The sequence below is a fragment of the Bacillus sp. FSL K6-0268 genome, from assembly GCF_038005425.1.
GTDB classification, from domain to species: domain Bacteria; phylum Bacillota; class Bacilli; order Bacillales; family Bacillaceae_G; genus Bacillus_A; species Bacillus_A thuringiensis_S.
Window position 1 is genome coordinate 5,466,479 of sequence record NZ_JBBOTF010000001.1, and the last position, 230,686, is coordinate 5,697,164.

Genomic DNA, 230,686 nt, shown 5'->3' on the forward strand with positions numbered 1-230,686 from the left:
GCAAGAATAACGAGAATAAGACCAATAGGGAATACAGCAGCGCCTAGAAAACTAGAAAATGATCCCCAATATTTTGGCATTGTCCCAATAACATGAATATCGAGTAAATACCCTAATGAGATAAAAGCACCACCAAAAAAACCAAGAATTAGTATAGGGAGCAATGATAAATGACCTTTTTTCCTTCCTGAATTCGCAGCAAGTTTCGTAATTTCTTCTGGTGTAAATACAGACATGAATAACCCCTCCGTAATAAAATGATGGAATGAATAGAAAAAATTCAAAAATCTACGTATTATAAAAATATGTTATGACTTCTGTATAAAATTGTCAAAGTGAATAGAGAGGGAACGACATATTGATAACATTGTTCATGTTGTCACATTAATGTAACAATAAGGATTTAAAGTGTTTCTAGAGGTGAAAACATGAATACGAATCATGTAAAAAAAGAACGAAAAAAATCAATCGTAAAGATATTTATTATTATTTTTATAAGTATATTAATGATACCAGTAAGTTTGTATTATTATGCGACAGAAATAGAACGAAAATTAGTAACAGTTACGTGGAATGAAATAGAAGCTTCTGCAATTCCTAAAGAATTTAATAATAAAAAAATATTACAGTTTTCAGATGTACATTTAGGACCAGAGTTTACACTGAAACAACTTGAACATTTAGTGGAGAAGATGAATGAATTACATCCAGATATAGTAGTTTTTACTGGAGATTTAATAGATAAATTTGGGTCTTATAGTGCGGAAAGAGAAGAAGCGAAGGCTATTTTGCAGAAAATTTACGCTCCCTTAGGGAAATATGCTGTGTTTGGGAATCATGATAGGGGCGGGGGCGGTAGTTTATTTTACAAAAAATATATGGAGGAAGCTGGTTTTTCTGTATTAGTAAATGAAGTGCAGAAAATTAAAGTGGAAAACGGCAAATATATTACAATATCAGGTTTGGATGATTTTCTATTAGGGAAGCCGCAAATAGATTCAACTTTAAAAAACTTGAAACAAAATGATTTCAACATGTTATTAGTACATGAGCCGGATGTTGTAACCAAAATCAATCGTTACCCAGTTGATCTTCAACTGTCAGGACATAGTCACGGAGGACAAGTCCAAATTCCTTTTGTAGGTCCGTTAATTACTACCAAACTAGCTGAGAACTATGTTGAAGGTATGTATGAAGTAGAGGGGAAGAGTAAGCCGTTATATTTATATGTAAATCGTGGCATTGGGACTACTAGGATGCCTGTTAGATTTTGGAGTGTACCTGAACTTTCAATTTTTGTGTTGAAGCAAAATAGTGACTAGAATAGTAGGAGGACTTTTAGAGAAAGTTCTCTTTTTTTAATAGTTAAATACTGAATATTATGTAAGTTTTGTTTAAAGTGTTAAATAAAGAAAGGGGAATTTCTAGGATAGAAACATGGCATAAAGAATTGGAAAGTTTATATAATCAAATAGTTTCATGACGAAGAGATTTTCATCAATATCCAGAGCTAGCGTTTCAAGAAATAGAAACGCCGAGAAAAATAGCTGAAATCTTAAAAAGTTTTCATATTGATGTGAAAACAAATATCGGGAGCAGAGGAGTAATCGGCGTAATTGAAGGTGGAAGACCTGGGAAGACGATAGCGCTACGTGCTGATTTTGATGAACAAGCAATGTTAATTGGTGGTAAATTACTTTTAAGTCTTGTGAATAGTTATGTAAGAGATGAAAAAGAATCTCTTCATCATGTAGAAGTGAAAAAGTAATTTACATAAATAAAAAACAACAATAGGTTATGTAACCTATTGTTGTTTTTTATTATTTTTGCAAGGAAAGATTATCAAAATATGTTCTGTAAGTATTAGAGAATTCAAAGTTGTTTTTTGCATCCCAATTAATAGACCAAGACATTAGGCCGCGGAATGCAGGATAGCCACTCTGATTTGAAAGTTTATACTTTCCTCCGAAAGGAATGCCCTTAATGATATAATCTAAAGCTTTTTTCATTTCAGTTGGAGAAATGTACCCGCCACTTGGAGCGGCCGCTGGAGCTGCAGGAAGTCCAATTATGACTTGATCCGAACGAAGAGCTGGGAAAATGTTATTTGCATTACCACCTACAGGAAAACCATGTAAGAGCATATCCGCCATAGCGACTTCGTAGTCTGCAGTACCTTGATTGTAGTTATTACCGTCCATTCCAATCCCGCTACCAGCATTGTAGTGTTGAACGTGAATGTATGTTAGTTTATCTTTCACTCCATAAATAATTGGTAAATATGCACCCCAGATGCTTCCGTATGCGCTATAACCGCCTTGAACATAAGCTGTTTCAGGAGCCATGCTTAATAGAAAATCTGGACCATAATGATCTGAGATTGTTCGAATAGCTGATATAAGATTTACGATTTGAGGAGTAGTTGGGTTTTTGAAATTAGTGTCATTTCCGTTTAAGTAAATACCCGATTCAAGGTCAATATCTATTCCATCAAAATCATATTTATCAATCAGAGATTGTATGGAATTAATAAAACGTTGCTTAGCGGCATTGTCAGGGAGTAAAACGACCCCATTTTGTCCACCTATTGAAAGAACTACTTTCTTTCCTTTACTTTTTAAATAAGAAATATCTGATTTGAATTCTGCATCTGTACCATATACAGGGGAAAATTCAACAGTGGAACGATCACCACCAGTTTCACCGAAAGATACATTGATTACATCCCATTTTGGTGAAACGTCTCTTAATTTAATAATGCCAGTACCGTTATCGAAGTTATGCCAGTATCCAACGAGTAATTTTGAACCTAAATTGTTTGCTGCTTGTGTTTGGAAAGGGGATAGCGGTAGTAGTAAGAACATTACTAAAATACAACAAAAAAATTTGAACTTGTTTAACATATTAACACTCCTATACAAAAAGTTGTCTAGATGTATAATCTTGTTTATTTAATGATATCTGAAAATTCTTTCTTTTGTAAGAGGACTATAATTTTCTCAACAATTGTGTATGGGAAAGTATTAAACCTAATGAAATAATTTTTGAAGGAGATTGAATTGCAATTGTTAAATTCAGAATATTTTGATATATTTTAAAGTATAGGACAAAATCTTTCGCACAGTACTCTTACATAAATTTCAAATTTAGTTTGGAAGGGGATGTACAAGAGTTGGATAAAAATCTTAAGAAAGACCTCAAAATACGCCACATTACAATGATCTCAATTGGTGGCGTAATAGGAGCTGGTTTGTTTGTTGGAAGTGGTGCGGTTGTGCATTCGGCAGGACCTGGTTCTATCGTTTCATATGCATTAGCAGGGCTTCTAGTTATTTTCGTTATGAGAATGCTGGGGGAAATGGCAGCTATTAATCCGACAAGTGGTTCATTTGCAACATATGCAAGAGAAGCAATTGGTCCATGGGCAGGTTATACAATTGGGTGGCTATATTGGTTTTTCTGGGTAATTGTTATTGCAATAGAAGCTACAGCAGGTGCTGGTATTATTCAATACTGGATTCCGGAAATCCCACTCTGGTTATTAAGCTTAATATTAACGATTTTATTAACGTTGACGAATGTTTTCTCGGTGAAATCATTTGGAGAATTTGAATATTGGTTTTCATTTATTAAAGTAATAAGTATTGTTTTGTTCCTTTGCTTAGGTCTTGCTGTTATTTTAGGATTTGTACCAGGAACGGAAGCACCTGGCACTTCGAATTTAGTAGGGCAAGGAGGATTTATGCCAAATGGTATAAGTTCGGTGTTACTTGGAATTACCGTCGTTATATTTTCATTTATGGGATCAGAGATTGTTGCTGTAGCCGCTGGAGAGTCTGCCGAACCTGTAAAAGCAGTAAAAACAGCAACAAATAGTGTGATTTGGCGTATTCTCGTATTTTTCATTGGATCGATCGCTGTAGTTGTTACACTCCTTCCGTGGAATTCAGCGAACATACTAAAAAGCCCATTTGTGGCGGTATTGGAACATATAGGGATACCAGCGGCAGCACAAATTATGAATTTTATCGTTTTAACAGCTGTACTTTCTTGTTTAAATTCGGGTTTATATACGAACTCAAGAATGCTTTTTTCAATGGCAGAAAGAGGAGATGCACCAAAGGCATTTTTGAAATTGAATAGTAGTGGTGTTCCGGTTCGGGCGGTTTTATTTGGAACTTTCTTTGCTTACATTGGAGTTGTTTTTAGTTACATATCTCCAGATAAAGTATTTTTATTTTTAGTGAATGCATCTGGCGGTATTGCATTACTCGTTTATCTCGTTATAGCAATTTCACATTTCAAGATACGTAAAAAAATGGGGAAAGCAGAACAACAAAATTTGAAAGTGAAGATGTGGCTTTTTCCATATGTAACATATGTTACAATTGCTGCGATTATAGCAGTTTTAGTTGCAATGATCGCAATTGAATCTTTACGTTCACAGGCACTATTAACGATGCTTGTTACTCTTCTTATAATAATTTCTTATTTTATTTTTAATAGAAATAAAAATAGTACAGTATTGAATTCCGAAAGTAAAAATGAGGAATCTGTTCGATTCTAATTTCTTGTTTTAGAAGAGAGTTACACCCAATCATTGCTATAAAAGAATCATATATAATCATAGAAACAAGTAATTACTATTGTCATAGTGAATATAAACTTTTTTCTTGACTTTTTATACGAAGGCGAGCAGAATAGTAAAAAAGGAAGGGGGGGATGATGTTGGAAGAGTACGTATTAGAGCTGTATAACTTGTTATATACGACAGAATGGCAAGATATTGTTTCGTTTCTAGGAATAGTATTTTGCATGAAAATTGTAATTGTATATATGGAAGAGCAAGGTATGTTCTATTCCTTCTCATCTCCGTTCGATGTGCAGCGCGAGCCGTTGCTAAACTATGCCAATGTGAATTACGAACAATTTCCTTTTGTACTATTCTTTATGATTCGATTTATAACAGCAATTGTAAAGAAGAAGGAAAGTGATGATGAAGAGTGCCACGCAACTTGTAAGGTAGCTAACGTTTTTTAAGCTAAATACAAGGAGGAGATTTATATGTGGTTTCGATTTCTTATGATTGGTTTCTTTTCATTAACAGCAATTTCATTAATGGGATATCAAGTGTCTGAAATTTTTCAAGCATATAGCGATACATTTTTTAACAAAAATTAATCGCGTTGCTATTTGAATAATAAAGCGATAAAATCCTTCTTAAGAAGTTTTATTAAGAAGGATTTTTTTCTTTGTCTTGTCTTGCTGTGTCAAACTATTGTCACATTTACACTGTGAATAATATGTTAAAATAGTGAGGTTATGTATACATACTCGAAGGAAGAGGGAGTGACCATTTTGGTGGATCAATCAACAAATCAGAAAAGCTATGCTCCTATTGTGATAACGCTTTCTGTAATTGTAAATGCGATTATTTTATTTTTGTTCTTTGGACCTGTTGGCTATGAAGGAGAAGTACATTTTGATGTAACAATTTTACCAATGTTAAATGCGATTTTTAATAGCTTTACGTTCGTATTCTTATTAGCAGCTTTATACTCTATTATTAAAAAGAATGTGAAAATGCACCGTGGTTTTATCCTCGCAGCATTTACAACGACGTTGCTATTTTGTGTTTCTTATTTATCGTATCATTACTTGGCGCCAGCAACACATTTTGGCGGAGAAGGATTCATTAAATATGTGTATTTCATCATTTTAATTACACATATTATCCTAGCAGCAATTATTGTACCACTTGCATTGTTTGCACTTGTATTTGGTTTTACAAATCAATTAACACGTCACCGTAAAATTGTACGTTGGACGATGCCAATTTGGTTATATGTAAGTTTATCTGGTGTTATTGTTTACTTAATGATCTCACCTTATTATCAATAAAAGTCTCAGCCCTTAGGCTGGGGCTTTTTTGTTAAGCAAATCTTTTTGTGAAATGAAAAAAATATGGTATACAAAAGTATAGTTGCTTTTCATATAGAAGGGATGGTAAAGAAATATGCAAAATTTTGTATTTCGTAATCCAACGAAACTTATTTTCGGTAAAAATCAATTAGAACAGTTAAAAACTGAAATTCCACAGTTTGGTAAGAAGGTTCTTCTCGTATATGGAGGAGGCAGTATTAAAAGAAACGGTATTTATGATAATGTAATTTCTATTTTAAAGGATATTAATGCAGAAGTATTTGAATTGACGGGTGTTGAACCGAATCCTCGTGTATCAACTGTAAAGAAAGGGATTCAAATTTGTAAAGATAATGGAGTTGAATTTATTTTAGCAGTTGGTGGAGGAAGTGTAATCGACTGTACGAAAGCGATTGCTGCTGGTAGCAAATATGATGGAGATGTATGGGATATTGTAACGAAAAAAGCATTTGCTAGTGAGGCATTACCATTTGGCACTGTACTTACTCTTGCTGCGACAGGTTCTGAAATGAATGCAGGCTCGGTAATTACAAATTGGGAAACGAATGAAAAGTATGGATGGGGAAGCCCAGTTACATTCCCGCAGTTTTCAATTTTAGATCCAGTTCATACTGCATCTGTACCGAGAGATCAAACGATTTATGGTATGGTAGATATTATGTCACATGTATTAGAACAATATTTCCATCATGGAACGAATACAGAACTACAAGACCGTTATTGTGAATCTGTTTTAAGAACAGTCATTGAAACAGCACCTAAGCTTTTAAGTGATTTAGAAAATTATGAGCATAGGGAAACAATTTTATATTGCGGAACGATGGCGTTAAATGGCATTTTAGCGATGGGAGTAAGAGGTGACTGGGCAACTCATAATATTGAACATGCAGTTTCTGCTGTTCATGATATACCGCATGGAGGTGGGCTTGCGATTTTATTCCCGAACTGGATGAAACATGTTGTAGAGGAAAATGTAAGTCGTTTTAAACAGTTCGCTATTCGTGTATTTGATATAGAAACAGATGGCAAAACAGATAAAGAAGTGGCGTTAGAAGGAATTGAGGCACTGCGTCAATTTTGGACTTCAATTGAATCACCAGCAACATTAGCTGATTACGGTATTGGAGAAAATGAAATTGATATAATGGCTAATAAAGCGATGGTGTATGGTGAATTTGGTAACTTTAAAAAATTAAATAAAGATGATGTTCTAAGTATATATAAAGCTTCTTTATAAGTGAATTTAGAAAAGAAACCTATTTGATTGTTTGATCGAATAGGTTTCTTTTTTGCTTTTTATAAGCGTTTATGAATGTTTGTGATTATTTTTGACTGTTTATGGTTGATTTTTGTGACCGTTTTCATTATACTGTAATCAAAGAAGAGGTGAATAAAATGTTAACTCCTGAACGTCATCAAATGATATTGCAACTTGTAAAAGAACAGAAAGTTGTAAAATTACAGCAATTAGTTGAAAGAACAGAAAGCTCTGAGTCGACAATTCGCCGTGATTTAGCACAATTGGAAAAGCAAAGGTTATTAAAAAGAGTTCATGGTGGTGCCGCTGTTTTAACAGGAAAAGGGCAAGAACCAACGATGGTTGAAAAATCATCCAAAAACATTCAAATAAAACAACAAATTGCTAATTATGCGGCTAGCGTTGTTGAACAAGGTGATTGTATTTATTTAGATGCAGGGAGTACAACATTTGAAATGATTCCATTTTTAATCAATAAAGATGTTACTGTCGTTACGAATGGACTTATGCATATTGAAGCTTTAGTTGAAAATAATATTCGTGCGTATTTACTAGGCGGAATGATGAAGAGTAGGACGAAAGCTTTAATCGGTGCTATGGCACAGGAAAGTATGCAGAAGTATCGCTTTGATAAATGTTTTTTAGGTGCAAATGGTGTACATGAACAGCTTGGCTTTACAACGCCAGATCCAGAAGAAGCGCTCCTAAAACAAATGGCATTAACATTAGCAAACGAAGGATATTTCTTAATTGATGAAAGTAAGTTTTCAGAAGTTGCGTTTGCGAAAATTGCAAATGTTGAAGATGCAAATATTATTACAAACCATTTAGAAATTGATTTAGAAAAATATAAAAAACAAACCAATGTAATTGAGGCTGATAAACAATGATCTATACAGTTACTTTAAACCCATCTATTGATTATGTAGTGCAAGTTCCTTCTTTTGATTTAGGAACAATAAATCGAGCGGAGAAAGATATGAAGTTTCCTGGAGGAAAAGGAATTAATGTTTCTCGTGTTCTTCAGCGTTTAGGTGTTAAAAATATAGCACTTGGATTTACTGGTGGATTTACTGGTCAATTTATTAAAGAGGTATTACAGACGGAAGGTGTAACAACAAACTTCGTCCAAGTAGATGAAGATACTCGCATTAATGTGAAAATAAAAGGGAAAGAAGAAACAGAATTAAATGGCCAAGGTCCTATTGTAACAAAAGAGCAGTTCGAACAGTTAATGAAAAAAATTGAGAGTATGCAACCTGGAGATTGTGTTGTACTCGCTGGGAGTGTACCAGTCTCTATTCCAAGTACCTTTTACGAATCAATTGCTGCGTTTGGAGCTGAAAAAGGTATTCGTGTAGTAGTAGATGCAAGTGGAAGTGCACTGCAACATGTAATTAAAAATAAGCCGTTTTTAATTAAGCCAAACCACCATGAACTTGGTGAGTTGTTTGGAGTGGAGCTTTCAACAGTAGAAGACATTTTACCTTATGGAAGAAAATTAATTGAACAAGGTGTAAAACACGTTATCGTATCGATGGCTGGAGAGGGAGCTTTATTATTTACGGCAGAAGGTATATATGAAGCGACTGTTCCAAAAGGTGTTGTAATTAATTCAGTTGGGGCCGGAGATTCTCTTGTTGCAGGGTTTGTAGGCAAATATGAACAGACAAAAGATATTGAAATGGCATTTCAATACGGCGTTGCAACAGGGAGTGCAACAGCATTTTCAGCTGATTTATGTAAGAAGGAAAAAGTAGAAGAATTATTGTCGCAAGTAATTGTAGCTAAGCGATAGGGGGAAGCAACATATGAAAATTACAGAACTATTAAAAAGGGATACAGTCATTATGGATATGACAGCTTCAAATAAAGAAGCTGTCATAGATGAATTAGTTGAGAAATTAAACGGGGCAAATCGTTTAAATAGTAAAACGGAATTTAAAGAAGCTATTTTAAAGCGGGAGTCCCAAAGTACGACTGGAATAGGGGAAGGTATTGCAATACCTCATGCGAAGACAAAGGCTGTTAAACAACCATCGATTTGTTTTGGTAGAAGTGTAAGCGGTATCAATTATGAGTCGCTTGATGGACAACCGGCACACTTATTCTTTATGATTGCTGCAAGTGAAGGAGCGAATAATACTCATTTAGAAACGTTGTCTCGTTTATCGACATTATTAATGGATGAAGGGTTTCGCAAGCAACTATTAGAAGCGAAGGATGAAAGTGAGCTTCTTCAACTATTTGATGAAAAAGAGAATGAAAAAGAAAAAGAGAATGAAAAAGAAGAAGAGATTGAAGTTGCAAAACCAGAAGGAAATGAACCGTACGTACTTGCTGTTACAGCTTGCCCAACTGGAATCGCTCACACATATATGGCGGCGGATAGCTTAAAAGCAAAAGCGGCAGAGTTAGGAATAGCGATTAAAGTTGAAACGAACGGATCAACAGGTATTAAAAACGGTTTAACGAAAGAGGATATTGAACGTGCAACAGCTATTATTGTTGCGGCAGATAAACAAGTAGAAATGAATCGTTTTGCTGGTAAACATGTCATTCAAGTGCCAGTTGCTGATGGGATTAGAAAAACGGAAAATCTGCTTAAACGAGCTGTCAAACAAGATGCACCAATCTTTAAAGGTGTAAAAGAGGATGGGAAAACAGAAAGTATTGAGAGAGAAAAAGGATTAGGAATTTATAAGCATTTAATGAGCGGTGTAAGTAATATGCTTCCATTCGTTGTTGGTGGCGGGATTTTAATAGCGCTAGCATTTTCGTTTGGTGGTATAAAGGCGGAAGGTCCTTTAGCTGAATTGTTCATGTCAATTGGTGGAGGAAAAACAGGTGCGTTTTTATTCCTTGTACCAATTTTAGCTGGATTTATTGCAAGCTCTATTGCTGATCGTCCTGGTTTTATGCCTGGTGTTGTAGGTGGATTTTTAGCGGCGAATGCGAATGCTGGATTTTTAGGTGGATTAATTGCTGGTTTCTTAGCTGGATATGTTGTTTTAGGGTTAAAAAGATTATTTTCAGGACTACCAGTACAATTAGAAGGAATTAAACCTGTTTTGTTATATCCAGTCTTTGGATTATTGATTACAGGAGTTGTAATGCAAAAAGTAGTAATTCCGCCTGTAGTAGCATTAAATGAAATGTTGACAGGGTGGTTAAATGGTTTAAATGGTACGAATGCTATATTACTAGGTCTTATTTTAGGTGGTATGATGGCAATTGATATGGGTGGTCCAATTAATAAAGCGGCATTTACGTTTGGTATTGCTGCAATAGAAGCACAGAATTTTGGAGTGCACTCAGCAGTTATGGCTGGTGGTATGGTACCGCCACTTGCGATTGCATTCGCAACTACATTCTTTAAATCAAAGTTTACAGAAGCGGAACGTAAATCTGGTTTAACAAATTATATTATGGGAGCATCGTTCATTACAGAAGGTGCGATTCCGTTGGCAGCTGCAGATCCGGTTCGAGTAATCGTAAGTTGTGTTGTTGGTTCAAGTATTGCAGGTGCGTTATCTATGTTATTCCAAATTACATTACCGGCACCGCATGGTGGATTATTTGTAATAGCATTAGTAAATAAACCGTTACTATATATTTTCTCTATATTAATTGGAACGATTGTCTCGGCTATTATGCTAGGTGTTTGGAAAAAGAAAGTTCAATAACAAATGAAAAGAGAGCAGCTTTTAGTGAAGTGACCCCTAAAAGTTAGACACGGTTATTTGATTAGGCAGCTTGATAAAAGTGAGTCCGGTATTGTACCGGGCTCATTTTTAATTTTGCCTTAATCCGTTTCGTATTATAATAATCTATATATTTTTCTAATTCTATTTTAAAGTGCTCTACATTTTCAAATTCTTTTATGTAGAGGAACTCCGATTTCATAATCCCAAAGAAATTTTCTATTACTGCGTTGTCGTAACAGTTGCCTTTTCGAGACATACTCTGGACGATAGCTCTTGATTCTAGTGTACGGACGTATTGTCTCATTTGATAATGCCATCCTTGATCCGAATGCATCAGTAGCTGGTGCGTTTCAGGTAAACGTTCCAATGCTTTCTCTAACATGTCTGAAACAAGCGAATACGTCGGTCTAGAACCAATTGTATAGGTAATAATTTCACCATTATACAAATCTAATACAGGTGATACATACAGTTTTTCTCCAAACAATTTAAACTCTGTGATGTCTGTTACCCACTTTTGATTCGGTGCATCTGTATGAAAATTACGCTCTAAAATATTAGGTGCAATTCTACCGACTTTTCCTTTATAGGATTTATATTTCTTCATACGCACAACACACTTTAACCCAAGCTCTTTCATAATGCGCTGAACCTTCTTGTGGTTCACTTTCTGGCCACGATTCGTTAATTCATCACGAATGCGACGGTAACCATAACGACCTTCATTTTCCTCATAAATCGCTTTAATCTCAGCTTTCAAATCGGCATCTACATCTGGACGATTCATTTTCTTTACTAAATCATAATACGTGCTTCGAGGAATAGTAGCTAGCTCCACGAGTGCCTTCACCGAATATTTATGCCTTAATTCATAGATTACTTGCGCTTTGTCTTGTTTTGTGATTTTTCCTTGTTTTGAACTAAGGCATTTAACTTTTTTAAGTACTCATTTTCCATCTCAAGCTGTTTAATGCGTGCTTCAAGTGCTTCGACTGACCCTTCAGCTAAATGTTGTTTTAATTGTTTATTTGAATCTTTTTTCATGGATGGACGCCCCTTTTTCTTAGATTGAAGGGCATCAATTCCTTGTGTTTCGAGCTGTTTTTTCCAAACAGAAATCGTTGAAGGGGCAGGAATATTAAAGATAGCTGCCGTCTCAAATAAGGACATACCGTTTTCAATCATAAAGTTTAGTACGTCTAGTTTAAATTGTTGTGTGTAATTTGTACATCGTTTTAGAAAAGCTTCCAGACCATTCTGTTTATATTGGTTTACCCAATTCAAAATGATTGTGTCACTTATACCGAGCGATCTACCCATTTCTCGATAACTTTCATTTCCGTTCAAATAACGTAGAACGATTTGTATTTTTTCATCAGCTGTAAATTTAGCCATAGAAAAACTGCACCTCCAATTGTTAGACTGTGTCTAACAATTGGGGTGCAGTTCATAGTAGCTGCTTTCTTTTTATTACAAAAAAATAGGTTAACAATGGAATATTGATGCTTTTTGGTAAAAGATGTAATGAATTTTGGTTTTTTTGTAACAAAAAAGTAACACTGTAATTTTTTCTGGAAAAAGTTCTTGTGCTCGTATGTAAAAAATATATGAAAACCATTGGAGATTGTATTAAAAATACATTTTATTAATATGGAAATTTATGTTACAGCTCATTAATCGTATATTACGAATGCTTTGTAATTGTGTGATTTCTAAAAATTCTAAAAATCTGTTGCTATAATGAAAATACGAAAACAAAGCAAATGGAGGCTATTCATGAAAAAATTATTAAGTATAGCAACAGCAGCAGTTTTTGGTCTTGGGATTTTTGCAGGTTCTGCTAAAGCGGAAACAATTGTAACAACAGACGTATTAAATGTTAGAGAAAACCCAAATGTAGAGTCAAAGCTTGTAGGTAAAGTGTTAAGTGGGAATACACTAGATGTTATAAATACAGAAAATGGATGGACAAAAATTAAGTTGAACGGTAAGGAAGCGTTTGTAAGTGCTGAGTTTACAAGGAGCACATATTATGTAACGGCGGGCGTATTAAATGTTCGTGCTGGAGCGAATACTGATTCTGAAATTTTAGGTAAACTTAATAAAGATGATGTGATTGAAACGACGAATCAAGTTCAAAATGAATGGTTACAATTCGACTACAATGGAAAAGTCGGATATGTTCACGTGCCATTTTTAACAGGAACGGCACCTGTAATTGAAAAGAAAGAAGTTGTAGCTCAAGAAGAAGCGCCGGTTAAAAATAATACAGCAGTTAAGAATAAAGAGTCTGTTAAGAGTAACGATTCTATTAAGAATGTAGAATCAAGTAAACCTGTGGTAAAAGAAAAGCCGGCTGCAAAACCAGTTGCGAAATCTACTGAAAAAAGTGCGCCTACTGGTGGTCGTGAAATTACAGTAGAAGCGACGGCATATACAGCAGATCCGAGTGAGAATGGTTCGTATGGTGGTCGTGTATTAACTGCAATGGGGCATGATTTGACAGCAAATCCAAATATGAAAGTAATTGCTGTTGATCCGAAAGTAATTCCGCTTGGCTCAAAAGTATGGGTAGAAGGATATGGAGAAGCGATTGCTGGAGACACTGGTGGTGCGATTAAAGGAAATCGTATTGATGTATTAGTCGGTTCAGATGGTAGTGCTAATAGCTGGGGGCGCAAATCTGTAAAAGTGAAAGTTATACAATAGGTTATCGATATTAATATAAAAAGCGGTTGCTTGAAATTATGTAAGCAACCGCTTTTTATGGATTATTGAAAGGGATAAATAGTTTTACCTGTAATAATTTTATATGCACTGCAAAATTGTGTTTGTATATATTCTGTATTTTTATTTTCTGGATGTGATGTTGTTTCATGGAGAGTAGAATGAAAAGCCCGTAGTAAACAATTTAGGGCGAAGTATAATTCCTCTTGTGAACAATTTTGTTCTTTTGTAGAAGTAGCTAAAATGAGGTCTTTTGTCAAAGATGAAAAATTGATGGTGGATTGTTTCATAGTTAACTCATCCTCTCGAAACTATTTTTATCATGTATATGCAGAATTGGACAAACTATGTTCTTTTTTATATGTAATTTCATGTACCGAAATGAAAGAACTTGCAATCATGCCGTTAAAATTGGTAAGATTGGGTATAATCAATAGATGGAGTATATTACATAAAGAGAGTTGAATGCTATGGGAGAAGTGCAACGTGAAAAAGTTGCTGTCATCATTGGACCAACAGCTGTTGGAAAGACGAAGTTAAGTATCGATCTTGCCAAAGCGTTGAACGGTGAAATTATTAGTGGTGATTCCATGCAAATCTATCGAACGATGGATATTGGAACTGCAAAGGTAACACAAGCAGAGATGGACGGAATTCCACATTATATGGTCGATATAAAAAATCCGGAAGATTCATTTTCTGTCGCGGAATTTCAAGAACGTGTTCGCAAACATATTCGAGAAATTACAGAACGTGGTAAATTACCAATTATAGTTGGTGGGACCGGTCTTTATATACAATCTGTTTTATTCGATTATCAGTTTACAGATGATGCTGGTGATGTGATATACCGAGAGCAAATGGAAAAGTTAGCTTTAGAACGCGGTGTGGAATATGTACATAAAAAATTGCAAGAAGTAGATCCAGAAAGTGCAGAGCGTATTCATGCAAATAATGTACGACGTGTCATTCGGGCGTTAGAAATTTTCCACACGACGGGTGAAAAAATGAGTGACCAAATTGAGAAACAAGAAAAAGAGTTACTCTATGATGTTTCATTAATTGGCTTGACAATGGATCGAGAAATGCTATACGATCGCATTAACTTACGAGTGGATTTGATGATGGAACAAGGCCTATTAGAGGAAGTAGAAGGGCTGTATAATAGAGGGATACGAGATTGTCAATCTATTCAAGCGATTGGATATAAAGAAATCTATGATTATTTTGAGAATCGAGCCTCTTTAGAAGATGCGGTATCACAATTAAAGACGAATTCGCGTCGTTATGCAAAGCGTCAATTAACGTGGTTCCGTAATAAAATGGATGTCACGTGGTTTGATGTTACAGACGGTGAAAAAACGTCAGAAATTTTACGATACATAGAAGGAAAGTTACAAGTAAAGTCGAATAATAGTAAGTAGAGAAAAAGAGGAGGATTCGACATGAAGCAATCAATCAATATTCAAGATCAGTTTTTAAATCAACTCCGTAAAGAAAATACGTTTGTTACGCTGTACTTATTAAATGGTTTCCAGCTTCGTGGACTAATTAAAGGATTTGATAATTTTACAGTCCTACTGGAAACAGAAGGTAAGCAACAGCTTATTTATAAACATGCAATTTCTACATTTGTACCACAAAAAAATGTTTCAATTGAATTAGAATAGTAATGAATTATTGTACATAACAAAAAAAGAGCGAGTTTGAACTGCACCCCAATTGTTAGACACAGTCTAACAATTGGAGGTGCAGTTTTTCTATGGCTAAATTTACAGCTGATGAAAAAATACAAATCGTTCTACGTTATTTGAACGGAAATGAAAGTTATCGAGAAATGGGTAGATCGCTCGGTATAAGTGACACAATCATTTTGAATTGGGTAAACCAATATAAACAGAATGGTCTGGAAGCTTTTCTAAAACGATGTACAAATTACACACAACAATTTAAACTAGACGTACTAAACTTTATGATTGAAAACGGTATGTCCTTATTTGAGACGGCAGCTATCTTTAATATTCCTGCCCCTTCAACGATTTCTGTTTGGAAAAAACAGCTCGAAACACAAGGAATTGATGCCCTTCAATCTAAGAAAAAGGGGCGTCCATCCATGAAAAAAGATTCAAATAAACAATTAAAACAACATTTAGCTGAAGGGTCAGTCGAAGCACTTGAAGCACGCATTAAACAGCTTGAGATGGAAAATGAGTACTTAAAAAAGTTAAATGCCTTAGTTCAAAACAAGGAAAAATCACAAAACAAGACAAAGCGCAAGTAATCTATGAATTAAGGCATAAATATTCGGTGAAGGCACTCGTGGAGCTAGCTACTATTCCTCGAAGCACGTATTATGATTTAGTAAAGAAAATGAATCGTCCAGATGTAGATGCCGATTTGAAAGCTGAGATTAAAGCGATTTATGAGGAAAATGAAGGTCGTTATGGTTACCGTCGCATTCGTGATGAATTAACGAATCGTGGCCAGAAAGTGAACCACAAGAAGGTTCAGCGCATTATGAAAGAGCTTGGGTTAAAGTGTGTTGTGCGTATGAAGAAATATAAATCCTATAAAGGAAAAGTCGGTAGAATTGCACCTAATATTTTAGAGCGTAATTTTCATACAGATGCACCGAATCAAAAGTGGGTAACAGACATCACAGAGTTTAAATTGTTTGGAGAAAAACTGTATGTATCACCTGTATTAGATTTGTATAATGGTGAAATTATTACCTATACAATTGGTTCTAGACCGACGTATTCGCTTGTTTCAGACATGTTAGAGAAAGCATTGGAACGTTTACCTGAAACGCACCAGCTACTGATGCATTCGGATCAAGGATGGCATTATCAAATGAGACAATACGTCCGTACACTAGAATCAAGAGCTATCGTCCAGAGTATGTCTCGAAAAGGCAACTGTTACGACAACGCAGTAATAGAAAATTTCTTTGGGATTATGAAATCGGAGTTCCTCTACATAAAAGAATTTGAAAATGTAGAGCACTTTAAAATAGAATTAGAAAAATATATAGATTATTATAATACGAAACGGATTAAGGCAAAATTAAAAATGAGCCCGGTACAATACCGGACTCACTTTTATCAAGCTGCCTAATCAAATAACCGTGTCTAACTTTTAGGGGTCACTTCAGTTTCTCGCTCTTTTTTTATTTGTCATAAACAATATATAGTGAAATTTAAGCGATTCTAAATACAGTAAGGCGGATGTTAGTATTTCCTGTCGCAGGAATCGTAATCTCATTAAGAGTAGATTGGACAGAAATTCTTGCACCAGCTACTAATGTTTCGATTGTAGTAAATGAAAGTGAGTCGCCTATTAAATTTGAAGAGAAATTATCAGTTGCGACTGCTCCATTAATTGAAATTCCTACTCCGAGTGGAGCGCATCCTGGCGCAGTTGTAGAAATGGATACGCTAATTACATAAATACCACCGTTGATAACAGTAACTGTATCTGTGCCGTTGAAGATAATATTGTTTACGTTAATTGCAGTACTAAAAATAAAGTTATTAAATTGCAGTACTGTTTGCTGAATATTGTTTGTTACAACAATTGTTGCTACAGGGAAGCTAGGTCCAGTTGGCCCAGTAGGTCCGGTAGGCCCACCAGAAGGTCCAGTAGGTCCAGTAACTCCTATACCAGTAGCGCCGGTAGCACCCGTTGGTCCTTGAATGCCTTGAGGTCCAGTGGCACCCGTAGCACCTGTGTTACCTTGAACACCTTGAGGTCCAGTAGCACCCGTAGCACCAGTAGCGCCGGTAGCACCAGTAGCGCCGGTAGCACCAGCAGGTCCTTGAACACCTTGAGGTCCAGTAGCGCCAGTAGCACCAGCAGGTCCTTGAACACCTTGAGGTCCAGTGGCACCCGTAGCACCTGTGTTACCTTGAACACCTTGAGGTCCAGTAGCACCCGTAGCACCAGTAGCGCCGGTAGCACCCGTGTTACCTTGAACACCTTGAGGTCCAGTAGCACCAGTAGCGCCGGTAGCACCCGTGTTACCTTGAACGCCTTGAGGTCCAGTAGCACCCGTGTTACCTTGAACGCCTTGAGGTCCAGTGGCACCCGTGTTACCTTGAACACCTTGAGGTCCAGTAGCACCCGTAGCACCAGCAGGTCCTTGAACACCTTGAGGTCCAGTAGCGCCAGTAGCACCAGCAGGTCCTTGAACACCTTGAGGTCCAGTGGCACCCGTAGCACCTGTGTTACCTTGAACACCTTGAGGTCCAGTAGCGCCAGTAGCACCTGTGTTACCTTGAACACCTTGAGGTCCAGTAGCACCAGTAGCACCTGTGTTACCTTGAACACCTTGAGGTCCAGTGGCGCCGGTAGCACCCGTGTTACCTTGAATGCCTTGAGGTCCAGTGGCACCCGTAGCACCTGTGTTACCTTGAACACCTTGAGGTCCAGTAGCACCCGTAGCACCAGTAGCGCCGGTAGCACCAGCAGGTCCTTGAACACCTTGAGGTCCAGTAGCGCCAGTAGCACCAGCAGGTCCTTGAACACCTTGAGGTCCAGTGGCACCCGTAGCACCTGTGTTACCTTGAACACCTTGAGGTCCAGTAGCGCCAGTAGCACCTGTGTTACCTTGAACGCCTTGAGGTCCAGTAGCGCCAGTAGCACCAGCAGGTCCTTGAACACCTTGAGGTCCAGTGGCACCCGTAGCACCTGTGTTACCTTGAACACCTTGAGGTCCAGTAGCACCAGTAGCGCCGGTAGCACCCGTGTTACCTTGAAGACCTTGAGGTCCAGTAGCACCCGTAGCACCTGTGTTACCTTGAACACCTTGAGGTCCAGTAGCACCCGTAGCGCCGGTAGCACCCGTGTTACCTTGAACGCCTTGAGGTCCAGTAGCACCCGTAGCACCCGTGTTACCTTGAAGACCTTGAGGTCCAGTGGCACCCGTAGCACCTGTGTTACCTTGAACACCTTGAGGTCCAGTGGCACCCGTGTTACCTTGAACGCCTTGAGGTCCAGTGGCACCCGTGTTACCTTGAACGCCTTGAGGTCCAGTAGCACCCGTAGCACCCGTGTTACCTTGAAGACCTTGAGGTCCAGTGGCACCCGTAGCACCTGTGTTACCTTGAACACCTTGAGGTCCAGTGGCACCCGTGTTACCTTGAACGCCTTGAGGTCCAGTGGCACCCGTGTTACCTTGAACGCCTTGAGGTCCAGTGGCACCCGTGTTACCTTGAACACCTTGAGGTCCAGTGGCACCAGTAGCGCCTGCTGGTCCAGTAGGCCCAGTAGGTCCGGTAGGTCCTTGAATGAACGAAGCAGAATTAACTAGAGCAGTTTGTAATGCTGCTATTAATTTAAGAAGCTCTTGAAGTGTGCAAGGGTCAATTCGGAATAATTTTGTAATGTATAGTAAATAGTTAATGAGATTTTGAAGCTCAATAAATACAGCGCTTGCTACAAAGGTTGGATTTCTTAATATAGTTATTAAGTTTTTAATAATAGCTAACCCTTGTGCTTTCAGGGAGGAAGTAGCGTCTAGTGAACAAATAAATTTACTTAGTAGGTTCAATGTATCGATTAGATCTTCAATGTTTTGGGGAGATGGATTTGCGAAAAGTTTTGGGATTATTTTTGTTAAATCAATAATAATCGCACGAAATGTTCTAAGTTGAGCTTTAGTAATTGGGATTGATGGAGTATTTGGGATTCGTCCGGCGCTACTTGGAAAGCATGGTTTGGAGAATTTGTTTTGACTGTCGTTATAACGAGACATTAAATCTCTCCTTTCTCATGAAAATGTGAACGAAACTCATCATAGTAGATGCAGAAATTAGTTAAATGGTCATAGTAAAATCGTTTGTTTAAAGAAAAAATAGAAAAAACGCCTTACAATAAGGCGTTTTTTCTATTTTCTGCGTATTGATAATATCGCTTTAATGAAATTTTTGATTTGAATCCAGCGAGTTTTATAATTTCTGATTCAGGAGTTTCTTTTTTTATTAAGTTTAAAATATAGGTGTTACGAAAATGTTGTCCTGAAATTCCTTTACGTAAATTGGCTCTAGCCACTTCGAGGCGAATCATTTTTTGTATAGCAATTTCCGTTAATGCCTTTGGTGCATCATTTTCATATACCCACCTGTATGTTCCGCGGTTAAAATCAAATGCGACAAACAATGAATCATCACTATGATACTTAGGACGAACTGGTTCTGGGATACTTTTGTAATAATTATATAGTTGTTTTTTGTCTTCTTTTGCTAATGTAATTGTTCTTTCTACACCTGCGGTTGCTGGGATTGACAATGTGTTAGTTTCAAAGTGAACGTGATGCATTGTTAATGCTGTAAGTTCCTGTAAGGATAAACCGTAGTCGATCAATAGATTTAAAATAGCAATATTGCGATCCATTAATAAAGGGCGCACAGGAAGTTGTTTTTCTGAAAGTCCTTCTAATGAAGTGACTATATACTTTAATCTTTTTTCTTCATCAGGTGAAATGAAATCTTCGTTACGAAGTGTACGGTCTGGTTGAATAGATATTTCCATATTCTTCAATGGATTGGGAATGTTTAGAAAGTGATGCATTCTATTTAATACAGTAAATACACGATGCATCGTTTTTTCTGAGTAATGTCGATTCGTTTTTAAATCGGAAAAGTAATCTTCGTAGTCTTTTGTACAAAGTGTAGCCCATATATTACTGGAAGGGAGCTTTTTGTTTTTTTCTAACCAATGTCCGAAGTCTTCAACGTCATAAACATAACGTTTAATAGTTGAGGGTTTTCGGCCTTTATTCAATAAAAAAATAGAAAAGGCTTGTATTGTATCATGGAATTCCGTTGTCTCCATAGTCCCACCACCTTAATTATTTCTTATATTATAGCAAACTTTTCTGAAAATAGGCATTTACAAGGGGGACAGGAATAATAATATTTGGTGAGTGGATAAAGTGAAATTATAATCAGTGGGGATTTTGTTCATCCTCTGCGATTATTAGTTGAACCAATCGGGCATTTACGGGCGGTTATCTCCCGCTTAAATACCAAGCGTTTGCTGAATGTCGAGGTGGGAGTCTTACTGCCCGCAAATAGCGGGATAAAATGAGGTGATTGTATGGAACAATCGATGCGAAAGAAAAACAACAATCAAATTAATATTGTGTTAAACCATCGAAAGAAAATTTCTTTGCCAGCCACAGAAAATAAAACGGTAATTTCAAATGAAACTACAATTAAACATGAAATGCTGCAGAGAATTGAAGAAGAGATGGGGAAGCTTGTTGGGATGGATGATATAAAAAAGATAATAAAAGAAATATATGCTTGGATTTATGTGAATAAAAAAAGACAAGAGAAGGGATTGAAGTCTGAGAAGCAAGTACTTCATATGTTGTTTAAAGGGAATCCGGGTACAGGGAAGACAACTGTTGCTAGAATGATAGGGAAATTGCTGTTTGAGATGAATATTCTATCGAAAGGCCACTTGGTTGAAGCTGAACGTGCTGATCTTGTAGGAGAGTATATCGGCCATACAGCTCAAAAAACAAGAGACTTAATAAAAAAAGCAATGGGAGGTATTTTGTTTATTGATGAGGCTTATTCTTTAGCTCGAGGAGGAGAGAAGGACTTTGGAAAAGAAGCAATTGATACGCTTGTAAAACATATGGAAGATAAACAACATGGTTTTGTATTGATTTTAGCTGGATATTCAAGAGAGATGAATCACTTTCTTTCATTAAATCCAGGGCTGCAGTCTCGTTTTCCATTTATTATTGAATTTGCGGATTACTCGGTAAATCAGCTATTGGAAATTGGAAAGAGAATGTATGAAGATCGTGAATATCAGTTATCAAAAGAAGCTGAATGGAAATTTAGGGATCATTTACATGCGGTGAAGTATTCGTCGCAAATTACATCGTTTAGTAATGGGCGGTATGTACGGAATATTGTTGAAAAATCAATTCGTACACAGGCGATGCGGTTGTTGCAAGAAGATACGTATGATAAAAATGATTTAATTGGAATATCGAGTATGGATTTGATGCTCGAAGAGGAGACGCACAGTACATAAACTGTGCGTCTATTTTTGTGTATAAGTTCGTTTACTCTTTTTTTGCTTTTTCTTGGTGCGCTTTATGGAAGCGTTCCATTTTAGCGCTCTTTTCGTGTGCTGAATTAGGGTCGTGTCCAAATTGGTTTACTGAACTTTTTTGAGCTCCTTTATTAACGTGGTTTGTCATTTGTATTCACCTGTTATGAAGTGACCTTTGTCAATAGTTTTTCACCCATAATATTTTTCTTGATGGCATACAAAAGCTTCAGAAATAAGATCTATCGACAGTTAACCACTCTGTTATTCGTGGATTGGTTACCTCAGGTTAATGGTTCGTCGTTAGGCTCTTATAATCTCACTGCGTGGATCACACCTTTTCAAATTCTAATAAATAGCTTGTTTATCAGAATTTCAGCCATGCCAGAAGAGGTGAGTCATAGATAGCCAGACCTGTAATTCACTATCTCTGAAGCTCATCTATGCCATCAATTGATACCTTTGATTTCTAACTATGAATCAATCAACTTCATATCCTTCCCTCTTTATTTTCGGTGAATTTTACCTGTTTCTAATCCCCATATAAAACACCCCAGTTCTCTTGCGATAGCTGTAACGGCAACATTTCTAGGCTTCCCTTGATATATCATGCGATAATATTTTCTTTGTAACCTTTCTACAGCCTGATCCGCATAAGCAATCACTTCGCTTCGTTGCCCTTTTTGTCTTGCTTTCACTCGCTTCGATTTTAATCCGATTGCTCCTTTTACCAACGCATTTGCACATTCTACAAGAGTAGACCTAACGGTCGAATTTCCTTGTTTTGTAATCGAACGTCGACTGATTTTCTCTCCACTTGAGCTTTCGCTTGGCGTCAATCCTACATAAGCCATAAATGCTTTAGCCGTGGGAAAACGAGTGAAGTCTGCAATTTCCACATGAACAGTCATTGCCGATGTTGTATCTATACCTTTTAAGCATCTTAACTTTGCGATTGGTTCTTCGTACCTTTCACGATGAGATAATTCTTCTAATCTCAAACTGAACCGCTCAATTTTATCGACTAGAACATCATACTGTAATAGGTATTCGCCTAACGTTTCTTTGAATAATCCTTGTAGATCAAGATTCTTTAACCATTTCATATAAGCGATTGTCCAGCTTGATTTCCCTTCATACACATAGCCATGTCTTAAAAGGAATGCTTTTATCTGTTGTTTTATTTTTTTCAAAGATGTTTTAAAATCACCTAACATGCGGATATACTCTTTCACGGCAACATCCTCTTCTTCTGGAACATATACTTCTTTATAGGTGCCATTTGCTAAATTAAGAGCAATCATTTTGGCATCGAATTTATCATTTTTCACCATTTTGTTTTTTGATGAACTGTACATTGTTGTGGGAGCTAAAATATCACAATCAATTCCATTTTGTTCAAGAAGATTATGAAGTGAATACCCTAAACAACCAGCCTCATATCCAGCTTTAATTTTTATATCTTCACCATATTTTGTTTTCAGTTTCTCAACGAATTTTTTTACGAGAGATACATTTGAAGCACATCGTGCTTCTCTTACAATTTCCCCAGTTGTTCCGTGTAGTGCACATAAGCTAAAACTTTCCTTGTGGACATCCATCCCAATATATATTATATTTTCCATAGTGGCCTCCTATTATCATAGGGTATAACCCCATTCATAATGTTTTCATTCATTATTATGGGTTAAAATCCCTGACTTGATAATCTAGGAGGTCACTTCATATTATCTCACTTTAAAAATTAGTATAAACATTATATAAAGAAAAAATCGTTAGAAAAGAAAAACCTCTTTACGATATGTAAAGAGGTTAGATTGCTATTTATGCATTGAACGTTCTTTCGTTTCGATACGTCTGTGCGGTAAATGCCATTTGTAATGAATAGAAACCATGCGGAAGCAAACAATTAAAATGAATAAAATGTAAAGAGCCCAATCGCTAACAATAATTTGAGCGCCAATTAAGAAACCTGCTAAAATTGTCCAAAAGGCATATACTTCAGCTCGAAGAACGAGAGGTTTTCTGCGGGCTAAAAGGTCGCGAATGATACCGCCGCCGATACCAGTTAAAACAGCTGCCACGATTGTGGCGCTAATTGGTAAATTTAATTTTTGAGCATATAATGCTCCTTGTACAGCAAATGCTGATAAGCCGATAGCGTCAGTGATATTTTCCCACTTTTTCCAATGTCTAATTAACTTATTTGGAAAAAGAAAAATAATAGTCATTGATAAAAGTGCGATTTGGAATAACATGTCTTGTTGCCAAAACGCGACAATCGGATAACCGATTAATAAATTACGAAGGGCACCTCCCCCAAATGCGGTTGCCATTCCTAAAATATACACCCCGAAAATATCATAATCCTCTTCCATTGCAACAATGGCTCCGCTTAGTGCGAAAGCGATTGTGCCTATGATGCTAAAAATCTCCCATGCCATGAATTTTCTCCCCCGCTAACTAGATGAAATGTGCTTCCTCTGCTATTATATTAGAAGGTTTAAATTTCGAAAAGGATGAGTGAACATATTTGATGGAAGAAAAAGAAAAAGTCATATTAGTAGGCTGTCAATTGCCGCAAGATGATGATGAAAAATTTATGCATTCCATGAAAGAGCTTGCATCACTAGCTAAGACTGCGAGAGCGGAAGTGTTAGTTTCAACAACGCAAAAACGACCAAAGTTTCATCCGGCAACTTACATAGGTAAAGGGAAATTAGAAGAGCTTACAATGCTAACTGAAGAATTAGAGCCGGATGTTATTGTATTTAATAATGAATTAACGCCGAGTCAAATTCGGAATTTATCCTCAGTATTAGATGCGAGAGTAATTGATCGAACGCAACTAATACTAGATATTTTTGCGCAACGTGCGAAGTCGAGGGAAGGTAAGCTTCAAGTAGAATTAGCTCAGTTGCAATATACAATGCCACGTCTTATGGGTCAAGGGTTGTCCTTATCACGTCTTGGTGGTGGTATTGGAACGAGAGGACCGGGTGAGACGAAACTTGAGACGGATCGTCGTCATATTCGATCGCGTATTGATGAAATAAAGAAACAACTTGCAGTTGTTGTGGAACACCGAAAAAGATATCGTGAGAGAAGAAAAGACAATAAAGTATTTCAAGTTTCATTAATAGGCTATACAAATGCAGGGAAATCGACACTGTTTAATAGATTAACGGAAGCTAATACGTTTGAAGAAAACCTTCTGTTTGCAACACTAGACCCAACGACGAGGAAGATGCCGTTACCTTCTGGTTATACAGTATTACTAACTGATACTGTTGGTTTTATACAAGATTTACCCACTTCATTAATTGCTGCTTTTCGTTCAACACTGGAAGAAGCGGGGGAAGCAGATGTTATTTTACATGTAGTTGATTCTGCGGATCCTAACTACATAGGGCATGAAAGAACAGTAAAACGATTATTATCAGAACTTGAAATTAATCATATTCCTATTATTACGTTATATAATAAAAAAGATGAATTACATCAAAACTTTATTCCGTTTCCGAAAAGTGATTTCTTAATGACTAGTGCTTTTGAAGAAAGTGATTTATTGCGTATAAAAGAAGCGATAGAAATGAAAATGAAGAAAGAAATGGATCGTTATCGAGTAGAAATCCCTCCGAGTGAAGGTAAGTTATTAACGCTTTTAAAGACGGAAACGCTATTAGCAAAGATGGAGTTTCTGGAAGATAAATTTGTATATGATTGTGCAGGGTATATTTTTACTCATTCATCGCTTAATGTGCAATTAAAGAGATTTTTAGTGGAAGAAGGAGAAAATAAAAATGTTTGATCGTTTGAAAAATGGAGAAAAAATTGCTCCAATCGTAAAAGAAGTAGAGAGTCAGATTACAGAAGTACATAAACGTGCGGATGAAGTAATTGAAAGTAATCAGTTTCGTGTATTAGAAAGTTTTCGTAAACATAAAATTAGTGACTCGCATTTTATCCCGACGACAGGTTATGGTTATGATGATATTGGCCGTGATTCGTTAGAAAAAGTGTATGCTGATGTGTTTGGAGCGGAAGCTGGACTTGTTCGTCCGCAAATTATTTCAGGTACTCACGCTATTTCTACAGCGTTATTCGGTATTTTACGTCCAGGAGATGAGTTATTGTACATCACTGGAAAACCGTATGATACGTTAGAGGAAATCGTTGGCGTGCGTGGGAAAGGTGTAGGTTCATTTAAAGAATATAATATTGGTTACAATGCAGTTCCGCTAACTGAAGGTGGGCTTGTTGATTTTGAAGCTGTTGCAGCAGCGATTCATAGTAATACGAAAATGATCGGTATTCAGCGTTCGAAAGGTTATGCTACTCGTCCATCGTTTACTATTTCTCAAATTAAAGAGATGATCGCGTTTGTTAAAGAAATTAAACCTGATGTTGTTGTGTTTGTAGATAACTGTTATGGTGAGTTTATTGAAGAGCAAGAGCCGTGTCATGTTGGTGCAGATTTAATGGCGGGTTCGCTTATTAAAAACCCAGGCGGGGGAATTGTAAAAACTGGTGGTTACATTGTCGGTAAAGAACAGTATGTTGAAGCGTGTGCATATCGTTTAACATCTCCGGGAATTGGTGCGGAAGCTGGAGCGTCTTTATACAGTCTGCAAGAAATGTATCAAGGGTTCTTCTTAGCGCCACATGTTGCAGGACAAGCGCTGAAAGGTGCAATTTTTACAGCTGCGTTTTTAGAAAAGTTAGGAATGAACACGTCACCAGCGTGGAATGCACCAAGAACAGACTTAATTCAATCTGTTCAATTTGATGATAAAGACCGTATGATTGCCTTCTGCCAAGCGATTCAATATGCATCTCCAATTAATTCGCATTTTACTCCGTATGCAAACTATATGCCAGGTTATGAAGATGATGTAATTATGGCGGCGGGAACATTTATTCAAGGTGCAAGTATTGAATTGTCTGCTGATGGTCCGATTAGACCACCGTATGTTGCATATGTGCAAGGTGGATTAACGTATTCGCATGTTAAAATTGCGATTTGTTCTGCGATTGATGAATTGATTGAAAAGAATTTATTAACAATTTCTTAAAGGGGAGCTGTCGATATCGGCAGCTTTTTTCGTATAAAAGTAACGATTTATGCGATTAGAAAAAAGAATGAAAAAAATTATAAAAAAACATGTAAGAAAAGCTAACATCTATTGACACTAAACATAACATGTTATAAAATGAGAAGCAGTTAAGGCGAAGGAGGAACTGAAAAATGAAAGAAGATAGACGTTCTGCCCCGCTGTTTCCAATTGGTATTGTTATGGATTTAACACAATTGTCTGCACGTCAAATTCGCTACTATGAAGAGCATAATCTTGTTTCTCCAACCCGTACAAAGGGGAATCGTAGATTATTTTCATTTAACGATGTAGATAAGTTGTTAGAGATTAAAGATTTGTTAGATCAAGGCTTGAATATGGCTGGTATTAAGCAAGTGTTACTAATGAAAGAAAATCAAACAGAAGCAGTGAAAGTAAAAGAAGAAACAAAAGAAATTTCAAAAACTGAGCTTCGCAAAATACTTCGAGATGAACTACAACATACAGGTAGATTCAATCGAACTTCATTGCGACAAGGTGACATTTCAAGATTTTTTCACTAAAGATAACTGATTCTGAAGGCGATTAGAGGGACTAAGGAGGAATTTATAATGTCTAGATACACAAAAGAAGATATTTTCCGTTTGGCGAAAGAAGAGAATGTAAAGTATATCCGTTTACAATTTACGGACCTTTTAGGGGTAATTAAAAACGTAGAGATTCCAGTGAGACAATTAACGAAAGCTCTTGATAACAAAATGATGTTTGATGGATCTTCGATTGAAGGTTTCGTACGTATTGAAGAATCTGATATGTATTTATATCCTGATTTAGACACTTGGGTAATTTTCCCTTGGACAGCTGAAAAAGGTAAAGTAGCTCGACTAATCTGTGATATTTACAATGCAGATGGCACTCCATTTGATGGAGACCCACGTAACAACTTAAAACGTGTGTTAAAAGAAATGGAAGCTTTAGGATTTTCAGACTTCAATCTTGGACCAGAGCCAGAATTCTTCCTATTTAAGGTTGATGAAAAAGGAAATCCAACATTAGAATTAAACGATAACGGTGGATACTTCGACCTTGCGCCGATGGATCTAGGGGAAAACTGTCGTCGTGATATCGTTCTTGAACTTGAAGAAATGGGATTTGAAATTGAAGCATCTCACCATGAGGTTGCTCCAGGGCAGCATGAAATTGACTTTAAATATGCAAATGCAATTCGCTCATGTGATGACATTCAAACATTCAAACTTGTTGTAAAAACAATTGCTCGTAAACATGGTTTACACGCAACATTTATGCCGAAACCACTATACGGTGTGAACGGTTCAGGTATGCACTGTAACTTATCATTATTTAAAAATGGTGAGAACGTATTCTTTGATGCAAACGGTGACTTACAACTAAGTGATGATGCTCGTCACTTCATCGCAGGTATTTTAAAACATGCACCAGCATTTACAGCGATAGCAAATCCAACTGTAAACTCATATAAACGTCTAGTACCTGGATATGAAGCGCCTTGTTACGTAGCATGGTCTGCACAAAACCGTAGCCCGTTAGTACGTATCCCTGCATCTCGTGGTATTAGTACACGCGTAGAAGTACGTAGTGTTGACCCAGCTGCAAACCCATATTTAGTAATGGCTACATTATTAGCTGCAGGTCTTGATGGAATTAAAAACAAATTAACTCCACCAGCTGCAGTAGACCGTAACATCTATGTAATGACAAAAGAAGAGCGCGAAGAAGCAGGTATCGTTGACTTACCAGCAACATTAGCGCAAGCGTTAGTTACATTACAATCTAATGAAGTAGTATGCGGTGCACTAGGAGAACACTTACTTGAGCACTTCATCGAAGCGAAAGAGATTGAGTGGGATATCTTTAGAACACAAGTTCACCAATGGGAACGCGATCAATATATGTCTCTATACTAAGAGGCTTGAACCCTTGATACAACTCGTATCAAGGGTTTTTTAATTCCCTATTATTACAATTTTATATGGTTGCAAAATGAAAAACAGCCACATAAAAGCCAATAATTAATAACAAGTAGTGATATCATAGAAAAATATTATCAGATAAATGTAAGTTTTATATAATTTGTGAAATGAAAAAGCCTTGATACTACGGTATCAGGGCTTTTTTAGTGAAGTTATTGGATATGTTAACTACTAGATAATGGATTGTTTTTGGTTATTTTGAATCATGTTACTAAGAAAATCTTTTCAAAAGAATCGATCTTATCTTTTTTTAAAATCACTTGTGCTATGACTTAATAATTCTTTACTGCCTGTACAACGCGACCAATGATTTTTACATCTTCAGCTGAAAGATCGTAAGTTTTTGGTTCGTGGATAGGGTCATTACTCAATGGTATTAAAGTAATGATGCTTCCAGATTTTGAAATCTTTTTCACGGTAGCATCATAACCATTGACTTTTACAACAGCAATTTGTCCGTTTTCAACATAAGGAGTTTCCTCTACTAAAACATAAGAACCATCAGGGAATTCGAGATTCATGCTAGTGCCTTTTACAGTAAGGTAAAAATACTTTTTACGCTTGTTTAAAAATGTACTTAGCATTGGTAAATAGCCTTCGATATTTTCTTCAGCGAATATAGGTGTACCAGCTGCTACAGAACCAATGATAGGAATATGAATAATATTTGATTGATCGTTTTGGATGGTTTCATAAATAGAAACTTCTTCTTTAACAGTATTGTCCTCTTGGGTTGCGAGTTTTTCTAAATCATCAGTAGTGATTCCTAATCCCTTACAAACTTTTATTACATTATCAACAGATGCTTTACCAATCCCTCTTGATAACATGGATTGCAGTGTTGTGGGGGGGAGACCTATTTTTTCGGCGAAGGCTCTTTTGCTATAGCCAGCTTCTTTTATTAAGCGTGTTACAACCTCTGCTTTTTTCATTACTTTCACCATCTTTCGTATTAAAATGTATACGATATTGCGTATTTCTGTATATATCATAACCTAACTGAATTTGTTAGTAAATAGAAATATATACGAAATTGAGTATTTAAATACGTTTTTTTGTTGACTAAATACGAAATTGAGTTTATATTTAAATAAAAATGAACGCAATATCGTACATAAAATAGGTGGTGAGTCGATGTATCCGAATTTGCGTGCAGAGATGGCGAGAAAAAGAATTATGATTACACAAATTTCTTCGCATCTGAAACTTCGCCACGCAACAGTGAGCGACAAAATAAATGGTAAATTTCGTTTTTATTATGATGAAGCTTTTGAAATTAAGAAAACTTTTTTTCCAGAACATAATTTGGAATATCTTTTTGAATTTGAAGAAAACGAAGCGAATTGAAATCGGAGGAGAATTGCTTAAAATGGATAATCGAATTATTGAATAATGACTTAATAAAAGGGTTTATATTATAGTATTTATATTAAATTTCGATAATTAGTTAATCTGTAAAAAGAAAGCAACGAATTATGCGTAGTGCGAAATTATCTCAATACAATAAAGATAGTTCAAAATTAGTAGTGAGGAGGAGATGAGGATGGGGCAATTAACTGACTCATCAGTACATAGTTCATTAGTATTTGAAGTTAATGGCAAAGTAGTAACGGATAGTTTGGTAATTGCAAAGATATTCAAAAAAGATCACTTCGACGTTTTGAAGGAAGTTCGAAAACAAATTGTATATGTAGATGAAGAGTTTGGAGGAGAAAATTTTCACGAGTCCACTTATGTTAATTCAAAGAACAGGTGGATCCCTAAATATGATTTAACAGAAGAAGCATTCACGTTACTTGTTATGGGATATACCACTAGAGAAGCGGTTGGAATGAAAATTAAATTTATGAAAGAGTTCAAACGAATGAAGCAGTATATACAAAATCAACAAAATGTGCCAAAGGATCCAATGGGGGTTTTAAAGTTAACATTTGCTGCGTTAGAAGGGCATACTCAGGAGATACAAGAGATTAAGTCTGAGGTGAAGGAATTGCGAGAAAATACGCCGCTTTATGCTATTGAGTGTGAAGAGATAATAAGGGCTGTAAAGAGGTTAGGTGTTATGTTATTGGGAGGTAAAAATTCAAATTCTTATCAGGATATCGGCCTTAGAAGAAAGTTATATAGAGATATTTATAGTCAGTTACATCGGGAATTTGGTGTGAATAGTTATAAAGCTATTAAACGTTATCATTTGGATAGAGCGATACAAATTATTAATGAAGAATATTCAATTCCAACTGTTTTAAATGAAGAAATTACAGTTAAAAACTCACAAATAAATATGGCAGAAATTCAGTAGGAGGAAAGAACATGCAAAGAAAGATTTTAGTCATTACTAGCAGTTTAGCAGGACTACCAACTGTCAGTGAATTTAAAACAAAAGAAGATGCAAAAGAGCAGGTTAGAAAGCTTATTCAAAAAGGAGTGAGTCAAAATGTGATTCGTATAACACAAGAAATTCCTATGAATATCGAAATTCAAGTGGATGTTGAATTTGAGGAATAAGAGAGGTTTAGGAGAAAATTGATACGGATAGCATAATTGTTTTGAATGAATGTATAAGAAAAGAATCCGTTGCAGCGGATTCTATAAGAAAAAATATCTCTAGATAAGTATACCATTGAATACCGTTTTTGAGAATTTATGAGGTGGCTAGTATGGGAATTATTCGAGTGAAAAAAGATAGTAATTATTCAGTTATAAATAATACTGGTTTAAAAGATGAAAGGTTGTCTTGGAAAGCGAAAGGAATCTTAGCCTATGCGCTTACATTACCAGACGATTGGACTTTTCATATTAGCGAATTAGCTCGACATGCTAAGGATGGAGAAGATTCGCTCCGTACAGGTTTTAAGGAATTAAAAGAATTAGGTTATGTAAAACGTTATCCTGTTCGTGATGGGAATACCAAAAAAATTACAAGGTGGGATACGGAAATTTACGAAACGCCACAAAGGAACATGCCACAAGTGGAAAACCAAGATGTGGTAAAGCCATATGAGGAAAATCAAGCACTACTAAATACTAATAGAATAACTACTAATAAACGAAATACTAATATACAAAATACTAATCATTATGATGATATTGATAAATTAGATTCTTGTGTATCCAGCAATGAGAAGGTTAAAGTAAGTTGCAACTTTATTAAGGGGACGGGCATTCCGTTAAGTGAAATTGCAATTGCAGAGTTGGGGGATTTTTGTAATTTGTTTAGTGATGAATTAATTCAGCATGCAATTAATAAAGCCGTTGATGAGAATGCACCAAGATGGAACTACATTAAGGCTATATTGAGGAATTGGAAGGAGCAAGAAGTTAAAACATTAGTTGATGTGGCCATACTAGATAGACGTTTCGAAATGAGCAAGAAAAAGAAATATAATGGGATAGGTAGGAAGTATTCAAATAGAAAAGAGATTGTACCTGATTGGTTATACAAAGATGATGAATCAACAAATCAAGAAGAGGAAAGAAAAATCGTGCAATCTACTGATGAAGAGCGTGAGAGATTACAAGAAGTGTTAAATAAATATAAGTCATAAGAAAAAACGTTAGATGATTTTGTTATTTTGAAATATATTACCTTAATAAAAAATAATACATTTATATTCTTTAAAGATTCCCGATGCATAGTGAACAGTACTATAAAGATATTAGTGAATGTTTGGATCAAGTATGAACCATTTGTAATTTCAGTTTATTTCTTAAAGTTCTATGGGAACTGTTAGAAGTTTTTTCAAAAGGATTCAGGAATTAATTACAATATCTGAATTCTAAAGATGTAAGGAACTTATCAATAGAGGGTAAAAAAATGTTAGGAAAGGGTTGTGTTTATAAAATGAAAGATAATTTACAAGTAATAAAGATTGAAAAAGTTAATAAGCATATTCATTCTATTAAATTAGTATTAAGAGACTTTGTAAAAAGAACGGAAGTGGGTGAATCGGTAAGTGTTCGAATGGCTCAAAGATTATAAGAAGTTAGAAGAAGAAATTACTTATTTAGAATACAACTTAGATAAATCAAAAGCCGAATTGAAGCGTTGGATTAGTGGTGATTTGCAAAATGTACGATTAAACGCTGAATCGGAAGGGGCTAAGGTAGAAGGACGAATTGAAGTAATTGAATATGAATTAGCTTATAAGATGAATGAAGAGTATGATTTAAAGCTTTTAATTAATAAGTTTACAGGACTGGATCATCAAATACTTAAAATGAAATATGTTGATGGAATGACTTTAGAACAAATAGCGTTTGAATTACATTATAGTACAGGCTATATCCGCCGAAAACATGCTGAAATAAGAAAGATTGTCAAGTTTTTAGATGGGTTTTAATGTTACCTTTTTGTAGGATACATGCAGTGTACAGAAAGTATTGAAAAAGTGATTTATAGTAGTAATATAAGATTTCGACGAAAGGGCAACTATTTTTATGGTTGCTCTTTTTGTTGTGAAAGAAGGTGAGTAACATGAAGTGATTTTATAGATAAATGGGCATTTGGCTTCCGGTTATATTTAGTAAAGTAGTAGGTTTACAGGCGAAAATAATAGCAAATAAGGAGATGTTTAATGATGAATTTATTAGCTGCTTCAGTCAAAACAAAGAATTTGCCACAACAAGTGTTACGTTGGCAATCAATGGTAGAAAGTGAATGTTCCGCACAAGGAGTACCTGAGTTAGTTCCTTACGTACTTGGAATTATTATGGTGGAAAGTGGAGGGAACTCTGAAACAACCCCCGATATTATGCAGTCCAGTGAATCACAAGGTTGGCCAATGAATACAATTAAAAATCCTAAGGATTCAATTTATTACGGAGTAAAGCATTTAAAGGGAGCTTTTGATGATGCAAAGAAAAATGGTATTACAGATTTAAGTGCCATTGTTCAATCGTATAATTTTGGACGAGCTTACCTTCGCTGGTTAGCTTCTAACAATAAACAGCATTCATTACCGGTAGCAGATTTGTATTCTAAAACAGTTGTTGCTCCATCACTCGGAAATACAACTGGTGCTATGGTGAAATATAGTCACCCTATCGCTGTTGCCTACAATGGTGGTTATCGATATAAAAATGGGGGGAATTTCTTCTACTCTGAAATTGTTAAGCAATATGTTGATTTTAACGGAGGAACTGATGGTGGTGACAATAAACCGTTACAACCAAAAGGACTAGGAATCGCAACGTCTAAATACCCAGAAGGATCGGGTATCAATTTATATAGTGGCCCTGGAAAAGATGCTTGGTTCACAGGTCATGTCATTAATACAAAAATGCCATATTTAATTATAGATGCTGCTTGGTATGGTGGGAATGAAAATATGTTGTGCCTAGGTTGGGAAGCATGGGCGAAAGAAGAACACTTTGAAGTAGAGTGGTTCCATGCTTATTCAAAATATCCAGCAGGTTATGGTATTAACACATATGATGGTCCAAATGGAAATTATAAAGGAAATGTAGATGGATCTTATCCATATGGCGTTTTTGCGAGAAAAGATGGCTATATCGATATTGGACAAAATACATGGGTAAAAGAAGAACATTTTAATGTAAGGTAATAACAAAGGGTTTCTTATTCTGCGATTATAAATATTAAATTTAAATATAAAGAAAAAATGTTATGAAAGGGTGCTTTTTTAAGTGCCTTTTTATATCACTTATAAATAGGAAGGAAGATTATTATGGCGAAATTTATTTATCCAACCGATACAACGAGAGTAACAAGTGGTTTTAGGGGGAGTAGACCAGATCATCATGGGATAGATCTGGCTGAATCGGGTTATCATCCGATTTATGCAGCGGCTAGCGGACGAGTTAGTCGTTCTTATGTTTCATCTAGTTATGGTGAATGTATTATGATTGTGCACACTATTGATGGGGTTACATGGGAAACAGTATATGCTCATATGCGTAGCGGTTCTCGAACGGTGAAAGAAGGTGATTATGTTACGCAAGGACAAACTATTGGAGTTATGGGTAGCACGGGAGAAGTTACTGGTCAACATCTACATTTTGAATTGCATAAAGGGTCTTGGAACGTTAATAAGAGTAATGCTGTGAATCCATTAGATTACTTAGGAAAAGGAGACGGTGGTGGTACAACAGATCCTTCTAATAAACCACTACAACCAAAAGGGCTAGGTATCGCAACGTCTAAATACCCAGAAGGATCGGGTATCAATTTATATAGTGGCCCTGGAAAAGATGCCTGGTTCACAGGTCATGTCATTAATACAAAAATGCCATATTTAATTATAGATGCTGCTTGGTATGGTGGGAATGAAAATATGTTGTGCCTAGGTTGGGAAGCATGGGCAAAAGAAGAACACTTTGAAGTAGAGTGGTTCCATGCTTATTCAAAATATCCAGCAGGTTATGGTATTAACACATATGATGGTCCAAATGGAAATTATAAAGGAAATGTAGATGGATCTTATCCATATGGGATTTTTGCAAGAAAAGATGGTTATATCGATATTGGACAAAATACATGGGTAAAAGAAGAACATTTTAATGTGAGATAAGGATATTAGAGTAGGGTCACTCGTGTGATTCTTTTTAATTTTTGAAAAGGAGATGAGAACGATGGAAGAACAAATCTTCAATTCAATGATTCAACAAGGAGCATTCGCAGCTTTATTTGTGTGGATGCTGTTTACTACGCAAAAAAAGAATGAACAGCGCGAAGAACAATATCAAAAAGTTATTGAAAAAAATCAACAGGTCATTGAAGAACAAGCAAAAGCATTTAGTTCGTTGTCAAAGGATTTATCAGATGTTAAGCAAAAAATATTGGGAAACGGGGATGAGAAATAAAATATGATATTAAATTATTTGTCGCGTATGTAGGTTCTCAAATAGAAATTCAATTAATATATAATAATGAGAAAAAGCCCTAATACCGATAAGTATTGGGGCTTTTTCTCATTAGCTATAGTGAATAAGGTTGTGGTGGATTCTTCAAGAGGAAAGAGTGAATGAAGTCTAATATTTAATGTAAATGAAATGAAACCTTGAAGGATGCTTAGTTATAACACAGTCTTATTCAGGGATTCGTTAGTTCGCTTTCTAAATTTAGGGAATAAATATAGCTTAGTACCTTGCAATAAATAATACTAAGTGGTATATTATGGATAAATCAGGTACCGTGTATTGAACAGTACTGAGATAGGGAAGGAGGATGGCACTTGAACGTTCAGTTTAAAAAAGGTGTGCTTGAACTTTGTGTATTAGCACTTGTAAAACGTAAAGATAGTTACGGTTATGAACTTGTTCAGCAAATCTCTAATAAATTTTTAATATCGGAAGGGTCAGTATACCCTTTGTTACGTCGTTTGACGAAAGAAGGGTATTTTCAAACGTATTTAAAGGAATCTACGGAAGGGCCACCTCGTAAATATTATCAATTAACAGAGCAAGGGGAGACGCAATTTCATTTGTTAGTAACAGAATGGCGTGATTTTGCGAAAGGGGTACAAGAAATTATTGAAGGGGTGGAATGGGATGAGTAAAGAAGGGTTTCTTAAAGAATTATCAAGTTATCTTAGAAAGTTACCAGAGGAAGAGAGGCAAGATATTTTATTGGATTATGAAGAGCACTTTCAGTTTGGACTAGAAGAGGGGAAAACTGAATCAGAAATAATACAGGGCCTTGGTTCTCCGAAAGTAATCGCAAAAGAATTACTTGCGATGTATCGCTTCGATGAAATGAAAAAAAATCCATCGACTTCAAATGTGACAAGAGCTGTTATGGCAGCGATTGGACTTAGTTTGTTTAATTTTATTATTGTGTTAGGCCCGTTAGTCGCAATTATTGCTTTTATATTTTCTTTTTGGATTGGTGGTATTGCTAGTGTAGTAACACCATTTTTCGTTATTGGAAAAGTATTTATGGGTACTTTTATATGGTTGGATCTTTTCGTTAGTATAACGTTTGTTGGAGTAGGTTTGTTGTTATGTATTATCGCTTTTTATAGTACAAAGTGGTTTAAGAGATTGTGTGTACGATACGTAATATGGAACTTCAAAATGATAAAAGGAGAGTAAATGATGAAAAAACTATTTTTAATCGCTATCGCTTGTATCATTATTGGAGTAATAGGAATTTCCCAAACATATGAAAAAGCAGTACAAACTGCTGAAAAAGGCGATAAAGAAGATGTAATTAAAAACGAAACATTAAAAAATATAGAAGTTAAGTTAGATGCCGGAGATATTGTTATCCAAAAATCTCCTGACTCTTCTTTTTATGTAAAGCAATCAGGAGATGTACGTAAACAAGTGATTCGTATTGCAGAAGATGGTGACACATTAAAAATTATTGGGGAAAGAGAAAAAGGTGCTTCATTTGATTTTTCTTTTTACGATTTTAGGTTCCAAACGTCTAAATTGACTCTCCTTGTGCCCGAACGCTCTTATCAAGATGTAAAAGTAAATTCATCTGCTGGACAAATCGAAATGAGTGATGTGAAAAGTGATAGTGTAAGTGTTAGAACACTTGCTGGAGAAGTAGAGCTGAAACAAGTAACGTCTAAGAATGTGGAGGGATCTACAAAAGCTGGTGAGGTGAACTTTAAAAAAGTAATAGGGAAAGTGACCGCAAAAACAACAAGTGGGGAAATAAATATTCAAGATCATGATTCTAAGTATAATCTAGAAGCAAGTTCAACTGCGGGAGATATAGATATTACTTTATCGGAAAAACCACAAGATGCGGTAATTACTGGGCAAAGTGCTGCCGGAGATGTAACAATTTTTAATGAAGAAAATAATAACGTAACAATTGGAAATGGTAGTAAAAAGATTAGCGGTAAAACGGCTGCTGGAGATGTCACGATTGAAACTCGTTAATAAGAAATAGAGTGCATGGAAATCTATCAAAATACAAAAAGAAGATAATTACCGTATATAAATAAGGTAATTATCTTCTTTTTGTTATTTTTAATGTAAATCACGATATACGCCAATTACTTTCCCGATAACTGACACTTGTTTTAAAATGATAGGTTCTAATGAAGAGTTTTCTGGTTGTAGACGGAAATGGTCTTTTTCTTTATAGAAACGTTTAACAGTTGCTTCGTTATCTTCTGTTAAAGCGACTACAATTTCACCATTATATGCAGACTGTTGTTGGCGAACAACAACTAAATCTCCATCGAAAATACCAGCTTCAATCATACTATCTCCAGAAATACGTAACATGAACACTTGGTCTGCTCCGGAAACAATGCTAGCTGGAAGTGGGAAATGTTCCTCTACGCTTTCGACCGCTGTAATTGGTAAACCAGCAGTAACTTTTCCGACAATTGGAACTTGAATAACAGATTGTGTTTCCGTATCCATTCGGTCTTCGCCTAAAATTTCAATGGCACGTGGTTTTGTTGGATCGCGTCGAATGTATCCTTTTTCTTCTAATCGTGATAAATGTCCGTGCACTGTAGAACTAGAAGCGAGGCCGACTGCTTGACCAATTTCACGTACGGAAGGTGGATATCCTTTTTCTTGTACTTTTAGCTTAATAAAGTCGAGAATGTCTTGCTGGCGTTTCGTTAACTTTTCCATGTTTTCTAACACCTCGTTTTCTTTCATTTTTCTTATTAATAAGTATAACATGTGAAAAAACATTCTACAAACATAAGTTCGAACAAATGGCAGATTTATGTTACACTATAGGGAAATGATAGGGAGAAAGAGGGGTTCAAAATGAATGCAATTATTTATGCACGTGTGAGTACAACGAAAGAAGCGCAAGAAACATCATTATTACGTCAAAAAGATGAATTATTGCATTTAGCTGAGCGCTATCAAATGAATGTTACTAAGGTGATTGAAGAGCAGGCTAGTGGGTATACAATTGAACGTGACGGTATATTAGAGGTGTTAGATACAATTCGGGACGAACAAATTGATGTGTTACTTATACAAGATGAAACGCGCCTTGGTAGAGGGAATGCGAAGATTGCATTAATGCATTGTTTACATAAAGAAGGCATAAAAGTATATACACATACACATAATGGTGAATTACAATTGTCGGATTCTGATTCGATGGTATTAGATATTATTGGTATTGTTGAAGAATATCAAAGGAAGATTCATAACTTGAAAATTAAACGAGGTATGCAACGTGCAGTAGAAAAAGGTTATCGTCCAGAAAATAATTTAAAAAATCGTCATTTAAGTGTAGGAAGAGAGAAAAAAGAAGTGCCAATTGAGGAAATTGTACGTTTGCGAAAAAGTGAACTCACGTTTGAAGAAATTGCAGCAACACTACGTGGATTTGGTCATAATGTTTCAAAGGCGACTGTACATCGTAGATATGTAGAGTATACGAAGCAATTGCTTGATAAAGAAGAGTAACTATTGTATGATAATAATCAGTTTTGATTAGAAGGGGGATTCGAGATGATTAATCACGAACTCGTTGAACGCATTAACTTCTTAGCGAAAAAAGCAAAAGCTGAAGGTTTAACTGAAGAAGAGCAACGTGAGCGTCAATCGCTACGTGAACAATATTTAAAAGGATTTCGTCAAAATATGTTAAACGAACTTAAAGGTATTAAAGTTGTTAACGAAGAAGGTACAGATGTTACACCGACGAAATTAAAAGCTTTAAAAAAGCAAGATAATGCAAAATTAAATTAAAAGATGGGCGAAGCCCATCTTTTTTATTTGTAAAAATCCTTATTTAATAACTTTCCAGTTGTTATTAACGGTTGCTTCTATCGTTCTATGTTCCAATATATAATTAGCGATAAGTTCAGACATATCAGTGGGTATATCTTTTACTATCGGTTTGTTTTGAAACATAAAGAAATTTCCCCCGCCACTTGCACGATAATTATTCATTACAACGTCATATTCGTCATTCATATTAAGAGGAGCACTTTTATGCTGTAAAGATTCTACTCTTTCACCAATTGGTTTTGAAATGTTTAATACATATGAAATCCCTTCCCACATATCATAATTATAATGTTGTGGCTTTGGTTCTATGTAGGTAGGGCTTACGATGATGGATCCATTTGTTTTTAATGTGAAATAAGAAGCAGAGAGTTCAAGAGCATCTTTTATATCTGCTCCAGTTATTCTAATTACTTTTAATGTGTTTGGATAAATATAATTAGAAACGATGTCACGCATTGTTACATGTTCTGGGAAGCCTGGAGATGTATTATGGAACAAACTTGTACAAGAAATTGATACATTAGCTATATCCATCTGTATTTTATTTATGAACTCGATAAAAGGATGATCATGCAAACGAGTTTGCATAGCATCTGAAATTTGCATGTCCCCCTCAATAATTCCAATAGGTTGATCAAGCCACTTTTGTGTTTTCTCTTCGTAATCGGCTACCAATGAAAGTACATCTTGGTCCGCTGCAACCCCTTGTACAGATAATAATTCAGAAGAACTCTCTTTTTTCACCCATTTATGTTTCATTTTTTCGAATGTTACTTTTACTTTTCCAACTGAGTGTCCATTGCATCCGGTCTGTAAAATTGTTACACCGTTAGCCATTGTGTGAGAAATGTCTCGGTGTTGATGACCTGTTAGTAAAAGATCTATGCCTTCAATTTCCTGGCACATTGCATATCCTTGGTTTTCACCTGTTAACACTTCAGTCGGTTCCCCGGTTTGTAAATCACTTTCAAATCCACCGTGATAGGCTACGACTAATAAATCTGGTTTCTCGTGTTCGTGAATATAAGAAACCCATTTTTTTGTAGTCTCTAATGCATCTTCAAATAGTAAATCTTTAATATGATGGGCCTGTTCCCAATTTGGGATGTAATGTGTTGTTACCCCATGCCCATCAACTTAAGGATAGACACAATATTAACTTTTGTTCATTTGAACTTAAACTTTCCCCACAAGGGAGCCAGTTATTAAATTTCAGCACGCCAAATAACCCCTAACGGGTTTCATTTTTTTCTTATGCAACTTTCTTTTGCTTGCAACATCCACTATACTCATAGATAACACCCATGATATCAAAGACGGTTTTCTTCTCGTATCGATGAGATTTCCGCCCGTTTTTCTCTAGAAGGTGGAACAGGCGGATTAAAAGCTTTGTTATCTCTTGGGTGTCTTTCTGTATAGCTTGATAGAGAAGAAATAGATGATCTTGAATCATTCCAATCGCTTTATATTCACTTAATTCCTTTTGCTTCTTCTGTAACAACAGTTGACGCATTTTAAACATCGTAGAAGAACATAAGAAAATAGCAATCAGTTTCCCATATAAATGGCACTCTATTCGTTCTCGTTTGACAGTGCGACAATGATCAATATCAAATAATGATTTCCACGTTTTAAAAACAATTTCAATCTGCCAACGTAAGGAGTAGAGTTCATGGACTTGCTTCATCGAAACCCACTCCCACGGAGTGTTGGTTACATATACATTTAGCCCAGATAATATTTTGCTTTTTTGTGAATACGGTTTTCCTTTTTTCTTTTCACTTTCTATTTGTTTTTTCTGTCGTTCTCGTAATTGCTGTTCTGTTAGACGATACAGGACCAATCGGGCAAACAAAACTTTTTGATCTCCAACATAAACATTACCTACTTCATAAGTTTCACCAGGTAACAAGCGTCCCACCATCATTTCTAAATTGACTTTCATATATTCTGTTTGTTTTTTGATGTCCCCATTTTTAAAGTATTCTGGGTTTGGATTTTTTACATATACATTCGTATTTAACTTTAATCGAGAAATATAATAGGTCCCACGTTGATCCATTTGATCTAAGTCCTCTAATGAAAAATACCCTAAATCACGAATACATAAATCTCCTGGTCGTAACGTATCTAAACATTCCGTTCCGAATGTTTTATCATTATTTTTTCCAGGCCCCACTTGGAAATTCAGAAATTGTCCACTATGTAAATCATATTCTAATTGAATTTTAATCCCAGCTGTTTGCGCACAACCACCTGAACCAGGATAGATATGTTCTAAAGTATTAGGCACTTGAAACATGGTGGCATCCATGATACGAATACGTTTAAAATAATTATAAAGATGATTAGAAATATGAGTTTGCTCACAGATTTTTTGTTGTAACAACAAAGAGAAAATATGCTTTAAAAATAACACTGATTTTTCATTAAAGCGTTTATTTAAGCCCTCGGGGCTAAGTACAGTACCTGTAACTGCGTGAAGCCTACTACATAATCGGACTAAAGGATCACTGGCCACTCTTTGGCTAATCCAAACACAAATAGTAGCTAAATCTGATCCTGAAAATTTGCGTTTTCTCTTTACAAATTTCATCTCTCTTGCGAGTTTTTCCAAAAAATCAGGTGTGATATAGCGCTGTAATTCTTCTGCAAATGGCTGTAACTCCTCTTGAATCGAGCGATTCATAAAAAAACGTCACCCTTCCTTATAGTCTATTAAGAAAGAATAACGTTTTTTTGTATTTGGGGGTAGTAAAAATGCTTAAGTTGATGGGCATGTGTTGTTACCCCTAAAATAGCAATTTTTATATTTGATTCAATCTGTTTGATTATATAAGGTTTTCCGAAATAGGGTTTCTTTATGTTTTTATCTAAAATGTTTGCTGATAGGTACGGGAAGTTCGCAGTAGTCACAGCATTATTTAATATGTCCATCCCGTAATTAAATTCATGATTGCCGATAACTGCAGCATCATACTGTAGGTAATTCGCTAATAAGGACATTGGGTTTTTTTTGTTTTTTTCGTATGTAACATAATGATAAGTAAATGGTGTTCCTTGAATGAAGTCACCATTATCAATTAAAAGAACGTTTGTATTTTGGGAACGTTCTTTTTTTATAAGAGTAGAAATTTTAGCTAAACCAAGTTCTGCCGGGGAGTTATCTTGGTAGTAAATGGGATAAACAGTGCCATGTATATCGCTTGTTAATAAGATGTTTAAAGTTACAGTTTGATTTTGTTCCAATATGACTCACCTTTTCTATTGTTATCTTCCAATTCATCATATCAAATATGTGAAGTGAATTTTGATGTGAATGTATAGAATGTGTAAAGATTCTGTAAATAACAAATTGTGCATCAAAATATGTGATATATTTCTTCATGTTTACGGAAGCTTATTTCATAACAAGAAAAATGGAGGCAATAATATGTTGAAAAAAGTTTTTGCAATGAGTACAACAGTTGTACTAGCGGCGGGATTATTAAGTGGCTGCGGAGCGAAAGAATCAAGTGCAAGTAAAAATGAAGATACGAAAAAAGGTTATGTACCAAAGACCTTAAATGTTCAATTTGTTCCTTCTCAAAATGCGGATACGCTAGAGGCGAAGGCAAAACCATTGGAAAAGCTATTAAGCGATAAATTAAATATTCCGGTAAAAGTTAGTATTTCAACTAACTACAATACAATTGTAGAAGCGATGGCATCTAAACAAGTAGATGTAGGGTTTTTACCGCCAACAGCGTACGTGTTAGCACATGAAAAGAAGGCTGCTAATGTAATTTTGCAAGCACAACGTTTTGGAGTAGAGGATGAAACAGGAGCTCCTACAAAAGATTTAGTAGACTATTATAAATCTGAGTTTGTTGTTAAAAAAGACTCTAATATAAATAGTGTAAAAGATTTAAAAGGTAAAAAAATTGGTTATCAAGATGTAACATCATCAGCAGGATATGTATGGCCTGCAGCTGTTCTATTAAAAGACCTGCGGTAGTATGTCAACTGAAAAATAATATATTTTGAAGTTATCAAAGGACAAATTGCTTAAAAAAGACATCACGAAACTAGACCAGCACCGCATGTAAAATACTGGAATTGATTGAAAGGTAGCGATGACAAGTTTTATGTCACACTTTCACACACCTTTCAGGCGTAAAGAGTTGGTGATTACGTAGTAGCGCATCCACCAATCGCACAAATTTTCTTGCGGTTAGAACGAGTGCACGTTTGTGTTGATGTTTTGGTACTTCATTATACTTTTTTGCGTAATATTCTTGGTATTCCAATACATGCTTTCTTACAGAGTTGGCGGCTTCAACTAAGTAATACCGCAAGTAATGATTCCCATTACGAGATAATGAAGTATTTTCAGCGGTGAACCGGCCAGACTGGTATGTACGCCAATATAACCCGGCATATTTTGCGATTTTGGTTTCATCGTCAAATCTTTCGATTTGGCCAATTTCAGCGATAATACCAGCGGCATATATAGGCCCGATTCCAGGAATGGATTCTAATGTTTGCGTTAATCCAGCCATGATCCGCTTAATAGATTTTTCTAGTTCTTTAATTTGTCTTTGATAGGTACGAATGATTTCGATTGATGTTCCTAAAAGAATATCGATTGAGTCTTCTACCACCTTATCTAAACGGTACGACGTGCGAACAGCCTTTTGAATGGTTGATGCGACACATTTCGGGTCACCAAATCGATTTTTACTCTTTTCCTGTAGGAACTCAGCGAGTTCCTCTAAAGGCATGTCAGCTAGCTCTTCTAGACTGAATTTTTCAAGGAACAATTCCATCATGGCGTTACCAAATATAGAAGAATCGACTTCTTGTGAGAACGTATTACATTTATAACTTAGGTGTTGTAGAAAATGTTGTTTCTCCTTTGTCAACATTCTAACGAGTTGATAACGAGCTCTTGTTAATTGCTGTAATGCCACGTATTGACTTTCTTTCACGATGGACATTTGATTTCGCCCAAATCGTAAATAATCAGCGATGACAAAGGCATCAATTTCGTCAGTCTTATTCATGTCTGAATAACTTTTCTTGAAGTTTGCGACTTGTTTTGGATTTAGAAGAAATACCTTTGTGCCAAATCTTTTTAAGTCTTCGTCATGATGGAGAAACATGGATGGGTGAAAACTGTAAACAGATGTAGATTCTAAGCCGATTTTTAAAGTTTCAACCTCTTGATTGGTTGTGCACTGTAATAATCGTTCTTTAAGTACCTGTGCACCTGGTAAGTCATTACTGACTGAAAAAGAATCTAGCTTTTCTCCTTCACCATTTAAAAAGCAAACTTTCATATCAAACGAACTTACATCTAGACCAACAAATAATCTCACGTAAGAGACCTCCTTTCGATTTAGAATCATTGCTTGGACGTCTCGAGATATCTCTAGTGTGTACGCCGACCAACAACCTCGTGTATAAGAGCTAGTCCTGAATCGAAAGCCGCCCTAGAGCTACTAACATCTAGGTTCGAGGATCAGGCTGCTCAGCCTGCGAGTAGGGAGCCCCGCGCGTTCACTGAGAAACACTCTTTTCGTGTGGTAAATCCACAGGGGAATACAGAATTGTCCCAAATGATCCTAAGACCATTATCTAGAAATATCTTGAGACGTCCAAGTATTTTCTTTATTACTGGACTCTTATTAGAGAGAAAAACTAAGCCTGAGATAGGGCTTAAATATTAATATACGAGAGGGAATTGATCCGCTAAAGGATGTGAAACCTGTTACATTAAAAGGCCATGATCAGTCACTTATTGCACTTTTAAATGGTGATGTAGATGCAGCTGTTGTATTCCAAGATGCTCGTAATATTGTAAAAAAAGATTATCCGAATATATTTGATCAAACGAAAATAGTGAAATTTACTGAGAAAATTCCGAACGATACAATTTCTGTACGCTCGGATTTAGATGCAGAGTGGAGTAAGAAATTACAAGATGCTTTCATTGAAATTGGAAAAAATGAGGAAGGCCGTAAAATCATTAAAGAAGTATATTCCCATGAAGGATATATTAAATCTGATGATAGTAAATTTGATATTGTTCGTGAATATGGAAAGACAGTGAAGACGCAATAATACATAGTGAAATGGCGGCTAGCTGGAAGGTGTGAGATTTCAGTTAGTTTGCCGTTTTTTAGTTATTGATAATACATTGAAAGTAGGTAAGATGTGTGATAGAGTTTCGAAATGTTTCCAAAATGTATCCGAATGGCACAAAGGGATTGAATAATATAAATTTAAAGATTCAAAAAGGTGAGTTTATTGTAATGGTCGGATTATCCGGAGCCGGAAAATCTACACTTCTCAGATCCGTAAATCGTCTTCATGAGATTACCGAAGGAGAAATCATTATTGAAGGTGAGTCTATTACTTCTGCGAAAGGAAAAGGATTAAGGCGTATGCGCCGGGATATCGGTATGATCTTCCAAAGTTTTAACCTTGTAAAGCGATCAACAGTATTAAAAAATGTATTAGCTGGTCGTGTTGGATATCATTCCACACTACGTACAACGTTAGGTTTGTTTCCGAAAGAAGATGTGGAGCTCGCATTTCAAGCATTAAAAAGAGTGAATATTTTAGAAAAAGCATATGCACGTGCTGATGAATTATCAGGAGGACAACAGCAACGTGTATCGATAGCTAGAGCATTGGCGCAAGAAGCAAAAATCATATTGGCAGATGAGCCTGTTGCATCGTTAGATCCACTTACGACAAAGCAAGTGCTAGATGATTTGAAAAAAATTAATGAAGATTTTGGAATCACGACAATTGTAAATTTACATTCTATTGATTTGGCTAGACAATATGCGACACGCATTATCGGATTACATGCAGGAGAAATTGTTTTTGACGGTTTAGTAGAAGAAGCAACGGATGAAAAATTTGCTGAAATTTATGGGGACGTTGCTCAGAAAAGCGAATTATTAGAGGTGGCAGTAAAATGAATGACATGACGATATATTCAAATGAAATACCGAAGCCGCCGAGTAAATTGAAACATATGTTAACGTTTATTTTAGTTATTTTAATGCTGTGGAGTAGTAGTGTACAAGTAGATGCATCATTTTCAAAACTGGTAGACGGTTTTCCAAATATGGTAGATCTATTGAAAGAAATGGTGCCACCTGATTGGAGTTATTTTCAAGTTATTACAACAGCGATGTTAGATACAATACGTATGGCGATTATTGGGACGACCTTAGGAGCGATTTTAGCTATTCCACTTGCATTGTTTGCAGCAAGTAATGTGTTTACTAACACATTTTTATATAGTCCAGCTCGAATGATTTTAAATTTTATACGAACGATACCAGATTTATTATTGGCGGCTATTTTCGTAGCGATTTTTGGAATTGGGCCACTTCCAGGTATTTTGGCTCTTACTTTTTTTTCAATTGGACTTGTAGCGAAATTGTTGTATGAATCAATTGAATCAATTGACCCTAGCCCACTAGAAGCGATGACAGCTGTAGGGGCTACTAAGGTGCAATGGATTGTTTATGGAGTCATTCCACAAGTAAAAGCACACTTTGTTTCCTATGTACTATATACATTTGAGGTGAATGTACGTGCAGCGGCTGTCCTAGGTTTAGTAGGAGCAGGTGGTATTGGACTATATTATGATCGTACACTTGGATTTTTACAATATCAACAAACTGCTTCTATAATTATTTATACCCTTATTGTTGTTTTGTTAATTGACTACATTAGTACATTGTTGCGGGAGAAACTATAATGAATAGAACGACGATGATTGTGCCAAAACCGAAGAAACTGAGTGTATATCGCTGGGTTATTTTTATAGCAATTACATTTGTTTATGTTTGGGCCTTTTCAGGAGTACCATTAGAAGGGATAAAGGACACAGCAGGTGAAATCACGAAAGCAATTATGACAGGGGTATTGAATCCAGACTGGTCGTATGTATCTTTGCCAGATGGTGAAGATTTATTGCATGGATTAATTGATACGTTGGCAATTGCGATATTAGGTACATTTATTTCTGCATTTTTATCTGTTCCGTTTGCCTTTTGGGCGGCAACGAATATGAGTAGTGGAAAATTAACTTCAGGATCTGGAAAATTTGTACTTAGTTTTGTTCGTACGTTTCCTGAATTAGTTATGGCTCTTTTATTTATAAAAGCTGTTGGTCCAGGCTCTTTTGCAGGAGTATTAGCCTTAGGATTACATTCTATTGGAATGTTAGGAAAACTATATTCAGAAGGAATTGAAAACATAGATAAAGGACCGACGGAAGCGTTACTAGCAACAGGAGCAAACCGTTTTCAAATACTTTGGTATGCAGTGTTACCACAAGTGTTACCAGACTTTCTATCGTATACGTTATACAGATTTGAAATTAATGTACGATCCGCTGCGATTTTAGGGGTTATCGGAGCAGGAGGGATTGGTACACCTTTAATTTTTGCGCTGAGTTCACGGAATTGGTCTCGTGTTGGGATTATTTTATTAGGTATTATTTTAATGGTAATTATAATTGATTTGATTTCAAGTTCGATTCGCAAACGGATTGTTTAACTTATTTGAAAAGCATCGAAGTTAGATGCTTTTTATATTTTTAAAAACGTATTTAAAAACGTAAGTATAGAAGAAATTTGTATAAATATACAGATAATTCTCTTTCTTTTTAAAATAAAAATAATGAAAAAGTATGTCATATTGAATGCCCATACATTCCCGGAAACATTGATTTTTTTATAAAAAATCAAAAAAATATCAACATATTTGTCGATACATGTTGTATAATCTTGCGTGGGAAGCTATCATATAAATGTATAAAACGTTTACTAATATAAGCGAAGGGAAGAATAGCATGTCACATTCAATCGAACAACTTTCTATCAACACGATTCGCACATTATCCATCGATGCGATTGAAAAAGCAAACTCTGGTCACCCAGGAATGCCAATGGGTGCAGCACCGATGGCTTATACATTATGGACTCAATTTATGAAACACAATCCAAATAACCCAACGTGGTTTAACCGTGATCGTTTCGTATTATCTGCAGGTCATGGTTCAATGTTATTATACAGCCTACTTCATCTATCTGGTTATGATGTAACAATGGATGACTTAAAGAACTTCCGTCAATGGGGAAGCAAAACTCCAGGACATCCTGAGTACGGTCATACAGCTGGTGTAGATGCAACGACTGGTCCACTTGGACAAGGTATTGCAACTGCTGTAGGTATGGCAATGGCTGAAAGACATTTAGCTGCTAAATATAACCGTGATGCGTATAATGTAGTAGATCATTATACATACGCTATTTGTGGTGATGGAGATTTAATGGAGGGCGTTTCTGCTGAAGCATCTTCATTAGCTGCTCATTTACAATTAGGTCGTCTTGTTGTGCTTTATGATTCAAACGATATTTCATTAGATGGCGATTTAAATCGTTCATTCTCTGAAAGTGTAGAAGATCGTTACAAAGCATACGGATGGCAAGTGATCCGTGTTGAGGATGGAAACGATATTGAAGCAATCGCGAAAGCAATTGAAGAAGCGAAAGCTGACGAAAAACGCCCAACGCTAATTGAAGTAAGAACGACAATTGGTTTCGGTTCTCCAAACAAATCAGGAAAATCAGCTTCACATGGTTCTCCACTTGGTGTAGAAGAAACAAAATTAACGAAAGAAGCATATGCTTGGACTGCTGAACAAGACTTCCACGTAGCAGAAGAGGTATACGACAACTTCCGTAAAACAGTACAAGATGTTGGTGAAACTACGCAAGCAGAGTGGAACACTATGCTAGGTGAATATGCGCAAGCATACCCAGAATTAGCAAACGAATTCCAAGCAGCAATGAACGGTCAACTTCCAGAAGGTTGGGAGCAAAACTTACCAACTTATGAATTAGGATCAAAAGCAGCAACTCGTAATTCTTCTGGTGCTGTAATTAATGCAATTGCAGAGTCTGTACCATCATTCTTCGGTGGATCTGCTGACCTTGCTGGTTCTAACAAAACATACATGAATAACGAAAAAGACTTTACAAGAGACGATTACAGCGGTAAAAACATTTGGTACGGTGTACGTGAGTTCGCAATGGGTGCAGCAATGAACGGTATTGCATTACATGGCGGTTTAAAAACTTACGGTGGTACGTTCTTCGTATTCTCTGATTACTTACGTCCAGCAATTCGCCTTGCAGCATTAATGCAATTGCCAGTAACGTATGTATTCACACATGACAGTATCGCTGTTGGTGAAGATGGTCCAACACATGAACCAGTCGAACAATTAGCAGCGCTTCGTGCAATGCCGAACGTTTCTGTTATCCGTCCAGCTGATGGTAACGAATCTGTTGCAGCTTGGAGACTGGCTTTAGAATCTACAAACAAACCAACTGCTTTAGTATTAACTCGTCAAGACCTTCCAACATTAGAAGGTGCAAAAGATGATACGTATGAAAAAGTAGCAAAAGGTGCATATGTAGTTTCTGCAAGCAAGAAAGAAACGGCTGATGTTATCTTACTTGCAACTGGGTCTGAAGTAAGCCTAGCTGTTGAAGCTCAAAAAGCATTAGCAGCGGACGGCGTTGACGCAGCTGTTGTCAGCATGCCATCTATGGATCGTTTTGAAGCTCAACCTGCAGAGTACAAAGAATCTGTATTACCAAAAGCAGTAACAAAACGTTTCGCAATCGAAATGGGTGCTACATTCGGATGGCACCGTTACGTAGGTCTTGAAGGAGATGTGTTAGGTATCGATACATTCGGTGCTTCTGCTCCTGGTGAGAAGATTATGGAAGAGTATGGATTTACTGTAGAGAACGTTGTTCGTAAAGTAAAAGAAATGCTTTAATGATTTCAGAAAAATCTCTCCGGCATGGAGAGATTTTTCTATGTAAATGAGTTTTTTCGACAGAAAAAGTTTTTTATCTCTCCGCAGTCAGACAATCATTGCAAATTTTCTTATATATAATGAAGGGAAAAGGTTGTCCAGATTGGGAGGGGAAAAATGAAAACGTATGAATTGTATTTAATTCAAGAGGATATTGCGAAATCTTATTTTGGTCGTGAATATTTGTTTTTTGATTTATTTGCTCGATTTTCAGAATCTGGGTCCCTTTCGGAGAAAAAAGTGTTATATAAACAAATGATGTATATAACGAAACCATTGCAAGTAATGAAAATTCATCATAAATTAGAACAAGCTTTGCGCGTTCTTGGTAAATATGATAGAACACATCATACACATACACTTTATACGGGAGCGGAGTACGGTGAAATAATGGTGAAACCGCACTATATTCGTATGAATACCTCTGGAAATGTCTCTATGGAAACGACTTTCTTTGAGGTGTTAAGAAAGTGTGAATTAACATTTTTAGCTATGGATTATGAAAATACAAAGTACGGATGGCTGAATCCTCTAAAACAAGTACGAACATATGTGTAAAAAATGTCGAATTGTATCTTGTCTTATTGAAAAGGTTTTAGTACACTGTAAGGTAGACAACATGAAGGAGGAAAATATATGCCAATTTGGTTAGGTATTCTAGTGGGCGTAGTAGCACTAGTAGCAGGCGTGGCGTTAGGATTTTTCATTGCCCGCAAATACATGATGAATTACTTACAAAAAAATCCACCAATTAACGAACAAATGTTAAAAATGATGATGATGCAAATGGGACAAAAACCTTCCCAAAAGAAAATCAATCAAATGATGAGCGCGATGAACAAGCAACAAATGAAATAAGCGCTAAAAGACACTCACTAAGAGTGTCTTTCTTTTTGTTAGTTACAGTTTTTAAAACTTTTAAAAATTCTGTATTTTTGGTAAACTGAAAACATCGCTCATTTTAAGGGAGGAGGAAAAAAATGAAAGTGTTTATGAATTTAGCGTGGTTTTTTAAACAAGAAAAACGAGCGTACATAACCGGAATTATTTTATTATTTGGCGTTGCACTTTTAGAGCTCGTAGCACCAAAAGTAATTGGAATCGTTGTAGATGAAATTAATGATGAAACATTGACGACCGATAAGTTACTAAAATGGGTTGTACTATTAGTAATTGTAGGTATTACGATGTACATATTGCGTTACATATGGCGTATTATGATTTTCGGGTCTTCGTTAAAATTAGCTCGCCAATTACGAAAAAATTTATATGAACATTTTACAAAGATGAGTCCATCTTTCTATCAGTCAAATCGAACAGGTGATTTAATGGCACATGCGACTAATGATATTCAAGCAATCCAGCAAACTGCTGGAGCGGGTGTTTTAACGCTTGTTGATTCATTAGCTGTTGGGGGATGTGTACTCGTAGCGATGGGTTTTACAATTAGTTGGAAGTTAACATTGTTAAGTTTAATTCCGATGCCGATTGTAGCCATTTCGACAAATTATTATGGAACGTTATTACATAAAAGGTTTCATAAAGCACAGCAATCGTTTTCGGAAATTAATGATAAAGTGCAAGAGAGTATGAGTGGAATGAAAGTGATTCGATCGCTTGGACAAGAGAAAGAAGATTTGCAGGCGTTTCGAAAAAAATCAGAAGATGTTGTGCATAAAAATGTGTTAGTTGCACGTATTGATTCGTTATTTGATCCGACAATCGCTCTTATCGTTGGATTTTCTTTTTTAATTGCAGTATGTTACGGATCGGTATTAGTTGTAAGAGGTGAATTAACAGTAGGTGATCTCGTTACATTTACGACATATTTAGGTACCCTCGTTTGGCCAATGTTAGCGTTTGGATGGTTGTTCAATATTATGGAGCGTGGGCGTGCTTCATATGACCGTGTAGAAAAAATTCTTTCACAAAAATCAGATGTAGTAAATAGAGAAAATGCTGTACATACGATAGCGAGCGGTAATGTTTCATTTGCCATTGATTCATTTTCGTATAAGAAAAATGAACTGTTACATTTAAACGATATTCACTTTGATTTGAAGAAGGGCGAAACGCTAGGAGTTGTAGGACGTACAGGTGCAGGGAAAACGACTTTATTAAAATGTTTAATCCGTGAGTATGATCATTTTAATGGTGAATTAAAAGTTGGGGAGCGAGATATTCGAGATTTAACACTTCATGGTGTCCGTTCTGCCATTTCATATGTGCCGCAAGATCATTTTTTATTTTCAGCAAGTATTGGTGAGAATATTGCCTTTGGAAAGGCGGATGCTACATATAATGAAATTACCCAAGCTGCAGAGATTGCTTGTATTCATAATGATATCCTCCAATTTTCAGAAGGATATGAAACAGTAGTAGGGGAAAGAGGCGTTTCGTTATCTGGTGGTCAAAAACAGCGAATCTCTATTGCTCGTGCTTTATTAACAAATGCTGAAATTTTAATTTTGGATGATTGTTTATCAGCGGTAGATGCAAAAACAGAAGAGACAATTTTAAGTGCCTTAAAGAGGGAAAGAGCAGGGAAAACGACGATTATTACTGCACACCGATTAAGTGCAATTCAGCATGCTAATCTTATTCTTGTTGTTGATGAAGGTAGAATTGTACAAAGAGGTACACATGAGGAATTAATGAAGGAAAACGGCTGGTATAAGGAAATGTATGAAAGCCAGCAATTAGAAGCTTTAGTCGAGAAAGGAGGCGTATGATGGTAGAGAAGAAGCGAAGTGATTTAAGTAGATTGCTTTCTTATATGAAGCCATATAAAGGGTTGCTATCTTTAGCATTTATCTTTTTAGTTGGTGCGACAGTAACGGAAATGATGGGGCCTTTTTTAATTAAACAATTCCTTGATGAACACCTAGTACCGCGGGATTTTGAACGATCAGCACTCGTTACTTTATTTGTAATTTACATAGTTGCTCATTTATTAAAAGTATTATTTACGTATTTAAATCTATTGTACTTTCAGAACATTGCTTTTAAGATTGTTCAAGATATGCGAGTTGAAGTATATGAACATGTTCAAAAGCTGTCATTAAGTTTCTTTGATCGTACGCCAATTGGTACGCTCGTATCTCGTATAACGAATGATACGGAAGCGATTAAAGATTTTTATGTCAGTGTATTATCAACATTTGTGAAAAATGTAGTCTTTTTAGTAGGTATTTTAATAGCGATGTTTTTATTAGATGTAAAATTAGCGTTATTTTCTCTCATATTAATTCCGATAATGTTCGCGATTATGGTATTATATCGCCGGAAAAGTGCAGCTTTTTATTTAGAAGTACGTAATCAACTAAGCGTGTTAAATGCAAAATTGAACGAGTCCATACAAGGAATGAATATTGTTCAAGTGTTCAGACAAGAAAAACGTATGAGAAAAGAGTTTGAAGAAGTGAATAATAAACATTATAGTGCAGGGCGACGTACTTTGAAGTTAGACGCATTACTTTTACGACCAGCTACGGATTTAGTACATATTGTAGCTATTGCGTTAGTACTAGGTTTATTTGGGATTGATGCTTTAAAGAGCCCTGTTGAAGTAGGAGTTTTATATGCTTTTGTTAACTATATACATCGTTTCTTCCAACCTGTAAATGAGATGATGATGAAATTGTCCTTTTTCCAACAGGCACTTGTTTCGTCATCACGTGTATTTCATTTAATGGACGAGAAAGATTTAGCACCGGTTCAAAAAGGCAATGAGAATCCTCAAGTTGTCGATGGAGATATTGAATTTAAAAATGTTACTTTTTCATATGATGGAAAGCGTGACGTTTTAAAAAATGTATCATTTCACGTGAAACAAGGGCAAACGGTTGCTTTTGTTGGGCATACTGGTAGCGGAAAAAGTACGATTATGAATTTGTTAATGCGATTTTATAATATTAAGTCGGGAAATATTGTAATAGACTGTGTAGATTTAGAAAAATTTGAAGAACGAGAAATTAGAAAGAAAATAGGACTCGTATTGCAAGATGCATTTTTATTTGCTGGAAATGTAAAGCAAAATATTCGTATGTATAATGAAGAAATTACGGATGAAGAAGTAAAAGAAGCTGCTCGATTTGTGCAAGCGAATACGTTTATTGAAAAGTTACCAGAGCAGTATGAAACAGAAGTAGTAGAAAGAGGTGCAGCATTTTCAAGCGGTCAACGACAATTAATTGCTTTTGCTAGAACGATAGCAACGAATCCGAAAGTATTAGTATTAGATGAAGCAACAGCTAATATCGATACAGAAACAGAAGAGGCTATTCAAACAGCGTTGCAACAAATGCGAAAAGGTAGAACTACGATAGCCATTGCGCATAGGTTATCTACAATTCAAGATGCAGATCAAATTTTTGTGATGCATGATGGAGAGATAGTAGAAAGAGGAACACATCAAGAATTACTAAGTGAGCAAGGTTTGTATTATAATATGTACTTGTTACAAAATAAAGGGAGTTTGCAAAAGGCCTTGTAAATACAAGGTCTTTTTTATTTTGTATACAAAATATATTTACTCTTTGTTTCTATAGCATAAATGTCGTGTCCTCTTATGAAATTTGTACATATTGTATGTATACGAAGTAAAAAAATTAATAGGAGATTTTATATGCAAAACAGATCGAGTTCAAATGTTACGTTAATTGATGTGTCTCATTGGGAAGGGAATATTGATTGGAATGCAGTGAAGGCATCTGGAATTCCAGCAGCGTATGCAAAAGCGACAGAAGGTGTAAATTACATTGATCCTACTTTTACTAAAAATGTACAAGCAGCCCGAAGTGCGAATGTATTAATTGGTGCATACCATTTTGCACGTCCAGAACAAAATGATGCAATTTCAGAGGCGAAATATTTTGTGAGTATATTACAAAGTAACCAGACAGACTTAATGCCAGTTCTGGATTTAGAATCACCAAAAGATCCGAGTAATAGTAATTTAACTGGTAGCGCTATATCGAATTGGGCAAGAAGCTTCATAAATTATGTGAAACAGGCTACTGGAAAAGATGTAATGTTATATACAGGAGTTTGGTATATTAATGAGTTCGGAATTAGCGGATTAAGTGATATTCCACTTTGGATTGCTAAATACTCGAGTACACCGCCTGCTGATGCTGGTGGATGGACAGCGTGGACAGCATGGCAGTACACAGATTCTGGACAAATTTCAGGTGTAGGAAATTGTGATGTATCAGCTGCAGTTTCACTAGAAGCTTTACAAGGGAATGGAGCAAGTGGTGGAGGGAATGTTTCTCCGCCTAATAATGCAACTCCAGTGTACGGGGTTGCTATAATTAATGGAGATAATGTGAATTTGAGAAGTGGACCATCTTTGCAGTCTAGTGTAATTCGCCAATTGAATCGTGGCGAAACATATGAAGTTTGGGGAGAACAAGATGGATGGCTTTGTTTAGGGACAAATCAGTGGGTATATAATGATCCGAGTTATATTCAGTATAAACATTATGTGGCGACTATTACTGGTGATAATGTAAATTTGCGTGATGCTCCATCATTAAAAGGAAATGTTATAAGACAGTTACATCATGGTGAATCGTATCGAGTATGGAGTAAGCAAGATGGATGGCTTTGCTTAGGGACAAATCAATGGATATACTACGATCCAAGTTATATTCAGTATGGTGTACAATAGAGTGAAAATAAAAGGTGCCCCGTCAGAGGTGCCTTTTATTAAAAATATACAACTTTTACAAAGTCTGTATCGAAACCATAGTATACTATAGTAGATATATTTATAAAAAATAATCGAAAATGAAATAAAGGGGTAAAAATATGAATTATGTGCTAATAGGTGCGGTTTTAATATTATTAGCTGTAGTATTTGTGCTGTTTTATAAAAATAAACAGTTAGAATCAGAGAGTCAGCAAGTAGAATTTGAAAAGAAACAAGCGATTGAAACGTATAAAAATGAAATTGCAGCTACGGTGATAGAGCATACAGAACAACAAAATAATTTGAAAAATATGGAACAGAAAAAATACAATGATTTACAAGTAAGTGCAAATAGAGAAATTGAAAATATGCGTATGATGAAAAATCAATTAGCTGTGCAGCATAGTAAAGAACGTAGTGAAATACAAAATAAACATAATAATGAAATACATATGTTTCAAAAATTAATTGCAAATTTACGAGAATATACTAAAAACGGCGCTGAAATGAATACGTACGAAACATTACATTATATGAAGCGAGGATTCATAGAGCAAGGCATCATATTAGATGCTGAAATTCAAATCATGCCGAATGTTTTTATTAAAAATAATAGTGAAGTAAACGATAATCGAATCCATCATCTCATCTTGTGCAAAACTGGTATTTATCTACTTGAGACGAAAGAATGGGAAGAGAAATTAGTTCATGGTTTAACGAAAGAAAATGCTGGTATATATTCATTTATGATTGATGAAATGGGTAAGTATCAACAAGAAGTTGAAAAAGAAGAGACATTTGAATATATAGTAGGTAAAGATTCGTCAACTATACAAGTGAAAAATGAAGGGAATCCAGTATATAAGGCGAAGAAACTATCTCAAATTTTATACAATTGTTTGAAAGAAATGCAGACTAATAGTATAAAAGAAAAGGTAAAACCAGTTGTATATTTTTATAATGAAAATGGAAAAGAAATAATAGATCTTTCTAGTGAGGAAACACCTAGATTAAAAGATCGGGAGCAAATTGTAACGTTCTTCAGAAATGAAATCTTAGCAGGGAAAATAGTATATACAGTGCAAGAATTAGAACAGATTCGAGAAATGATTAGCAGGATGAATTATATAGTGAGTTAAAAGGGGGGATCTTTCTGAGCGCTATGCTACGTGGCATTTTGTATGTCTATTTTTGTTTGTATATAGTAATGTACATTCTATTTATATTCGTCATCGATATGATCCATATGCCCTTAAGTGTAAGGAGCATTTTTGTAGTATTCATACCATTTGTTTTATTAGTCATGGTTCAAAGGGTTATTTTATATGCTTCTAAAAATCGTAATGAAGAAAAGAAGCAAATGTCTGGGGTTTTAATAGTAGCACTCATACCATTAATAGTATGCACTGTACAACTAAGTGTAAATGAATATACGTCAAAGTTTAATCAAAATAGATGGTTAAATCATGCAGAGAAACGGATACATATGGTAGATGATCTATTACAAAAATATAAATTAATAGGGAAATCAAATGAAGAAATTACACAATTGTTAGGCGCTTCAACGGACACGAGAAGTGGGGAAGAAGGAGTTATCACTTTGTATTATCTTGGGACTGAACGTGGCTTTATTCCAATAGATAGCGAACAGCTTGTTTTCCAATTTGATAGAGATGGAAAAGTCATGGAATATACGGTGCATAAAGATTAAAGAAATGTAGAGGGAAGCTATATGTTATAGCTTCTTTTTTATTTTTCAATATGTCACGGAAGGGGGAGAAGGTTTTTGAGTGGAATAAGGAATGAAAGCGGAGGTGATGCATATATATAGATGCATTGGGTGATTATTAGTCCGATTGGTGAGGGGTAATAATTAATAAGTACGGAAAAAACCCCCACTGATTAAAGTTTCATTTTATCATATTGTATAAATGAAAAGGAGGTAAGACGGTGAAAGCAATCCCGACTGATGTCCTGAGTAAAGAATTGATGGAAAGAGAAGGAGTTATCTCTATTACAGTAAAGGAATTTGAAAAGATAGAAGTAGCTGGAGTGGTGGTCGCTGGTCCAGCAGTTATTTTGATTAATCAAGATTAAGTACATATCATTGAAATAAAAAGCATCCGTCTAGGATGCTTTTTATTTGTATGTAAGGATAAATATGATGGATAATTGTGTTACTGGAGGGAAAGTCTGTGGCAATTATTATAACAATGTTAGTAATGGGTATTTTATTAGGATTTGTTGGAGCTGGAGGAGCTGGATTTATTATCGCGATACTCACTTTGGTATTCCAAATTCCTATTCATGTTGCTCTTGCAACATCTTTAACTGCAATGGCATTTACGACATTATCAGGTGTTGTAAGTCATTACCGTGAAGGCAATGTTGCACTTATTATAGGTGGGATTGTTGGGGGATTTGGCGCAATTGGCTCTTATATTGGTTCTAAATTTGGTTCACTTATACCAGCACATCTTCTTCATTGGTTTACAGCTGGGATGTTATTTTTATCGGCAATTTTTATGTTTATTAAATTAATTATGTTCCAAAAAAAAGAACAGTCGTCTTTATATAAACATAAAGAGTTTTCCGTGAAATACTTGTTGAAATGTGTATGCCTTGGATTAGTTACTGGAATGATGGCTGGTTCATTTGGGATTGGTTCTGCACCGTTTATTCAACTTGGATTAATGGTTCTATTGGGACTTACGATTCAGCAATCTGTAGGGACAACAATGCTTGTTATATTACCGATTGCAATTGGAGGCGGGCTAGGATATAGTTCGGAAGGATATTTAGATTATATATTGTTATTGCAAGTATTGATTGGGACCATGTTAGGGGCATACATTGGTGCGAAGTTTACAAATTATGCACCGCGAACGCTTTTGAGGTTTTCGATGATTATGACACCGGTTTTAGCTGGATGTATGCTATTGATGGAATAAAGTGAAATTATAATCAGCAGGGGGTTACTGCCTACAAATAGCGGGATAAAATTAATATAGCAAACTATTAATATATTTTACGAATGAATTATATAGGTAATTCATATTTCCCATATAAAAGGATTTGTTTTAATATTATGAGTGTAAAGTTCGAGTATTCGAAGTACTACTTGAATTATATCCCTATCCCTTTTCTAAAAATGCGAACAAGTTTTGCCCTATTCTATTCAATAGTTAATTGCATAGAAATATATTGTTCGATGACCATTATGGAACGTACATAATGGGAAAATCCCGATCCTTAAAGAGGATGCCCCTAATCTTCATGTGAAAATATGATCGGATATGAAAGCTGACCAATTTATGGTCAGCTTTCTTTTTGTTCGAAAATTATTTCTTCTTTAATTTCTGTTTGCAATAATACAGTTTTTCCGAAGCGACGTTTGCATTCCGCGCGCACTTTTTCAAGGGCTAGTAGCTGAGTAGTGGCGGGAACTGTGACAATAGCTTGGCGAGGTTTTCGATTTTCTTCACAAAAGACACATTCCACAACATAATTAGAAATCATATTTTCATCCTTCCAGTTTTAATTTCTAAGAAGGGATTGTCTATGAAGTTGATGTAACTTTTCGTCGTTGTTTTATTATTTTCCTCTTTTTTTCAAGGGGAAAATAATAAAGAAGGCGAATTTTAGTAGGGGAGGGATGTTTATGGAGAGATGGATAGGTAGTGCAGCGGTATGTGTAAATGAAAAAAATGAAGTTTTAATGGTATTGCAGGGCAAAGAGGGAGAAGAAAAAAGGTGGTCTGTCCCAAGTGGAGGACTTGAAAAGGGAGAGACACTAGAAGAATGTTGTATCAGGGAAGTTTGGGAAGAAACGGGTTACAATGTGGAAGTTGTAAATAAAATATATGAAAAAGAGGGTATTACATACGGAATTCCAGTGTATGTCCATTATTATTTTGTTAAACAAATAGGCGGTAATATGAAAATCCAAGATCCTGATGAGTTAATACATGAAATTGCTTGGAAAGGGATATATGAAGTTGAACAATTGTGTTTAGCTTTTCCAGAGGATTATGAATTGCTGTGCCAATATATAAATAAAGAAGCAAGTATGTAAATACTTGCTTCTTTAATGTATCCAAGACAAGAAAAGCGGAACGATAACCAAACTAGCGCCTGCTGTTAAAAGCATGGATAAACTTGCAATTGTTCCTTCCACAGGACCGATTTCGAATGCTTTTGATGTACCGGTTCCATTTGCGCTCGTTCCTAACATAATACCTTTTGCGATTGCTGTTTTAATACGGCAAATACGTATGAGAGAAGGACCGAGCAATGCTCCTGTTAAGGCAGTTAAAACGACAAATACAGCAGTTAATTGTGACATACCACCAATCATTTCTGAAATAGCCATTGCGATTGGTGTTGTTACGATATGTGGCGCTAAACTATGTTCTAGTGATGAATCAATTTGAAAATAATTTGCTAGTAGTGCTGAAGTAATGACTGATAAAAACGAACCGACAATGACATTAAGTAAGATAGCCATTCCATGTTTCTTTAATAAATCAAAGTATTTATAGATTGGCCATGCAAAAGCAACTGTTGCGGGTTTTAATAATTCAGTTAACCAGTGACCACCAGATTCATATGTTTCATAAGGTGTATCTAATCCGAGCAATAAAGCAATTAAAATAATGGGACAGACGAGAAGAGGAGAAAGTAGACTCCAATTCCAGCGTTGATACATTTTTTTTGATATCCAATATGTGAATAGTGTTAATAGTAAACAAAGAAATCCGATCATTGCGTTGATCCTTTCCGCTTTAGTAGCAATTCTGTTAAAAGTCCTGTAACTAAGGTAACGCAAAGAGTGCTAATCATAATAATTAAAATGAGATCGATTCCATATTGTGTTAGTGTATCTCTGTAACGTATGACAGCGACTGCAGAAGGGATGAAAAATAAAATAAGTTCTTTTAATAAAAAATCTGCTCCGTCCTGTATCCATTCTTTTTTAACTAGGTTAAATTTTAATGAAATTAATAATAAAAAAATACCGATTATACTTCCTGGAACTGGGAGGTGTGCCTGTTTTGCAATCCATTCACCTGTCCAAGCGAAACAAAATAGTAACAAAATTTGTCCGCTTAACTTCCACCATTTCATACAGTAACCACCTCTTTCTTTTTTTACATAAAAATTGTAAAAAAGAATTAACAATTTCTACTATACGTTCATTCAAAATATTTGTCTAATATATAAATTATATGTTATTAATATATTAGACATATTAATCGAAAGTGAAAAGGGTGTCCAAAAATGGAATTACGGCATTTGCAATATTTTGTTGTTGTGGCAGAAGAGTTACACTTTGGACGGGCGGCTGCTCGTTTACAAATGACACAGCCACCACTTAGTCAACAAATACAGCAATTAGAAAAAGAAATGGGAGTTACATTATTTTCAAGAACGAAAAGAAAGGTTGAACTAACAGAAGCAGGAGAAATGTTTTTAAAAGAAGTAAAAAAAGCGTTTGAACAAATTGAAAAAGCAGTAGAAGTTGCACAAAGTGCGCAAAGGGGAGAAGTGGGATCACTTTCAATTGGTTTTGTAGGTGCAGCGATATACGATATTTTACCATCAATTGTTAGGGAATATAGAAAGAAATTTCCGAGAGTGTCTGTTGCATTACATGAATTGTCAACACCAGATCAAGTTCATGCACTTCATGATAACCGTATTGATATTGGCTTTTTACGTCCGCCAATTCCAACACAATTATTAGAATTAGAGCCAATTCAAAGGTTATCTTGCACCTTATGTTTACCAAAGGCACATCCGCTTGCAGAGAAAGATGAAATACATATAGAAGATTTACGAGATGAGCCGTTTGTATTTATTACGAGACCAGTATGGCCAGCTTTATATGATACAATTTTATCTCTTTGCAGAGAAGTTGGATTTAGTCCGCGTATTGTACAAGAAGCAACAGAGTATCAAACAGTTATGGGGCTTGTAGCAGCAGGAATTGGAATTACAGTAATACCCGTGTCGGCAAATAAGTTATATAAAACAGAAGTTGTATATAAAGAGTTATATGATTCTAATTTTGTTGCAGAAATGTCAGTGGCTTACAAAAAAATGAATAGTAATCCAGAGCTACTAGAGTTTTTAAAAATTGCAAGAGAGAAGAAAAGAATAGAAGTAGAAGATGAGTAATAGTAGTAACAGAAAATGGATTTAATTCAGATTCATAAAAGTACACCTTATTAAACAATAAAGCGGAAATGCAACTTAAGTTGCATTTCCGCTTTATTGTTCTTTTTTTAGCTCGATACTAAATAGATAAACGTGTTCATTTTCTTTTAAGAGTAGATCAATGCCTGTTTCTTCATCAATGATAGGAACGATTACAGTTTCTTTACTGGTTTGGATTACAGCAGCTAAAATCGTTTTTTGATTGTATTTTAAATTTTTTATAGATTGGATTGTAGTAGTTGCAGAGCTATTTACGATTGGTGGCGCTTCTTCAGGAACAAGTGTTGCACCACCATTAATATTAATATACCATTGCCCTTTTTCTGGTACATCTTCATTAAAGTAGGGGTATGACGATATGAAAGAGAGTTTTATTTTCTTTTCTAGAAAATGTGAGGTAGCAATGTAAGCAATTTCTTTTGTTTTTTTACCATTGTTATAATAATCAATTGTAGCATTTATTTCATCTTTATCATTTTTAAGCGTAATGTTATAAAACATGCTATTTCCTTCTTGAAAAGGAGTCATTTGTAAAATAGAAGCTTGCTCTTTTGTTAATTTGTATGGCTCAACAATGGCAACTTCATTGTTTTTTAGTGGGCTACAACTTGTGAGTAATAATAAAGACAAGATTGATAGTAATTTTATACGCATGCAATCTCCTCCTTTTTACAATTATATTCTAAATGTGATTTTTTTATCATTTCGTTTTCTAGGACTAAAGACTTAGAAGAAATTCCGATTGTAGTGCGATGTTTAAAATGTCATATTTTTATACACTAGTAGTATAGAATGCGTATGTAATAAGGTAGGGGAAGAATTTTATGTCTTTATGTCGGCTAGCGAGAAAAAATATTAGAACATTTGCTACCAAAAGGATGAAGCAATTTATTTGGATTGCTATGAGTACTATGATTTTGTTTTTTATGATATCGTTACAATTTAATGAAGGAGCCATTTGGAAAGTAGGGGATACATTTGTATTTCAAATGTATTTTTACACGCTGTTTATTGTACTAATTTTCATATGTATTTTTACTACATATCAAATGATGTACTCCCTTTTGCATGTGAGGAGAGAGGAGTTTACATCTTATGTAGCAGAAAATATGAAAAGAAAAGAAGTGCTATGTTTATTATTTCAGGAGCAATTATTCATTTATGGAGCAGCATTTGTTTTCGGATTAATTAATGGGATGCTATTTTTAAAATTATTTACGGTTATCTTTATGAAAATCGCAGGGATACAAGGAGTAAATAGTGCGCCAATTACAATATATGCAATAGTAGTAGTGAGTATAATTATGATTGTTATCCTTCTATTATCGATGGTGCAATGTTTTCGATTTGTTCAAAGTTTACAAGATAAAAATTCGTTGCATTTTAAGAAAAACAGAAACGTACGTTCTTTTTTGCTATAATATCCTTAACGAGGAGGTGAATAAAATGACAAAGGAAAATCCATCAAACTATAAAACTCTTCAAATTTGGATTAAAAAAGGGCATCGTATGTATTCTTATTTTCAAGAATGTTGTCATAACGCTAAGAATATGTATAACACCACAAACTTTTATATACGCCAGGTGTACACTGGATTAACACAAGAAAAAGAGTTGCAGCCTTTGCAAAAAGAAGTTCTGGATAATATTCATAAAAATATTGATAAGATGAATGACACACAACTCCTTGCCTATCGGAAGAAATTGGAAAAAGAGAAATTAAAGCCTAAAGAAGAACAGAAAGAGATTACATGTAATTTGTTTTCAGAACCTAATTTTGAAAAACCTTATGTAGATTACAACTTTCTAGATGCACTATTTAAGGCTATGATTCAAAATGATTATCGAGCTTTGCCTACGCAATGTAGCCAGTCAATCATGAAGGGTTTGTTCCAAAATTGGAAATCTTTTTTTGCTAGTTTAAAAGACTATAAAAAGAATCCAAACAAATATGCTGGAACGCCTAGGATTCCAAAGTATATTCGTTCTTCTGAAAAAGAGATTCTGTATACAAACCAAGATTGTATCATTAAAAACGGTAGATTTTTAAAGTTTCCAAAGACGAAATTACAATTAAATATTGGGAAACTAGGTTTCACTGAAGGTAAACTGAAACAAGTTCGTGTGATTCCAAAATACAATGAATATGTAGTGGAATTGGTAATTGATGTTCCTTCTGAACAACAAATGATTGAAGAGAATGCTCGTTATATGAGTATTGATTTAGGGATTGATAACCTTGCAACCATCGTAACAAACACAGGTATGAAACCTGTCCTTGTTAAGGGCAAACATGTCAAAAGCATAAATCAATATTACAACAAAATGAAGAGTCATTTTACAAGCATTCTTAGAAATGGAAAACAAACGAATGAAGGACCTTTTACTTCTAAAAGGATAGAAAAACTTCATCAAAAACGTTACTTGAAAATAAAAGACGTCTTCCATAAAGTTAGTCACCATATCGTAAAACTAGCTCAAGAAGAAGAAGTTTGTAAAATCGTTATTGGTCAAAACAAAAGTTGGAAACAAGAAACGAATATGGGAAAAAGAAATAACCAATCGTTTTGTCATATCCCGCACAATTTACTGATTCAAATGATTACATACAAAGCAAATGCTGTAGGCATTCAAGTTGTTGTAACTGAAGAATCATATACATCGAAAGCAAGTTTTCTGGATAACGACTTCATTCCAACGTATGGAGAAAATGACCAAAATACAACTTTTTCAGGAAAACGAATAGAGCGCGGCATATATCGTTCAGCAAATAAAACTTTAATTAATGCTGATGTAAATGCTGCGGCTAACATTTTACGAAAAGTAATCCCAAATGCATGGACAAATGGGATAGAGGGGTTAGGCGTGAAACAGCTCGCTAATGTGTTAACTCCTCTGACGTTAATCGTCCGTTAGGTCGAAACGTTAGAAACCCCCACTTCAAGCTTTGCTAAGTGGGGGAGTGTTCATTTTACACATAAAAATAATCATGTTACAGTGAAAAGACCTGACAAAGAATGGGAAGGAAAGGTTGTATAGAATGACAAATGAACAATCAATTGTAAAAGTCGATCGGTTAACGAAGCGAATTGGCTCAAAGACACTTGTACAAAATATTAGTTTTGAAGTGAAAAAAGGCGAGGTTGTCGGTTTACTCGGACCAAACGGTGCTGGAAAAACGACTTTAATGAGAATGATGGTTGGTATGATCCGTATGACAGAAGGTGAAGTATGGATTGATGGTCAATCTGTGAAACAGCAATTTGAAAAAACCGCTGCGAAAATTGGGGCGGTAATTGAGACACCCGAATTTTATCCTTTTTTGAGCGGGTATGAAAATTTAACATATTTCGGACGAATGAATGGTAATGTGACCGAAGAACGTATCGATGAAGTAGTGAAATTGTTAGGAATGGGACAAGTAATTAATCGTAAAGTAAAAGCATATTCACTTGGCATGAGACAACGTTTAGGAATCGCTCAGGCGCTTATTCACGATCCGGATGTGTTGGTACTAGATGAACCGACGAATGGATTAGACCCTAGTGGAATACATGAAATGAGAATGTACATAAAAAAAATTGCACATGAACAAGGAAAAGCTGTACTTGTATCGAGTCACTTACTTTCAGAAGTTGAATTAATGTGTGACAGAGTTATCATTATTCAGCACGGGGAATATGTGGCTACGCAAAACATTCAGCATAGTCAAAGTGAAGAGATGGAGACGATCCGTATACGTGTAGATGATGCGAATAAAGCAGCGGAAATGTTAGGGCATGATGTTTTAGTAAAAGATAATGAATTAATTATTAACGTAAAAGATGAAGAAATCCCAAATGTTATTCGTACATTGCTTGAGAAAAACATTCAAGTGTATCGTGTATATGAAGAAAGAAAAACGTTAGAAGAGCAATTTTTAGAATTAACAGGGGGAAAAGATATTGTTTAATTTAGTATATAACGAACTGTATAAAATATTTAAGCGGAAGCGAACGATTATTCCATTTGCGGTTATTGCAGTATTAATAATCGGATTAGGGTGGGTTACGGTAAAGTATTTTGAACCGGAAACAAAAGGATGGAAAGTAGATTATACAGAACGTACTGTAGAAATTGAGAAAAAGCTTGGCATGAAAAAAGAAGCTATTTTAGCAGAAAAATCAGGGGATGAGCTTGTAAAAGAATACCAGCTTAAGATGAAGCATTTAGATACGGATACAGCACCGGCAAGCAGTTCTCCACTTTCTTTCATGAGAGATACAGGTTTTATCGTATTTCCAATTTTGCTCCCATTTATCCTCGTGTATGCAAGTACAATTTTTGCGAATGAATATAGCTGGGGAACATATAAATTTTTAACAATCCGTCCGGCGAGTCGATTTAAAATTTTAACAGCAAAGTTTTTAGCAATCGTTATATTTGCAGCTTTATTGTTTATATTTAATATGATTTTCTCCGCTTTATGTGGACTTGTTATTTATAAATTCCAACAGCCTGCATGGAGTGAGTTTATTTTCCAAGATGGAAATATAATAAAACAAAATATTTTTGTGGAAGCAAGTAAATATTATGTTTTATCGTGGTTACCAACGGTTGTGTATGCATCGTTTGCATTTATGATTTCTGTGTTAACGAGATCTAGTGGAGGTGCAATTGGTATTTCACTATTCCTTGCTTTATCAGGCAATATTGCGTTATTAGCAGCCACTAGATATAACTGGGCGAAATATTTATTGCCAGCAAACACAGATTTATATAGTATTTCAAAGAATGGAAGTTTTATTGATGGAGTAACATTCCCGTTTGCATCATGTATGTTACTACTTTATTTGTTCGTATTTTTATGTATTTCATATACTGTGTTTTTAAAACGTGATTTAACTTAATAAGAAAAGCCGTTCAGGGTGCTGAGATGCACTTTGAACGGCTTTTTTTATGAGAATTGTTTAAGTGCTCTTTCGGCTAGTAAAGCAAAGTATTCGGCACTTATAGGCAGTGCCTCTTCATTAATTGTAAAAGCAGGATGATGCCATTCATGTGTACCGCTCGTTCCCATAAAGACGAATGAACCTGGTATTTCCTGTTGGTAAAATGAAAAATCTTCTCCAGCCATTGACGGACTAGGCGAGATGATATTAAGATTCATCTTTGTGGCAACGTGAGTAGATAAGTCTGTAAGAGCTTTATCGTTGTGAACAGCAGGAGGACCTGAATAAAAACGAAATTCCGTTTTTACACCTAATGCATCAGATACACCTTTAATAATACGCTCCATGAGTGCTGGGATCTTTTCACGTGTTTCAGCTTGGAACGTGCGAATAGTTCCTTCTAACGTAGCTTTTGCAGGAATCACGTTCCACGTATTTCCCGCATGAATATTTGTAACACTAACAACTGCATTATGAGATGAACTTATATTTCGGCTTACAATTGTTTGCAGTGCCATCACAATTTGAGAGGATGCGACAATAGGATCTACGCCAGCATCTGGTACAGCCGCGTGTGTACCAACTCCGTGAATTTCAATTTCAAATCGATCAACTCCGGCCATCAGTGGACCATCTTTAATGCCAATTGTACCTACTGATAAATCAGGTTTATTATGCATGCCGAAAATCGCTTGCACATTACGTAAATGTCCAGCATTAATAACTTTGCAAGCGCCATTACTACTTTCTTCAGCTGGTTGGAATATGAAGCGAACCGTTCCATTTAGGGAAGATTCTCTTTCTTTTAATAAGAAAGCAGTACCTAAAATAGCAGCTGTATGAAAATCGTGTCCACAAGCATGCATTTTCCCTGGTACTTTAGATGCATAGGACAAATGTGTTTCTTCTTGAATAGGAAGGGCATCAATATCAGCACGAACTGCTACAATTGGTCCGTTTTTATTACCAGACACTTCAGCGATAATTCCTGTTTCTAAATTGGAATCAATGATAGTAATGTTTTTTTCTTCTAACCAATTTTTTATTGCTTTTGTTGTTTCGAACTCTTCATATGATAGTTCTGGATACTCATGTAAATGTCGACGGATGGAAATAAGTTTTTCTTTTAGTTGATTTGAAATAGATACCATGTAGTATGCCTTCTTTCTTCAGCAAAATCTTTACTATAAGTATACAACAATAAAAGAGAGGATTTTCAAATGAAAATCCTCTCTCGTTCATGCTGCTATTTTTTTATGCGTATGATGTTTACGATAACGTCCGCGTCCACGCATTGCGTATGCAATTTGCGGGATTGCAATCCCGATTAAAATAAGTGATACACCGAACCATTGTGAAGATAGTACAGCCTCTTTTAAAACGAATACTGACATAATTGTTGTAACCGGTAGTTCCGCTGCACCAAGAATAGTCGCTAAGCCAGAACCGATTTTTGGAATTCCGATTGTAAAGGCAATAGATGGAATTACGATACTAAATGTTCCTAATCCTAAACCGTATTTCCAAAGACCTTGAGAAATGGCACCATTAAAAATAAATGTTGGTGGAAATACAATCATGACTAAAGTTAAAGCACCAGTCATTAAGAGAACACCGCGCGGTAATGAAGGTACTTCAACAGCAACTTTTCCGCTCACGAAAATGTATGTTGCGAATGTAACAGCAGATAATAAACCTAAAATGATTCCAGTCGTATCGAAAGCACCTGCTGATTGTTCTAGTAAACCACTGGATAAAAATGTCCCTACAAGTAAGAAAATAACAGAAATAACTTTTTCTCTTGAAGGTAATGTTTTTGTTGCGACTGCTTCAATGATAATTCCGATCCAAACGAATTGGAATAAAAGAATAATTGCAATAGAAGCTGGTACAGTTTTTAATGAAGCATAATAAAAAATTCCGGTAAAACTTGCAGATGTTCCTGCAACGAATAAAAGTAATGCTTGCTTTAAAGGAACGCGATGTCTAGAAAATAGAAGTGTAATAGCAAGCAAAATAATCCAACCGAACAAATATTGGCTGCCAATTACTTCTCCAAGTGAAAATCCTTCTGCATATGCAAGCTTAACAAAAATAGCTAAAATTCCATAACTACACGCTCCTAATAAAACTAAAAGAGAATAACGAAGCATGAAAAATTCCTCCCATCTATATGAAGTTGTTCCGTATCGAAAATATATAACTAGAGGGAAGTATACAAAATTAGAAATAAAGGGTCAAATGAAAGAAAAGTATGACATTTTATAGAATAATAATAAAAGTATGATATTTATGCATAATCTTGAAATTATTAATAGTAGAAGTATTATAAAATCAGCTTTGCATTGTATAGAGACAGCATTTGAAAAAAATATTTTTTAAACCAATATGTAAATAGGCGTACTAGTAGCGTGCTAATTATTTGAGAAACTATGTTACCTTTGTTATGTTAATAACAATTAAAGGAGTTTCATAATCCATTTGAGTTTTTTCTATATAATAGAAGGAAATGAAAACGTTTTATTAGAAACTGTGGGGAAGTGTGGTTTTTCTTATTGCCACGTTGTAAAAGTGATTTCACGAATTGTTCATAGTATTTTTATGTGTTTTTGTTACAATATTTAGGGAGAGGAGTGGAATGATGCAAGATATTAGTATTTTTTTAGCGTTTGGCGCCGGGTTCTTATCATTTATTTCCCCATGTTGCTTACCGCTTTATCCGGCATTTTTATCGTACATAACAGGTATGTCGGTTTCTGAATTGAAAGAAGAAAATGCAATGCTTCGCAAAAGAAGTATGATACATACAGCGTTTTTCTTACTTGGATTTTCAATTATATTTATTGCAATTGGATTTGGTACAAGTTTTATTGGAGGAATCTTTACTGACTATAAAGATTTAATCAGACAGTTAGGTGGTATCTTTATCATCGTGTTCGGCTTAATTATTGTCGGGGTGTTTAAGCCGAAATTTTTAATGCAAGACCGTAAATTTACATTTAAAAATCGTCCAAGTGGCTATTTTGGATCAGTACTAATTGGATTAGCCTTTGCAGCAGGATGGACGCCATGTACCGGACCAATTCTAGTGTCCGTAATTGGATTAGCAGCAACAAACCCAGAATCTGCAATGATTTACATGATTGCTTACATACTTGGATTTGCTATCCCGTTTTTCGTACTGTCATTCTTTATTACGAAAATGTCTTGGATTAAAAGAAATAGTATGGCCTTCATGAAAATCGGAGGATATATTATGATTGTTATGGGTGTCTTCTTATACTTTAACTGGATGACGAAAATTATCGTATATTTCTCAAGTTTATTTGGTGGTTTTACCGGTTTTTAGTATTATTCTGCGAAAATGTTGGAAATACTAACGGAAAAGCATATAATGAAAGTATATTTTGCATATAGCCACAAAAAAGGATGAGAAAATATGAACATAGTTGTTTTATCCAGTATCGTTGCTGTTTGTATGGCTGTCGGTGCGATGTTTATTCGTTTAAAAGCAGCTAAGAAACCTGCAACATTGAAAAAAATTATACTTCCACCATTTTTTATGAGTACGGGCGCATTGATGTATGTTTTTCCTGAATTTCGATTAACTCCAGCAGAAATGTTAGAAGCAATTGGTGTCGGTTTGATTTTCTCTATTTTTCTTATTAAAACATCTAAATTTGAAATTAGAGGACAAGAGATTTATTTGAAGCGTTCAAAAGCCTTTGTTTTTATATTAATTGGATTACTTGTAGTGCGGATTGTATTTAAAACATACTTAAGCCAATCTCTTGATTTAGGACAACTTAGTGGCATGTTCTTCTTACTTGCGTTTGCGATGATTGTGTCATGGAGAATTGCAATGTATCGTTCCTTTACGAAATTACAGAAGGAAATGGAAAAAGAAGATGGTTTTTATAATGAAAAAGATATGAAGCTAACTTAAAAACTGTATATGTACCAAATAAAAAGACAGCGTCAAAGGCGCTGTCTTTTTTATCGAAAATAATATGAAGTTACTTTGCGAGTAAAGATTGATAGTTAGAATAATCAATCTTTTTTTCTTGTAGTTTTTTAATTAAAAATTTATGATCACGCTTTGGTGTGGCAATGATATATCCTTTAATAATTAAGTCTTGTGTAATTTGAGAGGCATTTTCTTGTAATGCAAGTTCCCCAATTTTGCCAGCGATTTTTGATTTTGCAACATCGCGAAATAGTTCTGGAACAGGACTTACAAGCTCTTCTAACAATTGTTTTTGTTCGTCAGCCCATAAATGTCTCGTTTTATTTATGTAGTGTTCTTCCCAATCCAAAATGGACATGCCGTCTTCTTTTGGTAATCGTTTTAAAAATTTTCTGAACATAAAGTATCCACCGATAGACATAAGTCCTAATAAAATAACCGTCCACAATACAATGAACCAACTGAACCATCCTTCGAGCAAGCATATCCCCCCTTAATGATTACGGTTTTCTTTTATTCATATTATATACAGTGAGATTAATAGAAAGCAAGAACGCTTGGTCATTTTGACCAAGCGTTATAGTTTAAACGAAGTATAGTTGTTCAACACATAAATTATTATTATCGTCTTCAACATACTCAATAATAAGTGTGCCAACTTTACGATCTTTATCTTCAGTTGTGAAAATAGAGTAAGAAGTAAAACGTGTTTTTGATAGGCCGCTTATATGTGTAGGTAAAGAAATGTAGTCGTTATCGCGGAAGAATTCCATCAGTTCAATATCCTCAAATTCTTTTCGGTCAACTTGTTTGTTTGTATAGCGGCGTTGAAGTTGTTTTAAAGATTCATTCCAAGAAATTGCTTTTGTGTCGTATACCATTGTTCTATCTCCTTACTGTATGTAATTATTAAGAACATACGTTCCAATCTAGTATACTCTTTTTATTAGAAAAGGGAAAGCAAAAAATAATGTAAGCTTGGATTTCCAAGCTTACATTATTGATGCGTCCGTCATAATCTCTATTTTTCATTATAAGTTAGATAAGAATAAGAAACAAGATGATATATATAATGTTGAGAGTTTTCAAATTTCTGTATATTATAGGTGTACTAAAGTGTAAGGGAATGAGAGGCATGGCATACGTAATTTCACTGCAAGGGCCGATGGCAAGCGGAAAAACAACATTGGCTAAAAGATTAGAAGAGAGAGGATATTCGGTTATATATGAAAATCCTTATCCAATTGTAGAAAAGCGAAAGCAATTAAATTTGGATGTGAATTCAAAAGAAGGGTTTATCATAAATCAAAAAATGTTTATCGAAGTAAAAATAAAGGAGTTTCAAAATGTGAAAGATTCAGTTGTTATTTTTGATCGTGGACCTGAAGATATTGAATTTTATACACTTTTTTATCCAATGATTATAGGGAAAGAGTGGGATATAGAAACTGGATTGAAAGATGAATTATATAAATTAAGAGAATGTCGTTCAGATGCTATTTTTTATTTAGATGTGACGAAAAAGAATGTATATGATAGAAAAAATAACGATAGGACAAGAAAACGAAGTACATTTGATGAGCAATTTAAATTAGTAGAAACGGAAAAAGATTGGTATAGACAATTTCCTGTAACTTATTTGGACACGAATAGATTAACAGTGGACGAATTAGAGGCATATTTTATGAGATGGTTGAAGGAGAAAGCGTTATGAAAAAAATACTTTTATTCGTATATCCAACATTTGCGGAGTTTGAAATAACGGTAGCTACAGCATTGCTGAAAAAGAAATATGACATCATTACAGTAGGTTTAACTAAGGAATTGGTTATAAGTGAAACTGGGTTGCAAGTGCAGCCGCATATAGAAGTAAGTGAAGTACGTGTAGATGAGTATGAGGGGATACTTATTCCAGGTGGAGAAGAAGTACAGTTAAAAGATGCAAAAACTCTTTTTTCAATCATTCGGCAATTTCATGAACAAGAAAAATTAGTGGCGGCAATTTGCGCTGGACCGTATGCGCTAGCAAAAGCAGGCTTATTTAAGGGGATTTCTTATACTGCGACTATAGATTATCAAAAATTCGATTGTTTTCCAGTAAAAAATTTTGTGTATGAAGAAGTTGTGAAACATTCAAATATTATTACAGCACAGGGGCATGCATTTGTAGCATTTGGAATAGTGATTGCCTCTTATTTTGGAGTGGCAGACGAACATAATACAAATTTTTATTGTGGTAAAGGCAATGTAGTAATGGAGAAACTTTTACGAGAAAACGTGTAAAAGCTAGCAAATGCTAGCTTTTTTCTTTTTTACACCGATAAATTACTAACGTTTTTGGATCGCGCCATATACCGTTATGGAGAGATAATTCCTTGTTGATTTCTTCTGTTAGCCATTCTTTCATCTCGGCTTGAAGATACATATTATCGGGTATATTTAGCGATGGAAACATGCTAGAAATATAGTTTACTATTGGGGTAGCATGATGAAAAACGAGCGCATTATGAATAACTGTTTCTTCAACAGTTGGAAAAACGGATTGTAATATCTCTTTACCGTTTTCTAAACAAAATGGAGTGACTGATGATGTTGTTTTCGGTAAATCAAATGCGTCTAACATGCGGTTACACATTTCAATTATACGAGGTAGTGTATCGTTAGAATTTGTTGTAGCTAAAAGTGAGCCGCCGGGACGAATTACTTTATGTAATCCTTGAATTGTTGTTTCAACGTCTTTCACATGGTATAACATATGTCTTGCAATTATTAGGTCATAACAATTTGTTTCAAAAGGAAGTTTATTAGCATCCCCTCGTTTCCATTCTATTAAGTTATTCGTCTTAGCAGCTTGAGCAAGCATAGCTTCGGATTGATCCAACCCGGTTAATGGGCCTTTATGACCATTTGTTTGTAAAAGGGAAAGGAATTTTCCACTAGCGCACCCAACCTCTAATATGCTTTCTTCCCCTTGAAGTTGTAAATGTTCAATAACGATTTCATCTAAATTCACTTGTTTTTCTTCGTAATGTTTATGCGTATCGATACGTGTTTGTAAATTGTTACTGACGCTATATTGCCGTTTTACATCATTCATTTTTTCACATTCCACCTTCGTGCAAAATTGCTGAATCGCATGTGTTAATACGTCGGTTTTCTTTAAACCTTCATATTGAAGTGCAGATTCAAACCTTTCAAGTAATTTTTCTTCAATTCGAAAATGAATATCTTTTCGCTTCGTCATTGAAATATCGCCCCTTTGCATCTGTTAGTGAGACTATAGCACGTCTGAAAAATTTGTGTAAATCATTTGTGTACACAAATGGAGGAGATGAAAAAAATGTTTGAATGTGAGTTTAAACTATTGACGATTTAACCGTTTTCATATATTCTTAAATTAAGAAATATTCAAATAATTAAAAGAAATGAGAGAGTCACATGCTTCTCCAAGGAACACATCGAATTGGTCGTATGGCCATGTTGTTGGCACTTGCGGATGAGAATGAAAGCCCTGTATTATCTATTCCAAAAGGTTGGAAGTATTGTACGGGGAAAGTGGGTTCGATGAATTCGCAAAAAGTTGTAGCAGCAATGGAAACAGCGGCTAAGAGCAACCAAGTTATTGAAACAGATGTTTACAGAGAAACACATGCACTTTATCATGCAATTATGGAAGCATTGTACGGAGTGACGAGAGGTCAAATTCAGTTAGCAGACGTTCTTCGTACAGTAGGACTTCGATTTGCGATTGTGCGCGGTAGACCATACGACGGAAAAAAAGAAGGCGAATGGGTTGCTGTTGCGCTATATGGAACGATTGGTGCACCTGTAAAAGGATCTGAGCATGAGGCGATTGGTTTAGGAATTAATCACATATGATTTGCCCATAGTCTATTAGTTAGAAGGGGGCCTTACTTTTTTAGGACAGAAGTCTGTCTTAAAAAGATAAGGTCCCCTTTTGCCTTTTTAAGGAGGAAAAAAAGAATGATTACGTTAACAGGACACACATTGACAATTGAAGAAATGAAGAGATTGTTACTTGAAGGGGAAGGTGTAACAGCCTGTCCAACTAGTATGCAAAAGGTGGCGGAGTGCCGCGAAGTTGTTGAGAAAATTGTCGAGGACGGAAAAGTCGTTTATGGTATTACAACTGGATTTGGAAAGTTCAGTGATGTGCTTATTCAAAAAGATGATGTAAAGGCACTTCAACACAATTTAATTCAGTCACATGCATGCGGTATAGGCGATCCATTCCCTGAAGAAGTATCACGCGGTATGTTAATTTTACGAGCGAACACGATGCTTAAAGGAGTATCTGGTGTTAGACCGCTTGTTGTAAATATGCTTCTTGAGTTTGTAAATCGTAAAATTCACCCAGTTGTCCCGCAACAAGGTTCACTTGGTGCAAGTGGAGATTTAGCACCTTTATCTCATCTCGCTCTCGTATTATTAGGCGAAGGTGAAGTGTTCTATAAAGGGAAACGCGTTCATGCAATGGTTGCTCTTACAGAAGAAGGGCTTGAGCCAATTGAACTTGAAGCGAAAGAAGGTCTTGCGTTAATTAATGGTACGCAGGCGATGACAGCACAAGGAGTTCTTTCTTATATAGAGGCAGAAGCAACGGCGTATCAAGCTGAACTAATTGCTTCGATGACAATTGAAGGGTTACAAGGCATTATTGATGCATTTGATGAAAATGTTCATAAAGCACGTGGTTATAAAGAGCAAGTAGATGTAGCAAGCAGAATTCGTGACATTCTTCATGATAGTAAGTTAACAACAAAACAAGGAGAACTACGTGTACAGGATGCCTATTCACTTCGCTGTATCCCGCAAGTACACGGTGCTTCTTGGCAAGTTTTGAATTATGTGAAAGAAAAATTAGAAATTGAAATGAATGCAGCAACGGATAATCCGCTAATCTTTGATGGCGGAGAAAAAGTAATTTCGGGCGGGAATTTCCATGGTCAACCGATTGCGTTTGCGATGGACTTCTTAAAAGTAGGAATGGCGGAACTTGCAAATATTTCGGAGCGTCGTATTGAGCGTTTAGTAAATCCGCAATTAAATGATTTACCTCCATTTTTAAGTCCAGAACCAGGACTTCAGTCTGGTGCAATGATTATGCAGTATGCAGCAGCATCACTTGTTTCTGAGAATAAAACGTTAGCACATCCAGCGAGTGTAGATTCAATCCCGTCGTCAGCTAACCAAGAAGATCATGTAAGTATGGGAACAATTGCTTCACGCCATGCACATCAAATTATTCAAAATGCAAGACGTGTTCTTTCAATTGAGATGATTTGTGCAATGCAAGCAGCAGAATATCGTGGTATTGAAAACATGAGTACAGTGACGAAGAGCTTCTACCATCAAGGTCGTCAGCAAGTACCTTCTATTACAAATGACCGTATATTCTCAACGGATATTGAAAATATTGCGCATTGGTTAAAAACGAATTATTCGATAAAAGAAAGATTAGATGTAAACGCAGCACTATAAAATGAGAAAAGGGAGAGATTGAAATGGAAAAAGTACAACAAACAATTCGCGCGCCAAGAGGTACAGAGTTACAAACGAAAGGGTGGGTGCAAGAAGCTGCACTTCGTATGTTAATGAACAATTTAGATCCTGAAGTTGCTGAAAAACCAGAAGAATTAGTTGTATATGGCGGAATTGGCCGTGCAGCTCGTAACTGGGAAAGCTACAATGCAATTGTAGATTCATTAAAAACGTTAGAAAGCGATGAAACGTTACTTGTTCAATCAGGAAAACCAGTTGCCATTTTTAAATCACATGAAGATGCACCGCGCGTTCTGTTAGCGAACTCAAACTTAGTACCAAAATGGGCGAATTGGGATCACTTCCGAGAACTAGAGAAAAAAGGACTTATGATGTACGGACAAATGACAGCTGGTAGCTGGATTTACATTGGAACACAAGGGATTCTACAAGGAACATATGAAACATTTGGTGAGGCAGCTCGTCAACATTTCGATGGTTCATTAAAAGGTACATTAACACTTACTGCTGGTTTAGGTGGTATGGGTGGTGCACAACCTCTTGCTGTAACGATGAATGGCGGTGTTGTCATTGCTATTGATGTAGATAAGCGCAGCATCGATCGTCGTATTGAAAAGAGATATTGTGATAAGTATACAGAATCATTAGAAGAAGCATTGGCTATTGCAAACGAGTATAAAGAGAAGAAAGAGCCTATTTCAATTGGATTATTAGGTAATGCAGCAGAAATTTTACCTGAGTTAGTAAATCGTAATATTATCCCTGAATTAGTTACGGACCAAACATCTGCTCATGATCCATTAAACGGTTATATTCCAGTAGGTTATACGTTAGAAGAGGCAGCGAAACTTCGTGAAGAAGACCCAGAACGTTACGTACAATTATCAAAAGAAAGTATGACAAAGCACGTAGAAGCAATGCTTGCGATGCAAGAAAAAGGCGCAATTACATTTGATTATGGAAATAACATTCGCCAAGTTGCTTTCGATGAAGGTTTGAAAAATGCTTTCGATTTCCCAGGATTTGTTCCAGCATTTATTCGTCCATTATTCTGTGAAGGAAAAGGACCATTCCGCTGGGTAGCTCTTTCTGGTGATCCAGAAGATATTTATAAAACAGATGAAGTAATTTTACGAGAATTCGCTGACAATGAGCATTTATGTAACTGGATTCGTATGGCGCGTCAACAAGTGGAGTTCCAAGGGCTTCCATCACGTATTTGTTGGCTAGGTTACGGTGAGCGTGCGAAGTTTGGCCGCATCATTAATGAAATGGTGGCAAATGGTGAATTATCAGCACCGATCGTTATTGGTCGTGACCATTTAGATTGCGGTTCAGTAGCATCTCCAAACCGTGAAACAGAAGCGATGAAAGACGGTAGTGATGCAGTAGCAGACTGGCCAATTTTAAATGCATTAATTAATAGTGTAAACGGTGCGAGTTGGGTATCTGTTCACCACGGTGGCGGCGTTGGTATGGGTTATTCACTTCACGCTGGAATGGTTATTGTTGCAGATGGAACAGAAGCAGCAGCAAAACGTATTGAGCGCGTATTAACTTCTGACCCTGGTATGGGTGTTGTTCGTCACGTTGATGCAGGATATGACTTAGCAGTGGAAACTGCGAAAGAAAAAGGCGTTAACATTCCAATGATGAAATAAGGGGGAGAAAACATGCTGGACACTTTACTAATAAATATCGGTCAATTACTAACAATGGATCAAGAAGATGGCTTGTTAAGGCGGGAAGCGATGAACACGCTTCCTGTTATCGAAAACGGTGTGGTTGGAATTGAAAATGATGTAATCACTTTCGTTGGAACAGCGGAAGAAGCGAAAGGACTTCAGGCGAAAGAAGTTATTGATTGCGGCGGGAAAATGGTTTCTCCTGGTCTTGTTGATCCGCATACTCATCTTGTATTTGGTGGATCTCGCGAAAATGAAATCGCACTAAAATTACAAGGAGTTCCGTACTTAGAAATTTTAGAACAAGGCGGAGGTATTCTTTCAACTGTAAATGCAACGAAACAGGCGTCGAAGGAAGAACTTGTTCAAAAAGCGAAATTCCATTTAGACCGTATGCTATCTTTCGGAGTTACTACTGTAGAAGCGAAGAGCGGTTACGGATTAGATGATGAGACGGAATGGAAACAATTAGAGGCAACAGCACAATTACAAAAAGAGCATCCGATCGATTTAGTTTCCACATTTTTAGGTGCTCATGCAGTTCCGAAAGAATATAAAGGTAGATCGAAAGAATTTTTACAATGGATGTTAGACTTATTGCCAGAAATGAAAGAGAAGCAATTAGCGGAGTTCGTTGATATTTTCTGTGAAACAGGTGTGTTCTCTGTCGAAGAATCAAAAGAGTTTTTATTAAAAGCGAAAGAGCTTGGCTTTGATGTGAAAATTCATGCGGATGAAATAGACCCTCTTGGTGGTGCGGAAGCAGCGGCAGAAATTGGTGCAGCATCAGCGGACCATTTAGTTGGCGCTTCTGATAAAGGGATTGAAATGCTTGCAAACTCGAATACAGTAGCAACATTATTACCAGGAACAACTTTCTATTTAAATAAAGAAAGCTTTGCTCGTGGTCGTAAAATGATTGATGAAGGTGTTGCAGTTGCGTTAGCTACAGACTTTAACCCAGGTAGCTGTCCAACTGAAAATATTCAGCTTATTATGAGCATTGCGATGCTAAAACTGAAAATGACACCAGAAGAAGTGTGGAATGCCGTAACGGTTAACTCATCATATGCCATTAACCGTGGTGATGTAGCTGGGAAAATTAGAGTTGGTCGTAAGGCAGATTTAGTTTTATGGGATGCTTATAATTATGCTTACGTACCGTATCATTACGGCGTAAGTCATGTGAATACAGTATGGAAGAATGGTAATATTGCATATACAAGAGGTGAACAATCGTGGAGCACGGCCACTATTTAAAGAAGAATGCAAAGTTTATTGATCGTGAAGTGACAAAATGGAGTGAGATGATTAAAGATTGGGAGGAAGGCGTAGAAATATTCGGTGCTGCCTTAATTGGAGCACCCCTTTCTAAGCCATCTATTAGTCATTCAGGAGCAAGTTTTGCTCCAAAAACAATTCGTGCGATGTTAGATGCATATAGTACGTACGCAATTACAGAAGAACACGATATGAAAGAAAGTGTCTTATATGATTGCGGCGATATCACGATGCATGTGACGGATATAAAAGAAAGTCATAACCGAATTGCGAAAACAGTTGGTCATGTAACGAAAGTAAATCCGAACATGGTACCAATCGTTCTTGGTGGTGACCACTCGATTAGTTTTCCGAGTATAACAGGCTTTACAAACAGTAAAGGAAAGGTCGGGATTATTCAATTTGATGCTCATCATGATTTACGTAATTTAGATGATGGAGGCCCGTCAAATGGTACACCATTCCGTAGTTTATTAGAAAATGATGTCATTACAGGGAAACAACTTGTTCAAATTGGAATTCGTAATTTTTCTAACGCACGTGCGTACCATGAATATGCAATAGAGCATGGCGTAACAGTGTATACAATGAAAGACGTACGAGAGCGAGAAATAAAAGATATTATCACGGAAAGTATTGAAGTATTAAGAAAACAAGGTGTGACTTCTATTTATATTTCTCTTGATATGGATGTACTAGACCAAGCGTTTGCACCAGGTTGTCCAGCAATTGGGCCTGGTGGAATGGATAGTACGACTTTACTAGATGCGATTGAATTCCTTGGTAAAGAACCGCTCGTTCAAGGAATGGATATAGTAGAGATTGATCCAACTCTTGATTTTAGGGATATGACGAGCCGAGTAGCTGCGCAAGTAATTATGAGTTTTCTTTTAGCGAGGGAAACAATTAGTAAGCGGGTTAGTATATAGACGGAAAAGTAGATCTTTATCTATGCATTATCAAAAACACATTACTACTCAAAAGTAGTGATGTGTTTTTATGTTAAAAGAGAATGAATGTGTATGGAACCGTTAATAAAATTGCGGGTTGTTATAGTGTATTGTGTAAATTTAATTTCTTGCTTCTGAAGTGTTGACTTGTAAAATAATTTTATGATAAAATAAAATTTTTGCTAAAAAACTAAAAGTATGTTAAGCTTGAGAAGGTTACCATATATGGAGGTGGATTATTTGTTTCAAATTGGCGATAACATTGTTTATCCAATGCAGGGAGCAGGTATAATTAAAGCCATAGAAGAGAAGGAAATCTCAGGAGAAAAACAACAGTATTATGTTATAAAAATGTCGGCTAGTAATATGGAACTAATGATTCCAGCAGGGAGAATATCGAATTCGAATATACGACCAGTTACGGATATAACCGCATTAGTACACATAATGGATATTTTTCAACATGGGGAGTCAGATAGGTTACTTACGTGGAAACAAAGGTATAAATTGAACACTGATAAAATAAAGACGGGTAAAATGCAAGAAGGTGCTGAAGTTGTGCGTGATTTAATGCGTATACAGAAAGAAAAAGCACTTAATGCAAGCGAAAAGAAGATGTTAGATAACGCATATGAATTTTTGATTAGTGAGCTGGGATTAATTGAAGGTATCACAGAAAATCAGATAAAAAGCTTTTGTTAAGGTTCATTACAAATAATGTATTATATCCCAAAAAAGATCTTGAATTTTTTGGGAACATAATTATAGAAAATTTATCATTTCAAAGACATTCAACTCTTTCACACCACTTTTAGAGCATTACCTCTATTGTTATTACTACAATCAAATCCATTTTTATTTTTTAATTTCATTTATGAATGTTCGAAGTTTAATTGAATACTTCGATAAAATAGTTACTTGATTTTTGCAATCCTGATTCACACTGGCACGGACGAGGAGCCGTAAGGATGAAAGAGAGGTAGGGCTTTCATTGTTTTAGGTATATAAGTTATTATTTTTAGAAGAATACTGAACCATATTCACTTCTATTGATAAGGTATTTTTTATATTAAAGAGATAAATGAATTGACAACCATATATGTTCAACAAAAAAGGTTTCCTTCTAAGGAAACCTTTTTAATATTATTTATAGCATTTTATTTTTTTTATATTCGAATTTTTTATTGTAAAGTCGTAAAAATTGACGTTACTATCTAAAAGTAAGTATGATGCGATTATAGTAAGATTTTTTAGGGGGAAGAAAGATGACAAGTTCAAGTAATAAAGCAGCGAGTATTTATGAAGGAACAAATGTAAACGCTGGGGGATCTTTTGAAAACGTTGAAGAAACAAAGTTGTTTGATCCAATTCAAATTGGAGCTTGGTCTCTTCGTAATCGTATAGCAATGGCACCAATGACAAGATGCTTTGCAGATAATGAGACTGGAGCAGTGGGTGCTGATGTAGTGGAATACTATAGAAAGCGTGCTGCTGACGGAGTTGGATTAATTATTACAGAAGGAATTGTCATTAGTCCAAGAGCGAAAGGGAATCCAGGAGTACCAGGAATTTATACACAAGAACAAATCGATTCTTGGAAACCTGTTACAGAGGCAGTACATAAAGAAGGCGGGACGATTATTGCTCAAATATGGCATGTTGGGCGTATGAGTCATCATGAAATAATTGGTGGCCAAATGCCGCAAGCACCATCTGCTATCGCTGCAGAGGGAAATGTTCCACGTTTTCGTAAACCGTTTGATACGCCAGAAGCAATGACGTTAGAAGAAATACAAGAAGTGATTGGTCAATACGCACAAGCTGCGAAAAATGCAATCGAAGCTGGATTTGATGGAATAGAAATTCACGGTGCACACGGATATTTAATTGATCAATTTACGTATGACTCTGCGAATAAGCGAACAGATAAATATGGCGGTAATTTAAAACAAAGGTTAACGTTTATGAAAGAAGTAACGGCTGCTGTAATAGAAGCTGTTGGAGCTAATAAAACACTTCTTCGCTTCTCTGCTTTCAAAGGTGATAATCCTACTTATATGTGGGAAAATCCTGAGCTTGCAATTGAAACGTTCGTAAATATGTTCAAAGAAGTTGGATTAACGATGATCCATCCTTCAACGATGAATTATACGCAAGAAATTGCTGACGGAAAGAATTTTCATCAACTAGTAAGAAAATATTGGGATGGTACAATTGTTGGGGTTGGTAATTTAAATCCGAAAGAGGCCGAAGAAGCGTTGCAAGAAGGAACGATTGATGTAGTGGCATTCGGCAGACCGTTAATTGCTAATCCAGACTTTGTTCATCGAATTAAACATGCTGAAAGTTTAGTTGAATATGACGCGAAAGAGCATCTTGTTACGTTAGTATGAATAAAGATAAAAGGAGAACACATCGAGTGTTCTCCTTTTATTATGGGATTTTATAGGGGGAAGCGGGATGAGTGAAACGCTACTCGTTATTATTAGTATATTACTATTTTTAATGTTGCTTTTAATCGTCTTTTTTATCATTACATTTTTTATAAAAAAACGAACACATCATTCTATTTTAAAGTTACATCCATACTTAGGAAGAATGCGCTACTTACTGGAAAAGATAGGGCCTGAATTTCGACAATATTGGTTTGATCATGATACGGATGGAAAGCCTTTCTCACGTTATGATTTTCAAAGTGTTATGTTTTTAGCGAAATATCGCTCTGAAATACTTGGTTTTGGATCAAAACGAGATTTTGAAGCTTCTGGCTATTATATTGCTAATACATTATTTCCGATATTGACTGAGGAATTAAGTGTGAATCTCACGCAAGAGCGAGAAGGTAAAAAGTACGTGATTCATAAAGAAGGGTTATTTTCAAGAAGAGAAAAATTGACAGCGGATACAACGAATCTTTGGCTGTACGAAGAAGATGATGCAATTATAGTCGGTGAGAACCGTAAATATCCGTGGAAGCTACATGGTATGTTTGGTGCATCTGCGACTTCTTACGGCGCGATTGGAGAAAATTATATTTTAGCGAGTGGTTTTGGAGCAAAAATGGCAGGCGGATCGTGGATTAATACTGGTGAAGGTGGCGTTATTCCAGAACATTTACATACAGGAGCAAATATCCTTGCGCAAATTGGTCCAGGGTTATTTGGATACCGCGATGAGGACGGTAATTTTTCAATGGGAAAATTCAGGGAGAAAGCAAAAGAAAGTAATATTAGAGCATTCGAATTGAAATTTGGGCAAGGTGCTAAAATACGTGGTGGTCATCTAGAGGGACAAAAAGTAAATGAGAAAATTGCTTCTGTTCGCAACGTCAGAAAGGGAGAGACGATTAATTCACCGAATCGATTTTCATTTTTAAAGAATGCAACGGATACACTTTGTTTTATTCAACAGTTGCAAGAAAGCGGCGGTAAACCAGTTGGAATGAAAATTGTAATTGGTCAGCAGGAGCCTTTGGAAGATTTATTTAAAACGATGAAAGAGTTAAATATCTATCCAGATTTCATTACAATTGATGGTTCAGAAGGTGGATCAGGAGCGACGTATAAATCGATGGCAGATAGTATGGGAATGCCGCTTATTCCAGCGTTACTGACATGTATTGATACAGCGAATCATTATGGTGTTCGGGACAAATTCAAAGTGTTTGCATCGGGGAAATTAATCACACCAGATAAAGTGGCGATTGCTTTAGCGATTGGAGCGGATGCTGTAAGTTCAGCCCGCGGATTTATGATGGCAAGCGGCTGTATTATGGCCCTTCAATGTAATTCTGGCCAATGTCCATCTGGTGTAGCCACGACGAATCCGCATTATCAAAAAGCGTTAGATCCGTATGAGAAGAAGTGGCGAGTCATGAATTATATTATTAGTATGAGATATAGTTTATTTTCATTAGCAGCGGCAGCGGGAGTGAAGAGCCCGCGCCATTTAACTAGAGAGCATATTGTGTTTAAAGACGAGATGGGGAGAGTAGTTCCTCTTTCGGAATTGTTTCCTATAGTAAATCAAATCTAAAAGTATATTTGATATGTAAGATTTTTCAGAGGAATAATCATATTGTTTGGAAAAATTAGGAGTATAATAGGGAAGTGTTTTTAAAAATGACTATTTTTAGGGAGAGATTTACTTGCAGCAAGGTTCGTACAGTATTACAATTTTTTTACTCGTCATAGGGCTCGTTATATTTAGACGCATGCGTTCTATGAATCGACCAATTAAAAATAAAGGAAGACGATTACTATTGCCATTATTCTTCTTATTACCAGGTTTTTCTTTATATGCTGCACCGATACAACTTGTTGGTTGGCAAATTGGTATAGCTGCTGGGATCGGTCTGTTATTGTCAATTCCACTTATTATTTTAAGTGGGTATGAAGTTAGAGAAGATGGCCAAATTTATGCGAAAAAAAGTATCGCTTTTATTGCTACATTTTTAGTTATCGTTCTTTTACGTGCTTATTTTAGAAGACATTTACAAGGTTTAGATACAAAGTCAATTGGCATTCTTTTCTACACTCTTGCGGTTTGTTATATAGTACCCTGGCGTATTGGATGCTATATGAAATTTCGTAAAGTATATGTAGAGAAAGAGAAAATTGAGATGTCAATAAGCTAAAAGTCATACATTTGTATGGCTTTTTCTTTTAAAATTTATCGGGTAAACGAATGAAAATAAGGTGTGAAAAAAACATCGTTTAATTTTCTGAATATTTTTACTTGAATTTCTTGAAAAATCATTGTAATCCACTGGGATAAAGGCGTTTATAAAGGTTTTCACATGTAATGAAAAGTGCTCGTTCACTTGAAAGAACAAAAAATGTTTGTTAAGGTAGGGAACCATAAGCGAATACAAGAAAATAGAAAAAGTCATTTTTCGAAATTTTGAATGGCTTATGGGCTAAGGGAGAGATTTGGTGAAGATTGAAATTATGGTTTCGCTTGCTATTTATATGGCAGGTATGTTGTATATCGGATATTGGTCTTATAAGAAGACATCCGATTTATCAGATTATATGTTAGGCGGAAGAGGACTCGGTCCAGCAGTTACAGCTTTATCAGCTGGTGCTTCTGACATGAGTGGTTGGATGCTAATGGGATTACCTGGTGCGATGTATGCAACAGGATTATCAAGTGTATGGATTGCGATAGGTTTATTAATAGGTGCTTATGCAAACTATTTAATCATTGCCCCGCGTTTACGAACGTATACAGAAGTGGCAAATGATTCAATTACGATTCCAGACTTTTTAGAAAATCGGTTTAAAGATCGTACGAAAATACTTCGTTTTGTCTCCGCTATCGTCATTTTAGTATTTTTCACATTTTATGCGTCGGCTGGTTTAGTTTCAGGTGGACGTTTGTTTGAAAATTCTTTTAACCTTGATTATAAAATTGGTTTATTTGTAACAGTGGGTGTCGTTGTTGCGTATACACTATTTGGTGGTTTTCTAGCCGTAAGTTGGACGGACTTTGTGCAAGGGTGTATTATGTTTATTGCGCTTGTACTAGTGCCAATTGTTGCTTTTACGGATGTCGGTGGTGTAACAGAAACATTCAATACGATTAAGCAAGTTGATGCATCACATTTAGATATGTTTAAAGGGACTACAATACTTGGTATTATTTCATTTTTAGCATGGGGTCTTGGGTATTTTGGTCAACCACATATTATTGTCCGCTTTATGGCAATTACCTCTATTAAAGATTTAAAAACTTCTCGTAGAATCGGTATCGGTTGGATGACGATTTCAATTATAGGTGCAATGCTTACTGGTCTAATTGGTATCGCTTATTATGCTAAAAATAATGCGACATTACAAGATCCAGAAATGGTCTTTGTAACATTCTCAAATATTTTATTCCATCCATACATTACAGGATTTTTATTATCAGCTATTTTGGCTTCGATTATGAGTAGTATTTCCTCACAATTACTTGTTATTTCAAGTGCAGTAACGGAAGACTTTTATAAAACATTTTTCCGTCGTAACGCAAGTGACAGAGAACTTGTATTTATCGGTAGATTATCAGTATTAGTAGTAGCTATGATCGCAGTTGTTTTAGCGTATCATCCAAGTGATACAATTTTAACACTTGTAGGTTATGCCTGGGCTGGATTTGGTTCAGCATTCGGACCAGCTATTTTATTAAGTTTATATTGGAAAAGGACGAATAAGTGGGGCGTTCTTGCAGGTATGATTGTTGGTGCAGTAGTTGTTATAGCATGGGTACAAATTCCAAGTTTAAAAGCGACTATGTATGAAATGGTACCTGGATTCTTCTGTAGTTTATTAACTGTTATCGTTGTAAGTTTATTAACGAAAGAACCCGTTAAGGCAGTTCATCGTGAATTTAATGAGATGGAAGCAGTGCTGGAAGAGGAAACGAAATAATTAGCGAAGAGAGTAAACGAAACTGGCGTTTACTCTCTTTTTATTTAAAATGAAAATACGGAATTCGTTGACAACTAAAAGTAAGTAACTTATAATAAATTTGAGTTCAAGATAATTTATGTTACGAATACAGATTTTAAATAGAGTAAATATTTTTTGAGAATTATCTCGAATTTGAGATGATTTTGATAAAGTAGACATTCAAGTGTGATATTATAATTAATATCTCGAATTCGAGATAAGATTATAATGACGGATTTTACTTTTCAGTATGGACAAAATGAATAATGAATTTTAATGAATAAAAGTTTTTAAAATGAAATAAAAAGGGGCGGAGAAAATGACAAAGAAAACGATGGGAATTCACCACATTACAGCAATCGTAGGACATCCACAAGAAAATGTAGATTTTTATGCTGGTGTATTGGGGTTACGTTTAGTGAAACAAACAGTGAATTTTGATGATCCAGGTACGTACCATCTTTATTTTGGAAATGAAGGAGGAAAGCCTGGAACAATTATTACGTTTTTCCCATGGGCAGGTGCTCGTCAAGGTATTATTGGAGATGGTCAAGTAGGAATTACGTCTTACGTTGTACCAAAAGGTGCAATGGAGTTTTGGGAAAATAGATTAGAAAAATTCGATGTTTCGTATACAAAAATGACTCGTTTTGGAGAACAGTATTTAGAATTTGATGATCCGCATGGTTTGCATATAGAATTAGTTGAAAGAGAAGAAGGCGAATTAAATAATTGGAGTTTTGGAGAAGTTACACCAGAAGTAGCAATTAAAGGGTTTGGAGGTGCTGTTCTTTTATCTGCACAGCCTCAAAAAACAGCTGAATTGTTAGAACATATTATGGGTCTTGAGAAAATTGGAGAAGAGGGTGAATTTGTTCGATTCCGTTCTTCTGCTGACATTGGAAATATTATTGATTTGAAATTATCAACAATCGGTCGTGGCCAAATGGGCGTTGGCACAGTTCATCATATTGCTTGGAGAGCGAGTGACGATGCAGATCAGCTAGACTGGAAAGAGCATATGACTCGTTTTGGATATCACGTAACTCCTGTACAAGACCGAAATTATTTTAACGCGATTTATTTTAGAGAACATGGTGAAATCTTATTTGAAATTGCAACAGATCCTCCTGGTTTCGCTCATGATGAATCGTTAGAGACGATGGGTGAGGAATTAAAGTTACCGGAACAATATGAACAACATAGAAAACAGATTGAACAAACGCTTTTACCATTTGAAGTGAGAAATTTAGATTAAAGTGATTGAAGGGGGAAAAGGATTATGATGAAACATGTTTTTCAAAAAGGAAAAGATACGTCAAAACCAGTGTTGTTATTACTTCATGGCACAGGTGGTAATGAATTAGATTTACTATCACTTGCAGAAATAGTTGATCCGGAAGCGTCGGTATTAAGCGTTAGGGGAAATGTGTTAGAGAATGGGATGCCGCGTTTCTTCCGCCGATTAGCAGAAGGCATTTTTGATGAAGAGGATTTAATTTTCCGTACGAAGGAATTAAATGAATTTTTAGATGAAGCGGCTAAAGAATATAAATTCGATAGAAATAACATTGTAGCTATCGGTTATTCGAATGGGGCAAATATCGCAGCAAGCTTATTATTCCATTACGAAAATGCATTGAAAGGTGCTGTGCTTCATCACCCAATGGTACCAAGAAGAGGAATGCAATTAGCAAATTTAGCAGGGAAATCTGTGTTTATTGCTGCTGGGACAAATGACCCAATTTGTTCATCAGCAGAGTCCGAGGAATTGAAGGTACTATTAGAAAATGCAAACGCGAATGTAACAATACATTGGGAAAATCGAGGGCATCAATTAACGATGGGTGAAGTAGAAAAAGCAAAAGAGTGGTATGACAAAGCATTTTAAAAAAGAAGCATCTGCTAACGATTAGCAGATGCTTCTTTTTTATTTAAGACTGGATTGCAAGATGAGATGAAGAAAGTGGTAGCTCAATATCAACAATCGTACCTTTATTTAATTCGCTTGAAATGTGTAATTTACCATGATGTTCTTCAATTATTTTGTAACACATCATTAATCCTAGTCCTGTGCCTTTTTCTTTTAAACTATAAAAAGGTTCGCCTAGACGGGAGATACGATCTTCTGGAATGCCACAACCTTCATCGATAATTCGTATTAAGATGAAATTATCCTCTAATGGTTTTGTTTGAATGAAAATATTTCCGCCATTTGGCATCGCTTCTATCGCATTTTTTAATATGTTTATAAAAACTTGTTTTAATTGGTTACCGTCACATTGAATATCATATACGTAATCAAAATGATCCATGATGATATGAACGCTATGCATAATTGCAGTCGGTAAAATAAATGTAACTACCTCTTCAATTAAAGTTTGTATGTTACAAGTTTGGATAGATAATACTTGTGGCTTAGACATCGCCATAAATTGACTCGTGATGGATTCCATTTGTGAAATCTCACTTAACATAACATCGATATACCATTTTTGCTCCTCATTTATTTCAGGGAGGAGCAACGTTAGAAAACCTTTTAGAGAAGTGAGTGGATTTCGAATTTCATGGGCAATTCCAGCTGTCAGTTGTCCGACTACTGCGAGCTTCTCAGATTTTCGTAATAACTTTTCAGTTTCTTTTAGCTCAGTAACATCTCTCCCCATCACGATAAGACCTTTGCGAGAACCGTCAGGATGATAAAGCGGGACTTTTGATATACTTAAGATTAGATCGAAATCATCTCTATGTATAATAAATTCCTCGCCATGAAGAATTTGTCTTTGTTGCCATGCTAGTTCATCAATTTCTTCACAATGTAAAAAAGCTTCTCGGTATGCTTCATTATATTGAATGAGTTCGCTATCTTTTTTCCCATGGTAAGGTACATGATGGAAATTGAAGCAAGAAAGTGCGTAGTCATTTGCCTCAAGCCAGCGCCCTTCATGATCTTTAAATATAACAAAGGCAGGCATGGAGTTTACTAATGTACGTAATCTCTTCTCACTTTCTTTTAGCATATTCTCAATTCTTTCTGATTTTTCAAGCGGCTTCATAATAGCATATACGCCAGTAAGACGATTTTGAACAAAAATAGGAACTAGTTTTGTCACAACATCTAATAAGAATCCATTTTTATGATAAATAGATAAGATATACTCTTGTTGATTATCCGCTTCAGTATTCTTTATATTTTGTAATACTTGCTCAGAAATATGGGCTTCTAAAATAGAGGTAATATTTTTCTGTTCTAATTCTAAAGAAGTGTAACCTAATATTCTTTCGGCAGAAGGATTTATATGTAGAATAACTCCTTCTAAATTTAATGAAATAATACTATCAGGATTGTGTTCGAACAGAGATGCGTACATTTCTGTTAATGAACGATCTTGTATATGGTTTCGCAAACGTCTAGAAATGTTCGGATGACGTTTTTTTTGAGTTGGTGAATATTTTTTACGACTCATAATAGTTCCTCCGTACAAATAGCATCTAAAAAGATTTGTCTATTCATAACTATAATATAGATGTAATGTGTATTTCTATAAAAAATGGAAGTTATAGAATAAATTTTGTTTTTTTTATTTTTTGCAAGGTGAATGCAGGATGTTAATAAGGGGAGCTTATATTGTTTTATAAACCTCTTGTAAGTTACAGACGGCTGTTTTCCGTATAACATTAGGGTAGAGGAGGGGGAGAGAAAATGAAAAATTATATTCAAGGGATTAATCACGTGCAAGTAGCTGCACCTGTAGGGTGTGAAGAAGAGGCGCGTGATTTTTATGGGAATACAATTGGTATGGAAGAAATTCCAAAGCCAGAAAAGTTGAAAAAACGAGGTGGATGTTGGTTTAAATGCGGAAATCAAGAAATCCATATTGGTGTGGAGCGGAACTTTACACCAGCTAAAAAGGCTCATCCAGCTTTTTATGTGAATGAAATTAATGAATTTAAGCAAACACTTATAGAGCAAGGTGTTAAAGTGATTGATGATTATGCACGGCCAGATGTAATTCGATTTTACGTGTCAGATCCATTTGGAAACCGAATTGAATTTATGCAAAATAAAGACTAGGTGGATTCCCACCTAGTCTTTAACTTCTTCTGAAAAGTCCTAATACTTCTACAGTTTCTGTAATATTAACGAATGCATTCGGGTCGATTTCAGAAATTGTTAGTTTCATACTTGCTAATTCTTCACGAGAAACGACGGTCATAAGTACACGCTTTTTCTCGCTTGAATAAGCACCTTCGCCATCAAGTAACGTTATTCCACGTACAACAGTTGAAAGAAGTTGTTTTTTCATTTTTTCTGCTTCATTTGTTACAATCATAAGTGTAACTTTACGATGTTTTGTATGAACAGCATCAATTACTTTACCAGTTACATAAATTGAAAGTAAGCTTGTAAGTGCAACATCCCAGGTGAAGAAGAATCCTGCGATTATTACAACGACTGCATTTAAAATAATAAGGAATCCGCCAAGTTTAATGTCTCGCTTGCGGGATAAAAGCATACCGATAATATCAAATCCACCAGTGGATCCATTACAGTTAAAAACAAGACCAATACCAGCTCCGGCGATGACACCTCCGAAGATAGAAGATAACAATGGATCTGTTGCTACGACTTTTACTGGAACGTAGTATAATGCAACAGATAATACAACTACAGAGACAACTGTGTTAAAAATTACTTTTTTTCCAAGACCTATGTACCCTAAAATAAGGATAGGTAAGTTTAATACAAAGTTAATAATGCCTGTGTTTACAGGGGTTACAATTCCTAAAATAATAGCAATTCCGCCAATTCCACTACTTAAAATTTTGTGGGGGATAAGGAAAAGATTAAAGGCAACCGCAATAATAATAGAACCGATAATAACACCAAGGAATCTGACCATTTCTTTCCCGTCCTTCACTGAAAAATTCATATTATTTCAAGATTATATATGATATTGAAAGTTTTGGGTAAAAACAGTTTATTTCGGTAAATTAGATTAATCAAAAGAATTTGAGTATTTTATTATTTGAAAGGGGATACAGTTGTGAAGATAAAAACATATCAACAGAAAAGCCCGTTGAAGCAAGAATGTGAGGATTCTTATTTTTGTAATAAAGAAAAAAAGATTTATGGTGTATGTGACGGTGCAACACCACTTGTCCCGTTTGGTGATGAAAATGGACATAATGGAGCATACATCGCTTCGCATTTATTTGCAAGTTATTTTACTTCATTACGAGAGAATCATAGGTTACGATTTGCAGTTGCAAAAGCAAATGAAGCATTGCAAAGCAAAATGTTGGAATATAAAGTAGATACGAGAAAGAAAGATCATTTGTGGTGTACATGTATTGCGGCAGTTCAAATAGATGGTGAGAAAATTGAATATGCGCAGCTTGGGGACTGTATGATTGTCGCAACTTTTCAAAATGGAACGATGCAAGTATTAACGAAAGACACAGTTAAAGGAATTAGTAACCGAGCAAAAAGGAAGAGGGAAGAAGATCGTAAGAAAGGTTTATCTGTCCCGGAGGAACATGTTTTTCAAGATGTTCGAGAACAGTTAAAGTACAATCGTTATCTTGCAAATATGCCAAATGGTTATTCAGTTGCAAATGGAATGAAAGAAGCGATACATTATTTACAACATGGTGAATTACATATAGATGAAGTGAGTGGAATTTTTATTTGTTCAGACGGGTTATTTCACCCAGATTGGCCACTCGAACAAACAGTTGCATATATAAGAAAGAATAGTATAAACGAATATGTAGCAATCATTGAAGAGCTGGAAGGGGAAAAGAGAATAAGACCAGATGATAAAACGATTATTATGATTGATTTTTAAGAGGAGGCAGTTCAAATGGAAATTAAACGTGTCAATCTAACATTTCAAGATGAATTAGTTCCTTTAGAAAAAGTAAACAAACTGATTATTCACCATACAGCTGAAGATGGATGGGACGTGTATAAAACGCATGAATTTCATCAAACTGTAAAAGGGTGGAGTGGGATTGGTTACAACTATTTTATCGAAGAGGACGGAACTGTAGTGGAAGGACGAGGTTTACATATTGGAGCGCATGCGAAAGATCATAACCGCCATACAATTGGGATATGTATGACGGGAAATTTTGATAAATACGATCCAACTCCTGCACAAGTGAATGCATTATATTCTTTATGTAAAATATTTATGAAGCAATTTGCTATAAAGAAAGAGAATATACTCGGTCATAGGGAGTTAGAAGGAGTTACAAAAAGCTGTCCTGGTAATCGTTTTTCTATGGTAGAGTTAAGGAAGATATTATCTTAAATATAGAGGAGTAACAACGATGATGAATATAAAAATACCAAATGATAAAAAAGAAGAGCTTGTAGCACAAATTCAGCAATTTTTCATGGAAGAAGATTTAGATGAAATTGGACGTTTCCAAGCAGAGCGTTTAATAGAAGAGATGATTAAATTAGTTGGACCATTTGCATACAATCAAGCAATTGGAGATGCAAGAAAGCTTGTAAGTGAGAAATTAACGAATATTGAAGAAGATTTATACGTGTTAGAGAAGAATGAAGGAAAATAAAAAAGAGCCGATGGGCTCTTTTTTATTTTTCTTTCTTATGTTCTTTATATTCATGTACTTTTTCTTTCACATTACCAACTGTATCTTTAGCAGTGCCTTTCACCTTATCCCATTTTCCTTCAGCTTGTAATTTCTTATTGTCAGTTACTTTCCCAACAACTTCTTTTACTTCACCCTTTACCTTATCAATAGCACCTTCTACTTTTTCTTTTAAACCATGATCATGTTTAGTCATACATTTCTCCTCCTTGTAGTTTGATTAGAATTCTCTTTTCATAGTGCAAGTTGAATGATGTATCTAGTAATAGCGTAACAAATATAGTTTGAATATTCAAATGATTAATAGGATAGAAAAGAAAGTGTCATAAAATTGTAATGAGAAGAGAAAGAATGTAAATTACATGTCTTTTGCAGTCCATATTGATTTCGTATAAGCAATTTTCATATGGGCACGTTCCATATTATTTTGACTGCTGCTACCGAACTTTGCTTGTCCAACTACTAAGTTACAGTTGGATTCAATAGCCGTCTCTATTCGTTTTTGAATTAATGCAGTATGACAGCCTTTACGCTGAAATTCTGGCAAAGTAGCAGAAGCAGCTAATGATGCAATCCCATTATTTATATACAGGACACCAATACCCGCAGGAGTGTTTTGAACTTCGGCTATGAAAAAATGCCAGCCAGGTTTATTGTAGAGAATTTCGTTATTTTGATGGACGCCATCTTTTGTAAAGGATGGCATGTTAAATCCGCGTACGTATATGTCTGCAAAAATATGAAATTCATTTTCTTTTAGTTCGCGTACTGAAATGTTAGAAGGAAGAAGGGAAGGGTCTTCTCTCGGTATACTATATAAAGCGGTATGGAAGCTGGATTGGTAAAATCCTCTTTGAGATAAGTATTGAAATAATTTGGCTGTACCTTGAGCGGGTGTAATTTCAAAACGACAAGGGATTTGTAGCGATTGATAATAAGAGACGATTTCATCTATCTCATCTGTATTTGTAAATGTAATACCTTTTACCGTATTAAAAGCTGGACCAGCAATTATTTTTGATGAAAAGGCAGTGGCACTCCCGAACTTTTTCATTTGTACTTGCATTGGATTTTCAGCTAATGCTTGTAATGCTTTTAGTCTAGAAGAGAGCATATGTATTTCTGCGTTTTCAATTTCTGTGGCTATATCGAGTGTTATAACAGTAGTCATAAAATTCCTCCATTAATAAATATATTTCATGGTATATATACGATTTTTGTTTTGAGATTCCTGTTGAAATGTGAGAGAATAAGAGGTTTTTTGGAAGGGAAATGGAAGTGAGCTGTCGAAGGGAGTGGAAACAGATTAAAGGTGGTGCTCTCATGAAACAAAAAGCCGTGCAGGCATGCTCTAATTGTGGTTCTCAAAACATAGGAGAAGGTGAGTTTGTCGGATATGCACAAATACGGAAAAAGGAAACGATGTTCACATCTTCACCGGTGGATGCTTATATTTGTACAGATTGCGGGAATATCCTTCTATTAAAAGTACGACATTATGAAAAGTTTAAGCAGAAGCCGTTATGATTATTGGGAAGTGACTTTATTAGAAAAGTTAATAAGAGTAATATTTTACATATATATGAGTATGCCTCAGATAAAGAGATGAAAACATATACTGTACATGGTTCGTTATATGACACATAAAAATATATAGAAGAAATTGTGAGGCAGTAGGAGGAAGAAAAAACAGCTCCTCTTGGAATATTTCATATTTAAAACTCCTTTAAATGAATAAAGGAGTTTTTTGTTTTTTTTTTTTTTATAACAATAATTACCTTTAATTGTTATAATTGGTTATTAAAAGGTGAAGGTTTATTAACACCATATTTTTAGAAGGAAAATAGCTAAATCGTATACAAAACCGCTATATAACACAATCGCAACCGTAAGTTGACAAAGTGCAACCGCGGGAAGATAGAGATAAAGGCAATGTTTACATACAATTTAGGTAAGAAAACAAAGGGGGACACACATATGGGATTTGGTGAAAAGCTTTTTAAATTAAGAAAGGAAAAGGGCCTTTCTCAAGAAGCATTAGCTGAAAAATTAAACACAACAAGGCAAGCGGTTAGTAAATGGGAAAACGGTCAAGGTTTTCCTGAAACTGAAAAGTTAATAATGATTGGAAATGTATTTGAAGTATCACTTGACTATTTATTAAAAGAAACTGCTGAGCAAAGTAACGAAAAGGAAAATGGTTATTATGTAAGTAAGGAAATGGCAGAAGGGTATGTAGTGTATGGACAAAAAATTTCTAAATATATTGCATTAGGATTTAGCTTGCTTATTTTATCTACAATACCGTACTTATTATTTAAAGAAAATGCAACAATGTCTACGTTTCTTGTCATTATCATTGCAGTGCTTGGGATCGGAGCAATGATGGCACCTGTAACGATAGAAGAGAGTCGATACAATGTATTGAAAAAGGAAGAACTACTATTTGATCAAAACTTTCTAAAAGAATTGACAAAAAGATATGCGACTATTAAGAAGAAGTATGCGTCAGTAGTGATCGTTGGATTTTGTTTTATTGCAGCAGGAGCGATTCCGTTTTTGTTTGAGAAAAAGCATATAACTTCAGGAGAATTAGTGCAGTATTACCCTTATTGTGTTGTACTTATTGCTATCGGAGTTTATCTTTTTGTACGTGTGTTAGGAGTGTTAGAGACGTATCGGATTTTAGTAGAAAATAAGGAATACAGTAATCGTTTTATTTTTAAATTGAAAAAGAAAGTAAGGAAAAAGGTAGATAGTTTATAAAAAATAAAAAACATGTTTCGAATCAATGTATTCAAAACATGTTTTTTATCGTTCTGAATTATTTCCAAAGAAATAATTCAGAAAATACAGAAAAATGTCGTAATCATTTGTAGAAGTCTGTTATAATGAACGAAAAATAAAAACGCTTTAAAGGGGGATATAACCAATATGATGATGAATGTACCGCTAACAATTAGTTCTATGATGGAAAGAGCAGAAAAACTGTTTTCAAAGAAAGAAATTGTTTCACGGACACATGATACAGTTACGACGTTAACGTATAAGCAGTTAGGTGAAAGGACGAGAAGGCTTTCTAGTGCGTTAAAAAAATTAGGAATTAAAGAAGGCGAGCGTATAGGAACGTTAGCGTGGAATCATCATCGACATGTGGAAGCTTATTTTGCTATTCCTGGTATTGCTTCTGTTTTGCACACAATTAATATTCGTTTATCTCCTCAACATATTTCATACATTATTCAGCACGCAGAAGATCACATTCTACTTATAGATGAAGATCTCGTACCACTCGTTGAAAATATTCAATCACAATTATCAACTGTACAAGCCTACATTATTATGACTGATAAAGATGAACTTCCAAATACTACGCTAGAACCTGTATATCATTATGAAAAACTATTAGAAGAAGGCGATCCAAATTTCCAATTTGTAAAAGATATTGATGAAAATACACCTGCTGGTATGTGTTATACGTCAGCGACTACAGGGAATCCAAAAGGTGTTGTATATACGCATCGTAGTACTGTACTGCATTGTATGGCACTCGGTTTAGCGGATACAGCTGCTTTATCGGAAAGTGATGCGGCGATGGCAATTGTACCGATGTTCCATGTGAACGCTTGGGGACTTCCTTTTGCAGCTACTTGGTTTGGAACTAAACAAGTTCTGCCAGGACCAATGTTTACTCCAAAAATTTTATTAGAGATGATCCAAGCTGAAAAAGTAACGATAGCAGCAGGTGTGCCGACAATCTGGCTCGGTGTATTACAAGAATTAGAAAATAATAGTTACGATTTATCTAGTATAACGAGAATATTATGCGGTGGTGCTGCTGCACCGAAAAGCGTTATTAAAGCATTTGAACAAAAATATAATGTTCCTTTCGTACATGCATATGGTATGACTGAAACAAGCCCACTCGTAACACTTGCACGTTTAAAAAGTTATGAAACAGAATTATCATATGAAGAGCAATTAGAAATCCGCTCAAAACAAGGATATCTTGTCCCTGGTGTAGAGATGAAAGTAGTCGGTACAAACGGTGAAGTGAAGTGGGATGGTACTGAGATGGGAGAGTTATGTTTACGAGCACCTTGGATTGCTGAAAGCTATTATAACGATGATCGTACTGTCGAAGGATTCCGAGACGGTTGGTTATATACTGGTGATGTTGTTACAGTTGACGAGGAAGGCTGCGTGAAAATTGTTGATCGTACGAAAGATGTTATTAAAAGCGGGGGAGAATGGATTTCCTCAGTTGACCTTGAAAATGCTTTAATGGCACATGATGCTATATTTGAAGCGGCCGTTGTTGCAGTTCCACACCCGCAGTGGCAAGAGCGTCCAGTTGCCTGCGTTGTACAAAAGGCAAATAGCACTGTTACAAAAGAAGAACTATATGAATTTTTAAAACCACAGTTTGCAAAGTGGTGGTTACCAGACGATATTGTATTTATGCAGGAAATTCCGAAAACATCTGTTGGGAAGTTTTTAAAACAGGCGCTTCGGAAAGAACTTGAGCATTTGCATAAGGAGAAATAATTGAAAAAATAATTGTAAACCTATATTTAAAATAAGTTGACAAATACTAAATAGAAAGATAATATAACTCCTATAATATGTTATCTAAAAATCGTTTTAAGTTTACAAATAGGAGAAGCAAATATGAATACAAAAAACTTAGTTTTCGTCGCTTTATTTAGTTCTATTATGGGAGTGTTAGGGTTAATACCTCCAATTGCTCTTGCTATTACACCAGTTCCGATTACATTACAATCACTCGGTGTTATGCTTGCTGGTGGATTGTTAGGATCACGTCTTGGTGCGTTAAGTCAGCTTATTTTCTTACTTATTGTTGGAGTTGGGGCACCATTACTTGCAGGTGGACGAGGTGGTCCAGGTATATTTGTTGGGCCAAGCGCAGGATATTTACTTGGTTATATTGTAGGAGCATTTGTTATTGGTTATTTAATTGAGCGTTTACGTGAAGTTTCTATTATAAAAGTATTATGCATTAATATAATTGGTGGTATTTTCGTAGTTTATGTATTTGGTATCATTGTACAAGCATTCGTAATGGATATTTCTATATGGCAGACGATGAAAGTGAGTGTCGTATTTTTACCAGGTGATTGCATAAAAGCGATTATAGCAGCAATTCTTGTAACGAAATTACATCGTTCATTGAAACATATTATTACGCCTGCTCTAAAGAGTGGGAAATATACAAATGCGGGATAAGAAAGAGAAGAAACACGTTCATTGCGTGTTTCTTTTTATTATTTTGTAAAGAAAGGACGTCTCAAATGGGGATTACAAAAGAATATAAAAAGTATGCCTCTTTACTATCAAGTAAAATAGCAATAAAGGAAAATGATCGAGTATTAACATATAAAGAGTGGTTTGAGTCAGTATGTAAAGTAGCAAACTGGTTGAATGAAAAAGAATCGAAGAATAAAACGATAGCAATTGTATTAGAAAATAGTATGGAGTTTTTACAACTATTTGCTGGGGCTGCGATGTCTGGATGGGTTTGTGTGCCGTTAGATATAAAGTGGAAAGAGGATGAGCTCAAAGAAAGAATTGCAATTAGTAATCCGGATGTGATTGTGACAGAGCGATATAAGGTAAATGATCTACCGGATGAAGAAGGAAGAGTAATTGAAATTGATGAGTGGAAAAGAATGATAGAGAACTATCTTCCTACATATAATCCTGTAGAAAGTTTACAAAATGCTCCTTTTTATATGGGATTTACATCAGGATCAACAGGAACAGCAAAAGCATTTTTACGTGCACAACAATCGTGGGTTCATAGTTTTGATTGTAATGTACATGACTTTCATATGAAAAGGGAGGATTCGATTTTAATAGCTGGGACGCTCGTTCATTCTCTTTTCTTATACGGGGCAATAAGTGCATTATATGTAGGACAAACGGTGTACATTATGAGAAAGTTCATTCCAAATCAAGTACTAGATAAGTTAGAAACTGAAAATATATCAGTTATGTATACAGTTCCGACAATGCTTGAATCTTTATATAAAGAAAATAGAGTAATAGAAAATAAAGTGAAAATTATTTCGTCAGGAGCGAAATGGGAAGCTGAAGCGAAAGAAAAAATAAAGAATATATTTCCTTATGCGAAAAGATATGAATTTTATGGTGCATCAGAGTTAAGTTTTGTAACAGCACTAGTCGATGCAGAAAGCGAAAGAAGGCCAAATTCAGTAGGAAAACCTTGTCATAATGTGCAAGTTCGAATATGTAATGAAGCAGGCGAAGAAGTACAAAAAGGTGAAATAGGAACTGTTTATGTGAAAAGTGATCAGTTTTTTATGGGATACATAATAGATGGGGTTTTAACACGGGAGTTGAATGCAGAAGGCTGGATGACAGTGCGAGATGTAGGCTATGAAGATGAAGAAGGCTTTATATATATTGTTGGTAGAGAGAAGAATATGATTTTATTTGGAGGAATCAATATTTATCCAGAAGAAATAGAAAGTGTATTACATGAACACCCAGCTGTTGATGAAATAGTTGTAATTGGTGTGAAAGATAGTTACTGGGGTGAAAAGCCCCTCGCGATCGTAAAAGGAAGTGCTACGAAACAACAATTAAAGAGTTTTTGCTTACAGAGATTATCCTCTTTTAAAATACCGAAAGAATGGCATTTTGTAGATGGAATACCTTATACAAATAGTGGGAAAATCGCTCATATGGAAGCAAAAAGTATGATTGAAAACCGGGAGAAAATATATGAATAGAGCAGTTATTGTAGAGGCGAAAAGAACACCTATCGGTAAGAAGAATGGGATGTTAAAAGAGTATGAAGTTCAGCAATTAGTAACGCCGCTTCTTACGTTTTTAAGTAAAGGGATTGAGAGAGAAATAGACGATGTCATGTTAGGGAATATTGTGGGGCCAGGAGGGAATATTGCGAGACTATCTGCTTTAGAGGCGGGACTTGGCTATCATATTCCTGGTGTAACGATTGATCGGCAATGTGGTGCTGGTTTAGAAGCAATTCGAACTGCGTGTCATCTCATTCAAGGCGGGGCAGGTAAGTGTTATATCGCCGGGGGAGTAGAGAGTACAAGTACGTCACCTTTTCAAAAAAGAGCACGATTTTCACCTGAAACAATTGGTGATCCTGACATGGGAGTAGCGGCTGAATATGTTGCGGAGCGTTATAACATAACGAGAGAAATGCAAGACGAGTATGCTTGTCTTAGTTATAAGCGGACACTGCAAGCGTTAGAAAAAGGATATATACATGATGAAATATTTTCTTTTAATGGATTATTAGATGAATCTATAAAGCTAGAAATGAATTATGAACGAATCATTAAAAGAACAAAGCCCGCATTTTTACAAAATGGAACAGTAACGGCAGGTAATTCGTGCGGTGTAAATGATGGAGCATGTGCCGTTCTTGTAATGGAAGAGGGACAAGCCCGAAAGTTAGGTTATAAACCTGTCCTTCGTTTCGTTCGTAGTGCTGTAGTGGGAGTGGATCCCAAGCTTCCAGGGACTGGTCCGATATTTGCGGTGAACAAATTATTAAACGAAATGAATGTAAAAGTAGAGGACATCGATTATTTTGAAATAAATGAAGCATTCGCCTCAAAAGTTGTTGCTTGCGCAAAAGAGTTACAAATTCCGTACGAAAAAGTAAATGTAAATGGTGGAGCAATTGCGCTCGGTCATCCGTACGGTGCATCTGGTGCTATGCTTGTAACACGTTTGTTTTATCAGGCACAAAGAGAGTCTATGAAATATGGAATTGCTACATTAGGAATTGGAGGCGGGATAGGGATTGCGCTATTATTTGAGAAAGTAGAAGACTAGCGAGGTAACTAGTTTTCTACTTTTTGAGGAACATAAATATTGCTACCAGGCTTCGCTTTCATTTCGTTCCAAGCAGCAATCGCATCAGCTTTTGCTTTCCCTTTATTATTTGGATCTTCGAAAAAGTCACGAGTAAAGCGATTGTATTCAAATTGTGCACCGATAGTTGTTTTGTATGTAGGGTCTTTTTTTCGTTCGTTTTCTTCATGCCAAAAAGCTACCGCGTCTTCATATGTTTTTCCAACATTCTCTTTGAAAAATTTTTGAAGAGCTACTGTAAAGCGGAAGTTTGTTCCGATTTTTTCTTTGAAAAAAGCACGAACATCTTCGCTACAGCGGTGATTGTTAGTAATAATCGTTTGAAGAGAAAGGTCTTTATAAGAGAGGGAAGCTTTACGCACTTTTTGCCCAGAGCTGTTTTTTAAGACTTTCCCCGTAGTTAAATAATGTGAGATACAATCGGTTATTTCAATCTTAGAGCCGCTAGCTGGCAACCCATTCTCACGACAAAATGTTTGGAGTTCTGCTTTTAACCAATAATAGTTTTGGAAATCTTCAAGTGATATAGACTTTGTTAAAGGTGGACGCATGAATGTAACAACTACTTTCTTCCATAATTTTCTTCAATTATAAAACGTACGTTCTTTTTATGGAAGGGGTAATTTGTAAATATAATGGGAAGAGGAGATTACATATGGAAAATGTAATGCAAGTTCGTGTTACGGGAATTTTAATTGAAGGTGAAAAATTATTGCTAGTAAAGCAAAAAGTTGCTAATAGGAATTGGTCTTTACCTGGAGGAAGAGTGGAGAATGGTGAAATGTTAGAAGAGGCGATGATTAGAGAAATGAGAGAAGAAACGGGATTAGAAGTTAAAATTAAGAAGCTACTCTATGTTTGTGATAAACCGGATGCCAGTCTATCTTTATTACATATTACATTTCTACTTGAAAAGCTTACAGGGGAAATTATGTTACCCTCTAATGAATTTGATCATAATCCAATTCATGATGTGCAAATGGTACCGATTAAAGATTTAAGTCAATATGGTTTTTCGGAAACTTTTATCACTCTTATAAGTGAAGGTTTTGCAAGTGCAGGGAGTTATCAAGGCTTGAAACAAAATATTGGTTTGTAAGTATAGAGTAAGGATAGCTGTTAGCTATCCTTACTAAAAATGCTTTACACCGCCGACTGTAAAGAAGAAACAAGCTGATTTAAAAATTCATCTCCGCTCATAATTGCTCTCCCGCCACCGCGAGCACTCTTCTTATTTCCGCCACCTTTTCCTTCGATTGTAGGAAGAGCGTCTTTTAAAAGAGCATTCATATCGAGTGATACTGATTTTCCGCAAGCGAGAATACATTGTAGTTTGTCATCATTTTCGATGACGAAATACGTAATTGCATGCTCTTGTTGTTCTGTAATAATAGCGGAAAGCTTTGCGATTTCTTGCATAGAACGATTTGTAAATACTTTAGAAATAAGTATGTCAGCATGAATTTTTATGGGCTGTAGAAGTAGTTCATTTGCCTCTGCAAATAATAATTTTTCATTCATTGTTTGTATTGCTTTTTCATTTTCTTTTTGAGAAGTAAGAAGTTGTGCTACTTTTGCTGGGATATCACTCTCGCTACTGTTTAATTGTTTAGAAACATCTTTCATAATTTGTTGCTGTTGTCCCATTAATTTAAGTGTACGCCAACCAGCGATAAACGTTAAGCGTATACCACCTTTATTGCGCTCCCATCCTAGTACTTGAATAGGACCAACTTCACCAGTTCGTTTCGGATGCGTTCCACCACAGCCGTTGTAGTCAAAGTTTTCGATAATAACAACCCGTATATTTTCTGTTATAGTCGGTTCTTTACGAAGGGGGAATGTTTTCGCTTTTTCTAAGTTCATCCATTCGATATGGATTTGATGGTTTTCGAAAACAATTTTGTTGGCAATGTTTATTGCTTTTTCAACCGTTTCTGTATGAAGATTTTCTATTTCTAAATCAATTGTTACCGTTTCTTTACCAAGGTGGAATCCAATCGTAGGTATGTTAAAATGATCCCAAAAAGCAGCAGATAAAATGTGCTGAGCCGCATGTTGCTGCATATGATCAAAACGGCGCTCCCAATTGATTTTACCTTCTACTTCTTCTGTATGTAATTTTTCTACAATGAAGTGACGAATTTCCCCATGTATCTCTTCTACATTGATTACATCGATATCATTTAATGTGCCAGTATCATGCGGTTGTCCGCCACCTGTCGGATAAAATGCGGTCTCGTTTAAAACGACGTATAAGTTACCGTCTTTATCATAATCTTGCTTTATAATTTTTGTAGTAAAGTCTTGCTTATAAGCGTCAGTGTAATATAATTTTTGCTCCAATTTTCTTTCCCCTTTCGCGTTCACTAGTTTCATTGTAAAGCAATTGAAATTAGTTTCCTAATATTTCAGAAGAAAGAAACTATTTTTAGAATTTTCTTGCTATAATAAGAAAAAGAAAATGCGGGGGTGGAATGAATATGTTATATGAAAACGGCGTAGATAAACTTCTTAGTTTAAGTAAAAATATTTCTGAATTGTATCGAGAATTAAATGAAATGACCCGGATTTTAACGGATTGTAATCGAGAAAGTGTGAAGTTTGATCGGTTATATGTAAAAGAGTTACTGTGGAAGAAAGAAGATGTAATAGAGAAATATGACCAGCTACTTGTGCAACTTTGTATAAATGAATGCTTTGATTTAAAAAGTGTCATTACAGGGGAATATAAGTATACATATGAAGAAGTAGAAAACATAGTTTTACAATTTAATGAAAAGTATAATGTCGCAATCTTAATTAAAGATGTGTGTAAAGAATTACAGTTCACATATGGAATTGATATGGACATAACGAGAACAACTCGGGTATCAACAGCTCAAGTATAGAAAAAGGAAAAGAAAGCAGATCCTTTGCTTTCTTTTTTTTATGTAAGAACGGGGAGAGTAGGTTTAGTGATGAAGGGGAAGTTACAAAATATTCATCCGTTAGGAATGACAATTATAATAGGGACTTTATTTGCGAGGTTCGCCACGTCAATGAGCATTCCTTTTTTAGCAATTTATTTAACGACTGTTAAAGGTGTATCAGCTGGAATGACAGGTGCTATTATCGGAACGAGTGCACTTGTTGGTGTTTTTGCTAGTTTTATCGGAGGGAATTTATCAGATCGATTTGGCCGGAAAACGATTATGCTCTGGTCCATGATCGTTTGGATTTTTGTGTTTATAGGTTTTTCACTTGCGAATCATGTTTTAAGTTTCTTTTTATTAAACGCTTTAAATGGATTATGTAGGTCGTTTTTTGAGCCAACATCAAGAGCATTATTATCAGATTTAACGAAACCAGAGTATCGTTTACTCGTATATAATTTGCGTTACGGTGCAATCAATGTTGGAGTGGCGATTGGCCCTCTTGTCGGATTACAGATTGGAAGCGCAAAATCTACAATTCCTTTTTTAGTAGCAGCTGGAGTGTATATTCTATATACAGCTATATTAGCATTCCAATTTAAGAAGTATCCAATTGAAAAAAAGAAAATAAATACAGAAAAACCTGTCACAATGTTAAATGCAATTCGCATTTTGCGAAAGGATGTCGTATTTTTAGTTGCTTTAGTCGGTATTATTTTGAGTAATTGTGGTTTTTCTCACTTAACGACAACAGTATCTCAATATTTTGCAAATGCACATATATTTCAGGATGGAGTGAAATTTTTTTCATATATGTTAGCTTTAAATGCGATTGTTGTAGTGATTATCCAATACCCTGTTATTCAAATGTGCAAAAAGTATACACCGTTAACATCAATTATGGTGGGGACTTTATTTGGCTTTGGAATAGTAGAATCTATGCTAAGTGCTGCCGTTTGTACAATTATTTTTACAATTGGAGAAGTCTTAATGTTTTCGATGACGGATGTATTTATTGATGATATTGCTATTGCGCATCTAAAAGGAACATACTTCGGTGCGATGGGCTTTTCGGGAATTGGAGCAGTAATAGGTCCGTGGTTTGGAGGAGTACTTCTCGATTACTACGGCTACCAAAATGGGTTTGTAGTATTTTCAGCACTAGCTATATTTTCAACTGTGGCATTTCCTGTGCTTTTAGTTACAAAAGGTTTATCGAAAAAAAGATATGATGCAAATTCTAATATAGAAATGCATGCGAAATAACATAAGCCCCAGTAACCAACTGGGGCTTAGTTTATATTAACTCTTAATTTGAAAAAAGAACTTTTTTTTCATGCTTATCAGCAACTTCATTTTTGGAAATATGAATGGCTAAAAATCCGTTTTCTAAGCAGGCTAGCATCTTTTTATAAATGATAGTAGTAGGTAAAGGGATTGTTCGTTGTAAGGAAATGTTTTTATGAAGTATGCATATAGCTAGGCCTGTCTCTAACTTTTTAATGAGTACATTTTGTTCAGTGACATTTTGTACATCTGTTTCCAAAATATATTCTTCTTCGGTTTCGCAAAGGTCGATGTGAATTTGATTTGGAAAGCTAAAGTTACTATAAGAATCGGAACAAAATTGATCCATCCATTCTTCGAAACCATCAACATGAAAAAGACAATTCTTCTTTTTCTTGCCCATGTAAGACACCCTCCGTAAAATATCAATTCATATCATGTTATGCATGAATGAAACAGAGGTGAAGAATAAATGATGAAATACAAACATTTTATGTTGAATGTGCACGGTATGTGAATATTTTTTATTACATATCATGATGTGCATGTTTTTTTTGGCGTGAATGGTTACGGTTTTTTACTTTATGAGATCCGCTTAATGGCTCAGGTTGTCCTTTTTTTTCTTTAGATTCACGATTGTTTTTACTCATTATATGTGACACCTCCTCTTTCTTTTTAGAATGAGAGAAGTTGACGATTTTATACAAGAATGTTTTTAGAAAAAAAGGTAAAGATAAAGGGGACTAACTATTATAGAAAGGGGATTATATAATGCCATATCATAAAGATAAGCAACAAGCCTTTCAAGCGGCACAGCAAGGAGTTACACAAGCAGAGAATGCATTTAATAATATTGTGAAGAATGACCCTAACTATGGTCATGATTTAAAAGAGTTACGCCAAGAGGTTCAGGAAGCATATGAACAAATTCAAAATGCACTAGAGGTAGCTTCAGAAACACAACGTCCACAACTTGAGCAATATGAAAATAATCTCCAAAATATAATGCGAAATGTAGATCAATTAGAAAAGTAAATGAGGTTGTTGTCTATTCGACAACCTTGCTGCTTTAGTGAACGTTATGTTAAAACAGAAAATTCTTTTAATAGTTTTTTCTTTATTATGCGCAGTACATATATTTCAAGTGGAAAAAGTGGAAGCGAAAATGTTGCTCAGAAAAGAGTTAGAACCAACTGGTTATGTAACATGGGAAGTACCTAATAATGAAAAAATCATTGCAATTACATTTGATGATGGACCAGATCCAACATATACACCACAAGTTTTAGATTTATTACGTCAATATAAGGCTGAAGCGACATTTTTTATGATTGGATTTCGAGTTCAGCGCAATCCATATTTAGTGAAACAAGTGTTAAAAGAGGGACATGAAATTGGAAATCATACGATGAATCATTTGTATGCGAGTAATTCATCAGATGAAAAATTAGAAAATGATATTTTAGATGGAAAGAAATTTTTTAAAAAATGGGTGAAAGAACCTTTGCTATTCCGTCCTCCTGGTGGATATATTAACGATGCTGTATTTAAAACAGCGAAAGAGGCTGGCTATCAAATTGTTTTATGGTCGTGGCATCAAGACCCACGTGATTGGGCAAATCCAGGGGTTGAATCCATTGTAAATCATGTGGTAAAAAATGCTAAAAGTGGCGATATTGTATTGTTACATGATGGAGGAAATGATCGTAGTCAAACGGTAGCAGCGCTAGCAAAAATTTTACCTGAGCTGAAAAAGCAGGGCTATCGATTTGTAACGGTTTCGGAATTACTACGTTATAAACATTAGAAAAAATCCCAAAAGGAAAATAGACCTTTTGGGATTTTTCTTTACTGGTTCTTTTTACGTTTCTTATTATTTTGTCGCTCTGCTGGAGTTAAAGGCTCGTTTGCAAATTCTTCATTGTAACTAGTTCCTTGTCCTTGTGCAGATGCAGTATTCATTCCTGAAATAGTATGATTTGCTTTTCTTTTACCCATTTTATTTCACCTCTATAATATTTTTTGTATGTTGAATGATGAGCAGTTCATAGTATGTATGAACTGTAAGTAAACCGCTAATAGAGCACTTTACTTTATGATAATAGTATTCATAAGGAGCATGAAAGCTATTCAAATTTAGAAACATAAAGAAAACTTATGATAATCTATAAGTTTCTTATTATTTACTTATTTAGAAAGTTGTAATAAGATATTATCGTAAGGTATTGAAAAGTTTGTCTACATTTTATATTCAGACAACTTAGCCACGTTTAACAGGGGGGAAACATAATGGTCAAACATAATCCATTTCAATCACGTGCAACTTTTGAAGTAGATGGAAAAACGTATCATTATTATGATTTGAAAGCGCTTGAAAATGCAGGGGTTGGCAACGTATCTCAATTACCATATTCCGTGAAAGTTTTACTTGAATCAGTACTTCGTCAAGTAGATGGACGTGTAATCACAGAAGAGCATGTTACAAATTTAGCGAAATGGGGAACGAAAGATGTGCAAGATATCGATGTTCCATTTAAACCATCTCGTGTAATTTTACAAGATTTCACTGGTGTTCCAGCTGTTGTTGATTTGGCTTCGCTTCGTAAAGCAATGGCAGACATGGGTGGGGATCCTGACAAAATTAATCCTGAAATTACTGTAGACCTTGTAATTGACCACTCTGTACAGGTTGATAGAGCGGGTACGGCAGACGCGCTTGCATTCAACATGGACTTAGAGTTTAAACGTAATGAAGAACGTTATAAATTTTTAAGCTGGGCACAAAAATCATTTGATAACTACCGTGCAGTTCCACCAGCTACAGGCATTGTACACCAAGTAAACCTTGAATATTTAGCACCAGTTGTTCATGCTGTGAAAAATGCTGAAGGTGACTTAGTTGCATACCCAGATTCATTAGTTGGAACAGACTCACATACAACAATGATTAACGGTATCGGCGTTCTTGGATGGGGCGTTGGTGGTATTGAAGCAGAAGCAGGAATGCTTGGACAGCCTTCATACTTCCCAGTACCTGAAGTAATCGGTGTGAAATTAACTGGCACACTTCCAAGTGGTACTACGGCAACAGACGTTGCATTAAAAGTAACACAAGTATTACGTCAAAAAGGTGTAGTTGGTAAATTTGTTGAGTTCTTCGGTAATGGACTAAAGAGTATGCCTTTAGCTGACCGTGCAACAATTTCAAATATGGCACCAGAATACGGCGCAACTTGTGGATTCTTCCCAATCGATGATATTTCATTAGAATACTTACGTTTAACAGGTAGAGATGAAGAGCAAATTCGTATTGTTGAAGAATACTGTAAAGCGAACGGTTTATTCTATACAGCAGACAGTAAAGATCCAGTCTACACTGATCTTGTTGAAATTGATTTAAATACAATCGAATCTAACCTTTCTGGACCAAAACGCCCACAAGATTTAATCCCACTTTCAGATATGAAAGATGCGTTCCACAAAGCTGTATTAGCACCAGTTGGAACACAAGGGCTTGGATTTAATGAGCAAGAGTTCGATAAAGAAGTGAAGGTTACATTAGAAGATAAAGAAGTAACGATGAAAACAGGTGCAATTGCAATCGCTGCAATTACAAGCTGTACAAATACATCAAACCCATACGTATTAATTGGGGCAGGTCTAGTTGCGAAGAAAGCAATTGAAAAAGGACTTGTAGTACCTGAGTACGTAAAAACATCATTAGCACCAGGATCTAAAGTTGTTACTGAGTACTTAGATAAATCAGGTTTAACAACATATTTAGACCAATTAGGTTTCCAAACAGTTGGTTACGGCTGTACGACTTGTATCGGTAACTCTGGTCCATTAGCGCCAGAATTAGAAGAATCAATCGCAGCAAACGACTTACTAGTAACATCTGTTTTATCTGGTAACCGTAACTTTGAAGGTCGTATTCATCCTCTTGTAAAAGCAAACTACTTAGCATCACCACCACTTGTTGTGGCATATGCACTTGCAGGTACTGTTGATATTGACCTGAAAAATGATGAAATCGGTAAAGATGCAAATGGCAATGCTGTTTACTTCAATGATATTTGGCCATCAGCTAAAGAAATTGAAGATGTAGTTCAAAGTGTTGTTACATCTGAACTGTTCAAGAAAGAATATGCACAAGTATTTAACAGCAATGAGCGTTGGAATGAAATCCAAACTTCAAACGAAGCTTTATATACTTGGGATAATGATTCAACATATATTCAAAACCCACCATTCTTTGAAGGTTTATCTAAAGAGCCAGGTGAAGTTGAAACGTTATCAGGTTTACGCATAGTTGGTAAATTTGGTGATTCTGTAACGACAGACCACATTTCACCAGCAGGTTCAATTGGTAAGCACACACCAGCTGGATGCTACTTATTAGAAAACGGCGTACAACCAGTTGACTTTAATTCTTACGGTTCTCGTCGTGGTAACCATGAAGTTATGATGCGTGGTACATTTGCAAACATCCGTATTAAAAACCAAATCGCACCAGGAACAGAAGGTGGATATACAACATATTGGCCAACTGGTGAAGTAACATCAATCTATGATGCTGCTATGAAATATAAAGAAGATGGAACAGGTCTTCTAGTTGTTGCTGGTAAAGATTACGGTATGGGAAGTTCTCGTGACTGGGCTGCGAAAGGTACTAACTTATTAGGTATTAAAGCAGTAATCGCAGAAAGCTTCGAACGTATTCACCGCAGTAACTTAGTATTAATGGGTGTATTACCACTTCAATTTAAAGATGGCGAAAGTGCTGAAACGTTAGGTCTTGTTGGTAACGAGTCATTTGAAATTCAAATCGACAAATCAGTTAGACCACGCGATCTTGTAAAAGTAGTTGCAACTGATTTAGATGGCAACGAAAAACAATTTGAAGTAGTAGCTCGTTTCGATAGTGAAGTAGAAATTGACTACTACCGTCACGGTGGTATTCTGCAAATGGTTCTTCGTGAGAAAATTGAAGAGTCAAAAGTGTCGAACTAAATAATTGAAATGAATATTTATAGCTGAACAAAAAATTAGTACCAATTTAATTATTAAGCTTTATTTAGAATAAAAAACCAATTATTGTTGGTTTTTTATTCTTTTTATGCTTATTGGACTTATAAGGTCTTTAAATATCTACAATTAATCAGTTTATAAAGTTATATTCATATCCTTAAAGGGTGGGAAGTTATGGTCGATTTCACAAGGATGAAAATAAGCGATTTAGTGGTACATCGCGTAGGAAATAAATTAAAAAATGATGGTATTGTAGTATCAAAAGAGGGGATAACTAATCCATCGATAGAGTTGCAAGAGGTATTACTCAGATATTTCTTAACCTCTTTTAAGAATGAGCAATATTTTAAATTTGTTCACTCAACAAGTTTAGATTTAAATGAGATATATAATTATACCAAAAATATATTCAAAGACCAGGCAAGTTTTCATGCGAATTCAGTTAATATATTGAAGCATTTATATGAATCTTCCACACATCCAAATATAAAAAGTGGTGAATTGTATGTGGTAATGTTCGAAGATTGTTGTGTGGATGGCGAATTGATAGATGCTATAGGAATATTTAAATCAGAAAACAAAGATATTTATTTAAAAGTACTGCAAAATGGCGAGAGTTTAGGAATGGATTTCGAAAAAGGAATAAATATTAAAGAATTAGATAAAGGTTGCATTATTTTTAATATTGAGAATGAAGTCGGTTACAAAGTAGCGATTGTTGATAAAGCAAGTCATTCAGAGGCAATATTTTGGAAAAACCAATTTCTTTCTTTGGCGGAATATAAAGATGAAAACTACCATACAACAAATTACATTAACATATGTACTCGATTCAGTAAGGAGATTATAAAAGGTGAAGAAATTGGGGATTCGAATGGAAATATGGTGTTTTTAAGTGATACTCTGGAGTATTTTACAAATAGTGAAGAATTTGATTTGAGTACATTTACTAATGATGTTATACGAAAACCAGAATATATTGAAAAATTCATAGAAGTTAAAGCGGCTTATGAGAAAGAAAAAGAAATTGAAATACAAGATAATTTTAATATTTCATCGGAAGCGTTAAAAAAAGTAAAGAAAAAGATGAATAATCATGTGAAACTGGATACTAATGTGGAAATAAAGATTAATCGTTTACAAGAACAACAATTTCAATTTATTGAGAAGGGATTTGATAGTGAGAAGGGTATGTATTTTTATAAAATATTTTACAATCGTGAGAAAGGGATGTAATAAACAATATGGGAGAAAAGGCTAAGAAGTCTGGGGAAGCAGGGGAAAGAGTAGCAGAAAAATTTCTTAATTTAATTGGTTGGTCAAATCATTTAGATGGTTTTGATATCCCTTGTGTAAAATCAGAGAAACATGCGCTCAAAGAGAGTAGTAAAAGAAGAACTCATGGAATAGATTTTTTAACAGCATATCGTTGTCCATTCTTTGACCAAAAGCTGGAGATTGTATCTGTTTCTATGAAATATAGAAAAGAGTATCCTGCAACTGCCAACTCGAAATTTAAAGAGTTCTTACAAGATATTGCTTGGGCAATGGAATGTGCAAAAACTAGTGAAGTTAGTACATTAAAGCAAAAACATGGTGTTAAAAAAGGGGCTTATACAGGGGTAATTATGTGGTTAGCATATGAAGAAGAGAATGATCAGGATGTAATCGGAGAAATCACCGATTTTAGAAATATGGAAGGTGTAAACTTTGAGACTGTATATCTAGTAGACAATCGTAGAATTAATTTTATTTTAGGGACTTTAGATTTTATTCAATCTGAATTTAAAAATGCAGAATTTGAATATTTTTATCCTAATTCTGGATATAATAGCGCGAGCCTTAGTAAGCGTTACAGTGGAAAAATATTACCCGTTCAATATATTAATTCAAGCATTTTACCGGTAAAGATTATTGAATCTAATGGTATCGAACATCTAGTACTATCAGTGGTTGATGAATTTAATACAGAAACGTTTAAAAGAGTATTGTGGTTGGCACAAGATATAACAGCTTCTTGGGGACAACGAGTTATTATTACATTTCCAGATTATCACGCTTTGACTCATGAACAGGAAGTGAAAAGGGTTAAATTAGATTTTTCAGATATCCGATTTATGAGCAAAGTAGAAGTGAAAAAAATTCAATGGGAGATTTTAGAAAACTGGAGGAGGATTGAAAATATGTCAGATAAAGAACAAAGTCATGTGGATGTGGAAGCTATACTTCCGTATGGGGAAATGCTTCGTCCTTTAATTGTTTCTTCTGCGCTTTCTAAGAATGACTTGAAAAGAACATTGGCTAGAAGAGGGATTTTTGTTTCTAATAAACAGTTAGATCATACGGTTCCACTACTACTTACCACAATTCTTTCACCTAGAGAATTTGAGGAGCTGAGAGAGAAGCAACGAACAAAAGAAGATAATATTAAAAGGAAAACACAATCGATTGTTTGGAATAATGAAGAAACATTATTAGATGCTGTAGAGGAATTGGGATTTGATATTCATACGATTGTACATGAAGAAGATGCTAATTTTGAAGTGCAAGGAGATCCTGATTTTAGAGTGGAACAGAGGAATCCAAATGAACTGGCTATGCGATATCAAATAGAGAGAAGAGATTTAACGAAAAACTGGGTTAAGCATAAGTCTATTCATGAAGGGAATATTGTGTTTCAAAGACAGGAAAATGGTAATGTAAAAATCATTATGGAACATACTTCGAATGAGACGAAGGAAGTAAACGAAAAAGTTAAAACGCATTTAGTTAAAAGTTTTAAAGAGAAAGGTTTTATTGGATCAGAGGAATTAATTGAAAAGATTACAGCGAGCAGATTTTCTAATGAAAAAAGAAATGAATTTCTTATCAGTTTACTTTGTGATGATGATAGCGGCTCACTTGTTTTTAAAGAAGTAACAAATGTAGAGATCGGACCAGACTCCGCCAAAGATTCATTACCAGATGAAATTGAATGGATGAAAGAACATGTGAAAAATCTTATTTTAAAAGGACAGTCGCTGCATAGTATGAATTTTTTTAAAAATGAAGATTGGCGAAATGCAATTATTATTCAAGAGGTTGAAGCTGTATTTGAGTATAAGTTTAGAAATATAAGTGGGAATTGTAAAATTAACTTTGGTTTCCCTTCGCTACTAAAAAGTCTTAATGGTGGTATTGAATTTGAAATAAATACCCAGGTGATTCTAGGGGCGAATTATGCTCATGTGAATAAAAAAGAGGTAGAGAAATTTATTTTTAATACATTTGATGCCATCAAAGACAAAATTAAAATAAGGCATTTAGAAGAGCGAACTATTTGAAAAAGTTTGCTCTTCTATTTTTGGGAAGAGATGTAGATTTGATAATCAAGAGCACATCGGTATTTGTTATAGTCAATTAGAGGCAAGTTGATTAAATAACAGTCGAAAGGGTTTTGTTCTAATCCAATACCTAGTAATTGTCCCTTTATATTTATTCTGATTTTATGGAATTTATTTATTTCAGATAAAAGTATTATTTTAAATTCATTATATCCGTCATTAAATGATGAATTAATTTTTTGTTTGTAGTAGTTAAAAAAGACTTCGCCCTCCTGTTCTAAAATAAATTTAAATTCTATATATTCTTCGCTATCCGGAGGGAAGAATACTAAGGGGGTATGTACTTGCATGTGAATCACCTCTGTCAAAATAATAATTTTTATCAGAATTGCTGAAGTTTATCGTGACGGGTCTATTTTATTGGAATTTAATAAGAACGTACGTTCTTATTTTAAGCGAGAAAGAGAACAGTTACAATAGTGATGTAAGATTTTTACTAAGGTAAGTTTGTAATAATCTATGGGAGTAGGGGAATTTAATGGGATTCAAAAATAAAATTAATGATTGGAATGATTTAAAAATCTTAATTAATATCTAATTATTGAGTACTATAATAGTATTTTAATAAATGACAAATATGATATGTATTTAAAAGAGGTAGTAGAATAATGTATTGTTATAGAGTGTATATGTGTGCAAATGTTTTTAACCTGGGGAGAGAGAAGAGATGAATCCTATTAGAAAAATATTAATAAAAATCTTTCTATGTGTAAACTGTATTTTATCATTTGTTTACACAGAATATTTGGGGGCTAAACTATTTCAACGAAAGAATTTACTTCTTTTAATTGTAGGGATACCTGTTTTTTTTATTTTGTATTTATTTATAACTCCTATTTATTATATATTTTTGTTAATTGCTATTTATATTAGTCTATGCGCAATAAATCAAGTATTAGATAGAGTATTAAAAAGGCTGTTGGGTTTGAAAAGAATTATTATCAAACCGATGAATCGCTTTTACGCAAACTCCTATTTTGAAAAAGTAGGGATTGATTTTGATGAATATAAGGATGCACAATACTATGATTTTCATTTAACTCATCAGCGTATAAAAGGAAATAAAAATAAGCGGCAACGTGAACTAATATCCCTATTTTATAATGAAATAAAAAGTGATTTAGCAAGAATTGATTTTTTAATTGATCAAGGTATAATTCGAAAAAAAGTGTATTTTTTGCTAATTCCCACTTTAAATTGTCCGAGAAGTTATTTAATACAAAATATTTATCTGGAAAAATATTTGAAGGGTATTTTAGTGAGGCGATGTATAAAGGATTTACAACGAAGAAGTATAAAAAATTACAAAAAAAGATTTTCGGGAAAAATTTAGATGGACATGATGAGAAGGATTTAACTATCTGGAAAATATATGTTATTACATACTTGGGGGAGGAGAAATAGAGATAACGCTAGACAGAGAGAAGGTTTTTAAGATAAAAGAAAGGGATGAAACCATTTGGTTTCATCCCTTTCTTTTTACTATAAAAATGGAGGGGATATTATGAAAGAATATAAAAGAATATTGTTACGGTTACAGAAAGAAAAAATGTTAGTAATAGCAGCTGTATGCAGTGGGCTTTTTGCTGCCATTTTAAACTTATCACGCCCAATTTTCATGGGATTAATTGTAGACAATCTTATTCAAAGGGAGCTAAAAGGTGCGTATTTATATATAGCTTTGTTTGCGGGTATTCGCTTTTTAATGTGGACGAACAATCTTTTATTTGATTATATAAGCTCAAAAGCGAGTCAACGTATATTACAAACGAAACGTATAGAATTATTGCGTCACTATTTCTCATTACCGTTTGAAGAGAGCGAGAAGATTAAGCAAGGGGAGTTAGAAACTTTGGTCGTATCTGATATTCCGAACTGGGTCAGATTATATGGTTCTATATTAATAGAGTATATACACGCTATTGCCCAATTTATTGGAGCTTTCATAGCACTACAACATATAGATATACAGTTTATATTGTGGGTAACTCCGTTTTTATTTTTAAGTGCAATTGTTCCAATACTGATGGGAGAAAAGGTAAGGGATATTGCAAGCATTGCTCAAAAAAATCAATCGAGTGTTGTAGAGATGGTGTCACAGTTTGTAAAGGCTATACAAGATTTACGTAGTTTACAAAAAGAAAAATGGGCCATTCGCTTATTTAAAGGAGTAACGGCACAATCTTATAAATCGGAAGTAAAGAAGACGATGATGCAACATTGCATTGGAGTAGTTGGAACAGTGATTGAAACAGGAGCATATATCGTTGTTCTCATTGTAGGCGCACAAAAAATAATGAAAGGGGAAATGGAAGTTGGTTCACTCGTTGCAGTGTTAGCTACAATTGAAATGCTCTTTTTTCCAGTCCGTTACGTGGGCGATTTATTAATGATGACACAAGTTGCAGTCGCTTCGGCAAATAGAGTTTTTTCCTTTTTAGATAAAAGAGTGGCAGATAGTAATGTAGAAAGAGCGATGGGGATGAGGATAACAAATGTTTCATTTCAGGAGAGTGAAGAAGAGAAACATAGAATTAATAATATTGATTTGCAAATTAATCCTGGTGAATTCGTTATCATTGTCGGAGAAAGTGGTGCAGGAAAAACAACGCTTTTAAAATTAATGACAGGTTTGTATAAACCATCTAACGGTAGTGTTGTTTATTATGGTCAAAAGGCTCGAATGACTACAGTGTGGCAAGAACCTCGTTTCTTTCGGACGACAGTAAAAGAGAATATGTATTTCCGGGAGGAGTATTTAGAAAACGAATTAGAAAAAAATATTGACCTTATAAATATGAAGCCGATAATTAGAGATTTACCTAAGGGGATTCAAACTGTACTACATAAAAGTGGAGAAGAGCTTTCGGGAGGAGAAAGAAAACGTCTTGCATTATTACGAGCCATTGGTTCAAATCCGAATCTTATTATTTTAGATGAACCGACTGAGGGGTTAGATCCGAGTAATCAAGAAACTGTTTGGAATATGATTGAAGGACTAGGAAGAGATGTAACGAGAATTGTGGCAACACATGATGTAGAGAAAGTGATACTAGCGGATCGTGTTGTCATAATGAGAGAAGGAAGTATTATTGCATGTGGAAGTCCTAAAAAATTAATAAATAGTCATTCGTTTTGCAAGTGATGTGAATAAAGATAAGAGTACTGCTCTTATCTTTATTCAGCATCATTTATTTGATACTCGATAGATTCTGAATGATTCAGATCAACGTTAAAGGTAGCGGTCGTAAGGAAAGTGGCAATTCCAAGAATTAAGAAAAGGACGAATGAGACTAGAGAGACGTAGAGACAAATACGCCCTACTTTCTTTTTTTTAAGGTCTTTACTAAAGAGTGAAATGATCCATGTAATAATACCGACTGGGTATAAAAGAAAACTAAGAATATATAATGTTGTTTTTTCGAATGAATTCATAAAAAATCCCCCTTTTGTTGTAGGTTTATAACTACGAGAGTAAAAAGGTGAATGGGTCCATAAGAAGATAAGCAACACTTCATTTATTTTTCTAATTATATGATAAAAAGGAAAAAATTTCACTTTAAATAAGAATATTCTAATTATTTCGACTGTGAATATTTCCAAGCTCGTCCGTATAAGCTAAAATAAGGTATATAGTATTTGGGTAATTAGGTTAATAAGAAGATAAATACGTTAGGGTGATATAAAATGTGGCGGAAGCTTACGATTATTGTAGTGTTACTTTGTTTAGCGGGATATGCAGCTTATGAACAATTTGGTAAAAAAGATCAGGCGGTACAAGGGGAGCAAGAAAAAAGTGAAGCTGCTATGAAAGAGATGATTGCAAGTAATGGTATCGAAATAGGGAAGAGTGCGCCAAACTTTGAATTAACGAAGTTAGATGGAACGAATGTAAAGTTATCGGATTTAAAAGGAAAGAAAGTGATTTTAAACTTTTGGGCAACGTGGTGTGGACCATGTCAGCAAGAAATGCCGGATATGGAAGCTTTCTATAAAGAACATAAAGAGAACGTAGAAATTTTAGCAATAAATTATACGCCTTCAGAAAAAGGTGGGGGAGTAGAAAAGGTAAGCAATTTTGTTAAAGAAAAAGGAATTACTTTTCCTATTTTATTGGACAAGAACATTGATGTGACAACAGCGTATAAAGTAATTACGATTCCAACTTCGTATTTTATAGATACAAAAGGTGTCATTCAAGATAAGTTTATTGGGCCGATGACGCAAAAAGAGATGGAGAAAAGAGTTGCTAAATTAAAATAATGGTGAAAAGGTAGAGGTGGAGAGTTCCCATTTCTGCCTTTTCTTTTTCAAGTAGTAATAACTTCATGATATGATGTAAGAAATATAAACGTTTAGAGATAAAGGAGTGTATGGAGTGGGGAATGTATCCTTACCGTTAGATTATGTTGTAATTGATTTTGAAACAACAGGATTTAACCCTTATAATGATAAAATTATTCAAGTTGCAGCAGTGAAATATCGTAATCATGAATTAGTAGATCAATTTGTTTCATACGTGAATCCAGAGCGGCCAATTCCGGACCGAATAACGAGTTTAACAGGTATTACTAATTATCGCGTTTCAGATGCACCGACGATTGAAGAAGTGTTACCTTTATTTTTAGCATTTTTACATACAAATGTTATTGTGGCCCATAATGCTTCTTTTGATATGCGCTTTTTGAAAAGTAATGTAAATATGCTAGGGCTACCTGAACCTAAAAATAAAGTAATTGATACTGTATTTTTAGCGAAGAAATACATGAAGCATGCGCCTAATCATAAACTTGAAACGTTAAAGCGAATGCTTGGCATTCGTTTAAGTTCTCATAATGCATTTGACGATTGTATTACGTGTGCCGCTGTTTATCAAAAGTGTGCAGCTATTGAAGAAGAAGGGAACCGAAAAGTAAATAAGGCTGTGCTTGATGAAACTGCGGTATACGAAGCGGTGAAAGAAATGCTTGTATGTAATAAACGTAATGTAGAATGGCTACGTTGTATGAATGTAGGAAGTTATTTAGATATAAAAGCTTTTTATCCAGTTATGAGAGTAAAGGTAAAAGGGCGAAAGAAATATGTATTAACAGAAATATTAGAAGATGATGTGAAAGAAATATGTACAAGCTTAAAATGTGAACCAGCGTTAAAAAGTGAAGTTGGTAATACGAGAATTATGCTTAATAGCTTAGAGGATGTTATGAAATTAGAAAGTTATATTTTAGAACAGTATGATTTTGTGTTACAGGCGCTTCATGATTATAAAGAAAATGAAATGAATGCAGATGAAAAGTTGAAAGAGTATTTAAATATTATGGTATGAAAAACTCCGTGTGCAATATATTGTACACGGAGTTTTTTTAGGAGTACTAAAACATAAAATTTTCTTACAAATCTGATTAAAGAGTTTTTCGTTTGCTCATACTATGTAATAAGAAAGCGAAGGAGAGAGGGTGAACAACATGAGAAGAAGTCGCCGTAAATCGTTTGAAGAACTTGTAAATGAAAATAAACAACAATTATTAAGCGATCGTGATGCAATTGATCGCATTGAAGAGCGCATCGAAAAACGTTATGAAATGAAACTTTTTAAGCAAGCTGAATAATTCTTAACACTAGTACGATACTAGTGTTAAGGAGGCGATAGTAATGGGTAATCCGAAAAAAAATTCAAAAGACTTTGCGCCAAATCATATTGGAACACAATCGAAAAAAGCTGGTGGAAATAAAGGAAAGCAAATGCAAGATCAAACAGGTAAACAACCGATTGTTGATAACGGTTAAAAAGGAGAATGTTATCATTCTTCTTTTTTGTGAGGAAATGAAAGATGAGTTTTTAGCAGTAATATGAAAAAAAGGGCTGACTTTTGTCAGCCCTTTTTCGTAATCGTGAAATTTTCAACGAGTAAACGCCAATTTTGCGGGAATGGTAAACCGATTTTCCAGTAACTAATACCACCTATACCTTGTTCTTTCATTAAATTGAATTTACTTTGAACAGACCGTGAATCTTCAAACCAAACTTCGTGTTGCACGCCGTTTTCATCAAAATAATTAAAATGAGGAGCTTGGGCTGTGAAATCATAACGAATAGGAACATTATATTTACGAGCTAGTGCAACAGCTGCGACGGAGCTAATTGCTTTTGCAGGTGGATTTCCTTGTTTAAATGGAAGTTTCCAATCAAACCCGTATAAATTTTGCCCCATCATAATTTTTTGTGGAGGCATTTGAGATTTTGCATATTGAAGTACTTCTTTCACTGGACCGATAGGAGAAATCGCCATCGGTGGCCCGCCCTGCCATCCCCAGTCATATGTCATAATGACGACGAAATCAACAATTTGCCCTTGCGCTTTATAATCATGAGCTTCGAAAAATTTGCCCTTTTGATTGGAACTTGTTTTCGGTACGAGAGTTGTGCTCAATGTGTACCCACTAGGTAAGCGTGTTTTTACATTTCGTAAAAAGCGATTATACGCCTCGCGGTCTTCAGGTGCTACACTTTCGAAATCGAAATGAATGTCTCGCATGCCATATTTTTCAGCTGTTTGCAAAATGTTAGTAATAAATTTGTTTTGAATCGTTGCGTCGCGTAAAATAACTGATGTTAGATCGGCACTGAAATTACCATTTTCAATATTTGTAATAACGAGCATAGGGATTGTTTTACCTTGCGTTGCAATATTAGCAATTTTAGCTGTTTCAGTAGGTTCTTTTAATGTGCCATCTCTTTTTGCCTCAAAACTAAAATAGGCTAAGTATGTTAAAAATGGATTGATGGCGCGTGTCGCATTAACTAAACTCTCTTTAATCGGTATAGTTGAAGGTTGTAAATAAGCGATGGATTCTACAGCTCGTTTTGTGCCTTTTGGTACATATAATTGTTGTCCGACATGGAGAATAGATTTTAAAGATAAATTATTAACTTTAGCTAAACTAGCGAGGGGGACATTATATGTTTGAGAAATTCGATATAGGCTGTCACCAGGCTGTACATAATAATTATTTCCTTTCGTATTAACGATAAGTGCCTGACCAACAACGAGCGTTTCAGCTGGATTTAGTCCATTGTCTTTTACTATTTCGTCAGGTGTTGATCCATATTTTGATGCCAAGCTATATACGCTATCACCACTACGAACAGTTACAATTTGAATCATATGCTGGCTCCTTTCAGTAAAAGATTCACTGTTTTTATTTTATTTTTGATGTTACTGTATTATGATTAAATGTATGCAAGGTAGCAGAAGTGAAAGAAGGCGAATACATATGTTTGTAGCAGAACATGAAGTTGAAATCCGTTATGCGGAAACAGATCAAATGGGTGTTGTTTACCATTCAAACTACTTAGTGTGGCTTGAGTTAGGTCGCACGAAACTTATACAAGATTTAGGTTTTTCATATGTTGAAATGGAGAAAGAAGGAATTATTTCTCCTGTGTTAGATTTACAAATTTCATATCGTAAAGCGATGCGTTATGGAGAAAAGGCAATCGTAAAAACATGGGTCGATACTGTGAGCCCGCTTCGCGTTGTATATGGATATGAAATATATAATGGTGATGGTGATCTTTGTATTACTGCAAGTACGACGAATATTTGTGCGAAAAAAGAAGGGTTCCGCCCTGTATCATTTAAAAAGTTATATCCTGAGTGGTATGCGAAATATGAGGAAATTAAGAAAAAATAAAAAAGCGTGGCAGAAGCCGCGCTTTTTTATTTTTCATAATTAAATTGTGGGAAGTCGTCACCTTCATGAAGTGTAACAGATAAATTATGTCCATCGAAGAACCATTCATCATCGCCTTCAATAAAGAAGTTAATACCTTCTTCTTGAATTTGAACAGCAGGGTGTGCAGGATCATCTTTACGAATACCTAAAGAAAGTCCTTTTTGCACAGTACTGCAACCACCGTATTGTACGAAAAAGCGTAGTGTTTCATTTGATTGTAAGTTTAATTCATTTTTATACCATTGTGCTGCTTCTTTTGTTACGGAAAGATTCATGTATAGTTCCTCCAAGTTATGTTGCTTTTTCTTTAGTATAAAAAATAACGCAAAAAGACGCTATTAATATGCTTCACGTTTTCTTTTTGCGTTATGTGGGTTACGATCTTATTTTTGCTTTTTTGAAAAGTTTGCTTTTGGTTCAGTTTTATTTATAATTCGTCCGATATTTGCACGGTGTTTATAAATAACCATACCTGCTAATAAACACATCGCAATAATGAAGATTTTATCCCCGCTAACAATGGATGCAATAACAGCAACAACTGCTGTTACCATAGAAGAAAGTGATACGTATCTTGTTGTAAATAAAAGGGTGAAAAATACAACAGCCAATATTGCAAAAACAACTGGTGAATAGCATAATAGCACCCCAGCAGAAGTTGCAACTGCTTTACCACCACGGAATTTCGCGAAGATCGGGTAGACATGTCCAAGAACAGACGCTAACCCGAACCATAGTGGGTGAATATCTAATCCGAAAATCATTGGTAGACTTGTTGCTAATGTCCCTTTTAAAATGTCAGCAATTGTAACGGTAAAACCTGCTTTTTTCCCTAATGTACGGAATGTGTTTGTTCCGCCTAGATTACCGCTCCCGTGCTCACGAATATCGATTCCGTAGCCAATTTTTCCAACAACTAGTGCAAATGGAATCGAGCCAAGCAAGTAGGCAACGATAAATAAAAGATATGTAGTAACCATAAGTTCAGTCTCCTTTATTCAAATGTGTTGATAAAGGGTAAAAAGAGTTTTTCCCGTATATTGTACCATACATTTGTAAAGAGCACATTTCTTTTTTGTAAATGAAAAATTCATTATTTCGTGAAAAAAATTTCACAGTAATGTTACATTTCTCACAGAAACAGCAAGGCTATATGTAGTAACATTTTAATCAAAAGACAACAACATATTGGTGGAGGGTTATAAATGTTACAAAATAATACACGTGGAGAAGAATTAATGAAAGTGTTCGAGACGATAGTCCACGGCAATGAACAAGATTTAATGCAAGAAAATGCAAATGTAGACGGCCGCTCTCCAATGGGTGTAATGGGAACGTTCGCATCTGAGAGTGCAAAATATTATGCTGTTGAGAATTTATTGTCAGATCAAGTGAAAAAAGCGATAAATGAAAATATATTATATCCACATGATTTAGATTTTTATGCGACAGGAACGACGACTTGTTCGCAAATTCCGTTAGCGCAAATGCTTGCTAACGGTTTTCATACTGGACATGGACATATGAGACAACCACAAGACATTAAAAGTGCATTGGCTCTTTCGTCTATTATTTTTCAAGCGAATCAAAATATGCAGCATGGCGGTCAATCGTTTGCACTCTTTGATATTGATTTAGCACCTTATGTACGAAAAACAATTGAGAGACATAAAAAACGATTACAATCATATCCGCTTACGAAAGAACAAATAGAAGAATTTGCATGGAAAGAAACGGAAAATGATACGTATCAAGCGTGTGAGGCTTTCGTTCATAATTCGAATAGTATGCATAGTAGGGGCGGAGGACAAGTACCGTTTATTTCTATTAATTACGGAACAGATACATCAAAAGAAGGAAGAATGTTAATTAAACAACTATTAAAAGCAACACAAGCTGGACTTGGTAAAGGAGAGACACCAATTTTTCCGATTCAAATTTTCAAGATGAAAAAAGGTGTGAATTTTGAAGAAAGTGATCCGAATTACGATTTATTTGAATTAGCATTAGAGACAACTGCAGAGCGATTATTCCCTAACTTTTCATTTTTAGATGCTCCGTTTAATACAGTGCATTATGATGGAAGACCAGAAAGTGAAGTATGTTACATGGGATGTCGTACCCGTGTTATGTCTAATATACATGGAGAAGAAACAGCGATTGGTAGAGGGAATTTATCATTTACGTCTATCAATTTAGTGAAATTAGCGTTAATTAGTGGTTCAAAAGAAGCATTTTTTGAAGCGCTAAACTACTATTTAGATTTAGGAATTAAGCAGTTATTAGAAAGATTTGCGTATCAATGTAAGAAGCGAGCAAGAGATTTTCAGTTTTTATATTCACAAGGTGTATGGCGTGGTGGAGAAGCATTGCAGCCTGAAGACTCCGTAGCTTCGATTTTAAAACAAGGGACGTTAAGTGTTGGTTTTATCGGTCTTGCGGAATGTTTAGTAGCTTTAACAGGAAAGCATCATGGGGAAGATGAAGAATCATGGAAACTTGGGTACGAAATTATTTCCTTTATGAGAGATAGAATGGATAAAGCGACAGAAGAACATCAACTAAATTTCTCGATAATTGCAACTCCAGCAGAAGGATTATCAGGAAAGTTTGTGAAAAAAGATAGAGAAGAATTTGGCGTGATTAGCGGTATAACGAACCATAATTACTATACGAATTCATTCCATATTCCAGTTTATTATAACATTCAAGCGATAAATAAAATCCGTTTAGAAGGCCCGTTCCATGCTCTCTGTAATGGAGGACACATTACGTATATTGAACTGGACGGAGCAGCGATGCATAACAAAAAGGCATTAAAACAAATTATACAAGCCATGGCAGAACATGGCGTTGGATACGGTTCAATTAATCATCCTGTTGACCGTTGTAAGTGCTGTAGTTATCACGGGGTTATTGGAAATGAATGTCCAAGTTGCGGGAATGAAGATGAGGCTAATATAGAAAGAATTCGCCGTATAACAGGCTATCTTGTAGGAGATATGTCGAAGTGGAATAGTGCGAAACGTAGTGAAGAGATAGATCGGGTGAAACATAAATGAAAGTGATGAATATTATTCATGATAGTGTAGTAGATGGAGAAGGATTGCGGACAGTCGTGTTTTTTGCGGGCTGTCCGCATCGTTGTGTCGGTTGCCATAATCCGAAATCGTGGAATATTTGCAACGGAACGGAAATGACAGTAGAAGAAATTGTGAAAGAGATTGCAAGTAATCCATTAACTGATGTAACATTTTCAGGTGGAGATCCATTTTTTCAAGCTGCTGAAGTGAAAAAGGTAGCAAAAATCGTGAAAGATTTGAAAAAAAACCTATGGATGTATACAGGTTATACGTTAGAAGAGATACAGAGTTCCCAAAATAATGATATGATAGAGTTGTTACATTATGGGGATGTTTTAGTCGATGGAAGGTTTGAAATTGAGAAAAAAGATTTAACACTTCCATTTCGCGGAAGCTCCAATCAACGTATTATTCGATTGAAAGAGTAAAAAGGCGGGATAGATTATATGAATAAAACAGTATTGCTTGTTGAAGACGAAAGAAGATTACGTGAAATTGTTAGTGATTATTTTCGTAATGAAGGCTTTGAAGTAATCGAAGCAGAAGATGGAAAGAAAGCGTTAGAGTTATTTGCAGAGCATGAAATTGATTTAATTATGTTAGATATTATGTTACCGGAAATAGATGGATGGTCTGTTTGTAGACGAATTAGAAAAGAATCAGCAGTACCAATTATTATGTTGACAGCACGTTCGGATGAGGATGATACATTGCTAGGTTTCGAATTAGGTGCAGACGAGTATGTAACGAAACCATTTAGTCCGAAAGTGTTAGTAGCTCGTGCAAAGACGTTATTGAAACGTGCGGATGGCGCGGTAGGAGTAGCGGAAGAAAATGCTATGTCTTTAGCTGGAATTGAAGTGAATCGTCTATCTAGAACTGTTTTAGTAGATGGAGAAGAAATTATATTGACACATAAAGAATTTGAACTTCTCGTTTATTTAATGGAGAACAAAGGAATCGTATTATCACGTCAACATTTATTAGACCAGTTATGGGGATATGACTATTACGGTGATGACCGAACGGTTGATACCCATATTAAAAAACTTCGAAATAAGTTAGGAGATAAAGCGAAGCATATCGGTACTGTTATTCGAGTTGGTTATAAATTTGAAGAATAATCTAGAACAATTTGTGTAATTTAGCCTAGGAAAATGGCAATTTTATACTCTCTTTTGAAGGTAGAATGTACAAAAAATACTTTTCTTGTCTACAATGTTAGATAGGAGTATTTTTTTAATTGGATTTCACGATGAGTTCACAAGAAGGACACAAAACGTGACTATACTGAAAATACGAATTCACCAGAGAGGGGAAATAAAACATGGGATATTACGACGGACCAAATTTAAATGAAGAGCATAGTGAAACGAGAGAAGTGAGAAAATCAGGTAGTAAAAAAGGCTATTTCTTCACAGGTTTAGTGGGAGCTGTAGTCGGAGCGGTTTCGATTAGTTTTGCAGCACCATATATGCCATGGGCTCAAAATAATGGAGCACCAGTATCATCATTTAGTTCGGATTCAAAAGTAGAAGGTACTGTAGTTCCTGTTGTAAATAAAGCGAAAAATGAAACTGATTTACCTGGTATGATTGAAGGAGCGAAAGATGTTGTTGTAGGCGTTATTAATATGCAACAAAGCGTTGATCCATTTGCAATGCAACCGACAGGTCAAGAACAACAAGCTGGTTCAGGATCAGGTGTTATTTATAAAAAAGCAGGAAATAAAGCATATATTGTAACAAACAACCACGTAGTAGATGGAGCGAATAAACTTGCTGTAAAGCTAAGTGATGGTAAAAAGGTAGATGCAAAGTTAGTAGGGAAAGATCCTTGGTTAGACTTAGCTGTTGTTGAAATTGATGGGGCTAATGTAAATAAAGTTGCAACTTTAGGTGACTCAAGTAAACTTCGTGCGGGTGAAAAAGCGATTGCAATCGGTAACCCACTTGGATTTGACGGAAGTGTAACGGAAGGTATAATCAGTAGTAAAGAACGCGAAATCCCAGTTGATATTGATGGGGATAAACGCCCAGATTGGCAAGCACAAGTTATTCAAACAGATGCAGCGATTAATCCTGGTAACAGTGGTGGTGCATTATTTAACCAAAACGGTGAAATAATTGGGATTAATTCAAGTAAAATTGCACAACAAGAAGTTGAAGGAATTGGATTTGCTATTCCAATTAATATCGCAAAGCCAGTTATTGAATCACTTGAAAAAGACGGAGTAGTAAAACGTCCAGCTCTTGGAGTAGGTGTCGTTTCGTTAGAAGATGTGCAAGCTTATGCAGTCAATCAATTGAAAGTACCGAAAGAAGTAACTAATGGTGTTGTATTAGGTAAAATTTACCCAATATCACCGGCAGAAAAAGCTGGTTTAGAGCAATATGATATTGTCGTAGCATTAGATGATCAAAAAGTAGAAAATTCACTTCAATTCCGTAAATATTTATATGAAAAGAAAAAAGTAGGCGAGAAAGTAGAAGTCACATTCTACCGTAACGGTCAAAAAATGACGAAAACAGCTACTTTAGCAGATAATTCAGCTACAAAGAATCAATAATCGAAATAAAAGAAAGTCTCTTTCATATTGAAAGAGACTTTCTTTATCGGCTATACTAAAGGAATAGGAGGGATTAATTATGACAATTGAAAACCCAACTCGTACGGAAATTGGTGAAGTGTTAAAGAAAAGCAAAACAATTGCGGTTGTTGGATTATCAGATAAGCCAGAACGTACATCGTATATGGTTTCAAAAGCAATGCAAGATGCTGGATACCGCATTATTCCAGTTAATCCAACAGTAAATGAGGTGCTTGGAGAAAAGGCAGTTTCTTCACTAAAGGATATTAAGGAACACGTTGACATTGTAAATGTATTTCGTCGCTCAGAGTTTTTAATGGATGTTGCAAAAGAATTTGTCGAGATTGATGCAGATGTTTTTTGGGCACAATTAGGAGTACAAGATGAAGATACATATAAACTTTTAAAAGAAAAAGACTATACTGTAATAATGGATCGTTGTATTAAAGTAGAACATGCGATGACAAAATAGTATAGACTTAAAGTTAGAAAGATTGATTCAGCCCTCATTATAGATAAGTAGGGCCGATGAACGAGGTGTTCATCATGAGATTTTTTAAAGGCTGTTTTTGGGGATTGTTATTTGTAATCCCATTTTGGATTTTGATCATTTGGATCATAATAAAGGTTTGGAATGTGTAATCTTGGAATACATATCCATTTCTCGTTGACAAACGATTATTTTTCTGAAATAGTAGCCTAGAGGAATCCTTGTGAGAAAACAAGGATTTTTCTATTGAAAATGGTATATAAAAGAGATAAGATAACTTGCCAAAACTATAGTCGAGGCGTTATTCTATAATAGAAACATATGTTCTGATTTTGGATTAGGAAAGGGGCAAGGAGTTTGGTGAAGCATCAGTTCCAATATAATGAAGATGCGATTCAAGTGTTAGAAGGACTTGAAGCCGTTCGAAAACGCCCGGGTATGTATATCGGGAGTACGGATAGCCGTGGATTGCATCATTTAGTATATGAAATAGTAGATAACTCCGTTGACGAGGCGTTAGCGGGATTTGGCGACGAAATTTCTGTCGTAATACATAAAGATAATAGTATTAGCGTTATAGATAAAGGGCGAGGAATGCCTACGGGAATGCATAAACTTGGGAAACCTACACCTGAAGTTATTTTAACTGTACTTCATGCAGGTGGTAAGTTTGGTCAAGGTGGCTATAAAACGAGTGGTGGTTTACACGGTGTTGGGGCATCAGTTGTAAACGCCTTGTCAGAATGGTTAGTAGTAACAATTAAACGTGATGGTAACATTTATGAACAACGCTTTGAAAATGGTGGCGTTCCTGCAACAACGTTAGAGAAAATCGGGAAAACAAAAGAGTCTGGTACAACAATGCATTTCAAACCAGATACAACGATTTTTAGTACGACAAATTACAATTATGAAACATTATGTGAGAGATTACGTGAATCTGCATTCTTATTAAAAGGAATGAAAATCTCAATAAAAGACGAACGTAATGATTTAGAAGATATATTTCATTATGAAACAGGAATTGAAGCTTTCGTTTCATATTTAAACGAAGAAAAAGATTCAATTCACCCGGTTGTATATTTCACTGGTGAACAAAACGGGATTGAAGCAGAACTAGCATTCCAGTTTAATGATGGTTACTCAGAAAATATTCTTTCGTTTGTAAATAACGTACGTACAAAAGATGGTGGAACACACGAAGCTGGATTTAAAACAGCAATGACGCGTGTGTTCAATGAGTATGCTCGTAAAGTTTCATTATTAAAAGAAAAAGATAAAAATTTAGAAGGTACAGATATTCGTGAAGGTGTAGCGGCTATCGTTTCTGTACGTGTACCAGAAGAAGTACTGCAGTTTGAAGGACAAACGAAAGGGAAACTTGGTACAAGTGAAGCTCGTTCTTCTATTGATGCCATTGTATCAGAGCATCTAGCTTACTTTTTAGAGGAAAACCCGGATGTAGCTACACTTCTTGTGAGAAAGGCAGTTAAAGCAGCGCAAGCACGTGAGGCTGCTCGTAAAGCGAGAGAAGAAGCACGTAGTGGTAAGAAAAAGAAAAAATCAGAAGGTACTTTAAGCGGGAAGTTAACACCTGCACAATCACGTAACCCTCAGAAAAACGAATTGTATTTAGTAGAGGGTGACTCGGCTGGCGGTTCAGCAAAGCAAGGGCGAGATCGTCGTTTTCAGGCGGTACTACCATTGCGTGGTAAAGTAATTAATACGGAGAAAGCAAAGCTTGCTGATATTTTTAAGAATGAAGAGATTAATACAATTATTTATGCAATTGGCGGCGGTGTAGGAAATGAATTCGCTGTTGAAGATATTAACTACGATAAAGTTGTTATTATGACCGATGCAGATACGGATGGAGCTCATATTCAAGTATTGTTATTAACGTTCTTCTACAGATATATGAAGCCACTTATCGAAGCCGGTAAAGTGTTTATCGCACTTCCTCCTTTATACAAGGTAAGTAAAGGGAAAGGTAAGAGTGAGGTAATTGAATACGCTTGGTCAGATGAGGAATTAGACGGTGTAACGAAAAAAGTTGGCAAAGGCTATATGTTACAACGTTATAAAGGACTTGGTGAAATGAATGCGGATCAATTATGGGAAACAACAATGAATCCTGAAACGCGTACATTAATTCGCGTGAAAATTGATGATGCAGCAAGAGCAGAGCGTCGCGTTACAACATTAATGGGCGATAAAGTAGAACCGCGCCGTAAATGGATTGAACGTAATGTACAGTTTGGTATGCAAGAAGAAGGAAATATTTTAGAAAATGAAATGATTATGGAGACGGAGGTGGAATAACATGCAAGCAGAGAAGTTTCATGACCTCCCGCTTGAAGACGTGTTAGGTGACCGCTTTGCACGTTATAGTAAATATATTATTCAAGATCGTGCACTTCCAGATGCACGTGATGGCTTAAAGCCAGTACAAAGACGTATTTTATATTCTATGTATGTAGAAGGTAATGTACATGATAAAGCGTTTCGTAAATCAGCTAAAACAGTAGGTAATGTTATTGGTAATTATCATCCACATGGAGATTCCTCTGTATATGAAGCAATGGTTCGCTTAAGCCAAACTTGGAAAGTACGTAATGTTTTAGTTGAAATGCATGGTAATAACGGTAGTGTTGATGGGGACCCAGCGGCAGCGATGCGTTATACGGAAGCTCGTTTATCACCAATCGCATCTGAATTATTACGTGATCTTGATAAAGAAACAGTTGAATTCGTGTCAAACTTTGATGATACGAGTGAAGAACCGGTTGTATTACCAGCAGCGTTCCCGAATTTATTAGTAAACGGATCTACAGGAATTTCCGCTGGTTATGCAACAGAAATTCCTCCGCATCATCTTGGAGAAGTTATTGACGCTACAATGATGCGTATTGATAAGCCAAATAGTACTGTTGATGATTTATTAATAGTTATGAAAGGACCAGATTTCCCAACAGGCGGTATTATTCAAGGGATTGATGGTATTAAAAAGGCGTATGAAACAGGAAAAGGTAAAATTATTATTCGCGGAAAAGCAGAAATTGAAACAGTGCGCGGTGGGAAACAACAAATTGTAATCACTGAAATTCCTTACGAAGTGAATAAGGCAAACCTTGTAAAGAAAATGGATGAATTACGTCTAGATAAAAAGTTAGATGGCATTGCTGAAGTACGTGATGAGACGGATCGTACTGGTTTACGAATCGTTGTTGAATTAAAGAAAGAAGTAAACGCCGAAGGTATTTTAAATTATTTATATAAAAATACAGATTTACAAATTCCATATAACTTTAATATGGTAGCGATCAATAATCGCCGTCCAACACTTATGACATTACCGAAAATTTTGGATGCTTATATTGGACATCAAAAAGAGGTTATTACGAGACGTTCACAATATGAATTAAGAAAAGCAGAAAATCGTCAACATATTGTAGAAGGTTTAAAGAAGGCATTATCGATTTTAGACCAAGTAATCGAGACAATTCGAGCTTCAAAAGATAAACGTAATGCGAAAGATAATTTAAGTGCAAAATTTGGCTTTACAGAAGCACAAGCAGAAGCAATTGTATCCTTGCAATTATATCGCTTAACGAATACAGACATTACGGCGTTACAAGAAGAAGCAGATGAGCTTAATAAGAAAATTCTAGAGCTACAGTCAATTTTACAAAGTGAAAAAAGATTACTTCAAGTCATTAAAACTGATTTGAAGAGAGTTAAGAAAACATATAGTGATGATCGCCGTGCTATTATTGAAGAACAAATTGAAGAAATTAAAATAGACGTAGAAGTGATGATTCCACAAGAAGATGTCATCGTTACTGTAACGAAAGAAGGATATGTGAAACGTACTGGATGGCGCTCACATAATGCATCAAACGGCAAAGACTTCGGTATGAAAGAGGGTGACATCTTACTTGAACGATTCGATACGAATACGACTGAAACAGTTCTTTTATTCACAAGTAAAGGGAACTATATATATCTTCCAGTATACGAAATGCCAGATATTCGTTGGAAAGATTTAGGTCAGCACGTTGCAAATATCGTTTCACTCGACCGAGATGAAACGATCATTTGGGTAACGGTTGTACCGAACTTTGAGGAAGAAAAACGATTTATCGTATTTGTAACACGAAATGGTATGATAAAGAAAACAGAATTAAATCAATATAAAGTTCAGCGTTATTCAAGGGCATTCGTTGCTGTAAACTTGAAAAAAGGTGATGAAGTTGTCGATATATTTGCGACAGATGGAACGAGTGATATCGTTCTTGCTACACATGGTGCATATGCACTTATTTTCCATGAAGATGAAGTAAGTCCAGTCGGTGTAAGAGCTGCTGGTGTGAAAGCAATTAATTTAAAAGAAGATGACTATGTCGCTTCTGGTAAACCGTTAAATGGTGACAAAGATCAACTTATTCTCGTAACGCAGCGCGGTGCTGTAAAACGTCTAAAAGCATCAGAAATTGAGAAATCAACGAGGGCGAAACGAGGTCTTGTTATTTTCAAAGAGTTAAAACGTAATCCATACCGCATTGTCGGTATTGAAATTGTTCGGGACGATGAATTAGTTTATATGAAGACAGAAAAAAATATTGTAGAAGAGATTGATCCGAAAGCGTATCGAAATAAAGACCGGTATAGTAATGGTAGCCTAGTGCTAGATGTTAATGATACTGGTGAAGTAGTAGAAACGTGGACGAAAAAACGACCGGAGTAAAGTGAAACTATAATCAGTGGGGATTTTGTTCATCCCCACTGATTATTAGTTGAACCAATCGGACTTTAACGGGCAGTTGGTCTCCCATCTAACTCCTTCGCGGTCGGGAGCCTTACTGCCCGTTAAAGCGGGTTAAAAAAAGCATCTTGCTATGAATAGTAGCAAGATGCTTTTTTCTAGGCAATTTATTATGTAAATAATAATAATCTTGTTATAATAACTGAATGAAATCGTTCTCATAAAGTGAAACTTTAATCAATGGGGATTTTCTTTATCCCCACTGATTATTAGTTGAACCAATCGGGCTTTAACGAGCAGTTGACTCCTCACCTAATTTCTTAGCTTTCGCTGGATTTTGAGTTAGGAATCTTACTGCCCGTTAAAGCGGGACAAATGGAGGGGCAACATGAAAAAAATAGGTGTAGGGATTGTAGGATTTGGTTTTTCTAGTACGACATTTCATATCCCACTATTACAAACAATAGAAGAATATGATATTCGTGCTGTATTATCCTCAAAAGAAGAGGTAGTAAAAGAAACATTACCAAACGCTAATGTTGTTAGTACAATTGATGAATTGGTGAAGCGAGCTGATGTTGACTTAGTTGTTATTACATCACCTAATACAACTCATTTTCCATATGTAAAAGAAGCAATTTTAAACGGTAAGCATGTTGTTGTAGAAAAACCATTTGTTGTTTCAATTGAAGAAGGGGAAGAGCTTATTTCATTAGCAGAGCAGCATAATGTAATGTTAAGCGTATATCATAATCGTCGTTTTGATAATGATTTCTTAACAATTAAGAAATTGTTAGGAGAAAACAGAGTAGGGAATGTATACGCATATGAATCAAATTTTGATCGTTTCCGTCCACATGTGCGTGATCGATGGAGAGAAAAAAATCTACCAGGTTCCGGTATATTATACGATTTAGGATCGCATTTAATTGACCAAGCGTTATCAATATTTGGAAAACCAGATGCGATAAGTGCAGATGTAATAAAACAACGACCAGGTGCAGAGGTGGATGATTATTTCCACATAGTACTGCATTACGGAGCTAAACGTGTCATTTTACGTAGTAGCAGTTATGTGAAAAAAGCTGGACCGCATTTTATAGTGCATGGAGAGAAAGGTTCTATCGTGAAGTACGGTATGGATTCGCAGGAAGAGCAATTAAAAAATGGAATGAAGCCAGGTGATAATGGTTATGGAGTAGACGATGAAGAGAATTTTGCTACTCTAGAAACAGAAGAAAGCTTAGAGCGCATTCCAACAGAAGTCGGTTGTTATGATAATTATTATAAAGGTGTACGAGATAGTATATTAAATGGTGAGAAACTACCTGTAACAGCAAAAGAAGGCTTAGATGTTATTAAACTGATTCAATTAGCGATTGAAAGCAGTGAAAAGGGTAGAGTCATTTCTATAAAATAAAAAAGACACGAAATTCGTGTCTTTTTTATTAGGAATATGTGAATATGATTAATTATTTAGTTTAGTCGTTTATCATACATTAATTGGATTTGTATGCCATAAGGATCTTCAATAATACCATATGCTTCACTAAATATATTTTTTTCTAGGGGAGAGATTATTTTCACATGCTTATCGGAAATTAAATTATTATAAAACCTTTGTATTTCTTCTAAATTAGCGCTTTGAATGCAAAGTGACATGTTATTTCCAACGTTATAACGTTCATTAGGCTTCATTGTATCTTCTGCTATCATTAGCTTTGTATTCCCAATTTGTAAAACAGAGTGAGCAATATGATCTTTATTTTCACTTTTAATTTTAAAAGAACTATCTCTTTTCGCCAGTTCTTCATACGTAACAACCATTAACTTTTTGGCTTCTAAATGACGTGTATAAAAGTTAATCGCCTCCTTTGCTTGCCCATTCATTGAAAGAAAAATAGCTATTTCTAATGTCATAAATATATAACTCCTTTATTAGTTGATAATTATAATATAGATTAAAAGGGTTTCAATACATGACACCTTTTTGGGAGGGAAATATGAAAAAAACGGAACGAATAAATGATATGCTTATTTTCTTAAATAATAAAAGATATTTTAATTTAAAAGATTTAATGGTTAGATATGATATTTCTAAAAGTACCGCTTTGCGAGATATTCAATCATTGGAAGAAATAGGTGTACCCATATATTCTGAATTGGGTAGAAATGGAAGTTATAAAATTATAGAAAATAGTGTTTTATCACCAATTTATTTTAGTGTGGATGAAATGTATGCCTTATATTTTTCAATTCTTACGCTAAATGGATACAAGACAAAACCATTTAATGTAGAAAGTATTGCGCTTGAAAATAAATTTAAACATGTATTACCTGATAATGTGAGTAAAAATATTTCAATTATGGAAAGAACGCTTTCCTTTGAAGTAACAAATCATAGTAATTTTAGTCCGTTCTTAAAAGAAATTTTACAGGGGATTTTTGCTGAGCGAGTTTATCATTTAACATATTTAAAAAAAGGTGAGGAGAAAGCATTGGTTGCCCAATTTATTCGAATAGAATCTAAATTTGGCCAGTGGTATGCTAAAATCTTTAATTTTGAGACGAATAATGTTCAAATAATTAGATGTGATAAAATTCTTTCTATTGTGGAAACGAGCAATATTAATCCAAAAAATCTTGAAGAATTATTAAGTTATCTTACTACTTTTCACAGAAAGCCTGATGCAATTAATTTTAGCGTCATTGTTAATCAAAAAGGAAAAGACATTTTTGATAAAGAGAATTACCCTTCCATGAGGATGCAAAAGGAAAATGAAAATTACATTATAACAGGCTATTTTAACAAGCAAGAATTTGATTTTATTTCAAATTATTTTCTGAATTTCGGTGAAACGATTATTTCAATTCAGCCTGTTATGCTAAAAGAGTTAATCTATAATAAGGTGTTATCTATAAAGAAGCATTTAACTTCTTTAAGATAAAGTTAGTTTTAGACATTTTTTGATATGAAAAAGCCCTTGTGATTTAAATATCCAAAGGGCTTTTTGGTAATTCTATTTGTTCTTTAGAAAAATTATTTTTCTGGGACGGAGAGTCCATAAAAGAACATCGTAACGATATCTTGTATATGTTTTTCACGATCTCCTTCAAGAAGTTGTGCTCCAAATTCATCACCTAATTTTGTAAACATTTGAATGTAAAGTAACATCATTTCTTTAGTAAGGTGAGGATTAATTTCGTTTTTGCGCTGCGCTCGTTCTAATATTTCTAAATACCAGGGCAGGATTTTTTCATTTTGATAACTATAAATAAACTTCCGGAGTTCTTCGTCCCTTTGCATCATTTGTAGTAACATATCAGGTTGAAATAACCCGCCAGTATTCATTTTTCTTACAATCATTTTTTGCATCATATCATGAAAAGGTAATTTTTCTTCTGCAAGCTCTTTATAATATTGAAATTCAGATATGATAAATTCTTGTATAAGCTCCCTAAATAACGCATCTTTACTTCCGAAATGATTATAAATTGTAACTTGAGAAACGTTCGCTTCTTTTGCGATATGTTCTATTTTCACTTCATTAAATCCACGTTCTGAAAATAATACGAATGCTGCTTCTTTAATGGCACGTTTTTTCTTTTCTTTTACTCTTTCAAATCCGTTCAATGCAATCACCTGTTATGAAGTGACCTTTGTCAATAGTTTTTCACCCATAATATTTTTCTTGATGGCATACAAAAGCTTCAGAAATAAGATCTATCGACAGTTAACCACTCTGTTATTCGTGGATTGGTTACCTCAGGTTAATGGTTCGTCGTTAGGCTCTTATAATCTCACTGCGTGGATCACACCTTTTCAAATTCTAATAAATAGCTTGTTTATCAGAATTTCAGCCATGCCAGAAGAGGTGAGTCATAGATAGCCAGACCTGTAATTCACTATCTCTGAAGCTCATCTATGCCATCAATTGATACCTTTGATTTCTAACTATGAATCAATCAACTTCATATCCTTCCCTCTTTATTTTCGGTGAATTTTACCTGTTTCTAATCCCCATATAAAACACCCCAGTTCTCTTGCGATAGCTGTAACGGCAACATTTCTAGGCTTCCCTTGATATATCATGCGATAATATTTTCTTTGTAACCTTTCTACAGCCTGATCCGCATAAGCAATCACTTCGCTTCGTTGCCCTTTTTGTCTTGCTTTCACTCGCTTCGATTTTAATCCGATTGCTCCTTTTACCAACGCATTTGCACATTCTACAAGAGTAGACCTAACGGTCGAATTTCCTTGTTTTGTAATCGAACGTCGACTGATTTTCTCTCCACTTGAGCTTTCGCTTGGCGTCAATCCTACATAAGCCATAAATGCTTTAGCCGTGGGAAAACGAGTGAAGTCTGCAATTTCCACATGAACAGTCATTGCCGATGTTGTATCTATACCTTTTAAGCATCTTAACTTTGCGATTGGTTCTTCGTACCTTTCACGATGAGATAATTCTTCTAATCTCAAACTGAACCGCTCAATTTTATCGACTAGAACATCATACTGTAATAGGTATTCGCCTAACGTTTCTTTGAATAATCCTTGTAGATCAAGATTCTTTAACCATTTCATATAAGCGATTGTCCAGCTTGATTTCCCTTCATACACATAGCCATGTCTTAAAAGGAATGCTTTTATCTGTTGTTTTATTTTTTTCAAAGATGTTTTAAAATCACCTAACATGCGGATATACTCTTTCACGGCAACATCCTCTTCTTCTGGAACATATACTTCTTTATAGGTGCCATTTGCTAAATTAAGAGCAATCATTTTGGCATCGAATTTATCATTTTTCACCATTTTGTTTTTTGATGAACTGTACATTGTTGTGGGAGCTAAAATATCACAATCAATTCCATTTTGTTCAAGAAGATTATGAAGTGAATACCCTAAACAACCAGCCTCATATCCAGCTTTAATTTTTATATCTTCACCATATTTTGTTTTCAGTTTCTCAACGAATTTTTTTACGAGAGATACATTTGAAGCACATCGTGCTTCTCTTACAATTTCCCCAGTTGTTCCGTGTAGTGCACATAAGCTAAAACTTTCCTTGTGGACATCCATCCCAATATATATTATATTTTCCATAGTGGCCTCCTATTATCATAGGGTATAACCCCATTCATAATGTTTTCATTCATTATTATGGGTTAAAATCCCTGACTTGATAATCTAGGAGGTCACTTCATATTATCTCACTTAAAATATACAAGAAAAAATAATGGAAAACAATAATTTTGAAATATGGACTAATAAATATTTCAAAAAGTTGTTGCGAATATGAAAGATGAGGAGTACAATGATTTTGAAATATCACATATTAAATATTTCAAAAAATGAGGTGGAATTATGATTTCAGTTCAGGATGTCACAAAACAGTTTTCGAATGGAAAAGGTTTGTTTCATATTACATTTGATGTAAAAGAGGGAGAAGTATTCGGTTATTTAGGACCGAATGGTGCCGGGAAATCAACGACGATTCGTAATTTAATGGGATTTATAAAACCGACAGCTGGTAAAGCGACAATTTTTGGATTAGATTGTTGGAATGAAGCAGCGAAAATTCAAAGGGAAGTTGGTTATCTACCGGGTGAAATTTCTTTTATTGAAGGAATGAACGGATTAGAGTTTTTAAAATTAATGCAAGGAATGCGTGGATTAAAGGATACGAAAAGACGAGATGAACTGATAGATCGTCTGCAATTTGATGTGAAAACACCGATTCGCAAAATGTCTAAAGGAATGAAGCAAAAAGTGGGGATAGTTGCTGCATTTATGCACGATCCAGAGGTGTTAATTTTAGATGAACCAACATCTGGACTTGATCCACTTATGCAGCAAGTATTTATAGAATTAATATTAGAGGAAAAGCAAAGAGGAAAAACAATCCTAATGTCATCACATATTTTCACTGAAATTGAGCGTACGTGTGATCGAGTAGCGATTATTAAAGATGGTCGACTCGTAACGGTTGAAAATATTCACGATTTACAAAGTATGAGACGACAGGTAATAGATGTAACCGTATCATCGCAAGAAGAGATTGAATCTCTTACAAAGTGTAATTTGCAATTTGAAGTGGTAAAAGGTAGAGAGGCATCTATCATTGTACAAGGAAACTATCAAACTGTTTTACAAACAATTTCAAACTATAATGTAACGGCACTTCAAACGAGAGCGATGGATTTAGAACATTTATTTATGCATTATTACGATAAGAAAGAAGGGGTAACGCATGAATAAGCAATTATTTTTAGCTAGTTTGAAAGAAACACAAAAAAATATTTTGAGTTATGCGTTTGGTGCGGCTTTATATTTGTGGTTATTAATTTGGATATTCCCGTCAATGGTATCAGCGAAAGGGCTAAATGAACTAATAGCTGCCATGCCTGATAGTGTGAAAAAAATCGTTGGTATGGAAAGTCCGATTCAAAACGTAATGGATTTTTTAGCTGGTGAATACTATAGTCTATTGTTTATTATCATTTTAACAATTTTTTGTGTAACAGTTGCAACACATTTAATTGCTCGTCATGTAGATAAAGGAGCAATGGCATACTTGTTAGCAACACCTGTATCTAGAGTGGAAATTGCTATTACACAAGCTGCTGTTCTCATATTGGGACTTCTGATTATTGTATCTGTTACGTATGTAGCTGGGTTAGTAGGTGCAGAATGGTTTTTACAAGATAATAACTTAAATAAAGAATTATTTTTGAAGATAAATGTAGTCGGAGGGCTCATATTTTTAGTCGTTAGTGCGTATTCATTTTTCTTTTCTTGTATATGTAATGACGAAAGAAAGGCACTAAGTTATTCAGCGAGTTTAACTATCTTATTTTTCGTATTGGATATGGTAGGTAAATTAAGTGATAAGTTAGAGTGGATGAGAAGTCTATCATTATTCACGCTGTTTCATCCGAAAGAAATTGCTGAAGGAACGTATAATATATGGCCGGTAAGTATAGGTTTAACTGCTGGAGCACTTTGTATTTTCATAGTAGCAATTGTAGTTTTTAAGAAGAGGGATTTACCGTTGTAAAGTAGAAAGTCCACTGAGAAAGTGGGCTTTTTTTATTTGTAAATTAAATCTAGTATGTTTATTACATAACACTTATAAAGGATATTTATCTTTTTATTTACAAAAATATTCAAAAAAATGAACCTTTTCCTAGGTTCCTACGTCTAATACATGTAAAGTTAAATTTGAAGTGAGGATGAAACAGGAGGAGCAATTGTGAAAGTAATCCCTTTATATAAAATGATTATAAAAGAAGAAACCGATGTTTCTTTAGCGAAAAAAGGCGATCATGAAGCCTTTATAACGCTTATACATACAGAAAAAGTGAAGATGTATCGAATAGCAAAGGCGATGTTACGTGATGAGACAAATATAGAGGACGCGATACAGACAACAATTTTAAAAGCTTATGAAAATATAAAAAAACTAAAAAAAGAAGAGTTTTTTCAAACTTGGTTAATTCGAATTTTAATGAATGAGTGTAACAATATTATTAGAGCGTATAAAAATGTAATTGTGACAGAAGAGAATGATTACAATATGAGTGCGTGTGATCAGTATGAAGATATAGATTTGTATAATGCGATTCAATCGTTACATGAAGAATTAAGAGCTGTTACGGTGCTTTATTACTATGAAGATATGAATCAAGATAGTATTGCGAAGCTGTTAGAAATACCGAAAGGAACAGTGAAATCAAGATTATCGCGTGCGAGGGAACAACTACAAAAACGATTAAAGATGGAATAGGGGGTGTAAAGGGTGGATAGTGAAAAATTATTTGATGAGAAATTAAAAAAGAGAATAAAAAATGAAAATGTTATAGTACCTCCAGAGTTAAATGAGAAGATTAATGGTACACTACATAATCTTCAGGTAAAAAAGAAGAGTTACAAAATCCATATGATGATAATTAGTGCAGCGGTTTGTATACTTTCAGTGGTATCTATGTCTGAGTTTTCTATACAAAGTTTTGCGCAAAACGGTGGAGTATTTGAATATGTAAAGAAAAAAGCGTTTTCTGATTATGAAAATGAAGAAGAAATAAAATCAAATGTACATTATCCAGATAAAGAAAAGATTCATCAAAAGATGCTAGATTCTATTGATTATTTTAAAAATAGTTCAGGACAATTTGAGGAATATTCTAGCTCATCAAGAATTGCTACAACATATAAGTATGCAATTGATACGGAAAAACAAAGAGGTATCTCTTCGAAAGAAGATAAACTAGCGAAAAAACGAACAATTATATATAACGAGGGCAAGAAAAAAGAGTTTGATGATGAGAAGTATACCTATAAAGAGACAAAATGGAACCCGAAAGAAAGAAACAATGAATTATTAAAGTTAAATCCTACGGAAAGGTTATTGAGAAAATCAGGTGAAAAAAAGCGATATGATGATGAATATGTAGGACTAGCGAAATATAGTATTCAATCAGAATTCGCAGATTTGTTAATTCGATATAAAGATTGGAATTATAAAGAAACGAAATATCTTGGATTAGATTGTTACAAAATTGAAGGAGTCATCAATATAGAGATGCCTGTTAGCACCTCTGAAGATTTAAGAGGGAAATTCGAAATGGTTGTGGAGAAAAATACAGGGATTATGTTGAAATTTCTTAGTTTTCAAGAAGGCTTGATTCAATATTCACTTACGACAGAATGGATACAAATAGATAAGGGATTGAAAGAAAGTATGTTTCAAAAGGATAGCGCTAAATATGAAAAACATATTGGATGAATAGAAACAGGAGGAGAGTAAATGGGGAATCATTCATCTTTAAGAGAAGAGAAAAATAAGCAAAAATATAAAAAGAAAACGATAATAAGTTTACTACTAGCGGTATTGCTATTTGGTGGAATTGGCTATGGAGCCTATGTATATATGAAAACTTCTAGTCTCGTACAAAAATCTAATTTGAATTTAGCACGAGGTGAAAAATCCAATTTACGTGAGAAATCTGTAAAGCCAATTGCAAATCATGTTTCACTTTTAATTATGGGAATTGATGAAAATCAAGAACGACAAAAGGAGTATAATGGTGCATTTCATACAGATGCATTATTGTTAGCGACTTTTAATAAAGACGATAAAACAGTGAAATTAACGAGCATACCGCGTGATACATATACATACGTTCCAGTTGAAAAGAAAAAAGATAAAATAACCCATGCATATGGAAGTGGTTTCGTTAAAAATGGTAAAGATGGAGGACCGCAAGCTTCTGTGGAAGCGGTAGAAAAATTGTTACAAGTGCCCGTTGATTATTTTGTGAAATTTAATTTTGGTTCCTTTACTAAAATTGTTGATGGGTTAGATGGTATTGAAGTAGATGTCCCAGTTGAATTTACGGAGCAAAATAGTAAAGATGAACCTGATGCGATTCATTTGAAAAAAGGATTGCAAAAATTAAATGGGGAAGAAGCACTTGCACTAGCAAGAACGCGCCATATTGATAGTGATGCGATGAGAGGGCAGAGGCAACAACTTGTTATTGAATCGATTTTAAGTAAATTAAAAAGTGTAGGATCGATTACGAAGCTAGAAAAAATAGTTGAGGCAGTTGACGACGATTTTAAAACAAACTTAGTAATGGATGATATTTTATCTTTTTATAAATACGGTTTAAACGGTTCAGTTGAAAAAATACAACTAGCTGGTGATGATTTATATTTACCTAATGGTCCAAATGGGCAACGTGTATATTATTATAATCCTAATAAAAAAGATTTGCAGAGTTTGAGTAATACTCTTAGAACACATCTAGGGTTAAGTGAAAAGCAAATTGAGGAGAATTAAAGCAGACGTAATGTCTGCTTTTTATTGTGTATAATAGTATGTCATTTATTCTTAAATGTTATATACTATTTTCGAATTAAAGATAATAGTGTAACATAAAATTGTGGTTTAAGTTAAATAGCAAGGGGGCTATCACATAGAATAAATGTTATTGCTTAAAATAGTTTGGGAGAAATGAAAATACAGGGGAGTAGCAAAAATGAGAATTGCAAAGAATTTAACATTCCAAGTTATTGTGGCCATTATTTGTGGTATTGCAGTAGGGGCAATTTGGCCGAGTGTTGGACAACAAATGAAGCCAATTGGTGAAACATTCATCAATATGATTAAAATGGTTATTGCACCGATTATCTTTTTAACAATTGTGCTCGGTATTGCAAGTATGGGAAGTATGAAAAAGGTAGGCCGTGTTGGTGGGAAGGCACTATTATATTTTGAAATTGTTACAACAGCGGCTTTAATTATTGGTATCATCGTAGCGAATGTTGTGCGTCCTGGAGACGGATTAGATCCCTCAAAACTAAAGGGCGGAGATGTTTCGCAATATGTACAAAGCGGACAAGAAATGAAATGGATGGATTTCTTTTTACATATCGTGCCGTCTAACATGTTTGAAGCATTCGCCAAAGGTGATATTTTACAAGTTCTGTTCTTCTCCATTTTATTCGGCGCAGGGTTAACGATGTTAGGGAAAAATGGACAACCGGTTATTGACTTTTTTGAAAGATTATCGAAAGTATTTTTTAACATTTTATCAATTGTAATGAAATTAGCACCGGTTGGAGCATTCGGTGGGATGGCATTTACAATTGGGAAGTATGGTTTAAGCACGCTCATACCACTTGGCAAATTAATGATTTGTGTATATGCGACAATGGCATTATTTGTTTTTATTGTTTTAAATTTTATTTGTAAACTGTACAAATTTAGTTTGTGGAAATATTTAGCTCACATTAAAGAAGAATTACTCATTGTTCTCGGGACATCGTCATCAGAATCAGTACTGCCGCGAATGATGACAAAGATGGAAGACTTGGGATGTTCGAAGCCAGTAGTAGGTTTAGTCATTCCGACAGGATACTCATTTAATTTAGATGGAACGACAATTTATTTATCGATGGCTACTATATTTTTAGCTCAAGTCTTTCATGTCGATCTTTCACTAGGTCAACAATTAACTATAATAGCTATTTTATTAGTTACATCTAAAGGTGCAGCAGCAGTAACAGGTGGAGGCTTTATTGTATTAGCATCTACGTTATCTGCGATGAATGTTATTCCATTAGAAGGGTTAGCACTATTGCTTGGTGTAGATCGTTTCATGTCAGAAGCACGTGCTATCGTTAATTTAATTGGTAACGGTATTGCAACTGTAGTTGTTGCAAAAAGTGAAAATGAATTTGATGATGAGAAGTATACGAAAGTAATAGAGGAAATGAAAAGAGAAAAAATAGCCGGGTAAAAAGTCAGTTTTGCTGACTTTTTTTATTTTTGTAGGAAAGGAGTTTCTAAAAATATACATTATTTATTAACAAGAGCTGATAGATATTTAATGTGTAAATATGATAAATACCATTAAAGTGGTACATTTATATGAAAGAGAAATAGAATTTGAAGATCATATGGAATTTTTATGAATATTACTGTAAGAAAATAATTTTTTAAAAATTTTCAATAATAATACTTTACAAATTTTAAAAAATTAGTAGAATAAGAAGTAGTAAGAATCGTCTGATAAATATATAGAGAAAAACAGAATTATCAGAAAATTCTTGAATAGCTATCGTTTAGAATTAGGGAGGGTACAGAAAATGAAAAAGAAACAAATGAAAAAACTAACAGCAGTTGTAGCACCGGTTTTAGCAATGAGCATGGCGTTAACAGCATGTTCTACATCAGGTGGAGATAAGAAGACAAGCACAAATTCTAGCTCTGGTGGAGATAGTAAGTCAGGGGAAAAATTAGCAACGAAACAAGTGTTCAATAAAACAGAAAATCAGGAAATTCCAACAATGGATACGTCGAAGAGTACAGATACTTTGGGCTCTCAAATTTTAGGGAACACAATGGAAGGCTTATACCGTTTAGATAAAGAGAATAAACCAATCCCAGCTGCGGCAGAATCAAGCACGAAGAGTGAGGATGGTAAAAAATATACATTTAAATTACGTAAAGATGCAAAATGGTCAAATGGTGATCCTGTAACAGCGAAAGATTTCGTATTTGCATGGCAACGTTTATTAGATCCAAAAACAGCTGCTGAGTATGCATTCATTGCATTCCCAATTAAAAATGCAGAAGCGGTTAATAAAGGTGAAAAACCTGTAACAGAACTAGGAGTTAAAGCAGTAGATGACCTTACTTTAGAAGTTGAATTAGAACAAGCAGTACCATACTTCTTAAACTTAGTAGCATTCCCATCGTACTATCCATTAAATGAGAAATTTGTAAAAGAAAAAGGGGATAAATACGGTTTAGAATCTGATACAACTGTATATAATGGACCGTTCGTTCTTACTGATTGGAAGCATGAGCAAGGTTGGAAACTGAAGAAGAATGATCAATATTGGGATAAAAAGACTGTGAAATTAGATGAAATTAACTATAGTGTTGTAAAAGAGCCAGCAACTAATGTGAATTTATATGATAGTGGTCAAATTGATTTCTCCTTATTAACAGGTGAATTTGTTGACAAATATAGAAATAATAAAGAGGAATATGGGGTGTATAACGAACCAAGTACGTTCTTTATACGTTTAAACCAGAAACGTGGTGGACAAGATACACCATTAAAGAGCAAGAAATTACGTGAAGCAATTGCGCTATCAATTGATAAAAAGAATTTAACAAATGTTATTTTAAATGATGGGTCAAAACCTGCAGATTATTTAGTGCCGAAAGGCTTAGCAGCTGGACCTGATGGGAAAGACTTCCAAGAAACGTTTAAAAACGGTATTAAACCAGATGCGAAAAAAGCAGCTGCTGCATGGGAAGAAGCGAAAAAAGAACTTGGAAAAGATCAAGTTACAATTGAGTTTTTAAACTATGATACTGGTAATGCGAAAAAAGTTGGGGAATATGTAAAAGATCAAATTGAGAAAAACTTAAAAGGTGTAACAGTAAATATTAAACTGCAGCCGTTTAAACAAAAACTTAAATTAGAATCAGATCAAGATTATGATATTTCATATGGTGGATGGAGCCCAGATTATGCGGATCCAATGACATATTTAGATATGTTTGAAAGTAAGCACTCTCATAACCAAATGAGTTTCTCTGATCAGAAATATGATGAAATAATTAAAAAAGCTGGTGGGGAATTAATGAGTGATGCGAAGAAACGCTGGGAGGAACTAGGAAAAGCAGAGAAACTACTTCTTCAAGAAGATGTAGCTCTTGTACCTTTATATCAAAGTGCTAGATCTTATGTTATGAAACCGCATGTAAAAGGTGTTGTTAAGCATAATATTAGCCCAGAATACAGCTATAAGTGGGCATATGTTACTGAAAAATAATAGAGTTGAAAAAGCATTTAAAAGTGGCTTAGCTACTTTTAAATGCTTTTTTTGTGAGATTAAAATACTAATTTTTAGTATGGTTAAATAGAGGAGAATAAGGTGTATAGTATGTACATATAGTAGATAGAAGATAAATCCTACTAAATAAAAAACAGAATATTTAAAATAAACCTATTTGCAATTACGGAAAAAAGAGTAGAATGACATTAGTTGTAATCTTCTAAAAAAAAGTCTTTAGTAAGGGGTCTCTCAAGGGTTGGTAATGTACATATAATTAGGGAGGGTACAAAAATGAAGAGAAAAAAATGAAAAAGTTAACGGCAGTTGTAATACCAGTTTTAGCGATGAGTGTTGCATTGACAGCATGTTCTGGATCAGGTGGGGAAAAGAAAACGACTACTACATCAAATAGTGGGGAAGAAAAAAATCTGATATTAAATATGCAGCGAAACAAGTATTAAATCGTACGGAAAACCAAGAAATTCCGACGATGGATACTTCTAAATCTACTGATACATTAGGTGCGCAAATTTTAGGGAACACGATGGAAGGCCTATATCGCCTTGATAAAGATAATAAGTCAATTCCTGCTGCGGCAGAGTCTAGTACGAAAAGCGAGGATGGCAAAAAATATACATTTAAACTACGTAAAGATGCAAAATGGTCAAACGGTGATCCTGTAACAGCGAAAGATTTCGTATATGGATGGCAACGCTTACTTGATAAAAATACAGCGGCAGAATATGTGTTTATCGCTTTCTATATTAAAAATGCAGAAGCAATTAATAAAGGTGAAAAACCTCTAACAGATTTAGGAGCAAAAGCGGTAGATGATTATACACTAGAAGTAGAATTAGAAAAGCCAGTACCGTATTTCTTGAATTTAATGGCATTCCCATCGTACTATCCTTTAAATGAAAAGTTCGTAAAAGAAAAAGGAGATAATTTCGGTTTAGAAGCAGATACAACGTTGTATAACGGACCGTTCGTTATGTCTTCATGGAAACATGAACAAGGTTGGCAGCTAAAGAAAAATGATAAGTACTGGGATAAAAAGACTGTGAAATTAGAAGAAATTAACTATAGTGTAGTAAAAGAGGTTGCAACGAAAGTAAACTTATATGATACAGGATCAATTGATTTTACATTACTATCAGGAGAGTTTGTAGATAAATATAAATCGAACAAAGAAGAATATGGTGAGTATGCGGAATCAAGTACATTCTTCTTACGTTTAAATCAAAAACGTAACGGACAAGATACGCCTTTAAAGAGCAAAAAACTTCGTGAAGCAATTGCATTATCAGTTGATAAAAAAGGCTTAGCGAACGTTATTTTAAATAACGGTTCAAAAGCAACAGATCAATTAGTACCAAAAGGGCTTGCGACAGGTCCTTGTGGTAAAGATTACCAAGGTGCATTTAAAAATGGTCTAAAATATGATCCGAAAAAAGGTGCAGCAGCTTGGGAAGCAGCGGAAAAAGAACTTGGAAAAGATCAAGTTACAATTGAATTGCTAAGCTATGATGATGGAACTGCGAAAAAGATTGCTGACTATGTAAAAGATCAAATTGAGAAAAATTTAAAAGGTGTAACAATTAATACAAAAATTCAGCCGTTCAAACAAAAATTAAAATTAGAAACTGCGCAAGATTATGAAATTTCTTATGCAGGTTGGAGTCCAGACTATGCGGATCCAATGACATTTATTGATATGTTTGAATCGAAGAGCCCGTACAACCAAATGAGTTATTCAAATCCAAAATACGATGAAATGGTAGGAAAAGCAGGTAATGAATTAATGAGTGATGCGAAAAAACGCTGGGAAACGTTAGGGAAAGCTGAGAAATTATTCCTTGAAGAAGATGCAGGGGTAGTTCCTTTATATCAAACAGGAAGATCGTACGTAATGAAACCGAATGTAAAAGGAATTGTGAAACATAACATCAGTTCAGAATATAGCTTTAAGTGGGCGTATGTAACTGAGGATGGCGGAAAAAATAAAGTGAAATGCTTTTTAGTATGTATAAGGGAATAAATCTCGTTAGCCTATTGAGAATCGGATAGGTAATAAAGAAGGTTCTATCCGAGGAAATTAGAGAGGTCAGTAAGTAGTAAGAAAGATGAATGATAGTAAGAGACCTCATGCTAATAAGAAAAATATAGAACGTAGTAATAGAGTGGAATAAGGGAATGGATGTTTACATATAGTAGACGGGGGATAATTCATATAGTAGTTAAAACAACAAGTTACTATCATAAAAAAATAAATTTTTAGAAAATTTACAAAAATACTTTACAAAACTAGAAAAAACAGTAGAATATTAATTAATAAGAATTTTCTGATAACGAAAGTTAGTAGGGAATCTCTAAATGTTAATAGCGTACATATAATTGGGGAGGGTACAAAAATGAAGAGAAAAAAGATGAAAAAATTAACAGCGGTAGTAGCACCAGTTTTAGTAATGAGTATGGCATTAACAGCTTGCTCTGGATCTGGGGAAAAAGATAAAGCAAGCACAACACCAAAAAGCAGTGAAAAAGAAGGCGGAAAGCTAGCGGCGAAGCAAGTGCTTAATTTAACAGAGTCTCAAGAGATTCCATCTATGGACTCTGCTAAAGCGACAGACCAAGTATCGTTTCTCGCTTTAAACAACGTAATGGAAGGTTTGTATAGACTTGATAAAGATAATAAAGCAACACCAGGGGTTGCTGAATCATATAAAAAGAGTGATGATGGTAAAAAATATACATTTACATTGAATAAAAATGCAAAATGGTCAAATGGAGAGCCTGTAACAGCAAAAGATTTCGTATTCTCTTGGAAACGTGCGGTAGATAAAAATACAGCAGCAGAATATGCATACATTATGTTTGATTTAAAAAATGCACAAGCGATTAATGAAGGAAAAGCTGAGCTAGATACGTTAGGAGTAAAAGCTGTAGATGACTATACGTTAGAAGTAGAATTAGAAAATCCAGTTCCTTACTTTGTAGAATTAACTTCATTTGGAACATTTTATCCATTAAACGAGAAGTTTGTAAAAGAAAAAGGAGAAAAGTACGGTTTAGAAGCAGATACAACGTTATACAACGGACCATTTACATTAACAGACTGGAAACATGAAGAAGGTTGGAAGTTAAAGAAAAATGCACAATACTGGGATAATAAAACAGTTAAGTTGGAAGAAATTAACTTTAATGTGGTAAAAGATAGCGGTACACGTGTCAATTTATATGAAAGTGGACAAATTGATCGCTCAGGACTTACATCTGAATTTGTTGACAAATATAAATCAAGCCCCGATTTCTTTACACAAAAAACACCGTCAACGTACTTCTTACGCTTAAACCAAAAACGTGGTGGGCAAGATACAGTGCTAAAGAGCAAAGATTTACGTTTAGCGATTGCAAAAGCGTATGATAAAAAAGGCTTAACGAATGTAATTTTAAATGATGGTTCTACACCTGCAGATTACTTAGTACCAAAAGAATTTGCTAAGAGCCCAGATGGAAAAGACTTCCGTAAAGAAAATGGAGATATTTTAAAAACAGATGTGAAAAAGGCAAAAGAGCATTGGGAAAAAGCGAAAAAAGAACTTGGAAAAGATGCAATTACAGTAGAACTATTAAACTATGATGGTGATGGTGCGAAAAAAGTAGGAGAGTTCTTAAAAGGAGAACTTGAGAAAAACTTACCAGGCTTAACAGTGAATTTGAAAAACCAGCCATTTAAACAAAAGTTAAAATTAGAATCAGATCTAGATTATGATTTATCTTACGCTGGTTGGGGCCCTGACTACTTAGATCCAATGACGTTCATTGATATGTTCGTTACAAATGGGCCTCATAACCAAACAGGATATTCAAATCCTAAATATGATGAAATTGTGCAAAAAGGTAAAGGCGAGCTATTAACGAAAACGAAAGATCGTTGGGATAGCTTACTGAAAGCGGAGAAAATGTTACTGGAAGATGCAGCAATTGCACCATTATATCAACGTGGTGATGCAATTGTTCAAAGAGCAAAAGTAAAAGGAATTGTTCACCACCCAGTTGGTGGAGATTACAGCTACAAATGGGCATATATCGGTGAGGAAAAATAAGCTGAGGGGGCGCGTGATGCGCCCTTTTTTTATGCACTTTTCATTCTTCCTTGAATATATAAAATAAAAAAGGGAGAATCCCATGGAACGAAATACTTACATCGATTTCTTAGCTTATTACGGAATAGGAAGTGCTCATCCTGGTGGTTTTACGTTAACAAAACAATTGCTAGCACAACTGCCTCTTAGACAAGGAGCGGATGTCCTTGAGATAGGTTGTGGTACAGGGAAAACAGCGGCTTACATGACAAAAGAATTCGGTTATAAAGTAACAGCGGTTGAAAAGAATGAAATTATGATTCAAAAAGCGAAAGATAGATGGTTGTTTGAAAGATTGAATGTACAATTGATTCAAGGTGATGCAGAGCGATTACCTTGTTTAAATGATTCATTTGAGTTTGTGCTTGGGGAATCGATACTCGCTTTTACAGATAAAGAAAGGGTTATATCAGAGTGCTATCGTGTATTACAGAAGGATGGTAAGCTTGTTGTCATTGAAATGATTATTAATACACATATTGAGAAGAGTGAGGAAGAAAAAATTGCCCAATTATATGGCATGAAAGAATTATTAACTGAGAATGAGTGGGTACAACTATTTCAGAAAGCAAATTTCAAAAGAATTACAATTGCTGGCGGTGGTACAATTGCAGAAACGATATCTAGCTATATAGAAGAGCCGGAATGGAATGTATCAACATATATTCCGAATGAGTTATATGAGGCATGGGTACAGCATGAAAATGTACGGCTTATGTACCAACATATTTTAGGGCATCGTATTTTTATATGTGAAAAATAAAGAAAAAGAGTTGGCTAAAGGTAGTCAACTCTTTACTATGTTAAATGAAAAATAATGCAGCTAAAGTAATTCCGAAGATGAAACCAAATCCAAGTTCAACGCCCCAGCCACAACCGCCACCACAGCCGCCGCCACCACAATTACCGCAACCACGACCGCCACATCCACAGCTACTGAATCCACCACCGCAACCAAATCCGCAACTATCACACCTGCTAATGCCGCCGCAAAGATCACAACCACCGTTTGCATATGCGTCATAGTATCCGAATCCTGTATCAAAAGATGAGCGCTGTTGCATTGGTTCGATCCATACAGATTCATTTGTCACATCGATTATTTTGCCTAAATGAATGCGACCATCGCGATCTTCAATTCGAACAACTTTACCGAAATAACGTCGGCACGTATCATAACATCTTTGTCTATGCATGTTCTGTCCTCCTTCCCCCTTACAGTAATACGATATGTAAGGGGGACAAGTGCGGCTTGTACGAATGACCTACCTATCATAATTGTTATATGAAAGGGGAAATATAGAGAAAGGATATAGTAAGGAGGGAAAGGCAATGAAATCTACAGATCAGTTTCAAACATACGAAGTACCGTGGAAAGAATTTATAGAAGCATTGCGAGATGAAATGAAGAAACAAGTAGGAGCGGATATTATTGATACAGTAGTTTGCAATTTAGAGGATGGATTTGAAGTGTATACATATATACAGGGGGATTTAGAGTTTGAATATAAAGAAGCGCTTGAAAGAAAATACGGAAGTGATGCTAAGACTCCTAATTTGTTAACAATTATGCTATTAGCCAGCATTTATAATACGAGTGAAGCGAATATACGCTTACATGCAGATAACAAAGATAATCCAATTGTTGAAGTATATGTGAAGCAATGAAACACGCTGTGAAAGGCGTGTTTTTTATTTGTATGATAAAATATTAGAAAATTGAGAAAGAAGGTGGAGGATTGGGAATTAAACATCTTAATTTAACAGTTACAGATGTAACAGCATCTAGAGAGTTTTTAGAGAGGTATTTTGGTTTAATTTGTAGTGGAACAAGGGGGAATGCCTTTGTAGTTATGCGTGATAATGATGGATTTATACTAACTTTAATGAAGGGAAAAGAAGTTCAGTATCCAAAAACATTTCATGTAGGATTTCCACAAGGAAGTGAAGAACAAGTAGATAAGATAAATCAAAGATTGAAGAAAGGTGGATTTTTGGTGGAGCCTCCTAAGCATGCCCATGCATATACATTTTACGTTGAAGCACCTGGTGGATTTACAATTGAAGTAATGTGCTAATTAAAAAATCAAACTTTTTGTTGTGTGTTTTTAATATGAAAAGTAGGAAAAGTCTGTTTTAAGTATGAAGCTTAGACAGGCTTTTTTGCTTATATAATTGGATAGAAAATGCTATAAAGAATATTACCAAGTGTATATATATGTTTACATAATAAAGTTATGGTGGGTTAGTTGTCCTAAAATACAAGTCATATATCTTGTTTCCTCTCATAAATTTAAACATAGGAATTTGTCTACAAAGGTGGCGAAGCCTCATCATGAAAATTCGAATTTGTGCCACATTCATGTTGTTTCTATTTATATGGTTACATCCTTATTGGACTTTTGCAAAAGGAGAGGAGGCAAAGGAAAGGGTCGTTTCACTTGTATATGATGATTCGGGCAGCATGAGAAATAACGATCGCTGGAAATATGCCAATTACGCTTTGCAAAGTTTAGTTGCGCTATTAGATGAAAAAGATACATTTTCTTATGTTCCAATGAGCAAGCCGAATAATCCGTTAAACATTTCGTTAACGAAGGATAAAAGGCAAACAGAAATTGAAGGAATTGGAGCGTGGAAAACGTATTTAAATACTCCTTTTAGCGCAGTAGAGACGGCGATGCAATCTATAAAAAAGGAAGCAGATATAGATGGAAAACGTGAATTTTGGCTTATTGTATTAACTGACGGGGCATTTAATGATCTAGAAAAAGATAAAGTTGGCGGAAAAGAACAAATTACACAGAAATTAGCCCAGTTTAAGAAAGAAATGGATGCAAAAAAGATATCGTTACATCCAGTCTTAATTACGATGGAAGAAGATTTAGGACAACAAGAAAAAGAACAACTAAATACGTTCAAGGAAATATGGAAGAAAGAGATAAACGGAGTTACGATGCCGTCAAGCGGAGAGGATGGCATTGTAAAAAGTGTAAATCAAGTGGCAGCATTAGTTGCGAATCGTGATCCATTCTCCTCCGTTGAATCGATTGTAAAAACGAAAGTAGTAGGAAAGAAAGTAGAGATTACAACGCCGTTCCCATTAAAGCGTATGACGCTTGTACGACAATCGCCTTCGCTGTCTAATTATCAGGTCACACAAATTTCGAAACCATTACAGTTACAGTCTTCTTTTTCCATACATGCACCCGGAGAAGCGAAATTATTCGGAAATATAGTTCATATAAGCACGGAAAATCAGGAAGTCATTAAACCAGGAACATATACGATAGAAGTGGATCGGGATATTGAGAAAGAAGGATTGCAAGTACTTGTTGAACCAGCGCTTAACTATACGGTTTCTACTTATGACAAAGATGATAATAGTCAAAAAAATGTTGAACAAATGTACGAAGGTGTTACTGCTGTTATTGAAGCAAAGCCTACTGAGTTACCAATTCAGTCTTCTTACTTTCAAGCAGAAGTAGAAATAGACGGAAAACAATATCCGATGAAGTGGAACGATAAGAGGCATGTGTTTTATTACGAAACGAAGATTGGTAAAGGGTTAGTACGTGGAAAAGTTCATATGAATATAAAGGGATTTTACAGACAGACGAAAGAATTCAAAATTGAAACAACAGAAAAGCCAAAATTATCACTTCAAACTGTTACGAAAGATTATGAAGAAAAAGTAACGAATTTAGAGAATAGTAAACCGTTTATTTTACAACCAAAGTTAGATGGTAAGCCGATGACAGAAGGGGCTGTAAAGAAACTATTAAAATCTACTGGTGTCACATCTAAACAATCAATCAACTATGAAATAAAACAACGTGGTAATCAAATTTACGTTTATCCTCGTCCTTATTACTCCGACACATTCAATTTCACAGATACTGGCACCGTAGAAGCTACCATCGTTATACAAGATGCGAAATTACAAGAAGTAAAGAAGCAAATATCACTCCATATTCAAAGTGCGCCGTTTTATGAAAAGTATGCGCTTATTTTTAAGTTTGTCATTCCTATCACTTTATTGCTGCTAGTAGTAGGCATAATCGTTTTAGGATGGATTGTTCGTCCAAGATTTCACCGGAAAGCGCTATTGTATTACGAATGGGATCAAGAAGTAGCGAAAGATTGGTTATATCAATCTGAACCAGAATTACTTCGAAATAAATGGTGGAAACATTATTTTGGTATCCCATTTCGAGCAGAAAGAAAAACTGTGCAATCCGTTACGTTTATAGCCAAGAAAGGTTCGAAATCTGTCTTTGTAGCGAAAGAGTCACAAGTAGTAGGAATGATTATTGATGGGATGTTTATAACAGAGGAAGAAGTAGGAATGGAGCATAAGACACTATATCCAAATGAACTTTTACTAATTGATAGAGGATATGGTAAGGAGATTTACAAATACGAATGTGAATAGTAGATAGGGAAAAGAAGGGGATGGAGTATTGATTCTCTTTCCCTTTTTTCAAACAAGCAAGAATAGGAAGGTGGTTCACATGACATTACAAGTTCCAACAATATTAATTGGTTTAGGTGGAATCGGTAGTACTGTGACGCATCAAATATATGAAAAACTGCCTGAAGAGCGCCGAAAAAAGGTAGCAATGCACGTATTTGATACAGATGTGAATACTTTGAGTAAATTTGATCATATTCGAAAGTTTAAGACACAAACAAGTTCTAGTAAAACGCCTAGGGAGTATATTGCGGGAGATCCAACGATTCCAGAGTGGTTTCCGATGGATCCGACTATACTTGATAAACCATTAACAGAAGGAGCAGGACAGTTACGTGTCATTTCACGTTTAGCGTTACGTGCTGCGATGAAAGAAGATAAATTGACCTCTTTTTGGCAAGAAATCGAGAAAATTTTTCCAGTTACAAGTGATCAAACAGAATATGGTGTGCGTGTCATTATAGTAACATCACTAGCAGGCGGAACAGGTTCGGGGATGTTTCTACAAATTGCATTATATTTACGTGAAATGCTTCGGAAAAAATTGCAGCATCATAACATTTTAATACGCGGTGCGTTTTTAATGCCTGATGTTTTAGTAAAGACGAGAACAGTTAGTGCGAAAGAGTTTGAGACGGTGCAAGCAAACGGATATGCATCGTTAAAAGAATTACATGCTATTACGCTCGGTTCTACTGGAGAATTATCAAAACGCGGCGGGGTAACAATTGAATTAGAGTATCGCCCTGATCAAGTAGATGAAGACGGAAGAACGAATCATACAATTAAACAACATCATTTACCGTACAATTATTGTTTCTTATACGACTACGAAAACCTACATGGACACCATTTGCACAATTTATCAGATTATATGGAGCAAATGGCAAATACAATTTATTTACAGTTATTTAGCCCGATGTCTACAAGTCATTTTGCACAGGAAGACAATCAAATTCAGCAATTAGCAGAATCAAGCGGAAAAGGACGATATTGCGGGGCAGGAACGGCAAAACTCATTTATCCGTATGAGCATGTGTTAAAATATTGTGCTTTAAAATGGGCTGTGCAAGGTTTAGATGAATCGTGGCTTCATTTAGATCAACTGTTTCAAGAGAAGAAGCAAAGATATGACCAAGATGTAAAACGTGGGATGCAGCGTGAAAAGCCGGAGAGAGGTAAAAGTTATTTAGAGGACTTGGAACATCTTGCTACCCGTCCAGAGCAAGCTCATATTTTCTATAGACAAATGTACAATGAAACGCGTGAAGGAGCAGAGGGTGGTAAGCTCGGAGTTGCGAAATCAAAACTGTTTTTAGAAGCTGTAGAAAGTTATGTACAACGCACGGTGCAAAAAGATGAGGAATTAAATCGTCTGCAACATGAGTGTAAAATTTCAGCTGCGAAGCTGAAAATGATGGAACAAATGAAAGGTGAAGTGGCAAGAGTGGATCATGCGGTGCGTTTATATGCGTATGCGATTCCGAGCCGTGTACATGAACATGTAACGACACTTTTATATGACATGATTGAATCAGACCGCTTTTCACCAAGTGGTTCTGAAGGGCAGTCCTATCAACTAAATACATGGTTTTTAAAGAAAACAGATCCAGTTCACCCAGTAGCAGCACGTTTTATGTTATATGAAATTCGAAAGCAGTTAGTAGAAAAAATGAATCGACTACATGAAAATAATGAACAAAAGCGTAATGTAATTCAAAACTACGATAAAAAATTTAATGTGGGTAATATCGATGGAACGGTAACGGCTGTACGCCGAGTAGAAATTGCTCAACAACAAGGCTGGTTTGGAAAAATGATTAATAATCAGCAACGTTTATTCAAAAGAGAATTTGAAGACATCGTAACGCAATATGTACACAAATTAAATGAATATCGAAAAGAAATGCTATTAGAACTTGTGTATCAATCGCTATATCAAACAGTTAATAAAATGATTCAATATTGGGAAAGGTTTTTTGATAATTTACATGAAACACGTGAAAATTTATTGTTTGAAATCCAAAAGCGCAGTAAGGAATTTGAAGGGAAAACAAACCCGACGAATGTATATGTATTAGCTGAGGAACAGCTGCAAGAAAAGATATGGCAAGATATGCAGCAACATTTAAATTTAGGTGTACTACCGAAAGATATATCAGCGGAAATTTATATGAGTTTGTACGGGGAATATTGTCGTGATGCGAAAACAGAAGAGATTCAGTCGAAAAAGGTAGAGGATTTCTACCGAGAACATATACTGAGCTATTGTTATGACGAACTGCAAGTACGCTATCGTGATAAATTAGAACTGAATATCATTGAGGCGTTGCGAAAAGAAGCGGATTATAAGAAACGTGATCGCGATGAATACGTTCGTGAAAAAATTGAAGACCTGTTCCATTTAGCGAGTCCATTCGTTCCGAAAGTTGCTCATCATAGGGAATTACAATATTGGGGTATACATCCTTCTTTAAAGAAAGAGCTGCAAGAGGAATTAATTCAAGAAATGTTTAAAGAAAAAGATACAGTACATGAAGCCTTTTCGCCATTTGAAGTGATCTGTTATCGAGCACATTACGGCTTATCGCTGCAAGACTTTCCTAAATTATCATCAGGACATATTTCAAACGGATTTATGAATGATAAAGGTGACTATTTCCAATCGTATTATCGCCGTGTAAACAAATTAAATAGTAAAAAATCTAGTTTAACGCCGCATTTAGATAAGTATTGGCACTTACCAGCCTTTATGCCAGATTTAAACGCGACTCAAACAAAATTAGATTATGATAAATGTAATCGTGCATTACTATACGCATATATGTATCGCTGGATTAGTTTAGTTGCTGTTGATGGACAGTTTGTGTATCAATATAACGGTGTGGGACGTAGCTTTTTAATTCAGTCGATGGGGAAAAATATTTCAAGCGAAAGTTATAAATTACACAGAGCATTGCTTCATAATCCGTTTATTTATGAAAACATCTTGTCACGATTTGAAGAAGAGCAAGAAAAGGCGATGATACAAGGTGGACATTTATATACACATCCGTTCGTATTAGGAGCCCAAGATGTAAGATGGCTTAGAAAAGAACATGTCCACAATCTTTTAGACATGATTTTAATGTATGACCGTGAAGCGAAGTATGATCCGACGTTAGAAGAAACATCAGATGAATTATTAAGACTATTCCTTGATGAAATCGAGTTGTATTTCCAGAACTATTACGGTACAGGTGCCGATATGGTGGCAAAGAAAGAGAAAGAAATGTTTATTAAACAATTGTGGGATCGCTCGCATGCAAAAGGATATGTAGATCCAAATAGCGCTCCGTATAAAAAATGGCAAAATTTATTAAGTGTTCAAGATGAAGAAGAAACGCCAAAAACGAATGTATAATGAATGAAAAGGGAATCCTTAAAAGTGGCAATACAACTTTAGAAAAGAGGGATTCTGATGCCGTTTTTAGGAAGTGTATATCAAATATTTGGATTATATCCAGAAATTTATTATGGAATGATTTCAGCTGAACTTGCGGAGCAGCAAAGGTTGGAACAAGCGGAAAACGAAGAACCAGAAACAGAAGCGTAACTGCATAAGCTTCAAAATAAAAAATGAAAACACGCTACTTGCTCTTTAAACGTATAAGAGCAAGTAGCGTGTTTTTTCTATTTAATAATCCCATTTTCTAAAATTTTAATAGTTGGTGCTACTTTCACATTAGCTTTTGAAAAGGCACGTGGCCAATCATCTTCAACTTGTTTCCATTCTTTATAGTGAAATGCTCTCGCATAATCACCAAATCCGAATGGATCGAGTTGCTGTTTTTGAATTTTGTAGATTAATTCGTTTAAATCTTTGTTTAGTTGTTTTGTAATAAGAGAAGTTAATTTCTTTCTATCTTTATCTATATCCATGTTGAATGTAAGTTCAGATACGGCAATTTTTAAATCCATTTTAATATTAAATTTGAAGCGGTTATCGCTATAGTCTGTATCGATATCATGATTCATACTAAGAACGTTTATTGTTATGAAATCGTCGCCTTTTGTATCTTTTAGATGGCTATTACTTTCAACTAAATTAGAGGGGATTTTCATTGTAAGTGAAACGGGTATATTAGCTTTCTTTTGCACCATAAGAAGAAGGGCACTTTCATAGCGATTTAAAGACATCTTATAAGTTCCACGAGAAGTTAATAGTGCCGAACCGGTAACAATAACATCTTTCTTCCCTTTTTTTATTTCTGAAATAGCAGGAGTTACGCCTTTATTAAAAGTTTGTCTATGAAATTCATGGAATGTCGTAAACACGGTCCGATTGTATAGTTTGTTCGTATTAATTAAATCTGTTAAATATTCAGGAAGAGCAGGCTTATCTTTGAAATTATTATATATAACAGAAGAAATGGGGCCATCTACTGCAACCATGCGCATATTTCCTGTATTTTTAGGATCGCGATACCAAACATCCAGATAAGGCATAGCTCCTTCTTGTTTTAAAAAATTTGTGCTAAACAATATGAGCTGTAACTTTTCTGTGGACACTAAACCGCTGCTTGAACTGTTAAACGTATCTTTTGCTTCTCGGGGTGTATGTACTTTCGCTTCATGAATTTCGTACTTTTTCTCTACATCTTCATTAAAAATAGGGTTTACGTGATACACAATTAATTTTCCTTTTGGTTTTGCGTCAAAACCGTAAATTAATGAGATGGATTGTTTTTCTAAATCAAGCCGATCTTCACAGCCTACTAAAAAAATTATGAGGAAACAAAATATAATAAAATGAATACAACGTCTCATTTAAATTTTTCTCCTTTTCCAATGCTGATAAAGTGTCATGTATAAGAGAAATACCACTGGGAATAGAAAAACGATAAAATAACTAGCAGTTCCCCAAAATTCCCGCAACGCACTTATCTGATAAGAAGAAGGGATATAAAAGAATAAGATGAAAATACATCCGAATAATAAAAAATAAATAGGTAATGAACTGCCTTTTTTGTTAAGTAATTGATTAATTCCATCTGAAGCAGTGAAAATATAAGGAATACAGGAATCAAAAATAATAAAGAGATAAAATGACAGAAAGATAATTTCAAATCGCTCAAGAAATGAGAAGTGAAACGGTGTAACAAGAGAAAGTGTCGGCCATAAAAACTTTGTTATACCATCTGGACTAAAATAAATAAAAGAAACGAACGTGATTTGAAGATAAATAAATAACGTAATCAAATTCGCAATAACGATTCCTTTTTTTGCAGATGCTTTGTTAGTTAAATAAGGATAAAGGACAAACGAAAACTCGAATCCGAGAAACGCAATGATAGTTGATTTCACGGTGTTTATAATTGGTAGCCATCCTTCCTTGATAAGAGGAAGTAGATATATAAAATGCCCATCTTTAAGAGGAATAAATAATAATAATGGCATCCAAAGTGTAAAGATGACAGTGAAAACAGCAAAACGACTAATAATAAGTGCTCCTTTACATGCAAGCATAAGCATTGGAATAGATAGCAAAATCATAATTAAAGACATAGGAGATCTAGGTAAAATCCAAATGTGAATAACGTATAAGAGGGAAAAAATTAAGGAAACAGCTGCGAGTACAGCATATAAAATCCAAAAAATCATTACTACTCTTCCTAGCCATTTTCCAAGATAGCGTATCAGCACATCAAGTAAAGTATATCCTGGATGTTTTTCCATAATTTTTACAATACATAGACTGACTAAAGTAGTAATGATACATCCGATAATAATAGACATCCAGCCATCTGTATTCGCCCCTTGTGCAACTTCACGCGGGAGTGTAAGTACGCCGAATCCGACTTGAACACCACTAATAGTTAAAATGTATTGAAATAAAGTGATTTCCCTCTTTGCACGTTTTGTCACTTATTCTCCTCCTTTTCCTCAACATCGCTTTGCCGGTTATTTTGTTTTAATTGTAGAGATAGTGGCCGTTTCTTCATGATTTTCCATGGGAAACGTACAAGGGTATCTTTTAAGTCCGAAGCATATGACGGAGAAAAAGGACTACCATATGGCACACCAAGTGATTCCATAGAAAGAATATGGATGATAATGATTGCCATTCCAACCATAATTCCAATGACGCCAAATAAAGAGGCTGCTATCATCATTGGGAATCGAAGAAGCCGAATTCCTGCTGACATTTCTAAGTTAGGAATAATGAAAGAGGCAACCGCAGTAATTGATACGACGATAACCATAACGTTACTAACAATCCCAGCTTGAACCGCAGCTTGTCCAATTACAATTCCTCCTACGACGCCGATTGTTTGTCCAACAGGCCCAGGAAGCCGAATCGCTGCTTCTCGGAGCATTTCGAGAACTAATTCCATTAATAAAGCTTCTAATATGGGGGGGAAAGGAATTTTGGCTCGAGATTCTCCAATCGTTAACAACAATTTGAGCGGAATTACTTCATAATGGAAGGAAATCATAGCAATATAAAGAGCAGGAGCAAATATTGCAATAAATAGCCCAGTGAAACGAAGAAGTCGTATAAAAGATGGAATCATAGGTCTGAAGCTGTAATCATCTATCGTCTGAAAAAAGGATGAAAAGGTCATAGGTCCTATTAATACGCCTGGTGAGCGATCTACAACAACAGCGATTCGCCCATTCAAAATATGATGTGCCGTTGTGTCAGGACGTTCAGTGATAGACAATTGTGGGAAGAGAGTATAGGAATTATCTTCAACAAATCCTTCTAATTCACCGGTAGTAAGAATAGCATCTACTTTGATTGATTCGATGCGGCATGCCATATCTTGTACAACATCTTCGTTTGCAACATCTGCAAGATAAAGTAAAAAAACTTTAGAGGTTGCTCGTTCGCCAACAGTGAATTCCTTCACTTTTAATTCGCGATTTGGAATATAGCGACGAATAAGTGCGATACTATCACTTGCCACTTCATTAAATCCTTCGTGTGAGCTTTTTATGGAAGTCTCTGTTGTAGGTTCTTCAATGCTCCTTTTTGGCGCCGCTTGTGTATCTAGTTCTAAAGCCGATAATTGACCGTTTATAAATAAAATACTTTTGCCATGTAAGAGAGATTGCTCAATGTCTATCCACTTCTGAACTTTTTTAATATTCCCTATAGAAACAGAAGATTCCCAAAAATCGTCTTCATTCCATTCTTTAAATAAGAGAGGCCGAAGAATATCTACATTAATAACAGTTTTATCTACAAGTCCTTCCATATATATAAGAGCAGCTTCTTTTCCGTTTTTTAACGGGAAAGTGCGTGTAATTAATTCTGGAATACCACTAAATAATTTGGATAAGTGTTTAAGATTAAGCGGCATGGAGGAAGAAATTTCTTTATGTAATACAGTTTCAGATTGCTCGTGTGTAGAGAAAGATTTTTCGCCCCTTATCCATTTTCGAAAAGAACCCATATATTCACCTTATTCCTCGTTGAACTTTATATGGGTTATTATGGATAGTTACATACAGACATATGCGCAGTTTAAAATTTATATTGTATATTTGTACATTTAACGCTATAATTATAGTGTTAAAGATGGAATCGTGATATGACCTGTTATGAATCTATCGTTTTATTTATGAATAAATGGATTGGTATTTTAGCAAGATGTGCTAATAAACTACTCCACCATGATAATAGCGTGCCAAAAATGTGGTGCGTATATTTTCGTGGTGGAGTTTTTTTATTCTCAAAAAGGGGGAAAGACCATGAATGACAACATGGTTCATATTACAATTGACGGAAAAAAGTATGCAGCGGAGCCTGGTTCAACGATATTGGGTGTGATTAATGAGAACGGGATTGAACATCCGCAAATTTGTTACGTGCCAGAAGTAGATTCTATTCAAACATGTGACACTTGTATTGTAGAAGTTGACGGAAAGTTAATGCGTTCTTGTTCGACGATAGCAACGGAAGGTATGGACATTGAACGTGCTTCTGTTCGCGCAAAAGAAGCACAAACAGAGGCGATGGATCGGTTACTAGAAAATCATTTATTATACTGTACAGTATGTGACAATAACAATGGGAACTGTAAACTGCATAATACAGCAGAATTAATGGAAATCGAACATCAAAAATATCCTTATGAACCGAAAGTAGATGTAAGTGAAGTTGATATGACGCATCCGTTTTATCGCTATGACCCTAATCAATGTATTGCATGCGGTCAATGCGTTGAGATAATATGAAGTGACCTCCTAGATTATCAAGTCAGGGATTTTAACCCATAATAATGAATGAAAACATTATGAATGGGGTTATACCCTATGATAATAGGAGGCCACTATGGAAAATATAATATATATTGGGATGGATGTCCACAAGGAAAGTTTTAGCTTATGTGCACTACACGGAACAACTGGGGAAATTGTAAGAGAAGCACGATGTGCTTCAAATGTATCTCTCGTAAAAAAATTCGTTGAGAAACTGAAAACAAAATATGGTGAAGATATAAAAATTAAAGCTGGATATGAGGCTGGTTGTTTAGGGTATTCACTTCATAATCTTCTTGAACAAAATGGAATTGATTGTGATATTTTAGCTCCCACAACAATGTACAGTTCATCAAAAAACAAAATGGTGAAAAATGATAAATTCGATGCCAAAATGATTGCTCTTAATTTAGCAAATGGCACCTATAAAGAAGTATATGTTCCAGAAGAAGAGGATGTTGCCGTGAAAGAGTATATCCGCATGTTAGGTGATTTTAAAACATCTTTGAAAAAAATAAAACAACAGATAAAAGCATTCCTTTTAAGACATGGCTATGTGTATGAAGGGAAATCAAGCTGGACAATCGCTTATATGAAATGGTTAAAGAATCTTGATCTACAAGGATTATTCAAAGAAACGTTAGGCGAATACCTATTACAGTATGATGTTCTAGTCGATAAAATTGAGCGGTTCAGTTTGAGATTAGAAGAATTATCTCATCGTGAAAGGTACGAAGAACCAATCGCAAAGTTAAGATGCTTAAAAGGTATAGATACAACATCGGCAATGACTGTTCATGTGGAAATTGCAGACTTCACTCGTTTTCCCACGGCTAAAGCATTTATGGCTTATGTAGGATTGACGCCAAGCGAAAGCTCAAGTGGAGAGAAAATCAGTCGACGTTCGATTACAAAACAAGGAAATTCGACCGTTAGGTCTACTCTTGTAGAATGTGCAAATGCGTTGGTAAAAGGAGCAATCGGATTAAAATCGAAGCGAGTGAAAGCAAGACAAAAAGGGCAACGAAGCGAAGTGATTGCTTATGCGGATCAGGCTGTAGAAAGGTTACAAAGAAAATATTATCGCATGATATATCAAGGGAAGCCTAGAAATGTTGCCGTTACAGCTATCGCAAGAGAACTGGGGTGTTTTATATGGGGATTAGAAACAGGTAAAATTCACCGAAAATAAAGAGGGAAGGATATGAAGTTGATTGATTCATAGTTAGAAATCAAAGGTATCAATTGATGGCATAGATGAGCTTCAGAGATAGTGAATTACAGGTCTGGCTATCTATGACTCACCTCTTCTGGCATGGCTGAAATTCTGATAAACAAGCTATTTATTAGAATTTGAAAAGGTGTGATCCACGCAGTGAGATTATAAGAGCCTAACGACGAACCATTAACCTGAGGTAACCAATCCACGAATAACAGAGTGGTTAACTGTCGATAGATCTTATTTCTGAAGCTTTTGTATGCCATCAAGAAAAATATTATGGGTGAAAAACTATTGACAAAGGTCACTTCATAACAGGTGTGTCAAAACTTACAAGTAAATGAAACGTTATCGATAGACTGGGAAGCGGAACGCCCACGAGTTATTTGGGATGAAGGAGTAAATATTAATGATTCTTCATGCGTTAGCTGTGGTCAATGTGTAACGATTTGCCCTTGTAACGCTTTAATGGAGAAAACGATGCTCGGTGAAGCTGGATTTATGACGGGATTAAAACCAGATATTCTTGAACCGATGGTAGATTTAATTAAAGAAGTTGAGCCTGGATATAGCGGTATTTTTGCGGTATCAGAAGTGGAAGCGGCCATGCGTGATACTCGTACGAAGAAAACGAAAACAGTATGTACATTTTGTGGTGTAGGTTGTTCGTTTGAAGTGTGGACGAAGGGGCGTAAAATCCTTAAAGTACAGCCATCTTCAGATGCACCAGTTAACGCAATTTCCACTTGTGTAAAAGGGAAATTTGGTTGGGATTTCGTAAATTCTAAAGAACGAATTACAAAACCTTTAATTCGTAAAAATGGAACGTTTGTTGAATCTACATGGGAAGAAGCATTGAATGTAGTTGCAAGTAAATTAGGATCGATTAAAGAAGAGTATGGTAAAGATGCTATCGGTTTTATTTCTTCATCTAAAATTACGAATGAAGACAATTACGTTATTCAAAAACTAGCCCGACAAGTATTTGAAACGAATAATATTGATAACTGCTCACGTTATTGCCAATCACCAGCAACGGATGGTTTGTTCCGTACAATTGGTATGGGCGGTGATGCAGGAACGATTAAAGATATTGCGCAATCTGGTCTTGTTATTATTGTAGGATGTAATCCGACAGAAGGTCATCCTGTTTTAGCTACACGTATTAAACGTGCACATAAATTACACGGACAAAAGTTAATTGTAGCTGATCTTCGTAAAACAGAAATGGCAGAGCGATCAGATGTCTTTATTAGTCCAAAACAAGGAACAGATCAAGTATGGTTAATGGCTGTTACGAAATATATGATTGATCAAGGTTGGCATGATCAAGAATTTATTAATGAGAATGTAAACTTCTTTGAAGATTTCAAAGAGAGCCTGAAAGAATATACACTTGAATATGGAGAAGAAATGACTGGTATTTCAAAAGAAACACTTATTCAAATGGCTGAAATGATTCGTGATGCAGATGGTACATGTATCCTTTGGGGGATGGGAGTAACGCAAAATACAGGTGGCTCTGATACTTCCGCTGCGATTTCAAACTTACTTCTTGCAACAGGGAACTATCGTCGTCCAGGAGCAGGTGCATACCCACTTCGAGGTCACAATAACGTACAAGGTGCTTGTGATATGGGTACTTTACCAGGATGGCTTCCAGGATATCAGCACGTTACTAACGAAATGGAACGTGCGAAATTTGAAACTGCTTACGGAGTGAAAATTGATAGTGAACCAGGTCTTAATAATATTGAAATGCTTCACGCAATTGACGAAGGAAAAATGAAAGCAATGTATCTTGTCGGAGAAGATATGGCTCTTGTAGATTCTAATGCAAATCATGTACATGAAGTGTTAACGAGCCTTGATTTCTTCGTTGTGCAAGATGTTTTCCTTTCTAAAACTGCTCAATATGCAGATGTTGTATTACCAGCAGCGCCATCTCTTGAGAAAGAAGGTACTTTCACAAATACAGAGCGCCGTGTCCAAAGATTATATCAAGTTCTTCCTACGCTAGGAGATGCGAAACCAGACTGGTGGATCGTCCAGGAAGTTGCGAATAAACTAGGTGCAAACTGGAATTATAGCCACCCAAGTGAAATCTTTGCTGAAATGGCAAGTTTATCACCATTGTTCTCGCAAGCGAACTATGAAGTGCTTGAAGGATGGAACAGTTTCCATTGGGGAAGTTTTGATGGAACGAATACACCACTTCTGTTCCAAGATGGATTTAACTTCCCAGATAAAAAAGCTCGTTTTGCGATTGCTGACTGGGTACGTCCAGCTGAATTTCCAGCCGAGTTTGACCTTCACATTAACAACGGTCGTATGCTTGAGCATTTCCATGAAGGGAATATGACAAATAAATCAACAGGTATTCAAACGAAAGTACCTGGTGTTTTCGTTGAAATCTCTCCAGACCTTGCAAAAGAACGTGGCGTAAAAACAGGTTCGTTAGTTCGTCTTGTCTCTCCTTTTGGAGCATTAAAATTACGTGCACTCGTTACAGATCGTGTAAAAGCGAATGAGTTATATTTACCGATGAACTCTACAGATAACGAAACGGCAATTAATTTCTTAACAGGTCCTGCTGTGGATGTACGTACGAATACACCTGCGTATAAACAAACGAAAGTACGTATGGAAGTGTTAGAAGTTGATGGCGAAAATCCGATGCCAAAAGCGAACCCACGCAATAAAAAACGTCACCCTCAAGCTGGAATTGAGGTACATCGTAAGTGGGCACGTACAGGGTATGTGCATTTAACGGATAAGTAGGAGGAGAAAACTATGGCTGCACCTATAAAAATGATTCAAAAACAAGAATTAACTGAGGAAGAAATAAAACAGCAAAAGTTAGATGATTTAAAAGAGCTTCTAACTAATAATGAAGAAGCTCTAAATCAGATGTTTAATATAGTAGGGGAATTAAATGACATTGGAATGCTAGAAGCTGCAAATTCTATGCTAAAAGCGAAAGAACCAATTGCGAAGATTGTTCTAGGTCAAGTAACTCGTGAGCCTGTTACAAATTTAATTAATAATATGATGGGCGCTGCAGGTGCGTTAACTGAACTTGACCCAGAACTTACGAAAAAGCTTATAGGTAGTTTATTAGTCGGGCTAGAAGAAGGTAATGAACATCTAGAAAGTAATAAAAAAGTAGGGGTATTCGATCTTATGAAAGTATTGAAAGACCCAGATATTAACCGTGCGATCGGGTTTGGGCTTCATTTCTTAAAAGGAATGGGGAAAGGGTTAAAAGACGAATAAACTTCATGAAGTGAACCTTTTCGCCCAAATATTTGTACGAAATAGTTTGGGCGGAAGGCTCATTTTGGTAAAATATATAATAAAGTAAAATGAGGCTTTTGGGAGGTATAATTGTATGTCAAAAAAAGTACATGAATTTAATGATATGATCCGAAAACTTCGAAAGGAACTTTTCGGAAAAGGACCGGAACGAATTCATACTGTTTTTGCAGAAAATATGGCTATAGCGACTCTTTATGGAAACTTAACACCTACTGAAAAATTTATTTCAAGTACGATGGACGGTGCGGAAATGGTTCATCTGGCTAGAACAAAAATGATTCAAGAAGTGTATGCTGCGAATTCCCGTGAACATTTGGAGGAACTTGTTGGCGCGAAATTAGTGAATTTGTTTTCAGATATGAAAGTAGAAGAAGATATTGCAGTTTCGGTATTTGTTTTTGATAAAAATATAACGTGAGAGAAGGATACTGATCGTGAAACCGATACAGGTAGAAAGAGAAATCTTTCGTTATGAACAAGAGGTATTTAAGCATATAGAGGACAGCATTGTAACAGAGTTTCCTGTCACCATTAAAATGAACGGACAGGAGTTTGTTACAATGGTTAGTACTCCAGAATATATAGAAGATATGGTAATAGGCTTCTTAGCATCTGAAGGAATCATTCGAAAGTATGAAGATATTGATAGTGTATGGGTGCAGGAGAAAGAAGGATTTGTACATGTAACAACGACAAAAGTAAGTCCGTATTATGAACAAATGCAAAATAAACGATATATTACGTCTTGTTGTGGTATGAGTAGGCAAGGATTTGTTTTTGCAAATGATGCACTAAGTGCAAAAAAGATGAAGGGTGTCCATGTACAGGTTGCTGCCGATGATTGTTTTCGGTTAATGAAAGAAATGCAGCAATCTGCGGATACGTTTCATCATACTGGCGGGGTTCATAATGCAGCTTTATGTGATGTGAATGGTATTATTTTAAGCCGAATGGATATTGGTAGGCATAATGCACTAGACAAAATTTACGGTTATTGTTTAAAAAACGATATTTCTATAAAAGATAAAATCATTGTTTTTAGTGGTCGTATTTCTTCGGAAATATTATTGAAAGTTGCAAAAATCGGTTGTGAAATTATACTATCAAAATCAGCTCCAACTGAGTTAGCTTTGCAACTAGCGGAAGATTTAGGTATTACGACAATAGGATTTATTCGTAATCACTCCTTAAATGTGTATACCCATCCAGAGCGTGTTTTAAATATAAAATAAAAGTGAGGCAATGAAGATGAAATCAGTTACATTAGACAAGTTGCAACGTCCGTTAAAGGATTTACGTATTTCAGTTACTGATCGCTGTAATTTTCGCTGTCGATATTGTATGCCAGAAGAAATATTTGGTCCTGATTACTCGTTTTTGTCTAATGACAAAATTTTATCTTTTGATGAAATTGAAAGGATAACACGTATTTTCGTTTCTTTAGGTGTGAGAAAATTAAGGATTACAGGCGGAGAACCGTTACTTAGAAGAGGGCTTCCAAAGCTTATTGAGCGGCTTCATAAAATAGATGGTGTAGAAGATATCGGTTTAACAACCAATGGATCGTTACTTAAAAAATTTGCTCCTGATTTATATAAGGCGGGACTATCACGTGTAACAGTTAGCTTAGATTCCTTAGAAGAAGAGCGGTTTTTCTATTTAAATGGTAATAGGAGCAAAGTGCAAAGGGTTCTGGAAGGAATACAGGCTGCAGCTGAAGTTGGAATGAAAATTAAAATAAACATGGTCGTTCAAAAGGGAAAAAACGAACAGGACATTTTGCAGATGGCGCAATACTTTAAGGAAAACAAGCATATTCTTCGTTTTATTGAGTATATGGACGTTGGAAATTATAATGGTTGGGATTTAAAAGAGGTCGTCTCTAAACAAGAAATAGTAGATACGATTCATCAAGTTATGCCGTTAGAACGGATAGAAGCAAATTATTCTGGTGAAGTGGCTACTAGGTATCGTTATATAGGAAGCGACGAGGAAATAGGTATTATTTCATCGGTAACAGATTCTTTTTGCTTATCATGTACGAGAGCTCGTATTTCTGCAGAAGGAAAATTATATACTTGCTTATTTGCTTCTAAAGGAAATGATTTAAGAGAATTGCTTCGTTCTGAACATACAGATGAGGACATTACAGATGTAGTACGCGATATATGGAATAATAGGGAAGATCGTTATTCAGATGAACGCTTAAATCATAAAAATAAGAATACAATACCTAAAATTGAAATGTCACATATCGGTGGTTAATATATAAAGCTAGCGTCATAGTGAAAAATGGGGAATTTACAAGAGTTGTGGATTTTCTATTTTATAGTAAAAGTGATGATTGATATCTCTGTAAAAGATGTGCAGAGAAATTAAGCAGCATTCAAAAACCTTTATTTTGAGGAGGTTTTTTGAAGCTGCTTTTTTATTTGGAGAAAATGGAGGAATGGGTAATGGCATTTCATAAGCCGGAACAAATTGCTGAGCTTGTCATTGAGGCCGGTGTTCAAAAAGTAAGACAGACATTGCCAGCGATGCTTATTCTCGGTTTTTTAGGAGGAGCGTTTATTGCGATAGGTTTTTTACTTAACATTCGAGTTTTAGGGAATTTACCTGAGCGCTGGGGGAGTCTAGTGAATGTTTTAGGAGGAGCGGTATTTCCTGTTGGACTTATGCTCGTAGTATTAGCAGGAGGAGAATTAATTACGGGAAATATGATGTCACTGTCTATGGCGCTTTATGCAAAGAAAATTACATTGATAAGTGTACTGAATAACTGGGTTTGGATTACTCTCATGAATTTTATTGGGGCAATTTTCGTTGCGTATTGCTTTGGACATCTTGGCGGATTAACAGAGGGAGAGTATTTAAATAAAACAGTAGCGATAGCGGAAGGGAAGTTACATGAATCATTTGGAAGAACTTTAATTTTAGCAATTGGTTGTAATTGGCTCGTTTGTCTTGCTCTTTGGCTCGCTTACGGGACGAGTGATTTTGTCGGAAAAATCATCGGAATTTGGATTCCAATTATGGCATTTGTAGTGATTGGATTTCAGCAAGTAGTAGCAAATATGTTTGTCATTTCCGCTGTTATTTTTGCTGGTCATCTAACGTGGATGGATTTGGCTAAAAATTTTGTTCCTGTTTTTATCGGAAATGTAATTGGAGGAGCTGGGTTTGTTGGTTTTGCTTACTTTGCTTGTTATCAGAAACAACATTCTAATATGAAATAGAGTTCTTGAGAGGAAGGGTATGTAATGGCTGATCGGTATTCACGACAACAGTTGTTCAAACCAATTGGGAGTAAAGGACAAGAAAAAATTCGAAATAAACATGTGTTAATTGTAGGGGCAGGCGCATTAGGAAGTACAAGTGCCGAAAGTTTCGTACGTGCAGGTGTTGGCAAGTTGACGATTATTGATCGTGACTACGTTGAATGGAGTAATTTACAAAGGCAACAATTGTACTCTGAACAAGATGCGAGAGAGAAAATGCCGAAAGCAATTGCTGCAAAAAATCGGTTAGAACAAATTAATTCGGAAGTACAAATACATGCTTTCGTAATGGATGTAACTTCAGAAAATATGGAAGGTCTATTAAAAAATGTAGATGTAATCATTGATGCAACAGATAATTTTGATATTCGATTTGTAATAAATGATTTATCACAAAAACATAATATTCCTTGGGTATATGGTTCTTGCGTTGGATCGTATGGTATGAGTTATACAATTATTCCGCAAGAGACACCGTGTTTACATTGTATGCTGAAAAATATTCCTGTTACAGGTGTGACATGTGATACCGCTGGAATTATTAGCCCGACTGTTCAAATCGTCGCAGCATATCAATTGGCAGAAGCACTCAAAATTTTAGTGGAAGATTTCTCAGCAATTAGAAAAACATTTTTCATGTTTGATATATGGAGTAATCAAAATCATTTTATAAAATTAGGGAAAATAAAAACAGACGCTTGTCTCTCATGCGGTTTGAATCGAACTTATCCTTATTTATCATACGAAAATCAAACGAAAGCAGCTGTTTTATGCGGAAGAAATACAGTTCAAATTAGAACAGTAGACAATAGGAAATACAATTTTGATGATATAGAAAAAGTATTACAAAAACTGGGGAAAGTAGATCGGAATCCGTATTTACTATCTTGCCAATTCGATGATTACCGCGTGGTTGTTTTTCGAGATGGTCGTGTTTTTATTCATGGTACAAATGATATTTCGAAAGCGAAACAACTATATTATCGCGTATTCGGTTAATAGAGAGGGTGTCAACAATGGAAAGAAGAGTGCCAATTACGGTTGAAGAAGCTGTTCGTAAAGTGATGGGATTTGCTGATAAAGGCTTAAAGGAGCTATTACCAATTGAATTAGCTTATGGACGTATATTAGCAGAGGATTTAATAGCTGACCATGATGTACCGTCATTTAATCGTTCGCCGTATGACGGATTTGCTATTCGAGCAGAAGATACTAATTTAGCAAGTTATGAAACGCCAATTGTATTTGAAGTAGTGGGTGAAATTGGTGCAGGATCGCTATTCCATGAGAAAGTAGGTCCGTTTCAAGCAGTTCGAATTATGACGGGAGCACAAATTCCGAATGGGTGTGATGCGGTTGTTATGTTAGAGCTGACTCGTCAATATGAGAAGAATGGCAACAATTATATGGAAGTGAAGCGATCATTCAAAAAGGGCGACAATATTTCTTTTCAAGGTGAAGATGCTCGTAAAGGAACGGTTCTTGCAAAGAAAGGATCGTACATTAATCCAGGTATTTCAGCTCTTCTTGCTACATTCGGTTATAGTGAAGTGCCAGTTGCGAGAAAGCCTGTAATTGGACTGTTAGCGACTGGGAGTGAATTGCTTGATGTCGATGATTCATTACAGCCAGGGAAAATCCGAAATAGTAATACGTATATGATATTGTCTCAAATTCGAAGAGCAGGCGGCAGAGTAAAATATTTTGGGAAGTTTAGTGATGATTTTAATACATGTTTTACAGCTGTGAAAGAAGCGCTTGGGCAAGTGGATATGTTAATTACAACGGGCGGTGTATCAGTAGGAGATTACGATTATTTACCAGCTATTTACGAAAAGTTAGGTGCCTCTGTTCTTTTCAATAAAGTTGCAATGCGGCCAGGGAGTGTTACGACTGTAGCACAATTAAATGGCAAGTTATTATTTGGTTTATCAGGAAATCCATCAGCTTGTTATGTAGGGTTTGAATTATTCGTAAGACCGTGTATTCGGGCGTATATGTTTAGTGAAAAAGTACATTTAAAAAGAGAAAAAGCGTTATTAGGAGAAGATTTTCTAAAACCGAATCCATTTACAAGATTTGTACGAGCGAAATTGCAATATGATGAGGGGAAATTAATAGCTTATCCATCAGATTTTGATAAATCTAGCTCAGTTTCCTCATTGGCAGAATCAAACGTGTTTATCGTATTGCCGGGCGGGACAAGAGGATATAAAAAAGATATGTTTGTCGATGTTCTTTTATTAGAAGATAACGAAGGTAGTGAATGGCCTTGGACATTTCATAAAGTGAGAGGTGGTTCTAATGGGACAAGTGTTATTTGAGATTGTAGATAATCCGATTTTAGTTGAAGAAGTAACGAATAAAGTCGCAAGAAGGGAAGTGGGTGCGATTACAACATTTATTGGTACCGTGAGAGAACTTACAAAAGGAAAACGAACGCTACATTTAGAGTATGAAGCATATAAACCGATGGCAGTAAAACAACTTATGAGAATTGGTGAAGAAATTAGTGAAAGATGGCCGGATGCAAAAGTAGCAATTACGCACCGTGTAGGGCGGCTAGAAATCATGGATATTGCGGTAGTCATTGCAGTTTCATCACCGCATCGTAAAGTAGCTTATGAAGCGAATGAGTACGCGATTGAACGTATAAAACGAATCGTTCCAATTTGGAAAAAAGAATTTCGGGAAGATGGAACGATGTGGGTTGGAGATCAACTTGAAAACACACCATATCCAGAAGGAAAACCAAAGAAGGAAGAATGAGAAAATGATTACAATTTTATTGTTTGCAAATTTGCGTGAGGAAGTCGGATTGGATCAATTAATAATTTCAGAAAAACAAGAAATGACTGTTGGGCAATTAAAAGAATGGTTGAAAGATAGTTATCATTTGCAATCCTTGGATACAGTAATGGTTGCAATTAATGAAGAGTTTGTAACGAATGAAGAGATGATAAAAGTAGGAGATATAGTCGCATTAATCCCGCCCGTTAGCGGAGGGTAATAAGCTTTTTCAACAGATGAAGCGCCGAGAAGATGTTGTATATAAATTAGAATAAGAGAAGGGATGAGTTCTATGCTTACTCAAGAACAAATAATAAATGCATTAAAACATGTAGAGGATCCAGAGTTACACAAAAGTGTTGTAGAATTAAATATGGTTAGAAATATACAAATGAACGGAACAGAGGTTAAACTTGAAGTAGTACTAACAATACAAGGTTGTCCGTTAAAAGCAAAAATTCAACAAGATATTGAAGAATCACTTCACGCAATTGGTGCCTCTAAAGTGGATGTAACATTTGGTTCTATGACACAAGAAGAACGTGCAGCTTTAACAGAGAAGTTAAAGAAAAATAGTAGAACAGAAACTGGTATGCCGAGCATGCTTCGCCTTGATTCAGGAGTAGGGTTTATTACTGTAACGAGTGGAAAAGGTGGAGTTGGAAAATCAACGGTGACAATTAATCTTGCAACTGCACTAGCTCGTATGGGCAAAAAAGTGGGGATATTAGATGCAGACATATATGGTTTTAGTATTCCAGCTATGATGGAAACGAATAAGAAACCAACGATGATTGATCAAACAGCAATTCCGGTCGTTAGTCACGGTGTTAAAATTATGTCGATGGGATTTTTTACGGAAGGAAATAACCCGGTTATGTGGCGCGGACCGATGTTAAATAAATGGATTCAAAATTTCCTTGCGAATACGCACTGGGGAGAATTAGATTATTTACTTCTTGATTTACCACCTGGTACAGGAGATGTTGCTATTGATGTTGCAGCAATGATCCCGCAGGCGCAAGAAATTATCGTTACAACACCACACAATGTAGCTTCGTTCGTAGCATCTAGAGTAGGAGTTATGGCAAAGCATACGAAACACGAGATTTTAGGGATTGTAGAAAATATGGCTTATTATGAAGAGCAAGATGGATCGAAAAACTATCTCTTCGGAAAAGGTGGCGGCGAAATGCTTGCAGAACAATTGCACACAGAAGTGATTGCGCAAGTGCCTTTTGCAAAACGAGAAGAAAATAACGGTTCATCTGTATATGATGAAGACTCTCTTGTAGGAGAAGTGTTTACATCGTTAGCTGAGGATATTATTTATAGAGGATAGAGGGGGAAGTTTAATATGGCATGTAACATTGATCATTCTATTGAAGATGTGATGAATAAGCTTGAAAGTCAAAAGAGTTTTTTATCTGAAGGGATCTTTAAAGAGTTAAAGAGTTTTTTGCAAGGTATTCATTCACAGAAATTATTAAATGATGTTTTTCACCTCCTAAAAAAGTATGATTTAGTCAGTGAGGAAGAACGAGAGACGAGAAACGCACAATTATTGTACATTTTGAATTAAGTACTCTTTGGCTTTAGAATTTTTTCAGAAGGGGTGAATGTACATGCCCATCAACTTAAGGATAGACACAATATTAACTTTTGTTCATTTGAACTTAAACTTTCCCCACAAGGGAGCCAGTTATTAAATTTCAGCACGCCAAATAACCCCTAACGGGTTTCATTTTTTTCTTATGCAACTTTCTTTTGCTTGCAACATCCACTATACTCATAGATAACACCCATGATATCAAAGACGGTTTTCTTCTCGTATCGATGAGATTTCCGCCCGTTTTTCTCTAGAAGGTGGAACAGGCGGATTAAAAGCTTTGTTATCTCTTGGGTGTCTTTCTGTATAGCTTGATAGAGAAGAAATAGATGATCTTGAATCATTCCAATCGCTTTATATTCACTTAATTCCTTTTGCTTCTTCTGTAACAACAGTTGACGCATTTTAAACATCGTAGAAGAACATAAGAAAATAGCAATCAGTTTCCCATATAAATGGCACTCTATTCGTTCTCGTTTGACAGTGCGACAATGATCAATATCAAATAATGATTTCCACGTTTTAAAAACAATTTCAATCTGCCAACGTAAGGAGTAGAGTTCATGGACTTGCTTCATCGAAACCCACTCCCACGGAGTGTTGGTTACATATACATTTAGCCCAGATAATATTTTGCTTTTTTGTGAATACGGTTTTCCTTTTTTCTTTTCACTTTCTATTTGTTTTTTCTGTCGTTCTCGTAATTGCTGTTCTGTTAGACGATACAGGACCAATCGGGCAAACAAAACTTTTTGATCTCCAACATAAACATTACCTACTTCATAAGTTTCACCAGGTAACAAGCGTCCCACCATCATTTCTAAATTGACTTTCATATATTCTGTTTGTTTTTTGATGTCCCCATTTTTAAAGTATTCTGGGTTTGGATTTTTTACATATACATTCGTATTTAACTTTAATCGAGAAATATAATAGGTCCCACGTTGATCCATTTGATCTAAGTCCTCTAATGAAAAATACCCTAAATCACGAATACATAAATCTCCTGGTCGTAACGTATCTAAACATTCCGTTCCGAATGTTTTATCATTATTTTTTCCAGGCCCCACTTGGAAATTCAGAAATTGTCCACTATGTAAATCATATTCTAATTGAATTTTAATCCCAGCTGTTTGCGCACAACCACCTGAACCAGGATAGATATGTTCTAAAGTATTAGGCACTTGAAACATGGTGGCATCCATGATACGAATACGTTTAAAATAATTATAAAGATGATTAGAAATATGAGTTTGCTCACAGATTTTTTGTTGTAACAACAAAGAGAAAATATGCTTTAAAAATAACACTGATTTTTCATTAAAGCGTTTATTTAAGCCCTCGGGGCTAAGTACAGTACCTGTAACTGCGTGAAGCCTACTACATAATCGGACTAAAGGATCACTGGCCACTCTTTGGCTAATCCAAACACAAATAGTAGCTAAATCTGATCCTGAAAATTTGCGTTTTCTCTTTACAAATTTCATCTCTCTTGCGAGTTTTTCCAAAAAATCAGGTGTGATATAGCGCTGTAATTCTTCTGCAAATGGCTGTAACTCCTCTTGAATCGAGCGATTCATAAAAAAACGTCACCCTTCCTTATAGTCTATTAAGAAAGAATAACGTTTTTTTGTATTTGGGGGTAGTAAAAATGCTTAAGTTGATGGGCATGGGGTGAATGTAATGAATATGAAAAAGATGATTGAAATGGTAGAAGCAACTAAAGTGACTGACGAAGAATTATCGATTTCTACTTTACATCAAAAGCTTGTGAAGTTGTATAGTCAAAAAGATTGTGCAGAGTATACGGAGTTATTAAAATATATTTTATCATTATCCGTGCAGCTGAAGCTGAATCTCGTATTGAAATATTTTGGTGTGCGTCCGGTTGTTGCTGCAGACGAGCGTATGCAATTTCAAGAGATATTTAAATGCTTAGCTAAGAAAGATGAGAATGGGGAATGGTTTCTAAATTTTGTTTCTTTATATGTAGGGCTAATTGTAGTTCTTCATTTTGATGAGAAAGTGATTGAGAGCAATTTTTTTGATGATATGGTAGTGGGTAAATGTAATGAAATATAAGATTCTGCTCATAACGTTGTTCTATTTAAATGCTTTAATTGCGATTTTAGTTGGTTATATAAATATGAAGGCAATTAATTAAGAAAAAGGAATGAAACTAGTTGGATAAAAAGAGTTCTTCAGTTGTTTCCGTCGTTTTTTCGTGTTACTATTAATCGAATTTTTCATAAGGAGAGAAAGCGATGAAATGGATTTATTTTCTTATTATTAACGTTATAGCTTTTAGCCTTATGGGGCTTGATAAACGAAAAGCAAAGAAGAAACAGTGGAGAACGCCAGAAAGTACGTTGTTTTTATCGGCGGCAGCTGGAGGAGCAGTTGGAGCTTGGATCGGCATGTATATGTTTCATCATAAAACTCATAAAAAGAAATTTGTTTTCGGCATACCGTTACTTGTTGTAATAACGGTATGTTTATTATTCGTTGTATGAGAAATGTCGAAAGAAATGCAGATTGATTATTGGTAAAGTGAGCATGTGAGACCGTATAATGGAGAAAAAATGAGAAGAGGAGAAAAAGGAAGATGGGGAGTCAATCACATGCCCATCAACTTAAGCCTTTTTACTACCCCCAAGTACAAAAAAAACGTTATTCTTTCTTAATAAACTATAAGGAAGGGTGACGTTTTTTTATGAATCTCTCGATTCAAGAGGAGTTACAACCATTTGCAGAAGAATTACAGCGCTATATCACACCTGATTTTTTGGAAGAACTCGCAAGAGAGATGAAATTTGTAAAGAGAAAGCGCAAATTTTCGGGGGCAGATTTAGCTACCATTTGTATTTGGATTAGCCAAAGGGTGGCCAGTGATCCTTTAGTACGATTATGTAGTAGGCTTCACGCAGTTACAGGTACTGTACTTAGTCCGGAGGGCTTAAATAAACGATTTAATGAAAAATCAGTGTTATTTTTAAAACATATCTTTTCTTTGTTGTTACAACAAAAAGTCTGCGAGCAAACGCACATTTCTAGCCAACTTTATACTCATTTTAAACGTATTCGCATCATGGATGCCACTATGTTTCAGGTACCTAATACTTTGGAACATATATATCCTGGTTCAGGTGGTTGTGCGCAAACAGCTGGGATCAAAATTCAATTAGAATATGACTTACATAGTGGCCAATTTCTCAATTTTCAAGTGGGACCTGGAAAAAATAATGATAAAACATTCGGAACAGAATGTTTAGATACGTTACGACCAGGCGATTTATGTATTCGTGATTTAGGGTATTTCTCATTAGAAGATTTAGACCAAATGGATCAACGGGGGACATATTATATTTCGAGGTTAAAGTTAAATACGAACGTATATGTAAAAAATCCAAGTCCGGAGTACTTTAAAAATGGTACCATTAAAAAGCAATCAGAATACATACAAATCAATGTCATGCAAATTTTGAATCAACTCCAACCAGGTGAAACAATAGAATACCAGCAAGCTTATATTGGAGATAAACAGCAGTTATTTTCACGTCTCGTTTTTCATCGTTTAACAGCAGCACAATTACAAAAACGCTTGAAAAAAATTGCAGAAAAAGAAAAGTTGAAACATAGAACCTATTCAGAGAAAAGTAAATTAGTAGCAGGATTAAATGTATATGTGACAAATGCACCTTGGGAATGGGTTCCGATGGAACAAGTACATGAATTGTATACATTACGCTGGCAGATAGAAATTGTTTTTAAAACGTGGAAATCATTGTTTGATATAGATCATTGTCGCACTGTCAAACGAGAAAGAATAGAGTGCCACTTATATGGAAAACTAATTGCTATTTTTTTATGTTCTTCTACTATATTTAAAATGCGCCAACTTTTGTTACAGAAGAAACAAATAGAATTAAGTGAATATAAAGCGATAGGAATGATTCAAGATCACCTATTTCTCCTCTATCAAGCCATACAGAAAAACACCCAAGAGATAACAAAGCTTCTAATTCGTCTGTTCCACCTTCTACAACAAAACGGACGGAAATCTCATCGATATGAGAAGAAAACGGTCTTTGATATCATGGGTGTTCATTATGAGTATAGTATAGCTAGGGAACAAAAGAAAGCTGCATAGTTTTAAAAATAAAACTCGGTAGAGTTTATTTAGTGTGCGTGCTTTTAGAAATAATCAATATGATGAACAATTGGTAGCTATTTTGAAGGGAACTTCATTTTATTTGTTCTCTTAAGTTGATGGGCATGGGAGTCAATCAGCAGAGCAAAAAAAAGGGATACTATATGCGGCTGGTGCTTACACGATGTGGGGAATTCTACCGATTTATTGGAAATGGGTTGAGGAAGTTCCAGCAGATGAAATATTAGCGCACCGCATCGTTTGGGCATTTGTTTTTATGTTACTTGTATTAGGTGTTACGAAGAGGTTTCGCCAGTTTATTGGGGAATTTGTGAATCTTTTTAAACGACCTAAATTATTAATGTCATTAACAATAGCTTCAGTCTTGATTAGCGGAAACTGGTTTGTTTACATATGGGCCGTTAATCATAATCATGTTATTGAAGCGAGTCTTGGCTATTATATTAATCCGCTTATTAGTATTTTACTTGGTACAGTCGTTTTAAAGGAAAAGTTAAACTTTTGGCAATATGTTGCAGTTGGTTTAGCAGGAGTAGGGGTTGTCATTTTAACAGTACGTTTCGGATCTATTCCGTGGGTTTCTCTTTCACTTGCCTTTTCATTTGGATTATACGGATTAACGAAAAAACTATTAAACTATGATGCTACAATTGGACTTACGATGGAAACCATGTTAGTGACGCCGTTTGCGATCATTTATCTTGTTATGACAGGAGCACATGGTTTCGGCTCATTTGGATCTATTTCAATGTTATCAACGTTACTTTTAATAGGAGCAGGTATTGTAACAGCATTACCACTATTTTATTTTGCAAAAGGAGCACAACTTATTCCGCTTTATATGGTGGGATTTTTACAATATATTGCGCCAACAATTAGCTTAATTTTAGGTGTATTTGTATTTGGTGAACATTTCACATCTACACATATGATTGCATTTTTCTGTATATGGGTTGCTTTATTTGTATTCTCGGTAGCGAAAACAAAGTTTTTAGTGCAGAAACAACCGAAATTTATAAAAAATAAATCAGCAAAAGTATCATAATGCGTAGTATTTTCTACGCATTTTTCTTTATACTTATATTATATAGAATTTCCATTATAGTCAGTAAGGAGCTGAGAACATGGAAACAATTTTACATAATGATCCGCTTATGGCAGCTGTAATTTCATGGTTTTTAGCACAATTAACGAAAGTAGTCTTTAAATTAGTTAAAACGGGTGAATTTGATTTTGCAAAGTTTTTTGCTTCAGGTGGGATGCCAAGTTCTCATGCTTCAACAGTTACAGCGCTTGCTACAGGAGTTGGAGTTGTGGAAGGTGTGGAAAGCTCGATGTTTGCGGTTGCTGCTATTTTTGCCATTATTGTAATGTATGATGCTTCAGGAGTAAGGCTTGCAGTAAGTAAACAAGCAAAAATATTGAATGACTTTTTTCACGGTAGAGAAACAGAATATAAGAAGTTAAATGAACTTGTTGGGCATACACCGTATGAAGTAGTAGTCGGTGCTTTATTAGGGATTATTGTCGGAGTAGGATATTGTTTATGAGCAGAACATTTTATATGTTCTGCTTTTCTTTGTTTTCATACATATTCAGCTACCTTTTTGAATATCGTTATACGGATTTCGAAAGGGTGGGTGAGTAACTTGTTATTATATGAAAAAGTGTATGAAGAAATAGCGAGAAGAACAACTGCACTTCAAACGATGCAACGGCAAGATGGTACGTGGCGGTTTTGTTTTGAAGGAGCGCCACTAACAGATTGTCATATGATTTTTTTATTAAAATTATTAGGTAGAGATAAAGAGATAGAACCGTTTGTAAAAAGATTAGCATCACTCCAAACAAATGAAGGAACATGGAAATTGTATGAAGATGAAGTGGGTGGTAATTTATCTGCTACAATTCAATCTTATGCTGCCTTACTTGCATCGGAAAAATATACAAAAGAAGATGCGAATATGAAGCGAGCGGAAATGTTTATAAATGAGCGCGGGGGGGGTGGCGCGTGCTCATTTTATGACGAAGTTTTTATTAGCGATTCATGGAGAATATGAATATCCTTCTCTCTTTCATTTGCCAACACCAATAATGTTTCTGCAGAACGATTCCCCCCTCAGTATATTTGAATTGAGTAGCTCAGCACGTATCCATTTAATTCCGATGATGTTGTGTTTAAATAAACGATTTCGAGTAGGGAAAAAGTTATTGCCAAATTTAAATCACATTGCAGGCGGGGGCGGAGAATGGTTTCGGGAGGATCGGTCTCCAGTTTTTCAAACGTTATTAAGTGAGGTGAAGAAAATTATAACGTATCCACTTTCTTTGCATCATAAAGGATATGAGGAAGTAGAACGTTTTATGAAAGAGCGTATTGATGAAAATGGAACATTATATAGTTACGCAACTGCCTCGTTTTATATGATTTATGCTTTACTTGCATTAGGGCATTCTATTCAATCGCCAATTATTCAGAAGGCTATAACGGGAATCGCATCTTATATATGGAAGATGGAGAGAGGGAGCCATTTGCAAAACTCTCCGTCAACTGTATGGGATACAGCTTTACTCAGTTATGCTTTGCAAGAAGCTCAAGTTCCGAAAGCAAGTAAAGTGATTCAAAATGCATCAGCGTATTTACTAAGAAAACAGCAAACGAAGAAAGTAGATTGGAGTGTACATGCACCGAATCTATTCCCAGGTGGTTGGGGCTTTTCGGATGTGAATACGATGATTCCAGATATTGATGATACAACTGCTGTGTTAAGAGCACTGGCGCGAAGTAGAGGGGACGAAAATGTAGATAATGCTTGGAAGAGAGCGGTTAATTGGGTTAAAGGATTGCAAAATAATGATGGTGGTTGGGGAGCTTTTGAAAAAGGGGTAACGAGCCGTATATTAGCAAATTTACCAATCGAAAATGCAAGTGATATGATTACAGATCCTTCTACACCAGATATTACAGGAAGAGTGCTAGAGTTTTTTGGGACATATGCGCAAAATGAATTGCCCGAGAAACAAAAACAAAGTGCGATAAATTGGTTAATGAATGTACAAGAGGAAAATGGATCATGGTATGGGAAATGGGGAATTTGTTATATATATGGTACATGGGCAGTGTTGACTGGTTTACGGTCACTAGGAATACCATCTAGCGATCCATCATTAAAACGAGCAGCTTTATGGCTTGAACATATACAGCATGAAGATGGTGGCTGGGGAGAATCTTGCCAAAGTAGTGTGGAAAAAAGATTTGTTACTTTGCCGTTTAGTACACCATCACAAACGGCATGGGCGTTAGATGCTCTCATTTCTTACTATGAAAAAGAAACACCAATCATTCGAAAAGGTATTTCATATTTGCTCTCCAACCCTTATGTAAATGAAAAATATCCTACTGGAACAGGTTTACCAGGTGGGTTTTATATTCGTTATCATAGTTATGCTCATATATATCCGTTGCTTACTTTGGCTCATTATACAAAAAAATATAGAAAATAAACCGAGAGATGTCTCTCGGTTTATTTTGTTGGGTAGTAGGTCCCTTTTGAAAAGAATAAGGTTGTGATGTACCTTATTTTTCGGTTGACTGGGGTTTTTGACGTGCATCAGCGGCATTTGCACGTGCGTTTGCTTCTAAGTCATTGTGGTCAGCGAGTTCGCGAGAGAACTCAACATCAATGCCATCAGTTGCTTTGTTTGAAATTCTTTTTGTTCATTCGACACAATCTCCTTGCGTTTATGCGACGTTGCAAAGTTAGTTTGACACAAATAGACTTTTTTATACAAAGAGGAATTGGAAAGCAAAAAGCCGAAATATACAGTATAAGTAATAGAAATGGGGGATAGGAATGGAGTTTTTAAATGGGAAAACAGCTGTTGTAACAGGAGCTGCACAGGGAATTGGAAAAGAGATTGCAAGGGTTTATGCAAAACTAGGGGCGAAAGTATTAATTAGCGATGTAAATGAAGAGAATCTACAAAAGACGACACGTGAGTTATCAGATGGAGGATATGAAGTGTGCTCATATCGATGTGATGTGAGTAATCAAAATGAAGCAAAGTCGTTAATTGAATATGCGGTTCAAAAATTTGGTACATTACATATTTTGGTGAATAATGCTGGGATTACAAGAGACGCAATGTTACATAAAATGGAGAAGTCTGCTTGGGAACAAGTATTACAAGTGAACTTAACTGGAGTTTTTTATTGTATGCAACCAGCGCTTCTTTACATGAGACAACAAGGGTATGGACGCATTATTAACATATCTTCAATTAGTAGAGAAGGAAACATAGGTCAAGCAAATTATGCGGCTACAAAGGCAGGAGTTGTAGGATTAACAAAAACAGCAGCGAAAGAAGTTGGAAGTTTCGGTATTACTTGTAATGCGATTTGTCCGGGGTTTATGGATACAGATATGACAAAAACGATACCAGATAAAGTGAAAGAAAAGATGGTGGGCGCTATTCCAGTTGGTAGAATTGGAACGCCAGAAGATATTGCGAACGCAGCAGCCTTTTTAGCATCAGAATACGCATCTTATATTACAGGTGAAGTATTAAATGTGAGCGGAGGACTGCAAGTTTAAAGGAATACATAATGAAAAGAACCTGACCAGGTAAGTCAGGTTCTTTCTCATTAATTTAAGTTAAGCCAAACGCTCTTCACTTCTGTATAGTTATTTAATGCGTAAGATCCCATTTCACGGCCGAGACCAGATTGTTTAAATCCTCCAAATGGAGATGCTGCATCAAAGACGTTATAACAGTTTACCCATACTGTACCTGCACGTACTTTACTTGCAACATAGTGTGCAGTTTTAACATTTTCTGTCCATACACCAGCAGCTAAGCCAAATTGAGATTTATTCGCACGTTCAATTACTTCATCAATATCGTTAAACGGTATTGCAGAAATAACTGGACCGAAAATTTCTTCTTTTGCGATCGTCATTTCGTCATTTACGTCAGCGAATACTGTAGGAGAAACGAAGTAGCCTTGATCGAATGGATTATTTCCTCCGCAAAGTACTTCAGCGCCTTCTTCAATCCCTTTTTCAATGAAGCCCATTACACGTTTTTGTTGTTCTTCGGAAACGAGAGGACCGATTGTAGTTTCTGGACTTAGACCAGCGCCTTGATTTAATTTTTTAGAATAAAGGACGAGATCAGCCATGACATTATCATACATTTTCTTCGGAACAAATAAGCGTGATCCAGCAGAGCATACTTGTCCTTGGTTAAACATAACACCAGAAAGTGCACCAGGAATCGCGCGAGATAAATCAGCATCTGGCAAGATGATATTTGGTGATTTACCGCCTAACTCAAGTGTAACGCGTTTTAATGATTCGGATGCTTGTCGCATAATTTGTTTACCGACAGGAGTAGAACCGGTAAATGCAATTTTATCAACGAGTGGATGATTAACGAGAGCTTGTCCAGCTGATTCACCGAATCCAGGTACGATATTAATAACACCTTTCGGGAATCCAGCTTCTTCAATTAATTCAGCTAAGTATAGAGCAGATAGTGGAGTTTGTTCTGCAGGTTTTAAAACGATTGTACATCCTGTAGCAAGCGCTGCTCCCATTTTCCACATTGCCATAAGAAGCGGGAAGTTCCAAGGGATAATTTGACTAACGACACCAACAGCTTCATGGCGTGTATAGTTAAAGTAATCACCGGAAACAGGAATTGTTTGACCAACGATTTTCGTAGCCCAGCCAGCGTAATAGCGCATATGCTCAATTGCAAGTGGTATGTCTGCTGCCATTGTTTCACGGATTGGCTTTCCGTTATCTAATGTTTCGAGCTGTGCAAGCTCTTCTTTATGTTCTTCCATTAAATCAGCTAACTTGTACATGAGACGGCTTCGCTCAGCAGTGCTCATACGAGACCAAGGACCTTCGTCAAAAGCCATACGAGCTGCGACTACAGCTTTATGAATATCTTCACGACCAGCTTCAGAAACGACGGCAAGTGTTTCACCAGTTGCTGGGTTAGGTGTTTTAAATGTTTTTCCGGAAGCGCTTTCAATGAAAGATCCATTCACATATAACTTTTTTGTACCTTGAAGAAAATTTTCTACCTTTTCATGAAGATTTACAGCTAGTTGACTCATTGTATAACCCCCTTGAAAATATAATGTAAACGCAGTACGAGACGGCGCTTATTCCGAAATCAAGGATGTGGAAACTAGATGGAAAGCCTCTAATTAAAATCATAATTAATAAATACTGAAAATTCAAATTTCATTTGTGTTACAATTGTAAAAAATATGTAATGTAACAGAACCTTCTATATGATTGTAAAAAATCCTGCTTGTTTTTGCTTTCTAGTAGGAAAAACTAGAAGAACAATGGTACAATAATACATCGTGAGAGGAGGGGGAAAAATGAAAGATTATCATGATGATCCACGCTTTCGAATAGCCCATAGAGAAGCGTTAATTGGTCTTGGACTTGCTATTATTAATTTTATAATATGGTACGGATTCGCTTATGGGCTTGGTAGTAAAAATCCGAGTGAATATACATATGTATTCGGTTTTCCCACATGGTTTTTTTATAGCTGTATCGTTGGATTTATCGTTATGGTTATTTTACTTAGTTTAGTTGTTCGTTTTGTATTTCAAGATATTTCACTCGATGAGGAAGAAAAAAGTGAGGAATAATAGATGAATTGGTATGTAATCATTCCAATGATAATTTCGTTTATCGTTGTATTTTTAATTGGTGTATATGCTTCAAGACGCGTGCAAGCAACTGCTCATAATAAATTTTTACAAGAATATTTTCTAGGTGGGCGTGAGCTAGGCGGTTTATTATTAGCGATGACAATGATTGCTACGTACGGTAGTGCAAGTAGCTTTATTGGTGGCCCTGGTATTGCTTACAATATGGGGCTTGGATGGGTACTGTTATCTGCGATTCAAGTTGTAACAGGGTATATCGTTTTAACGGTTATCGGTAAAAAGTTTGCAATTATCGCTAGGAAGATGGAAGCAATTACTCTTATCGATTATTTAAAAGGGAGATACAATAATAAAGCAGTTGTTATACTCTCTGCGTTATGTATTATTATCTTTTTATTTTCGGCGACAGTAGCCCAGTGGGTCGGCGGTGGACGATTAATTGAGTCACTAACGGGTCTATCGTATACAACAGCACTATTTTTATTTACTTTTTCTGTACTTGTGTACGTATTAATTGGTGGATTTCGTGCAGTCGCGCTATCAGATACATTATTAGGAATCATTATGTTAGTTGGAACGACAATCATTTTAATTGCTACTGTCATTGCTGGTGGTGGAATTGAAAAGATTATGCAGGAACTTGTTCAAATTAATCCAAATTTAATTACACCATTCGGAGCAGATGGCAGTTTAACGAAATCATATGTTACATCATTTTGGATTTTAATTGGAATTGGCGTTGTAGGTTTACCGCAAATTAGCGTGCGTGCCATGTCTTATAAAAATTCAAAAGCTATGCACCAAGCTTTAATAATTGGAACAGTTGTCGTTGGTACAATTATGATCGGTATGCATTTAACAGGTGTATTTGCAAGAGTAGTACTTCCAGGTATAACGGTACCAGATAAAGTAATGCCGCTACTTGCGATGGAAGTGTTGCCACCGTGGTTAGCTGGAGTTTTCTTAGCCGCACCAATGGCAGCGATTATGTCTACAGTAAACTCTTTATTATTACTTGTAAGCTCGTCAATTATTAAAGATATATACGTAAATTACATAAAGAAAGATGCAGCAGACAGTACGATAAAAAAAGGAAGTTTGTGGATTACTGGTATTGTAGGACTACTCGTTTATGCAGCGGCGATTAAACCACCAGATTTTTTAATATGGCTAAATTTATTTTCTTTCGGTGGATTAGAAGCAGCATTCATTTGGCCAATCGTATTAGGGTTATATTGGAGGAAAGGAAATGCTACAGGAGCGCTTGCTTCCATTTTCGTTGGAGTAGGTTCATATATGTGTATTCATCTTTTCTATCCAAATCCGTTCGGTATACATACAGTTGTCTTCCCAATTTGTTTTGCGTTTATCGCTTATGTTATTGGAAGTATGAGTGCTGTAAAAAAAACAGTATAGGTTAGCTGAAGAACGTAGTCCTTATAGGACTGCGTTTTTTCGTATGAATTTGTTCTTTTTTATTCTGTATATCCACGTTTATTCATAAATTAATAACAACTGAGGGGATGGAGTTGAGGTCGATGAAAAAAGTGTTATTTTTAGGAGACCCAGGCATTGATGACTCTTTAGCAATTATGTATGGATTGTTGCATCCTGATATTGATATTGTTGGGGTAGTAACGGGATATGGAAATGTAACACAAGAAAAGGCGACAAGTAATGCCGCATATTTATTGCAAATGGCAGGACGGGAAGATATACCTGTTATTAATGGTGCGAAAATTCCTTTATCCGGAGATGTTACAACGTATTATCCAGAAATTCATGGGGCAGACGGTTTAGGGCCAATTAAACCTCCAAAAACTTTTTTGCCAAATATAAAGCCTTTTTGTGCATTTTTTGATCTTCTTGAAAAATATAAAGGGGAATTAATAATAGTCGATGCTGGTAGATCAACAACACTAGCGACGGCATTTATTTTAGAAAAGCCGATGATGAAGTATGTGAAAGAATATTATATAATGGGCGGTGCTTTCTTAATGCCTGGCAATGTAACACCAGTCGCAGAGGCGAATTTTCATGGTGATCCGATTGCGTCGCAATTAGTTATGCAAAATGCTAAAAATGTGACATTAGTACCACTTAACGTTACATCTGAAGCAATTATTACGCCGGAAATGGTAAAATATATTACGAAACACTCTAAAACGAGTTTTAATAAGTTAATCGAGCCGATATTTACGTATTATTATAAAGCTTATAGAAAGTTAAATCCGAAAATAAAAGGAAGCCCAGTACATGACGTCGTTACAATGATGGTTGCGGCAAATCCATCCCTTTTAGACTATGTATATCGTCGTGTCGATGTAGATACAGTTGGAATTGCAAAAGGAGAGAGTATTGCTGATTTTCGGCCTCAACCTGATGCAAAAGCATTAAAAAATTGGGTGCGAATTGGTTGGTCGTTACATTATAAAAAGTTTCTTGAGGATTTTGTGAAATTTATGACGTAGACATAATGGGAGCATACAAGTTAAAATAATGGAGATGGTTATTTAAATGACCATCTCCATTAATTTGTTTTTTAATGATAAATAGAGAAGAGTTACACAATAGGAGAGGAATTTTACTTGAAAAAAACTATAGTATGCGCAGTAATTGTGGGTATTTTCGTTTTGCTAATATCGGGTAACTTTTTAGTGAAAAAAGTATGGAGTTCAAATAATGATGATGCACAGTATATTGCATCTTTTATTGAAGAACATAAAGATGAAAAAAATAGTGCACTTCTAGTAAAGAGAAATGATAAAGTTGTTTATTCTGTAAATCCCAATGTTGTATTGCCAGTCGCTAGTACGATGAAGTTAATTGTGGCGCTTGAATATACGAAACAAGTTACTGAAGGGAAAATTGATTCGTCTAGTTTCGTTTCGATTAATGATGTGAATCGTTATTATGTTCCGAATACAGATGGGGGTGCACAAGATAGATGGCAAAAGTATTTGGAGAAGACAGGCAAGATAACTGAAGGAGCGGTTTCTTTAGAAGAAGTGGCAAAAGGAATGGTTAAGTTTAGTTCGAATGCGAATGCTGAATACTTAATGGAATTGTTAGGATTAGATAACATTAATCGGAATTTACAAAGTTTATCACTTCCTGCACATCAACCACTATTTCCAATCGTTTCATCTTTATATATCCCGGGATATTTGCATAAAGAATTGCATGTTCCAAAATATAAAATAGAAAAAAAGTTAAAAGAAATGTCTCAAGAGCAATATCGTGAATATGCGATGAATATTCATGAACGCTTAAAGAAGAAGGGACCATTATTACAGAAGGAAATTCCGCTTTATTTAGAGGAACGTTACGACAAAATTTGGTCAGATAGATTACCAGCAGCTTCCGCAAATGATTATATGGTATTACTTCAAAAAGCAAACCATAAAGGCGGCTTGACAGAGGCTGAAGAAAAAGTATGGGCAAATATCGTTGAAACAGACATGAGTGCCAAGAAATACCGTAAAACATTTAGACATGCTGGGCAAAAGAATGGTTACACACCATGGACGGTGACAAAAGCAGTTTACGCTATGGATAAACGTGGAAACTGTACAGAAATTGTGTTTTTAGCGAATAATTTAAATGAAGACGATAGTGCAGAAATACGGAAACATTTAGCAAACTTACATTTCCAAGTGTTGCAAAGTGATAAGTATGATGCGACTTTTATTAAATAAACTCGGTGCAGAGAGCACCGAGTTTATTTTTATGTACAAGCACTTTTTTTCTATCTCTGGGTATGATGGGTAGTAATACTTAGGTGAGAGGGGAAAAGGTGATGAAACAGAGTAAGGAAGAGTTTATAAAGAGTGAAGGCGCTGATTTCCCTGGAAAAACATATGTGGATTGTGTATTACAACATGTATTTGATTTTCAACGAAATTACTTATTGAAAGATATGTTTCAAGTGCATAAAGCACATATTACGATGTTGACTGAAGAAAGTTTAATGAAAATAGAAGAAGCTAAAGTTATATTAAACGCACTTAGAAAAGTAGAGCGAATACCAAAAGATAAATTGGTATATACAGAGCAGCATGAAGACCTCTTTTTTTTAGTCGAACATTTAATTTCTCAAGAAGCGAAATGCGATTTTGTAAGTAATATGCATATTGGTAGGAGTAGAAATGATATGGGTGTAACGATGTATCGCATGAGTTTAAGGCGATATGTACTACGGTTAATGGAGCATCATTTGTTATTGCAAGAAAGTATATTACAACTTGCCGATAATCACAAGGAAACGATTATGCCAGCTTATACACATACACAACCAGCACAGCCAACAACATTTGGTCATTATACTTTAGCAATTTATGATACGATGCAAAGAGATTTAGAACGAATGAAAAAAACGTACCAACTTTTAAATCAGTCTCCAATGGGGGCGGCTGCACTCTCTACAACAAGTTTCCCGATTAAACGAGAACGAGTTGCTCATCTACTTGGATTTACAAATGTAATTGAGAACTCATATGATGCTGTTGCCGGGGCGGATTATTTATTGGAAGTTAGCTCGCTACTTATGGTAATGATGACGAACACGAGTAGATGGATTCATGACTTTTTGTTGTTAGCAACGAAAGAATATGACGGTATTACTGTTGCAAAGCCATATGTACAAATCAGTAGTATAATGCCGCAAAAACGAAATCCAGTTTCAATTGAACACGCTCGTGCAATTACGAGTGGTGCTTTAGGAGAAGCATTTACAGTATTTCAAATGATCCATAATACGCCATTTGGTGATATTGTCGATACGGAAGATGACTTGCAGCCGTATTTATATAAAGGAATTGAAAAGACCATTCGTGTTTTTTGTATGATGAATGCAGTTGTTCGAACGATGAAAGTAGAAGAAGAAACGTTGAAAAGTCGTTCCTATAAACATGCAATTACGATAACTGATTTCGCAGATGTTTTAACAAAAAATTATGACATTCCATTTCGGCAGGCTCATCATGCAGCAAGTGCTATTGCAAATATGTCATTGGAGCAGAAAAAAGAACTACATGAATTACACTTCAAAGATGTAAATATGTATTTGCAAGAACATTTTAAAATAAATTTATTAGAAAAAGAGTGGAAAGAAATTATATCGCCAGAAGCTTTTATTCAAAAAAGAAATGTATACGGTGGACCGAGTAAAAAAGAAATGGAGCGCATGATTAAAAATCGAAAAGAGTCATTTCAAAATGAAGAAGAGGTATTTGAAAGGGAAAAACAAAGAATTTTACAAGCTGAAACGAATTTGAATTCATTAACTTTGAATATTGTTGAATCGTAAAAGAGGAATTTAGTGAATTAATCGCCAATACTTTATGAAACTATAAATAGAGAGAAGAGATTGTCGATGATTCAATTATATGTATATGAAGAGATTTTTCATTTTAAAGAAGATGTTACAACATTTCTAGAAAAGAATGAGCAGGAAAACAATCTCATATTAGGTGTATTACAAATGGTCCAAGAACCGATATTTATGGGGATAGCGAAACAAGGAGAAGAAATTGCCGTTGTATTTCTGCAAACAGAAGAGAAGAAACAAATCATTGTTGCAACTTCTGAAATTGCAGGAGTAGCTATTGAGGAACTTGCAAAAGAGTTAACGAAAGTATACCCGGATATTCCTGGATTGATCGGTAATAAGAAAATTGTACAGAAATTAGCGGAAGAGATTGCGGTATTAGAAAATAAGAAAACGAATGTTGCAATGGAGCAAGGTGTGTATGAGCTGAACAAAGTAAAGAAGAGGTGTAATGCGAACGGACTTTTCCGGGCAGTAAATAATGATGAATTACCATTAATAGAACAGTGGATATATCAATTTTGTGAAGATGTAAAGCTTCCTACTACGAAAGAAGAAGCAAAACAAACTGCGCATACATTAATAACTACAAATCGACTGTTTGGTTTGGAAGTGGATAGGAAACTCGTTTCTGTAGCTGCAAAAACGAGACCAACTAAAAATAATATAACAGTTAATTTTGTATATACGCCGAAAGAAGCAAGGAAAAAGGGATACGCATCTAATTGTGTAGCGGCACTTAGTCAATGTATGTTAGATGAAGGGTACAAGACGACTACGTTATATACTGATCTAGCGAATCCGACATCTAATAAAATTTATCAAGAAATCGGTTATGAGCAAATTGCGGAGTCTGTGCTTATATTTTTAGAGAAGTAGAACAAAAAGGTGTGCTAAAATAGCACGCCTTTTTATTATTCATCAATCCTAATAACCTCGCCTTGAGGGAAGTCCTCAGTTTCTAGTAAGTTACGAATAGCTTTCGCAACATATTCAGGTGATAATAGTTTTCCTTCTTCTTTTAATGCAATGAAGCGGTCCAAATTTATAAAATCTTCTTTATTTGTTTCACGAATTTGTGATTGCATATTTGTATCAACAACACCAGGTGCAAAAGCGACGATTTTTACTGGATATTCTTTTTCTACTTCTTCAGTTGCTACGCACTGTGTAAACATATTTACACCAGCTTTCGTTGTGCAATAAGCGCCCCAGCCAAAGTAAGGATTTTTTCCTGCACCAGATGAAATGTTAATAACGCGTTTATCTACTTTCCAGCCTTTCGTATGCTTCATAAATGTAGATGTAAGAATCATAGGTGCAAGTAAATTAATGTGAACGTTCGTAATGAATTGTTCGCTTTCAGCTTTTTCAATTGGCTTCATAGGTGCAACTGTACCCGCATTATTAATTAAATGAATAGAGGATACATTTTCTTTTCTAATAGATGAAATGATCTCTTTAAAGTTAGTTTCTAAGTTATGTACATCTTGAAGATCTAGGGAATGAAAAATGCAATTGCTGTTATATTGTTCTGCAAGTTTAGTAAGCTCTTTATTTTCTCTTCTAGAAATAGAGATGACAGTTGTATTTTTTTCTAATAATTGCGTGGCAATAGCTTCCCCTAAACCTTGTGAAGTTCCTGTTATAATAACATAGCGCATAGTTTTATAAACTCCTCTCATATGTGCGGAATTTTGTTGGACAACGTACATCCCATAGGTTGTCTACATTTTATAGTATAGAGCACTTTTTACTATAAATGAAATGAGATGATTGTGTGCCTTTTATAAATCGTTTTACGACAACAGTACCTGGTGCCGTCACGTTCACTGGGAATACACTGGGACTTAGTCCTACATCACCTGCACCAGGTAATATTTTTGGTACACTTGCTGTGTTTACGACAGTAAATACAGCATTGCAAGTACCAGGATTCCCAGCAGGGACAACAGATGAATGGGAATTGAATTCTTCAAGTGCAATTTTAAATCTTCCAGCGGGAAGCAGTGTGTTATATGCAGAATTAGTTTGGGCTGGTACGTTCCGGACTGATACGGAAGATGTGTTACCATTTTTAAATGATAACATTACATTTACAACGCCAGCAGGGACGTTTTCTGTTACGCCAGATCCTGTTACCGCGCAGCAAGGTTCAGTAGGAAACCAGTTTTATTATGCTCGCTCTGCCAATGTAACGAATCTTGTTAGTGCAGGTGGAGCAGGAACATATACAACGGGTGCTGTGCCAGCTGCAAGAACTTCAGCCGACCCAACAATCAGTCGTTCAGCTGGATGGACGCTTGAGGTTGTGTATCAAAATGCCAATTTACCACTTCGAAATTTGTCAGTATATGCAGGTCAAGAAATTATTGATGCTTCATCACCACCAGTTGATGCCACTATTTCAGGATTTGCTACTCCAGCTACAGGAGCTGTAACAGGACGAGTGCTCGTAACTGCTCAAGAAGGTGATTCTAACATTGTTGGAGATCAACTTCGCTTTGGACCGAATGCAAATGCTACAGTTGCATTATTCGGACCGAGAAATCCTGCGAATAATTTTTTTCAGTCACAAATTTGTAATGACAGTGGAAATTTAGATACGAGTGGCACGTTTGGAGATTTGAATCAGCCGTTAGGGATAGCTTTGGCCGTCCGAAGACAGGGGTGGGATATTACAAATGTAGATGCCTCCTCATCTTTAGTAAACAATCAAACATCAGCAACGGTTCGATTCGTTACTAATGGAGATGGATACGCTGCAGCTGGTTTTGGGGTTCAAATTGATGCAACGGGGCCAATTATTAATCCTGTTAAATCGGTCAATAGAACAGTTGCAGGAGTTGGAGATATTCTTACCTACACAATTACAGTTCCTAATACAGGTACAGGAAGTGCAGAAAATGTTATATTACAAGACAGTATTCCGAACGGAACGACGTTTGTTACAGGTAGTGTAACAGTAGGTGGAGTAACACAGCCGAATGCGAACCCTGCTAATGGAATTAATTTAGGCACAATCCCAAATAACACGCAAAGAATTGTTACATTTCAAGTACGAATAACATCGTTTCCGAACCCAAATCCTATTTTAAATCGTGCAATGGTGTCATATCAATTCCGTCCTTTCGTTAGTAGTCCTCCTATTACAAGTACGTCTTCTTCAAACACAGTACAAACGACAGTGAATCAAGCGACTATAAGTATGCAAAAATCTGTAGATTTACAGACGGCAACGCTTAATGATGTATTAACGTACACAGTTAATGTCACAAATAATGGGAACGTTACTGCAAACAATGTTATTTTTGTTGATAGTATACCTGCTGGAACAACATTTGTTCCAAATAGCGTTACAGTGAATGGAGTAGCACGCCCAGGAGCGAATCCAGCAAGTAGTATAAATCTTGGAAGTATTAATGCTTCGCAAACGACTATAGTGCGCTTTCAAGTTCGAGTAACATCTAATCCTCTTGTCAATCCAATTCCCAATCGTGCAAGTGCTACATTTACCTTTACTCCAGTGCCTGGTCAACAACCAGTTTCAGGGCAAGCGACAAGTAACACTGTAGTTACGACCGTTAACATAGCTGATATAAGAACGAGAAAAACAGTGGATAGAGCTTTTGCGACGGTAAATGATGTTCTTACGTACACTGTTACAATTGAAAATACAGGAAATGTACTTGCGACGAACGTTATTTTTCAAGATCCGACCCCAATTGGAACGACATTTATCGCAAATAGTGTGACTGTGGACGGGGTTTCACAACCTGGGGCAAATCCAGCAACTGGGTTTACAGTAGCTAATATATCTCCTGGCGGAAGTAGGACTGTTACATTTCGAGTACGAGTTACATCTACACCATCGGGAGGTACGATTGCGAATCGCGGAAATGTGTCTGCTAATTTCGTCGTTATTCCGAATCAGCCACCGATAACAATTAATAGACAAACGAATACAGTTGTGACACAAGTTAATACAGGCGGTTTAAATGTAATAAAAGAAGTGAATACAACGCAAGCGGCGGTAGGGGATACTTTAACATACACAATTGCCGTCCAAAATACAGGAAACGTTCCGTTAACAAATGTATTTTTCCAAGACCCTATTTCTTCTGCTGTTTCATTTGTTGCAAATTCTGTAACAATTAATGGAGTATCGCAAAGTGGATTGAATCCGAATACAGGATTTTCTCTTCCGAATATTCCTGCGGCTCAAACAGTTGTAGTCACATTTGACGTATTAATTGTACAGGATCCAGAAAATGAAGATATTTTAAATCAAGCAAATGTAACAGCAAGTTTTCAAGTGAATCCGAGTGAACCACCAGTAACCATCAATGTTCCGAGTAATGTTGTGAATACGACAGTACAAACAGGGAACTTTGAAGTTGTGAAATCAGTGAATACGGCTGTTGCAACTGTAGGGGATATTTTAGTATATACAATCGAAGTTATAAATGCAGGTAGTGTACCAGCTACAAATGTATTTTTCCAAGATTCAATTCCACAAGGGACATTATTTATTGAAAATAGTGTAGTTGTGAATGGTGTTTTACAAGAAGGGGCAGATCCAGAACTTGGATTCCAATTAAATGATTTGCCTACTGGCGCGAGTGTTATTGTTACGTTTGAAGTATTAATTGATGAAATTCCCCAAGGGAATAATGTCGTAAATAATGCGAATGTAACTGGAGATTTCCTTGTAAATCCAACAGAGCCACCGATTACTGTAACAGTACCAAGTAATACTGTTATGACGATTGTGAATTCTTCAGGGTTAAATGTAATGAAAAGTGTAAGTGCTACTGAAGCCGGTGTAGGAGATACGTTAACGTATACAGTTCGTATACAAAATAGTGGAACGGTGACAGCGACAAATGTATCATTCCTTGATCCGATTCCAGTTGGAACCACTTTTGTAGCGAATAGTGTAACAATAAACGGGACACCTCAACCAGGTTTAAACCCGACAATTGGATTTCCACTTGCTAATATTCCAGTAGGAGGTATGGTGACGGTCACTTTTCAAGTGGCAATCACGAGTGTACCACCAAATAGAGTTCTTCCGAATAATGCGAATGTAACTGCTGATTTCCAAGTAAGTCCTCTCCAGCCACCAATTACAATTGTAACGATTAGTAATATTGTTGTGACGCGAGTGAATGTAGGATCACTTAATGTAATGAAGAGTGTAAATACACCACAAGCCGGTGTAGGAGATACGTTAACGTATACGATTCTTATTCAAAATACAGGAACTGTTCCTGCAACAAATATTGTTTTTCAAGATCCAATTCCGTCTGGTACTGCGTTTGTAACAAATAGTGTGACGATAAATGGAGTTGTTCAGCAAGGTGCGGATCCTATGCTAGGTTTCCCGGTACCAAATATTCCGGTCGGGCAAACGGCTACGATTACGTTTCAAGTTACAGTGACGAGTGTTCCGAGCGGTGGAAATATAAGAAACCAATCGAACGTTACTGCAAGTTTTCTTATAAATCCAGCAAACCCTCCAATAACGACTGTTACAAATAGTAATTTTGTTGTGACGCAAGTAAACACAGCACAGTTAAATATACAAAAATCTTCATCTGTACAACAAGCAGCACTTGGAGAAACTTACACGTATTCTGTTGTCATTCGGAATAACGGTACAGTAACAGCAACGAATGTCTCTTTCCTTGATCCAATTGCTTTAGAAACAACATTTGTAGCAAACAGTGTAACGATAAATGGAACGCTACAACCTGGATTTGACCCAAATGTTGGTTTCCCGCTTCCTAATATTGCTGCTGGAACATCATTGACAGTAACGTTCCAAGTTACGGTAGTTGCACCGTCTACACGTGGAGCAGTATTAAATACAGCATCTGCTACAGCCACTTTCTTATTAAATCCTTTACAACCACCTGTAACAACCACGAATTCAAGTAATACAACGGTAGTTACAATACCGTTACCTCCTCCTGGTGAAGTAACAGCAACAAAAACAGTTGATGTTGCAACTGGGGCCGTTGGGGATGTATTAACGTATACTGTGCTCATTTCAAACGTAGGAATTATCCCTGTTACAGATGTGTTCTTCCAAGATGTCATACCAGAAGGAACGACGTTTGTTGACAATAGTGTAACGATAGGTGGAGTGCAGCAACTTGGTTTAAATCCAGAAATAGGATTTACAGTTACTCCATTATTAATCGCTGGTGGAAGTATTGAGGTCACATTCCAAGTGACGATTACAGAAATTCCAGATAATGAAGTCATATTAAATGATGCAGATGTTACATTTACTTCACAACCAAATCCGCAGGAACCACCGATTACGGAAACGATATTAACAAATTTAGTCGTTACGGCAATTAATATAGCGTTTATTTTTCCATTGAAACTAGTAGATAAAGAAGTAGCGACGGTAGGAGAAATATTAACGTATGATGTATTGATTTTTAATTTCGGAACAGTGCCAGCGACGAATGTTCAATTTATCGATACTACTTCCGCGGGTGTAGCATTTGTACCAGGAAGTGTGAGCATAAACGGGGTACCAGCACCAGGATTAGATCCTTTCATTGGTTTTACAGTTCCAGATATACCTGTCGATGATTTTGTACTTGTCACATATCAGGAAGTGGTTACAAGCATACCAGAAGGTGGAACGATTGTTAATTTTGTAGACGTTACAGCTACATTTGCTGTAAGTGAAACAGAACCGCCTATTACGGAAACAACGACAAGTAATACGACATTAACAGAAATCAATGAGCCTGGTTTGAATGTTTTAAAATCAGTGAGTCAGCCGGTTGTTGCAGTAGGCGATACAATCACATATACAACAGTAGTTCAAAATACAGGAACAGTGCCAGCAACGAATGTTCAATATAGTGATGTATTACCTTCCTCTATAGCATTCGTGCCGAACAGTGTAACGATAGATGGTGTGTTACAACCTGGATTCAATCCGAATAACGGATTCCCGCTTCCAGATATAAATCCAGGTGAAAGTGTAGAAGTCACCTTCCAAGTAACCGTTGTTAGTGCGCCATCAAACGGAACAATTGCCAATACGGCAAATGTAACTGGAAGTTTTGTATTAGTACCAGGAGAACCACCAGTTATAGTAACAGAGCCGAGCAATACAACACTTACAACTGTAAATAGAGGGCAATTTAATGTTATTAAACAAGTAAATAGGGTTGCTACTCTCGTTGGAGATATATTAACGTATACGGTTCAAATAACGAATACAGGAACAGTAACAGCTAATGCTGTTCAGTTTGTTGATACCATTTCAGCAGGGGCGTCATTTGTACCAAATAGTGTAACGATAAATGGAGCCTCGCAACCAAACTTAAATCCAATTACTGGATTTGGAGTTGGAGATATACCGGTAGGTGAAACAGTCATAGTGACGTTTCAAGCGACAGTTACAAACATCCCGTCATCAGGAACAATTACGAACGTTGCAAATATAACAGGAAGCTTTACTTTAGTGCCAGGAGAACTACCAGTTGTAGTAACAGAGCCGAGTAATACGACGATAACTAGAGTGAATAGAGGACGATTCAGCGTTATAAAATCTATAAATAAAGAAGCGACACGATTAGGAGATACGTTAACGTATAGTGTGCAAGTTACAAATACGGGAACGGTAACAGCAACGAATGTTCAGTTTATCGATGTTCCATCACCTAGTTTAGAATTCGTTCCTGGAAGTGTACAAATAAATGGGGTTCCGCAAGTAGGTTTAGATCCATTTGTAGGCTTTGCATTGCCTGATCTTGCAGTAGGGGATAGTGTATTAATTACATTTGAAGTAAATGTAATCGCAGTTCCGCCTTCTAGTAGCATTATGAATACAGCAAGAGTAACGGGAGATTTCGAATTGATTCCAGGAGAACCTCCGTCTACAATTACAAATTCAAGTAATACGACGGTTACGCCGGTAAATAGAGGCAGCTTAGATATGCTAAAAGAAGTAGACCATTCAGTTGTTGGTGTAGGAGAAACGGTAACGTATACTGTTCGTATATTAAATACTGGTACTGCTGATGCAATGAATGTTCAATTTATCGATGTGCTATCTCAGGAAGCTGATTTCATTCCAAATAGTGTAACGATAAATGGGGTTCCGCAACCGGGGTTAAATCCGCAGATTGGATTTACGATACCTGATATACCAGTTGGTGAGACGGCACTTGTAACATATGAAGCTACGATTACAAGTTTTCCGGATGGTGGAACAGTAGTAAACGTTGCTGGAGCGTTAGCAGAATATATTTTAGTACCAGGAGAGCCGCCAGTTACAGTGATGGACACGAGCAATACAGTTATTGTAACGGTAAATACTGCAATCTTATTTGTTGCAAAAGGAGCAAACTTTGAAGTAGCAATGATAGGGGATGTTGTCACTTACGGAATCGCTGTTATAAATGATAGTACAGTTCCTGTGACCAATATTGTGTTAACAGATATCATTGATCCGAATACGCTATTTATAAATGGTACGGTAACGGTAAATGATGTACCTCTTCCATTTGCTAATCCGAATACTGGTATTCCGTTAGGTGATTTTCAGCCAAATGATGCAGCAATTATTAATTTCCAAGTTGTAATAACAGGAGGGCAAGTAAATAATTTAGTTACAAATACCGCTACAGCGAATGGGCTCGCAACTGTAAATCCGAATGAGCCGCCAGTAGTAGTTGAAGGTGATAGTAATACAGTTGTTATCCCGTTTATTCCTCAAAATGTCTCAACGACAGTCGTAAAAACGGCAGATTTACAGGCAGCAACAATTGGAGATGTCATTACGTTTACGACAGTCATCACAAATACGGGTGATACTGTAATGCAAAATATTCGTTTTCAAGATATGTTAGATAGTAGTGTTCGATTTGTTCCTGGAAGTGTAACGGTTGATAATAGGCCAGTGCCGAATGTAAGCCCGGCAGTAGGGTTTCTTATCGGAATTTTAAATCCTGGTGAAGCAAGGACAGTTTCGTTCCAAGTAGCAGTACAGAGCGCGCCAAATGGCTCAGGAAATTATATAAATCAAGCGAGTATTCGTTTTGAACATCAAGTAGGCACAGTATTGCCACCTGTTACACAAATAGTAGAAAGTAACATAGTTGTCATTCCATTTGTTCCAACGATTGAACAAATTTGTGAAACAAACTTTAATTGCTTAGATAAAATTCCATTTCAATGTTCTCCGTGTAATCATTTGCATGGACATAAAAAATAAAAACAGAAAGAGCATCCTGAAAAATAATTGGATGCTCTTTCTGTTTTAATCATATAGATTCATTTTCGGGTGAGATAATATGAAGTGACCTCCTAGATTATCAAGTCAGGGATTTTAACCCATAATAATGAATGAAAACATTATGAATGGGGTTATACCCTATGATAATAGGAGGCCACTATGGAAAATATAATATATATTGGGATGGATGTCCACAAGGAAAGTTTTAGCTTATGTGCACTACACGGAACAACTGGGGAAATTGTAAGAGAAGCACGATGTGCTTCAAATGTATCTCTCGTAAAAAAATTCGTTGAGAAACTGAAAACAAAATATGGTGAAGATATAAAAATTAAAGCTGGATATGAGGCTGGTTGTTTAGGGTATTCACTTCATAATCTTCTTGAACAAAATGGAATTGATTGTGATATTTTAGCTCCCACAACAATGTACAGTTCATCAAAAAACAAAATGGTGAAAAATGATAAATTCGATGCCAAAATGATTGCTCTTAATTTAGCAAATGGCACCTATAAAGAAGTATATGTTCCAGAAGAAGAGGATGTTGCCGTGAAAGAGTATATCCGCATGTTAGGTGATTTTAAAACATCTTTGAAAAAAATAAAACAACAGATAAAAGCATTCCTTTTAAGACATGGCTATGTGTATGAAGGGAAATCAAGCTGGACAATCGCTTATATGAAATGGTTAAAGAATCTTGATCTACAAGGATTATTCAAAGAAACGTTAGGCGAATACCTATTACAGTATGATGTTCTAGTCGATAAAATTGAGCGGTTCAGTTTGAGATTAGAAGAATTATCTCATCGTGAAAGGTACGAAGAACCAATCGCAAAGTTAAGATGCTTAAAAGGTATAGATACAACATCGGCAATGACTGTTCATGTGGAAATTGCAGACTTCACTCGTTTTCCCACGGCTAAAGCATTTATGGCTTATGTAGGATTGACGCCAAGCGAAAGCTCAAGTGGAGAGAAAATCAGTCGACGTTCGATTACAAAACAAGGAAATTCGACCGTTAGGTCTACTCTTGTAGAATGTGCAAATGCGTTGGTAAAAGGAGCAATCGGATTAAAATCGAAGCGAGTGAAAGCAAGACAAAAAGGGCAACGAAGCGAAGTGATTGCTTATGCGGATCAGGCTGTAGAAAGGTTACAAAGAAAATATTATCGCATGATATATCAAGGGAAGCCTAGAAATGTTGCCGTTACAGCTATCGCAAGAGAACTGGGGTGTTTTATATGGGGATTAGAAACAGGTAAAATTCACCGAAAATAAAGAGGGAAGGATATGAAGTTGATTGATTCATAGTTAGAAATCAAAGGTATCAATTGATGGCATAGATGAGCTTCAGAGATAGTGAATTACAGGTCTGGCTATCTATGACTCACCTCTTCTGGCATGGCTGAAATTCTGATAAACAAGCTATTTATTAGAATTTGAAAAGGTGTGATCCACGCAGTGAGATTATAAGAGCCTAACGACGAACCATTAACCTGAGGTAACCAATCCACGAATAACAGAGTGGTTAACTGTCGATAGATCTTATTTCTGAAGCTTTTGTATGCCATCAAGAAAAATATTATGGGTGAAAAACTATTGACAAAGGTCACTTCATAACAGGTGAAAAATTCGTCGGTTTTGTCGGAGAGTAGTAATGGAATGGCTCCTTTTATAACAGAAATGTCCCAGTCCCACCATGCGAGATTCTCTAGTTTGTCAATCGTTTCTTGTGGGAAACGATATCGAACAAATTTTGCAGGATTACCAGCTACAATTGCATACGGGGGTACGTTTTTTGTAACAACGCTTCTGGCGCCGATAATGGCCCCGTTACCAATTGTAACACCAGATAAAATGCAGGATTGATAACCGATCCATACATCATTGCCGACTACGATATCACCTTTTGAAGAAGGGTGACCAGTAATATGTGCTCCTTCATCAAAAAGTGCATTAAATGGATAAGTTGTTATCCAGTCTGCGCGATGTTCACCGCCGAGTATGAAAACGACTTCTTCTGCTAATGAACAAAACTTACCTATTTTTAATTTTGTTTCATCGTTCCAAGAAAAAATGGTTGGCCCTACTTTACTATAAGTATAATCACCAATATCATATTTATTATATTCAGGTTTTTGATTTAAATATAACATGCTTCTTCAGCCTCCTTTCTCAATTAAGCGATACGTATGGAATATTATATGCAAGATGTAGTAATGTGAACTGTATTAATAGGTGAAATGAAAAAAAGGGAGTGGGATGTATGCGATACGAAATGGGTTTATATAATAAACCGTTTCAGTCAATTCAATCAGGAAAAAAAGTATATGAAGTACGCCTATACGATAAAAAACGTCAACTAATAAACAAAGGCGATGAAATCGTATTTACGAATCTTACGACGACAGAAATGATGACGGTAAAAGTAACGGAAATAAAGCGATACGAGAGCTTTAAATCTATGTATGAACAAATTGATAAAAAATTATTGGATTGTGAGAATGATAGTTTAGAGGAAATGTTAGAAAGTACATACAAAATATATACGAAAGAACAAGAAAAAGAGTGGGGAACAGTCGCGATTCGTATTGAGGAAATAAAATGATAAGAAATCGCGGGGCGGCTATCATTGTACAGGAAGGGAAAATTGCTCTTATAAAACGTATTCGAGAAGAGGAAACATATTATGTTTTTCCTGGCGGAGGGGTTGAGGAAGGTGAAACGCCTGAAGAGGCAACGAAAAGAGAGGTATATGAAGAATTAGGGCTACATATAAAAGTGGAGCACCTTATTGCAAAGGTAAAATATAAAGGAAATGAATATTATTATGGTGCCTATATTACAGGCGGAGTGTTCGGAAGTGGAACAGCTGAGGAATTTCAGCGGGAAGGTAGAGGAAGTTATATTCCGTTATGGCTACCGATAAACGAGTTGGAAAAAGTGAATATAAAACCTTATGAAGTGGTCGGAAATATATTTAATCATTATAAAATATAACGTCTGACAACATACAAAAAAAACCATTGACATAGGCTTCTGATTTAAGTATTGTATTCGAGTATGTTTATAATCAGGAGGTTTATATGAGCAATCAAACTACTACACATCATGTGAAAATGACAACAGCGGATCCATCTGGAATTGGTCTATTTGGATTAGCAATGGTAACACTTGTAGCATCATCTCAAAAGTTAGGCTTAACAGATGGCGTTTCACTTGTATTACCATGGGCAATCTTTTTAGGAGGATTTGCACAAATCTTTGCTTGCATTCACGATGCAAAGCATAACAATACATTCGGTACGACAGCATTTGGTGCGTACGGCCTATTTTGGTTAGGTGTTGGAATGACTTGGTTAATTCAACTTGGAGTATTTGGCGAAAAATTAGCACAAGCTGCAGATTCAAAACAGCTTGGTGTAGCCTTTATCGGATATTTGATTTTCACAATCTTTATGACGATTGGTGCAATGGAAACACATAAAGTATTATTTATGATCTTTGTCCTTATTGATTTCTTATTTATTGGTCTTTCATTAAGTACTTTAGGTGTTATGCCGCACGCAATGCATAATTTAGCAGCATATTCTGAACTTCTTATTTCATTATTATCTTTCTACGGTTCAGCAGCAGCAGTGTTAAATACACACTTTGGAAAAGTTGTTTTACCAGTAGGAAAGCCTTTTGGTATTTTTAAAAAGTAATAAAAAAGCACAGATGATTGTATAGTCATCTGTGCTTTTTTATTTATCCCGCTATTTGCCGGGCAGTAAGACCCCCCACCTCAAAATTCAGTGGAAGCAAAGAAGTTAGGTGAGGGCCCTGCTGCCCGTAAAAGTCCGATTGGTTCAACTAATAATGAGTGGGGGATGAACAAAACTCCCACTCATTAAAGTTTCACTTTATTTGAAATAAGTAATATAAATAAAAGTAGAAAAAATCAATTGAAATTGATTCTCATTATTAATATAATGAGAATGAGAATCATTTAATGTTAGAGGGGGATGCCAAAGTGGCAAAAATTTTAATAGCTTATGCAAGTATGTCAGGAAATACAGAGAGTATTGCTGATTTAATTAAAGTTAGTTTAGATGCTTTTGATCATGAAGTAGTATTGCAAGAAATGGAAGGCATGGATGCTGAAGAATTATTAGCTTATGATGGAATCATTTTAGGATCTTATACGTGGGGCGATGGTGAATTACCATTTGAAGCGGAAGATTTTCATGAGGACTTAGAAAATATAGATTTAGCTGGGAAAAAGGTAGCGGTATTCGGATCAGGTGATACGGCGTATGAACTATTTTGTGAAGCGGTAACGATATTTGAAGAACGTCTTGTAGAACGCGGTGCAGAGCTTGTACAAGAAGGGCTGAAAATTGAATTAGCTCCAGAAGATGAAGAGGATGTTGAAAAATGCAGTAATTTTGCAATTGCATTTGCTGAGAAGTTCTAAGAATGGGAGTGTCAACGTGGAGACAATGTTAAGTGCAACTGCTATTGCAAAGTTAAGAGATGGAAAACTGTTGTTAGCTACTACATATAATGGCTTATTTATTGAACAAGACGGAGAATGGAAACGAATTTTAAATGGTTTTCAAAAACGAATTAGGGATTTACATAGCGAAGATAATGTAGTTTATGGTGTAGGTGACGAAGGGATTTTTATTCGTAGTATGAATGGTGGAGAGAACTGGACAATTCAGCGTTTTCCAACAAAAGCAACGAGTTGGAATGTATGTAGCAATGTACAAGGAACTGTCATTGCTCATGGAGAAAAAACGCTGTATCTTTCTAATAATTTCGGTTCGACATGGGAGACTATTCATCCGTTTCTTGAGTATGGCAGTGCGGCACCGTCTATTCGATCGTTATTTTTATATAAGCATTACTTATTTATTGGTACGAAAATACATGCTAAATATGGTGGTGTTTGGCTCTTTGATTTGAAGACACGTAAATTAAAGAGGATTAAAATTGCGATGAATCAAATGATCTCCGCGTTGACTTTACACAATTCTTATTTAGTAGCGGCAAGTGGATCGTGCAAGGGAGTTAGCGGGAATATTTCTTATTGTAAAATAGATGAAAGTATTGCGAGTGAAAAAATATATTGGCATACATGTCAAAGTGAGCAGAAAGCAAGTAGTTATTTAGACTTAAGTGTAGATCAACATGTTTTATATACAACTTCAACACAAAATAAGGCGGGTATTAGTAGTGTGTGCCGTGTGCTTCTTGACGAAGGTATTGTTACAGTATGTGATTCAGTTAAAGGGCACGGATGGCGCATTGTTAATCAAAAAGATGGTTATGTAGTAGCCGGATCAGGCGAATTAAAAGCAATGCAGTGGGAACAAAAAATAATTTAAGAAAAAAACTTTACTTTTATTATATTGATATGATATAGTGTATTTAAACCATTTTACTTTTAATAATATAGAGATTTAAATGAGCTGTAACTTCCGAGGAGGATAGCAATGTTAAATCTCCTCAGGGGTTGCAGTTTTTTAATATCTGGCTTATTATTGTAAGGTGGTTGAAAATGAATATGTACATATAGGTACATTGTAGGAGGATTTTTTTCATGCAAAACGGTAAAGTAAAATGGTTTAACTCAGAAAAAGGTTTCGGTTTCATCGAAGTTGAAGGCGGAGAAGACGTATTCGTTCATTTCTCAGCTATCCAAGGCGAAGGCTTCAAAACTTTAGAAGAAGGTCAAGAAGTTACTTTCGAAGTAGAACAAGGTAACCGTGGACCTCAAGCTACTAACGTAAACAAGAAGTAATTTTTGAAAAAAGAAGGGCTCGCCCTTCTTTTTTTTGCATTTTTATAGATGTCCTCCTACTTACATATCATAACGAGACTGAATTTTCATTTATTTATTTATTCGGAGTATTTTTGTATAAAGTACATGAATAAATAAATACTGAAAATAGAGTGTTTGTGTGAAAAGGAATTTAGAAAGAGGTAAATAAATTGAAAAACGCTACACATTTCATTGTGTTTGATATTGAGAGGAATTTCAGACCGTATAAATCAGAAGATCCGTCAGAAATAGTTGATATCGGAGCTGTAAAAATAAAAATAGGTACAATGAAGATAATTGAAGAGTTTTCGGAGTTAGTAAAACCAAGTGCACGATTAACTCGTCATACGACAAAATTGACTGGAATTACAAAGGAAGATTTAATTGGTGTAGAAAAATTCCCTCAAATTGTAGAGAAATTTATTCAGTTCATCGGCGAAGATTGTATATTTGTTTCATGGGGAAAAGAAGATTATCGCTTTCTATCTCATGATTGTGCATTACATGGTGTTGAATGCCCAAGTATAGAAAAAGAAAATAGAATTGATTTGCAAAAATTGGTTTTCCAAGCGTATGAAGAATTATTTGAACATACGCCAAGTTTACAATTTGCAGTAGAACAGCTCGGTTTAACATGGGAAGGGAAACAGCACCGAGCTCTAGCAGATGCTGAGAATACAGCAAATATACTTCTTAAAGTATATAGCGAGAGAGATATTCATAAACGGTACAAAAGACATGGCGAACTGGAACTTGTAAAGGACGGGAAACTAACGGAAAAAGCGAAAAAAAAGATGCGAAAATGGGTGTTTAAAGAACTAAAGAAAAATACAGAACGCTCTTTTGAATGGAGTACATTTGAAAGTAGTGACACGTGGGAAAGTATTACGGAAAGATATTATATAAGTGAAAATACAGTAGAACTGCTGAAAAAACATTTTCGTACGGCAGTGCGAAAAGCAGAACGGCAGATTAGGTATTTGGCTGAGATGGAGGAGAATGTAGAGGTTAAATGACATTCTCCTTTATTTCTAGCTACATAAATTTAACATCATTATATTGATGGATGAATAAAGTATTCATATTAAATAGGAATTGATTTGTTGTGATTGGGCCATTATAATTGCTTTGAAAATTAAGGGGCGGTAAGAATTTTTAAATACATTCATAAAATTAGAGCCCATAGAAATGAAAGAGGATACAGTTAAATGGAAGCAATCTTTAACATTGTAACAGTTGTAGTTTTGGGGATAATATTTACCACGCTATCAGCAGTAATTATACTTCCTTTCATAGCAAAGAAGAAGAATTGGAAAAAGCTTAATATATCTTTAAAGCGTGGTGTATTAAAGATTAAAATCGAAGAGTAAAATATGAGTTTTATACAAGGGAGGTGTGATAGTGATAGACTTGGATATTAAAGACGTCACCGTACAGATGGAATTAAACGGTGTCTTTTGGAATGAGGATGGGGTTGCTGAAATGACGGTGACTACAAAAGCTGAGCATTCTCTTCTTCTTCGTTTAGTAGTTGACTTAAAAAGTAAAACTATTAGGGCGACAAGTGCCGACATAGTAAATGGATTCTGCCCTCTGTGCAAACAGAAAAAGGACAAATGTAGTGAACTTAATGACTTGCAAAACAAAATGGAAATTTTAGAAGAAGCCTACGATTGGGTGAGAGAGCATCCGGAATATCGTTTTCAATTATCTTTTTACGAGTATAATAAATTTGAGGTAGTGAAGTGAAGTTTTCATTTTACCAACATACATAGTGACTACTCTAATGGAAATACGCTTGCACAACAAGGAAGGAATTTACTTGATTCTGCGACAATTGATATCTTGAATCAATAATAATTTTTAAAAATAAGCATATTTTTGTTATAAATCAGGAAAAACGATTCTATTAAGAATCGTTTTTTAATATAAACATCAACTAAGCTCAAAATAAAAGAGCGCTTATTAAAAGCGCCCAATAAAAACAGATATATGGAAGGATTTATTCAATCCCGTTTGGATCATACGAATACTGTTGCTTATTCTCAATCCGCTCAATCACATCTTGCAGCTCATCTGGCTTCAGAAACTCAATAGGAGAGAAGCCCTTTTCAAATGTAAGTGTGTCTGCTTCAATCATAAGTACATATCGGTCATTTACCTTCGCAATATGTATTTGATCCCCGAAATCAGCAAGTAACGCCTTCACAGAAATATGGTCTGCTTTTAGCTTTAATTCCACTTCAGGAGCATGCTCAACGATTTGAGCGGTAGCTTCCATTACTTCTTCGGTTGAAAATTGTTCCATAATTTCGCGTTTCGGACTGGCAGCCCATACTTCCATCGCTTGGTCGAATTGTTCGCGTTCTTCTGTACCTTCTTCAAATACATCTTCAATTTGGTCGTATACCATGTCCATTACTTGTGTTTTCATAATTTCAGGCATAGAGCGTTCATATTCGACGAATTTTAAGAAGTCTTCAAAGTAGCGGGCGTGTGATGCTTGGTGAATTTTTAATTCGCCCACTTCGACCATACCTTCTTCAGGCATGTACGGATATTGGATAGATTTCATATTCTTTGTTGTGATGGCCATTTCAACGTTACGAATCAGTGTTGATTCATCAGAAATAGAAGCCACCTTTGGTTCGAAGTCGCATTTCATTACAAATACGAATGGATCATCAAAGTATTTGCGTAGTTTTGCCTGAGCAATTAAAAATACACCACCGCGTACAGCGCTTGTGTCAAGATATGTATAAACGAGAGGTTCGCTCATATCTTTAAAGTTTTCCTTTGTTTCTGCAAAGCGAATACGATTAAAAAGGTTGTAATGAGGGTTTGAATCAAGTTCGTGCCCTTCCTCTACAATAAAGCGACCAATTTTTGTTGGGGCTTGTTCTGTTTTTGCATGACGTTCTACTTTTCGCTTCGATATTTTTAATAACTCACCATTCAAAAATTCTTTTAAGGAGCTATCTTCATATTCTTCAGCGTCTAAAGTTTGAAAATGTTTGTAGCGTTTATCAACTGCTTCACCTTTTCCTTCTACTTGTACAACATAAAAGGAAAGATAATTTATTTCAAAATCCATATTTATCACCTTGTTTCATTTCATTAACTCTTATCAGTATAGAGATGGAAAAAACTTTCGTCAATTTATATAAGGAAGGGGGAGCCCCTTCCTTTATATAATTTTTATCCCGCTATTTGCCGGGCGGGCTGCCCGTAAAAGCCCGATTGGTGAAGGTTGATTAAAGTTTCACTTTATTTTCTCGATTAAAATCCGTCTTCTAATGCTGCGAATGGAATGTTTAGTCTGTTTTCTACTGTGCGTAAACGTTGGTTTAAGCGGTTTAGTCTACGTGTATGGCGCTCAACTGTATTTTCTAGTTGACGTACTCTTTGTTCAAGCTCATTTACGCGTCTTTCTAATTGACGATTTCCAGTGCCAGGAAAAGAGATTGGAAGTTGGAATTGTCTATTTTGGTCATATGGATTCGTTTGCTCTGCGTGATCTATATAAGATTGGTATTGTGCTTGTAAGTCATACTGTGGTTGTTGGTACGCATATTGATTATATGGATCATATGGATTGTAGGGATACATAATAACATCCTCCATTTCTTTAAAATAGGTTGAATTCACCATAATGTATGTGCAAAAGCGGAGCGGTGGCACGGCAAATACCTATTTATGTTGAGGGTTTTTGATTTGTATTTCTTTTGCTTAATGGTATATACTGGATAAAAGGGAGAGTTTACATAAAAGTTACAATTCTATCAAACTCAAACTTTTATGTAAATATGTATAGACATTTGTAAAAGAAAAGAGTAATTTATATAGAGTGAAAAATAACTTGTAACATTTTATAAACATATTGTAAAATGATTGTAACAAAACATACATAAAAATGAAATAAATACATAATAGTGATGTTGGGGAAAGGGAGAGAGTATATTGTTCCGTAAAGTAAAGGGTATATTAGTTGGGGTGTTATGTGTAGCTGTAGTGAGTGGCTGTGGTACAAAAGTAAGTGATGTTGCATTGGTAAGTGATATTGGTGGGCACACTGTAGAGGCTAAAGCAGAAGTGCAGGATACTATTAGTTTAGTTGATGGTCGAACTGGTACTGAAGTGAAAAAATTAGATTTATCTGGTTTAGGCTATTTTGAAGATGAAGCGAAATTTAAAAAGTCTGTAACAAAGGTTGTTGGTGAGGTTGGAAAAAGCGTCGACAAAAAAATGGTTCCTTCACGTATAGCACCTGATGGAAGTTGGCAAGAAGGAAAACCTTCTTATGAATTAATGGAAAAAGAATTAGTAGATAAATTGTTAAATGTGGGTATGTGGGATGCTACGTATCAGTTGCCGATCGTGGAGAAAAAACCAGTCGCAACATTAAGTGATGCGCAAGGAAATGGTACGGTAATTGGTAGATATGAAACGAACTTAGGCGGTTCAACAGGTGGCCGTATTGAGAATATTCGTTTGTCAGCAGCGAGTATAAATGGAGTTGTGTTAGCAAAAGGAGACCGTTTCTCTTTTAATTCATTAATCGGTGATACAACACCAGACAAAGGATATCAATTAGGGAAAGAAATAGTTGATGGTAAATTAGTAGATGGATACGGTGGTGGTGTTTGCCAAACATCTTCAACTTTATACAATGCAGCAGATCAAGCTGGCCTGAAAATGGTGGAGAGAACTACACATTCTAAAACGGTAGGTTATGTTCCTCAAGGAAGAGATGCTACAATTGCATATCCATATTTAGATTTAGTATTTGAAAATACGAATGATGCACCTGTGAAGCTTTATATGGGCATTCAGGGTGGAAAGCTAGTTGCTGAAGTACATAAAATGAGATAAGCGTTAAAAAGCCCCCTTTTCTGAAAGTTAGAAAAGGAGGCTTTTTTATTATGAAAATAAAAATGCATGTAAATTCTGACTTTTCTTATTTACATAGGATGATTTTAGTTGTATCCTTCATAGTAACGGTTATATGTAATGGTAAAATATAGGGATAAGGAGATGAAGTTATTCATGGTACGAATTCATCCGAAAACACGTATTGGTCATGTTGAATTTAAAGTGAAAGATTTAGAGCGTCAAATTGCTTTTTATGAGAATGTTGTAGGATTAGAGGTAATTAAGCAAGAGGGGAATAAAGCATATTTAGCAGGAAAAGGTAGTAAGAATACATTACTTGTTCTTGAAAAGATAGAGGACGGGGTACTGCAAGAACCGCGTACGACTGGTATATATCATGTAGCCTTTTTAGTTCCGACTCGTGAAGCTTTTGCTTCTGCGCTATTTGGGGTTCTTCGTAATAAGAATGTAATTGACAGCCCAGCTGAGCAAGAAGGGCGTTATACATATTCAAATGAAATTTTACCAATCTCAAGGTTTAACAGTGCAAGTGATCATACATATAGCGAAGCGTTTTATTTGCAAGATCTAGAGGGGAATGGTATTGAAATTTATGCAGACCGTCCGCGTGATCAATGGGGAGAAGGACCAGGAGGAAGTACGCCACTAGATTTAAAAGAGCTGGCAACACTCGTTGATTATGAGGCTGATGGATTACCTGCTAATACTGTCGTTGGGCACGTACATTTACGAATAGCTGATGTAGAGAAATCACAAGAGTTTTATGTAGAGACAGTAGGGTTTGAAGTGCAACAACGTGAAGATGACTGCTTATTCATTTCTGCAGGAGGATATCATCACCATATCGGTGCAAATACGTGGAACGGAGTAAATAATCCACACCCACCAGTACATGCAACTGGACTAAAGGTATATACAATTGTACTACCGCATAAAGAAGCGTTAGATGCAGTGAAAGAAAGATTAATAGAAAAACAACATGAAATAAATGAAACTACAAATGGGTTTACGGTAGTAGATCCAAGTGGTATTACAGTGCAGTTTGAAATAGAAGCAGTGTAAAATAAGCGAGAAAGTGTATAATCACTTTCTCGCTTATTTGTGATCATTCATAGCTCAATCCAATATCTTCTTACTACATTCCCATCTTCCTCAGTGAAATCATCATCACGAAGCCCGCCGTTATGTAAAATCGTTTTTTCAGAAGCGGTATTCACTGCGTCGCAAACGACAAGTACTTTCGTGATGTCTAATTCCTTCGTTTTTTCTAATGATAATGCTAGTAATTTCGTAGCATAACCTTTTCTTCTTTCAGAAGGGCGAATGCCATAACCGATATGACCGCCAGCGTTAAATAGATGTTCAGTTAAACTATGACGTATATTAACAGCTCCGACAATTCTATTATTATTTGTAACGAGCCAATATGTAGAATCTGGTACCCAAGTTTCAGGGATATTTATTCCGTTATGCGCATCGAGAAGTTCTTGAACCATAGCTGGGAAGTTAGCAGGATTTTTTGAGATAACCCACGGGATCATTGTTTCACCGCTATCTTTCCATTCGATATAGAAATCTAAGTATTCTTCTTGTAAATCAGTAGTAGGTGTAAGTAACGAGACGTTCATTGTTAGTAAGCTCCTTTGTTTATGTAGTATTTATAAAAAAATCATGACACAAAATGAAAGCGTTTTCTTAAGTTTCTCAACCTAATTTCATGTAATTCACCTTTGATTTTTTAGAAAATTAGTGAAGATTTAAAATTAGAAGTTATTTATTTTATGTTAATATTTTAAATATTAACATAAAATGGTCGGAGTATTAAGTGTATTTTAGTGGTATTCCTTCATGTTGATAAATGGATGTTTGTGATAATTTTTGTTTTATCTATCTATAATGAATGAAAGGGGGAAGTGCCCGTGAGTGTAGATTTTGATTTTATTATACGAATCGGTGTTGCTGGCTTGTTAGGAGCAATGATTGGTATTGAAAGAGAAATTCGATCGAAAGAAGCTGGATTAAAGACTCATTTCCTCGTAGCGGTAGGAAGTGCGTTAATAATGGTTGTTTCGAAATATGCCTTTTCAGATATTGTGTATGAAGAGCATACGTCTCTAGACCCAAGTCGGATTGCAGCACAAGTCGTTAGTGGAGTTGGTTTTTTAGGTGCAGGCACAATTATTATTCAAAAGCAGGCGGTGAAAGGATTAACGACCGCGGCTGGTTTATGGGCTACTGCCGGCATAGGATTAGCAATTGGAGCGGGAATGTATGTAGTAGGGATTGGAGCGACGATTCTCGTTTTAATTGGTTTAGAAATTGTGAGTCGTATTTTTAAGGTGCAATTTTTATTTCCACAAAATATAACGGTGCAAATGTGTATAAATAAACATGAAGCGGTACAACAAATAGTAGAAACGCTACAAGTGAAAGGCATTCCAATAGTTTCATATGAGGTGGAGGCTTCACAGCAAGGTACAGAAACTGTTTATAAGGTAGGGATGCAACTGAAAAATATATCGTCAGAAGAAAAGAATGAGTTTATTCAGTATATGCAAACATTACCGGAAGTTACGTTTATAAAGTTAAAATCATAGTGTTGAAAACGAGGATAGATGTAGCAGGAATTTTGCTATTATCTATCTTTTTTGATATAAAACGCACATAAAGTCAAGTGCTAATTTTGCGCAGCAAGGATACATATGTGAACGTTCCCTTATTTTTTCTCAATACAGGACAAAAAGTAAAAATAGTAAAATAATGGAGCGGGACACTAAAAATGTAAGGTAGGGGAGAGTATGAAAGGCTATTCAAAAAAAATGTTAGTAGGGGTAAGTTTTGCTAGTTTAATGTTAGGGAGTTTTCAAGGGGTAAGTTTGGCAGAAGATACTAAGGGAGAGCAAGTTTCTTATCGAAATGTACTCAAAATGGAGCCAGTCGGTGTACAACTACCAGTACAAGAATTAGCTCATTCATCGAAATTGCTCGAAAGCAAGTCTTTTGAGCAAAGGATACAATTTGCTGATTTATCACAAAGACCGCCTGAGGTAAAAAAGGAAAGTAAGCAATTAGCTGTAGCGAAAACTTATACAATTGCTGAATTAAATCAATTAAGCAATCAGCAGTTAGTAGATTTACTTATAACCATTGATTGGGAGCAAATTACGGGGCTATTTCAGTTTAATACAGACAGTCTAGCATTCTATCAAAATGATAGTAGAATGCAGGCGATTATTGATAAATTGAAGCAGCAAGGACAAGCCTATACGAAGGATGATTCAAAAGGGATTGAGACATTAGTAGAGGTATTACGTTCAGGATTTTATTTAGGATTTTATAATTCGGAACTTAGTAAATTAAATGAACGGAGTTATCATGATAAATGCTTACCTGCATTAAAAGCGATAGCTAACAATTCAAATTTCAAGCTGGGTACATTAGAGCAAAATAGAGTGGTATCATCATACGGAAAGTTAATAGGAAACGCTTCGAGTGATGTGGAAACGATAACATCGGCTGCAAAGATTTTTAAACAATATAATGATAATTTCTCTACATTAGTAGATAATCTTTCAGCTGGAAATGCTATTTACGATATTATGCAAGGTGTTGATTACGACATTCAATCGTATTTGTACGATACGAGGAAAGCACCGAAAGATACAGTATGGTATCAGAAAATAGATAGTTATATTAATGAACTAAGTCGTTTTGCATTAATGGGAACGATTACCGCAAAAAACGGTTGGCTTATTAATAATGGCATTTATTATACAGGTAGGCTCGGTTCGTTCCATAGTACAGGAACGAAAGGATTACAAGTTGTAACAGATGCGATGAAAATTTATCCGTATTTAGGGGAGCAATATTTCGTAGCTGCTGAGCAAATCGCGACGAATTATGGCGGAAAAGATGCAAATGGTAAAGTGGTGAATTTAGATCAAATAAGAGAAGATGGAAAGAAAAAATATTTGCCAAAAACGTATATGTTTGATGATGGGGCAATTGTTTTAAAAGCTGGAGATAAAGTGACAGAAGAAAAAGTAAAACGTTTATATTGGGCGGCAAAAGAAGTGAAGGCACAATTCCATCGTACGGTTGAAAGTGATCAACCTTTAGAAAAAGGAAATCCTGATGATGTATTAACGATGGTTATTTATAATAGCCCAGCAGAATATCAGTTTAATCGTCAATTGTACGGATATGAAACGAATAACGGTGGTCTTTATATAGAAGGAACAGGTACGTTCTTTACTTATGAGCGTACGCCAGAAGAAAGTATTTATAGTTTAGAAGAATTATTCCGACACGAGTTCACGCATTATTTACAAGGTAGATATGAAGTACCAGGGTTATGGGGTCAAGGGAAAATATATGAAAATGAAAGATTATCTTGGTTTGAAGAAGGGAATGCTGAATTTTTTGCAGGGGCAACGAGAACGGATAATGTTGTACCGAGAAAGAGTATTATAGGAGGATTATCTTCAAACCCAGCAGAGCGTTATACGGCAGAGCGAACGTTAAATGCAAAGTATGGAACATGGGATTTCTATAATTATTCCTTTGCTTTACAATCGTATATGTACAATAAGAGATATGATATGTTTGATAAAATACATGATCTTATTAGGAAAAATGATGTAACAGCATATGATGCATATCGCTCTACATTAAGTAAAGATGCGAATTTAAATAAAGAATATCAAGATTATATGCAAATGCTATTTGATAATCGTGAGAAATATAACGTACCATTAGTATCAGACGATTATTTAGCAAATCATGCACCGAAACCAGTTTCAGATATTGCGGCAGAAATAACGGCGGAAGCAAAATTGAAAAATGTATCAGTGAAGAAAAATAAATCAAAGTTCTTTAATACATTCACACTACAAGGAACATATACAGGAACTGCAGCAAAAGGAGAATATGAAGATTGGAAAATAATTACACAAAACGTTAATGATACGTTAAAACGTTTAAGCGCAAAAGAATGGACAGGCTATAAAACGGTAACAGCATACTTCGTAAATTATCGCGTGAATGCATCAGGACAATTTGAATATGATGTTGTGTTCCACGGTATTAATACAGAAGAAGGTGCAGAGAATAAAGCGCCAGTTGCGGTTATAAACGGTCCGTATAGTGGAAATGTGAATGAAGCAATTTCATTTAAAAGCGACGCATCAAAAGATGAAGACGGGAAAATTACTTCATATAAATGGGAGTTTGGAGACGGTACTGTAAGTAATGAGCAAAATCCAACTCACGTATATACAAAAGAAGGAGCGTATACAGCGAAATTAACAGTAACAGACGATAAAGGAGCAACTAATACTGCTACAGCGACTGTAACTGTTCAAAAGAAAGAAGATAACAGTTTAGAAAAAGAACCGAATAACTCATTCCAAACAGCAAACAAACTGCAGTTAAATCAAGTTTTACGTGCTAGTTTAGGAAATGGAGATACAAGTGATTTCTTTGAAATTAATGTGGAGACTGCTAAAAATCTTCAAATTAACGTAACGAATGAAAATAATATCGGAATGAACTGGGTACTTTATTCTGAAGCAGATTTAAATAATTATGTTACGTATGCTCAGCAACAAGGGAATAAACTAGTAGGTAGTTACTACACGTATCCAGGGAAGTATTATTTACATGTGTATCAGTATGGTGGTGGAACAGGGAATTATACGGTGGAAGTAAAGTAGTAAAAGGGGAGTTGTCTTTTTCAATGAACGGCACAAGGTCTGTACTTTAATGAAAAAACAACTGTAGGAAATGTCCCTAACGATAATAACAAATTAAGTGTCGAGAGATGCTATATTTACATTAAACAAATCTAATTAGTAAAAGAGATAAACTATTATTTCATCCAGATGTAAGAAAAGTTATAAATATTAAGTGCGTTTACTGTAATTAAACTAAAGGATCAGAGTGTATCTGTAACAATAGATAAGCTCTGACCCTTATTATTTTATAAATTTAAGATAATTAATAAGTAAGCTAGCTAGCTAGCGGGATTCTTAAAATTCATTTATATAATTAACTAAACAGAAAATTTTTATCACATTGGCAAGGGATACTAATAGAAAAGCGTGTCCCTTTACCTAATTCACTCTCTATCTCTATATCTCCGTTTAATTCTCTAATAATACTATAAGCAATCATAGTACCAAGCCCAGTTCCTTTTTCTGTTGTTGAATAGAATGGCAAAGCAATTCGTTTTATTTGTTGAGATGACATCCCAATTCCTGAATCAATAATATCAATTATGATATTTCCTTTTACTTTTTGTATATTTATTTGTAATAATCCACCATTTTTCATAGCCTCAATTCCGTTTTGGATGATGTTGTTTAGACAGAGTTTGAATTTTTCGGGGTCCCCATTTATATAAAAGGAATCTGTACTGTTTTGTTTGATTTCAACTTTGTATGATAGAGCGAGTGGTGAAATAGTATCTTTCACCTGATTTAAAATGTGATTAATATCTATTTTCTCTTTTAGGGTGTTCTGTGGTTTGGTTAAAGATAAATAGTTATTAATAGTAGATTGTATTTGCTGCATTTCAATTAACATGATTTCTAAGTATTGATCCTGAGATAGCTTAGAGGCATGTTTTTCATTTAATAATTGAGTGAATCCATGTACCGTGGTTAGTGGATTGTGGATTTCGTGTGCAATTGACGCCGCTAGTTCGCTAGCTATATAAAATTTTTCAGCCCGTTGCAGTTTTTCTTCCATTTTATATTTCTCAATCATTCCCTCTATTAAATAAACTGATAATAATACTGTGAAAATATTAATGACTATATAATTTAATAAAAATTCTATGAGAGTAGAGTCTATTTTCCCTCCTGTATTTATTTGAGTTACAATACCGCAAATAGAAAGTGAAGTTGTACATACTAAAATAAGGAGTAAGCTTAATAATACTTTTTTTTCTTTAATATACATAGGTAATAGGTAACGAAAGAGCATTGTTATACCAAAAATAATAGTGAAGATAATAAATGATGGAAGAACGCCATTTCCGCCTAAGTAAAACCGATAAGAAAGATATAAAATTCCTATAAAAATAATGTTTTTTGTATTTCCATATAGAAAAACTAATATAATAGGAATAAAACGTAAATCATAAATAAATCCCACATGTAAATGAAAAGGAAAAGTCATACAAAAAATAATAGCAATGGAGGAAAGGATAGAAAATAACATATTATTACATGTTGTTTTTTCTTTAAACTCTAGCCAAAATACGTGATAGCTAAGGATACAAATTATTATAATAAAGGTATTTAATAAAAGAGTAGAAATTCCCATAGTTTTGCATCTCCGATAGTTTGTAAGTAGAATTATGTATGAGTTGGACATAGATGTTTAGTATTAGTAGACTTTTTATCTAAAAAAGGAAGGGTACTTGAAAAACATGCTGTTATATTACTCGTATTAAAATTGATAAGGAAAATAGAAAAAATCTATTTAAATTTATGTACATATGAAATTATCAACTAACTTTTGTATGGGTAAAATCGGGATTTAGTTACTGATAAAATAAGGTTTTTAAAGTATGAATATTCTGTGAAAATGATATGCGTGGTGACTTCTGTTTTGTAGCCTCCGTTATATTAACATGGAATATATCAAATTACAAAGTGAAATTTTAGAAAAATTTTATTAGTACATTTTATCTGAAATAGAAATGCTATTTATGTGAGTATTTTGGTACTTACTCGTATAAAACTTTGTTAGAAAAAGACTTTAAAATTTACATGTTTTTTATGAAGCGTAATATTGTAGCTTTATCTATGTGGGGTTCTCAATAACTGTTAATACAAAAAGTTAAGATATATAGTTTTATAGATATGAATTATTACATAAAAACGCACTTGGAAAAGGATGTATGATGGTAATAGAATACAAACATCAAGGGGGAACTTAAAATGAAGTTAAATAAACTAGTGCTTAGTTGTGGAGTAGTTTCAGCATTAACACTTGGTGTGTTAGGGAATAATACTTATGCTGAAGAAGTACACAAAACGAATGATCCAATTCATGTAGTTGAACATGTTTCTGCAGACTTATTATTAACCCAAACAATGGATTATAGTGGCGAGGCTGAAACTTCTTTCGTATATGATGGGAGTACTGACTTAAGCTTCTCTATGAAAAATAATGGTCAAAATACAATGGGATATAGTGTAAAAGGTCCAAATACAGAGCTAATTGTTGGTGGTTATATAAAACCTGGAGAACAACAAATTAATGTTACAAATGTACGGAATGCTTTATCTCCATTACCGAATGGAACATATAAAATTTACGTTTCAAATGATGATGGTTCTAAGGGGCAATTCCAAGTTTCAGTAAGATCTATGAATTAAATTTAAAACGCTTTGTTTTTAAGTTAATTTAATCTTTACTTATTGGAAAGAAGCTAAATTGAATTGAGAATTACCGATAAAAATGAAAACGAGCACCTTATCTATGAACTGCACCCCAATTGTTAGACACAGTCTAACAATTGGAGGTGCAGTTTTTCTATGGCTAAATTTACAGCTGATGAAAAAATACAAATCGTTCTACGTTATTTGAACGGAAATGAAAGTTATCGAGAAATGGGTAGATCGCTCGGTATAAGTGACACAATCATTTTGAATTGGGTAAACCAATATAAACAGAATGGTCTGGAAGCTTTTCTAAAACGATGTACAAATTACACACAACAATTTAAACTAGACGTACTAAACTTTATGATTGAAAACGGTATGTCCTTATTTGAGACGGCAGCTATCTTTAATATTCCTGCCCCTTCAACGATTTCTGTTTGGAAAAAACAGCTCGAAACACAAGGAATTGATGCCCTTCAATCTAAGAAAAAGGGGCGTCCATCCATGAAAAAAGATTCAAATAAACAATTAAAACAACATTTAGCTGAAGGGTCAGTCGAAGCACTTGAAGCACGCATTAAACAGCTTGAGATGGAAAATGAGTACTTAAAAAAGTTAAATGCCTTAGTTCAAAACAAGGAAAAATCACAAAACAAGACAAAGCGCAAGTAATCTATGAATTAAGGCATAAATATTCGGTGAAGGCACTCGTGGAGCTAGCTACTATTCCTCGAAGCACGTATTATGATTTAGTAAAGAAAATGAATCGTCCAGATGTAGATGCCGATTTGAAAGCTGAGATTAAAGCGATTTATGAGGAAAATGAAGGTCGTTATGGTTACCGTCGCATTCGTGATGAATTAACGAATCGTGGCCAGAAAGTGAACCACAAGAAGGTTCAGCGCATTATGAAAGAGCTTGGGTTAAAGTGTGTTGTGCGTATGAAGAAATATAAATCCTATAAAGGAAAAGTCGGTAGAATTGCACCTAATATTTTAGAGCGTAATTTTCATACAGATGCACCGAATCAAAAGTGGGTAACAGACATCACAGAGTTTAAATTGTTTGGAGAAAAACTGTATGTATCACCTGTATTAGATTTGTATAATGGTGAAATTATTACCTATACAATTGGTTCTAGACCGACGTATTCGCTTGTTTCAGACATGTTAGAGAAAGCATTGGAACGTTTACCTGAAACGCACCAGCTACTGATGCATTCGGATCAAGGATGGCATTATCAAATGAGACAATACGTCCGTACACTAGAATCAAGAGCTATCGTCCAGAGTATGTCTCGAAAAGGCAACTGTTACGACAACGCAGTAATAGAAAATTTCTTTGGGATTATGAAATCGGAGTTCCTCTACATAAAAGAATTTGAAAATGTAGAGCACTTTAAAATAGAATTAGAAAAATATATAGATTATTATAATACGAAACGGATTAAGGCAAAATTAAAAATGAGCCCGGTACAATACCGGACTCACTTTTATCAAGCTGCCTAATCAAATAACCGTGTCTAACTTTTAGGGGTCACTTCATCTAATTGTGAGAGGGTGCTCTTTTTGGTTCTGGATAATGATTGTAGTAAGAGATTCTAATAAATTCTTGGTAGACATTTGTTAATTTGGCATCTCTAAGAGCATCGTTGAATTTTTGCATACGTACACTACCTTGAGCGTAGCCTCCACCTGGGGCATAAGGGTTTCTAGCTTCAAAGTCATCCAAAAATACTTTTAATTTTTTATAGTCTTGAGATTGATAGAAAGCCACGGCCTCTTCAGGAGTGACATCAAAGTAAGAGGATGATGTTGAGTTATAAGAAGCTGCTTGAGCAGTAGGTGCCTCTAGCATAGTTGCAGCTCCACCGAACATAGTAAGCGCCATAGAAGATACAATAATTTTTTTAAACATAATAAAACCTCCATGTAGAATATTGGACTAATAGCAATACTGTAATCATTATAGTTACATTAAAAATGATTATCAAATGCAATGTTGCATAATGTATCCTGCTATTTGTGGGCAGTAAGGCTCAAAGCAGAGAAGTTAGATGGGGATCGGGCTGAATAAAGTTTTACTTTATTCTTTGAATGAAGAGTCACCCTTATATCTCAATGAAGGAGCGTAATAGAGAATTAATAGATTAAAAGAGGTGTATAAATTACTCGGATTAACAAGAAAATGAAAAGGCTATTTTTAATAAGGGGAAGGTTAATAGAAGATTAATAACTGGAGCAAAGGAATTGCTATTTATATATTTAACATACATATTTGTCTTTTAAATTGTAGGCGTGTTTTAGAATTTGTATATAGTAAATTCGTTAAAAAACTTGATAAATAATAAAATGTGTAAATTTTTTGACTATTTCATTAAAATTATTTAATATTTGTAATTTATTGTTTTATAATGATAATCGGGTCGATCGTGAATGTTTTAGATATTGCGATATATACTCGGATTAATTTATTCTAGGGAGGTTACAAAATTGGGTAAGAGAGTCATTATAAGAGTTTTTACATTATTATCAGTACTGGCATTATTCCTTAATGTATTTTTACCTAGGGCTAGTGCAGAGGTTATGACGCACGAGAAATATTCAATGAACTGGAGTTATAGTAATAGTTTAGGAAAGCACATTCGAACTGAAATGATTAAAAATTCAAGTGTTCAAATTGCTTATTGCTTAACTCTTGGACTAAAATCACCAAATGGTGAAGATCTTCCTGAAATGGGGAAAACAGATAATGTAGTATATAGGGTCCTATTAAACGGTTTCCCGCAAAAAAGTGTTCAGCAGTTGGGAGTAGCTAATCAGAATGAGGCACACTACGCAACTCAGCTTGCAGTTTGGAATGCATTAGGTCAACTTGATGTAAATGAATTAAAACATGAGAATAAAAATGTTGAAAAAGCAGCTAAGGCTATTATTAGTAATGCTAATAATAGTGAGGAGACTCAAGATGTTTTTATGAATGTGATTCCTGCTGAAAAGCAAAAAGCAGAATTAAAGGGTGAATTCTTCGAAACAAATCTATATTCAGTACAAACAAATGCTAAGGGTGGTTCTTATAAAGTAGTAGCAAAAAATGCACCTAATGGAGTAAAAATTGTTAGTGAAAATGGTGAAGTGAAAGATCAACTTTCAGTTGGAGAGAAATTCCGTATCCAAATTCCTAAAAATACTAAAACAGGTGAATTTAATCTAAGTGTTGCTGCAAACTTAACAAAAGTTCAAGCAATTGCTTACCGTGGTACGGATACTGTTCAGAATGCTACAGTACTATTAGAAAGAAATGAAGAAAAGCTTAGTAGTGATCTTGCAGTAAATTGGGAAGCAGCTGGTTCTTTAAAAATTAAAAAGGTTGGAGAAAATGGAGAAGTTTTAGCTGATGCAGTATTTGAGGTCTTTAATGCAAATAATGAATCAGTTGGAAAAATCACGACTGGTGCTGATGGTATAGCAGAATTAAACAACTTACCAATTGGTACTTACACATTAAAAGAAATTAAAGCACCAACAGGCTATGTTTCAGATGATAAACCACAAACTATTGAAGTTAAGACAGGAGAAACAGGAGCTGTCCAAATAGTAAATAACAAAGTAAAAGGTAACATCGAAATTAAAAAGCTTAGTGATTCAGGAAAGGTTTTACCAAATGTTGAATTCACAGTCTTCACTGAAGATGGTAAAGAAGTGAAAAAAGTAGTAACAAAAGAAAATGGAATTGCAAACGTTGAAGGTCTTACGTATGGTAAATATTATTTCTTAGAGACACAAACACCTAATGGATATATTGGAAATAAAACAAAGTATCCTTTTGAAATTAAAGAGCACAATAAAACACTTACTTTTACAGTGGAAAATACAGAAGTAAAAGGTAGTGTAAAATTACTTAAAGTGGATAATGAAGATGTTAGTAAAAAATTAGAAGGTGCAGAATTCGAGCTAAAAGATGCAAGTGGAAAAGTAATTGGTGAATATAAAACAGATAAAAATGGTGAGATTAACGTCAAAGATTTAGCGTATGGTAAATATTCATTTGTAGAAAAGGCTTCTCCAAATGGTTATGTTCTTGTTAAAGAACCAATTATGTTCGAAATAAAGGAACATGGAAAGATTATTGAGTTATTGGCAGTTAATCATCTTATCAAAGGTGATCTAGAAATTACAAAGGTAGATGTAGCTGATGTGCGCCCGTAGGGTCGCTTTAACAAATCATTAGGTGGCACTAATGTAGGGAAAGATCACATGTATACCCTATCATCAATCAACTAACCTGAAAGAGAAATCGGAAGGGGACAATAGCATGTTGATAAAGCTCTAAGTTGGCGAACTATCCCGTCAAGACTGAAGAGCAAGGTGAAATACTACAAACAAGGATGAAAGCTAAACTGCTTGAATGATAGCCTGAGGGAGTATAATGTCGCTAGTAGCGAAAGATAGTTAGAAACGTTACATGGTCCCAATAGAGTTGGAACCAAACTCTATGCAGGGAAAAGAATACCGTCCGCGTTCTTAATCCTAGTGATCCAGGACCACCCATCCTCCATAAGAGGAAAAAGGCGAAAGTCACACCCGATATTGTAGAAAGCCAGTTGTTAAAGTGATAAACGGGGATTACCTAAATCAAAATGCCTAATATTATTACAGGCTATTGAGAATGACTTCAAGGCACTGCCAAGAAGTGTGACTCATGAAAAATTGACAAGGTAACGGAGTTTTCGTAGTAGTCTGAGTTGGGGAAAGCCTAATACATGGCGAAGGGAAACAGCCTATTCTATCTTAAAACAAAATTGGAAAGTGTGTGAGACGCTATGAGAAATCCAAAAATAGTTTTAGATAATCTATCTTCCCATGCAACAAAAGAGCATTACGTATTTGAAAAGTTATATCGCAATCTCTATAACCCAGAATTTTATTATTTGGCCTATCAGAAGATGTATGCGAAAGAAGGGAATCTTACAGCGGGAGTAAATGACAAAACGATAGATGGAATGAATGTGGACCGAATTGCTGAGTTAATTAGCCAGCTTAAAGCACAAACGTATCAGCCTACACCGGTTAAACGAGTATATATTCCTAAAAGAAATGGAAATAAACGGCCATTGGGAATACCTTCATTTGAGGATAAGCTCATACAAGAAATAGTAAAAAACATACTTGAAGCTATTTACGAGAAGCATTTCTCTACATCTTCTCACGGATTTCGTCCAAATAAAAGCTGCCACACTGCTTTAATGCAGTGTAAAAATACCTTCAATGGAGTCAAATGGTTTATTGAAGGAGATATCAAAAGTTTTTTCGACCATATTCATCACCATATACTCATTAAACTATTGCGTAGAAATATTAAGGATGAAAAATTTATTAACCTAATCTGGAAGTTTCTGAGAGCTGGGTATATGGAAAATTGGGTATTTCACAATACATATAGTGGAACTCCGCAAGGTGGAATTATCAGCCCTATTCTTGCCAATATATATCTAAATGAATTAGATACATATATTGAAAAATATAAACTTAATTTTGATAGGGGACAGAAAAGACGACAAACAAAGCAGTATGGGACGTTGCATGCCAGAGAAATGACATTGAAAAGGAAATGTAGAGAACATTGGCATACATTAGATGAGAAAAAGAAACAAGAAATTAAGAAAAAATGTAAAGAAATATCAAGTATGAAAAGAGCTATATCTCAGGGCGAACCAATGGATGAAAACTATAAAAGGCTACAGTACGTCAGATACGCAGATGATTTTATTCTAGGAGTAATAGGGAGTAAAGAAGAGGCTATACGACTCAAAGAAGATATACATAAATTTCTTCGAAATCACCTCGGTCTTGAGCTATCCCTAGATAAAACTCTTATCACGCATAGTAGTAAAGCAGCTAAATTTCTCAGTTATGATATTAAAATAAATCGCTCCTTACAAGTAAAGAAAACAAAAAGAGGTTATCTTAGAAGAACGCAGCTAGGAGTATGTCATTTACAACTATCTAAAGACATATGGTTTGAGAAGTTACTAGCTTTAGATGTTCTTTTTATTACAAAAGAGAATACATGGAAACCTAAACATAGGGCTTACTTAATCACTAAAGACGACCTTGAAATTTTAAGTATATATAATGCTGAAATTAGAGGACTGTATAACTATTTCAAACTAGCCTGTAATGTAAGTACTCTCAATAACTTTAAATACATTATGGAATATAGCATGTATAAAACTTTCGCGGCCAAATATAAAACATCAATCGGTAAAATACGTAAAAAATATAACATTAATGGAAAATTCGCTGTTACATATAAAACTAAAAATGGAATGAAAACACGATTCTTATATCATGAGGGATTTCAGTGGGTCAAGAGTATTAAAGATAAAAATATAAATATTGATGAAATTCCCAATACATTAACATACACATGGCGAACTAGCCTAACTGAAAGACTTTTGGCTGAAAAATGTGAATGGTGTGAGTCAAAAGGAATTAAAATTCATATTCATCACATAAGAAAGTTAAAAGACTTAAAGGGGAAAAAGCTATGGGAACAACAAATGATAGCCAGACAGCGAAAAACGTTAGCTCTATGTGAAAAATGCCATCGAGACCTACACGCAGGAAGATTAGATGGATAGGTGGAAAGCCGTATACCTCGAGAGGGGTACGTACGGTTTGGGAGGGAGTATTTGGAAACCTATTGTAGAAATACAAAAAGGCGCTGGGTGCTTACCTTACGGAAATAACAAGCTTCCAAATGCAGAATTTACGATTTATAACGAAGCAGGAAAAGAAGTAGTAAAAGGAAAAACAGACGATAAAGGAATCGCTAAATTTGAAAAGTTACCATTTGGAAAATACACATATAAAGAAACTGTTGCACCAAAAGGTTATGTATTAAATGAAGAAACGTTCTCTTTTGAAATTAAAGAGAATGGTCAAATCATTAAACACATTGTCAAAGATGAAAAGATTCCTTCAATAAAAACAACAGCTACTGATAAAACAGATGGTACAAAAGAAATGCACACGTCTAAGTCTGTAACAATCCAAGATAAAGTGGAATACAAAGATCTACAAGTAGGTAAAGAGTACACTGTAAAAGGTAAATTAATGGTAACTACTCAGCTTCCTCACGGAGGCTTTTTTCATTTACTAGTCTGATATGTACTTTTTGTGTGAATACTAGATATATCAGACAAGGAGGTGGTATTTATGTTGAAAAAACAAGAAATTCTAGCTGTCTATCAAAAGGGACCTCAAGCTATTTACGATTTTGTTCATCAATTAGAAAGTCAAATACAGAATTTAAAAGAGCGTATAGAAGAATTAGAAAATCGTTCAAAAAAAAACTCTACAAATAGTCATAAACCACCCTCTACAGATGGTTTTCGTAAGCCTATTACAAAAAGTTTGCGAAAATCATCCCAGCGTCAAACCGGTGGCCAGTTGGGCCACAAAGGACATACACTTCATTTGACAACGACTCCTGACAATATGATTACCTATTCTCCTACGCATTGTATTTGTTGTCACACGTCCTTAAAACATGAACCTGTAAAAGGATACCGCATTCGCCAAGTGTATGATTTACCACCTATCCTGATAGAAGTCACAGAACATAAAGTGGAACAAAAAGAGTGCCCACATTGCCATTCTATCCAAGAATCCCAGTTTCCCTCTACTGTCTCTCGTCCTGTTCAATATGGTCCAAATATAAAAACACTGATTCCTTATTTAACACATTATCAATGCCTTTCTTTGAAACGAACAAAAGAATTCTTTCAAGATTGTTTTGGACATTCGATAAGCGAAGGGACGTTAGTCAATCATACCCATGCTTTTTCTGCTCAATTGCGGCCGTTTCTCGAAGAAGTAAAAGAACAGATTCTGCAGTCTTCTGTTGTCCATTTTGATGAAACCGGTATGCGAGTAGAAAATAAAACACAATGGTTACATACTGCGAGTACACCGGAGGTGACATTTCAACATATTCATGAAAAACGCGGAAAAGAAGCGATGGATGCAGGTGAAATCTTGCCTTCTTTTTCTGGAATTGCTATGCATGATGGGTGGAAACCGTATGATGTGTATACAGATTGTCGTCATGTTTTATGTAATGCCCATCTCTTGCGAGATTTGCAAGGGATTATAGATAGTACCGGAGAAACATGGGCACAACAAATGAAAGAATTCCTTACACAAGCTTTGACAATAAAAAAGCAATACAAGGGAAATATTCCAGAAATAGAGAAAAAGAATCTGTTTGCCGCATACCAGGCCATATTGAAAGGCAAACAGGTGCCTTCTGCAGAACAAAAAAAGAAAAGAAAACAGACGCCTTCTCAAAATTTATGGAATCGCTTTGCTAAGTATGCGGACAGAATTCTAGCGTTCTTAGAAAGTCCAGATATTCCATTTGATAACAATCAAGCGGAGCGAGATATTCGGATGACGAAAGTCAAACAAAAAGTGTCTGGGACGTTTCGAAGTAAGGAAGGTGCAGAATCATTTTGCCACATACGTAGTTTTATGAGCACCATGAAAAAACAAAATCAATCAGTATTACAAGCGATAAGTCAGGTGTTAAAAACCGGAACGGTTCCTTGGAATACCACTCTTTCGTAAGAGAATGTTTCTATTTCATATAGATTCTTTCTCTTATCGGAGTGTGTTCTTTTTCATGTTTTCGAACAGGAAACATGTATTTGGCATGCTTTTTTGTTTAACTAAGCTGAGTAGTTACAATTAATGAATAAAGAGACTAATAAACCATTAGTTGTAAATGGTAAAGAAGTAACTGCTGAAACGAAGTTTACACCAACAGAAGCAAATGGTTTTATTACACTAGATTTTACTTTTGATGCAACTGGTTTAGAAGAAAAAGAAGTAGTAGTATTCGAAGAGTTACTGAAAGACGGAAAAGTTGTTACGACACATGCTGATATCAATGATAAAGGTCAAACAGTTAAGTTCGTTAAGCCATCAGTAAAAACGACAGCTACAAACAAAGCTGATGGTGGAAAAGAGATTCATTCAAAGGATTCTATCACTATTCAAGACAAAGTGGAGTATACTAACTTAGTTGTAGGTAAAGAGTACACTGTAAAAGGTAAACTTATGAACAAAGCTATTAACAAACCATTATTAATTGATGGAAAAGAAGTAACAGCTGAAACGAAGTTTACTGCAAAAGAAAAGAACGGTTTTGTAACATTAGACTTTACTTTTGTTGGTGCTGAACAGCAAGGAAGAGAAGTAGTCGTGTTTGAAGACTTATTACATGAAGGTCAAGTAATTGCAACTCATGCTGACATTAATGATGTAGGTCAAACAGTTCGGTTTGTAGAACCTTCTATTAAAACGACAGCTACAAATAAAGCTGATGGTTCTAAAGAGTTAGACGCTTCTAAATCTGTAACAATCCAAGATAAAGTGGAATACAAAGACTTAATCGTGGGTAAAGAGTACGTTGTAAAAGGTAAACTAATGGATAAAGCAACAAACAAGCCATTATTAGTTGATGGTAAAGAGGTAACAGTAGAATCTAAGTTTACTGCTAAAGAGAAGAATGGTTCTATCATACTAGATTTCACATGTAATGCTTCTGCATTACAAGGTAAAGAAGTAGTAGTATTTGAAGAACTGTATCAAGATAATATATTAATAGCTATTCACGCTGAAATTGAAGATAAGGGACAAACAGTGAAATTTAAAGAGGTAAAGCCGGAACAACCTAAACCAGAACAGCCGAATTCGGATGAAAATACTCCAACACCAGAGCAACCTAACGAGCAAGTAAAAGAACAACCACAACCTAAGAAAGAAATCCAATCTAAAATTGGATGGTTACCACAAACAGGTACTAATCTTACAAGTTGGATCTCTATGGCTGCAGGAGCATTACTGTTAATTGTTGGTGGAGTGATTTTCTTAAAACGTAAAAATGCATAGAAATTAAAAATAAGCACATCTGTTTTTATAACAAGATGTGCTTATTTTTATCATTTTAGCCAAGAAAACTCCTATATTTAAGTCTGAATGGCATTTAAAATAGCAACTTTATTTGTAGTAAATAATATATAATTTTGTTTTACTGTTTTAATTAAAATACGGTCTGTTGTCCCATAAGCTGCTCCAATACGTATTACATCTACGTCTTCAACACCAGCATAGGTAGCATCTTCGGTAACCTCAATCACATCACGTAATGGAATTGTAATCTCCGCCAATTGCCATGAAATAATTAACTCTTCATTTGTTTTTTTTACATTAATGCCTAGCATTATACCAAGACCCTTCAACAATAATATGCTACACTTCTAATCTCGTTATATAAATTTTTAGATTTTTTATCTATATGTAGCCATAGAATTTATTTATATTTGTGAGCATCTTAATGATGTCAAACAAATAGAAGGATATACAGTCTTTCTATTAAGAAATATGGTAAGAACAAAAGTTCACTTCAAATTAATATGAATTTGATATGGTTGAGATATTATGAACGAGAAACAGTAAGAGTTGCAGGAAGGAAATGAATAATGAGACTTAAATTAGTAGGGATTTTCAGTTGTGTAATTATGATGTTAGGTATTTTTATAATTTACACCAATCAATCTATTGGTAAAGAACCAGATAAGACGAACTATGAATCTCGTGAAAACTCCATAAATAAAGAGAAAGATAGTAGAGGAAAAGGGCAATCAAAATACAATGAAAGTTCTTTTGCTAGTATACAGGCTGTAGTTAATAAGGAATATGGATTA

The 230,686-nt window shown here is 35.4% G+C and carries 211 protein-coding genes and 14 pseudogenes (2 of these 225 cut by a window edge); 169 read left to right on the forward strand and 56 right to left on the reverse strand.

The window, feature by feature from the left end; translation table 11 throughout:
- A protein-coding gene (locus MHI28_RS28555; protein WP_000110551.1) for a formate/nitrite transporter family protein crosses the window boundary here: on the reverse strand, positions 1–236 show its beginning. It extends 580 nt beyond the left edge of the window; the window shows 236 of its 816 coding nt (coding positions 1–236); the start codon lies at positions 234–236; its stop codon lies beyond the left edge, outside the window.
- A 192-nt stretch (positions 237–428) separates the two neighbouring features.
- Here MHI28_RS28555 and MHI28_RS28560 point away from each other — a divergent pair, with 192 nt between their 5' ends.
- Together MHI28_RS28560 and MHI28_RS28565 are read left to right on the forward strand one after the other, a co-directional pair.
- Positions 429–1,322, forward strand: coding sequence for a metallophosphoesterase (locus tag MHI28_RS28560; protein ID WP_001095333.1), 894 nt, complete (start codon positions 429–431; stop codon positions 1,320–1,322).
- Positions 1,323–1,429: 107 nt separating this feature from the next.
- Positions 1,430–1,666 (forward strand): annotated as a pseudogene (locus tag MHI28_RS28565) (amidohydrolase); the annotation flags it as partial.
- A 154-nt stretch (positions 1,667–1,820) separates the two neighbouring features.
- Here MHI28_RS28565 and MHI28_RS28570 read toward each other — a convergent pair.
- On the reverse strand, positions 1,821–2,903 hold the full coding sequence (locus MHI28_RS28570; RefSeq protein WP_000932446.1) for a chitinase: 1,083 nt from the start codon (positions 2,901–2,903) through the stop codon (positions 1,821–1,823).
- A gap of 269 nt (positions 2,904–3,172) precedes the next feature.
- Between MHI28_RS28570 and gabP the strand changes: the two genes are divergently transcribed.
- The 7 genes from gabP to MHI28_RS28605 all read left to right on the forward strand — a co-directional run bounded on the left by gabP (position 3,173) and on the right by MHI28_RS28605 (position 10,887).
- Entirely contained in the window at positions 3,173–4,567 is a 1,395-nt protein-coding gene (gabP, locus tag MHI28_RS28575; protein ID WP_000360101.1) for a GABA permease, read from the forward strand.
- Positions 4,568–4,725: 158 nt separating this feature from the next.
- On the forward strand, positions 4,726–5,040 hold the full coding sequence (locus MHI28_RS28580) for a hypothetical protein (RefSeq protein ID WP_002162598.1): 315 nt from the start codon (positions 4,726–4,728) through the stop codon (positions 5,038–5,040).
- A gap of 318 nt (positions 5,041–5,358) precedes the next feature.
- Positions 5,359–5,901: a DUF420 domain-containing protein gene (locus tag MHI28_RS28585; protein WP_000228316.1), complete on the forward strand. Its 543-nt coding sequence runs from the start codon at positions 5,359–5,361 to the stop codon at positions 5,899–5,901.
- Between the two features lie 115 nt (positions 5,902–6,016).
- Positions 6,017–7,180, forward strand: coding sequence for an iron-containing alcohol dehydrogenase (locus MHI28_RS28590; protein ID WP_001179114.1), 1,164 nt, complete (start codon positions 6,017–6,019; stop codon positions 7,178–7,180).
- A gap of 158 nt (positions 7,181–7,338) precedes the next feature.
- Positions 7,339–8,091, forward strand: a complete 753-nt coding sequence (locus MHI28_RS28595) for a DeoR/GlpR family DNA-binding transcription regulator (RefSeq protein WP_000957288.1) — start codon at positions 7,339–7,341, stop codon at positions 8,089–8,091.
- Positions 8,088–8,999, forward strand: a complete 912-nt coding sequence (pfkB, locus tag MHI28_RS28600; protein ID WP_000640857.1) for a 1-phosphofructokinase — start codon at positions 8,088–8,090, stop codon at positions 8,997–8,999. The genes MHI28_RS28595 and pfkB overlap by 4 nt, the downstream gene beginning before the upstream one ends.
- A 13-nt stretch (positions 9,000–9,012) precedes the next feature.
- Positions 9,013–10,887: a PTS fructose transporter subunit IIABC gene (locus MHI28_RS28605; RefSeq protein ID WP_340828389.1), complete on the forward strand. Its 1,875-nt coding sequence runs from the start codon at positions 9,013–9,015 to the stop codon at positions 10,885–10,887.
- A 61-nt stretch (positions 10,888–10,948) separates the two neighbouring features.
- On the opposite strand, the gene MHI28_RS28610 is transcribed toward MHI28_RS28605, so the two are convergent.
- Positions 10,949–12,303, reverse strand: a protein-coding gene (locus MHI28_RS28610; protein WP_208730123.1) for an IS3 family transposase whose coding sequence is annotated in 2 segments (ribosomal slippage) — positions 10,949–11,850 and positions 11,850–12,303 — 1,356 coding nt in all. Because the reading frame shifts where the segments join, the coding sequence is not laid out codon by codon here.
- A gap of 381 nt (positions 12,304–12,684) precedes the next feature.
- On the opposite strand from MHI28_RS28610, the gene entD reads away from it, so the two are divergent.
- Entirely contained in the window at positions 12,685–13,617 is a 933-nt protein-coding gene (entD, locus tag MHI28_RS28615; protein WP_000735455.1) for a cell wall-binding protein EntD, read from the forward strand.
- A 62-nt stretch (positions 13,618–13,679) separates the two neighbouring features.
- Here entD and MHI28_RS28620 read toward each other — a convergent pair whose 3' ends face one another.
- Entirely contained in the window at positions 13,680–13,925 is a 246-nt protein-coding gene (locus MHI28_RS28620; protein WP_000814431.1) for a hypothetical protein, read from the reverse strand.
- Between the two features lie 180 nt (positions 13,926–14,105).
- Here MHI28_RS28620 and miaA point away from each other — a divergent pair, with 180 nt between their 5' ends.
- The 3 genes from miaA (at position 14,106) to MHI28_RS28635 (ending at position 16,752) form a co-directional block, all read left to right on the forward strand.
- Complete coding sequence (gene miaA / locus MHI28_RS28625; protein WP_000504954.1) at positions 14,106–15,059, forward strand: tRNA (adenosine(37)-N6)-dimethylallyltransferase MiaA; 954 nt, start codon at positions 14,106–14,108, stop codon at positions 15,057–15,059.
- A 21-nt stretch (positions 15,060–15,080) separates the two neighbouring features.
- Positions 15,081–15,305, forward strand: coding sequence for an RNA chaperone Hfq (gene hfq, locus MHI28_RS28630; protein WP_000813896.1), 225 nt, complete (start codon positions 15,081–15,083; stop codon positions 15,303–15,305).
- A gap of 92 nt (positions 15,306–15,397) precedes the next feature.
- Positions 15,398–16,752, forward strand: a protein-coding gene (locus MHI28_RS28635) for an IS3 family transposase (RefSeq protein ID WP_208730123.1) whose coding sequence is annotated in 2 segments (ribosomal slippage) — positions 15,398–15,851 and positions 15,851–16,752 — 1,356 coding nt in all. Because the reading frame shifts where the segments join, the coding sequence is not laid out codon by codon here.
- Between the two features lie 82 nt (positions 16,753–16,834).
- Here MHI28_RS28635 and MHI28_RS28640 read toward each other — a convergent pair.
- Positions 16,835–19,390 (reverse strand): Gly-Xaa-Xaa repeat protein, encoded by a 2,556-nt coding sequence (locus MHI28_RS28640; RefSeq protein WP_340828392.1) that lies wholly within the window; start codon positions 19,388–19,390, stop codon positions 16,835–16,837.
- Between the two features lie 113 nt (positions 19,391–19,503).
- Positions 19,504–20,469, reverse strand: coding sequence for a tyrosine-type recombinase/integrase (locus tag MHI28_RS28645; RefSeq protein ID WP_000450330.1), 966 nt, complete (start codon positions 20,467–20,469; stop codon positions 19,504–19,506).
- A 264-nt stretch (positions 20,470–20,733) separates the two neighbouring features.
- Here MHI28_RS28645 and spoVK point away from each other — a divergent pair, with 264 nt between their 5' ends.
- On the forward strand, positions 20,734–21,690 hold the full coding sequence (gene spoVK / locus MHI28_RS28650; protein WP_000438196.1) for a stage V sporulation protein K: 957 nt from the start codon (positions 20,734–20,736) through the stop codon (positions 21,688–21,690).
- Positions 21,691–21,721: 31 nt separating this feature from the next.
- On the opposite strand, the gene MHI28_RS28655 is transcribed toward spoVK, so the two are convergent.
- The 3 genes from MHI28_RS28655 to MHI28_RS28665 all read right to left on the reverse strand — a co-directional run bounded on the left by MHI28_RS28655 (position 21,722) and on the right by MHI28_RS28665 (position 24,152).
- Positions 21,722–21,859 carry a hypothetical protein gene (locus MHI28_RS28655; RefSeq protein WP_000181505.1) on the reverse strand — a complete coding sequence of 46 codons (138 nt, stop codon included), beginning with the start codon at positions 21,857–21,859 and terminating at the stop codon, positions 21,722–21,724.
- A 355-nt stretch (positions 21,860–22,214) separates the two neighbouring features.
- Positions 22,215–23,333: an IS110 family transposase gene (locus MHI28_RS28660; RefSeq protein WP_277548338.1), complete on the reverse strand. Its 1,119-nt coding sequence runs from the start codon at positions 23,331–23,333 to the stop codon at positions 22,215–22,217.
- A 195-nt stretch (positions 23,334–23,528) separates the two neighbouring features.
- Positions 23,529–24,152 carry a trimeric intracellular cation channel family protein gene (locus MHI28_RS28665; RefSeq protein WP_000312267.1) on the reverse strand — a complete coding sequence of 208 codons (624 nt, stop codon included), beginning with the start codon at positions 24,150–24,152 and terminating at the stop codon, positions 23,529–23,531.
- 92 nt (positions 24,153–24,244) lie between these two features.
- On the opposite strand from MHI28_RS28665, the gene hflX reads away from it, so the two are divergent.
- From hflX to glnA, 4 genes are all read left to right on the forward strand, one after another.
- Positions 24,245–25,519 (forward strand): GTPase HflX, encoded by a 1,275-nt coding sequence (hflX, locus tag MHI28_RS28670; protein ID WP_000391414.1) that lies wholly within the window; start codon positions 24,245–24,247, stop codon positions 25,517–25,519.
- Positions 25,512–26,783 (forward strand): methionine gamma-lyase family protein, encoded by a 1,272-nt coding sequence (locus MHI28_RS28675; protein ID WP_000460287.1) that lies wholly within the window; start codon positions 25,512–25,514, stop codon positions 26,781–26,783. The genes hflX and MHI28_RS28675 overlap by 8 nt, the downstream gene beginning before the upstream one ends.
- Positions 26,784–26,956: 173 nt before the next feature.
- The gene (gene glnR, locus MHI28_RS28680) at positions 26,957–27,346 is read left to right on the forward strand and encodes a transcriptional repressor GlnR (protein ID WP_000656783.1); all 390 of its coding nucleotides are present in this window, start codon (positions 26,957–26,959) and stop codon (positions 27,344–27,346) included.
- Positions 27,347–27,394: 48 nt separating this feature from the next.
- Positions 27,395–28,729, forward strand: coding sequence for a type I glutamate--ammonia ligase (gene glnA, locus MHI28_RS28685; protein WP_000092763.1), 1,335 nt, complete (start codon positions 27,395–27,397; stop codon positions 28,727–28,729).
- A gap of 338 nt (positions 28,730–29,067) precedes the next feature.
- Here glnA and MHI28_RS28690 read toward each other — a convergent pair whose 3' ends face one another.
- Positions 29,068–29,727, reverse strand: coding sequence for a LexA family protein (locus tag MHI28_RS28690; protein WP_000708856.1), 660 nt, complete (start codon positions 29,725–29,727; stop codon positions 29,068–29,070).
- A 202-nt stretch (positions 29,728–29,929) separates the two neighbouring features.
- On the opposite strand from MHI28_RS28690, the gene MHI28_RS28695 reads away from it, so the two are divergent.
- From MHI28_RS28695 to MHI28_RS28750, 12 genes are all read left to right on the forward strand, one after another.
- On the forward strand, positions 29,930–30,142 hold the full coding sequence (locus MHI28_RS28695) for a hypothetical protein (protein ID WP_000283430.1): 213 nt from the start codon (positions 29,930–29,932) through the stop codon (positions 30,140–30,142).
- 196 nt (positions 30,143–30,338) lie between these two features.
- Positions 30,339–31,097, forward strand: coding sequence for a phage regulatory protein (locus tag MHI28_RS28700; protein WP_000531298.1), 759 nt, complete (start codon positions 30,339–30,341; stop codon positions 31,095–31,097).
- A gap of 11 nt (positions 31,098–31,108) precedes the next feature.
- Positions 31,109–31,303: a hypothetical protein gene (locus MHI28_RS28705; RefSeq protein WP_001189066.1), complete on the forward strand. Its 195-nt coding sequence runs from the start codon at positions 31,109–31,111 to the stop codon at positions 31,301–31,303.
- A 152-nt stretch (positions 31,304–31,455) separates the two neighbouring features.
- Positions 31,456–32,343 (forward strand): DnaD domain protein, encoded by an 888-nt coding sequence (locus MHI28_RS28710; protein WP_000511422.1) that lies wholly within the window; start codon positions 31,456–31,458, stop codon positions 32,341–32,343.
- A gap of 269 nt (positions 32,344–32,612) precedes the next feature.
- Complete coding sequence (locus tag MHI28_RS28715; protein WP_000900737.1) at positions 32,613–32,777, forward strand: hypothetical protein; 165 nt, start codon at positions 32,613–32,615, stop codon at positions 32,775–32,777.
- Positions 32,752–33,138: a hypothetical protein gene (locus MHI28_RS28720; RefSeq protein ID WP_000464432.1), complete on the forward strand. Its 387-nt coding sequence runs from the start codon at positions 32,752–32,754 to the stop codon at positions 33,136–33,138. The genes MHI28_RS28715 and MHI28_RS28720 overlap by 26 nt, the downstream gene beginning before the upstream one ends.
- Before the next feature lie 237 nt (positions 33,139–33,375).
- A complete protein-coding gene (locus tag MHI28_RS28725) occupies positions 33,376–34,362 on the forward strand; it encodes a lysozyme family protein (RefSeq protein ID WP_033668930.1) in 987 nt (328 codons plus the stop codon).
- 123 nt (positions 34,363–34,485) lie between these two features.
- Positions 34,486–35,328 (forward strand): M23 family metallopeptidase, encoded by an 843-nt coding sequence (locus MHI28_RS28730; protein ID WP_001051376.1) that lies wholly within the window; start codon positions 34,486–34,488, stop codon positions 35,326–35,328.
- Positions 35,329–35,389: 61 nt separating this feature from the next.
- A complete protein-coding gene (locus MHI28_RS28735) occupies positions 35,390–35,620 on the forward strand; it encodes a BhlA/UviB family holin-like peptide (protein ID WP_000392443.1) in 231 nt (76 codons plus the stop codon).
- 371 nt (positions 35,621–35,991) lie between these two features.
- Complete coding sequence (locus tag MHI28_RS28740; RefSeq protein WP_001102628.1) at positions 35,992–36,315, forward strand: PadR family transcriptional regulator; 324 nt, start codon at positions 35,992–35,994, stop codon at positions 36,313–36,315.
- A complete protein-coding gene (locus MHI28_RS28745) occupies positions 36,308–36,850 on the forward strand; it encodes a DUF1700 domain-containing protein (protein ID WP_000031383.1) in 543 nt (180 codons plus the stop codon). The genes MHI28_RS28740 and MHI28_RS28745 overlap by 8 nt, the downstream gene beginning before the upstream one ends.
- Entirely contained in the window at positions 36,851–37,654 is an 804-nt protein-coding gene (locus tag MHI28_RS28750) for a DUF4097 family beta strand repeat-containing protein (protein WP_000976234.1), read from the forward strand.
- Between the two features lie 90 nt (positions 37,655–37,744).
- Here the strand turns inward: MHI28_RS28750 and lexA are convergent, their stop codons facing one another.
- Positions 37,745–38,365 carry a transcriptional repressor LexA gene (lexA, locus tag MHI28_RS28755; RefSeq protein WP_000413739.1) on the reverse strand — a complete coding sequence of 207 codons (621 nt, stop codon included), beginning with the start codon at positions 38,363–38,365 and terminating at the stop codon, positions 37,745–37,747.
- A gap of 141 nt (positions 38,366–38,506) precedes the next feature.
- Here lexA and MHI28_RS28760 point away from each other — a divergent pair, with 141 nt between their 5' ends.
- A complete protein-coding gene (locus MHI28_RS28760; protein ID WP_000991471.1) occupies positions 38,507–39,163 on the forward strand; it encodes a YneB family resolvase-like protein in 657 nt (218 codons plus the stop codon).
- 45 nt (positions 39,164–39,208) lie between these two features.
- Positions 39,209–39,448 carry a DUF896 domain-containing protein gene (locus tag MHI28_RS28765; protein WP_000607015.1) on the forward strand — a complete coding sequence of 80 codons (240 nt, stop codon included), beginning with the start codon at positions 39,209–39,211 and terminating at the stop codon, positions 39,446–39,448.
- 39 nt (positions 39,449–39,487) lie between these two features.
- On the opposite strand, the pseudogene MHI28_RS28770 reads toward MHI28_RS28765, so the two are convergent.
- The 3 genes and pseudogenes from MHI28_RS28770 to MHI28_RS28780 all read right to left on the reverse strand — a co-directional run.
- Positions 39,488–40,615 (reverse strand): annotated as a pseudogene (locus MHI28_RS28770) (bifunctional metallophosphatase/5'-nucleotidase); the annotation flags it as partial.
- 127 nt (positions 40,616–40,742) lie between these two features.
- Entirely contained in the window at positions 40,743–42,179 is a 1,437-nt protein-coding gene (locus MHI28_RS28775; RefSeq protein ID WP_340828013.1) for an IS4 family transposase, read from the reverse strand.
- A 62-nt stretch (positions 42,180–42,241) separates the two neighbouring features.
- Positions 42,242–42,739: pseudogene (locus MHI28_RS28780) on the reverse strand (metallophosphoesterase); the annotation flags it as partial.
- Positions 42,740–42,923: 184 nt separating this feature from the next.
- Between MHI28_RS28780 and phnD the strand changes: the two are divergent.
- A pseudogene (gene phnD / locus MHI28_RS28785) lies at positions 42,924–43,478 on the forward strand (phosphate/phosphite/phosphonate ABC transporter substrate-binding protein); the annotation flags it as partial.
- Positions 43,479–43,620: 142 nt separating this feature from the next.
- Here phnD and MHI28_RS28790 read toward each other — a convergent pair.
- Positions 43,621–44,850: an IS110 family transposase gene (locus MHI28_RS28790; protein WP_100909797.1), complete on the reverse strand. Its 1,230-nt coding sequence runs from the start codon at positions 44,848–44,850 to the stop codon at positions 43,621–43,623.
- Between the two features lie 352 nt (positions 44,851–45,202).
- Between MHI28_RS28790 and MHI28_RS28795 the strand changes: the two are divergent.
- The 14 genes and pseudogenes from MHI28_RS28795 to MHI28_RS28860 all read left to right on the forward strand — a co-directional run.
- Positions 45,203–45,595, forward strand: a pseudogene (locus MHI28_RS28795) (phosphate/phosphite/phosphonate ABC transporter substrate-binding protein); the annotation flags it as partial.
- 95 nt (positions 45,596–45,690) lie between these two features.
- Positions 45,691–46,464: a phosphonate ABC transporter ATP-binding protein gene (gene phnC / locus MHI28_RS28800; RefSeq protein WP_000569232.1), complete on the forward strand. Its 774-nt coding sequence runs from the start codon at positions 45,691–45,693 to the stop codon at positions 46,462–46,464.
- Entirely contained in the window at positions 46,461–47,255 is a 795-nt protein-coding gene (phnE, locus tag MHI28_RS28805; RefSeq protein WP_000999244.1) for a phosphonate ABC transporter, permease protein PhnE, read from the forward strand. Before phnC ends, phnE (MHI28_RS28805) begins: the two co-directional genes overlap by 4 nt.
- Positions 47,255–48,058 (forward strand): phosphonate ABC transporter, permease protein PhnE, encoded by an 804-nt coding sequence (gene phnE, locus MHI28_RS28810; RefSeq protein ID WP_001082385.1) that lies wholly within the window; start codon positions 47,255–47,257, stop codon positions 48,056–48,058. The genes phnE (MHI28_RS28805) and phnE (MHI28_RS28810) overlap by 1 nt, the downstream gene beginning before the upstream one ends.
- A 295-nt stretch (positions 48,059–48,353) precedes the next feature.
- Entirely contained in the window at positions 48,354–50,354 is a 2,001-nt protein-coding gene (gene tkt, locus MHI28_RS28815; protein ID WP_000019774.1) for a transketolase, read from the forward strand.
- A gap of 156 nt (positions 50,355–50,510) precedes the next feature.
- On the forward strand, positions 50,511–50,951 hold the full coding sequence (sirA, locus tag MHI28_RS28820) for a sporulation inhibitor of replication protein SirA (RefSeq protein ID WP_000860652.1): 441 nt from the start codon (positions 50,511–50,513) through the stop codon (positions 50,949–50,951).
- 78 nt (positions 50,952–51,029) lie between these two features.
- Positions 51,030–51,251 (forward strand): YneF family protein, encoded by a 222-nt coding sequence (locus tag MHI28_RS28825; RefSeq protein ID WP_001123317.1) that lies wholly within the window; start codon positions 51,030–51,032, stop codon positions 51,249–51,251.
- A gap of 122 nt (positions 51,252–51,373) precedes the next feature.
- Positions 51,374–53,125: an ABC transporter ATP-binding protein gene (locus tag MHI28_RS28830; RefSeq protein WP_000862447.1), complete on the forward strand. Its 1,752-nt coding sequence runs from the start codon at positions 51,374–51,376 to the stop codon at positions 53,123–53,125.
- Entirely contained in the window at positions 53,125–54,888 is a 1,764-nt protein-coding gene (locus MHI28_RS28835; protein WP_000229515.1) for an ABC transporter ATP-binding protein, read from the forward strand. The genes MHI28_RS28830 and MHI28_RS28835 overlap by 1 nt, the downstream gene beginning before the upstream one ends.
- 132 nt (positions 54,889–55,020) lie before the next feature.
- Positions 55,021–56,067, forward strand: a complete 1,047-nt coding sequence (locus MHI28_RS28840; protein WP_001181414.1) for a GH25 family lysozyme — start codon at positions 55,021–55,023, stop codon at positions 56,065–56,067.
- 140 nt (positions 56,068–56,207) lie between these two features.
- Positions 56,208–57,227, forward strand: coding sequence for an NERD domain-containing protein (locus MHI28_RS28845; RefSeq protein ID WP_017763516.1), 1,020 nt, complete (start codon positions 56,208–56,210; stop codon positions 57,225–57,227).
- A 23-nt stretch (positions 57,228–57,250) separates the two neighbouring features.
- Positions 57,251–57,799: a hypothetical protein gene (locus MHI28_RS28850; RefSeq protein ID WP_000943748.1), complete on the forward strand. Its 549-nt coding sequence runs from the start codon at positions 57,251–57,253 to the stop codon at positions 57,797–57,799.
- A 239-nt stretch (positions 57,800–58,038) separates the two neighbouring features.
- Positions 58,039–58,185: a BC1881 family protein gene (locus MHI28_RS28855; RefSeq protein ID WP_000644411.1), complete on the forward strand. Its 147-nt coding sequence runs from the start codon at positions 58,039–58,041 to the stop codon at positions 58,183–58,185.
- A 98-nt stretch (positions 58,186–58,283) separates the two neighbouring features.
- Entirely contained in the window at positions 58,284–59,039 is a 756-nt protein-coding gene (locus MHI28_RS28860) for a sulfite exporter TauE/SafE family protein (RefSeq protein WP_000974664.1), read from the forward strand.
- A gap of 367 nt (positions 59,040–59,406) precedes the next feature.
- Here MHI28_RS28860 and MHI28_RS28865 read toward each other — a convergent pair whose 3' ends face one another.
- Entirely contained in the window at positions 59,407–59,607 is a 201-nt protein-coding gene (locus MHI28_RS28865) for a DUF3903 domain-containing protein (RefSeq protein WP_000625226.1), read from the reverse strand.
- Between the two features lie 142 nt (positions 59,608–59,749).
- Here MHI28_RS28865 and MHI28_RS28870 point away from each other — a divergent pair, with 142 nt between their 5' ends.
- Positions 59,750–60,163, forward strand: a complete 414-nt coding sequence (locus tag MHI28_RS28870; protein ID WP_000442974.1) for an NUDIX hydrolase — start codon at positions 59,750–59,752, stop codon at positions 60,161–60,163.
- A gap of 12 nt (positions 60,164–60,175) precedes the next feature.
- On the opposite strand, the gene MHI28_RS28875 is transcribed toward MHI28_RS28870, so the two are convergent.
- A complete protein-coding gene (locus tag MHI28_RS28875; RefSeq protein ID WP_000578954.1) occupies positions 60,176–60,853 on the reverse strand; it encodes an LrgB family protein in 678 nt (225 codons plus the stop codon).
- On the reverse strand, positions 60,850–61,215 hold the full coding sequence (locus MHI28_RS28880; RefSeq protein ID WP_000872365.1) for a CidA/LrgA family holin-like protein: 366 nt from the start codon (positions 61,213–61,215) through the stop codon (positions 60,850–60,852). The genes MHI28_RS28875 and MHI28_RS28880 overlap by 4 nt, the downstream gene beginning before the upstream one ends.
- 153 nt (positions 61,216–61,368) lie before the next feature.
- On the opposite strand from MHI28_RS28880, the gene alsR reads away from it, so the two are divergent.
- A complete protein-coding gene (gene alsR, locus MHI28_RS28885) occupies positions 61,369–62,268 on the forward strand; it encodes an acetoin biosynthesis transcriptional regulator AlsR (RefSeq protein ID WP_000423234.1) in 900 nt (299 codons plus the stop codon).
- Between the two features lie 93 nt (positions 62,269–62,361).
- On the opposite strand, the gene MHI28_RS28890 is transcribed toward alsR, so the two are convergent.
- Entirely contained in the window at positions 62,362–62,961 is a 600-nt protein-coding gene (locus MHI28_RS28890) for a hypothetical protein (RefSeq protein ID WP_001220623.1), read from the reverse strand.
- Positions 62,962–63,131: 170 nt separating this feature from the next.
- Between MHI28_RS28890 and MHI28_RS28895 the strand changes: the two genes are divergently transcribed.
- The 4 genes from MHI28_RS28895 (at position 63,132) to MHI28_RS28910 (ending at position 67,196) form a co-directional block, all read left to right on the forward strand.
- Positions 63,132–63,728: an FtsX-like permease family protein gene (locus tag MHI28_RS28895; RefSeq protein ID WP_000050615.1), complete on the forward strand. Its 597-nt coding sequence runs from the start codon at positions 63,132–63,134 to the stop codon at positions 63,726–63,728.
- A 25-nt stretch (positions 63,729–63,753) separates the two neighbouring features.
- Positions 63,754–65,223, forward strand: a complete 1,470-nt coding sequence (locus tag MHI28_RS28900; RefSeq protein ID WP_000159708.1) for an RNA-guided endonuclease InsQ/TnpB family protein — start codon at positions 63,754–63,756, stop codon at positions 65,221–65,223.
- A 124-nt stretch (positions 65,224–65,347) separates the two neighbouring features.
- Complete coding sequence (locus MHI28_RS28905; protein ID WP_000180626.1) at positions 65,348–66,259, forward strand: ABC transporter ATP-binding protein; 912 nt, start codon at positions 65,348–65,350, stop codon at positions 66,257–66,259.
- On the forward strand, positions 66,252–67,196 hold the full coding sequence (locus MHI28_RS28910; RefSeq protein WP_000482759.1) for an ABC transporter permease: 945 nt from the start codon (positions 66,252–66,254) through the stop codon (positions 67,194–67,196). The genes MHI28_RS28905 and MHI28_RS28910 overlap by 8 nt, the downstream gene beginning before the upstream one ends.
- Positions 67,197–67,243: 47 nt before the next feature.
- On the opposite strand, the gene MHI28_RS28915 is transcribed toward MHI28_RS28910, so the two are convergent.
- Together MHI28_RS28915 and MHI28_RS28920 are read right to left on the reverse strand one after the other, a co-directional pair.
- The gene (locus MHI28_RS28915; protein WP_000253664.1) at positions 67,244–68,389 is read right to left on the reverse strand and encodes a M20 peptidase aminoacylase family protein; all 1,146 of its coding nucleotides are present in this window, start codon (positions 68,387–68,389) and stop codon (positions 67,244–67,246) included.
- Positions 68,390–68,476: 87 nt separating this feature from the next.
- A complete protein-coding gene (locus tag MHI28_RS28920; protein ID WP_000947036.1) occupies positions 68,477–69,391 on the reverse strand; it encodes an EamA family transporter in 915 nt (304 codons plus the stop codon).
- Between the two features lie 322 nt (positions 69,392–69,713).
- Between MHI28_RS28920 and MHI28_RS28925 the strand changes: the two genes are divergently transcribed.
- The 3 genes from MHI28_RS28925 to MHI28_RS28935 all read left to right on the forward strand — a co-directional run bounded on the left by MHI28_RS28925 (position 69,714) and on the right by MHI28_RS28935 (position 71,184).
- Positions 69,714–69,863, forward strand: coding sequence for a peptidase T (locus MHI28_RS28925; protein ID WP_074790237.1), 150 nt, complete (start codon positions 69,714–69,716; stop codon positions 69,861–69,863).
- A gap of 16 nt (positions 69,864–69,879) precedes the next feature.
- On the forward strand, positions 69,880–70,587 hold the full coding sequence (gene ccdA / locus MHI28_RS28930; RefSeq protein WP_001152674.1) for a cytochrome c-type biogenesis protein CcdA: 708 nt from the start codon (positions 69,880–69,882) through the stop codon (positions 70,585–70,587).
- Between the two features lie 90 nt (positions 70,588–70,677).
- Complete coding sequence (locus MHI28_RS28935) at positions 70,678–71,184, forward strand: CcdC family protein (protein WP_001028640.1); 507 nt, start codon at positions 70,678–70,680, stop codon at positions 71,182–71,184.
- 70 nt (positions 71,185–71,254) lie between these two features.
- On the opposite strand, the gene MHI28_RS28940 is transcribed toward MHI28_RS28935, so the two are convergent.
- Both MHI28_RS28940 and MHI28_RS28945 read right to left on the reverse strand, forming a co-directional pair.
- Positions 71,255–71,686 carry a DUF2621 domain-containing protein gene (locus tag MHI28_RS28940; RefSeq protein WP_000889371.1) on the reverse strand — a complete coding sequence of 144 codons (432 nt, stop codon included), beginning with the start codon at positions 71,684–71,686 and terminating at the stop codon, positions 71,255–71,257.
- A gap of 103 nt (positions 71,687–71,789) precedes the next feature.
- On the reverse strand, positions 71,790–72,086 hold the full coding sequence (locus MHI28_RS28945) for a hypothetical protein (RefSeq protein ID WP_000262400.1): 297 nt from the start codon (positions 72,084–72,086) through the stop codon (positions 71,790–71,792).
- Positions 72,087–72,340: 254 nt separating this feature from the next.
- Between MHI28_RS28945 and MHI28_RS28950 the strand changes: the two genes are divergently transcribed.
- Together MHI28_RS28950 and MHI28_RS28955 are read left to right on the forward strand one after the other, a co-directional pair.
- Entirely contained in the window at positions 72,341–72,919 is a 579-nt protein-coding gene (locus MHI28_RS28950; protein WP_000332115.1) for an AAA family ATPase, read from the forward strand.
- Positions 72,916–73,488 (forward strand): DJ-1/PfpI family protein, encoded by a 573-nt coding sequence (locus tag MHI28_RS28955; RefSeq protein WP_000722190.1) that lies wholly within the window; start codon positions 72,916–72,918, stop codon positions 73,486–73,488. Before MHI28_RS28950 ends, MHI28_RS28955 begins: the two co-directional genes overlap by 4 nt.
- Positions 73,489–73,501: 13 nt before the next feature.
- On the opposite strand, the gene MHI28_RS28960 is transcribed toward MHI28_RS28955, so the two are convergent.
- Positions 73,502–74,449, reverse strand: coding sequence for a class I SAM-dependent methyltransferase (locus MHI28_RS28960; protein WP_000166776.1), 948 nt, complete (start codon positions 74,447–74,449; stop codon positions 73,502–73,504).
- A 194-nt stretch (positions 74,450–74,643) separates the two neighbouring features.
- Here MHI28_RS28960 and hutP point away from each other — a divergent pair, with 194 nt between their 5' ends.
- From hutP to MHI28_RS29020, 12 genes are all read left to right on the forward strand, one after another.
- Entirely contained in the window at positions 74,644–75,084 is a 441-nt protein-coding gene (hutP, locus tag MHI28_RS28965) for a hut operon transcriptional regulator HutP (protein WP_000926515.1), read from the forward strand.
- A gap of 105 nt (positions 75,085–75,189) precedes the next feature.
- Positions 75,190–76,707 (forward strand): histidine ammonia-lyase, encoded by a 1,518-nt coding sequence (hutH, locus tag MHI28_RS28970; protein WP_000631844.1) that lies wholly within the window; start codon positions 75,190–75,192, stop codon positions 76,705–76,707.
- A gap of 23 nt (positions 76,708–76,730) precedes the next feature.
- Complete coding sequence (gene hutU / locus MHI28_RS28975) at positions 76,731–78,389, forward strand: urocanate hydratase (RefSeq protein ID WP_000416939.1); 1,659 nt, start codon at positions 76,731–76,733, stop codon at positions 78,387–78,389.
- Positions 78,390–78,401: 12 nt separating this feature from the next.
- A complete protein-coding gene (hutI, locus tag MHI28_RS28980) occupies positions 78,402–79,673 on the forward strand; it encodes an imidazolonepropionase (protein ID WP_000887549.1) in 1,272 nt (423 codons plus the stop codon).
- Positions 79,652–80,623: a formimidoylglutamase gene (gene hutG / locus MHI28_RS28985; RefSeq protein ID WP_000399844.1), complete on the forward strand. Its 972-nt coding sequence runs from the start codon at positions 79,652–79,654 to the stop codon at positions 80,621–80,623. Before hutI ends, hutG begins: the two co-directional genes overlap by 22 nt.
- A 261-nt stretch (positions 80,624–80,884) precedes the next feature.
- Complete coding sequence (locus tag MHI28_RS28990) at positions 80,885–81,346, forward strand: CarD family transcriptional regulator (protein ID WP_170264802.1); 462 nt, start codon at positions 80,885–80,887, stop codon at positions 81,344–81,346.
- Positions 81,347–81,909: 563 nt separating this feature from the next.
- Positions 81,910–83,037 carry an alkene reductase gene (locus MHI28_RS28995; RefSeq protein ID WP_000204594.1) on the forward strand — a complete coding sequence of 376 codons (1,128 nt, stop codon included), beginning with the start codon at positions 81,910–81,912 and terminating at the stop codon, positions 83,035–83,037.
- A 67-nt stretch (positions 83,038–83,104) separates the two neighbouring features.
- Positions 83,105–84,679, forward strand: coding sequence for an FMN-binding glutamate synthase family protein (locus MHI28_RS29000; protein WP_000005159.1), 1,575 nt, complete (start codon positions 83,105–83,107; stop codon positions 84,677–84,679).
- Between the two features lie 112 nt (positions 84,680–84,791).
- The gene (locus MHI28_RS29005) at positions 84,792–85,280 is read left to right on the forward strand and encodes a CcdC protein domain-containing protein (RefSeq protein WP_086413658.1); all 489 of its coding nucleotides are present in this window, start codon (positions 84,792–84,794) and stop codon (positions 85,278–85,280) included.
- Between the two features lie 298 nt (positions 85,281–85,578).
- Positions 85,579–87,057 carry a sodium/proline symporter PutP gene (gene putP, locus MHI28_RS29010; protein WP_000687593.1) on the forward strand — a complete coding sequence of 493 codons (1,479 nt, stop codon included), beginning with the start codon at positions 85,579–85,581 and terminating at the stop codon, positions 87,055–87,057.
- A 340-nt stretch (positions 87,058–87,397) separates the two neighbouring features.
- Positions 87,398–88,336 carry a ring-cleaving dioxygenase gene (locus MHI28_RS29015; RefSeq protein ID WP_000163260.1) on the forward strand — a complete coding sequence of 313 codons (939 nt, stop codon included), beginning with the start codon at positions 87,398–87,400 and terminating at the stop codon, positions 88,334–88,336.
- 24 nt (positions 88,337–88,360) lie between these two features.
- Positions 88,361–88,969 carry an alpha/beta hydrolase gene (locus tag MHI28_RS29020; RefSeq protein ID WP_000975496.1) on the forward strand — a complete coding sequence of 203 codons (609 nt, stop codon included), beginning with the start codon at positions 88,361–88,363 and terminating at the stop codon, positions 88,967–88,969.
- 43 nt (positions 88,970–89,012) lie between these two features.
- On the opposite strand, the gene MHI28_RS29025 is transcribed toward MHI28_RS29020, so the two are convergent.
- Positions 89,013–90,545 carry a BA3702 family sensor histidine kinase gene (locus MHI28_RS29025; protein WP_000087650.1) on the reverse strand — a complete coding sequence of 511 codons (1,533 nt, stop codon included), beginning with the start codon at positions 90,543–90,545 and terminating at the stop codon, positions 89,013–89,015.
- Positions 90,546–90,781: 236 nt separating this feature from the next.
- Here MHI28_RS29025 and MHI28_RS29030 point away from each other — a divergent pair, with 236 nt between their 5' ends.
- Positions 90,782–91,153, forward strand: a complete 372-nt coding sequence (locus MHI28_RS29030; protein ID WP_000800779.1) for a VOC family protein — start codon at positions 90,782–90,784, stop codon at positions 91,151–91,153.
- Between the two features lie 19 nt (positions 91,154–91,172).
- Here MHI28_RS29030 and MHI28_RS29035 read toward each other — a convergent pair whose 3' ends face one another.
- Positions 91,173–91,982, reverse strand: coding sequence for a YitT family protein (locus MHI28_RS29035; protein WP_000251344.1), 810 nt, complete (start codon positions 91,980–91,982; stop codon positions 91,173–91,175).
- Between the two features lie 126 nt (positions 91,983–92,108).
- Here MHI28_RS29035 and MHI28_RS29040 point away from each other — a divergent pair, with 126 nt between their 5' ends.
- The 3 genes from MHI28_RS29040 to MHI28_RS29050 are packed head-to-tail and all read left to right on the forward strand — an operon-like array spanning position 92,109 to position 93,666.
- A complete protein-coding gene (locus MHI28_RS29040) occupies positions 92,109–92,930 on the forward strand; it encodes a protein phosphatase 2C domain-containing protein (RefSeq protein ID WP_002162635.1) in 822 nt (273 codons plus the stop codon).
- A 15-nt stretch (positions 92,931–92,945) separates the two neighbouring features.
- The gene (locus MHI28_RS29045; RefSeq protein ID WP_000403998.1) at positions 92,946–93,398 is read left to right on the forward strand and encodes a peptidoglycan recognition protein family protein; all 453 of its coding nucleotides are present in this window, start codon (positions 92,946–92,948) and stop codon (positions 93,396–93,398) included.
- A gap of 19 nt (positions 93,399–93,417) precedes the next feature.
- Positions 93,418–93,666, forward strand: coding sequence for a DUF2164 domain-containing protein (locus MHI28_RS29050; protein ID WP_000981064.1), 249 nt, complete (start codon positions 93,418–93,420; stop codon positions 93,664–93,666).
- Positions 93,667–93,688: 22 nt separating this feature from the next.
- On the opposite strand, the gene MHI28_RS29055 is transcribed toward MHI28_RS29050, so the two are convergent.
- Together MHI28_RS29055 and MHI28_RS29060 are read right to left on the reverse strand one after the other, a co-directional pair.
- Entirely contained in the window at positions 93,689–93,901 is a 213-nt protein-coding gene (locus MHI28_RS29055; RefSeq protein WP_000160410.1) for a CsbD family protein, read from the reverse strand.
- Positions 93,902–94,063: 162 nt separating this feature from the next.
- Positions 94,064–94,876, reverse strand: coding sequence for a GNAT family N-acetyltransferase (locus MHI28_RS29060; RefSeq protein WP_000214258.1), 813 nt, complete (start codon positions 94,874–94,876; stop codon positions 94,064–94,066).
- A gap of 101 nt (positions 94,877–94,977) precedes the next feature.
- Between MHI28_RS29060 and MHI28_RS29065 the strand changes: the two genes are divergently transcribed.
- From MHI28_RS29065 to MHI28_RS29090, 6 genes are all read left to right on the forward strand, one after another.
- Entirely contained in the window at positions 94,978–95,232 is a 255-nt protein-coding gene (locus tag MHI28_RS29065) for a hypothetical protein (RefSeq protein WP_003260719.1), read from the forward strand.
- A gap of 450 nt (positions 95,233–95,682) precedes the next feature.
- Positions 95,683–96,471, forward strand: coding sequence for a helix-turn-helix domain-containing protein (locus MHI28_RS29070; RefSeq protein ID WP_000505609.1), 789 nt, complete (start codon positions 95,683–95,685; stop codon positions 96,469–96,471).
- A 168-nt stretch (positions 96,472–96,639) separates the two neighbouring features.
- Entirely contained in the window at positions 96,640–98,253 is a 1,614-nt protein-coding gene (locus MHI28_RS29075) for a long-chain fatty acid--CoA ligase (RefSeq protein ID WP_042595448.1), read from the forward strand.
- 123 nt (positions 98,254–98,376) lie between these two features.
- Positions 98,377–98,952, forward strand: coding sequence for a biotin transporter BioY (locus tag MHI28_RS29080; protein WP_001093320.1), 576 nt, complete (start codon positions 98,377–98,379; stop codon positions 98,950–98,952).
- A 65-nt stretch (positions 98,953–99,017) separates the two neighbouring features.
- Positions 99,018–100,481, forward strand: a complete 1,464-nt coding sequence (locus MHI28_RS29085; RefSeq protein WP_086413657.1) for an acyl-CoA synthetase — start codon at positions 99,018–99,020, stop codon at positions 100,479–100,481.
- Positions 100,474–101,565: an acetyl-CoA C-acyltransferase gene (locus MHI28_RS29090; protein ID WP_001078011.1), complete on the forward strand. Its 1,092-nt coding sequence runs from the start codon at positions 100,474–100,476 to the stop codon at positions 101,563–101,565. Before MHI28_RS29085 ends, MHI28_RS29090 begins: the two co-directional genes overlap by 8 nt.
- An 8-nt stretch (positions 101,566–101,573) precedes the next feature.
- On the opposite strand, the gene MHI28_RS29095 is transcribed toward MHI28_RS29090, so the two are convergent.
- Positions 101,574–102,155: a DUF6434 domain-containing protein gene (locus MHI28_RS29095; RefSeq protein ID WP_001247749.1), complete on the reverse strand. Its 582-nt coding sequence runs from the start codon at positions 102,153–102,155 to the stop codon at positions 101,574–101,576.
- Positions 102,156–102,259: 104 nt separating this feature from the next.
- On the opposite strand from MHI28_RS29095, the gene MHI28_RS29100 reads away from it, so the two are divergent.
- A complete protein-coding gene (locus MHI28_RS29100; RefSeq protein WP_000432582.1) occupies positions 102,260–102,703 on the forward strand; it encodes an NUDIX hydrolase in 444 nt (147 codons plus the stop codon).
- A gap of 44 nt (positions 102,704–102,747) precedes the next feature.
- On the opposite strand, the gene MHI28_RS29105 is transcribed toward MHI28_RS29100, so the two are convergent.
- Positions 102,748–103,950 carry a serine-tRNA(Ala) deacylase AlaX gene (locus MHI28_RS29105; protein WP_000435889.1) on the reverse strand — a complete coding sequence of 401 codons (1,203 nt, stop codon included), beginning with the start codon at positions 103,948–103,950 and terminating at the stop codon, positions 102,748–102,750.
- A gap of 137 nt (positions 103,951–104,087) precedes the next feature.
- Here MHI28_RS29105 and MHI28_RS29110 point away from each other — a divergent pair, with 137 nt between their 5' ends.
- Positions 104,088–104,495: a hypothetical protein gene (locus MHI28_RS29110; RefSeq protein ID WP_000965134.1), complete on the forward strand. Its 408-nt coding sequence runs from the start codon at positions 104,088–104,090 to the stop codon at positions 104,493–104,495.
- Between the two features lie 69 nt (positions 104,496–104,564).
- A complete protein-coding gene (locus tag MHI28_RS29115) occupies positions 104,565–105,785 on the forward strand; it encodes an MDR family MFS transporter (RefSeq protein ID WP_340828407.1) in 1,221 nt (406 codons plus the stop codon).
- Between the two features lie 43 nt (positions 105,786–105,828).
- On the opposite strand, the gene MHI28_RS29120 is transcribed toward MHI28_RS29115, so the two are convergent.
- Both MHI28_RS29120 and MHI28_RS29125 read right to left on the reverse strand, forming a co-directional pair.
- A complete protein-coding gene (locus MHI28_RS29120) occupies positions 105,829–106,209 on the reverse strand; it encodes an Hsp20/alpha crystallin family protein (RefSeq protein ID WP_000516758.1) in 381 nt (126 codons plus the stop codon).
- A 124-nt stretch (positions 106,210–106,333) separates the two neighbouring features.
- Entirely contained in the window at positions 106,334–106,456 is a 123-nt protein-coding gene (locus MHI28_RS29125; RefSeq protein WP_000042142.1) for a small acid-soluble spore protein P, read from the reverse strand.
- A 121-nt stretch (positions 106,457–106,577) separates the two neighbouring features.
- On the opposite strand from MHI28_RS29125, the gene MHI28_RS29130 reads away from it, so the two are divergent.
- Positions 106,578–106,841: a hypothetical protein gene (locus tag MHI28_RS29130; RefSeq protein ID WP_001146295.1), complete on the forward strand. Its 264-nt coding sequence runs from the start codon at positions 106,578–106,580 to the stop codon at positions 106,839–106,841.
- 46 nt (positions 106,842–106,887) lie between these two features.
- Positions 106,888–107,613 carry a polysaccharide deacetylase family sporulation protein PdaB gene (pdaB, locus tag MHI28_RS29135; protein ID WP_340828408.1) on the forward strand — a complete coding sequence of 242 codons (726 nt, stop codon included), beginning with the start codon at positions 106,888–106,890 and terminating at the stop codon, positions 107,611–107,613.
- A 41-nt stretch (positions 107,614–107,654) separates the two neighbouring features.
- Here pdaB and sspO read toward each other — a convergent pair whose 3' ends face one another.
- Complete coding sequence (gene sspO / locus MHI28_RS29140) at positions 107,655–107,804, reverse strand: small acid-soluble spore protein O (RefSeq protein ID WP_086413656.1); 150 nt, start codon at positions 107,802–107,804, stop codon at positions 107,655–107,657.
- A gap of 291 nt (positions 107,805–108,095) precedes the next feature.
- On the opposite strand from sspO, the gene acnA reads away from it, so the two are divergent.
- From acnA to gapS4b, 3 genes are all read left to right on the forward strand, one after another.
- Positions 108,096–110,819, forward strand: a complete 2,724-nt coding sequence (acnA, locus tag MHI28_RS29145; RefSeq protein ID WP_340828409.1) for an aconitate hydratase AcnA — start codon at positions 108,096–108,098, stop codon at positions 110,817–110,819.
- Between the two features lie 192 nt (positions 110,820–111,011).
- Positions 111,012–112,073, forward strand: a complete 1,062-nt coding sequence (locus tag MHI28_RS29150) for a nucleoid-associated protein (RefSeq protein WP_086413654.1) — start codon at positions 111,012–111,014, stop codon at positions 112,071–112,073.
- 8 nt (positions 112,074–112,081) lie between these two features.
- Positions 112,082–114,160 (forward strand): GapS4b family protein, encoded by a 2,079-nt coding sequence (gene gapS4b / locus MHI28_RS29155; RefSeq protein ID WP_340828410.1) that lies wholly within the window; start codon positions 112,082–112,084, stop codon positions 114,158–114,160.
- A 14-nt stretch (positions 114,161–114,174) separates the two neighbouring features.
- On the opposite strand, the gene MHI28_RS29160 is transcribed toward gapS4b, so the two are convergent.
- Positions 114,175–114,510 carry a hypothetical protein gene (locus MHI28_RS29160; RefSeq protein ID WP_086413650.1) on the reverse strand — a complete coding sequence of 112 codons (336 nt, stop codon included), beginning with the start codon at positions 114,508–114,510 and terminating at the stop codon, positions 114,175–114,177.
- Between the two features lie 377 nt (positions 114,511–114,887).
- Between MHI28_RS29160 and MHI28_RS29165 the strand changes: the two genes are divergently transcribed.
- Together MHI28_RS29165 and MHI28_RS29170 are read left to right on the forward strand one after the other, a co-directional pair.
- Positions 114,888–115,553 carry a hypothetical protein gene (locus MHI28_RS29165; RefSeq protein WP_340828411.1) on the forward strand — a complete coding sequence of 222 codons (666 nt, stop codon included), beginning with the start codon at positions 114,888–114,890 and terminating at the stop codon, positions 115,551–115,553.
- Positions 115,554–115,724: 171 nt separating this feature from the next.
- Positions 115,725–117,365 (forward strand): ABC transporter ATP-binding protein, encoded by a 1,641-nt coding sequence (locus tag MHI28_RS29170; protein WP_142287202.1) that lies wholly within the window; start codon positions 115,725–115,727, stop codon positions 117,363–117,365.
- A 32-nt stretch (positions 117,366–117,397) separates the two neighbouring features.
- Here MHI28_RS29170 and MHI28_RS29175 read toward each other — a convergent pair whose 3' ends face one another.
- Positions 117,398–117,655, reverse strand: a complete 258-nt coding sequence (locus MHI28_RS29175) for a hypothetical protein (RefSeq protein ID WP_001083890.1) — start codon at positions 117,653–117,655, stop codon at positions 117,398–117,400.
- A gap of 252 nt (positions 117,656–117,907) precedes the next feature.
- On the opposite strand from MHI28_RS29175, the gene MHI28_RS29180 reads away from it, so the two are divergent.
- The 4 genes from MHI28_RS29180 to sspN all read left to right on the forward strand — a co-directional run bounded on the left by MHI28_RS29180 (position 117,908) and on the right by sspN (position 120,007).
- A complete protein-coding gene (locus MHI28_RS29180) occupies positions 117,908–118,483 on the forward strand; it encodes a redoxin domain-containing protein (protein ID WP_000269061.1) in 576 nt (191 codons plus the stop codon).
- A 115-nt stretch (positions 118,484–118,598) separates the two neighbouring features.
- Positions 118,599–119,546, forward strand: a complete 948-nt coding sequence (locus MHI28_RS29185; RefSeq protein ID WP_000528760.1) for a 3'-5' exonuclease — start codon at positions 118,599–118,601, stop codon at positions 119,544–119,546.
- A 139-nt stretch (positions 119,547–119,685) separates the two neighbouring features.
- Positions 119,686–119,829 carry an FbpB family small basic protein gene (locus MHI28_RS29190; RefSeq protein WP_001254699.1) on the forward strand — a complete coding sequence of 48 codons (144 nt, stop codon included), beginning with the start codon at positions 119,686–119,688 and terminating at the stop codon, positions 119,827–119,829.
- Between the two features lie 43 nt (positions 119,830–119,872).
- Positions 119,873–120,007, forward strand: coding sequence for an acid-soluble spore protein SspN (sspN, locus tag MHI28_RS29195; protein ID WP_000527987.1), 135 nt, complete (start codon positions 119,873–119,875; stop codon positions 120,005–120,007).
- Positions 120,008–120,093: 86 nt separating this feature from the next.
- On the opposite strand, the gene MHI28_RS29200 is transcribed toward sspN, so the two are convergent.
- A complete protein-coding gene (locus tag MHI28_RS29200) occupies positions 120,094–121,386 on the reverse strand; it encodes a glycosyl hydrolase family 18 protein (protein ID WP_000614855.1) in 1,293 nt (430 codons plus the stop codon).
- Positions 121,387–121,495: 109 nt separating this feature from the next.
- Here MHI28_RS29200 and MHI28_RS29205 point away from each other — a divergent pair, with 109 nt between their 5' ends.
- The gene (locus MHI28_RS29205) at positions 121,496–121,915 is read left to right on the forward strand and encodes an acyl-CoA thioesterase (protein ID WP_000495808.1); all 420 of its coding nucleotides are present in this window, start codon (positions 121,496–121,498) and stop codon (positions 121,913–121,915) included.
- 26 nt (positions 121,916–121,941) lie between these two features.
- Here MHI28_RS29205 and MHI28_RS29210 read toward each other — a convergent pair whose 3' ends face one another.
- Positions 121,942–122,232, reverse strand: a complete 291-nt coding sequence (locus tag MHI28_RS29210) for a HesB/YadR/YfhF family protein (RefSeq protein WP_001054452.1) — start codon at positions 122,230–122,232, stop codon at positions 121,942–121,944.
- A gap of 108 nt (positions 122,233–122,340) precedes the next feature.
- Positions 122,341–122,937 carry a glycerol-3-phosphate 1-O-acyltransferase PlsY gene (plsY, locus tag MHI28_RS29215; protein ID WP_086413647.1) on the reverse strand — a complete coding sequence of 199 codons (597 nt, stop codon included), beginning with the start codon at positions 122,935–122,937 and terminating at the stop codon, positions 122,341–122,343.
- Between the two features lie 225 nt (positions 122,938–123,162).
- On the opposite strand from plsY, the gene MHI28_RS29220 reads away from it, so the two are divergent.
- From MHI28_RS29220 to MHI28_RS29255, 8 genes are all read left to right on the forward strand, one after another.
- A complete protein-coding gene (locus MHI28_RS29220; RefSeq protein WP_000940083.1) occupies positions 123,163–125,019 on the forward strand; it encodes an anaerobic ribonucleoside triphosphate reductase in 1,857 nt (618 codons plus the stop codon).
- Positions 125,016–125,468 carry an anaerobic ribonucleoside-triphosphate reductase activating protein gene (gene nrdG, locus MHI28_RS29225; protein WP_000867078.1) on the forward strand — a complete coding sequence of 151 codons (453 nt, stop codon included), beginning with the start codon at positions 125,016–125,018 and terminating at the stop codon, positions 125,466–125,468. The genes MHI28_RS29220 and nrdG overlap by 4 nt, the downstream gene beginning before the upstream one ends.
- An 18-nt stretch (positions 125,469–125,486) precedes the next feature.
- Positions 125,487–126,164 (forward strand): response regulator transcription factor, encoded by a 678-nt coding sequence (locus tag MHI28_RS29230; RefSeq protein WP_001044679.1) that lies wholly within the window; start codon positions 125,487–125,489, stop codon positions 126,162–126,164.
- A 203-nt stretch (positions 126,165–126,367) separates the two neighbouring features.
- A complete protein-coding gene (locus MHI28_RS29235; RefSeq protein ID WP_000542642.1) occupies positions 126,368–127,609 on the forward strand; it encodes a S1C family serine protease in 1,242 nt (413 codons plus the stop codon).
- A 79-nt stretch (positions 127,610–127,688) separates the two neighbouring features.
- A complete protein-coding gene (locus MHI28_RS29240; RefSeq protein ID WP_000151394.1) occupies positions 127,689–128,102 on the forward strand; it encodes a CoA-binding protein in 414 nt (137 codons plus the stop codon).
- Positions 128,103–128,477: 375 nt separating this feature from the next.
- Positions 128,478–130,442: a DNA topoisomerase IV subunit B gene (gene parE / locus MHI28_RS29245; protein WP_340828412.1), complete on the forward strand. Its 1,965-nt coding sequence runs from the start codon at positions 128,478–128,480 to the stop codon at positions 130,440–130,442.
- Between the two features lies 1 nt (position 130,443).
- The gene (gene parC / locus MHI28_RS29250; RefSeq protein ID WP_340828413.1) at positions 130,444–132,867 is read left to right on the forward strand and encodes a DNA topoisomerase IV subunit A; all 2,424 of its coding nucleotides are present in this window, start codon (positions 130,444–130,446) and stop codon (positions 132,865–132,867) included.
- A 406-nt stretch (positions 132,868–133,273) separates the two neighbouring features.
- Positions 133,274–134,305, forward strand: coding sequence for an oxidoreductase (locus MHI28_RS29255; RefSeq protein WP_000719768.1), 1,032 nt, complete (start codon positions 133,274–133,276; stop codon positions 134,303–134,305).
- Positions 134,306–134,361: 56 nt separating this feature from the next.
- On the opposite strand, the gene MHI28_RS29260 is transcribed toward MHI28_RS29255, so the two are convergent.
- Entirely contained in the window at positions 134,362–134,805 is a 444-nt protein-coding gene (locus tag MHI28_RS29260) for a VOC family protein (protein WP_000171340.1), read from the reverse strand.
- A gap of 59 nt (positions 134,806–134,864) precedes the next feature.
- Between MHI28_RS29260 and MHI28_RS29265 the strand changes: the two genes are divergently transcribed.
- Positions 134,865–135,833, forward strand: coding sequence for a helix-turn-helix transcriptional regulator (locus MHI28_RS29265; protein ID WP_000187494.1), 969 nt, complete (start codon positions 134,865–134,867; stop codon positions 135,831–135,833).
- Between the two features lie 92 nt (positions 135,834–135,925).
- Here MHI28_RS29265 and MHI28_RS29270 read toward each other — a convergent pair whose 3' ends face one another.
- Positions 135,926–136,528: a TetR/AcrR family transcriptional regulator gene (locus MHI28_RS29270; RefSeq protein WP_003309799.1), complete on the reverse strand. Its 603-nt coding sequence runs from the start codon at positions 136,526–136,528 to the stop codon at positions 135,926–135,928.
- 345 nt (positions 136,529–136,873) lie between these two features.
- On the reverse strand, positions 136,874–137,992 hold the full coding sequence (locus MHI28_RS29275; RefSeq protein ID WP_277548338.1) for an IS110 family transposase: 1,119 nt from the start codon (positions 137,990–137,992) through the stop codon (positions 136,874–136,876).
- A 261-nt stretch (positions 137,993–138,253) separates the two neighbouring features.
- On the opposite strand from MHI28_RS29275, the gene MHI28_RS29280 reads away from it, so the two are divergent.
- From MHI28_RS29280 to MHI28_RS29325, 10 genes and pseudogenes are all read left to right on the forward strand, one after another.
- Positions 138,254–139,147 (forward strand): ABC transporter ATP-binding protein, encoded by an 894-nt coding sequence (locus MHI28_RS29280; protein WP_000626561.1) that lies wholly within the window; start codon positions 138,254–138,256, stop codon positions 139,145–139,147.
- Positions 139,140–139,946, forward strand: a complete 807-nt coding sequence (locus MHI28_RS29285; protein WP_001041417.1) for an ABC transporter permease subunit — start codon at positions 139,140–139,142, stop codon at positions 139,944–139,946. Before MHI28_RS29280 ends, MHI28_RS29285 begins: the two co-directional genes overlap by 8 nt.
- Positions 139,947–140,141: 195 nt before the next feature.
- Positions 140,142–140,675 carry an RNA polymerase sigma factor gene (locus tag MHI28_RS29290; protein WP_000864724.1) on the forward strand — a complete coding sequence of 178 codons (534 nt, stop codon included), beginning with the start codon at positions 140,142–140,144 and terminating at the stop codon, positions 140,673–140,675.
- 12 nt (positions 140,676–140,687) lie between these two features.
- Entirely contained in the window at positions 140,688–141,674 is a 987-nt protein-coding gene (locus MHI28_RS29295; RefSeq protein WP_000376636.1) for a hypothetical protein, read from the forward strand.
- A gap of 21 nt (positions 141,675–141,695) precedes the next feature.
- Entirely contained in the window at positions 141,696–142,733 is a 1,038-nt protein-coding gene (locus tag MHI28_RS29300; RefSeq protein ID WP_000526731.1) for an LCP family protein, read from the forward strand.
- A gap of 199 nt (positions 142,734–142,932) precedes the next feature.
- Positions 142,933–144,195 (forward strand): dicarboxylate/amino acid:cation symporter, encoded by a 1,263-nt coding sequence (locus MHI28_RS29305; RefSeq protein WP_001216974.1) that lies wholly within the window; start codon positions 142,933–142,935, stop codon positions 144,193–144,195.
- 349 nt (positions 144,196–144,544) lie between these two features.
- Positions 144,545–146,248 carry a peptide ABC transporter substrate-binding protein gene (locus tag MHI28_RS29310; protein WP_000730154.1) on the forward strand — a complete coding sequence of 568 codons (1,704 nt, stop codon included), beginning with the start codon at positions 144,545–144,547 and terminating at the stop codon, positions 146,246–146,248.
- Between the two features lie 308 nt (positions 146,249–146,556).
- Positions 146,557–148,289: pseudogene (locus tag MHI28_RS29315) on the forward strand (peptide ABC transporter substrate-binding protein).
- Positions 148,290–148,662: 373 nt separating this feature from the next.
- The gene (locus tag MHI28_RS29320) at positions 148,663–150,357 is read left to right on the forward strand and encodes a peptide ABC transporter substrate-binding protein (protein ID WP_000823460.1); all 1,695 of its coding nucleotides are present in this window, start codon (positions 148,663–148,665) and stop codon (positions 150,355–150,357) included.
- An 82-nt stretch (positions 150,358–150,439) separates the two neighbouring features.
- Positions 150,440–151,159: a class I SAM-dependent methyltransferase gene (locus MHI28_RS29325; protein WP_000440865.1), complete on the forward strand. Its 720-nt coding sequence runs from the start codon at positions 150,440–150,442 to the stop codon at positions 151,157–151,159.
- Between the two features lie 40 nt (positions 151,160–151,199).
- Here MHI28_RS29325 and MHI28_RS29330 read toward each other — a convergent pair whose 3' ends face one another.
- The gene (locus MHI28_RS29330; protein WP_000555008.1) at positions 151,200–151,592 is read right to left on the reverse strand and encodes a hypothetical protein; all 393 of its coding nucleotides are present in this window, start codon (positions 151,590–151,592) and stop codon (positions 151,200–151,202) included.
- 136 nt (positions 151,593–151,728) lie between these two features.
- Between MHI28_RS29330 and MHI28_RS29335 the strand changes: the two genes are divergently transcribed.
- The 5 genes from MHI28_RS29335 to MHI28_RS29355 all read left to right on the forward strand — a co-directional run bounded on the left by MHI28_RS29335 (position 151,729) and on the right by MHI28_RS29355 (position 158,465).
- Complete coding sequence (locus tag MHI28_RS29335; RefSeq protein ID WP_000842916.1) at positions 151,729–152,064, forward strand: hypothetical protein; 336 nt, start codon at positions 151,729–151,731, stop codon at positions 152,062–152,064.
- A gap of 71 nt (positions 152,065–152,135) precedes the next feature.
- Positions 152,136–152,474 (forward strand): VOC family protein, encoded by a 339-nt coding sequence (locus tag MHI28_RS29340; RefSeq protein WP_086413641.1) that lies wholly within the window; start codon positions 152,136–152,138, stop codon positions 152,472–152,474.
- Positions 152,475–152,731: 257 nt separating this feature from the next.
- A complete protein-coding gene (locus tag MHI28_RS29345) occupies positions 152,732–154,831 on the forward strand; it encodes a vWA domain-containing protein (protein ID WP_079245820.1) in 2,100 nt (699 codons plus the stop codon).
- A 79-nt stretch (positions 154,832–154,910) separates the two neighbouring features.
- The gene (locus tag MHI28_RS29350) at positions 154,911–158,273 is read left to right on the forward strand and encodes a tubulin-like doman-containing protein (RefSeq protein WP_000175112.1); all 3,363 of its coding nucleotides are present in this window, start codon (positions 154,911–154,913) and stop codon (positions 158,271–158,273) included.
- Positions 158,274–158,330: 57 nt separating this feature from the next.
- Complete coding sequence (locus tag MHI28_RS29355; protein ID WP_001116178.1) at positions 158,331–158,465, forward strand: hypothetical protein; 135 nt, start codon at positions 158,331–158,333, stop codon at positions 158,463–158,465.
- Between the two features lie 77 nt (positions 158,466–158,542).
- Here MHI28_RS29355 and MHI28_RS29360 read toward each other — a convergent pair whose 3' ends face one another.
- From MHI28_RS29360 to MHI28_RS29370, 3 genes are read right to left on the reverse strand one after another with little or no spacing between them, the layout of a single operon-like run.
- On the reverse strand, positions 158,543–159,679 hold the full coding sequence (locus tag MHI28_RS29360; RefSeq protein ID WP_001250481.1) for a Ger(x)C family spore germination protein: 1,137 nt from the start codon (positions 159,677–159,679) through the stop codon (positions 158,543–158,545).
- On the reverse strand, positions 159,680–160,777 hold the full coding sequence (locus MHI28_RS29365) for an endospore germination permease (RefSeq protein ID WP_086413640.1): 1,098 nt from the start codon (positions 160,775–160,777) through the stop codon (positions 159,680–159,682).
- Positions 160,774–162,312 (reverse strand): spore germination protein, encoded by a 1,539-nt coding sequence (locus tag MHI28_RS29370; RefSeq protein WP_000534546.1) that lies wholly within the window; start codon positions 162,310–162,312, stop codon positions 160,774–160,776. The genes MHI28_RS29365 and MHI28_RS29370 overlap by 4 nt, the downstream gene beginning before the upstream one ends.
- A gap of 298 nt (positions 162,313–162,610) precedes the next feature.
- Here MHI28_RS29370 and MHI28_RS29375 point away from each other — a divergent pair.
- From MHI28_RS29375 to MHI28_RS29440, 14 genes and pseudogenes are all read left to right on the forward strand, one after another.
- Positions 162,611–163,090 (forward strand): annotated as a pseudogene (locus tag MHI28_RS29375) (2Fe-2S iron-sulfur cluster-binding protein); the annotation flags it as partial.
- Positions 163,091–163,193: 103 nt separating this feature from the next.
- The gene (locus MHI28_RS29380) at positions 163,194–164,312 is read left to right on the forward strand and encodes an IS110 family transposase (protein ID WP_277548338.1); all 1,119 of its coding nucleotides are present in this window, start codon (positions 163,194–163,196) and stop codon (positions 164,310–164,312) included.
- A gap of 342 nt (positions 164,313–164,654) precedes the next feature.
- A pseudogene (gene fdhF / locus MHI28_RS29385) lies at positions 164,655–167,120 on the forward strand (formate dehydrogenase subunit alpha); the annotation flags it as partial.
- A gap of 12 nt (positions 167,121–167,132) precedes the next feature.
- Positions 167,133–167,615: a DUF1641 domain-containing protein gene (locus MHI28_RS29390; RefSeq protein WP_000729897.1), complete on the forward strand. Its 483-nt coding sequence runs from the start codon at positions 167,133–167,135 to the stop codon at positions 167,613–167,615.
- Between the two features lie 115 nt (positions 167,616–167,730).
- Complete coding sequence (locus MHI28_RS29395) at positions 167,731–168,075, forward strand: DUF2294 domain-containing protein (protein WP_000039580.1); 345 nt, start codon at positions 167,731–167,733, stop codon at positions 168,073–168,075.
- A 16-nt stretch (positions 168,076–168,091) separates the two neighbouring features.
- Positions 168,092–168,889 (forward strand): formate dehydrogenase accessory sulfurtransferase FdhD, encoded by a 798-nt coding sequence (gene fdhD / locus MHI28_RS29400; RefSeq protein WP_000802664.1) that lies wholly within the window; start codon positions 168,092–168,094, stop codon positions 168,887–168,889.
- A 16-nt stretch (positions 168,890–168,905) separates the two neighbouring features.
- A complete protein-coding gene (gene moaA / locus MHI28_RS29405) occupies positions 168,906–169,922 on the forward strand; it encodes a GTP 3',8-cyclase MoaA (RefSeq protein WP_000844114.1) in 1,017 nt (338 codons plus the stop codon).
- A 191-nt stretch (positions 169,923–170,113) separates the two neighbouring features.
- Positions 170,114–170,893 carry a formate/nitrite transporter family protein gene (locus tag MHI28_RS29410; RefSeq protein WP_000863998.1) on the forward strand — a complete coding sequence of 260 codons (780 nt, stop codon included), beginning with the start codon at positions 170,114–170,116 and terminating at the stop codon, positions 170,891–170,893.
- Between the two features lie 24 nt (positions 170,894–170,917).
- Positions 170,918–171,934 (forward strand): molybdopterin-synthase adenylyltransferase MoeB, encoded by a 1,017-nt coding sequence (locus tag MHI28_RS29415; protein WP_000785274.1) that lies wholly within the window; start codon positions 170,918–170,920, stop codon positions 171,932–171,934.
- A 17-nt stretch (positions 171,935–171,951) separates the two neighbouring features.
- Positions 171,952–173,259, forward strand: a complete 1,308-nt coding sequence (locus MHI28_RS29420) for a molybdopterin molybdotransferase MoeA (protein WP_340828414.1) — start codon at positions 171,952–171,954, stop codon at positions 173,257–173,259.
- The gene (gene moaE, locus MHI28_RS29425; RefSeq protein WP_000531885.1) at positions 173,240–173,704 is read left to right on the forward strand and encodes a molybdopterin synthase catalytic subunit MoaE; all 465 of its coding nucleotides are present in this window, start codon (positions 173,240–173,242) and stop codon (positions 173,702–173,704) included. The genes MHI28_RS29420 and moaE overlap by 20 nt, the downstream gene beginning before the upstream one ends.
- A gap of 4 nt (positions 173,705–173,708) precedes the next feature.
- A complete protein-coding gene (gene moaD / locus MHI28_RS29430) occupies positions 173,709–173,945 on the forward strand; it encodes a molybdopterin converting factor subunit 1 (RefSeq protein WP_000628473.1) in 237 nt (78 codons plus the stop codon).
- 72 nt (positions 173,946–174,017) lie between these two features.
- On the forward strand, positions 174,018–175,067 hold the full coding sequence (locus MHI28_RS29435; protein ID WP_000957494.1) for a P-loop NTPase: 1,050 nt from the start codon (positions 174,018–174,020) through the stop codon (positions 175,065–175,067).
- 15 nt (positions 175,068–175,082) lie between these two features.
- Positions 175,083–175,307 (forward strand): hypothetical protein, encoded by a 225-nt coding sequence (locus MHI28_RS29440; RefSeq protein WP_000752385.1) that lies wholly within the window; start codon positions 175,083–175,085, stop codon positions 175,305–175,307.
- Positions 175,308–175,477: 170 nt separating this feature from the next.
- On the opposite strand, the gene MHI28_RS29445 is transcribed toward MHI28_RS29440, so the two are convergent.
- Positions 175,478–176,914, reverse strand: a complete 1,437-nt coding sequence (locus MHI28_RS29445; protein ID WP_340828013.1) for an IS4 family transposase — start codon at positions 176,912–176,914, stop codon at positions 175,478–175,480.
- Between the two features lie 103 nt (positions 176,915–177,017).
- Here MHI28_RS29445 and MHI28_RS29450 point away from each other — a divergent pair, with 103 nt between their 5' ends.
- The 6 genes and pseudogenes from MHI28_RS29450 (at position 177,018) to MHI28_RS29475 (ending at position 183,009) form a co-directional block, all read left to right on the forward strand.
- Positions 177,018–177,416, forward strand: a complete 399-nt coding sequence (locus MHI28_RS29450; protein ID WP_001056282.1) for a hypothetical protein — start codon at positions 177,018–177,020, stop codon at positions 177,414–177,416.
- 182 nt (positions 177,417–177,598) lie between these two features.
- The gene (locus MHI28_RS29455; RefSeq protein WP_000871349.1) at positions 177,599–177,847 is read left to right on the forward strand and encodes a DUF1294 domain-containing protein; all 249 of its coding nucleotides are present in this window, start codon (positions 177,599–177,601) and stop codon (positions 177,845–177,847) included.
- A 200-nt stretch (positions 177,848–178,047) separates the two neighbouring features.
- Positions 178,048–179,484, forward strand: coding sequence for an IS4 family transposase (locus MHI28_RS29460; RefSeq protein ID WP_199665201.1), 1,437 nt, complete (start codon positions 178,048–178,050; stop codon positions 179,482–179,484).
- 184 nt (positions 179,485–179,668) lie between these two features.
- Positions 179,669–180,550 (forward strand): EamA family transporter RarD, encoded by an 882-nt coding sequence (rarD, locus tag MHI28_RS29465; RefSeq protein ID WP_086412244.1) that lies wholly within the window; start codon positions 179,669–179,671, stop codon positions 180,548–180,550.
- A 79-nt stretch (positions 180,551–180,629) separates the two neighbouring features.
- Positions 180,630–181,055, forward strand: coding sequence for a divergent PAP2 family protein (locus tag MHI28_RS29470; RefSeq protein WP_000447819.1), 426 nt, complete (start codon positions 180,630–180,632; stop codon positions 181,053–181,055).
- A 99-nt stretch (positions 181,056–181,154) separates the two neighbouring features.
- Positions 181,155–183,009, forward strand: a pseudogene (locus MHI28_RS29475) (terpene cyclase/mutase family protein).
- Between the two features lie 73 nt (positions 183,010–183,082).
- Here MHI28_RS29475 and MHI28_RS29480 read toward each other — a convergent pair.
- Positions 183,083–183,227 (reverse strand): annotated as a pseudogene (locus tag MHI28_RS29480) (YfhD family protein).
- 132 nt (positions 183,228–183,359) lie between these two features.
- Here MHI28_RS29480 and fabG point away from each other — a divergent pair.
- Positions 183,360–184,100, forward strand: coding sequence for a 3-oxoacyl-ACP reductase FabG (gene fabG, locus MHI28_RS29485; protein WP_000395041.1), 741 nt, complete (start codon positions 183,360–183,362; stop codon positions 184,098–184,100).
- A 50-nt stretch (positions 184,101–184,150) separates the two neighbouring features.
- Here fabG and dhaS read toward each other — a convergent pair whose 3' ends face one another.
- The gene (gene dhaS, locus MHI28_RS29490) at positions 184,151–185,635 is read right to left on the reverse strand and encodes an aldehyde dehydrogenase DhaS (RefSeq protein WP_340828415.1); all 1,485 of its coding nucleotides are present in this window, start codon (positions 185,633–185,635) and stop codon (positions 184,151–184,153) included.
- Between the two features lie 273 nt (positions 185,636–185,908).
- Between dhaS and MHI28_RS29495 the strand changes: the two genes are divergently transcribed.
- The 6 genes from MHI28_RS29495 (at position 185,909) to MHI28_RS29520 (ending at position 192,416) form a co-directional block, all read left to right on the forward strand.
- Positions 185,909–186,187, forward strand: coding sequence for a YhdT family protein (locus MHI28_RS29495; RefSeq protein WP_000656243.1), 279 nt, complete (start codon positions 185,909–185,911; stop codon positions 186,185–186,187).
- A gap of 3 nt (positions 186,188–186,190) precedes the next feature.
- The gene (panF, locus tag MHI28_RS29500) at positions 186,191–187,624 is read left to right on the forward strand and encodes a sodium/pantothenate symporter (RefSeq protein ID WP_001104822.1); all 1,434 of its coding nucleotides are present in this window, start codon (positions 186,191–186,193) and stop codon (positions 187,622–187,624) included.
- Positions 187,625–187,746: 122 nt separating this feature from the next.
- On the forward strand, positions 187,747–188,679 hold the full coding sequence (locus tag MHI28_RS29505; RefSeq protein WP_000756464.1) for a nucleoside hydrolase: 933 nt from the start codon (positions 187,747–187,749) through the stop codon (positions 188,677–188,679).
- A gap of 117 nt (positions 188,680–188,796) precedes the next feature.
- Entirely contained in the window at positions 188,797–189,906 is a 1,110-nt protein-coding gene (locus MHI28_RS29510; RefSeq protein WP_000751367.1) for a serine hydrolase, read from the forward strand.
- 101 nt (positions 189,907–190,007) lie between these two features.
- Entirely contained in the window at positions 190,008–191,516 is a 1,509-nt protein-coding gene (argH, locus tag MHI28_RS29515) for an argininosuccinate lyase (protein WP_086413638.1), read from the forward strand.
- 66 nt (positions 191,517–191,582) lie between these two features.
- Positions 191,583–192,416 carry a GNAT family N-acetyltransferase gene (locus MHI28_RS29520; protein WP_000615511.1) on the forward strand — a complete coding sequence of 278 codons (834 nt, stop codon included), beginning with the start codon at positions 191,583–191,585 and terminating at the stop codon, positions 192,414–192,416.
- A gap of 35 nt (positions 192,417–192,451) precedes the next feature.
- On the opposite strand, the gene MHI28_RS29525 is transcribed toward MHI28_RS29520, so the two are convergent.
- On the reverse strand, positions 192,452–193,201 hold the full coding sequence (locus MHI28_RS29525) for a (S)-benzoin forming benzil reductase (RefSeq protein ID WP_001271058.1): 750 nt from the start codon (positions 193,199–193,201) through the stop codon (positions 192,452–192,454).
- A 116-nt stretch (positions 193,202–193,317) separates the two neighbouring features.
- Between MHI28_RS29525 and MHI28_RS29530 the strand changes: the two genes are divergently transcribed.
- Positions 193,318–200,790, forward strand: coding sequence for a DUF7507 domain-containing protein (locus MHI28_RS29530; RefSeq protein ID WP_001115903.1), 7,473 nt, complete (start codon positions 193,318–193,320; stop codon positions 200,788–200,790).
- A gap of 180 nt (positions 200,791–200,970) precedes the next feature.
- Positions 200,971–202,089, forward strand: a complete 1,119-nt coding sequence (locus tag MHI28_RS29535; protein WP_277548338.1) for an IS110 family transposase — start codon at positions 200,971–200,973, stop codon at positions 202,087–202,089.
- A gap of 335 nt (positions 202,090–202,424) precedes the next feature.
- Here the strand turns inward: MHI28_RS29535 and MHI28_RS29540 are convergent.
- A pseudogene (locus MHI28_RS29540) lies at positions 202,425–202,967 on the reverse strand (CatB-related O-acetyltransferase); the annotation flags it as partial.
- Positions 202,968–203,077: 110 nt separating this feature from the next.
- On the opposite strand from MHI28_RS29540, the gene MHI28_RS29545 reads away from it, so the two are divergent.
- The 9 genes from MHI28_RS29545 to MHI28_RS29585 all read left to right on the forward strand — a co-directional run bounded on the left by MHI28_RS29545 (position 203,078) and on the right by MHI28_RS29585 (position 208,372).
- Entirely contained in the window at positions 203,078–203,419 is a 342-nt protein-coding gene (locus MHI28_RS29545) for an ASCH domain-containing protein (protein WP_001268365.1), read from the forward strand.
- The gene (locus MHI28_RS29550) at positions 203,416–203,811 is read left to right on the forward strand and encodes an NUDIX hydrolase (protein WP_000620834.1); all 396 of its coding nucleotides are present in this window, start codon (positions 203,416–203,418) and stop codon (positions 203,809–203,811) included. The genes MHI28_RS29545 and MHI28_RS29550 overlap by 4 nt, the downstream gene beginning before the upstream one ends.
- 86 nt (positions 203,812–203,897) lie before the next feature.
- The gene (locus MHI28_RS29555; RefSeq protein WP_000070938.1) at positions 203,898–204,518 is read left to right on the forward strand and encodes an acetate uptake transporter; all 621 of its coding nucleotides are present in this window, start codon (positions 203,898–203,900) and stop codon (positions 204,516–204,518) included.
- Between the two features lie 308 nt (positions 204,519–204,826).
- Positions 204,827–205,270, forward strand: a complete 444-nt coding sequence (locus MHI28_RS29560) for a flavodoxin (RefSeq protein WP_001062758.1) — start codon at positions 204,827–204,829, stop codon at positions 205,268–205,270.
- Positions 205,271–205,286: 16 nt separating this feature from the next.
- On the forward strand, positions 205,287–206,186 hold the full coding sequence (locus tag MHI28_RS29565; RefSeq protein ID WP_000449483.1) for a WD40/YVTN/BNR-like repeat-containing protein: 900 nt from the start codon (positions 205,287–205,289) through the stop codon (positions 206,184–206,186).
- Between the two features lie 215 nt (positions 206,187–206,401).
- Entirely contained in the window at positions 206,402–206,602 is a 201-nt protein-coding gene (gene cspB / locus MHI28_RS29570; RefSeq protein WP_001179150.1) for a cold shock-like protein CspB, read from the forward strand.
- A 191-nt stretch (positions 206,603–206,793) separates the two neighbouring features.
- Positions 206,794–207,639: an exonuclease gene (locus tag MHI28_RS29575; RefSeq protein ID WP_000786426.1), complete on the forward strand. Its 846-nt coding sequence runs from the start codon at positions 206,794–206,796 to the stop codon at positions 207,637–207,639.
- Between the two features lie 192 nt (positions 207,640–207,831).
- A complete protein-coding gene (locus tag MHI28_RS29580; RefSeq protein WP_000387294.1) occupies positions 207,832–207,993 on the forward strand; it encodes a hypothetical protein in 162 nt (53 codons plus the stop codon).
- 31 nt (positions 207,994–208,024) lie between these two features.
- Entirely contained in the window at positions 208,025–208,372 is a 348-nt protein-coding gene (locus tag MHI28_RS29585; RefSeq protein ID WP_000566111.1) for a hypothetical protein, read from the forward strand.
- Positions 208,373–208,625: 253 nt separating this feature from the next.
- Here the strand turns inward: MHI28_RS29585 and MHI28_RS29590 are convergent, their stop codons facing one another.
- Together MHI28_RS29590 and MHI28_RS29595 are read right to left on the reverse strand one after the other, a co-directional pair.
- Positions 208,626–209,717, reverse strand: coding sequence for a DUF3900 domain-containing protein (locus MHI28_RS29590; protein WP_000345047.1), 1,092 nt, complete (start codon positions 209,715–209,717; stop codon positions 208,626–208,628).
- A gap of 185 nt (positions 209,718–209,902) precedes the next feature.
- The gene (locus MHI28_RS29595) at positions 209,903–210,232 is read right to left on the reverse strand and encodes a hypothetical protein (RefSeq protein WP_000283708.1); all 330 of its coding nucleotides are present in this window, start codon (positions 210,230–210,232) and stop codon (positions 209,903–209,905) included.
- A 351-nt stretch (positions 210,233–210,583) separates the two neighbouring features.
- Between MHI28_RS29595 and MHI28_RS29600 the strand changes: the two genes are divergently transcribed.
- Together MHI28_RS29600 and MHI28_RS29605 are read left to right on the forward strand one after the other, a co-directional pair.
- Positions 210,584–211,495, forward strand: a complete 912-nt coding sequence (locus MHI28_RS29600) for a VanW family protein (protein ID WP_000488994.1) — start codon at positions 210,584–210,586, stop codon at positions 211,493–211,495.
- 174 nt (positions 211,496–211,669) lie between these two features.
- Entirely contained in the window at positions 211,670–212,578 is a 909-nt protein-coding gene (locus MHI28_RS29605) for a VOC family protein (protein WP_000251641.1), read from the forward strand.
- A 47-nt stretch (positions 212,579–212,625) separates the two neighbouring features.
- Here MHI28_RS29605 and MHI28_RS29610 read toward each other — a convergent pair whose 3' ends face one another.
- The gene (locus MHI28_RS29610) at positions 212,626–213,144 is read right to left on the reverse strand and encodes a GNAT family N-acetyltransferase (RefSeq protein WP_001103111.1); all 519 of its coding nucleotides are present in this window, start codon (positions 213,142–213,144) and stop codon (positions 212,626–212,628) included.
- A gap of 291 nt (positions 213,145–213,435) precedes the next feature.
- Between MHI28_RS29610 and MHI28_RS29615 the strand changes: the two genes are divergently transcribed.
- Positions 213,436–214,113, forward strand: a complete 678-nt coding sequence (locus MHI28_RS29615; RefSeq protein ID WP_000109726.1) for an MgtC/SapB family protein — start codon at positions 213,436–213,438, stop codon at positions 214,111–214,113.
- 201 nt (positions 214,114–214,314) lie between these two features.
- Complete coding sequence (gene colA / locus MHI28_RS29620) at positions 214,315–217,230, forward strand: collagenase ColA (RefSeq protein ID WP_000679516.1); 2,916 nt, start codon at positions 214,315–214,317, stop codon at positions 217,228–217,230.
- A 334-nt stretch (positions 217,231–217,564) separates the two neighbouring features.
- Here the strand turns inward: colA and MHI28_RS29625 are convergent, their stop codons facing one another.
- Positions 217,565–218,845, reverse strand: a complete 1,281-nt coding sequence (locus MHI28_RS29625; protein ID WP_000513024.1) for a sensor histidine kinase — start codon at positions 218,843–218,845, stop codon at positions 217,565–217,567.
- A gap of 620 nt (positions 218,846–219,465) precedes the next feature.
- Between MHI28_RS29625 and MHI28_RS29630 the strand changes: the two genes are divergently transcribed.
- Together MHI28_RS29630 and MHI28_RS29635 are read left to right on the forward strand one after the other, a co-directional pair.
- On the forward strand, positions 219,466–219,906 hold the full coding sequence (locus tag MHI28_RS29630; RefSeq protein WP_000773517.1) for a hypothetical protein: 441 nt from the start codon (positions 219,466–219,468) through the stop codon (positions 219,904–219,906).
- Positions 219,907–220,065: 159 nt separating this feature from the next.
- Positions 220,066–221,420 (forward strand): IS3 family transposase gene (locus tag MHI28_RS29635; protein WP_208730123.1). Its coding sequence is split into 2 segments (ribosomal slippage): positions 220,066–220,519 and positions 220,519–221,420, totalling 1,356 coding nucleotides; the frame shifts between segments, so codons are not numbered across the junction.
- Positions 221,421–221,457: 37 nt separating this feature from the next.
- Here MHI28_RS29635 and MHI28_RS29640 read toward each other — a convergent pair.
- Positions 221,458–221,829, reverse strand: a complete 372-nt coding sequence (locus MHI28_RS29640) for a hypothetical protein (RefSeq protein ID WP_340828416.1) — start codon at positions 221,827–221,829, stop codon at positions 221,458–221,460.
- Positions 221,830–222,404: 575 nt separating this feature from the next.
- Here MHI28_RS29640 and MHI28_RS29645 point away from each other — a divergent pair.
- The 5 genes and pseudogenes from MHI28_RS29645 to MHI28_RS29665 all read left to right on the forward strand — a co-directional run.
- Positions 222,405–224,108, forward strand: a pseudogene (locus MHI28_RS29645) (SpaA isopeptide-forming pilin-related protein); the annotation flags it as partial.
- A gap of 626 nt (positions 224,109–224,734) precedes the next feature.
- Positions 224,735–226,555: a reverse transcriptase/maturase family protein gene (locus tag MHI28_RS29650; protein WP_078186893.1), complete on the forward strand. Its 1,821-nt coding sequence runs from the start codon at positions 224,735–224,737 to the stop codon at positions 226,553–226,555.
- A 100-nt stretch (positions 226,556–226,655) separates the two neighbouring features.
- Positions 226,656–227,081, forward strand: a pseudogene (locus tag MHI28_RS29655) (SpaA isopeptide-forming pilin-related protein); the annotation flags it as partial.
- A gap of 51 nt (positions 227,082–227,132) precedes the next feature.
- Positions 227,133–228,545, forward strand: a complete 1,413-nt coding sequence (gene tnpC / locus MHI28_RS29660) for an IS66 family transposase (protein ID WP_197233369.1) — start codon at positions 227,133–227,135, stop codon at positions 228,543–228,545.
- A gap of 117 nt (positions 228,546–228,662) precedes the next feature.
- Positions 228,663–229,871 (forward strand): annotated as a pseudogene (locus tag MHI28_RS29665) (VaFE repeat-containing surface-anchored protein); the annotation flags it as partial.
- 77 nt (positions 229,872–229,948) lie between these two features.
- On the opposite strand, the gene MHI28_RS29670 reads toward MHI28_RS29665, so the two are convergent.
- Positions 229,949–230,203, reverse strand: a complete 255-nt coding sequence (locus MHI28_RS29670; RefSeq protein ID WP_000900690.1) for a SunI/YnzG family protein — start codon at positions 230,201–230,203, stop codon at positions 229,949–229,951.
- A gap of 258 nt (positions 230,204–230,461) precedes the next feature.
- On the opposite strand from MHI28_RS29670, the gene MHI28_RS29675 reads away from it, so the two are divergent.
- A protein-coding gene (locus tag MHI28_RS29675; protein WP_001237444.1) for a M15 family metallopeptidase crosses the window boundary here: on the forward strand, positions 230,462–230,686 show its beginning. The gene runs 519 nt beyond the window's last position; 225 of the gene's 744 nt are visible here — the first part of the coding sequence; the start codon lies at positions 230,462–230,464; its stop codon lies beyond the right edge, outside the window.

Bases quoted from the DNA above. Each gene is read 5' to 3' on its own strand.
- MHI28_RS28560 (WP_001095333.1), top strand. From the start codon at position 429: ATGAATACGAATCATGTAAAAAAAGAACGAAAAAAATCAATCGTAAAG.
- MHI28_RS28570 (WP_000932446.1), bottom strand. From the start codon at position 2,903: ATGTTAAACAAGTTCAAATTTTTTTGTTGTATTTTAGTAATGTTCTTA.
- MHI28_RS28580 (WP_002162598.1), top strand. From the start codon at position 4,726: ATGTTGGAAGAGTACGTATTAGAGCTGTATAACTTGTTATATACGACA.
- MHI28_RS28590 (WP_001179114.1), top strand. From the start codon at position 6,017: ATGCAAAATTTTGTATTTCGTAATCCAACGAAACTTATTTTCGGTAAA.
- MHI28_RS28595 (WP_000957288.1), top strand. From the start codon at position 7,339: ATGTTAACTCCTGAACGTCATCAAATGATATTGCAACTTGTAAAAGAA.
- pfkB (WP_000640857.1), top strand. From the start codon at position 8,088: ATGATCTATACAGTTACTTTAAACCCATCTATTGATTATGTAGTGCAA.
- MHI28_RS28605 (WP_340828389.1), top strand. From the start codon at position 9,013: ATGAAAATTACAGAACTATTAAAAAGGGATACAGTCATTATGGATATG.
- entD (WP_000735455.1), top strand. From the start codon at position 12,685: ATGAAAAAATTATTAAGTATAGCAACAGCAGCAGTTTTTGGTCTTGGG.
- MHI28_RS28620 (WP_000814431.1), bottom strand. From the start codon at position 13,925: ATGAAACAATCCACCATCAATTTTTCATCTTTGACAAAAGACCTCATT.
- miaA (WP_000504954.1), top strand. From the start codon at position 14,106: ATGGGAGAAGTGCAACGTGAAAAAGTTGCTGTCATCATTGGACCAACA.
- hfq (WP_000813896.1), top strand. From the start codon at position 15,081: ATGAAGCAATCAATCAATATTCAAGATCAGTTTTTAAATCAACTCCGT.
- MHI28_RS28640 (WP_340828392.1), bottom strand. From the start codon at position 19,390: ATGTCTCGTTATAACGACAGTCAAAACAAATTCTCCAAACCATGCTTT.
- MHI28_RS28645 (WP_000450330.1), bottom strand. From the start codon at position 20,469: ATGGAGACAACGGAATTCCATGATACAATACAAGCCTTTTCTATTTTT.
- spoVK (WP_000438196.1), top strand. From the start codon at position 20,734: ATGGAACAATCGATGCGAAAGAAAAACAACAATCAAATTAATATTGTG.
- MHI28_RS28655 (WP_000181505.1), bottom strand. From the start codon at position 21,859: ATGACAAACCACGTTAATAAAGGAGCTCAAAAAAGTTCAGTAAACCAA.
- MHI28_RS28660 (WP_277548338.1), bottom strand. From the start codon at position 23,333: ATGGAAAATATAATATATATTGGGATGGATGTCCACAAGGAAAGTTTT.
- MHI28_RS28665 (WP_000312267.1), bottom strand. From the start codon at position 24,152: ATGGCATGGGAGATTTTTAGCATCATAGGCACAATCGCTTTCGCACTA.
- hflX (WP_000391414.1), top strand. From the start codon at position 24,245: ATGGAAGAAAAAGAAAAAGTCATATTAGTAGGCTGTCAATTGCCGCAA.
- MHI28_RS28675 (WP_000460287.1), top strand. From the start codon at position 25,512: ATGTTTGATCGTTTGAAAAATGGAGAAAAAATTGCTCCAATCGTAAAA.
- glnR (WP_000656783.1), top strand. From the start codon at position 26,957: ATGAAAGAAGATAGACGTTCTGCCCCGCTGTTTCCAATTGGTATTGTT.
- glnA (WP_000092763.1), top strand. From the start codon at position 27,395: ATGTCTAGATACACAAAAGAAGATATTTTCCGTTTGGCGAAAGAAGAG.
- MHI28_RS28690 (WP_000708856.1), bottom strand. From the start codon at position 29,727: ATGAAAAAAGCAGAGGTTGTAACACGCTTAATAAAAGAAGCTGGCTAT.
- MHI28_RS28695 (WP_000283430.1), top strand. From the start codon at position 29,930: ATGTATCCGAATTTGCGTGCAGAGATGGCGAGAAAAAGAATTATGATT.
- MHI28_RS28700 (WP_000531298.1), top strand. From the start codon at position 30,339: ATGGGGCAATTAACTGACTCATCAGTACATAGTTCATTAGTATTTGAA.
- MHI28_RS28705 (WP_001189066.1), top strand. From the start codon at position 31,109: ATGCAAAGAAAGATTTTAGTCATTACTAGCAGTTTAGCAGGACTACCA.
- MHI28_RS28710 (WP_000511422.1), top strand. From the start codon at position 31,456: ATGGGAATTATTCGAGTGAAAAAAGATAGTAATTATTCAGTTATAAAT.
- MHI28_RS28715 (WP_000900737.1), top strand. From the start codon at position 32,613: ATGTTAGGAAAGGGTTGTGTTTATAAAATGAAAGATAATTTACAAGTA.
- MHI28_RS28725 (WP_033668930.1), top strand. From the start codon at position 33,376: ATGAATTTATTAGCTGCTTCAGTCAAAACAAAGAATTTGCCACAACAA.
- MHI28_RS28730 (WP_001051376.1), top strand. From the start codon at position 34,486: ATGGCGAAATTTATTTATCCAACCGATACAACGAGAGTAACAAGTGGT.
- MHI28_RS28735 (WP_000392443.1), top strand. From the start codon at position 35,390: ATGGAAGAACAAATCTTCAATTCAATGATTCAACAAGGAGCATTCGCA.
- MHI28_RS28745 (WP_000031383.1), top strand. From the start codon at position 36,308: ATGAGTAAAGAAGGGTTTCTTAAAGAATTATCAAGTTATCTTAGAAAG.
- MHI28_RS28750 (WP_000976234.1), top strand. From the start codon at position 36,851: ATGATGAAAAAACTATTTTTAATCGCTATCGCTTGTATCATTATTGGA.
- lexA (WP_000413739.1), bottom strand. From the start codon at position 38,365: ATGGAAAAGTTAACGAAACGCCAGCAAGACATTCTCGACTTTATTAAG.
- MHI28_RS28760 (WP_000991471.1), top strand. From the start codon at position 38,507: ATGAATGCAATTATTTATGCACGTGTGAGTACAACGAAAGAAGCGCAA.
- MHI28_RS28765 (WP_000607015.1), top strand. From the start codon at position 39,209: ATGATTAATCACGAACTCGTTGAACGCATTAACTTCTTAGCGAAAAAA.
- MHI28_RS28775 (WP_340828013.1), bottom strand. From the start codon at position 42,179: ATGAATCGCTCGATTCAAGAGGAGTTACAGCCATTTGCAGAAGAATTA.
- phnE (WP_000999244.1), top strand. From the start codon at position 46,461: ATGAATGACATGACGATATATTCAAATGAAATACCGAAGCCGCCGAGT.
- phnE (WP_001082385.1), top strand. From the start codon at position 47,255: ATGAATAGAACGACGATGATTGTGCCAAAACCGAAGAAACTGAGTGTA.
- tkt (WP_000019774.1), top strand. From the start codon at position 48,354: ATGTCACATTCAATCGAACAACTTTCTATCAACACGATTCGCACATTA.
- sirA (WP_000860652.1), top strand. From the start codon at position 50,511: ATGAAAACGTATGAATTGTATTTAATTCAAGAGGATATTGCGAAATCT.
- MHI28_RS28825 (WP_001123317.1), top strand. From the start codon at position 51,030: ATGCCAATTTGGTTAGGTATTCTAGTGGGCGTAGTAGCACTAGTAGCA.
- MHI28_RS28830 (WP_000862447.1), top strand. From the start codon at position 51,374: ATGAAAGTGTTTATGAATTTAGCGTGGTTTTTTAAACAAGAAAAACGA.
- MHI28_RS28835 (WP_000229515.1), top strand. From the start codon at position 53,125: ATGGTAGAGAAGAAGCGAAGTGATTTAAGTAGATTGCTTTCTTATATG.
- MHI28_RS28840 (WP_001181414.1), top strand. From the start codon at position 55,021: ATGCAAAACAGATCGAGTTCAAATGTTACGTTAATTGATGTGTCTCAT.
- MHI28_RS28845 (WP_017763516.1), top strand. From the start codon at position 56,208: ATGAATTATGTGCTAATAGGTGCGGTTTTAATATTATTAGCTGTAGTA.
- MHI28_RS28850 (WP_000943748.1), top strand. From the start codon at position 57,251: ATGCTACGTGGCATTTTGTATGTCTATTTTTGTTTGTATATAGTAATG.
- MHI28_RS28865 (WP_000625226.1), bottom strand. From the start codon at position 59,607: ATGATTTCTAATTATGTTGTGGAATGTGTCTTTTGTGAAGAAAATCGA.
- MHI28_RS28870 (WP_000442974.1), top strand. From the start codon at position 59,750: ATGGAGAGATGGATAGGTAGTGCAGCGGTATGTGTAAATGAAAAAAAT.
- MHI28_RS28875 (WP_000578954.1), bottom strand. From the start codon at position 60,853: ATGATCGGATTTCTTTGTTTACTATTAACACTATTCACATATTGGATA.
- MHI28_RS28880 (WP_000872365.1), bottom strand. From the start codon at position 61,215: ATGAAATGGTGGAAGTTAAGCGGACAAATTTTGTTACTATTTTGTTTC.
- alsR (WP_000423234.1), top strand. From the start codon at position 61,369: ATGGAATTACGGCATTTGCAATATTTTGTTGTTGTGGCAGAAGAGTTA.
- MHI28_RS28890 (WP_001220623.1), bottom strand. From the start codon at position 62,961: ATGCGTATAAAATTACTATCAATCTTGTCTTTATTATTACTCACAAGT.
- MHI28_RS28895 (WP_000050615.1), top strand. From the start codon at position 63,132: ATGTCTTTATGTCGGCTAGCGAGAAAAAATATTAGAACATTTGCTACC.
- MHI28_RS28900 (WP_000159708.1), top strand. From the start codon at position 63,754: ATGACAAAGGAAAATCCATCAAACTATAAAACTCTTCAAATTTGGATT.
- MHI28_RS28905 (WP_000180626.1), top strand. From the start codon at position 65,348: ATGACAAATGAACAATCAATTGTAAAAGTCGATCGGTTAACGAAGCGA.
- MHI28_RS28915 (WP_000253664.1), bottom strand. From the start codon at position 68,389: ATGGTATCTATTTCAAATCAACTAAAAGAAAAACTTATTTCCATCCGT.
- MHI28_RS28920 (WP_000947036.1), bottom strand. From the start codon at position 69,391: ATGCTTCGTTATTCTCTTTTAGTTTTATTAGGAGCGTGTAGTTATGGA.
- ccdA (WP_001152674.1), top strand. From the start codon at position 69,880: ATGCAAGATATTAGTATTTTTTTAGCGTTTGGCGCCGGGTTCTTATCA.
- MHI28_RS28935 (WP_001028640.1), top strand. From the start codon at position 70,678: ATGAACATAGTTGTTTTATCCAGTATCGTTGCTGTTTGTATGGCTGTC.
- MHI28_RS28945 (WP_000262400.1), bottom strand. From the start codon at position 72,086: ATGGTATACGACACAAAAGCAATTTCTTGGAATGAATCTTTAAAACAA.
- MHI28_RS28950 (WP_000332115.1), top strand. From the start codon at position 72,341: ATGGCATACGTAATTTCACTGCAAGGGCCGATGGCAAGCGGAAAAACA.
- MHI28_RS28955 (WP_000722190.1), top strand. From the start codon at position 72,916: ATGAAAAAAATACTTTTATTCGTATATCCAACATTTGCGGAGTTTGAA.
- MHI28_RS28960 (WP_000166776.1), bottom strand. From the start codon at position 74,449: ATGACGAAGCGAAAAGATATTCATTTTCGAATTGAAGAAAAATTACTT.
- hutP (WP_000926515.1), top strand. From the start codon at position 74,644: ATGCTTCTCCAAGGAACACATCGAATTGGTCGTATGGCCATGTTGTTG.
- hutH (WP_000631844.1), top strand. From the start codon at position 75,190: ATGATTACGTTAACAGGACACACATTGACAATTGAAGAAATGAAGAGA.
- hutU (WP_000416939.1), top strand. From the start codon at position 76,731: ATGGAAAAAGTACAACAAACAATTCGCGCGCCAAGAGGTACAGAGTTA.
- hutI (WP_000887549.1), top strand. From the start codon at position 78,402: ATGCTGGACACTTTACTAATAAATATCGGTCAATTACTAACAATGGAT.
- MHI28_RS28995 (WP_000204594.1), top strand. From the start codon at position 81,910: ATGACAAGTTCAAGTAATAAAGCAGCGAGTATTTATGAAGGAACAAAT.
- MHI28_RS29000 (WP_000005159.1), top strand. From the start codon at position 83,105: ATGAGTGAAACGCTACTCGTTATTATTAGTATATTACTATTTTTAATG.
- MHI28_RS29015 (WP_000163260.1), top strand. From the start codon at position 87,398: ATGACAAAGAAAACGATGGGAATTCACCACATTACAGCAATCGTAGGA.
- MHI28_RS29020 (WP_000975496.1), top strand. From the start codon at position 88,361: ATGATGAAACATGTTTTTCAAAAAGGAAAAGATACGTCAAAACCAGTG.
- MHI28_RS29025 (WP_000087650.1), bottom strand. From the start codon at position 90,545: ATGAGTCGTAAAAAATATTCACCAACTCAAAAAAAACGTCATCCGAAC.
- MHI28_RS29030 (WP_000800779.1), top strand. From the start codon at position 90,782: ATGAAAAATTATATTCAAGGGATTAATCACGTGCAAGTAGCTGCACCT.
- MHI28_RS29035 (WP_000251344.1), bottom strand. From the start codon at position 91,982: ATGGTCAGATTCCTTGGTGTTATTATCGGTTCTATTATTATTGCGGTT.
- MHI28_RS29045 (WP_000403998.1), top strand. From the start codon at position 92,946: ATGGAAATTAAACGTGTCAATCTAACATTTCAAGATGAATTAGTTCCT.
- MHI28_RS29050 (WP_000981064.1), top strand. From the start codon at position 93,418: ATGATGAATATAAAAATACCAAATGATAAAAAAGAAGAGCTTGTAGCA.
- MHI28_RS29055 (WP_000160410.1), bottom strand. From the start codon at position 93,901: ATGACTAAACATGATCATGGTTTAAAAGAAAAAGTAGAAGGTGCTATT.
- MHI28_RS29060 (WP_000214258.1), bottom strand. From the start codon at position 94,876: ATGACTACTGTTATAACACTCGATATAGCCACAGAAATTGAAAACGCA.
- MHI28_RS29065 (WP_003260719.1), top strand. From the start codon at position 94,978: ATGGAAGTGAGCTGTCGAAGGGAGTGGAAACAGATTAAAGGTGGTGCT.
- MHI28_RS29070 (WP_000505609.1), top strand. From the start codon at position 95,683: ATGGGATTTGGTGAAAAGCTTTTTAAATTAAGAAAGGAAAAGGGCCTT.
- MHI28_RS29075 (WP_042595448.1), top strand. From the start codon at position 96,640: ATGATGATGAATGTACCGCTAACAATTAGTTCTATGATGGAAAGAGCA.
- MHI28_RS29080 (WP_001093320.1), top strand. From the start codon at position 98,377: ATGAATACAAAAAACTTAGTTTTCGTCGCTTTATTTAGTTCTATTATG.
- MHI28_RS29085 (WP_086413657.1), top strand. From the start codon at position 99,018: ATGGGGATTACAAAAGAATATAAAAAGTATGCCTCTTTACTATCAAGT.
- MHI28_RS29090 (WP_001078011.1), top strand. From the start codon at position 100,474: ATGAATAGAGCAGTTATTGTAGAGGCGAAAAGAACACCTATCGGTAAG.
- MHI28_RS29095 (WP_001247749.1), bottom strand. From the start codon at position 102,155: ATGCGTCCACCTTTAACAAAGTCTATATCACTTGAAGATTTCCAAAAC.
- MHI28_RS29100 (WP_000432582.1), top strand. From the start codon at position 102,260: ATGGAAAATGTAATGCAAGTTCGTGTTACGGGAATTTTAATTGAAGGT.
- MHI28_RS29110 (WP_000965134.1), top strand. From the start codon at position 104,088: ATGTTATATGAAAACGGCGTAGATAAACTTCTTAGTTTAAGTAAAAAT.
- MHI28_RS29115 (WP_340828407.1), top strand. From the start codon at position 104,565: ATGAAGGGGAAGTTACAAAATATTCATCCGTTAGGAATGACAATTATA.
- MHI28_RS29120 (WP_000516758.1), bottom strand. From the start codon at position 106,209: ATGGGCAAGAAAAAGAAGAATTGTCTTTTTCATGTTGATGGTTTCGAA.
- MHI28_RS29125 (WP_000042142.1), bottom strand. From the start codon at position 106,456: ATGAGTAAAAACAATCGTGAATCTAAAGAAAAAAAAGGACAACCTGAG.
- MHI28_RS29130 (WP_001146295.1), top strand. From the start codon at position 106,578: ATGCCATATCATAAAGATAAGCAACAAGCCTTTCAAGCGGCACAGCAA.
- pdaB (WP_340828408.1), top strand. From the start codon at position 106,888: ATGTTAAAACAGAAAATTCTTTTAATAGTTTTTTCTTTATTATGCGCA.
- sspO (WP_086413656.1), bottom strand. From the start codon at position 107,804: ATGGGTAAAAGAAAAGCAAATCATACTATTTCAGGAATGAATACTGCA.
- acnA (WP_340828409.1), top strand. From the start codon at position 108,096: ATGGTCAAACATAATCCATTTCAATCACGTGCAACTTTTGAAGTAGAT.
- MHI28_RS29150 (WP_086413654.1), top strand. From the start codon at position 111,012: ATGGTCGATTTCACAAGGATGAAAATAAGCGATTTAGTGGTACATCGC.
- gapS4b (WP_340828410.1), top strand. From the start codon at position 112,082: ATGGGAGAAAAGGCTAAGAAGTCTGGGGAAGCAGGGGAAAGAGTAGCA.
- MHI28_RS29160 (WP_086413650.1), bottom strand. From the start codon at position 114,510: ATGCAAGTACATACCCCCTTAGTATTCTTCCCTCCGGATAGCGAAGAA.
- MHI28_RS29165 (WP_340828411.1), top strand. From the start codon at position 114,888: ATGAATCCTATTAGAAAAATATTAATAAAAATCTTTCTATGTGTAAAC.
- MHI28_RS29170 (WP_142287202.1), top strand. From the start codon at position 115,725: ATGAAAGAATATAAAAGAATATTGTTACGGTTACAGAAAGAAAAAATG.
- MHI28_RS29175 (WP_001083890.1), bottom strand. From the start codon at position 117,655: ATGAATTCATTCGAAAAAACAACATTATATATTCTTAGTTTTCTTTTA.
- MHI28_RS29180 (WP_000269061.1), top strand. From the start codon at position 117,908: ATGTGGCGGAAGCTTACGATTATTGTAGTGTTACTTTGTTTAGCGGGA.
- MHI28_RS29190 (WP_001254699.1), top strand. From the start codon at position 119,686: ATGAGAAGAAGTCGCCGTAAATCGTTTGAAGAACTTGTAAATGAAAAT.
- sspN (WP_000527987.1), top strand. From the start codon at position 119,873: ATGGGTAATCCGAAAAAAAATTCAAAAGACTTTGCGCCAAATCATATT.
- MHI28_RS29200 (WP_000614855.1), bottom strand. From the start codon at position 121,386: ATGATTCAAATTGTAACTGTTCGTAGTGGTGATAGCGTATATAGCTTG.
- MHI28_RS29205 (WP_000495808.1), top strand. From the start codon at position 121,496: ATGTTTGTAGCAGAACATGAAGTTGAAATCCGTTATGCGGAAACAGAT.
- MHI28_RS29210 (WP_001054452.1), bottom strand. From the start codon at position 122,232: ATGAATCTTTCCGTAACAAAAGAAGCAGCACAATGGTATAAAAATGAA.
- plsY (WP_086413647.1), bottom strand. From the start codon at position 122,937: ATGGTTACTACATATCTTTTATTTATCGTTGCCTACTTGCTTGGCTCG.
- MHI28_RS29220 (WP_000940083.1), top strand. From the start codon at position 123,163: ATGTTACAAAATAATACACGTGGAGAAGAATTAATGAAAGTGTTCGAG.
- nrdG (WP_000867078.1), top strand. From the start codon at position 125,016: ATGAAAGTGATGAATATTATTCATGATAGTGTAGTAGATGGAGAAGGA.
- MHI28_RS29230 (WP_001044679.1), top strand. From the start codon at position 125,487: ATGAATAAAACAGTATTGCTTGTTGAAGACGAAAGAAGATTACGTGAA.
- MHI28_RS29235 (WP_000542642.1), top strand. From the start codon at position 126,368: ATGGGATATTACGACGGACCAAATTTAAATGAAGAGCATAGTGAAACG.
- MHI28_RS29240 (WP_000151394.1), top strand. From the start codon at position 127,689: ATGACAATTGAAAACCCAACTCGTACGGAAATTGGTGAAGTGTTAAAG.
- parC (WP_340828413.1), top strand. From the start codon at position 130,444: ATGCAAGCAGAGAAGTTTCATGACCTCCCGCTTGAAGACGTGTTAGGT.
- MHI28_RS29255 (WP_000719768.1), top strand. From the start codon at position 133,274: ATGAAAAAAATAGGTGTAGGGATTGTAGGATTTGGTTTTTCTAGTACG.
- MHI28_RS29260 (WP_000171340.1), bottom strand. From the start codon at position 134,805: ATGACATTAGAAATAGCTATTTTTCTTTCAATGAATGGGCAAGCAAAG.
- MHI28_RS29265 (WP_000187494.1), top strand. From the start codon at position 134,865: ATGACACCTTTTTGGGAGGGAAATATGAAAAAAACGGAACGAATAAAT.
- MHI28_RS29275 (WP_277548338.1), bottom strand. From the start codon at position 137,992: ATGGAAAATATAATATATATTGGGATGGATGTCCACAAGGAAAGTTTT.
- MHI28_RS29280 (WP_000626561.1), top strand. From the start codon at position 138,254: ATGATTTCAGTTCAGGATGTCACAAAACAGTTTTCGAATGGAAAAGGT.
- MHI28_RS29285 (WP_001041417.1), top strand. From the start codon at position 139,140: ATGAATAAGCAATTATTTTTAGCTAGTTTGAAAGAAACACAAAAAAAT.
- MHI28_RS29300 (WP_000526731.1), top strand. From the start codon at position 141,696: ATGGGGAATCATTCATCTTTAAGAGAAGAGAAAAATAAGCAAAAATAT.
- MHI28_RS29305 (WP_001216974.1), top strand. From the start codon at position 142,933: ATGAGAATTGCAAAGAATTTAACATTCCAAGTTATTGTGGCCATTATT.
- MHI28_RS29310 (WP_000730154.1), top strand. From the start codon at position 144,545: ATGAAAAAGAAACAAATGAAAAAACTAACAGCAGTTGTAGCACCGGTT.
- MHI28_RS29320 (WP_000823460.1), top strand. From the start codon at position 148,663: ATGAAGAGAAAAAAGATGAAAAAATTAACAGCGGTAGTAGCACCAGTT.
- MHI28_RS29325 (WP_000440865.1), top strand. From the start codon at position 150,440: ATGGAACGAAATACTTACATCGATTTCTTAGCTTATTACGGAATAGGA.
- MHI28_RS29330 (WP_000555008.1), bottom strand. From the start codon at position 151,592: ATGCATAGACAAAGATGTTATGATACGTGCCGACGTTATTTCGGTAAA.
- MHI28_RS29335 (WP_000842916.1), top strand. From the start codon at position 151,729: ATGAAATCTACAGATCAGTTTCAAACATACGAAGTACCGTGGAAAGAA.
- MHI28_RS29345 (WP_079245820.1), top strand. From the start codon at position 152,732: ATGAAAATTCGAATTTGTGCCACATTCATGTTGTTTCTATTTATATGG.
- MHI28_RS29350 (WP_000175112.1), top strand. From the start codon at position 154,911: ATGACATTACAAGTTCCAACAATATTAATTGGTTTAGGTGGAATCGGT.
- MHI28_RS29355 (WP_001116178.1), top strand. From the start codon at position 158,331: ATGCCGTTTTTAGGAAGTGTATATCAAATATTTGGATTATATCCAGAA.
- MHI28_RS29360 (WP_001250481.1), bottom strand. From the start codon at position 159,679: ATGAGACGTTGTATTCATTTTATTATATTTTGTTTCCTCATAATTTTT.
- MHI28_RS29370 (WP_000534546.1), bottom strand. From the start codon at position 162,312: ATGGGTTCTTTTCGAAAATGGATAAGGGGCGAAAAATCTTTCTCTACA.
- MHI28_RS29380 (WP_277548338.1), top strand. From the start codon at position 163,194: ATGGAAAATATAATATATATTGGGATGGATGTCCACAAGGAAAGTTTT.
- MHI28_RS29390 (WP_000729897.1), top strand. From the start codon at position 167,133: ATGGCTGCACCTATAAAAATGATTCAAAAACAAGAATTAACTGAGGAA.
- MHI28_RS29395 (WP_000039580.1), top strand. From the start codon at position 167,731: ATGTCAAAAAAAGTACATGAATTTAATGATATGATCCGAAAACTTCGA.
- moaA (WP_000844114.1), top strand. From the start codon at position 168,906: ATGAAATCAGTTACATTAGACAAGTTGCAACGTCCGTTAAAGGATTTA.
- MHI28_RS29410 (WP_000863998.1), top strand. From the start codon at position 170,114: ATGGCATTTCATAAGCCGGAACAAATTGCTGAGCTTGTCATTGAGGCC.
- MHI28_RS29415 (WP_000785274.1), top strand. From the start codon at position 170,918: ATGGCTGATCGGTATTCACGACAACAGTTGTTCAAACCAATTGGGAGT.
- MHI28_RS29420 (WP_340828414.1), top strand. From the start codon at position 171,952: ATGGAAAGAAGAGTGCCAATTACGGTTGAAGAAGCTGTTCGTAAAGTG.
- moaE (WP_000531885.1), top strand. From the start codon at position 173,240: ATGGGACAAGTGTTATTTGAGATTGTAGATAATCCGATTTTAGTTGAA.
- moaD (WP_000628473.1), top strand. From the start codon at position 173,709: ATGATTACAATTTTATTGTTTGCAAATTTGCGTGAGGAAGTCGGATTG.
- MHI28_RS29435 (WP_000957494.1), top strand. From the start codon at position 174,018: ATGCTTACTCAAGAACAAATAATAAATGCATTAAAACATGTAGAGGAT.
- MHI28_RS29440 (WP_000752385.1), top strand. From the start codon at position 175,083: ATGGCATGTAACATTGATCATTCTATTGAAGATGTGATGAATAAGCTT.
- MHI28_RS29445 (WP_340828013.1), bottom strand. From the start codon at position 176,914: ATGAATCGCTCGATTCAAGAGGAGTTACAGCCATTTGCAGAAGAATTA.
- MHI28_RS29450 (WP_001056282.1), top strand. From the start codon at position 177,018: ATGAATATGAAAAAGATGATTGAAATGGTAGAAGCAACTAAAGTGACT.
- MHI28_RS29455 (WP_000871349.1), top strand. From the start codon at position 177,599: ATGAAATGGATTTATTTTCTTATTATTAACGTTATAGCTTTTAGCCTT.
- MHI28_RS29460 (WP_199665201.1), top strand. From the start codon at position 178,048: ATGAATCTCTCGATTCAAGAGGAGTTACAACCATTTGCAGAAGAATTA.
- rarD (WP_086412244.1), top strand. From the start codon at position 179,669: ATGTGGGGAATTCTACCGATTTATTGGAAATGGGTTGAGGAAGTTCCA.
- MHI28_RS29470 (WP_000447819.1), top strand. From the start codon at position 180,630: ATGGAAACAATTTTACATAATGATCCGCTTATGGCAGCTGTAATTTCA.
- fabG (WP_000395041.1), top strand. From the start codon at position 183,360: ATGGAGTTTTTAAATGGGAAAACAGCTGTTGTAACAGGAGCTGCACAG.
- dhaS (WP_340828415.1), bottom strand. From the start codon at position 185,635: ATGAGTCAACTAGCTGTAAATCTTCATGAAAAGGTAGAAAATTTTCTT.
- MHI28_RS29495 (WP_000656243.1), top strand. From the start codon at position 185,909: ATGAAAGATTATCATGATGATCCACGCTTTCGAATAGCCCATAGAGAA.
- panF (WP_001104822.1), top strand. From the start codon at position 186,191: ATGAATTGGTATGTAATCATTCCAATGATAATTTCGTTTATCGTTGTA.
- MHI28_RS29505 (WP_000756464.1), top strand. From the start codon at position 187,747: ATGAAAAAAGTGTTATTTTTAGGAGACCCAGGCATTGATGACTCTTTA.
- argH (WP_086413638.1), top strand. From the start codon at position 190,008: ATGAAACAGAGTAAGGAAGAGTTTATAAAGAGTGAAGGCGCTGATTTC.
- MHI28_RS29520 (WP_000615511.1), top strand. From the start codon at position 191,583: ATGATTCAATTATATGTATATGAAGAGATTTTTCATTTTAAAGAAGAT.
- MHI28_RS29525 (WP_001271058.1), bottom strand. From the start codon at position 193,201: ATGCGCTATGTTATTATAACAGGAACTTCACAAGGTTTAGGGGAAGCT.
- MHI28_RS29535 (WP_277548338.1), top strand. From the start codon at position 200,971: ATGGAAAATATAATATATATTGGGATGGATGTCCACAAGGAAAGTTTT.
- MHI28_RS29545 (WP_001268365.1), top strand. From the start codon at position 203,078: ATGCGATACGAAATGGGTTTATATAATAAACCGTTTCAGTCAATTCAA.
- MHI28_RS29550 (WP_000620834.1), top strand. From the start codon at position 203,416: ATGATAAGAAATCGCGGGGCGGCTATCATTGTACAGGAAGGGAAAATT.
- MHI28_RS29555 (WP_000070938.1), top strand. From the start codon at position 203,898: ATGAGCAATCAAACTACTACACATCATGTGAAAATGACAACAGCGGAT.
- cspB (WP_001179150.1), top strand. From the start codon at position 206,402: ATGCAAAACGGTAAAGTAAAATGGTTTAACTCAGAAAAAGGTTTCGGT.
- MHI28_RS29580 (WP_000387294.1), top strand. From the start codon at position 207,832: ATGGAAGCAATCTTTAACATTGTAACAGTTGTAGTTTTGGGGATAATA.
- MHI28_RS29590 (WP_000345047.1), bottom strand. From the start codon at position 209,717: ATGGATTTTGAAATAAATTATCTTTCCTTTTATGTTGTACAAGTAGAA.
- MHI28_RS29595 (WP_000283708.1), bottom strand. From the start codon at position 210,232: ATGTATCCCTACAATCCATATGATCCATATAATCAATATGCGTACCAA.
- MHI28_RS29605 (WP_000251641.1), top strand. From the start codon at position 211,670: ATGGTACGAATTCATCCGAAAACACGTATTGGTCATGTTGAATTTAAA.
- MHI28_RS29610 (WP_001103111.1), bottom strand. From the start codon at position 213,144: ATGAACGTCTCGTTACTTACACCTACTACTGATTTACAAGAAGAATAC.
- colA (WP_000679516.1), top strand. From the start codon at position 214,315: ATGAAAGGCTATTCAAAAAAAATGTTAGTAGGGGTAAGTTTTGCTAGT.
- MHI28_RS29625 (WP_000513024.1), bottom strand. From the start codon at position 218,845: ATGGGAATTTCTACTCTTTTATTAAATACCTTTATTATAATAATTTGT.
- MHI28_RS29630 (WP_000773517.1), top strand. From the start codon at position 219,466: ATGAAGTTAAATAAACTAGTGCTTAGTTGTGGAGTAGTTTCAGCATTA.
- MHI28_RS29640 (WP_340828416.1), bottom strand. From the start codon at position 221,829: ATGTTTAAAAAAATTATTGTATCTTCTATGGCGCTTACTATGTTCGGT.
- MHI28_RS29650 (WP_078186893.1), top strand. From the start codon at position 224,735: ATGAGAAATCCAAAAATAGTTTTAGATAATCTATCTTCCCATGCAACA.
- tnpC (WP_197233369.1), top strand. From the start codon at position 227,133: ATGTTGAAAAAACAAGAAATTCTAGCTGTCTATCAAAAGGGACCTCAA.
- MHI28_RS29670 (WP_000900690.1), bottom strand. From the start codon at position 230,203: ATGCTAGGCATTAATGTAAAAAAAACAAATGAAGAGTTAATTATTTCA.